This window comes from Collimonas sp. OK412 (assembly GCF_900112135.1).
Classification (GTDB): domain Bacteria; phylum Pseudomonadota; class Gammaproteobacteria; order Burkholderiales; family Burkholderiaceae_D; genus Collimonas; species Collimonas rhizosphaerae.
The window spans coordinates 1-218,797 of record NZ_FOLC01000008.1 but is presented as its reverse complement, the minus strand read 5'-3'; the positions used below and the strand labels follow the sequence as shown (position 1 = coordinate 218,797).

The window sequence follows — 218,797 nt, the reverse complement described above, 5'->3', positions numbered from 1 at the left end:
TGATCGGCAGAAGTTGGCAAGTTCCCGCAGCGGCTTCACACGGCACGCTGCCAAACTGCTTGCGCCAGGCAAAGACCTGGTTGGCGTTGACGTTGAACTCGCGGGCGACGCGTGACACCGAGGCTCCAACGGCCTGCGATCTGGCAACGACATCACGCTTGAATTCGGTGGTGTGCCGGCGATAGGGGCCGCGTTTGGGTGACGAAATGACTGGTTGAATTTTTGTGTCCATAATTGAATTTGTGGGCACAATTCATTTCGCACCCAATTCAATCATGCGGACATCGGATCAGGCAGTACAGACGTTACTGGGAAGACGCTTACCTTTCATCACGCGGTAGAACCGTTTATGGTTCACAGGATGCAGTCCGATCATGCCGCGCGCGATTCACCAGTGCGCCGGCACGGCGGTAGCCATAGGTCGGCAGCGCAACGATCTCAGCGCGCACTGCGTCAAGGAGCACGGCATCCGAAGCAGGATCAATGCAGCTCGCAGTGCGGCCTCAACCCAGTCGTCAGGCCGATGGACGAGTTCATGGACATGTGAGCGCGCCCCCCCGAGAATCTGGCAGACCGTCTTCATTGGTCGTCCTTGTCCGACAAGGGTGAGCGCGCAATCCACTTTCGCTCTCGAGCAAGCTCGACTGCCTCCTTGAGAATCTCGTTCTCCATCGTCTTCTTGCCCAGCATCCACTGCAGTTGCGCGATCTGCGCGCGCGCGTTTGCCAATTCACTGGCCGGCACGACCGACTCTCCAGCACCCACTGCCGTCAGCGCGCCTTCGCGATCGAGCTTACGCCAGTTGAACAGTTGGCTAGCCCCTATGCCGTGCTGCCTTGCTACAAGGGAAACACTCATCCCCGGCTCGTAGGTCAGCCGAACCAGGTCGGCCTTTTCTTGCGCCGACCACCGGCGCCGACGTTGCTCCGTCACAGTGATTACTTCGCTTTTTTGGTTATTTCTAGTCATATTCACAGTCGTATTCCTATGCGTAAAGATAACGCATAAACTGTGTCCAGTCATTCAGGGGGCTATCTCACTCCGATAGTTATTTTTCCTTGGGTCTTGATGCAAACACGAATTTTCTAGGTATCTCACTAGGAAATGGTTGTGTTTTCTGGATCGCCGTCAAAACTGCGTCGTCGAAGCCAGGTAACTCGGATGGTTTCAGCTTATCTGCTTTCTTGATAAAACCATTCCCATATAGCTCGACTTCATACTCGACCTGCGGATTCCCGAACAAATTAGCTGGCACTTCGTATTGGATTTTCGCCTTCACGCTTTGGCCAAGAATTTCGCCGGGACTCATCAGGGAATAGGATGGTTGCTGATAACTTCCAATAGGTGGCAGAGTCGGCGACGGTACCGGTGTTGGTGTGCTCATTCCGCCAATGACCCTTAACCCAGCGACAATCACCATGAAAATGATGAATTTCCAACCTCCCCCGCTCGACTGGGACACAGGTACAGGTTTTGATACTTTCGGCTTCGCGGACTGAAAATGTATTTTTTGCTGCCATTGAGGTATTTCTTTACTCATTTGGTGCCACTGTAAAATATTGTCGGCACTGGTAATGATCGATATCCAATTGGGGAAATTATTTGTAAGGTGTCCCAGTATCGGCATTTTCATGATGAGCTCATGATTGCTCGGCAGTTTACTGTCACGTAATCGTGCAATGACTTTCTTTTGCTCATCGAAATACGGTCCGGTCTGGCGATTGAACATGACACGTTCATTGATCGCCGCGTTCAGGCGATTGCCAACATACCCTAGAGAAATCAAGCGTCTACTATCTTCCGCCCAGTTGAATATTTTTACGGCCGCACCAAATAAGGCTTCATGTCCTGGTCTCCATCCATTAACCAACAAGGTAGCCACCTGGCGTTCAAACAATTCGCGCGCCGTTAGATTAATTAGCCTGCTGTCCTCGAGAAAACGATGCAAGGCGCTCCTCCAAGGTAAATCAGTGGCCAGGCGACCACTACTTACCAGCTCGTCACAGCACGCCTGGAATTCCACGAAGATATCGTCTGCCAACTTCTTCGAATCGAATCCCGTCTCTACATTGTCAGCATTGGATTCGGATTGGCTAACCTTCAATACGGAGCCAAATTGCACTGGTACGCGCGGTATTCCAAAATTCATTTGCCCTTGCACATCGCCCTGAGGCCGAGCAACAGAGGGATCTGCTTGTACTGTCTCGTGTGCGTTTGAACGCTGTACCCATTTCAACGCAGCCTCATAGGTTTCACGCAGTGCCTGGAAATCTGCGGCATCTTCTTCCTGATCAATCAGCTTCAACTCACGCGCATAAGCGCGCTTGACCATGCGTTCGTCGGCACTGGCGTCGAGCGCCAGCCTCTTTAGAAAATGAGGTAAGTTCTGCATGGTATACGCTGGATTCTCACTGCACTGGATCGGTAATCGGATTGAGGAAATTCTGGCGCTCGATGCCGTCAAGCATTTCTTCAAATGCTTTCCGATTATGCAGGATCACGCGCATATCCTGTGCATCCAACATTCGCTCAAAAGCGAGAACCTGGACACCCAACATTTCCCGCTCCCTGCCGCGTAACTGCTGGTAGAGACGCTCGCCGCGCGCCAGCAAGGTTCGGAATTCAATTCGGTCGCGCGGATGAATTTTCAAATCAGAGAGCTCGGCGAAACGCTCGACGATGTCCTCCTCCGATAACACGCCAGGATTGCCCTCAATGAGCAGGGAATAGGTCTTTTGTGTTTTCAAGACCGTTACTTCCACTTGCAGCAATCCGTTGACGTCATAAGTAAATCGCACATCGATTCCAGACTCGTTTCTTGACTCCTGCGGCAACAAGATCTTCAGATTTCCAAGAGGAATATTGTCCTTTACCATACGAGCTTCACCCTGGAATACATTCAAGTCGATTTGCGCTTGCTGGTCGCGGACAGGAAAATAGCGTTTCACGCGACTTGTTGGAATTGTGCTATTACGTTCAATCACCGGGTCAAAATGCCCGGGTGATTGGGTGCCATCGTTGAGTTGCATGGAAATCTCGATGCCCAGCGAATAAGGAGACACATCGGTCATGACAATCTCATCCAACGCCGCGTCTTTCATCTTCAATCCAGCCTGCACTGCGGCGCCTAACGCAACCACTTCATCTGGATTGATATCGGCGGCAGGAAAGCGACCGAACATACGCGCCACCATGCGTCGCACAATAGGCATACGCGTTGCGCCACCGGCCAAGACAATATTATCGAGTTGAGAGACCTGCAAGTTCGCGTCGCGCAGCGCCGTCTCGACCGGATCACGCAGGCGCGCAAGCAACGGTGCGCAACAGCGCTCCAAAGCCGACTCGTCGATCTCCATTTCGTAATCTGCGTCATTGTGTGCGACACGTATCGACGCACGCGGAGATTCGCTCAGCATGCGCTTTGCGGCTTCACATTGCGCCGCCATACTCTGCATGAATCTCGCATCCTTTTTTAAGCGTGCCGGCAGCTTGTTGCGCTCAAAAAATTCTTCTATCAAACAGTGCAAAAAATCTTCGCCGCCAAGAAAATTGTCGCCAGCTGACGCTCGAACTTCCATTACGCCTTCAAATAGATCGAGGACAGACACATCAAAGGTTCCGCCACCCAGATCAAATACCAGGAATTTGCTTTCGGCCCCTCGCAGGTGTATGCCGTACGCCAATGCTGCCGCTGTTGGCTCATTAAGCAGACGATCCACTTGTAATCCTGCTAGCTGTCCTGCAGCCCGCGTCGCCTTCCGCTGTGCGTCCGAAAAATACGCGGGTACGGTAATGATTGCTTCTGTAACTGGATGGCCGAGTGCCGCTTCCGCATCCTCTTTCAATGACCGCAGCACCAGAGACGACAGTTCCTCTGCTCGAAAATCGCGATTGCCAAGGCGAATCAACTTTCCGCTTCCCATGTGGCGCTTGAACACAGCGGCTGTCCGATCGGGATGTGTTTGCAAACGTTCGCGTGCCGCTCGGCCGACAATAACGGTACCGTCTTTATCGAGGCTCACACAAGATGGCGTTAACACATCTCCTAGAGCGTTCGGAATCAAGCGCGGACCATTCGCTTCCCATATTGCGACGAGACTGTTCGTCGTCCCCAAGTCGATTCCAACAATCATTATTCCCCTCCCCGAAAGTCCCATATCCTATCTGGGTATTATCAATTTGTCTCGGGTAACAATTGCACGAATCTTTGACAACGCGGGCAAGTTGATGACATATGCGCCAACATTACGCAATATCGAACAGACGCCATTGTGTTAGAGGTCGCCGCCTCATATCGTCCTTCGCATCATGCCCCAATATCCAACAAACCATCACGGTTTATCTCAAACACTCCCTCGCTAGGCAGGCTATTTGCCGTCGTTACTTTACTTGGCGATCGAGATATTTTCGTCGTCAGCGCCATGGGCTTTCTGGGTACTCGTAGCAGTCATCTGACCGACGACCGAATTGCCAATTGTACTGGCAGAGATCTATCCCGGGAAAACAAACTCTTCGAAGTCTTGTAGAAGATGGGCCCCCTGAATTTTGTCTCCATTCTTATAAGCAGCTAAAGACTTGCTTAGTAGCGCACGTGCATAAGCCACCTCAGCCTTGTCGACCGCCGTCAGATCAAAAAAATCTAGTCCATTGTTTAACTCGATAAATGCTTTATCCAAGTTCATCTGATCTTCGGCCGCAAGAAAATCAAATTGTCTAAACTTATCAGGAGCACTAACAATCACTACTGACAGAAAATTCAAGAGATCGTTTAAATTTTTAACGTGTTGCATCTATGTTTTCCTATCACGGAATACTATATGAGCCACCTTCGATGGTCGGCCGCACGATGGTAATTCGATTACCGCCAGAGAATTTGGAAAAATCTATAATTTGTGACGTGGTATTCCATTTGAAGCCAATTGTCCCATCGAAAATTTGACCCGCAGATGGCACCCTAACATCAGGAATACGGTACGCGCCCGTACCTGCCGGGTCTCTCAGGTATTTGTTGATATTAACAAATCCATCAGGAATTTGTTCGGCCTGTATCCACGTATCAAGATAACTTTGAGCGATCCGATCAGTACGTTGACCAATAATTGTGTTTCTCGAGACACCGGGTCGTATTCTCAATGCCCCGCTAGCTTCAGCATCCAAAACTTCCTGGTAGGCTACATCCGTAAATTGCTGATACCGACCGAACACGGAATCAGAAAGTTCCTCAGTAGACAGGAAGCCAGAACGACCAATCGTTGGTCCAACGAAGTTAGTACGGAATGCGGCTTGCGCATCTAAAGTTGCATTTACGACAATTTTTTCTTTTGCCCATGCCCAAACTTCAGGCACACCTTTGGCTGCAACGCCAAGCCCAACACCCAAAAAGGTTGACGTGCTCAATTCCAATGTAGAAAAGCCGCTGCGCCCAACTTCTCCGCCACTCAGCACGTGGACGGCATTATCCAGCAATTGTTGAGTCGTATTAAATACGCCCCCCGCTGCGCCACCCGTGATGGCGCGCCCCAGATATCCAACTCCGACTCGTGTAGCAACATAACCAGCCACAGGCGCTGTCATAACTGCACTGACCCCGGCAGATGCTGTCTTATACGCGAAATCGCTGACGACACCGCCCATCGTGTAGGGTATTGTTCCTTGAGCTGCCGCACGGTTAACTTTCTCCCGATTGGCAGCAAAATTACTCACCGGAAGACGAGCTAACTGTTGATCAGATAGCTGGTTATAGTCAGGAGTCGTCAGGAAATCTTTGATATCTTGAGCGTAGCTTGCTAGTTTCTCCAAACTAGTCAGTCTTTTCTCTGTGATCTCGACTTTCTGCCATCCATCGTCAATGCCGTCATCGGCGTCCGTGCTCATGATACTGGGACCATTTAATAAACGATCTGGAGAGTTCTTTACTGACGTACTATCCGCGAGCAACTGCATTCTGCCGTTCACAATATCGGCTTCATATTGGCGAGTCGCGGCTTCGAAATCGATAGTTCGCGTGCTTGCCCCTGTCATCTGATCGACAACCGCGTTACCAATCGTACTGGCAATGACATCTCCGGCAATCGACCCGATGTTTTTGCCGACGCCACCGCCACGCATCAAGGTACTCACGATACCAGCAGCAGTCCCTCTCGTCGCCTGCTCAAACGCCTTCCCCATATCCCAGTCATGTACCCCGGCGCTAGCCCCATATGCGGAACCGCTGGAAATCGCCGAAATCGCAACGCTGCGCCAATCGAAAGTACTTTGCAAACCAGTCGCAACACCAAGTCCTTGCGTTGCGGTGGAACGGACGGCTCCGCTCACCACAGCATTCGTAAATCCATTGGAACTGAATGTCCCGGCGCCGATTCCGGCGGTAACACCGGCGCCCACCGCCCCCATGGCGACACCGCTCCAATTGAATCCATTTTGCTGGCCGCCGGAAATCATGATCGCTTGGCTAGCAAGCGCACCGACCGCTCCACCGATTGCAGCTGCGCCGATACCCGCCATTCCGGCCCCGGTCAAACCGCCTCCCACTGTTGCTATCCCGGCGCTCCATACACTGGCGCCCGCGACGGTAGTAGCACCGGCGCCAGCCCCTACGGTAGCAGCAGGCGCCAGCATCTGGGCTGCTGCACCAGCGGTATAGATCGTCACTACAATCGCCACTACCAATGCAATCATCTGCACAAAACCACCACACCCGCCATCCGCAGAAGGCGGTGGCGGCGGCAACGGCTCTGTCGGCAAGTACGGCAAAGTATCGCCAATCGCCTGCCCCGGGTTATAGACCCTGAAAGTCGACGCCGTATTATGGAAGTTGCTGACCTTGTTAGGAATCGAGATCACCTGCCCCGCCACAATGTGGTCGCCATTGGTCAGTCCATTGGCATCCGCAATCAGGTACCACAAGGTCGAATCGCCCCATACCGCGCGCGCGATCGAGCTCAGCGTGTCGCCATCCTTGGCTGTATAGCTGGAGGCTGACGCTCCAGGGTAATCGGCGTTGATAGGCTGGTAGTTCTGGTCGAAATCAGCCGAAGCCACAGGTTTTCCGTAACGGAAGAAATTGCCCGACGGGTTGCCGCGCTGCGCCAGTTGCTCGGCGTAGGAGATATTGGTCGGTCCGTTATTGCTGATGTCGCCGATCAGCTGCCCGTTCAGGTAGTAATAGCGCTGCGTGAGGCCCAATGTGGCGCCGATCATCATGTCCCGGCGCAATACCTGCCCATACTGGTCGCTGGTGTATGTCAGCGTCTTGGCGTTCTGCAGGGTGTTCGACATCGTGCCTTCGTTAAACGAATGCACTTGTTTCACATGGCCGTTGACGTCATAGGTAAAGTCCGACAATCCCGGTTTCCAGTACACCGCGTTCGGATTAGCCGGGTCAGTGCCCCGTAAAGTGATCTGGCTTTGCTTGGCTTCATCCCACCACACGAAACTGGTATCGGTATGGACGCCGGTGCCGGCGGCCTTAGATGGATCGTATTGGAAACTGTGCGTCACCACGCCCTGGTCGGCGCCGGTGTAGTTGCCGTTGCCGTCCTTCAGCCGATAATCGTATTTGGTGATCGTCGTCGTGGCTGTGCCGCCTACCGGGGAATTGACCACCGTATCTTGCAGAAGGCGATTGTCAGCGTCGAACTGGCTGGCCTTGTTGTAGATGACGGTGCTGCCGTTATCGGCATATTCAGAATAATTCTGCACCCGGCCCAGCAAATCGTTGCCGCGGCGAGAACGCAATACGCCGTTGATCCGCACATCTTCCAGGTAACCGTCGCTGGTGTAATCGTATGCCTCGCTGTGGCCGTCGGCATAACTGGCGCTGCGCCGCTGACCGGCAACGTCGTAGCCGATCTGCACGCCATTGGCGCCCAGTCCGATGACGCCGTTGCTGAGCTGCCCCATGGTCAGCACGAAGCGGTTCTGGCTATCGTACTTGTACCAGAAGTCTTGCGTTGCCGGAGCGCCGCTGATGGCGTCGTTGTAACTGCTCAATACCCGGCGGCGATTGCCGTTGGCATCGTACTGGTACTGGATGTGCGCCTGCGGATCGACATAGTCGACAACCCGGTTCAGTTCATCGTATTTGATGTCGGCCAGCTGGTAGTAAATCCGGTTTGCCGGCGCGTCGGCTGTGGTGTATGACTCGCGGGTGCGGTTGCCCTCTTCGTCGTACTCGAAATACGACAGCATATTGAGCGCATGGTCGGTGGTGCTCTTCACATAGCCGTTGGCGTAGTAGCTATAGTCGACATTCTGACCGGCCTTCGAGGTCTGGTTTTTGAGGTGTGCTGCGTAGTCGTAGCTGTAGGTCACGACGTGGCCGCCGAAGTCTTGGTGGGTGGTGGTGTGGTGGAAGTAGTCGGTCTTGTCGCTGGCGCTGCGCGAACCGGTGTAGCTGGTGACTTTCACCCAGCCGCCCACCGGCAGGCTGCCGACGCCGAGGATGGTCTGGTCGTAGCTATAGGTGTAGGTGACCTCCTGTCCAGCATAACTGCGCGTGCGGATTACCCGGCCATCGGCGTCGTAGTCGGTGGTTTCGCGCTGCTGCATGGCGTTGGTGTGGCTGATGCGGTTGCCCAGCGTGTCGTAAGTGTAGCTATCCACTGACGATACGGCTGTTGGGCCAGGATTACTCGCAGTGCCAGGCTGACGGGCCGCATGCACAACCTGGATCAACCGTCCTGCCTTGTCATAGGTATTGGACGTGACGCGTCCCAGTTCATCGGTCGCTGTGCGCAGATCGCCAAAAATGTCATAGGCATTTGTCTTGCTCCCGCCGTCGGCGTGAAACTCTTTCGTGATACGGGCATTGTTGCCTGTTGCATCGCCAAATCCGGCAAGCTGCGTCATGCTGTTCAGGTTGCCGTTGGCGTCACGCACGCCAACCAGGTGGCTGGAGGCATCGTAGTAATACTGGGTGGTCGGCGTTGCCCTGACGGTGCTGCCGTCTTCCCGGGTGACGTTGGTTTCCGGGGCTTGCTTGACTGTCAGCTGGCCCATCGTGTCGTAGGTGAGCGTTGTACGGTGGGTCAAGCCATCGATTTCCGCCGTGATATCACCAAAGGCATTGCGCTCCTGGATGCGGTGAATCGCTGCCTGGGTATTAGGAACATCCGGCGCCGTGTTGTTCAAGCCGGTAATGGTCCATTGCAGCTGACTCGTAGTTGACGATTTATCAGACTTGATATTCAGAACACCTTGCGCCCTCGGATTGCCGCTCGGAGGCGCAACCGGCTGGCCGTTGGCGTCGTACAGATCGTAGGCATATTCCAGTGATACTGTCCCGGCACCTGGGCGCAGCGCATCGACATTCCATCGGAATTTACCTGTCACGTCGCGGGTCAAGGTGACCGGTGTATAGTTCCCTGTCGAGCCCGCATTGCGATATTGCAATACCAGTGTTGTGGCATTCGGTGTCGGCGGATTAAAAGTCACCGTGGCAGGCGCAGCCTCCAGGGTATGCTCAAACACCACCGGATCAGCCCCTATTTGCATGCTGCCGTGCGCGGCATTGACAATCGTGCCGTTGGCGTCCAGCGTCTTATACTGGAAAGTCACCCTGTAATTATTGAGACGATCTGCCACCACCGTGCTGGCATCCCAGTTGAATTGGTTGTGCACCGCATCCCACGTGTTGAGCTCAATCGTCGTCGGCGGGCCGCCATCCACCGTATACGTCACCAGCATCTTCGCCGAGTTTGCCGGTTGATTATTAAAGATGACGTTCTCTGGCAGATCGGTCCAGGATTGTAAAGCCGATGTCGCGCCCCCCGGCGTGAAGGTGCCGGAAGCGCGATTGATCATGGTGCCGGTGGCGTTGGCTCCCGTAAAGGTTTCAATAAAGTACTCATAATTGCCACTGAAACCTTCCGTACGCAGGGCAAACCAGCCAGGCGTGGCAGCCGTACCTGCTATGCCGGCAGGGCCTAATGTCTGGATGGACCATGCTTCGGCCGTACCGGCATGACGATAATGCACCCGCACCGACTGGGCCGCCGCGCCCTGGTTAATAATATTGAATGCATTGTCAGGCTTATACCAGACATCCTTGATATTGACGGCCTGTCCGGCGCCGCCTATCGGTTGCGGCGACTGTGTGATATAGGCATTGCTGGCGGAGAGCAGCATGGTGCCTTTCTCGACATTGAGTACATTGCCGCCTGCATCCAGGGCGATGTATTGCAATTCGAAGGGACCACCTTCGCCCGTGCCGCTCCAGTCTTGATAAAACCAGCCATTAATCACGCCGCCACCGGTATCGTTGGTCAAGCGCTTGGCCGTGTCAATAATCCATGGGCCGTCGGTGCCCGACGGACGAATCATCACCACCAGGCGATCCGTCGATGGAGATTGTCCCTTGTACAGGATCAACGGTTTCGTATTGGCCGCGCCTGTGGCCGTGTCATCGTACGAATACGTGCCTGCGGCATGATTAGGCAAGGTAATGGTGGTTCTGGCGATCAGGAACTGGCTTGTTGGTGAACCATCAGGTCCGTCCTGATACACCTCGACCATCAGCGACGTTGTCCCGCTTCCCGTCGCTGTCCAGGAGGCGTGAGATTGCGTAAACGTGAGTGTCCCGGTACTGGCAGAAACAGCGGCAGCATATTCCCCTCCGTTAATCTTGACGTGGAGATTGCCGCCGCCATAACGCAGCGAGGGGGGCACCGTGATGCTGTAAGAGCGGGTAAGTACCGTCGGCTGACCGACAATATCCATGGTTTCTTTGGTACTCCTGAAACTGAAATTCACGGTTTCTATCTTGCTAATCGATACCGAGCCCTGTACAGCCTGTGGCGGCAGCGTCGCCGTATTACCTGCGCTTGCCTTGGTCGGCCCCACCGTCACACCGCCTGCCGTGAAGTTGCTGCCGGCTTCCTGCGTCAGGAACTGCTGGATAGTGCCCATGTTGTGGGCGCTCTGCATGGTCGGCTGGTAGGTATCGGTCAGCTGATTGCGGCGGTCGTAGATGCTCACCGTCATATGGATGCCGCCGGCGGCAATCGCTGCCTGCACCACTGGATCTGGCGACGTTCCTTGCGCCTGGCTGATCGCCAGGATCTGCGCCAGTGTCATGTTGCGCATATCGGCGCCGGCAGACTGCAACAGCACGGTGGCGTTGCCATTGGAATCGTATAAATAGGCCTTGGTTGCGCCGTCGCCGGCGTTGGTTTTCCAGAGCCGGCCTAAGCTGTCGTATTCGGCAAATTCTGCCGTGCTGCCGTTGACGCCCTTGGCGACGACTTCACCATAGGCGTTGTAACGCACTTGATGGGTGTCACTGCCGACAAATTGCTGCTTGCTTGGGTCCCCGCCCACAGCCGTTACTTGCTGCCGAGATAGCTCACGATTAGCCGCATCATAAAGAATCACGGTGGCGTCCCAGCGGTTTCCGCCATCGGAATTTTTACTTAAGACGCGCGCCTCAGTGACATTGCCCACCGCATCGTAGAAGTATTCATAGGAGCCGTCGACGCCCTGCGTCGACTTGCGACCCAAACGACCTGCGACATCGTAAGCGAAGTTGGTAACACGGTCATCCGCGCTGTTCTTGCCACGCACAATCGATTGTTGGACGTTGCCCAGGCCGTCATACACTGTGTCGGTGGTGGGCCGCACCGAGGCGCCCTCAAAATCAATAAAGCTGGCGCCTTGCGCCCGCGTCTGCCTTCCCATCGCATCAAAAATCCAATCGCTGACATCGCCGTTGGCTTCGGTTTTTTCGATGACATTGCCTAGGCCGTCATAGATGTAACGCGTAGTCGCAGCGCCCGTGGCTGTCACTAATCCACCAGTACCGTTGAGGCTGGAAGTGACCAGGTTGAGCCGACTCTGTGTCAGCAAACGATTGACATGATCGTAACTGGAAGTGGTGATGCGGTCATTACTGTTGCTGCCGGCATTCTGCGCCAGCTGACTGACAACGCTGTCAGTAGTAGCCACTATAGATAGCCGATTGGCGTAACGGTATTCCACGGTGACACTGTCATTCTGGTCGCGCGTCCAGACCGTCAGATAGTTTTCAGCGTCGACTTGCGCGATCTTCTTGCCCACCTTGTTATAGTAGAAAAAGGTTTGATTACCCAAGCCGTCTGTCTGTGAAATCACATTGCCTAGGGCATCATACTGTTGGAAAGTCTTAATTTGACCGAAGGTAATATTGACGTCGGTGCCGCCAATAGGCCGCTGCGCAATGGTGGCGCCGTTGACCAGCGTCTGCACTTGCCGATTGTTTCTATCGTAGCTATAGATGGTTTCACGGAAATTGCTACCGTTGGCCACCGTCGGCCGGGCGTTAGCAGCAGGCGTTGGCACCGCGTCTCCATAAACCCGGGTGCTGGTCATATTGCTGGCGGCATCGTAGCTCCACACCGACAGCGTGCCGGCGGCGCTCAGCTCGGCAATCTTGCGGTTGGCGGCGTCGTAGTACCAACTGGTGCGATTGCCATTGGCGTCCGTGTAGGAAGTCTTGTTGCCTGCCGCATCATAGGTCCAGTGCTGGGTCGGACTGCCGACCGACCACCCCTTGGCGTCGCGGATCGTGACCGCATCGCCGCTTTGGGTGATCAGGCGATTATTCTGATCGTAAATGTAGTTGGTGGTACGTTGCTCCGGCAACCCTGCCGCTTCAATCATTTGCGTGCGGTTGCCGCGTGCATCGTAACTGTACTGCTTCACTACCGGCACCAGCACCCCGGCGCTATTACGCGAAGTGACCGGCAGGGTTTCGCTCAACAGCAGGCCGCGGCCATCGTAAGTGCTGGTGGTAACACCGCCCACCTTGTTTTGATAACTGATGCGGTTTCCCGCGCCGTCATAACCGAACAACTCGAAATTGCCCTCCGCATCTGTGCTCTTGAACAGGCGATCGTTCTGGTCGTATTCCAGCTTGGTAGGCGCATCAGCCGCGCTGGCAGTCAGCGCAGGCTGGGTCGATGCCGACAGCGGACCGCTGACCGGCATCGCGTAACGCACTACCAGACTTGGCTTGCCCGACGCGGTATAACTTGTCTGCGTGGCATAACCCAGCGGATCGATTTGCAGTACGACCCGGTTGTCTTGGTCATAGTAAAAATAGCCGGCATTGCCCATCGGATCTGTGACTTTAACCGCGTTGCCAAACGCATCGTACTGGGTTGCCGTCACTGCATATTGCGGTGGGCCTTTGTCGTCTACACCGTTATTCAGAGGCACAGACGTGGAGGTTTTTCTGCCGAGTGCGTCGAATTGCTGGGTGGTGGTGTAACCACGTTCGTTGGTGATGCTGACGGCGTTGCCCAGTGCATCGTAGACGTAGCCCACAGTTCCCGCTGCGGCGGTGCCAGCGGCCTTGGTTTGCTGGGTTACTCGGCCGGCGGCGTCGTACACATAGACCGTAACGCTGTCATCCACTGTAGGAGCGGTTATAACCGGGATAGCGACGGGTTTCGCATATCTGACGGTTTGCGTCACATACCCATTGGCGTCATAAGTCTGCTGCGTGACAGCGCCCATGGCGTCGACGCTATAGATTCGCCGATTGGCCGCGTCGTACACATAATTGCTTGTTTGATCAGCACTGCTGGAAGAGACTGCGGCCAGATTCGTCGTCGCCGTCAGCGGCCCTGTCAGCGGTGTTACATAATCGGTCCGGCGCACCACGTTATTGTTGTTGTCGTAGCCAATCTGGCTGGCTGCCCCCGCCGCATTGGCGGTATAGATCAGGCGATTGGCGCTGTCGTAGACATTCACGACGTGCCCATCGTGGGCAGGATCAGCGATGCTTGCCAGCTGTTGTGCAATATTCGCCAGTGTCGCCGGCTGCCCCACCGGGATCGTCTTGACGTAAGTAATCCGTTCGATGCTATTGCCGTTGCCGTCGTAATGCTGCTCGACTACCGCACCGCTGGCATCCACGATGTAAATCGCGCGCCCCAAGGCATCGTAGGCGATTTGTGTAATCCTGTCGTGCGCCGCATCGGCGGCTGGTGCCGGTAACGCAACGGCATTGGTCTTGAGAACGGCAAGATCGTTTGCGCCAAGGCGCGTGGCATAAGCCAGCCGTTTGACGACATTGCCATTGGCGTCATAACTGTTTTGCGTCACGGCGCCAGCGGCATCGATTATCCATATCAAGCGGCCGTCGCGGTCGTAACGACGCAACTCTGTCGCGTCCGCTGCATTGCTCGCCAGCCTCGACTGGATGTCGGCCGGCACAGGCGCTGCCGACAAGCCGTTCAGGCTGATCGGTGTAGCGTATTTGGTGGTTTGCAGGACACGGCCGTTGGCATCGTACGTTGTCTGCGTCACATCGCCTTGCGCATCGACAGTGAAGGCCAAACGGTCATTTGCATCGTACACATAACGCGTCACATTGCGGTTCGGATCCGTCACCGTGACCGCATTGCCTTTTTTGTCGTAACTGGTGTTCGTGGTCAGGTTCAAACCGCTGGGATCGACATGCTGTTCGATGCGACGTCCCAGGTTATCGTAGACATATTGCGTTACCGTGCCGCCAGGGCTGGTCACGGTCAAGACATTGCCGCTGCCGTCGTAGCTGTATTGCGTCGTCAGCTTCAAGCCGGCTGGATCGAGCGTCTGGCTGAGCGCCTGTCCCTTCAGGTTAAAGCTGATCTGTGTCACTACACCATTGGCGTCCGTCGTCACGACTTGCTGGCCCTTGGCGTCGTACTGGTATCGGGTAGTCAGGTTCAACCCGTTCGGATCCACCTGGCGCGTGAGCACACGATTGGCCGCATCAAAGCTGAAGGCTGTGATCGTGCCCCTGGCATCGATGGTGCTGATCAGGCGATTGGCGTGATCGTAGGTGCTGCTGGTGGTCGTCGTCAGCGGCGCCGCCGTCGACAGCAGATTGCCGTTCTTGTCATAGCTGTATTGGGTCACATTACCCAGGCCGTCAGTGACGCTCTGCGTCTGGCCGTTGCGGGTCCTGACGGTCGTCACCGCCACGCCTTCCGGCGTGGTCAAGGTGGTGCTGCGCGCCGTCGTGTTGTAGCTGTAGCGCGTCACGTTGCCCAGGCCATCGGTCTGCGTCAAGGTGCGATCAAACGCGTCATACGTCGTTGTTCGCTGCGCATTCAGCGGGTCCACCGTTTGCACGATTCGCCCCAGGCGATCATAGCTCTGGCTGCGGCTATTGCCGTTGGCATCCACGCTGCGGATCACCCGCCCGAACGCGTCGTATTGCGTGGTTGTGGTGGCATTGACGCCTGGCGCATCGGCGCCGGTACCGACCATCAAGCCGCGCCGGTCGTAGCTACTGGTTTGCGTCAAGACATGGGTGGCGTCGATATTGGTGGTGCTGGAGACCCGCTCGCCAAAGGCATCGTAGCTATACGTGGTGATGTTCTTGAGTGCATCGGTGCTGGTGGCCAAGGTGCCGTTGGCGTTGTACGTAAAACCGTTGACACTATCCAGGCTACTGTTGCGCACGGCGTTCAGCGCGCTGGTCAATGCTGCGTTCACCAGGCCGCCGGCCAGGCCGCTAGTGCTGATCCGGGTGCCGTACTGTACCGTGGCGACCAGCTGGCCGAGGCCGTTGTATTGTTTCTCCGATACCTCGCCCAGGGCATTGACCGTCTGTGTCAGGTGGTTGTCGACATCGTAGAAGAACAGGGTTTTATTACCGTTCTGGTCGGTCGTGCTGATGCGCCGCCCGGCTGCATCATAGGCATGGGTCAGGCCATAGCTGGTCCAGATGGCGTCGATTTGCGCCTGCGTCTGGTTGCCCGTCAGCTGCGCATTGCCTTCAGCGCTCAACTCTCCCGTCAGACGGCCCTGGATGTCATAACGGGCACTGATGGCGCGCACATCGCTGGTGCCTGCAGCACGGATAGTCTGGCTCAGGTTGCCGGCGTTGTCATACATGTACTGCGTGACAGTGCCTTCCGCATTGGTCTGTTGTTTAATGCGGTTCAAGGCGTCATAGTCTGTCGCCGTCACGTGATCGTCAGCGCTGGCCGCAGGACGTATGTCAGCTACCGTCGTATTGGCCGCTACCGTTGCCGTCACCTTGTTGGCGTAACGCACAGTTTTAACGACATTGCCGTTGGCATCAAAGACCTTCTCGGTCAGATACCCTTCGCCATCGATTTCTCCGGCAATCTGTCCCTTGCCGTTTAACAGCAGTTGCGTGACGATATCGCCGGTACTGGCCGCAGGCTGCAATTGCGCCAGCGTCCCCGCAGCGCGCAGGCCGGCATCGACCTGCGTTGCATAGCCAACCCGGCTGGCCACATGGCCCGCGCTATCGTAACGCTGCTCGGTGAGATAGCCTTCCGCATCCAGCGTGGCCCGTAGCAACCCGTCGTTGTCATAGAAACTGCGGCTGACCCGGTCTGCGTCCGATGCGGTTGGCGCAATACTGTTCGCACTCGGTGCACTACCCAGATTGCTGGTATCGACAAGACTGGCATAACTGATGGTACTGACCAGGCGGGATGCGCCATCGTATCGATACTCGCTCACCAGCCCTGGCTGGCCATCTACCATCTTCGATAAGCGATTTGTACTGTCATAGGCGCGCCAGGTCTTGCGGTCAGCGCTGCCCGCAGCAGGACGGACAGTCGCCAGCGTGGCCGCTGTCAGGTTGCCGGCCGCATCGGCCAGTTGACCGATATCGATGGCGGTTGCATAAGCAATGGTTTGGGTGAGCTGATTGTCCTTGTTATAGAGGTATTCCGTCACGCTGCCGTTGCCGTCGATATCGGCGATCTTGCGGCCGTCATCGTCGTACAGGATGAAACTGCGCACGCCCGTCGGATCCTGCGTCATGCGCAGGCGGTCGTCGGCATCGTAGACGTACTGCGTCGTGCCCAGCACCTGGCCGGCATTGCTTTGCTGGACACTGACCAGGCGGCCGGCCTGGTCGTAGGCGCTGATGGTGGACAGCCCGTTGGCCTGCGTTACCGTGGTCTTGTGATTGGCGTCGTCGTAGCTGCTGATGGTCAGCTGGTTGGCGGCATCCTTGCTGGTCAGGATCCGGCCCAGGCCATCATAGGTAGCTTGCGTGAGTCCGCCGCGCCCATCGGTCGTATTCAACAGTAACCCAGCCTGGTCATAGACGTACTGGATCACCGTCTGGCTGCCATTGGTCACGCCATTACCTTGGGCATCGATCGCACTCCAGCTGGAGGATGTCTGCAATTGCCCACGCGCATCGTAGACCATGTCCGTGCGGGTGATCTGCGTTTGATCCTGGCTACCCGCCCACGTGTTGAGTGCCGCTTCAGTCGGCACTTCAACCATGCCCAGATTCGCTACACCGTAGGTTGCACCGGCATATTGGATGCTGCTGGTACGCTCGCCGTAGCTGTTGTAACGGTATTCGGTGACGCGCCCTTCTGCACTCACCACAAAGCGCAGCCGGTTGTGATTGCTACTGTCATAAATATAGCGCGTCGTCAGCGGTGTGCCTGGCAGGCCCGCGCCGGTGCCATCCGGATCCGGCACCAAATAAGTCGTTTCCGTCACCAGCTGGTTATTGCCGTCATACGTCCGCGTCACCGTATTGCCGGCAGCGTCGCGCTGCAGGACCTGGTTGCCGTTGCTGTCGTATTGCATGTCGATGGCGTGGCCCTCGCCATCGACCACCTGGATCACGTCGCCCGTGGCGTTATAGCTGAAGCTGGTGCTTGCCGCCACGCCGGCCACTGCCGGTGTCGTGATGCGGGTCAGCTGGCCGGCGCTATCGTAGTCGTAGAGCGTCTTCAGACCCAGCGGATCGATCACCGTGGTGCGCCCGCTAACCGTATCGTAGCTATAGCTGGTGATATGGTTCAGGCCGTCCTGCACGGTCGCGATCCGGTAATCGGCGCCGACCTGGACATAGGTAAAACTCTGGCTGCTGCCGTCGCTCTGCGTCACGCTGGCGATCCGCTTGCTGTTGCCGTCGTAGGTATAGGTCGTCCGGTAGACCTGGTTGTCGGAGATGGCGTTGTCGGCTGGCGTCAGGTCCAGCGTCACGGTCGATAGCCGGTTGCTGGCGTCGTAGCCGTAGCGCACCCGGGTCAGGGTGTGGCCGTCGGCAGTAACGGTGCGAATCTGGCTCAGGTTCGTGCCGTTGTAGTCGTAATAAGTGGCTTCGCCCGCGGCATCCGTCACGCTGGCCAGCAAACCGTTGGCGCCGTAACTATAGGTGATGGTATTGCCGTTGCTGTCGGTCGACGACAGCAGCCGGCCCGAACCGCTGCCGTCGTACGTTTCCTTCAGGCCGCTACTACCGTTAGACCAGACCAGCTGGCCGTTCCCGGCATTGACGCTGATCGTGTTGTAAGCGCCGCTGCCGTCGGTGCTGATATACAGCTGGCGAGTAGTGTCATACAGATAAGTCGACTCAGAGCCGTCGCGTCCGGTACGTACGATGCTGCTGCCCGCCGCCGACAAGCTGCCGTTGATCCGCAACTGCTGGCTGTAGACCCCGCTGGACCAGTTATCGCCGTTGTCGTCGGTGAACTTGCCCTGGCTGTTATAAGTGCGCAGCGCCGCAATATCGATGCCGTGGTTCACCAGCATGTCGTCGCGGTCTTGCAGGACCAGGTTGCCGCTGAAGACGTTGACATAGGTCTGCTCGCCATTGCGACCCTGCGTAGCCACTCCTTGCGCGCCACGCTGGCCCAGCGTGTTCATCGAAGTCAAACTCACACCAAGGCTGTTGCCGCTGACGATCGCTACCATAGCTCATCCTGTCTTCTGAAAGTATTGTGCGCGAACCTCAGAAAACCAAAAACCGCTTCCTGACGCCGCTCCTGTCCAATACATCCTTGCTTCACAGAATTTGTTTAGCGTTTTTTAAAATATTTTTAAAAATAATTGCAAATATTTTTGCAGTATGGATTCTGGGCCGATCTTATCCTCTGAAATTACAATTATTGCAACACAATGGCGAACTAATCGTCCGCATTAAACTTTATGAATGACAGTTGAATATATGGATAGATGATGCCGATTCTTACGGATGGATCTCCTACCAAACCGCGCATCACGGCGACGAGACTCTTTCGTTGATTCTCATCAGAACTGCCACGCGAGATAAAAAAGGGACCATAAATCGGCGAATTATTTGTGCACGAACGTGTGCTGTATAGACGTGACTGGGAAGACGCTTACTGAGATTCTAGGGCGCTTAATTTCGCGCTTACAAATCAGTCGTGTGACGGGCCGTCCCAAGTTTTCTTTCTTTTACTGGATTTGGAAGTACGTTTACGGCTCAGACGGAGAAGCCGACATTTCGTGTTTGCCGGCGAAGTCAACATATTTCTGTCGAATATTCGCCCGCCACAAAGCCATTTCAACGACAGCTTATTTGTACACCTGAATTTCTCGCCAGCCTACCCAACTCGGACTAGCCGTAGTTTGGATGCGAATATAGCGCGCCGTAATCCATGTTCCAAGATCGACGCTTAACCATTGATTGTCAACGGTTTGCCCCGACAACACCGCAACCTGTATTGCCGGATTAGGTGTCGTACCAGCATAGACAATATGAGTAGTGCTGCCATTTGGAGATTGACTTGTGAGAAGTCGAATTTGTTTAACACTTTGAATTGCCCCAAGATCCAGCTCAATCCATCCAGGTGCCATGCCGCCCGAAACCCATTGAGAACCCGGATTTCCATCTACCGCATTTGACGCGGGCGCATTTACATATGTTGAACTTGCCGTAGCTTGGATATTCGTAATTGGATTAAATTCGTCGACCACTGCATTGAATACCCGTCCCTCTACATACGTCCCAAGATTACCAGTGACAGTAAGATAGTTGCCTAGGCGTGGATTATTAGTTAGCTTTGCGTTCAGGTAGTTACCTGATTCTGCTGGTATAACTGGGCTATTGTTCACTTGGACATAAGCAGGCGTTCCGTTCACCCAGTATAACCAGCTGCCATCTTCCGCCCCTTTATATTCAAGACGCAAAGATACCGTTGACCCGATAGGAAAGGTAAACGGTAGGTTATTTGCGTCCACGAAAGGCCTGTCATCGCATGGGGAATATCGTCTCACCGTGACAGCATTAGACCCGCTTGAATTGGTCAGATAGATAGACCTATAGTCCGCTTCAGACACGATCAGTGACGGACCCACCGCACAAAACCCTCCCCCATTGCACGAATCTAAGCTGATTGTTTCTTGCGCAGAAATATTCTTCCAAGCGCTAAACGTGGCATTGCTAAGCCACGCAAATCCTTGATCATATGGCGTAGCCTCAGCATGGTAATTCATCGCTTGTGTACTGGAATTATATGCCCAAGACTGTGTGGGGCCTGACCCGATCCAGGTTCGTGGGTAGTATGGAGATACAAGCATTGCCCACCGATTCGTTGTTGTCGGATACGACAACGTCAGATTTTCTGGATCTGAGCCGTTAGGGTTTTGAGAGCATACGAGGCCACCGTTGTGAGTTACCAATCCAGATGCAAGCTGAAAGCTTGAAAAATCATCGCTAAAAGCTACTTCACCGCTGGCAGTCGACGCCGAAAGGCATGCGGCGGACCAAAATATGGCTTTCACATATCGCATTGTTTTTCCTTTTTTTGGTGGTTATAGATACCGCGAAATCGCATGCTGCCAGAAACTATTAAATGGGTTGCTGTTAGGCCGAAGGTCTCAAGCGTGGGCGAAATTTGGACGAAAACGGAGACGTTTCCAGCCAGCCCCAGACCTAGCTGCTTTTGCGCATCTTAATGTTTATGCGGTCTACGGTGGTCTGGAGTGGTTTGTAATGGTGGAGACGGCGGGAATCGAAACCGCGTCCGAGATGTGGCAAACGGTAGCCAGATCGCATAAAAACTTCATATCAAGGGTCGTCGCTCAATTTCAAAATAGTTCAGGTGCGAGAAATTTATCCGTTTCCCCTTGTCGCATGGCTTGTGCCATTTTGTCTCTGATCTCCAACACTTGCTGAAACAACGAGTCGTTCCCAGCATAGATCGTATTTTTGACATAGTCCGCCAAAAAGAAGCATGATTTTCTGAGACATTTAGATATCGTTTCGAAATTACAACAGATGTTGAGCGTCGGCTGCAACTTTAATCACATGTTTTAAACAATTCCCATATTTTACAAAAATATCGCGTAACATATTGATTTTAAACAATTATAATTTCCGGCTCTCGGCACCAACAGACATAAGGCTTCCAGAAATGGAAGCCTTTTTGTTTTGCCTCATCAGAATCGGCGGCCAAGCCCGCCATCACGCTGCCGCGCGGCTTGATAAAGTCAGTCGCGATGGCGCCAGGCAAAAAAATCGGGACACGCAATATACGCATCCCGATATTGTTTCCTGCCGCACGCCGAGGCGAGTCCCCGGCGCTAGATCCGCACCGCGGCGGAATTACTTCTTGCTGGTGGCCTTGGCGTCGCCGAAATTACTGTTATCCAGCATGGTCTGCTGGGCTTCCAGCGTACGGATGCGGGTTTGCAAGCCGCGCAATTCGTTGCGTGCAGCTTGCTGCTTGTTGCTCAGCAGCTGTGCCTGCTGGCGCGCCTGGTCCTGCTGGACGCTGACGTTCTGCTCTTGCTGCTGCTGCACCACCAGATCGTTCTGCAAGGCGTTGAGGCGGGTTTCCTGGGCTGCAATCAGCTGCTCGGTGTAGGACTTCTCCGCTTCCAGCTTGATGCGGCGGATATCTACCTCGGCCAGCTTTTCGGTCTGGCCGACGAAGCTCTTGTAGATTTGTTCGGCTTGCGCGTCGGACGTGGTTTTCACGACGCGCCAGAAATTCTTTTGCTGGAACAAGGCGACATAATAGGTGCGGCTCTCCGGCTTGAACAGCAGGCTGGAGCCGTAGTTGCCGTTATAAGTGGTACGCATTTCGCTCACACCCTGGCTCTGCATCAACTGCTGCAGTTCGCTGATGGTGCTGTTGGCGCTGACGGCTGCGGGCTGAGGGGCAGCGACGGCTGGAGTTGGCGAAGCTGCGGCCGCTGCGGGACTGGCAGATGAGGGTTGCGCCAAGACGTTGACCGACAAGCCGGCAATGAACATTCCCAGTCCTAAACCGCGGACCGCATTGCGTACATTTACATTCATCCCCTGATTCCCTTCGCTAACTTTAATTTAGTCGATATTAGACAGCATGCGGGCAATTTTATCTGCAATCCTGTTGTTGCTGGGCATTGTTTTCACCCAAACCATTATTGTTGCTGTTTTAATACTCGTCCTTGACAAATTATTCAGCCTCGCCGACCGCTTCCGTATCGGCGATCTGGAATTTGCGCATCTTTTCCCACAGCACTTTACGGCTGATGCCCAGCGCATGCGCGGTATCCTGGCGCCGCCAGCCGTTGGCGTCCAGCACCGAAAGAATCCGGCTGCGCTCGGCCAGGTCCCATTTCTTGCGCACCGCGGTCAGGTCATTGCCTTCATTGACCCGCTCCATGGTGCCGAGCTTGTCGAACACCCGGTCGATGCGGACCCGGTCCCAGACGCCCAGCTGGCGATAGATGATGCCGACCCGCTCTGCCACATTGCGCAGCTCGCGCACGTTGCCGGCAAATTTTGCCGCCGCCACCAGCTCCAGCAGCCAGTCCGGCGGCGCCGGGATCTGCTCGTAGGTCTGCGCCAGCAAGGTATTGAAAATCGCAATCTTGTCGATCCTGCCGCGCTCTTCCAGGTTAGGCACGCGCAGCTCGATCACCGCCAGCCGGTAATACAGGTCGGCGCGAAACATGTCTTGCTGCACCTGTTCGCGCAGGTTGCGGTTGGTCGCCGCCACCAGCCGGAAATCCAGCTTGACCTCGGTTTGCGAGCCGAGCCTGGTGACGGTGCTCTGCTCCAGCACACGCAGCAGCTTGACCTGCTGATACAAGGGCAAGTCGCCGATCTCGTCGAGGAACAAGGTGCCGCCGTCGGCCTGTTCAAAATAACCTTTGTGCGCCAGCAGCGCGCCGGTGAACGCGCCTTTGGCATGGCCGAAAAACAGCGACTCGAACAAGCCGTCCGGAATGGCGCCGCAATTGACGGCGACAAACGGGCCATGGCGGTAACGGCCATGGCGCTGGTGCAAAAGCTGTGCGATGCGCTCCTTGCCGACGCCGGTCTCGCCGATGATCAGCACGCTGGATTCGCAATCGGCAAAGGCTTCCGCTTCCGCCACCAGCGCCTGCATGCTTTCGGATTGCGCAATCAGCGGCTGCGGCGCGCGATCGGCGCTAGCGCTGGCGTGCAGCTCCGACGCCAGGCGGAACACCAGCTTGCGCAGCTCGGCGCAGGTAAAGTCAAGCATCAGGATATGCGAGTACTCGACCGGATACACACGCGGATTGGCGGTGCGTCCTACTTCGGCCACCCAGATCACCGGCATGCCATGCGATTTCTGCCAGGCGTCGACGGAAAACTCGGCATGCTCGATCACCGTCACCGAAATCACCGCCAGCGACGGCCGCGACGCCACCTGGTCACGCGTCACCGCCATGCCGTCGGCCCGGATCACCTCGATATCGAAACTCGCCAGGCATTGCGAAATCCGGTCGGCAATATCCGAACTGCCTTCCCATACGTAGATGTCGAGACTTTCTTGCAAAGGTTTGTTTTGCATGGTCAACTCTTTCAGTCACCTTCGCGCAAGGCTGGTTGGATCGTTACTGCCGTTGCGCCGTGACGTGCTAATAAATCGCGGATTTCAACCAGTCGTTCGTAAATATTGAATGCCAGGATCAGGAGTTCGCTGAACAGGCGCCAGATAAGCAGAGAAAACAGCAGGGCCACCAATGTGAGCAGCATCCTTCCTATACCATCGACGGTGTTAACCAAGCTGGTGGCCCCCGCCGTCAGGATCACAATAATGCCGACCCAGTAGATCAGCTTGATTAGAACCGGCGCTATCAACCGTTCAAATCCAAAAAAATAAAACAGCTTCGCCAATCGTTGATGCGTGTTCGTCATATCGAATGTATTTGGTATATCCATCTGATTAATAAACCAGCTTGACGCTGGTGCCGCCGCAATTCAGATCAAGCAAGCTGACGTCGACCAGGCCCAGCTGAACGCCGAGCACGTTGCTCAATAGCGTCGCCACAGCGCCACCCAAGCTGTTCAAAATAGGTTGTAGCAGGTTGACTACAAGACCTAAAAGTGCAACAACCGCATTTGAGACACTAGTTCCTCCGCTGGTTTGGTTTCCTGCCAACTGAGTTGATAATATGCATTGGCTATTCCCAAGACACAGAAGACCACTGACAAGTTGCCCTACGCTAGTAAGAACATTGCCGACTACCCCCCCCAAGCTGTTAAGCAGACCAGAAACAGGATTGGCGACAAGAGTATTCAGGGAATTCAAACCGCTTGTCACTGTGGTCTGCGCCGTGGTCAAATTTTGACCAGCATTCGCTAGTAGATTTGTCGCCAAATTATTGTTATTGATGCCGTTGTTGGCACTTTGACTTCCCAACAAACCGCTAGTTAAAGCGCCAATCAAAGCATTAAATACATTTGTCACTGTGGTGCCGATCTGCAAATTATTGTTGCCAGTGGTAACCGTTTGCCCTTTAATTAAAAGCACCCCAGGAGTAGAATTCGGCAATCCAGCGATAGCAATCGGATTATTGATCAATGGCATGCCAAGAACCTTGACCATATTTGGATAGCCGGTCAAATTCTTGCTGCAGGCCCCACTGGTTGAAAAAGCATTGCTGCCGTCAACAACGCCATTAAATTGCCCGGCGCACACGCTCAATACAGGGGCATCCACCGAAATATAAGCCCTGTCATTACCGCTACTATCTCTATCAGCTATCCTGCACATTCTCACAATCGTTCCTAAACCATTGACTACATCAACGATTATGGGCAAATCAACACTGAGTAAAGGCGGCAGATTGGCTTGAATCCGCGTGTACAACCGAACCTGCGCAGTAAAAGCGGTGGTACCCTCGCCTCCAATACCAATTGACGGCGGCTCCACGACGCCAATCTGTGTGTTTAACAAACCAGGCACAGCGACGTATGTAGATAGTGCGCGATTACTGTTAGCGACCCCTATAGCGGTACTGACAATATCCAGCGCGCTCAAATTTACATTCAGTGCTGACTGGCCATCTGCCGCGCTAATCAAAGTAAACAGGCCGCCCTGGCCACCGGGAATTGATAGAAGTTGCACTGGCAAACTGAGTTGTCCAGCTGTCAGGCCAAGTGCACTGATCAGATTTTGCTGCCCTCCTACAATAGAAACAGCACCTAACAGCGCCTGCAACGTACATATCCCGTTGCTGCAACCCGCGGTATTCGCATTCAGTAACTGCGTAATGGTTCCCACACTCGCATGTAGCGGGATTTCAAAGCCAAGTGCCTGCAATAATCCATTTGGCGTCACCGATACATTTGCCAAACCGTTATAGGTGACCAGGGAAGTACCATTCAGATTGACTCCGACCGCTGACAGCAAACTTGGAACTACTCCGCCCCTGACTTCCAATAGATTCGAACCAATCGAAAATGCAGCATAAGGATCGCTGGTCGATGCAATCGCCTGAGCATTAAGAGTATGCGTGCCCAATCCAAAAAAGGCCGGCACATTTTGCGCCATAACCACCCGTACGGCATTCAAGCGCGTTCCTGCAGCGGGGACGGAAAAATAGTTAGGTTTCAGGGCCGCGTTGGCAGTTGGGTCCCATCGGCCACAGGTGACCGTGAGGGAGTTGGCCATCGAGTTAGGCGCCACAATCGAAAAGCCATTCATTTGCGCATTGCCTATGGCCGCCAGCACGGGTGCGTCCGTCGGCGCACATGCGGTTGGCAGCGGTGTACCCGTCAGCGGCACGCTGACAAGTTGCTGAGCGCCGGCCAGCGCCGCAAGGTCGGCGGACTTCTGCAGATTGCGCTTCATGTAAAACATGTAGCCGATATCAATCGACGATAACAGGATGACGATGATAGACAGGAAAATAGCCGCCATCACTGCAACCGAACCACGCTGGCGGCCTGCTTCATGCCGTCGCTGGCGCGCGATGGCTGAGGAAGGTGCGGCAATGGCACGTGGAAAGGAGTTCATGATCGGTTGGCGTCGGTAGGGTGGCGCTATTCACATTGGAAAATCAGTTTGAACCGCTCTTCGATATTTTATTTTCAAAATATTCCGGCAACGGGTGCTTGAAACTATCCAGATAACGCTGCCAGCTGGCGTCCGCCGTTACACCCAGCATCGGCAAACGCGGGCCTGCGACACGACCGTCCACTTGCGCCTGCAGCAAGACATGAGTGACGTCACCGACCCGTATTCCTGTTTCAGACTCGGTTGACGCCGGCGTTTCCGGCTGCCTGACAGGCGTAGCGGCAGCGGGCTGAGCTGCGGCAACTGCTGGCTGAACCGTGGCTGATGCACCAGCCGCCATAGGCAGTGGCGCCGGCGCCGGCACTGCTTTGGCTGTCGCGGCAGGTTCTTGCAGCTGTTGAGCGGTGAGGCGCGGCATATTCTGCGCGCGCACACTCGAAATTCCGCCAGTTGCCAGCAACGCTGAGCCGACAAACAGAATGCATTGACCGAGAATTTCTTGCGCTTTCATTTGTCGACCTCTTGAACAAAAATTAAACTGCATAACGGTCAGCCGCCATTGCCAAACCGGTCCAGCATCGACTGGAACGGCGTCGCAGGCGGCACTGTCGGATTTGTCTTTTTGGCTGCCGTAGCGGCAGCTCCGCTCGCAATGGATTTCACGCTGCCAGCAGGATCTTGAGCTGCAACCACCGTCGGCCGCTGTTGTCCGATTTCCGCGGCCAATCCATAGACAGCCGCACGGCTGTCTGCAGGCAGGGCCGCTTTGTCCATCACGGCGCGCGCTTTTTCCACATCGCCGGAAACCAGCAGCAACAGCGCCAGATTCCCTATCATCTTGCGATTGTCCGGCGCCAGCTCCGCAGCCTGCGCCAGCGGCACACGGGCGGCAGCGATATCGCCACTGCGCAACATTGCGTAACCCAGGTCGCTCAGCATCACAGGATTAGTCGGCTCCACTTTTACAGCTTCCCGCAACGATGCGGCTGCACCCTTGTAATCGCCGTTTTGTGCCGCCAGCAAGCCCAGGCCGTGCCAGGCAGCGCCAGCTTCAGAAGAATTCAGCAGTTTCCGGTAAGCAGTTTCCGCTGCGGCGCCTTGTCTCGTTTCGCGCAAAGCGTCGGCGCGCAAGCGCTGCACCTCAGGTGCGCTGCCATTTTTCTGTTCGTAAGCATCGATATGCGCCAGCGACGCAAAGTACATGCCCTGCTCCTGCATTTGCCGGATCAGGCCCAGATACATGCCTTTATTGTCCGGTGTCGGCGCTTTCTCCTCTTCTTGCTGACGCAGCAGCGCTGCTTCGTTCTGCTGCGCATATACCTTTGCAGAATTGGTGGAACAAGCGGCCAGCAATGTTGAAGCAAGCACGATCAGGAATGGCAAAACCCTGATTGACAGAACATGATGTTGTCCCTGATCGGCAGTGTTTGCCTGCGTCATGAAAGATTTCATAAACTTGCGCCCATTTTCGATATAGCCCTGATCACCGCCAGGAAACCGATCCCTCCGGTAATCACCAATAATCCCGGCAACAGCGTCATTACCATCACTCCGGTCATCTTCACTGTCAGCTTTCCTACTTTTTCCTTCATGTCCAGCTTGCGTTGCTCGCGGATCCGTTCACTGAATTGCTTGAGCGGCTCTTGCACAGCGCCGCCGTGATGCTCTACCTGCACCAGCAAGCGCGATACCGCGCGCAAGTCTTCATTGTCAAACACCGTGGAGAACCGCCGCATCGATTGCTCCCGACTGCGTCCTGTACTGTATTGGCGGCCGGCGATAGTCAATTCCTCTCCCAGCACCTTCAGCACATTGCTGAATTCGTTTTCAATGACATGCAAACTCTGGTCAACCGACAAACCTACCCCCTGCAGCAAACGCAGCAAATCAATCAGCAATGGCAGTTCCTCGGCCGCCAGACGCTGGCGTTTTACAGCGACCCGGCGCATCACCCATTTCGGCAACATGTATCCCAAAGCGATGCCAAAAAAAATAATCAGCAAAAGCGATGACCATCCTCCCCGGTTAAACAGCAATATGCCCAGCAGCGGAAAACAGATCGCCAGCACCACCCTGGCCAAGAAAAACAGGGACTTCCCGTGCAGATCATTGACGCCGCATTGATCCAGCAGATGACGGTCTTCTTCCGCCACAAGCTGTCGGCCCAATGGCGTATCCAGCCAACTGGCACTGAGTGAAACCAGGCGATCGCGCCAGCCTGGCTTGTTTCCATCTGGCGCGGCCCCAGGTTTATCATGTGCGGCAATTTTGAGTTCGATCGTAGCCAGATTCCGCTTGAGCCGCCATGCTCTCGCCAGCAGCGCGCCGCCCACCAGCAGCAATGCCGCCGCCAGCAACAAGATCGCCAAGATAATGAGGATGTGTTGTGTCGTGTTCACCTTGACTCCGCCTCATGCAACGTTCAATTGCCATCAAACCGTTCGCGCCAGCCGAAACAATCCATAGCCGCCCATCATTTCAAGCAAGACCGCGCCGATCAGCATTTTTTTCCCAATCGGGTCATGCCACATATTGACAAACATGTCGTTATTGAAAATGATCAGGAACATGCCGATAGCCACAGGCAATATGCCCATGATCCAGGCCGACAAGCGAATTTCTGCAGAGAGCGCGGACAATTCATTCTGCGCATGTTCCAGGTCGCGCATGAACGCGGCCATGCGCTCCAGGACCAGATCGGAACGTCCCCCAAAGCGGGCAGAAACGCCAATGACGGCGGCAACCAGATCCAGTTCCTTAAACCGGAAAATCGCGGCCTGCTGACGTAAAGCATGTTCCAATTCCACCCCAGCCTGTACTTGCCGGTTGGCGCGATCCAGGACTACCCGCAGCGGTCCTTCGGTCCCAAGTATTCCGGTTTGAAAGGCAGAACCTATGCTGTTGCCGATGGTGACCAGGCGTACCAGGGTATCCAGGAATCCCGGCAATTGCCGCACCATGGTGCGTTGCAGCTTCGAAGTTCTGAGCCAAAAATAAAAAATCATCAGCAAGATGTACAACAACAACGTACCCAACGCAGACAGCCACCCACCCAGTACCAACGCCAGCAGGATCAGGATGAATCCTGGCGTCAGCAGCTGGAAATACAGTGTTCCGGTGGGATGCTGGATTCCGGCACGCATAAAGAAATGGCGCAAAGCCTCTATCCGCAGCTGCAGTTTCGGCTCCGTTTCGCCCTGGTCGAGAGGCAGCTTCTGAGCTTGCTGCATCCCCTGGATCTGCCGATTCACAAATGCGGCGCTGACATCTTGCTGCGCACGCTGTTGTGCCCGCTGCCACAACCACAACGCGGTGCCGGTCAACAACAAGGCTGCAGCAAGCAGCCATAAGGCGATATGCATGATTAGCGCCTTCCCTGCTGGCTACCTGTCGTGCTATGGCCAAGGCCACCTGTATTCGGACTGCCGGTGCTTTGCTGGCCAAGCTGCCGTTGGCGCTGCAGTTTTGGCGCGTGCGGGAAAATACCAAGCGATATCCAGCGATCCGCTTCTTCACCATCCGGTCCGATATAGCTTTCATGCCGATACAGTTCCTGCAGGGTGATGATGTTGTCGCCCATGCCGGTGACTTCGGTAATAGAGACGATGCGGCGGCGGCCATTGGAGAGCCGGCCGATCTGCACAATGAAATCAAGGGCGCCGGCAATTTGCCGCCTGAGGCTGCTTTCGCTTCCCTGGAAGCCGGCAAACCCTGCCAGCATTTCGATCCGGTACAAGCATTCGCGCGGTGTATTGGCGTGGATCGTTCCCATCGAGCCGTCATGGCCGGTATTCATGGCTTGCAGCATTTCCAATACTTCGGCGCCGCGCACCTCGCCGACAATAATCCGGTCCGGCCGCATCCGCAGGCTGTTGCGGATCAGGTCGCGGATACTGACTGCGCCGCTGCCTTCGAAGCCGCCCAGGCGCGATTCCAGGCGCACCACGTGCGGATGGTTGAGCGACAGCTCTGCTGTGTCTTCCACTGTCACCACACGTTCGTTCTCCGGAATGAAAAATGCCAGCGCGTTCAGCAAAGATGTTTTACCGGAGCTGGTGCCGCCCGAGACCAGGATATTGCAACGGGCTTTGACCGCATTATCCAGCAGCGAATATATTTCCTCGTTCATGGTGCCGAGATTGAGCAGGTCGGTAGGTTTCAGCGGCTCCTTGCGGAATTTCCGGATCGACACCATTGGCCCATCCACCGACAACGGTTCGATCACCACGTTGAGCCGGCCGCCGTCGGGCAAGCGGGCGTCGACCATCGGATTCGATTCGTCCAGCCGGCGTCCCAGCGGCGCCAGGATGCGCCTGACGATGCGCAGCAGATGGGCGTTGTCGGTAAAGCGCAGCGTCTCACGCTGCAATACGCCGTGGCGCGAAACAAACACGTCGTTGTAACCGTTGATCAGGATATCTTCGACCGTCATGTCGGCCAGCAGGTCTTCCAGCGGCCCCAGGCCCGCCAGTTCCTTGGTCAGGGCGTCGGCGATCTGCCGTACTTCGGCTTCATTCAAGGGAATGCGCTGCAGGCGGACAAAACCGTCGACGTCCAGATTGACGAATTGCTGGATCGCGCTGCGCGACCAGCGGCCGAACTCCGCCCCCAGTTCTTCAATCCGCGTCAGCAGATGATCGTAGGCCGCAGTCTTGATATCCTGGAATTCCTGGGTGTTTGTAAACGCTTGATCGTCGTCGGCAAATTCAATCTGGTTACTCACGTTCGTTTCTCCCGTCTTTCATCAGGGGCCGCCTTTTCCTGTCTTTTCCTGGCCAGGTTCTGAGACAGCGGCGTGCATCGTATCTAAATCGGCTTGCTTGCTTACTTGCTTACTTATTTTCGCAATAAAATTTTCGGCAGCCAGCGTTCCACTCCATGTTTGTGCGCTGCCGTCTCATCATGGCTGAGCAAGCCATCGATCAGGCCGTCCACAGCTTTGACGTAAGTATCGTGCGGAGCAACTTCATGCAGCAGCTTGCCGCGGTTGGCGCTGGAGGTCAGCTTCAGCGTACGTTCCGGCAAAGTCGCCAGCAAGGGCAATTTGAAACGCTCGGCAATCTGGTTTGCCGCCATGCCGAAACGATCGTCGTAACGGTTCACCACCAGATGGCGCTTGCCGTCGTCGGGATGGCGGCCGTTCAGTTCCTGCAAGGTGCCCGCCAGCGACACCAGGGCGCCGACGCTCTGGTCGGTCACCAGCCATACCTGGTCGGCGGCGCCGGTCAGGTTGGCGATGAATTCATGATTGGTGAAGCCGCCGAGATCGGCGATCAGTACGTCAAAGTACAGGCGCAGCCGATCCAGCAAGGCCAGTGCATCGTGGTGCGACACCGTGCGCATTTCGCTCAGGCTGTGCGGCAGGGAAATCACGGTAACGCCGCCAGGGCTGCGCGGCAGTGCCGTATGCACCAGGGTCTCGTCAAGACGGCGCAGGTTGCGCACCGCTTCGGCAAAATCGAAATTGCCGTTGGCGCTCAGGTACAGCTTGCCATCCCCGGCCGGCAAGCCCAGGTCAAGCAATGCGACCCGGCTGTCGGTCGCATTCCGCTTGCCGCCGTGACTGGTACTGCGCAGCTGGATCATGTCCGCCAGGTGCGCTGCCAATGTGCTGGTGCCGATACCCGGACGTACGCCGAGCAAGGTCACCAGCTGGCCGCGCTTGACCGGCGCCGGGGCTCGCGCAGCAGCCTTGGCCAGCACCCGCTGCACCACATCGCGCGCTTCATCCTCGGAAGCGCTGACGTCGATGAAATCGCTGACGCCTGCACGCAAGGCCGCAATCGTCCCTTCGGGAAACGCCATGGAGCCGACCGCCACCAAAGGCAAAGTCGGAAGGGTTTTACTCAGGGCGCGCGCCAATTCGGTTGCATGCGCGGTTGTGCCCAGAGAGTCAAGCGACAGGACGCCGGCGTGGTCGCTTACTTGCTCTATACCTGAGAAATCCAGCAGCACCAGCAAAGGATTGAGCTCCACTATGCGCGACAGCAATTCCGCTACATCGGCTTTTTCCTGCAATAGCGTGCCCCATTTGCCAAGGGCCGCACCCAGCCATTCTGCTTGCGTGCTGTTGCGCGAACAGAAGACGAAACGGCTAAGCGCCGTCAGTTCATTCAAAGCCTTGTTACGAGCATTCATCATGTGATCCAAGAAATTGGGCGCTTATTTTGAAAATCCCGGCAATTCGTCGCGGCTCGCTCCTCCTAACAGATAACTTCCCCACGCGGTACTGGCAGTATTCCGTCGCTCCTGACTGTCTCCCGGCAGCGGCAGCGGTACATTCTTGGCGATAGGCTGAACCACGTGTGGTGTAACTATGATCACCAGCTCTTTGTCAGCCTGGGAGTAGCTCATGTTCCGAAAAAAACTACCAATAATCGGTAAATCACCGAGCAGCGGGATCTTGTTGACATTCGATTGAGTGGTGCGCGAAACCAGGCCACCAATGATAAAACTCTCTCCGTCGCCCAATTCGACCGTCGTATCCGCGCGCCGGGTGGTAATCGAAGGAACCGATATGCCGTCGGCGGTAACTGTCTTGCTATAGTCAACATCGCTGGCCTCCGGTGCGACTTTCAGAGCAATCCGGCCCTTCGCCAGTATGGTCGGCGATACGGTCAGGCCTATGCCAAAGGGTTTGTAGACAATAGTTGTGGTGCCGAGGCCGCCGGATTGCGGAATAGGCAGTTCGCCACCAGCCAGGAAACTTGCGCTTTGGCCGGAAAGTGCAGTCAAGGACGGTTCAGCCAGCACCCGCGCCATGCCGTTGCCTTCGATCAGCCGCAGATTATTACTCAAGCTGTAACTGCCTCGGCTAAACTTGGTCAACAAATTGAACGCTGAGGCGGCAGACGACAGTCCATTGGACGCGAGATTGCTCGACAAATTGAAGCTGAAATTGCCACGGTTCACAAGCAATCCGAAATCAAAGCCAATTTCTTTTAATACCGATTTGCTGAATTCGACAATCTTGACATCGATCTGTACTACATTGCCGCTATCGATGGTCGAGATATCCAGCACTTTGCCTTTTCCGGTTGCGTCAGCTGCGGCAGCGCTGCTTTTTGTATGCTCCAATAACGATGGGGCCTGTCCACTGATGACGCTCGATGCGCCGCGAACCTTTACCTCAGCGCCTCCCTGTCCTGCCAGGGCCGCTTGCACATCGCCCTGCACCGTCACTCTCCACGTATTGGCCGGCAGTCCCTTGGCCCATGCGGTTACAGTGGTGGTTCCGGCCTTTTTCCCTACCAAAATCACGCTACCATTCTTGCCGCCGGAGCCGCGCACCATCAGCACATCCGCCACTTCCGGATCGGCTACAGCAATGCGTTCCAGCGTACCTGCAACCGGCAAGCTTTGCTGTTCACGCATCCCAAGCGTAATGTCAGCGGCAGCGGCCAAGGAAAATGCGGGAATTGCGCCAGCACTTAGCAACATTGGCAGAACTAGGTCGTGAATTTTCATGAGTTGCGGTCAATCCTGTTATTGATATAAACCCATCATTGAAAAACATCTTTGCGTCAAAAAGCCACGGACTCTCGCTGCGTACCGCGGATTACTTCGACAGTTCCGGAGGGACTTGCGCCGCGCGCCAACGCTGCCCCTGGTACAGCGTTCGATTTGCGGCTTGCCTGCGACCTGGCATCTCCGGCCAATCCGTTCATTTCCATGCCGGCAAAAGCCTGGTTATCAGGTTGTTTCAATGCCTCTTTCTGATCGCGCGTCAAATCCTTCTTGCCTGAGATCACTGGGGCCGGCGCCGGGAATAGCGCCATATCTGGAATTGCCTCATCGCTGGGATTGCGTAACGCCAGCATCAATTTGCCATTCTGGGTTGCCAACAGCAGCCGGTTAACATCGGCAACCGGCGTTGCCAGCACTGCGGTACGAGCGACCTGCTGGCCTTGCTGCGATGGCGGCGGCTGGACTGATTGCGGCGCCTGTTGAGACGGCACAGCTCCGACACTGCCGCCAGCGGTGGCTGTACCTATTACAGTGGCGCCATATGACAACACGTGCAGGCGCGACATCAGCAAGCGCGATTGCGTTTTTTCGATTTCCTGGCCTTGCTTGAGCGTAAAAAACACATCTACATAATCACCAGCCTGGACTCGGTTTCCGGCGCCAACAATTTCGTCGACAGGGATGGCCACTGCACGCTCGCCGTCCGCCAGTTTCACCGCCAAGCCGCTGGCCAAACCACTTTCGGTAATCGGCGTACCGGTGCCGATTTGGATCAATGGTATTTTTCCAACCACTGAACTTGCCTGGCTATATGCGCCGGCCGGATTGATCGGCAAAGTCACCAGGCTGATGTCGTCGGTAGCGATCGCTTTGCCCGCTTCTAGTACCCGCGCCGCCACTATGACTTCGTATTGTTTGGAAGACTTGGCGATGACCGCCGGCTGTGCGGTAGAAATTGTCGGTGGTGGGCGACTACCCAGCCACCAGGCCACAAACGCCAAACCAAGCGCCGCCACTACCAATATCGCCGCAACAATTTTTGTCAGGTTATTCATAGCGTGTACTCAAGGCCTGTCCGAACGAAGAGATTGTTCAAAGTGGTTTCCATGCCAAATTCGAATTGACGAAAGACGCTAAGTCACACACACGCAGATGCACTGGCGGAAAAACTCTAGTGCACTGCAACGCAAACAAGATTCAGCTTCCTCAAACGTCAACCGACCTTCTTCAATTAATTTGCACCGTGGCTGAGCTCGCCAGTTTGTTAGGTATCGCGACACTCATTAACGATCCCAGCAGCAACGGCACTAGCGGCTTGCTGCTATATGGGTAGACAACTCTGACCGTGATGCATTGCGCACTGGTGCCCACAGGGAGGGCACAGGCAACCGGCCCAACCGGGGTGCAGGTAGCTATTGGGTTACCGCCAGAATCGGTGCCTAGCCATTTGATCAGTTGGGTAGCGGTGCTGCAGCCAATAACACCGCGGTCTGCCGTGGTGTACCGCAGAGCTGCACGTGCGCCTTCTTCAGCTGCCAATGCCAGCGATTGCTGGGCCAGGAAAATCAGGACATAGGTAATGATGCCGTACAACAGCATGAAAAATACCGGGAACACCAAGGCGAATTCTATGGCTGCAATACCGCGTTGAGCGAAATTCTTGCCCTCCGTTCTCATGGCGGAGGGGACCGCATATTTATATTTTTTATACATCCCTGCTCCCGATCTTTACTGCAAATACGATCAGTACATCACCGGCACCTGCTGCGCCTGTCTGCGTGGCGCGAATAAGGATTCAGATAAGACCCGACACTATCCATGCACCATTCATTTGCATCAAGCCGGCTGCCACAGCGAGGTACGCTGCATAGGGAATCCCAACGCGATTACCGCGTTTTTCCAGCACCCATCGGTACGGCCGCCACCGCTGAAACCGGACCGCTGCCATCTGCAAATTCGGAGCAAACCCCAATCGTGATATATAAAACATTAGTGCATGAACGGCTGCAAGCAACGACGCTATCAAGAAGACTGGCAATAGCGCCCCGGGGCCAAGCAAAAAGCCAATCACGGCAAAAAATTTAACGTCGCCAGCAGCCATCGCCCGCAACGCATACAGTGGTAAAAAAAATGCCATCCCGACTGCAAAGCCTGATAAGGCACTCACCCAACCGATGCCATTCAATCCCCCCCCCAACAACATAAAACATGCTAGTTGCACAGTGATCGCAATCAGCAAAAATACGTTGGGAACGCGACGAAACAAATAATCGTAAAAGAATATCGTGCTGCAAAACGCTAGGAACAGCGTTGGCATAGAAGAAAAATTATTCAACATTTCGGTTATGTCCAACTAGACGTTGGGAATAGTTGGACAGTCCGTGACGCCAGGCTGATATGCGCTTCTATCAAGTGCCGACAGAAGTCGCGAGATTGGTCAATTTAGTGCCGATGCCATGAAAGATGCCTTTCAGGCCGGTGGAATCATCCGAGCCGGTCAAGAATCCGACGCCGATTACAAGCGCTACCGCCACCAATCCAGCGATCAGACCATATTCAATAGCGGTGATGCCATCCTCATCCCGAAGAAATTTCATTAATTTGGCGTTCATTGTGATCTCCTGAAAAAGCACATACCTCATTAAATCTGCAGCCTTTTTGCGCAACAATCCGCGGTCGAACGACTCCACATTCAGCCGCAAATCAAACCCTCTGAATTCAGACTACGCGGTATCAGCATAGCCCCGATTAAAAATTACCTCAAGATAAATTTTTCCTTTAAGAAACATATTCTTAGAGCAATCCCTCTAGTCGGTTCTTCATAGGGAAAACAAGGTTTTGGCTTGAAATAGCATTTTACATTATGAAAATAATAGTTACACCAAGGCAACCAATAATTACTTTTGGGCAAGCTAAAATTTCGATTGTCAGCATGCACTTTCTACAATCTTGTTCATGATAAAAATACAGATTGGTCTTACCACTTTTGCACACAACCGCACACCATGGATCGGTGCGCAGAACTACTGTTTTTAGCGACAGATGCGCGATACTTCCTTAACGTTGGAGTCGGTACGAACATGGACAGCAAATCGTCCCAAGCCGACAAAAAACCCGGCGGTAGTACGTGGCCCGAGATTCAATCCAGCCAAGGCGTCGTGAAATTTAATCCAGCTGATACGAATAGCTCGCATTCACACGCGGCGATCTCGAGCTGGAATTGACAGGAACATCCGCCACCGGCTTCGCCAGCGACAGGTCCAGGGTGTAATAACGACCATCCGAAAAGCGTACCCCCAGCGCAACAGAACCCAAAGTATCGTGGATCAAAGGACCCGCATTCGAATAAATTCGGGAGTGATCCACCAGAAAATATGGCTGCACCGACTTCAGATAGGTGTAGCTCACCGGGAACCGGCGATTGATTTCAGCCGATATGCCCCAGCCCTTGTCGCCTGCCAGTTCGCCGGCCGGATATGCGAGGCCGAACAGCTTGCCGCCGAAGCCGATCTGCTCGGAGGTCGGCAAGATATTGCTGCTGTATTGCGTGCCGACCGCCACCGCGACGCCGAAGCCCCCCGGCAGCTGGTTCGATTGCGCTGCCTGCATCGTGACCCTGGTAAAGCCCAGGTCGACATTGCTGTTCTCGCGCTTGGCGCCGAGCGCGTCCACGCCTTTATATACGCCGACATTCAACTGGCGCGTCTGCTGCAGTTTTTCCGGACTGGTCTTGACATCGGTCCAGGCGACCTCGGCGCTCAATACCCGCACCTGCGAACTGAGCTGAATCGACATCGGCGTGACCGGTACTGAACGGGTATACACCTGGGTATTTTCAGCGGCATAAGCGCCGCCGGTGACAGTCAGGTTATGCGTGTTATCAAGTATCACCGGATAACTAAGAGAACCGCCAGCGCGTACGGTTTTGGTTTGATAGCGATTCTGGAATTGGATGTTTTCCAATGCCGAATTTTCCGGTTTGGCGCGATAGTCGGACCAGTTCAGCCTGGCCAGCAAGCCATCGGTGCCAATCGGCTGGACATAATTGATCGCATAATACTTTTCATCTTGCGGCCCGCTCGGCTGCAATGTGCTGACGGTCACCTGCTCGCCCAAGGGCGTCAAGCCGTTGGTGCTGGCGGTGAGCAAGCCACGGATGCCAGGCTGCCGGTAATCGGCCCCAACGCCGACTGTAATCGGGCGCCGCGTCACTGTCAGTACCATATCGGCGGCGCCGTCGGTCGTGGTGGGCGGCGCCACGTTGGCGACAATCTTGACGCCCGGCTGCAAGCTGAGAATGCCGGCCACCCGTTCAAAAGTGGCGCGCCGCAGCGGCCGGTCCTGCTGCAGCTGTTCGGCAACCCGCTTCAGGCGCTCTTCGCTGCCGCCGGGATTGCCTTCTACCTTGACATTCTTGACATAGCCCTCGACCACCGTGACCACCACCACGTTGCCCTCGAAACTCTGGGCCGGGATAAAGGCAAAGGAAAGCGGATACCCCTGGTCTTGGTACATCTGCGTGACCTTGTTGGCGGCAGCCAGCAATTCGGCGACGGTGGTATCACGGTTGGCCAGCGGCGCGAACAGCGCGGCTACCTGTTCAAACGGCAGCGTCTTGACGCCGGCAATCTGGAAACGCGACGGCGTCAGATGGCTGGCCAGCAGATTTTGCAACGCAGGATCGACTGCCTGGGTCTGGACATTGATGGTCACCGGCGCGCTTGGCGGCGCCTCTGCCTTGGGCAAGGTATCGATCGGGTTGCCTTGCACCGGGCTGCGCGCATCGGCGTGTGCCGGCAATGGATACGACGTAGTGAGCAAACATGCGCCGCTGACCATGATTACCGCGGCGCGGCGGTAGCACTTCGATTTGGATAATTGCATGCGGCTACGGCTCTCGTTCGTTATCGACGGCAAAACCTGTCTATTCATCGGGACCTGAAGTCACTGTTAAATTACGGCAATAATTCATCCTGTGCAACTATTTTGTTGTTGCGTACGTTGCCATTTCGCCTCTGTACAGCCTGGCTGTTTTTCCGCATAACCCAAAAAAAAGCCTCGGTAAAAACCAAGGCTTTTTGCAAACCATCGCTACTGCTTATTTTTTGGTTAAACCACCCAGCAAGCCGCTCAGCAGCCCTGAGGTTTGGCCGCTGCCTGTGGTGCTGGCGGCGCCGGAGGACACTGTTGTGGTCAAGCCGGCAACCAGGTTGGTCACTGGTGCCAGCAGGTTGCCGGTGCTGCCGCCGGAGCCGGCCACGCCGCTCACGCTGCCCAGCAGGCCGGTTACCGGAGCCAAGGGATTGCTGCTGCCGCCGGCGCCGCTCACAGCGCCGGTCAAGCTGCCCAACAGGCCGGTGACAGGCGCGAGAGGGCCGCTACCGCCGGCTGCGCCGCCCAGGCTACCGGCCAGGCTGCCAGTCAGGCCGTTGACCACGCCGACCACTGGAGCCAATGGCCCGGCAAGGGCGCCAACCAGCGCATTGTCAGCCGGCTGCAAGACACCGCCGGTCTGGTTGCCCAGCAACGGCTGGCCAGTGGTGGTTATGCCGTTGACAGCAAGGCTGCCCACCAGGTTGCCGGCGTTGTTCACGACCGGGCCGACGTTGCTGACGACAGGCACGCCCGAAGTGGTCAAGCCGCTGCCGACGCTGGCGACAGTGCCGCCAACCACGCCCAGCAGCAGATTGGCCGGCTGGTTCAGCGCAGTCGCGTTACCCGCGGTCTGGAGCAAGGTCGCAGCAGTGTTGGTCAAAGGCACGATCGCGCTGCTCACAGTTTGCGTGACTTGCTGTACCGGGCCGGTGGTCAATGCGGTAGTCAGCGTTGGCGCTACGGTGCCGGAAATGGTGTTGCCTATGGTGCTGACCAGGCCGCCGACCGGTGCTGTCACCGGCGCCAGGGCGCTAAGCGGGCCGCTGCTGCCAAGGCTGGTGACTACCTGGCCGGCGCTGTTGACGGTAGCACCGACCTGTGCCACCACTCCGCCTGCGCTGCCGGCCGTGATGCCGATCGGATTCTGCGCCGTGCCGATTTGGCCCAGGCCATTCGTCAAGCCGCCGCCGAGCACGGTGACGATGCCGCTGGCATTGTCAACCACGCCGTTCAATGCAGTCTTGGTGCCAGGTGTAACCAGCGGCAGCTGGTTGATCAGCGTGCTGCCGACGCCGTCTACCGCTGTACCTACGCTTGATACGGTGGTGCCCAGGTTCGAAACCAGATTGGACGAACTGGCAGTCGGCGTGATTGGCGTAACTGGAGTGGTAGGCGTGCCGCTGCCATCAGGGTTGCCGCCCGCAGGCGTCGCAGTATGGCTAAGCGAACCGTCGCTGGTGCCGCAACCTGTCAACAACGCCGTCAGCAATATGGATGCTGCAAGCAACTCGTTCTTTTTCAATGCTTTCATGATCGATCTCCCTTTTTGATGAATCGGATAAAGCTCTGCCTACTGTCTTTTCGCAAAGAGCGTGCCAGCCGGAAACGCCCTCGAAACAGCAGTCCGTGCAGCTCATCCAATTTCACAAATCGAAAATAAAGATCTTTAAAATCAATGACTAACAGCGATTTCCAACAACATTCCGGGAAAATGCGGCCGGTACTGCAGAGGCCTTTGACACGTAACATGTAACGTAACAGCAGGGAACATGCCGCCTTCGACATTGCAAGAATCATTGTAAAAAACACCACCAGACAAACTCGGCCTTGCTGCCCCGTCGGTGCTTAAGCAAGCGCCTATAATGAGCGCTCCCGCTACATCCTTAAGACCACCGCCTATGCCGCAGTCCTTAGATAATTTGCTGGTGATCGGGATTTCATCCCGCGCGCTATTTGACCTGGAGACCGAAGAGGCCATCTTTCGCCAGCACGGCCTGGAAGAATATCGCCGCCACCAGCTGCTCAACGAAAATGAAATCCTCAAGCCGGGGGCCGGGTTCGCCCTGGTCAAGGCGCTGCTGAAACTGAACCGCCTGACAGGCCAGCGTTTTGTCGAAGTGGTCGTGATGTCGCGCAATTCCAGCGAGACCTCGATGCGCATCTTCAATTCGATCAAGCATTACGGCCTCGACATCACGCGCGCCGTATTGTCCGGCGGCGCTTCGCTGGCGCCCTACCTGCAGGCTTTCAATGTCAGCCTGTTCTTATCCTTGCATGAAGATGACGTGCAGGCAGCCGTCAACTCCGGCGTGGCGGCGGCTTTGCTGTACCAAAAGCCGGAGAACGCGCTGGAAGAGCTGGAACAGATCCGTATCGCTTTCGACGGCGACGCCGTGATTTTTTCGGATGAATCGGAAAGGATTTACCAGACCGAGGGGATTGAAGCCTTTGAAAAACACGAGCGCGAAAACGCTTTGCTGCCGCTGCCGCAAGGTCCGTTTGCACGGCTGCTGCTGGCGCTGTCCTATATCCAGAATAATTTCAAGAATCCGGACGGGCATGCGGCGCCTATCCGCACCGCACTGGTCACGGCGCGCTCTTCGCCGGCCCATGAGCGGGTGATCCGCACCTTGCGCGCCTGGAATGTAGCGATCGACGAAACCTTTTTCATGGGCGGCATCGTCAAATCTGATGTGCTGTCCGCGTTCAAGCCCCACATGTTTTTTGACGACCATCCCGATCATTGCGATCGCGCCGCCAACAAAGTACAGACTGGACGCGTGCCGTGGAAACAGGCGGGAGAATTTGAATAAACCCGCCGGCGCCTGGCGTCAGGCGTCAGGCGTCACGCGGTTGGCAAGACATGCCCTTTGAACTGTTCCCGCAATTTGTTTTTCAGCAGCTTGCCGGTGGCGCCCAGCGGCAAGGCGTCGACAAACACCACATCGTCCGGCGTCCACCATTTGGCGACCTTGCCCTCGAAAAATTTGAGCAGCTGCGCGCTGTCCACTTCCATGCCCGGCTTCCGGACCACCACCAGCAATGGCCGCTCATCCCACTTCGGATGAAAGATGCCGATGCAGGCGGCCATCTGCACCGCCGGATGCGCCATCACGATGTTTTCCAGGTCTATGCTGCTGATCCACTCGCCGCCTGACTTGATGACGTCCTTGCTGCGGTCGGTGATCTGCATGTAGCCGTCGGCGTCGATGGTCGCCACGTCGCCGGTAGCGAACCAGCCATCCTGCAGCACCGCCCCGCCCTCATTCTTGAAATAGGTATCGATGATCCACGGCCCCTTGACCAGCAGATTGCCGTAGGTTTCGCCATCCCACGGCAGTTCCTTGCCGGCGTCGTCGACAATCTTCATGTCGACCCCGTAGATCACATGGCCTTGCTTTTGCAGCAGCAGTTCCTGCTGTTCGACCGGCAGCGACAGATGCCTGGTCTGCAGGCAGCAGGAGGTGCCCAATGGCGACATCTCGGTCATGCCCCAGGCGTGCACCACCTCGACGCCATGGCGATGGCGCAAAGCCTGCATCATCGCCGGCGGACAGGCGGAGCCGCCGATGATGGTGCGCTTGAAGCTGGAAAATTTCAGCTGGTTCTGGTCCAGGTAATTCAGCAGGCCAAGCCAGACGGTCGGCACGCCGGCGGAGATCGTCACCTGCTCCTGCTCGAACAGTTCATACAGCGATTTGCCATCCAGCGCGGCGCCCGGGAACACCATCTTCGCGCCGGTAATCGGCACCGCATAGGGCAGACCCCAAGCATTGACGTGGAACATCGGCACCACCGGCAGCACGGCGTTGCGCCCCGATATGTTCATGGTGTCGGGCATGATCGACGCCAGCGAATGCAATACCGTTGAACGATGCGAGTACAGGGCGCCTTTGGGGTTGCCGGTGGTGCCGGAGGTATAACACAGGCTGGAAGCTGAATTCTCGTCAAACAGGGGCCAGTCGTAGTCGTCCGAACTGGCCTCCAGCAGCGCTTCATAGCACAGCAGGTTCGGCAGCTTGCTCTCTGGCGGCATGTGTTCAGGAGCACACAAGGCAATGTAGCCCTTGATGGTCTTGGCCAGCGGCGCGACCGCCTCGACCAGCGGCAGGAAGCAGATATCAAACAGCAGGTACTGGTCTTCGGCGTGGTTGGCGATATAGCCGATCAGGTCCGGATGCAGGCGCGGATTGATGGTGTGCAGCACCGCTCCCGACCCGGACACCGCATAGTACGCTTCCATGTGCCGGTAGCCGTTCCAGGCCAGCGTAGCGACCCGCTCGCCCATGCCCACACCTAGCGCAGCCAGGGCATTGGCGAGCTTGCGCGCGCGCCGGTGGCAATCGCTATAGGTATAACGGTGGAGATCGCCTTCGACCCGCCGCGACACGATTTCATTGCGGCCGAAATAGCGGTCGGCGTGCTGGATAATGCTGGAGATGAGCAACGGCTGGCTCATCATCTGCCCCATCAGCGGGCTCTTGGGATATTGGGGCATCGCATCTCCTGGCGCGTATTTTTTCACATTGGAATGCCACTGTTTTTATTGCAATTTACACGTTTTATCCGCGCCGGAGATGCATGGCACAAAAAAAAGACCCAGCTTTGCCGCCGGTCACTTGGCGGTAAAGCTGGGTCCTTCTATTCCTGCTGATGTTTTATTGCTGTTTCTGGCTTAGCGCGCGGAAATCGCATCCACCACGCACAGCGCAGTCATGTTGACGATGCGGCGCACGGTGGCCGACGGCGTCAGGATATGGACCGGCTTGGCGCAGCCGAGCAGGATAGGACCAACCGCAACGCCGTTGCCGCAGGTATTCTTGAGCAGGTTGTAGGCGATGTTGGCAGCGTCGATGTTAGGCATCACCAGCAGGTTGGCGTCGCCTTTCAGGGCTGAATCCGGCATCACTTTGCGCAGCAGCTCGGTATCCAGCGCGGTGTCGCCGTGCATTTCGCCGTCCACTTCCAGATCCGGCGCCTGCTCCTTGATGATGGCCAAGGCATTCCGCATTTTTTGCGCCGAAGCGCTGTTGCTGGTGCCGAAATTGGAATGGGACAGCAAGGCAGCGCGCGGCTTGATGCCGAAACGCAGCATTTCTTCCGCGGCCAGGATCGTGATTTCCGCCAGCTGCTCGGCAGTCGGATCTTCGTTGACATGGGTATCGACCAGCACCAGCTGCCGGCTCGGCAGGATCAGCGCATTCATCGCGGCGTAGACATTGACGCCATCGCGGCGGCCCAGCACCTTGTCGATATAGTTCAAATGCAGGCTGGTAGTGCCGTAGGTGCCGCAGATCATGCCGTCGGCATGGCCCTTGTGGATCGCCATCGAACCGATCAGCGTATGGCGGCGGCGCATTTCCAGCTTGGCGTACTGTTCGGTCACGCCCTGGCGCTTGGTCATCGCCAGGAAAGTCTGCCAGTAGTCGCGATAGCGTTCGTCGAAATCAGGATTGATGACTTCAAAATCGACATCCGCTTTCAGGCGCAGGCCAAAGCGCTCGATGCGCTGCTGCAGCACCGCAGGCCGGCCGACCAGGATCGGACGCGCCAGGTTTTCGTCAACCACCACCTGCACTGCGCGCAGTACGCGCTCCTCTTCGCCTTCGGCGTACACGATGCGCTTTTTCTCGGCCGACGTCTTCTTGGCCGCCTGGAACAGCGGCCGCATGAACGTGCCGCTGCGGTAAACGAACTGCTGCAGCTTGTCGATGTAGGCTTCCATGTCCTTGATCGGACGGCTGGCGACGCCGGACGCCTCGGCAGCCTTGGCCACCGCCGGCGCGATCTTGATCATCAGGCGCGGATCGAACGGCTTTGGAATGATGTACTCAGGGCCGAACGACAGGTTGGTGATGCCGTACGTCGTTGCGACGATGTCCGACTGTTCGGCTTGCGCCAGTTCGGCGATCGCATGCACCACCGCGATTTCCATTTCACGGGTGATGGTGGTGGCGCCGCAATCGAGGGCGCCGCGGAAAATGTACGGGAAACACAGGACGTTGTTGACCTGGTTCGGATAGTCCGAACGGCCGGTCGCCATGACGGCGTCGTCGCGCACCGCCTTGACGTCTTCCGGCAGGATTTCAGGCGTCGGGTTGGCCAGCGCCAGCACCAGCGGCCGCGCCGCCATCGCCTTCACCATGTCTTGCTTGAGCACGCCGCCGGCCGACAGGCCGAGGAAAATGTCGGCGCCGGGAATCAGTTCAGCCAGGGTGCGCGCATCGGTCTCGCGGGCGAAACGTTCCTTGTCCGGGTCCATCAGTTCAACCCGGCCTTTATAGACCACGCCGGCCAGGTCGGTGACGAAAATATTCTCGATCGGGAAACCGAGGTCAACGATCAGGTCCAGGCAGGCCAGCGCCGCGGCGCCCGCGCCCGACACCACCAGCTTGCAGCTCTTGATGTCTTTGCCCACGACTTTCAGGCCGTTCAGGATCGCCGCGCCGACGATGATGGCGGTGCCGTGCTGGTCGTCATGGAATACCGGGATCTTCATGCGGTCGCGCAGCTTGCGTTCGATCTCGAAGCATTCCGGCGCCTTGATGTCTTCCAGGTTGATGCCGCCGAAGGTCGGCTCCAGCGAAGCGATGATGTCGCACAGCTTTTCCGGATTGGTTTCGTTGATTTCAATATCGAAGACATCGATGCCGGCGAATTTCTTGAACAGCACGCCCTTGCCTTCCATCACCGGCTTCGACGCCAGCGGCCCGATGTTGCCCAGGCCAAGCACGGCGGTGCCGTTGGTGATCACGGCGACCAGGTTGCCGCGCGCGGTGTAGCGGAAAGCATTGGCCGGATCGGCCACGATTTCTTCGCAAGCCGCAGCCACGCCTGGCGAATATGCCAGCGCCAGGTCGCGCTGGTTGGTCAATAGCTTGGTCGGGGTAACGCTGATTTTCCCCGGGGTCGGAAACTCGTGGTACTCAAGCGCCGCCTGACGCAATTGTTGACGAAGTTCTTCTTTTTTATCGATCATCGAATCCATATGCGTCTGTCCCCAAGCGTAACAAGTGAAAGTCATTGATTTTATCAGACTGGTCGCGGCCGACCATGTGAATTTCGCATGGTGAACAGCTATTTCATAGCATGATTTATAAAAACTATTGAACTTATTAAATTAAATCTTAAAAACTATTATCACCTCCCTTACAGATAATCAACTTACCTTTATATATCATCTGAAATTCCTCCTCCCGGCGATGGCAGAAGGCAACCAGGCCGCCGTCGTCGCCGGGCCTAATCTTGCAATGGCCGAGATCCGGGCGCTTGTTGTAAAATTGGCCGCCGCAAACTTCGCGGCGGCGAACATGCCGCGCATCGCGTTCCTCGCTGCCGCCAACCACCTTTCAGGACATTCATGAAACCCATCATCATCATCGGCGCCGGCATGGCTGCATATTCCCTGGCGCGCGAGGTGCGCAAGCTGGACAAGACGGCCGCGCTGCTGATCATTACTGCCGACGATGGCGGTTTCTATTCCAAGCCGATGCTGTCCAACGCTTTCGCGCAAAAGAAACTGGCGGCGCAGCTGATCTCGCAAAGCGCGGTGCAGATGGCGGAACAGATCGGCGCCAACATCATGACCAAGACCCGCGTCAACGGCATCGACACCGCGGCCAAGGTGGTCGATACCAGCATGGGCGCTTTCGAATACGCGCACCTGGTGATTGCCGTAGGCGCCCAGCCTATCCGACTGAACATCGCCGGCGACGCCGCCGACCGCGTGCTGTCGGTCAACCACATCGAAGACTACGCCACCTTCCGCGCCAAGCTGCTGCCTGACCAGCAGGCAACGGCGCGCGTGGCGATCCTGGGCGCCGGCCTGATCGGCTGCGAATTCGCCGACGACCTCGCAGCACATGGCCACACGGTGACGCTGATCGATCCCAATTCGCTGCCATTGGCTGCGCTGGCGGCGCCGGCTTTATCGGAAGGTTTGCATGCCGCGCTGACTGCCCGCGGCATCGCCCTCCAGCTCGGCACAACCGCCGCCAGCATCGACCATGCCGACGGCGCGATCAAGCTCACCTTGTCGAACGGCGAAGTGGTGATTGCCGATGTGGTCCTGTCCGCAGTCGGCCTGCGTCCTGACCTGGCGCTGGCGCAAGCAGCCAAATTGGCTACCGGCCGCGGCATCATGATTGACAGCCATGGCCGCACCAGCGCCGCCGACGTGTATGCGCTCGGAGATTGCGCCGAGTACCGTGTCGACAGCGAAGGCCGCACCAGTCCCCTGCCATACATCGCGCCGATCCTTACCGCGGCACGCGCGATTGCCAAGACCCTGACGGGCGAAGATACCGCGATCGACCTGAAACATTCGCCGGTGATCGTCAAGACCCCGAGCTATCCGCTGGCGCTGGTGCCGCCGCCGTCGCACACAGTGGCGGCGGGCCGCTGGGAAACCGAACTGGATGGCGCGACCACCATTTGCCGCTTCTTTGATGCACAGGGCGTGATGGTAGGTTTTGGCGTAGCACCGCAAGAAGCGAAAATCCGCCAAGCCTTGATGGCGGCCTTAGGCACTACGATTTAAGGAATTGGGCGGCACTGCTGTCGGGCGCCGCCGGGACGTCAGGCAAATTCGGCAATCAGCTCAACGATTTCCGCACCGTAGGTCTCCAGCTTTTTCTCGCCGACGCCGCTGACGCCGCGCAGGTCATCCAGCGACGACGGCTGCGCCTTGGCGATTTCGCGCATGGTGGCGTCGTGGAAGATGACGTAAGCGGGGACATTGTGCTTGCGCGCAGTCTCGACCCGCCACCAGCGCAGCTTCTCGAAAATCGCCTGCTCCAGCGTCGACAGGTCGGTTTCGACATACCCCTTGGGCTTGCTGCCGCTGCGCTTTTGCTTGACCGGTTTCTGGTACTCGCGCAACTGCACCTGCTGCTCGCCGCGCAGTACCGGCCGCGCCGCATCGGTCAGCTTGAGGGCGCTGTATGCCTCATGGTCGACCGTGATCAGGCCCAGCGCAATCGACTGCCGCAGGATCGCCCGCCATTCGGCTTCGCTGCGGTCGCTGCCGATGCCAAAGGTGGAAAGCTGGTCATGGCGCCACTGCTTGATCTTGTCGGAATCTATGCCGCGCAACACATCCATCACGTGCATCGCGCCGAAACGCTGGTCGACCCGGTAGATCGTCGACAGCAGCTTTTGCACCACCACGGTCGCATCGAACGATACAGGCGGGCTCATGCAGGTATCGCAATTGCCGCAGCGCTCGGAACCCTGGCCGAAATAATCCAGCAAACGCACGCGCCGGCAATGCAAGGTCTCGCACAAGCCGAGCATCGCATCCAGCTTGACGCCCAGCACCCGCTTGAAGATTTCGCCGGCCTCGGATTCGTCGATCATGCGCCGCTGCTGCACCACATCCTGCAAGCCATACGCCATCCAGGCATTGGCAGGGGCGCCGTCGCGGCCGGCGCGGCCGGTTTCCTGGTAGTAGCCCTCTATGCTTTTCGGCAGATCCAGATGGGCGACAAAACGCACATCCGGCTTGTCGATCCCCATGCCGAAGGCGATGGTGGCCACCATCACGATGCCGTCCTCGCGCAGGAAGCGGCCCTGGTTCTTGGTTCGTTTTGCATAGTCCATGCCGGCATGGTAGGGCAAGGCCCGGATCCCCTGCTGCTCCAGGAATTCAGCGGTTTCTTCCACCTTCTTGCGCGACAGGCAATACACGATGCCGGCGTCGCCCGCATGTTCGCTCTGGATGAAATCGAGCAGCTGCTTGCGGCCGTTGGCTTTCTCGACAATCTGGTAGCGGATATTGGGACGGTCAAAAGAGGAAACGAAACGCGCGCCCTGCTCCAGCTGCAGACGCAGCGCGATTTCCTCGCGGGTCTGCTGGTCGGCGGTCGCCGTCAGCGCAATCCGCGGCACTTGCGGGAAGCGCTCATGCAGGATCGACAGCTTGATATATTCGGGACGGAAGTCATGCCCCCATTGCGATACGCAATGCGCCTCGTCGATGGCGAACAAGGCAATCCTGGACGACTCCAGCAGGTCCAGGCAGCGCGGAGTCAGCAAGCGTTCCGGCGCCACATACACCAGGTCGAGATCGCCGCTGCGCACGCGGCGCTCGATCTGCGAAGCTTCTTCGTAGGTTTGCGTCGAATTCAGGAAAGCAGCGCGCACCCCGACTTCGGCCAGCGCATCGACCTGATCCTGCATCAGCGCGATCAGCGGCGACACCACCACGCCGACGCCGTCCCGCAGCAGGGCCGGGATCTGGTAGCACAGCGACTTGCCGCCGCCGGTCGGCATCAATACCAGCGCATCGCCGCCGTTGGCTACATGGCTGACAATCTCAGCCTGCTGGCCACGGAAAGAGGGATAACCGAATACCGTTTGCAGTATATGGAGTGCTTGCGGGTCGGAACCGGCGGATGCATCTGAATGTGGCATTAAATACTTGACGAAGTTTTCTTTTAATTAAGGAAGCCGTTATGTACCGCCACCAGGAGGAAAATCCCCAAAGCGATGCGATACACGATAAACGGCCAGGTCGAGAAGCGCTCCAGGAATTTCATCAAGCCCCAGATCGCGCCGAACGCCGAGACGCTGGCGACCACCAGGCCGAAAATCAGCAGCATCCAGGTTTCCGCCGGCATGTGCAGGTGGAGCAGCACCAGCAATTCTTTCAAGCCGGCCAGGGCGATCGCCGGCAGGCCGAGCAGGAAAGAAAAGCGCGCCGCTTCTTCGCGCTTGAAATTAAGGAACAAGGCGGCGGTCAGGGTGGAGCCGGAACGCGACACGCCCGGAATCAGCGCCCCCACCTGCGCCAAGCCGACAATCAGCGCGTCGCGCAGGCGCATCTCGCCGACCGTACGGCGATGGCGGCAACTCAATTCCGCAATCGCCAGCAATACGCCCATGGCGATACAGGCGTAGCCGATCACGCTCAGGCTGCGCAGCGGCGAGCCGCAGGCGTTCAGCACCGGCGCCAGCGCCAGGCCGGCAATCCCGATCGGGATGGTCGCCAGGACGATCGCCACCCCGAGCCGGAACGACGGGCTGCTGAAATTGCGCTCACGCACCGCCGTGATGCTGCCGACCGTCACCTCGCGCACATCGCGCCAGAAGTAGCTGACGACGGCAGCCAGCGCAGCCAGCTGCATCGCCGCGGAAAACGCCGAGCCGGGATCGTGCCAGCCCAGTATGGCCGGGACGATGCGCATGTGCGCAGTGGAAGAAATCGGCAATAGCTCAGAGATGCCCTGAATTACGCCAAGGATCGCGACCTGCACGTAATCCAGCGATGCAAACCCGATATCGGTACCAGCGGAACATACACCTGCCACAACACTCTCCTGTTCAGGATCAAAATAACGGCCGTTTTAAAATCCGGCCAACTTTTCTGCGGAAGCCCGGTTCAATGCGCCCAATTCACCCAGCCGGTGTAGCCGGTCACGATCACCACCAGGCCAAACACGATCCGGTACCACGCAAACACGGTGAAATCATGGCTGCTGATATAACGCAGCAACCAGCGCACGCACAGGAATGCCGAAACAAACGCGGCAACGGTGCCGATCGAAAATAGCGGGATGTCGGCGGCCGACAGCAGCGCGCGGTCCTTGTACAGCGAATAGATGGTGGCGGCAAACAGCGTTGGAATCGCCAGGAAAAACGAAAACTCGGTGGCGGCCTTGCGCGACAGGCCGAACATCATGCCGCCGATGATCGTGGCGCCGGAACGGCTGGTGCCGGGAATCAGCGCAAACGCCTGGGCAATCCCGATCTTCAATGCATCGAGCGCGCTCATGTCGTCCACCGACTCGACCCGGGCGACACGGTCGCCGCCCTTGTTGCGGCGCTCGACCCACAGGATGATGAAGCCGCCGACGATCAGCGCAATCGCCACCGGCAAAGGCGCAAACAGTTTTTCCTTGATCATCTTGCTGAAAAACAGGCCCAGCAACGCTGCCGGCACGAATGCGATGATCAGGTTGACGACCAGCTTGCGCGCCTTGGGGTCGCTGGTGAGGCCGCGCAGGACCGCGCCGATGCGGGCCCGGTATTCCCAGCACACTGCGAAAATCGCGCCGGCCTGGATAGCAATCTCGAACACTTCGGCTTTTTCCCGCGTGATGTCGGCGGTGAAATCCAGCAAGCTGCCGGCCAGGATCAGGTGGCCGGTTGACGAGATGGGCAGGAATTCGGTGAATCCCTCGACCAGGCCCATGATGAGCACTTTTAACGCAAGAATAATATCCATGTAGTGTGGGAGTTGTAAGAGAAAGGAAATCAAGCGCCGAGGCGAATGATACCGCCCTGGCTGTCATATGGTTGCTGGTGTTTTCTTAAAACCTGCCGGCTATTTTACCGGTTCAAACGTGACCACCAGATTTTCTGCCCGGGTGCCGATCCTGGTCGGCATGAAAGCGACGCCGGCATAACGCAAATCCTCCGGCTTGAAGGTATACAGCGGCAGGTTGGTCAGCAGCTGGCGCGCCAGCAGGTTGCCGATCTGCGTGACTTGGGCAGCGTAGGTATTGTCCAGGCCGTCAAGCACCAGGCTATCCAGCCTTGCCTCCTGCAATGTCACCGCGTTATGCGGGTTATCCAGGAACAGCACGCCCGAGATCGCCATCTTGCCGTTCCACGACTTACCCAGCAGCGGCATGGTCAGGACCACGTCGGTTGTCATGGCCAGGCGGTTCTGTTCGGGCGGCAAGCTGAGCTGGGCCTTGTCGGCGGTTATTTCGAACAGGCCCAGGTAACGCTGGGAAAACGGCAAGCGTTTGTCTACCGATTGCTGCAGTTTGGTCAATGGAAATTCGACATCGCGCGGTCCGATCAGGGCCGCACAGGAAGACAACAGCAGCGTCGCCAGCAAAACCAGCAGCGCCGGCATTTTCGTAACAGGCATGTAATTTTTCATTTGCATTCGGATTTTCCTTATTCTGTCTGCTGACAGACCCTACATGGCGGTCAATCGTTCCAGCGTCGCCAGATAATGCATGGCGTGCGTGCGGGAATTGCCGCACATGTCCAGCGCCGGCTTCAGGCTGGCGCATACCGCGGGACGATCGGGACTGCCGAAAATCCGGCAAAGGTTGGCCTGGTCCAGCTGGATGCAGCGCACGCCAGCCGGCTTGCCGCCGGGCATGCCGGGGATCGGCGACGAAATCGACGGCGCCGTGCAGCAGGCGCCGCAATCGGGACGGCAAGCGATGCTTTGCACGCTCATGCCCTGCCCCCGCCAATCCATGTATTTTTTGCAAACATCCGAAACCTGTAACAACGCCGATTTAACCGAAGGCCAGATTCTACCGGCAATCGCCGCGCATCCTTCAAGTTCCAGTGCGGACGCCAACCTTTCTTGACACTCCAGCGGTTGCCGCTTACATTACTGACTCTTAAGTCAGTAACGAGCAGGCAACTGAGGAAACCAAGGATTCATGAACTGCCCTTTCAGCTCCAAACCCCGTTGGGCAAGACGCAAGGAAGCGCGTCCGCAGGAACTGCTGGCGGCCGCGCTGGACCTGTTCGTCGAACGCGGATTCGCCGCCACCAGGCTGGGCGACGTCGCGGCCCGGGCCGGCGTCTCCAAGGGCACTTTGTACCTGTATTTCGAGAGCAAGGAAGATTTGTTCAAGGCGGTGGTGCGCGAAAACATAGTGCCGGCGCTGGCTGAAGCGGAAGACATCATCGACGGCTACCAGGGGCCCAGCGCCGACCTGTTCCGCGAAATCCTGCTGGGCTGGTGGGAGCACATCGGCGCCACCAAGCTGGCTGGCATCACCAAGCTGCTGATGGCCGAATCGGGCAATTTCCCTGAACTCGCAGCTTTTCACCGCGAAGAAGTCAGCGAACGCGGCGAAGCGATGATCGTGCGCATGCTGCAGCGTGGCATCGAGCGCGGCGAATTCCGTGCGATCGACGTGCGCCAGACCGCCAACGTACTGATTGCGCCGGTGATCATGCTGATGATGTGGCAACAACCGCTCAACCCCTGCCACGTGGAGCCTGTGGATGCCGGCAGTTACCTGGACAGTTTTATCGATCTTTGCCTGCACGGCTTGCTCAGCAAACCGTAGCGCGCCCTGGCTTCAGGATTTACGCCAAACTGTCCCGGCAAGGCGCGACGACGAAGACGGTATGGCGTACGGCTAGGAGGAGTAACGCCGCTGGGGCAGTTTTGCGCAAGTCCTAAGGTTTTGAGGGTGGCCTTTGATAGAATGAGCCCTTTATTTTCACTACCGAGCCTTAACCATGAATATCGAACAAGCCCGCTTCAATATGATCGAACAGCAAATTCGCCCTTGGAACGTGCTGGAACTGGACGTGCTGGAATTGCTGACGGTAGTCCGGCGCGAGGAATTCGTTCCTGCCGCCTACAAGAGCCTGGCGTTTTCCGATACCGAGATCCCGCTGCCGGGTCCGAACGGCGAAAGCATGCTGGCGCCCAAGGTCGAGGCGCGACTGCTGCAGCAAGCTGCCGTGAAGAAACACGAGCAAGTGCTGGAAATCGGCGCCGGTTCGGGTTATATGGCGGCCCTGCTGTGCTACAAGGCAAGGCATGTGACGACGGTTGAAATCGATCCCGAGCTGAAAGCGCTGGCTGAAAAGAACCTGGCTGCCTATGGCATCACCAATGTCGAGGTAATGCTTGGCAACGGCGCCCAGGGCTGGGACCAGGGCGCAAGCAAGACTTACGACGTGATCGTGATTTCCGGCTCGCTGTCGACGCTGCCGGACGCCTTCCTCAAGCAGCTCAATGTCGGCGGCCGGATTGTCACCATCCTGGGCGAAGCGCCGGTGATGTCGGCACAAATCATTACCCGCACTTCGGACAGCAACTACAGCACGGTCCACCTGTTTGAAACCAACGTCAAGCCGCTGCGCGAAGCTGCCGTTCATTCCCACTTCAAATTCTAAGCCCGCCCATGCAACATCTCACCGCTTCAGAACTGGCCGCCTGGATCGCCGACCCGCAACGGCCGGCGCCGCTGCTGCTCGACGTGCGCGAGCCATGGGAATACGAGACCTGCCACATCGCCGCGGCGCAGCTGATGCCGATGCAGACAGTGCCGGCGCGCCTGAACGACCTGGAAGAAGACCAGGCGATCGTCTGCATCTGCCACCATGGCGCGCGCAGCATGCAGGTCGCTGCATTTCTCGAGCGTCACGGATTTTCTGCGGTCAGCAACCTGACCGGCGGCGTCCACGCCTGGGCGCAGCAGGTCGATCCGGCCATGCCGACTTACTAGGGCGCGCTGACCCAGGCCCCGACCCAACCGAACCAGACCACACCTGCCTGCCTGCCGCCACCGTTCCGGAGAGTGTAATGCGCAATACCCTTATGGCCTCGTTGATCGCAAGTGCATTGCTGGCTGCAAATGCACATGCGGTCGATCTGGTACAGACGTATCAGCAAGCGTTGGCCAACGATCCGGTATACACCAGCGCACGTTACGCGCTCAGCGCCAGCAATGAGGCCAGCATCCAGGGCCGCGCCGCCCTGCTGCCGGTGGTCGGCTTCGGCGGCAACTACAGCCGCGCCGGGGAATCCTGGAAAACCGTCACCAACAACTACAGCCTGCAGCTCACCCAGCCGCTGTTCCGTCCTGCGTACTGGCAGCAGTACCAGGAAAGCAAGCTGTCGGTCGCTGCCGGCGAAGTGAAGTTTGCCCAGGCGGTACAGGACCTGATGCTGCGCGTCAGCCAGGCTTACTTTGACACGCTGACGGCGCAAGACGTGCTGGCTACTTTGCAAGCCCAGAAAAGCGCGATTGCCGAGCAGCTGGCCTCCGCCAAGCGCAACTTCGAAGTCGGCACCGCCACCATCACCGACACCAACGAAGCCCAGGCCAGCTACGACCTGGTGATTGCGCAGGAAATCGCCGCCAGCAATAACCTGGAAGTCGCCCGCAACGTGCTGCAGCAGATTATCGGCAAGCCGCCGGCGCCGCTGGCGACCCTGCGTCCCGGCGTCCAGCTGAGCGCGCCGCAGCCGGCGGCGATCGAGAGCTGGGTCAGCAGCGCCGAGGAGCAGAATTTCGGCGTGGTAGGCCAGCAAATTGCGCTTGATAGCGCCAAATACGAAATCAAGAAAAACCGTGCCGGCCATCTGCCGACAGTCGACCTGGTGGCCAGCCGCGCGCACTCCGATGTCAGCGGCAGCCCGATTCCTTTTTATAATATTTCGCAGATGAACAACTCGATCGGCGTGCAGTGGACCATCCCGCTGTATGCCGGCGGCGCCGTCAACAGCAGCGTGCGGCAAGCGGTGGCATTGGAAGACAAGGCGCGCTCGGACCTGGAAAGCGCGCGCCGGAACGCAGCGTTGAACGCACGCCAGGCTTACCTGGGGGTCAACAGCGGCCTGGCCCAGATCAAGGCGTATGAGGCGGCGGAGATTTCCAGCCAGTCGTCGCTGGACTCCAACCGGCTGGGTTACCAGGTTGGCGTACGCATCAATATCGATGTGCTGAACGCGCAGCAGCAACTGTTCTCTACCCGCAGGGATCTGGCCAAGGCGCGTTACGATACGCTGATGAATAGCCTGAAACTCAAGTCAGCGGTCGGCACCTTGAAAGAAGAAGACCTGCAGCAGATCAACGCGTTATTGACGCCGGCTGTATATTGAACGGATTCCTGGCGGACCCGGGAACTGCACATCAGGATCAGGCGTCGTTGTTTTTCAGCATGAACGGCGATGTCTTGAACATGTGGATGCAGTTGTCGACTACTTTTGAAACATTGTCGGCGAGATCAAAGCTGTGCGGGCTGAAGGTCCAGTTGCTCAGGATGCCGAACAGCAATCCTTGCACCATGACCGCGGCCATCACCGGATCCAGTTCGCGCGGCAGCTGACCTTTTGCAATCGCGAACCGCAGCAAGCGTTCTATGTCGGTACGGCCTTGCAAGAAACACTCATGCTGGCGGATATAGATAGGATCTTCCGGATCCACCAGCTCGCACTTGTGCAGGACAATTTCAAAAATCTTGCGCGACTGCGGATTGAGCGTCGCTTCCTGCAGGGTGAACAAACATCTGTTGCGGAACTGGTTCAGGGGATCGTGCGCATTTTCGTCTGCGGTCTTTTCGATCATCGCTTCCATCGGCAGGCGCACCCGCTCACACATGGCATCGAATAAATCGCTCTTGTTCTTGAAGTGCCAATAGATAGCTCCGCGCGTCACGTCAGCGGCGCTGGCGACGTCGGCCAGCGTGGTGCGCGCCACGCCGTGCTGGTGAAACACCTCCGCTGCCGCATCCAGGATGCGGCTCCGCGTTTCCAGTGCTTCTTCTTTTGTACTTCTAGCCATTTTAAGCCGACCTCCAAACTGTTACGATATTTTGTGCGCTCGCAGCAAATAATTTATTAGCAATACAGACATAACACATACATTCGTGCATGTATGTATAATAGCAGGATTCCGGCTGTTCCACCCGCTTTCTGGCAAGGCATCCGGTGCAACAAAGCAATTACTTATATATCCTATGTCAATTCCAGAAACAGAGTCACCTGTCAGATCTGCAGTCTTTCCTCAATTACCGTGCGAGAATTTTATGAATTCAGTTAGCTCTATCAGTCGTCTCACGCGTATCACCCTGGCTATCGCGCTCCTGTCCGCTGTTGCCGCCTGCGGCAAGAAGCCGGAAGCCCAAGCGCAACCGCCAGCCGGTGTTTCATTCGTCACCGTCGCCCCGGAACGCCTTGCCCTCACCACGGAATTGCCAGGCCGGCTGGAAGCTACCCGTATCGCCCAGATCGGCGCGCGGGCAGCCGGTATCGTGCTCAAGCGGAATTTCCGCGAAGGCAGCGATGTAAAGGCTGGCCAGACCCTGTACCAGATCGATCCGGCGCCGTTGCAAGCCGCTTACGACAGTGCCCAGGCAACCTTGGCCAAGGCCGAAGCAAACCTGACTACCGCGACCCTGAAGGCACAGCGCTACAAGCCGCTGGTGGACGTCAATGCCGTCAGCAAGCAGGATTACGACGACACCGTTGCCACCCAGAAGCAAGCTGCCGCTGACGTTGCATCCGCCAAGGCTGCACGCCAGACCGCCAGCCTCAACCTCGGCTACGCCACCGTGACCTCGCCGATTTCCGGCCGCATCGGCAAGGCGCTGGTGACCGAAGGCGCACTGGTCGGCCAGGGTGAAGTGACCCAGCTGGCAGTGGTGCAGCAGATCGATCCGATCTACGTCAACCTGACCCAGTCCAGCACCGACATCCTCAAATTGCAGCAGGCAATGAAGAGCGGCCAGCTGGAAAGCGCCGGCGCCGGCCAAGCCAAGGTCACTCTGGTGACTGAAGACGGCCGCACCTACCCGCAAAGCGGCAAGCTGCTGTTTTCCGACCTGACGGTCGACGCCAACACCGGTTCGGTCACCCTGCGCGCTGAATTCCCTAACCCGGACCGCAGCCTGTTGCCTGGCATGTATGTACGCGCCAGGCTCGAGCAGGCAGTCAACGCCTCCGCCCTGACCGTGCCGCAACAGGCAGTCCAGCGCGACCTCAACGGCGCTTCGGTGTTCGTGATCGGCGCTGACAATAAAGTGGCCGTACGGCCGGTAATCGCCGATGTCGCACAAGGCGACAAATGGATCGTTGCCGAAGGCCTGAAAGCCGGCGACAAGGTGATCGTTGACGGCTTGCAAAAGGTGAAGCCAGGCGCGCCGGTCAATCCGTCGCCATGGAAGCCTAATGCTGCTCCGGCAGCTACAGCCGCACCCGCTGCAGCGGCCGGCGCCAGCGCCAGCGCGGCAGCTGCCTCAGCTGCTACATCTACCGCTAAATAAGGAGCCTATCAATGGGCAAGTTTTTCATCGACCGCCCCGTATTTGCGTGGGTGCTCGCCATCTTCATCCTGCTCGGGGGTGCTTTGGCGATCACGCAATTACCGGTGGCGCAGTATCCTTCGATTGCACCGCCGACGATTGTAGTTAACGCCACCTACCCTGGCGCAACTGCACAAACCCTCGACGATAGCGTTACCAGCCTGATTGAACAGGAAATGAACGGCGCCGACGGTTTGCAATATATCGAGTCGCAAAGCCAGGCTAACGGCACGGTAGCCATCACCGTGACGTTTTCGCCTGAAACCAATGCCGACCTGGCAGCAGTGGACGTGCAAAACCGCTTGAAGCGGGTAGAAGCTCGCCTGCCGGCGGCAGTCACGCAACAGGGTGTGCAAGTGACCAAGTCGCGCAGCAACTTCCTGATGTTTATCGGCCTGTCTTCAAGTGACGGCAAGCTCGACCCGATTGCACTCGGCGATTACCTGTCGCGCAACGTGCTGAACGAAATCAAGCGCGTGCCGGGCGTTGGCCAGGCCCAGCTGTTCGGTACTGAACGCGCCATGCGGATTTGGATTGATCCAGCCAAACTGGTTGGTCTCAATCTGACGCCAGGCGACGTCACGACTGCAATCACTGCACAAAATGCTTTGGTCGCAGGCGGCACCATCGGCGATTTGCCTAGCCCTGGCACTCAGCAGATTTCCGCCACCGTGGTTGTCACCGGCCAGCTGAATACGGTTGAACAGTTCGGCAATATCCAGTTGCGCGCCAATGCGGATGGATCGGTGGTACGTTTGCGCGACGTTGCGCGTATTGAAATCGGTGGCCAGTCTTATGCGACAGCCGGCCGGCTGGACGGCAAGCCGACTTCCTTCGTCGGCGTGCAGTTGTCGCCAACTGCCAATGCGCTGGGCACCGCTACCGCAGTCCATGCCAAGATGGCTGAGCTGTCGAAGTATTTCCCGCCCGGCGTCACATACACCATTCCTTACGACACCTCGAAATTCGTCAAGATTTCGATCGAAGAAGTGGTCAAGACCTTGGTAGAGGCGATCATCCTGGTGTTCCTGGTGATGTACCTGTTCCTGCAAAACATCCGCTACACCCTGATCCCGACCGTGGTTGTGCCGGTGGCCCTGATGGGTACTTTCGCCACGCTGCTGCTGTTCGGCTTCTCGATCAACGTCCTGACCATGTTCGGCATGGTATTGGCGATCGGTATCCTGATCGACGATGCGATCGTGGTAGTGGAAAACGTCGAGCGCATCATGAGCGAAGAAGGTTTGTCGCCGCGCGATGCAACCCGCAAGGCGATGGGCCAGATCACCGGCGCGCTGATCGGTATCACCCTGGTGCTGATCGCGGTGTTCATCCCGATGGCGTTCTTCAGCGGCGCGGTTGGCGCGATTTACCGCCAGTTCTCGCTGTCGATGGTCGCTTCGATGGTGTTCTCGGTGCTGATGGCGTTCACACTGACACCGGCGCTGTGCGCCACCATCCTGAAACCGGTGGAAGCTGGACATCACCACGAGAAGAAGGGTTTCTTCGGCTGGTTCAACCGCAAGTTCAACGCGACCACCAACGGCTATCAAGGCGTTATCGCCAAGATGCTGACCAAGACCGGCCGTTACCTGCTGATATATGGCGCGATCCTGATAGGCGTCGGTTTGCTGTATGCCCGCTTGCCGGCGTCGTTCCTGCCGGCCGAGGACCAGGGCTACATCATCACCAACGTGCAATTGCCTTCCGGCGCCAGCACCAACCGCACCTTGGAAGTCATCAAGACGATTGAAGACTACTATTCGAAATTGCCTGGTGTGGCCCATGTGGTTGCCATTACCGGGTTCAGTTTCTCGGGCAACGGTCAGAATGCCGGCCTGGTGTTCACACCGCTCAAGGACTGGAGCGAACGTGGTCCGGATCAGTCGGCCGACGCAATCGCCGGCAAGGCATTCGGCGTGTTCACGCAAATCAAGGACGCCATCGTCTATCCTTTGAATCCCCCGCCGATTCCAGAACTGGGCAACGCCACAGGCTTTACCTTCCGCCTGCAAGACCGTTCGGGACAAGGGCATGCCGCGCTAACCGCAGCGCGTAACCAAATGCTGGGCATGGCATCGCAAAGCAAGATCCTGGCTGGAGTTCGTCCTGAAGGCCTGGAAGATGCACCGCAGCTGCAGCTCGATATCGACCGCGACAAGGCTAATGCCCTGGGTGTTTCGTTCAACGCCATCAACAGCGCGCTGTCGACCGCGCTTGGCTCTTCCTACGTAAATGACTTCCCTAACCAGGGCCGTCAACAACGGGTAATCGTGCAAGCCGATGCACCGCAACGGCTGCAACCGGAAGACCTGGCCAGGTTGTATGTCAAGAACACCCAAGGAACCATGGTGCCGTTCTCGTCATTCACCAGCTCGCACTGGACTAACGGTCCGGTACAGCTGACGCGCTATAACGGCTATCCGGCGATGAAAATCTCCGGTGGCGCATCACCTGGCCACAGCACAGGTGAAGCGATGGACGAGATGGAAGCGTTGACCGCGAAACTCCCTCCCGGCTTCGGCTTTGAATGGACCGGCCAGTCGCTGGAAGAAAAGACTTCAGGCTCGCAAGCACCGATGCTTTACGCATTGTCGCTGCTGGCGGTGTTCCTGGTGTTGGCAGCATTGTACGAAAGCACTTCCATCCCGCTGGCAGTGATGCTGGTGGTACCGCTGGGGATTCTCGGCGCATTGCTGGGCGTAACCTTGCGCGGCATGCCTAACGACGTCTACTTCAAGGTCGGGATGATTACCGTGGTCGGCTTGTCGGCGAAGAACGCGATTCTGATTATCGAATTCGCTAAAGACCTGCAGGCGCAAGGCAAGGGCCTGATCGAAGCGACGCTGGAAGCTGTGCATCTGCGGTTCCGGCCGATTCTGATGACCTCGTTCGCTTTCATCCTGGGCGTGTTGCCGCTGGCGATCAAGACCGGCGCCGGTTCAGGCAGCCAACGCGCAATCGGTACCGGCGTGATGGGCGGCATGATCACAGCGACGGCCTTGGCGGTATTCCTGGTGCCAGTGTTCTTCGTGGTGGTGCGCAAACTATTCAAAGGCAGCGAACGCCAACGCAAGCTGCATGCGGCCAATCAGAAAATAGATGTGGAGAATCAGCATGTTTAATATGGCAATTACGGCGTACTTACCCAAGCAACTGACCGGCGCCCTGCTCTTGGCAGGGGTCCTCTCGGGTTGCACCATGGCGCCGACCTACGTACGGCCGGAAGCGCCGGTGGCCGGCAGCTATCCGGCTGCCGCCGACGGCCAGGCGCAGCTGGATGCGGCGGCGCTCGGCTGGCGCCAGTTTTTCCCGGACCAGCGGCTGCAGGCGCTGATCGCCTCGGCGCTTGAAAACAACCGTGACCTGCGCACCGCTGCCTTGAACATCGAGCAGGCGCGCGCGCAGTACGACATCACGGCGGCCGACGCCTTGCCCAACTTCGACGGCAATTTCAGCCGCACCCGCGGCCGTACCGCCACGTACCAGCTGGTGCCGGGCCAGAACGCGGTTGGCACCGCTTACCAGGTCGGCTTGAACATGACCTCGTTCGAGCTGGACTTTTTCGGCCGCGTGCGCAGCTTGAAAGATGCCGCCCTGGCCAGCTACCTGGCGACCGAAGAAGCACGCCAGGCGGCGCAGATCAGCCTGATCTCGCAAGTTGCCCAGGCTTACCTGACCGAGCAGTCGTATGCCGAGCAGCAAAGGCTGGCGCAGCAGACCCTGGACAGCCGCCTGGACGACTACAAGCTGGACAAGATGCGTTTTGATGTCGGCGCCTCGTCGGAACTCGACCTGCGCAACTCCGAAACGCTGGTGCAGTCTGCCCGCGTATCGCTGGCGACGCTGGTGCGCCAGCGCGGCCAGGCCACCAACGCCTTGGTTCTGCTGGTCGGCAAGCCGTTAGGCGACCTGCCCGCGCCGCAATCGCTGTCGGATGAGCAAATCGTCACCGAGATCCCGGCCGGCCTGCCTTCCGATCTGTTGAACCGCCGTCCCGATATCCGTGAAGCGGAGCAGCAGCTGCGTTCCGCCAACGCCAATATCGGTGCGGCGCGCGCCGCCTTCTTCCCGACCATCTCGCTGACGGCGGGAATCGGCAATGCGAGCACATCGCTGGGCAGCCTGTTCTCGGCCGGCAGCCGCACCTGGTCGTTCGTGCCGCAGCTGACGCTGCCGATTTTCGAGGGCGGCCGCAACCGCGCCAACCTGTCGCTGAGCGAGATCCGCAAGAACCTGGCGATTGCCAGCTACGAGAAAACCATCCAGAGCGCATTCCGGGAAGTTGCCGATGCACTGGTTGCCCGTGGCACGCTGGAAGAACAGCTGGCAGCCCAGGATGCCTTCCTCAAGGCGCAGGAACAGCGGGTGAAGTTGACCGAACTGCGCTACAAGAACGGCATCGCCAGTTCGACCGACCGCCTGAATGCGCAGCGTGACCTGTTCTCGGCGCAGCAGTCCCTGATCCAGACGCGGCAGCTGCGCCTGAACAATGCGATCGACCTGTACCGGTCGCTGGGTGGCGGTTTGAATGAAAATACCGTGGTGGCGGCGACGAAATAACCGTCCTGGGCTTGAGTCCTGCAAAACGCCGCACTTGTGCGGCGTTTTTTTTACCATTACAGTTTGTCTCTGCCCCCAATATGGATTGAAATAGATTCCCCATGAAGAAAACCATCATCCTGACCGGAGCCACCGGATATATTGGCTCTCATACCTGGTGCGCCTTGCTTGAGGCCGGGTATGACGTGATCGGCCTGGATAATTTCTGCAACAGCAGCATGGAAGTGATTGGACGCATTTCTGCGATTACCCAGTCAACACTGAATTTTATTGAAGGCGACGTACGGGATGCATCCCTGCTCGACTCCATTTTCCAGCAGCATAAAATCGACGCAGCCATTCATTTTGCCGCACTGAAGGCAGTGGGAGAATCGGTAGAAAAGCCATTGACCTACTACGACACCAATTTGAACGGCTTGTTGAATTTATGTTCGGTGATGGCACGGCATAGCGTAAAAACACTGGTATTCAGCTCATCGGCCACGGTCTACGGCGACCCCGATTCAGTACCGATCAAAGAGGACGCGCCTTTACGGACAACCAGTCCATATGGCCAGACAAAATTGATGGGCGAGCAAATCCTGCGCGATCTCGAACATTCGGATCGTGACTGGAAAATAGGATATTTGCGCTATTTCAATCCGGTCGGCGCACACAAGAGCGGGTTGATCGGTGAAAATCCGCGCGGCGTTCCAAATAATTTGATGCCTTATGTCGCGCAGGTTGCAGTGGGCAAACTGGAGAAATTACGCATATATGGCGGTGATTACCCTACCCAGGATGGCACCGGCGTGCGCGACTATATCCATGTAATGGACCTGGCGGAGGGGCATGTATCGGCGGTATCGCATCTGCTTGATGACGGTGCATCCGGCAATGGATCGTTCACCGTGAATCTTGGCGCTGGACATGGGATCAGCGTCCTTGAGGTAATTCACGCTTATGAAAAAGCATGCGGGCGCCCGATTCCCTATGAAATTGTGCCAAGACGCTCGGGTGACGTCGCCGCCTACTACGCAGATCCGTCTTTAGCCTCGGAAATCCTCGACTGGCGGGCCACACGAGGACTGGATGTCATATGCAGCGACTCATGGCGCTGGCAAAACATGAATCCAGACGGCATATGAATCCGGGCAGATTAAGATAGCTGCCCCTGTTCCGCCAGGATTTTTTTACGCTTGATGATATACGTCAGGAAAAACGCAATGCTCAAGGCATAGTAAGGATAGATTTCCCACCATAAAAATATGACATCCACCAGCCCCAGGACGATAAAACCAAGACAGAGCGCTACTCCCATCCCGGCCGTATATCGAACCTCATGGTCATCATTGCGTATATCGCGTAAAAAATAATATGCCGGCACAAAATACAATGCCAATAATGCAAACAGCCCGAATAATCCCAGCCTGGACATCATGAATAATATTTCGTTATGGGAATGCGGAAAACCTGCTGCGACCGGCGTAATGACATTTCTCTCCGACAACTCTTCCAATGCTTTCGGGAATCCTTCTACCCCGACTCCGAAAATCGGGTGTTCTGTAAACAGCACCCAGGATCCTCGCCATAGCTGAAGACGGATGCCGAGAGAAGTGTCGACATTTTCTCCCCCGGAATACTGGGTCATATCGCTTTCGGCAACAGATACTCGCTCTTTGACAATTTGACCGTAGTGGGCGACGGCGCCAATTAATATTATAAAAAAAACTACGACAGATAATTTATAACTGGTGCGGATGTTTTTGGTTACCAGGCAGGCAAGCGCAATAAAAACCGGTATCGTCAGCCAGACCCCGCGTGATTGCGATAAATAGGCGACATACAAACTGGTACAAAGCGCTGCAATTTTGAATAATATGGCCAGCTTATTGCCAGGCTTGTTCCACGCGATCGAAAATACCGAGAATACCCCCAGCAACAGGGCCATTTCGGAAAAAATGATGATGGGAATGAAATCTGTTCCATAACGCGTGGCTCCGCCGTCCGTAAGGATATAGATTTTGACAACTGCCAGAAATGCGCCTATGACCAGGGCCCATTGCACATGTTTCATGTACCTGATCGGCAAGAACGAGAGAATCCAGAAAATCAAGGCAAACACCGCAAGCCGAAGTAGCGGGTCATAAGTCCTGCCCGCGAAGTGACCGGATGCAAGCTGGTTAGCAAATACCGCAACCAAAGGAGCGCACATTGCCAGGCAAAGCGGCCAATAGCCTTTCATCACCTGGCCAAATGATTTATCGTCCGGATATCTTCTGGAGGCAAGCAAAATCAGGCTGCACAATAACAATAAGGCAAAAAGCACACCGGCCGCACGATCTACAACCAATGCCAATGTATAAAAAGCTATGACGATGGAAGCAATCAACAATTTCACGTAACGCAAGTATTTCTCCGATTTGCAAATGTTATAGCGCTTAGAAATAAATACATCGCCATATTATTCCGACAACTGAAATTTAGACCCGGTTTCAAATTAATGCTATTTTAGTTTCCTAAAAACACGCATGAAGGCATAAACAGGATATTTATGGTCAGGTGTATTTTTTTACATTATTCATGAATCTTAGCCATAAATATTTCGCATGCCATCCGATTCCCTCAACGATCCTGTGCTGCTTGATCAGGAATTTCGAAAACAACTTTAATTCCCTGACACTTTTCGGAGGGTCCAGCGGCATGTCGGCCCAGGAAGACATTGACTGGTATTCGACGAATATCGACCTGGCTTCATGCAGGCACCAGGATTGCCAAGGCTTTACCGGGCCTGTGAAATGCATGAACACAAACGGCTTCGTCACATTCAGGCGCGTGCCGCCCTTGCTGAGAAAATCCACCAGGTGATAGCGGTAATTCCATTTGTCATCAATGTATTTTGCACGTCCATTGAGTACGGCATTCAACGCATCCTGGTCGGCGAAACGCAATTCTTGGGTTGAAAGAACCGTGAGCGCCTTGTTTTGCGTATCGTTCGCCACCCAATTATTGACGTCAATGTACATTACGCCAGCATTGAAATATTCATGATGCTGCAGATGTAATGCCGCAACCTGCGTCTTTACCGTAGTTTCAAGCTCATCGTGTACAACTGCGGCAATGCAGTCGTTCATTTCAATCGGCAATAACTCGTCAATTTTCCCCATGCACAGGATGTCTGCATCAAGATACAGGACCTTGCCGGCGATCCCTTGCATTAAATTGGGGATCAATATCCGGATAAATGTGCCAAGCGGGTGTTGCGAAAAACAAGGAAATTGAGAGAATTCAGACAATATATCCGTGTGCAGGATATGAATTATTATGGAAATATTGTGGCTGGCTTCCAATTCCTGCAACCGGCGCCGGCTGTCATCGGTAATCGAAAAAGCAAACACATGGAAAATGAAAACCACATCAGGATTGTTTTTAACAATAGAGGTAATATTGACGCCCATGCCTCGAAAATAATTAGTATCAACACCGAAGGCCACGTGCACAGCATTGGGGTTGAGAACATTATCTGAAGCAGAGTTACAAGATGTGTTGATACTCAATTGCAATCCTTACTGACTTATAATATATGCATCATCAAGCTTCAAGGATAGAAACTCAATCGAGCGGAGTTTGTAAAAAAGCACATGTCGGAACGCAAGCTCTTGAGGCCGCTTTTTTTGCGAAATAGCGAAGGATAGCAAACTTGGGTTCCTCATGTCATTAAAACCCCCTATATAAATCAATAACTTACAAATCGGTACAAACCCTTACAAATCCGATTGCTTTTCCAAAATTTGAGCTGGTTCAAGGTTGCACAGTTCCGATTTGCCCGGAAAAATCCTGCCGTTCCCCTACCAGAGCAACCCCAGCCATTCGTGCAACGCATATCCGCTGTAACGCATGCCTTCGCCAGACGGCAAGAAACTTAGCAGGGTAAACCGGTCCCGGCTGAGGAATACGGTTGGAGCAGCAACCACCTGCAGCCCCGTTTGAGCGAACAACAATTGCGCGCGGGGCATGTGCACGGCATCAGTCACCAGAATGATCTTTTGGACTTTCGCTTGCCGTAAAATCTGAGCGGAGAATTTTGCATTTTGCTTGGTATCGTCAGATGCCTCTTCAAGCCATTTGACCGGCGTCGCAAAATCGTCCCTCAGGCTTTTTGCCATGACGGCCGCCTCCGATATCCTGGAACCGTCAGGCGTGCCGCCCGACAGCAGTATCGGCAGCCCGGTCCGGCGCTGCAATTTGGCGCCGTAGCGCAAGCGCGCCAGGGTCCAATAATTTGGCGTATCGCCGCCGTCGTATTCCGGCGCATTTGCCAGCCTGCCTCCACCCAATATGACGATGGCTTGCGCGCCGTCGGCTGCGCCCGCCGCCAGCGGCAGAGCGCGCTGCTCCAGCGGCGCCACCAGCAACAAAGCCCCGGCCTTGCTGCTGAGCACTACCAGCAGCAGCAATGACCCCAGGCTGAGCGCCATGCCGATGCGCGGGAAAACGCGCCGCAGCAGCATGCCCGCAATACACAGCAAGATCAGGTTGGTTGGCAGGAGCAGCAGCGCGCTGACCACTTTGGTGACGATAAAAGATGCATGCATGGTTGACAGGCAAGGTCAGATAAACGGCGCCAGCAAGGCCATGGTGCGCGCGGTGGCGCCTCGATGCAGCTGCGCGAAATGGATGGCTTGCTCGCCCATCGCCTGGCGTTGCGGGCCGGCCTGCAACAGTTGCAGGGCGGTGTCCAGCATCTGGCCGACGTCGCTCACCCGTTGCGCTGCGCCGGCCGCAATGGCTTGTTCGGTGATGTCTGAAAAATTGAAAGTATGGGGTCCGATCAAGACCGGCTTGCCGACTGCAAATGCCTCGATCAGGTTTTGCCCGCCCATCGGCAGCAGGCTGCCGCCGATGAACGCCACGTCGCAGGCAGCGTAATAGGCGAACATTTCTCCCATCGAATCGCCGACCAGCACCTTCACCTGCGGCGGCACTGGCTGCCCGCCGAGGCGGGTGCGGCGCAGCGGCGGCAAGCCCTTCGCTGTGGCCATGGCGGCCACTTCGTCGAAACGCTGCGGATGGCGCGGGACAATGATGGTCAGCAAATTGGCGTAGGCAGTGTCCTGGCTGCGCTTGAACAAGGCTTCCAGGATCAGTTCCTCTTCACCGTCGCGCGTGCTGGCGCACAGCAGCACCGGGCGGCTGCCGATCTGCTCCCGCATTGCGGCGCCGACCGCCAGCAAGGCCGGAGCCGGCGTGACGTCGAATTTCAGGTTGCCGGTCACCTGTACATTGTCGCCACCGAGTTGCCGCAAGCGTGCAGCATCCGCTTCGGTCTGCGCGCCGACACAAGACATGCCGCTGGCAGCTTCGGTCATCAAGGTGGAAAAACGCTTGCCGCGACGCAGGGAGCGCTCCGACAGGCGCGCGTTGGCCAGCACCACCGGCACCTTGCGGCGCCCGCACTGGACGATCAGGTTCGGCCACACTTCAGTTTCCATCAGCACGCACAATACCGGTGAAAAATGGCGCAGGAAGCGGCCGGCCATCCAGCCGGTATCGTAAGGAAGAAAACATTGCAGCACGCGCGGCGATTTGCCGAACAAGGCTTGTCCCGTGGCGCGGCCGGTCGCGGTCATGTGCGTCAGCAGGACCGCGTGTTCCGGATAGGCATCGAGCAGCGCCGCTATCAAGGGTTCGGCAGCGCGCGTTTCACCTACCGAAACCGCATGCACCCAAAGAAATTTGCGCGACGCCGGCGCCGGCGCGATGGGCGGGTAAAAGCCGATGCGCTCCGCCACATGCTGGCGGTAGCCGGGCTCCTTGCCGCCGCGGCGCCACAAACGCAGCAATACCAGGGGCATCGCCAGCCACCATACTGCGGAATACAACAGACGAATGCGCCAGGCCCGCCCCGCATCAAAACCCGATGCAGCCTTCATTCGGTCAGCGCACGGCCGGTCAGGCGGCGCAGGATCGCCAGCGGGCTGGCGCCGGGATCGTATTGCTTGGCTGCCGGCAGGTGCAAGGTCTGCTCCATCATGTATTGGCCAGCCATCACCGCATGCGGCGTCTGGTCGGAAAAACATACCCATACCGAGCCCGCGGCAAACGGCTGCGTCACCTGCGGGCCGTCTTTCTGATAGGCCGGATCCGACTTCATGGCGTCATGCAGCTGCAGCATCAGGTGATCGTATTCGCTGCGCAGCGACTTGGTGACATGCAAGGCATGCAACGCCTGCGCTTGCCAGCGCGAATAAGCTTTTACCCTGGGCAAAAAGCGTTGCGCCACATCTTCAAAAGGTTCGCCGACACGCCATATGCGCGGCACGCCGTCCGGATTGACGTTGGCGAATACGCGCAAGATGCGCTCACCGTAATTAGGGCGCGACGGAAAAGCGTCGACGTGCAAGCGGCGGTCATCGGCACGCCACGACTGTGCGCGGGTTTCCACCTGCATCGGCCGATAGCTGGTGGGCGCCATGCGCAATTCGCTGCGGCTGTCGGCGTAGGCCGGAAGCAAAGAGTGGATCAGCTGCTGCGCTTGCGCCCGGAAACGTCCGATCATGCTGGCCAACGCCTCTTGATCGGCAGCGTCGCCCAGCGCTCCCTTCAGCTTGCCGTTGGCGTCCAGGCTGATATTGCGGCTCTTGGGATCGCGGATCGCAGGCGTCAGGAAGCGCCGTTCGTCGGCCGTGAAGCTGAAGCTGAGATGCGGGAAATACAGGACTTTTCCGGCCTCAAGCGCGGAAATCCAGGCCGAGTTCGGGGTGCTGACCTGCCAGTCGGCAATGTCGATTTCGAGAATTTGTTGTTCCATGGCCGTATTATGCCGTGTTGCCATGGCGGCGGGAAGCCAGCTAGCAAGCAAACCAATTGAAGCATTCAATTCCATTGATCGAATCGGATGCAGTTCGGACTGGATTTACCAGGACGCATTGCATATCAATACAAATCGGATTTACATAAAAACAAGACTGGCACCTAATTCAATGAATTTTATGATGCTCACTGATGCCGGATCTAACAGCTATCGGGAAATTCTTGTTAACGAATAAGTTAATACAATATGATACAAAATAATATGTAAAATTCCATGCAATTTCGTTCATTTTCACCGAAAATCATATAAACAATGGTTATAAATATTTACATTACAATCTTCTATGCCTTTAATTTCCTTCCACATTAGGCAAGATATGTTTCGAATCAAAGAATTTTTTAATTACTATCCAATATCTATACTTCTTATTTCCTTACTTTTTTTAATAAAAACACTTTATCTCTCATTTTTTATAACACCATTTTCTGGCATTCCAGATGAGATAGGACATTTCGCATATGTTCAGGATATTGCAAATGGAAAAGGCATTCCAGTTTTAAGCATTTCGTCAGACAACAAGTCAGTTATTGGTGCTGACATCATGGGGTATATTGAAAATACTACCAACGCACGACCCGCATATAATTGGATTGCACAACACCCTCCCATATATTACTTCATTGCGGCAATTCCTTTAAAAATAGGAAATTGGTTAACTAATGATATTAATATTCTTTATCGATTGCCTCGTATAGTTTCGTCGTTATCTGGCGCGTTACTTTTACTCGTATTATTTAGTACTTTCAGAACCGCAGGATTAGATTCCTCACGCGCCACAACAATCGCCGCTGCAGTTGGGTTCATCCCAATGATTTCACATTTATCCTCCGGAACCAATCACGATATATCTCTTTTTCTTTTTTGTGCTCTGGCTACTTATTTTTTTACTCGTTATATCATTCATCGCCAAATTCGAGATTGTTATTGGTCGGCGGTATGGCTTGCAGTGGCGGCTGGAACAAAAATAATGACTCCTTGGGCCTTATTGGCTCCAATGATATTTATTTTCACTTTAGAAATTTCAGAACCAAAACGATTTAAGCATATATTAAAACTATCTTTAATATCGACATCCACAATCATGGCCTGGATGGTGCGAAATACTATATATTTTGGAAACCCTCTTTATACATCTGGCACTGATAGGAAACCAGGGTTGGATGTCCCGTTGCAACAAAATTTTTTGGACTTTATTCAAACCCAATCAGTATTTGACCGTACCATTCAATGGTTTTACGGCATGTTTGGACATCTTGGACCAGGTTCAGAAGATTTTTTTCTTGAATATGACAAATTCCCACGTCATATAAAATTCAGCATAATCGCAGCTGATGGTTTCTCATATAGTAGTTTCCTATTATTGTTATCAATCACAGCATGTATATGTACGATCTATATTTCAATACTTCTATGGAACATATATCATGAAAAATCAAAGCAATTTAAAAATAATTCATTGATATCATGGATAAATGCTTGTTTAAATAAAGACTATTATAAATTTCCTTTATTGGCGATTTTTTTTCTGACAGCGATTTTTTTTGCGGCTTTTCTAATGCTTACTGGAGCCACCAGTTTGAATTTCATTTCATTTCTTCCAGTATCAATATCAATTTTTTTGGGAATTTCTGCAATTCCCATGATCTTTTACACAACAGATAATGTCGACAGAATTGCTTTATATGGTTTCATAATTACATTATTTTTTGGTTCTATTTTCTTATATCACATTTACAGTGGTTTCCTTATAGATGGATCTGTTCCAGCACTTCAAGGAAGATATTTTTACCCAATTATTCCATTAGCTACCTTATCCGTATCAATTGCATTATCGCGATTGAAAGTTTCACGAATATTAATCAATAGCGCAGTTGTATTTTTGGCATGCTCAGAGCTTTATGTATTTATCGATCAAGTCATTCCGTTTTATTTAAAATATTATCCATGAAATTTTCAAAATCAATAGTTTGTCTATTTTTATTGCTAATATTTTTCCCAATTTTTATTCTAACTTCGCTTAGTGATTTTTATTCAAATAAATATAGATACTCTATCGTTCCATTTCCTAAAATTACGCAACATATTCAAACTGGGGAATTAATATCTGGATTTCGTTTAGAACAACCTGTTAATTGGAATGCAGAAAAAAATTTATCAAAACTCCCTGAATTTGGAACATTATGCATTAATCTTTTACTTGCAAATTATATGGATAGAGAAAATACTGGAATTATTTCCCTAAGCCTTCGTACGGAATCTTTTTCACGAAAGATATTTTTAAATGTGAAAGCCGTGCGAAACAATTCAAACCAGCAATTTTGCTATTCCAATATTTCGCTAAATGATGTCATATATAAGCCGGCCGCACTCCTTTTAGAAGGAGTAGATAGTCCACCAAACAAGGCAATTACAGCTTGGATGACATCAGATACGGCACAGGGAGAGGCGCGCCGGCAGGGGATTATTTTGGAAAAAAGCCTCATATTTTCTATTGATGCAATAATTAAATCAAATCAAAAACGCATGCACAGCATTATTCTAACAATTTTATGTTTTTTGAGCATTTTGATATTATTTTTGCCGATAAAATCAAATGATCCATAAAAATCAATACATATCACTTATGATTATTGCAATAATGCCAAATACTACTCTCAGAAGCGGCAAATATATAGGCGGCAGAATCAATTGAAACTCATTATTCAAATCCCTTGCTATAACGAAGCAGGAACCTTGGCTATTGCGCTTGCCGCTTTACCCAGAAAGGTCCCCGGCTTTGACAGTGTCGAATGGTTGATCGTTGACGATGGTAGCAACGACGACACTATTAAAGTAGCCCGAAAAAACGGTGTCGATCATGTAGTGCGCCACACTCGCAATCAAGGCCTAGCGCGCGCCTTCATGACCGGACTCGAGGCCAGTCTGCATCTGAAAGCGGACGTTATTGTCAACACCGACGCCGATAATCAGTACAACGCGAACGACATTCCCGCACTTACCGCACCTATTGTTGCCAAGCAAGCCGATATTGTGGTCGGCGCACGTCCGATTGATGCAATTGAACACTTTTCCCCGTGGAAAAAAATGTTGCAAAAATTGGGTAGCTGGGTGGTCCGCGTTGCCAGCAAAACCGACATCCCGGACGCCACCAGCGGCTTCCGCGCCATTAGCCGCACTGCCGCCCAAAACCTGACTGTTTTCAGCAGTTATACCTACACATTGGAAACCATCATCCAGGCCGGACAGAAAAACATGAGCATCATCTCCGTACCGATTCGGGTCAATGAAGACTTGCGACCATCACGTCTGGTCAAAAGCATCTCATCGTATGTAGCGCGAAGCATCGTCACCATCGTACGGATTTTTATCATCTATCGTCCTTTTCGCTTCTTTGGATCGATCGGCGCCATGCTATTCGGCGCCGGCCTGTTGATTGGTTTGCGCTTCATGTGGAAATACTTCGGCGGAGAAGGTGGCGGTCACATACAGTCGCTGATTCTCGCCGCCGTCTTGTTGGTAATGGGATTTCAGACCTTGCTGGTAGCTTTTTTGGCGGATCTGCTGGCGGCTAATCGTAAGCTGACCGAAGACGTGCGCTTTCGGCTACGGGATGACAAAGGTGTAAACGCAGTATTGGATCATTCTATTGATCACGATATACAGTCAACGCCCGGTGTCATGACTTCGTTGTTTAAGCAGAGTCGATGAAAATCGTTTTGTGGGGTACTTACGATACTGGCAAGCCACGGGTAAGGCTGCTACGCGATGGGATACGGGAAAACGGCTTTGAATTGATCGAATGCCATACAGATATCTGGAGTGGGATTGAAGACAAAAGCCAGGTCAGCAGCATTTTCGGCAAGCTTGCTTTGATGCTCCACCTCTTTTTTTCCTATCCCTCCCTGATCTGGCGATATCTGCGCTTACCCGCCCATGATCTTGTTCTGGTCAGCTATCCAGGTTTGCTCGATGTCTTAGTCATCCGCTGCTTCGCCTGGTTAAGGCGCGTGCCTGTCGCATGGGATATATTTATATCAACCTACGATACAGTCGTTGATGACCGGCGTTTACTCGGTGTCCGCCATCCGGTTGCTCGCATGCTATGGTGGCTGGAGTGGCTCGCCGTCAGGGTGGCCAACGGAATCTTCATGGATACCGAAGCACACGCCAGACGCTTGGAAGGACTCTTTCGTTTACGTGACGGCGAATGCGGTATGGTATGGGTGGGCGTGGAAACAGAGAAATTCCCTTCATCACCGACAACATTCCGTAAGCCCGGAAAGCCCTTTCAGGTACTGTTCTATGGTCAGTTTATTCCATTGCATGGGATCGAATATATTGTAGAGGCAGCTAGTTTACTGCGTGATGAAGAAATAGATTGGATATTAATTGGAAAGGGACAAGAAACACTACACATCCGCCAAATGCTCGCAAATTTATCATTACCTCGCCTACACTGGCTTGAATGGGTTGATTACCCGAATTTGATAACTTGGATTCAGCAAGCGGATATCTGTCTTGGCATTTTTGGCTGCTCGGAAAAGGCTGCCAATGTGATTCCGAACAAGGTTTATCAGATTATTGCGGCACAAAAACCATTGATTACCCGAGACTCCCCTGCAATTCGGGAGCTATTACAGCACCGTCCTCCGTGCGTCGCCCTAATCCCGGCAGGCAATGGCGTTGCGCTGGCGCATGCGGTGAAGTCGCATGCGGATATATCAACAAATTACAACCCGCTCCACTGCCACTCCAACTTGGCAAACAGGATAGACGCTGCAGCAATCGGGATTCAGTTCCGTCAATGGCTGCTAACAAAAGAAGATTTCAAAACCAATAATGAAAATTGATCCGATACTTGGACCAGCAGTACCAGAACTGGGTTGGGTTCCCGCACCGCGCTATCTGATGCGGCGCGCGCGAATCCTGCAATTGATGAACAAAATGCCGCCCGGACGGCTACTGGAAGTCGGTCCAGGAGCCGCAGCTTTGCTGGTCGAGTTGTCCCAAAATGGATTCCAGTGTGAAGCGCTGGAGCTTTCTGCCGAAGCTCGTACATTATCGCAATCGGTAATCGATAAATTCGGCCAGGACATTCCGCTTCATGAGATACCCTGTGGGCAATGGCAAAACTGTTTTGACGCATTATGCGCCTTCGACGTGTTGGAGCATATCGAGGATGACCAGCAGGTATTGGCCCAGTGGGTATCGTGGATCAAACCAGGCGGCCAATTATTGTTGTCCGTGCCGGCTCACATGAAGTTATGGCGCGCTGGCGACAATTGGGCCGGACATTTCCGACGATATGAACGCGAATCATTGATAAAGCTGCTGCAGAATGCTGGACTGGAAGTAGAAATATTCGAATGCTATGGATTTCCGCTCACGAACCTGACTGAATGGATAAGCGCGCCCATTTATGCGCGTCGTATATACAATAATGCTCAGAACGAAGCTGTAAACCGCAAACAAAATAATGATCGAAGCGGAACCGACCGCGGACCACACGTAAAGCTCTACCCTTTGTTACGTTCCTTGCCGGGAAAATGGGTTTTACGCATATTTTCCGCGATACAAAAGATTTTTATCAACAAGGATATCGGAAGCGGCTACGTCGTCAAGGCCAAACGTCAATGCTGAAGAAAATTTATCGCTTATTGGCCCTATTGATTGGCCTGGCCGCTATTATTGTCTTCGCTGGATATTCCATCAAGACGTTGAGCATTGAGAATATCTCGCATTACGCTAGATCTCAGGTACTGGAAGGGATCATCGTCGCAGCATTATTTTACGCTACCATCATTCCGGTAAGCGCCTGGGCCTGGAAAAACATGCTTGCCAACATCAACTGTCCTCGTTCATGGTACGAGCTGTCGATGATTATGGGTATTACCCAGATAGCTAAATATCTACCGGGGAACATTGGGCAACATATTGGCCGTGCTGCGATGTCGATGACACGTGGCATCTCTATTCGGCCATTCTTATTGACAGTTTTTTCAGAAACCCTGCTGACCTTGCTAGCCGCCTTAGCGATCGGATCCGTAGGCGTTTTTTTCTCGCAGTCCGGTCTCACCGGCTTTGCATTTGTACACCAGACAATTTTCATACTCACGCTTATCGGGATCTTAGTCCTTGCTTTACTGCTTTATCGCCCTCTGGTGCCGCATTTGCTCAAACGATTTTTCCCTGCCCATACAAATTCGTCGCTTGAAGGATTGCTACCGGGTACGTTTACGTTATTACGGTCTTTTGCTGCTTATAGCTTGAACTACGTAATGATTGGCATAGGTTTTTTTTTGATGGCGACAATATTACTGCCCGACGTAAAACATGATTTTATGTTACTGCTCGCTAGTTTTTCCTTGGCATGGGTTGCTGGTTTTGTCGCCCCTGGCGCTCCCGCCGGTTTAGGTGTCCGCGAAGTAATCATGTTAGGTGTACTCAGTACCAACTATTCGGGATCGAACGGTCTTCTTATTATCGCCTCCTTCAGGTTAGCGACGATACTAGGTGACAGCCTTTGCTTTCTGATAGCTTACCTCATGTTATTTTTTTCTCGGCGTGCGACACCTTCTTCTTAACCCTTCCTGTGAACTTGCTGCTCATGGTCATCATGCTGTGTAGCCATGACAATACAGCCATTCAATTTTCTCAATAGTTATCAACTTCTCAAAAAATAGAATTTCATGCCAGAATGGGCAAGGAGGATTTGCCATACCAACAGGACAAATACACTCCCCCTCTGTTGGCAAACAATAATCCATCCTATAATAAAACTGCATGCTCCGACGCGATTTGGCATTAATGCACAAAGAGAGGTCTACCCATGGTTCACATGTCAAGACGCCAGTTCCTTAAGACGACTGGCGCTACCCTGGCAGGTTCGAGCCTGGCGCTGATGGGTTTTTCGCCGGCGCCGGCATTGGCGGAGGTACGCAGCTACAAGCTGGCTCGCACTACCGAAACCCGTAACACCTGCCCCTACTGCTCAGTCAGCTGCGGCGTCCTGATGTACAGCCTCGGCGACGGCGCAAAGAATGCCAAGGCCAGCATCATCCATATCGAGGGCGATCCAGACCATCCGGTCAACCGCGGCACGCTCTGTCCCAAAGGCGCGGCCCTGCTCGATTTCATCCACAGCCCCAGCCGCCTGCAATATCCCGAATACCGGGCGCCCGGCTCCAAGGAATGGAAACGGATGTCATGGGACGATGCCTTAACCCGCATTGCGACCCTGATGAAACAGGACCGGGACGCCAATTTTGTCGAAAAGACGCCGCAGGGACTGACCGTCAACCGCTGGCTGACCACAGGCATGCTGGCGGCATCGGCCAGCAGCAATGAGGTTGGCTACCTGACGCATAAAACCATGCGCAGCCTCGGGCTGCTGGCGTTCGACAACCAGGCGCGTGTCTGACACGGTCCGACGGTGGCAGGTCTTGCCCCGACGTTTGGCCGTGGAGCGATGACGAATCATTGGGTCGACATCAAGAATGCGGATGTAATACTGATCATGGGCGGCAATGCCGCCGAAGCCCATCCCTGCGGTTTCAAGTGGGTGACGGAAGCCAAGGCGCATAACAAGGCGAAGCTGATCGTGGTCGATCCGCGCTTTACGCGTTCGGCCTCGGTGGCGGATTTCTACGCGCCGATCCGCACCGGCACGGACATCATTTTCCTCGGCGGGGTCATCCGCTACCTGCTGGAAAAAGACCAGATCCAGCACGAGTACGTCAAGAACTACACCGACTTCACGTTTATCGTGCGCGAAGACTATACCTTCGAGGACGGCATTTTCTCAGGCTACAACACGGAAAAGCATAACTACGCCAAGACCACCTGGGACTACGAGCTGGGCGACGACGGTTTCGTCAAGACCGATCCGACCCTGGCCCATCCGCGCTGCGTCTTCAACCTGATGAAAAAGCATTACGAGCGCTATACGCCGGAAATGGTGGAAAGCGTCTGCGGCACGCCCAAGGAAAAATTCCTGAAGGTCTGCGAGATGCTGGCATCCACCGCCTCGCCGACGCGCGCCGGCACCGTCCTGTACGCGCTCGGCTGGACCCAGCATTCGATCGGATCGCAAATCATCCGCACCGGCGCCATGGTGCAGCTGCTGCTCGGCAATATCGGCATTGCCGGCGGCGGCATGAATGCGCTGCGCGGCCACTCGAACATCCAGGGCCTGACCGACCTCGGCTTGATGACGAACCTGCTGCCGGGCTACATGACGCTGCCTTCCGAAGCCGAACAGGATTACGGCAAGTACATCGCCGCCCGCGCCAGCAAGCCGCTGCGCCCGAACCAGCTGAGCTACTGGCAGAACTACGGGAAATTCCACGTCAGCCTGATGAAATCATGGTGGGGCGACGCCGCCAAGGCCGACAACAACTGGGCCTTCGACTACCTGCCCAAGCTGGACAAGCCGTACGACATGCTGCAGGTGTTCGAGCTGATGAAGCAAGGCAAGGTCAACGGCTACATCGCACAGGGCTTCAACCCGCTGGCAGCAGCGCCGGACAAGGGCAAGATCGGCGCCGGACTGGCCAAGCTGAAGTTCCTGGTCATCATGGATCCGCTGGCCACCGAGACTTCCGAGTTCTGGAAAAACCATGGCGAATTCAACGACGTCGACCCGGGCCAGATACAGACCGAGGTATTCCGCCTGCCGACCACCTGCTTTGCCGAAGAAGACGGTTCGCTGGTCAACTCCGGCCGCTGGCTGCAATGGCACTGGAAGGGCGCGCAACCTCCCGGCGAAGCGCGCAGCGACCTGGAAATCATGTCGGAACTGTTCCTGAAGATCCGCAAGATGTATGTCAAGGACGGCGGCAAATATCCAGACCCTATCGTCAACCTGGCCTGGCCCTACGCCAATCCGGAGAGCCCGACCGCGGACGAGCTGGCCAGGGAATACAACGGCCGCGCGCTGAGCGACCTGGCCGACCCCAAGGATCCGGCCAAGATCGTACGCAAGAAAAACGAACAGGTGGCGGGTTTTTCCGAACTGCGCGACGACGGCAGCACCGCCTGCGGCTGCTGGATTTTCGCCGGCTGCTGGACCGAAGCCGGCAACCAGATGGCGCGCCGCGACAACTCGGATCCGACCGGCATCGGCCAGACCCTGAACTGGGCGTGGGCGTGGCCGGCCAACCGGCGCATCCTGTATAACCGCGCGTCATGCGACCTCAACGGCAAGCCGTTCGACGCCAAACGCAAGCTGATCGGCTGGAACGGCCAGAAATGGGGCGGCGTCGACGTCCCTGATTTCAAGGTGGATGAAGCGCCTGCCGGCGGCATGGGACCGTTCATCATGAACCCGGAAGGCGTAGCGCGTTTCTTCGCCCGCGCCGGCATGGCCGAAGGACCGTTCCCGGTGCATTACGAACCGTTCGAGACGCCGGTCGGCTATAACCCGCTGTTTCCCAAGAATCCGGCGGCGACCAGCAACCCGGGCGCACGCGTGTTCCCTGACGACCGCGCCATGTTCGGCAAGGCCGACGCCTTTCCGCATGTCGGCACCACCTACCGGCTCACCGAGCATTTCCACTACTGGACCAAGCACGCGCGCCTCAACGCCATCCTGCAGCCCGAGCAGTTTGTCGAGATCGGCGAAGAACTGGCGAAAGAAGTCGGCGTGGTCGCCGGCGAGCGCGTCAGGGTCAGCTCCAAGCGCGGCTATATCGTCGCCGTGGCGGTGGTGACCAAGCGCATCAAGAAAATGATGATTGAAGGTAAACCTGTGCACCACGTCGGCATCCCGATCCACTGGGGGTTCAAGGGCGTGGCGAAACCGGGCTACCTTGCCAACACGCTGACGCCTGGCGTGGGGGACGGCAATTCGCAAACACCGGAATTCAAGTCGTTCCTGGTCAAGGTCGAGAAAGCATAGGAGAAGCCATGGCACTGCAATCATTAGATATCAAGCGAGTGTCCGCCACCACCACGCCGCCGCCCGGCGTGCGCGAGCCGGTGACGGGCACGGTCGCCAAGCTGATCGACGTCACCAAATGCATAGGCTGCAAGGCTTGCCAGACCGCGTGCATGGAGTGGAACGATTTGCGCGATGAGGTCGGCGTCAATGTCGGCGTGCTGGATAATCCGCCCGACATGACCGAGCATTCATGGACCGTCATGCGTTTCTCGGAATACGAAAACCCGGACGGCAATCTCGAATGGCTGATCCGCAAGGACGGCTGCATGCACTGCGAAGATCCCGGCTGCCTGAAAGCCTGCCCTTCGCCCGGCGCCATCGTCCAGTACAACAACGGCATCGTCGATTTCCATGAAGAGAACTGCATCGGCTGCGGTTATTGCGTAACCGGCTGCCCGTTCGACGTGCCGCGCATTTCAAAGAAGGACAACAAGGCCTATAAATGCACGCTGTGTTCGGACCGCGTGGCCGTGGGCCAGGAGCCGGCCTGCGTCAAGACCTGCCCTACCGGCGCCATCGTGTTCGGCACCAAGGAAGACATGAAGGAGCATGCGGCAGAGCGCATCGTCGACCTCAAGGAACGCGGTTTCGACAAGGCCGGGCTGTACGACCCGCCAGGCGTGGGCGGCACCCATGTCATGTATGTGCTGCACCACGCCGACAAGCCGTCGCTCTATCACGGTTTGCCGGACAATCCGCGCATCAGCCCGCTGGTCGGCTTGTGGAAAGGCGCCGCCAAGCCGCTGGCGCTGGCGGGCATTGCGCTGACTGCGCTGGCAGGGTTTTTCCACTATATCAAGGTCGGACCGAACGAAGTCTCGGCGGAAGACGAGGCGGCGGAACGGGAAGAAACCAATGCCGCTCGGCGCGGCGCGCAACTGCCGGCGCCGCCCGGCAGCAATATCACCTCGCAGGATCTGCCGCCATGAACAATCCCGAACGAGACGTAGAGCAAGACAAGATCCAGCGCTACAACGCCAAGGAACGCATCAACCACTGGATCGTCGCCATCACGTTTGTCATACTGGCGCTGTCCGGGCTGGCGCTGTTCCACCCCGCCATGTTCTGGCTCAGCTTTGTGCTGGGCGGCGGACCATGGACGCGGATCCTGCATCCCTTCATCGGATTGGTGATGTTCCTTTGCTTTGCGATATTGGCCCTGGGATTCTGGCGGCACAACCTGATCGAAAAAAACGACATTGCCTGGCTGAAAGGCATACGCGACGTAGTCAACAACCGCGAAGAAAGCCTGCCGCCGGTAGGCCGCTACAACGGCGGCCAGAAGTTGCTGTTCTGGATGATGATCGGTTGTATGATTGGCTTGCTGCTGTCCGGCATCGTCATCTGGCGCGCCTGGTTTTCCTGGATGTTCCCGATACTCCTCATCCGGGCGGCGGTTGTACTGCATGCGCTATGCGGTTTCCTGCTGATCGTCGGCATCGTCGTGCATATCTATGCCGCGCTGTGGATCAAGGGGACGGTGGGCGCCATGACGCGCGGCACCGTCAGCCGTGCCTGGGCGCGCAAGCATCACCCGGCGTGGTACCGGAAAATGACAGGCGAATGAAGGGATTACCTTGCAACGCATTCTCGAACCGGGCGAAATTGAAGCACTTGATCACAACGCCATTCCACGCATCCGGCTGCCGGAGCGTGCCAGCGTATTCAGCAACCGCGCGCAACGCCTGAAACAGCTTGCGCCAGGAAACGCCATCGGCGAATACCTGAGCCTGATGGCGGTGCTGGTGGAAGCACAGCAGCTGGCCCTGGACAAACTGGCCGGCGAACCGGACGACCACGCTCGGGACCAGGCCCGCATCAACCTCGCACACACGCATTTGATGCCGCTGATCCTGGCGGCGGACCAGGTGCGCAGCCCGCATTGGCAAGCAATCCTGGACCAGCTGCTGGAACGCGTCGCAACAGCCGGCGACATCCCGGCGGCCGCGGCGCAGTTGATAGTCCGTATCCGGCAAACCAGTGCAAACGAACGCGACAGCCAAGCCGAAGCCATCCTGCGCGGCAACGATGAAATCGTCGATCCGGCCACTGCGCCGTTCTACACCGCAGCCCTGCAGGTAGTGTGCTGCGACCTGGTAACCCGCTTCAGCGAACGCGACGTGCCGCTGCTAGATACGCCCGGCCTGTGCCCATGCTGCGGTTCGCTGCCGGTCGCCAGCGTGGTGCGGATGGATGGGCAGTCGCAGGGCCATCGTTATTTGCAATGCAGCATGTGCGCCGCCGAATGGCATATGGTGCGCATCAAGTGCAGCCATTGCGACTCCACGAAAGGCATTGCTTACCAGGCCATAGAAGACGGTCCGGCCGCCATCAAGGCAGAAACCTGCGACGCATGCCATAGCTGGCTTAAAATCTTCTACCAGGAGAAGGATCCCTATATCGAACCGCTGGCCGATGACCTTGCCAGCGTAACCCTGGACCTGCTGATGGGTGAAACTGCTTACGCACGCCGGCGCGGCAATCCCTTGCTCTGGCAATCCATGGAGAATTGAATGGCTGCAGCAACCACGCCGGCCGCGACAGGCGCAGCCCCACCGGCTTCCGCCAGCGACATTCCCTCGGTGGACCGCATCCTGAACCTGGCAGATATCAAACCGCTGCTTGCGCTGTACGGGCGGACCCAGCTGACCGCAGCGCTGCGCAAACACCTGGACAAGCTGAGAGCCGATGCCCTGGCCGGCAAACTGATACCTGCAGACGTCGATGATTCACAGCTCATCGACATTCTTGAGAAACAATTGGCAGCTGCCAGCCGGCTGCACCTGCGCGCACTGTTCAACCTTACCGGCACCGTGCTGCACACCAACCTCGGCCGCGCCCTGCTGCCGGACGAAGCGGTGCAAGCGGTGGTCAGCGCGCTGACCTCTCCCGGCAATCTTGAATTCGACCTGGAAACCGGCGGCCGCGGCGACCGCGACAGCCTGGTCGAAGATGTCCTGTGCGAACTGACCGGCGCCGAAGCCGCCACCGTCGTCAACAATAACGCTGCCGCGGTGCTGCTGATGCTCAACGCACTGGCGCAGAAAAAGGAAGTGATTGTCTCGCGCGGCGAGCTGGTCGAGATCGGCGGCGCCTTCCGCATCCCCGACATCATGCAGCGCGCGGGCGCGAAACTGGTAGAAATCGGCAGCACCAACCGCACCCACCCTGCCGATTACGCCAATGCCATCACGGCGCGCACGGCGATGCTGATGAAAGTCCATTGCAGCAATTACGCCATCAGCGGCTTCACCCGCAGCGTGGAAGTGAGCACGCTGGCGGAACTGGCGCAGCCGCATGGCTTGCCGGTGACAGTCGACCTTGGCAGCGGCACCTTGGTCGACCTGACGCAGTGGGGCCTGCCCGGAGAAACCACGGTGCGGGAAACCATCCGCCAGGGGGCCGACCTGGTCACCTTCAGCGGCGACAAGCTGCTGGGCGGCCCGCAAGCCGGGCTGATCGTCGGCCGCGCCGACCTGATACGCCGCATCAAGAAAAATCCGCTGAAGCGCGCGCTGCGCGTAGGCAAACTCACCCTGGCCGCGCTGGAGCCGGTGCTGCGGCTGTATCTTGCCCCGGAATTCCTGGCGGAGCGCCTGACCACGCTGCGCCTGCTTACCCGCAGCCAGATGGCGATAAAAGGACAGTCCGAACGCCTGCTGCCGGCGCTGCAGAATGCACTGGGAACACACTACACCGTCGCCGCCGAGGCGATGTCCAGCCAGATCGGCAGCGGCGCCCTGCCGGTAGACCAGTTGCCTAGCCATGGCCTGGTGATTCGCGCGGGCAATGCGGCCAACGGCGGCAAACGCCATGGCCGTGCGCTCGACAAGCTGGAGAAAGCCTTGCGCCAGCTGCCGCGTCCTGTCATAGGACGGATCGCCGACGACGCGCTGTGGCTGGATTGCCGCTGCCTGGAACAGCATGACGAAGCCCTGTTCAGCGCACAGTTGCAGGGCTTGTCGATATGATCGTCGGCACCGCCGGGCATATCGATCACGGCAAGACTACACTCATCAAGGCGCTGACCGGCGTCAACACCGACCGTCTCAAGGAAGAACAGGCGCGCGGCATTTCGATCGAACTGGGCTACGCCTACACGCCGCTGGCGAACGGCGAAGTGCTCGGGTTCATCGATGTGCCCGGCCATGAACGCCTGGTGCACACAATGGTGGCCGGCGCTTCCGGCATCGACTTCGCATTGCTGGTCATCGCCGCCGATGACGGCGTCATGCCGCAAACGCGCGAGCACCTGGAAATCCTTCAGTGGCTAGGCATCGGAACCGGAGCGGTCGCTTTAACCAAGACCGACCGGGTCGATGCAGCGCGCATTGCAGAAGTCACCCGCGAAATCCGTCAATTGCTGGCATCCACCGGATTGGCGGACGCGCCGATCTTTGCCGTCGCCGCGCATCATGCGCAAGATGCCGGAACCGCGACTCTGCGACAGCACTTGCACGAAGCCGCGCAACGCATGCCGCCGCGCCGCGATGACGGCCTGTTCAGGCTGGCCATCGATCGCGTATTCACCCTTGCAGGACACGGTACCGTGGTGACCGGAACCGTTTTCTCCGGCCAGGTCCAGGTTGGCGACCACCTGGCATTGATGCCGGCCGGCGATACCGTGCGCGTGCGCAGCCTGCATGTGCAAAACCGTCCCGCCGCCAGCGGCCACGCCGGCCAGCGTTGCGCGCTCAACCTGAGCGGTATCGACAAGGATGCGGTCAAGCGCGGCGACTGGGTGGCCGCTCCGTCCGCAATGACTGCGTCGACACGGATCGATGTCGAACTTCAGCTGTCGGCCCAGGCCGGCGTCACGCTGCGCAACCGTTCGCCGCTGCATGTTCACCTGGGCACCTTGCATCAGGTCGCCCAGGTCGCGCTGCTGGAGGAGAATGCGCTGGCTGCCGGCGGCCGCGGCAGGGTGCAGCTGATATTCGAATTTCCCGTCTGCGCCATTCCTGGCGATCGGTTCATCGTCCGCAATGCGCAGGCAAACATGACGATAGGCGGCGGCCACGTATTGGATCCGCTCGCCCCGGCGCGCAAGCGGCGCGCGCCAGAACGCCAGGCCTGGCTCGACGCCTTGCAACAGATGCTGGACGGCGCCGGCATCAGTGCGTTGCTGCAAGCCGCATCGCCTGGAGGCATGCGCCTGTCCATGCTGATGCAGCTGAGCGGACTGCCATCCGCCGCATTGCAATTGCCCGAAGGCGCGCAATCCATTGCGACCAATTCGCAGGAACAAGATAATTTTGTGATGCTGGCTGCACAGTGGCAGTCGCTAAGGACGCTCGCGGTCACTGCCCTCGCGGATTTCCATGCGCGCTTTCCCGATGAACAGGGCGTGGACGCCGCGCGCCTGCGGCGGATGGCGCTGCCGGCCCTGGACAACGCGCTGTGGCAGGCTGTCATCGGCTCCCTCATTGGCGATGCGACGATCCAGCGCAGCGGACCCTGGCTGCACCTGCCGCAACACGCAGTATCGCTCTCGGACGGCGAACAGGCGCTGGCGCAGCAGCTGCTGCCGGCGCTGGCTGCTGCCGGATTTGACCCGCCCTGGTTGCGGGCCCTAGCGCAGGCGCACAAGATCCCGGAAGAACAACTGCGGCAACTGCTGCGTAAATTGCTGCGGCAAGGACTGGTCTATCAGATTGAGCGCGACCTGTTTTACCACCGTGACCGTGTGCGCGAATTGGCCGTACTGGTGGCAAGCCTGGCAGCGGAACAGAATCCAGGCCAAGACGCAGCGGCGGGAGTAAGCGCCGCCCGCTGGCGCGACGCCACCGGCCTGGGACGCAAGCGCGCCATCCAGATCCTGGAATTTTTTGATCGCGTGGGTTATACCCGCCGTGTGCGCGACACGCATCTGTTGCGCGACAGCGAAGTCGACTGGTTCGGATGGCAAGAAAACCCAGATTCGGGATAAGATAGGGCGCCACGACAATGGAAGGCACACGTATCCGGTGATGCGGCCGGGCTTCAAACCCGGTGGGGGGCGCCAGCCGCTCCCGGGTAGGTTCGACTCCTGCTGCCTTCCGCCAATTGCCTTATTTCGTCAATCGGTCAATCGCCAGCGCAACCTGTTCCACGGTCGGCGGCGCTCCAAGCTCTCCCAGGTTGATGATTTGCGGCGACCAGTTGCCTTCGGTTTTCCAGCGGGGCGAATCGCAATACAGCTCGATGGTTGGACGATTGAAGGCCGCGGCAATGTGGGTCAGGCCGGTATCGACGCCGATCACCAGCGCCGCCCGCTGCGCCAGCAATACTGCTTCCATCAGCGGTAACCTGGGAAGCACCTTCGCATTGCGCATCTGGCTCGCCAGCTGCTCCGCATTGCTCTTTTCCGCATCGCTGCCCCAGGGCAGCAGCACCGGCAGCCCGCGTCCGGCAAGCGCCGCCGCAATGCTTATCCAGCTGCTGTTCGGCCACTGCTTGGCGGCACGCGCCGTGCCATGGAAAAAAACCGCATATGGCATGTCCGGCAGCCATGCAGGCTGCTCTGCAAGCGCCATGGCAGGCGGATGCATGTTGAATTCGGCGACGCCCTCGACAGCGTAGCCAAGCGCCTTTGCCGCTACTTCCCGGGCGCGCAATACAGCATGCGTATGCAGGCCGACGCCGACGCTCCTGGTATGAAACAGGCGCGACAGCGGCTCGTAACCGGATCCTTCCGTCGCATTCGCCAATCCGACCCGGTGGCCGTCCGGCGCAAGCCGCGCCATCCGCATGACCACGCTGGTTTTCAACAAGCCTTGCGTGTCGAACACAACATCATAGGCATCGCGCTTGAGTTCCTGCCTGAAATGCGAGATTTCCGCCCGTGTGGCGGCAGACAGCAAGCTCTTGCGCCAGCGCCGCAGGGCAATCGGAATGATGCGGCGCACGTCGGGATTCATGCGCACCAGGCCGACATAGCCTTCTTCGACCACCCAGTCGATATTCGCGCCGGGATAATGGCGCCGGATATCCGACACCATCGGCATGTTGTGGACCACGTCTCCCAGCGAGGAGACGCGGACGATCAGGATATTCAAACCGGAACCATTTCGTGGAGCCGGTTAAAAGGGCAGCGATGCATCCGGCTTGGCTGCCAGGATCACGCGCTTGAATTCTGCCTGTATCCGCGCCAGCGCCTGTTCCGACTCCGCCTCGAAACGCATCACGACCACCGGCGTGGTATTGGATGAACGCGCCAGGCCAAAACCGTCGGGATATTCAACGCGCAAGCCATCGATCTTGATGATGTCGTCGGCTCCCGGAAATTTCGCCTCATGCTGCAATTTCTCGATCAAGGTGAAATTCTCGCCCTCCTCCAACTGCAATTGCAGCTCAGGCGTACTGGACGATTGCGGCAACGCATTCAGCACTGCCGACGGATCGCTTTCGCGGCTCAGCAGTTCCAGCAGGCGCACGCCGGCATACAGGCCGTCGTCGAAACCGTACCAGCGATCCTTGAAGAAAACATGGCCGCTCATCTCGCCGCCCAGCGGCGCGCCGGTTTCGCGCATCTTGGCCTTGACCAGCGAATGGCCGGTCTTCCACATCAGGGGCTGGCCGCCGCGTGCGGTAATCCACGGCGCCAGGTGGCGCGTGCATTTGACGTCGTACAGGATCTCGCGGCCGGGATGGCGCGTCAGCACATCGGCGGCAAACAGCATCAGCTGGCGGTCCGGATAGATGATCTGGCCATCCTTGGTGACAACGCCGAGGCGGTCGCCGTCGCCGTCGAAAGCCAGGCCGATTTCGGCGTCGGAATTCTGCAGGGCGCGGATCACGTCCTGCAGGTTTTCCGGATGCGCCGGATCGGGATGGTGATTGGGGAAAGTGCCGTCGACTTCGCAGAACAGTTCCTGCACCTCGCAGCCGAGCGCGCGATACAGCTCGCCGGCAAACGCGCCGGCGACGCCGTTGCCGCAATCGACCACGATCTTCATCGGCCGCGCCAGCCTGGTGTCGCTGACGATGCGCTGCAGATAGGCATCCTTGATATCGTGCTGGCGGTAACTGCCGGTCGGCGCCGAAACGGTGGCCTTGGTGTCGCCGTTTGCAATGGCCTGATACAGCTGCTGGATCGTGTCGCCGTATATCGCCTCGCCCGCCAGCACCATCTTGAAGCCGTTGTAGTCGGGAGGATTGTGGCTGCCGGTGACCATGATGCCGGACTGCGCGCCCAGCACATGGGTCGCAAAATACACCATAGGCGTCGCGACCAGGCCCAGATCGATCACGTCCACGCCGGCATCTTGCAGGCCGATCGCCAGGGCGGCAGCGAGTTCCGGACCGGACAAGCGGCCGTCGCGGCCGATAATGACGGTTTTTTCACCCTTGGCCATGGCGGCGGCGCCGAAAGCCTGGCCGATCTGGCGCGCGATGCCGGCGTCCAGCGTTTTACCCACGATGCCGCGGATGTCGTAGGCCTTGAATATCGATTTTGAGATTGGGAGCATGGTTTCTAAGTAAGATGTGAATGCCAGCATGAATATCTAAGCGGATTTCCTGGCTAATCAAATTTGATCATCGGTAACCATCGCCTCAATTGCCGGTAATCATATACCGGCAATCCCTCACGCTTGACGAACGAAAACCTATCCGGGAATGAATAACTCCCGGAATATTTTTCTATGGCGTTTTATGACAGCTTTAGAGGTTTATACCCGCAGGTCATCCAGGGTTTTTCCGGCGGCTACCCATTCCTGGACCCATTTTGGCTGACGGCCCCGGCCGGTCCATTGCAGCGAACTGTTTGCCGGATGGCGATAGCGTACCGCCACTTTTGTTTTCGGGGCGCGATTTTTTGCATTCGATTGTGAATCCAATAAATCTTTCAAGGAAATACCTGCATTTTGAGCAATTGCCAGGATTTCTTCGCGTGCCTTTACCAATTCTGCCTGGGCCTTAGCCTTAATTTCCTGCGTTATCTGTTCCTGCAACGCACGCAGCTCGGCTACCGACATACTGGATAAATTCATGAAAATTCCTTTATTAATTTACATTTCTGAAAATTGTACGACATACGTGGAAAGATATACAGTCCGAAACCGATTGCAATGCCGCACTTTACATTGCAATCAGATGAGATCGATCAACGTATATAAAGTTTGCGATTAACCGAAAATTTTTGTAATTGACCAGCTTAATTTAACCAATACCTTACGATCGCTTTTGGGAAGAAATACAAACCACGAAATACCGAAGGCGAGCATTATCCATGTTGTTCCCAGCACCGCGTGCTGCGTTATCGACAGGTTCGTTCCATCCAGGAAACCAATAAACAGCAGGAATCCCGTTCCCAAACAGACAAAAGGAAAAATCTTGCGCCGCGCTGCCGATGGTCCCATCCACAAAAGAGCAATGCAATCCAGCGATACGCGTATCGTCCACATCCATGCAGCGCCGAGGATTCCCCAATTGATGGCGGCAAAATACAGGCCAGCCATATACAGCGGCAGTTCTGCCAGATGAAGGCGTGCAGTCAAATGTGAACGTCCTGTTCCCTGCACCCAGGCAAACGGGAAATGCGCCACCGAATTGACGAATATCCCAACGGCAATAATCTCTATTATCCGATAGCTGTTTAATGCAAATGATTCGCCCATCCACAATTTCATGCCTTCATACGACAGGATCACTGCGATGGCGCATACGGGCAGCATGATGGAAGCGATGATACGAATGCCGCGCTCGTATAAATATGCCTCGGCGCCGCTTTCCGAGGCGCCATGCACTTTCGAGAATTTCGGGAACAGCACGCTTGCGAGCGCTCCGGGTATCACGCTGGTGCGCATCATCAGCTCAAGCGAAACCACGTACCAGGCAATCGCCCGCGCCGGCACCATGGAGGCCAGCAGGAATCGGTCGAAGTACACCATCAAGGGGCTGATAACGTTCGACACGGTCATCCACCCTCCCTCACGGAAAAAAAGCCTGAGCGAACCGGTTTTCCGAGGGGTGGGGCCAAAGACAATCTGGCGTTCGACAACAACACAGGCGAGTATATGCGCGGCCAACGCTAATATCCGTCCCAGCACAATGCTGATGACCATTGCTTGCAGATTGGGATACCAGAGCACGATGATTGCCGGCGCCGCATAGTTCCAGCTGCCGAAGACAACCCGCAGCACATTCAAGCGGCCAAATTGCTGCATGCCTTCAAGCATGCCCCGAAACCAGTTGGTCGCCAGGGTAATCGGCACGCACCAGGCAATCCAGCTCCATACGCTGTCGATTTCCATGGCGATCTGGCCTTCAGACCAGATATGGCCGATGGTTGAGCCGGCAATCAGCAATATCAGGGCGATCACCAGCATCACCGGGATCGCCCACCACAGGAAGAAGCTGCGCAACTCGGACAACTCGTCGAACAGGCGCCCGTTCTCAATCGCATGGGCGATGCGACGCGTAACCACGCGGCTCAAGCCGAAATCGAGAAAACTGAAGTAGCCGACCAAAGCCCATACGACGCCCAAGGCTCCCAGGCGGTCGACGCCGGCGTGATGAGAGATCACGGGGACGCAGATCAATGCGATCGGCATCGGGATGATATTTCCCAACAGGTTGAAGATGAAAAATCGCAACATGGCAATCTCTTTAAAAACCATATTCAAGAGCCAGAACCTGCAGCTGCGTCGTGGCCGTTACCGGCGCCACTTTGAAAATATGGCGGTTCCTATACATCCTCTACCGTCAATCCCGAAACAAACAAAACCCGATGTTTGCGAGAACAGGCGATGAAGGGCATTCACCTTCTACTTCTTGTGGCGCCGCTTGATCGCCATCCAGCCTGGCACCTTGAAACGCACAATGCGAAGGTATAACCAGACATACGACAGTACGAATATCAGGAAGAAACTCAGCAACATCCAGGGATGGCGCCAGAACAACGTTGCCGGCACCACCGCCATCAAGGAGAGGGCCCATAAATAGGGCGACGTCAGTGAGTTGCTGCGGGTAATCATGCGAGCGTCGCGATAGCCGACCGCCCAACGCACGACGCGACGGAAAATCAGGCTGTGCAGGTGTATCCCATCGGGCATGCCAGGCGAGGTCCGCCGGACCAGGAGCCGCCGATAGATGGAAAATACCGTCTCAAATGCAGGATAGACCAATAACAAAGCCGGATACCATGCGGATATCTGCGGGTTGCGCGCCACCAGCAATATCGCCAGTTCGGCCAACATGAAACCGATGAAATAAGCGCCGCCGTCGCCGAGAAAGATGAGGCCGAAAGGATAGTTCCATAACAGGAAACCGGCGATGGCCCCCCCGATCACAAGTGCGGCAGTCATCACAAAGACATCATTGACCTGCCACGCAACGTAGCCAAGCGAAAACAGCATGAACATGGTGACGACGCTCGCCAGTCCGTTAAAGCCGTCGATCAGGTTGACCGCATTGGCTATCCCTGCGACCAGGACGATGGTCAGCGGAATAGTCACCCAGCGATATTTCATGAGCGTGTCCAGCCATGAGACATCGACGCGCACGACAACCGCGTTCAACAGGTAAATCCCGACAGCAGCGGAAACCATGGTCAGCAGCAGACGATGCATCGCCCGCACCTTGCCTGTCAGGTCTTCTACCAGGCCGGCAAGAAACGCCACGGCAGACGAAGCCATCAAAAGCAATATCAGGATTCCTATGGGCGCATCGCGATAATACGTAATGGCCCCGGCCGATATCGAGGCAATGAACAGCGGCAAACCGCCGATGCGCGGCACGATCCGGGCATGGAATTTCTGGACGCCGGTGAGATCATGGTCTAGCGGGACATGGCCATGGTGCGCCAACCGCAATACGACCATCGTTGCCAGAAATGAGATAACGAAACTGATGAGAAAAGAGGTCATTCCAGAGAGCGCCGATATGTCAAACGAGGGCCATTATGGCACTCCACAAACTACATGATTCAGAAATTTTTCACAGTTCCGGCGACACTTGCGCGCTGTTTTCGCATTAAGCGCAAGCATGCCAGCCAGATAATGTGAACCCGTATGAAACGCCCGCACGTCATGGCCGGCATCAGATTTATTTCCTGGACATATTGGCCAGCAAGCGATTCGCGCTGATCTTCAGATAAGCGCTGGAGGTAAAGAACTTCATCGCACTTTGGACATGCCAGGACAGGTACTGCAATTTGCGGTGGCTATCGCGTTGCGCCTCATGGATCACGCTCACGCGCTGGTTCACCAGCACCTGGTAGCCGGCCAGGCGCGCCCTCGCACACAGATCGACATCCTCGAAATACATATGGTACCGCTCGCTCAGGCCATGCAGATGCTTATAAATCTCGCGCGGAATCACCATGAACATGCCGGCCACCCAATCGGGCATGATGACGTCCCCTTTTACAGCCAGCACTTCCATCGGCAAGGAAAAATGAAAGACTCGGCTCAACAGCCTTTTCCCCAATAAAACCGGACTGGGAAAATTACGGGCGCTGTCTTCGATTTTGTTATTTTTATTTACAATCAGCGGCGCGCAAATACAGTTGGGATTCTCTTTGATTACCGACAGCATGACATCAAACGGATCTGTACCCAATTTGATATCGGGATTCAAGATAACAAAATTCTCGCCCTTGCTGATGGAAAAAGCATCGTTGTGATTCGAGGCAAATCCCTTGATCCGGTCATTTTTTATGACCCTCAAATCAAATGGCATCGCAGAGGAATCGAAAGCAAAAGACTCCGGCAAATTCAATGTGAGGATTACCTCGACGTCTGGCCGGTTCAAACGCACCAGATCTCCAATCAATCTCTCGATATATTTTCCATGACCATGGCTAACGATCGAAATTGAAAATCTGGGAGTCATCATTAATTATTTAATATAGTTATATAAGCGAAAAGAGGGAATATCACCCTTAGTCTTGGAATTATAACTTTCCTGCCATTGTAATTATCATAAATACATCCTAGCGATTAACAATATCCCGCGCTACGCTGCGAATGCCATTTGAAAACACATGATAACGGCCGCTCTTCCATTCCGAGAAAATGCTTGCAATTCGTTTCAAATTACCCGAGGGGAGATTCGAGCGGAATTCCACATGTTTTTTCATTTCAGGCAAAAATGAAGGCGCTTTGGCGGCATTCATCGCGGACAATTTTGTCAGCTGCCGCATCAACTCTCCTTGCCGTGCCGCATAGCGTTTATGAAACTGGCCCGGCGGCGCACTCAGCAAAGCCCATATCCGCCATTTCGACAACGGCATCCCAAGCGCGTTATTCGCATGCTGGCGGTAAAGAATCGTAGGCGCATCGAGCAAGCTCATACGCCCATGCGTCGCCGCGACGATGGCCAGCCAGTCATCGTGCACCAGGGAAGCCGGGAACGGCAAGGCAATATCCAGCAAACGGCGACGAAAGGCTGCCGTGGCGCCGGTAACCAGGTTGCGCCGGCATAATATTTCAAGCGCGTTTCCCGCCAGCACGGCCTGGCGCTCACTTTCCGACAATCGCAGCGCCTCGAACAAGGAAACGCCCAAATCCTGGGCCGCGGCGTTGACCAGCTTGGCGTTGGTGTGCAACAAAAACAGGTCCGGATGCTTTTCAAATTCATTTGCCATCAAGGCAATTTTATTCGGCAGCCAGATATCATCCTGATCACACAGGAAAATCAGGTCGGTATCAAGCAGCTGTACTGCGGCTTCAAAATTCTTGATATAACCTACGCGTTCCGGATGCCGGTGCACCGTAACCGGCAACGGCGCTTCCTGCGCCCATTCCTGCACAAACTCCCAACTGCCGTCTGCCGAGCCGTCATCATAGATCACAACCTGATCCGGCCGGCGTTCCTGTGCCAGAAGACTAGCCAACTGCTCAGCCAGATAAGCGCGCCCGTTATAGGTACATAACGCCACTCCGCATGTCAGCTTATCTTCATCGCCCTGCTTCATACTGCATCACCATCGGTTGTTGTTCGATCAATCAATACGGCCAAGGGACCGGTACGCCCGTTCAATCCGTGCCAGACACCCTTCGCCATCAAGCCGATCCGCTTCCAGCGCGGCGCAACGGCGATAGAGGAAAAGACGACATACTGCAGCAAGCGAAACACATGGGTTCGCCGCCATACCCAAGGCATGGGCGCGAACCGCATCATCAGCACGGTATTGCGAAACATATAATAATTACGCACTGGCGAATTCAGAGGCACTTCACGCCAATACCCTACCCAGACACGCACTACGCTGTCGCCAAGGCGGTGGCTGAGCCTTGCGGCGCATACGCCGACAATCGCCAGTCCCTTGTCGCGCGCCCGCAAACACCACTCCGTATCCACGTGGTCGATGAAATAGCCTTCATTCATCAAGCCAACCACGTCCAATGCGGCAACAGGTATCAAGCTTCCGGAGGCGATCAAGAAATCTGCCTCGACCAATCCATCCACGGCAGCGGCACAGGTCACCCACCCGATTTTTGCGCCCTGCTGCCTGACAAATCCGGACAACGATCCGGTACGGCGATCGATGCGCACCGGGCCAAGCGCCGCAACATTGACACCTTTTGACAAAAACCGCGATTCGGCAGCCAGTAAAGCATCAACCATGCCTGGTTCCGGGATGCTGTCGTGATCCATCAACAGCACATGGCTGGCGCCGGCCTCCTGCGCAAAGCGGATGCCGGCATTCTGGGCTGCGGCTATGCCGACGTTGCCGGCAAGCCGCAAAACGCGGGCGCCGGTGTCGGCCGCAATGCGCGAATGCCAGTCGGACACATTATCGCTGCCGTTATCCACCACCACGATCATATTCACTTGAGATGCAAGCGCGCGCAACTGCTGCTCCAGCAAATCCGGATCCGGCTGATACGCTACGGTGATAGAAACAACGTTTGCCATAATCGGTCAATAATCAACTAGCCAGTTCCAGGCAATCCAGTTTTCCAAAAAAGATGATTACTTGTCGGGGCCGCCATTTGACAAGCATTTAGCAGCACGAGAGAAGCATTGGCACAACAGCGCCATCGTCATTGATCAATCGAGGGTTGTGGTCGGCTCAGGGCCAAGCGGCCGGCATTATGCCACCTCTGATGAGACATCGGACAGAATCGCCGCTCGCGGCCAAAGGCTTGGTACTTTGAATCTAAATAATTCGCGATGTCTCGCAACACGCTGCGGAAGCCATTGGAAAAAATGCCATAACGACCGCTTTTCCACTCTGACAAAACGCTTGCCACCCGTTTCACGTTTTCAACAGGCAAATTTGCTCGAAATTCGATATGCGTCTTCATTTCCTGCAGTATTGGAGGTGGCTCAACGGCGCCGGCCGGCGTCAATTCTGACAGCAGACTCACCAACTCCGCGACCCGCACTGCAAATTTTGCATGAAAGTCCCCCCTCGGGGTCAAACCTCCGGGCTTTGATTTTTCCAACGGCATGCCTAGCGCATTATTTGCATGCTGCCGATAAAGAATCGTCGACGCATCAAGCAAGGTGATCCTGCCATAAGCGGCCGCAACAAGTCCGAGCCATTCATCGTGTACCAAAGCTGCCGGGAACGGCAGGGCAATATCCAGCAAGCGACGACGAAAAGCAGCCGTGGCTCCGGTGACCAGATTGCGTCGACATAATACTTGCAGTGCGTTTCCTGTCAATACAGCGGCATGTTCGAACTCCGACAATTCGAGTGCGTCAAATAAGGAAATCCCGAGGTCTTCGGCATTGGCATCAACCAACTTGGCATTGGTATGCAACAAGAGCAGGTCCGGCGGATCCTCAAATGCCTGCGCCATCAAGGCAATCTTGTGCGGCAGCCAGACATCGTCCTGGTCGCACAAGAAAATCAGATCCGTATCCAATGCTTGTACGGCCGCTTCAAAATTGCGCACATACCCTACGCGCTCGGACTGCTGGTGGACTGAAACAGATAAAGGCGCTCGTTGCGCCCATTCTTTGATAACTTCCCATGTGCCGTCATTTGAACCGTCGTCATAGATCACAACCCGGTCGGGCTGCCGATCCTGCGCCAAAAGACTAGTCAACTGCTCGTCCAGATAAGACAAGCCATTAAAAGTACAGAGCACTATTCCGCATGTAAGTGCATCCTTACGCGCCATCATCGTATTCCACCATCAGTTGGTTGACCAATCAAAGTCTTCAATGGGCCAATGCCTCCATTCAATCCGTTCCATGTTTCCATCAAGCGGCTCTGCTTTCTTCGCGAGGCGTTGACCAATTCAGTTTTCCAGGCCCCGTTCGGTTCTTAACGATCTCGACGGACAAAAGTCAGATTGATAGATTTGCAGATTTACAACATCACAACAACAACTAATTGGATGGAGTCACTATCTGTCTCGGCTGAAAAATATCAAGAATATGCTGGCGCCGGGCAAAAGCCCGGCCCATCAAAAATACGGCTGACGATTGATGTAAAAGAACTATTTCCTGCCGTATACGTCGTCAAATCGAACGATATCGTCCTCGCCCAGATAATCGCCGCTTTGCACCTCGATCATGACCAGATCGACAACCCCTGGATTTTCAAGGCGATGCTTGTTACCTGCAGGGATATAGGTAGATTCATTCGAATTGACAAACAATTCGTTGTCGCCGTTGACAACCCTTGCCATGCCGCTCACCACAATCCAGTGCTCGCTGCGGTGATGATGCATCTGCAAACTCAGGCGGCCCGCCGGCTTGACCACGATACGCTTGATCTTGAAACGCGGCCCTTCTTCCAGGACCGTATACGTCCCCCACGGACGATGCACCGTACGATGGACTTTATGCGTGTCATGGCCTTGCGATTTCAACTGCGCATAGAGATGCTTTACATCCTGCGCACGGCTGCGATCGACCACCAGCAACGCATCAGGCGTATCAACGATAATCAGATTGTCCACGCCGACAACGCCGGTCATGCGTTCATGGCTTTGGATATGCGTGTTGCTCACATCGTGGATCATGACATTGCCTTCGATGCGGTTACCCTCGTCATCCGGGCTGATCAGGTCGCCAAGGGCGCGCCACGATCCGATATCGCTCCATCCGATACTGCATTGGACAACCGCAACGTTTTTCGACTTCTCCATGACAGCATAGTCGATGGAATCATCCGGGACCTGAGAGAAATCGTCCGCGGACAATTCAATCTTGGCGGCGCCCTTGCTCTCGGCCCTGCTAGCCTGCTGCAGGCAAACGCGCGTAGTTTCCACGATCTCCGGGCAATGCAGCGCCATCTCTTTCAGCAAAGTCCCGGCGGAAAAGCAGAACATGCCGGAATTCCACAGATAAGAGCCGGACGCGACGTACTCTTGCGCTTTTTCGAAGGTCGGTTTTTCAACGAAGCGCAGCACGGTATTGCCGCTGGCCTCTATGTAGCCGAATCCCGTTTCAGGCGCTTCCGGGGTAATGCCGAAAGTGACCAGCTTGCCTTGCCGCGCCAGCTGCATCGCGGTCGACACTGCCTGGGCAAAAGCTGCCTGGTCTGCGATCAGATGATCCGCGGCCAGTACCAGCATCAATGCATCCTCGCCGTGGGCCGCGGCTATCTGCATCGCCGCCGCGGCTACCGCCGGTGCGGTATTGCGGCCGAAGGGCTCCAGGATAAAGCTGTTGACGAGATCCTTGTGCGCCTTGCCGGCGACTTCGCGATATTCGCTTTCAACCTTGAAATAAAGCTCGTGGTTGGTCACGGTGAGAATATCGGTCACATCCGCAAAACTCGCTCCGCGCAACCAGGCGTTCTGCAGCAGGCTTTGGCCATTTTCCAGGCGGATAAATGGCTTGGGATGCATTTCCCGGGATACTGGCCAGAGCCGGGAACCGGCGCCGCCGCATAAGATGACAGGTATAAGCATGACTTTTACTTTAAGTTTGATTTTTCAGCATCCACTGCAACGTCTCTTCCAGCGATGGATGAACCGATGCGCCGACACATTTTTCCAGCTTGGCCGGCACGCCGCATAAACGATGGACTTCGTTGGCACGTACAAAAGCCGGGTTTACCCTGACTTCCAGCTCATGCCCGGAAATTTTGCGTAACAGCTCGATTACCGATTTAAGCGTCACCGGGTTGCCTGAACAGACATTGTAGACCTCGCCCGGGACGGCCTTGTCCAACAGCTTCAAGTAGGCGTCGCAGACGAACCGCACGTCGTTGAACTCACGTTCGACATCCAGGTTGCCCAGCTCGACGAACACCGCGGCCCGTGCAAAGTGCGCCACCAGCTTGGGTATCAGGAACGACTCCGCCTGTCCTACTCCAGTGTAGTTAAACGGCCGCACGAAAAACAGCGGCAATCTGTCCAGGTAGTTCCGCGCCATGTATTCCATGGCCAGCTTACTCATCGCATAGTGATTTACCGGGGCAGGCGCCTGCTGCTCAGAAATGGGCGATTGCTCGCAATTCCCGTAAACATTGGCGCTGCTGGCCAATAAAATCTTTTGAGGAGTCTGCGGCAACGCCGCCAAGGCATCCAGCAGGTTCAGGGTGCCGATGACATTGACGTCATAGAAAGCGCTGGCGTCCGCATGCCCGACAAAGCTGATGGCAGCCAGGTGTATCACCGCCTCCGGCGCAGCCTTCAGGACTTCCTGCTTCAAGCCGTCACGGTCTTTTAAATCAGAGCTGATCGCAGTCACCTGGTGCCCGGCAGCGCTAGCGCTATCGGCAAAATGGCGCCCGGTAAATCCATCAGCTCCGGTAAGCAATAATCTCAAAACGAAAACCCTTCTCGATTACGGCGCAAGTCGGCTTCTACCATCATCGCGCAAAGTTCTTCCAGCGTAGTCTTCGGCTGCCAGCCAAGCTTGGCCTTGGCCTTGGCCGGGTCGCCTATCAGCAACTCCACTTCGGCCGGCCGGTAAAACTTGGGATTGATCTTCATTATCGTTTTTCCCGTGGCAACATCGACCGCGGTTTCGTTTTCGGCAGTACCCTTGAAATCGACAACGATGCCGGCTCCCTTAAAGGCCATGCTCACAAAGTCACGCACGGTTTCAGTGCGATTGGTGGCCAGCACGAACGTATCCGGCTGGTCCGCCTGCAGCATGCGCCACATGCCTTCCACGTATTCTTTGGCAAAGCCCCAGTCGCGTTTCGCATCCAGGTTGCCCAGCTCCACGCAATCCAGCTGGCCCAGCTTGATCTTGGCGACCGAATCGGTGATCTTGCGCGTGACGAACTCGCGTCCGCGCAACGGGCTTTCATGATTGAACAGGATGCCGCTGGAACCGAAGATGTCGTAGCTCTCGCGATAATTGACCGTCATCCAGTGCGCGTAGAGCTTGGCGACGCCATATGGACTGCGCGGATAAAAAGGCGTGTCTTCGACTTGCGGGATAGCCTGGACCTTGCCGAACATTTCGGAGGTCGAAGCCTGGTAGAACTTGATCTTCCGGTTGACCAGGCGAATTGCTTCCAGCAAGTTCAGCGCCCCGATTCCGGTAATTTGCGCGGTGGTGGTCGGCTGGTCGAAACTGACACCGACGAAACTCTGGGCCGCAAGATTATAGATTTCGTTGGGTTGGACTTTCTGGACTAGAGTCAGCGTGGAACCCAGATCCGTAAGATCATATTCCACCAGATGCAGGTTAGGATGGGTTGTGACACCCAATCCATCCATGCGCCAGAAATTGACTGAACTGGTGCGGCGGTATGTGCCGTAAACAGTGTAGTTTTTCTCGAGCAGAAGTTGCGCTAAGTACGCACCGTCTTGGCCGGTAATGCCGGTAATGATTGCGGTTTTTTTCATGGTTCCTGATGCAAAAATGGGCAGAAATTATTATCCAATCAGCGTCCCAATTGATTGATGGCCTTTCGACTAATTCAGTGAAGAAAATTACTTGCCATATGAACGATTGGCATCAGATAAAAAGTAGGAATTAATTAATAAATGTAAAAAACTCGAACTGTCATCGCTGTCATTACAGCATTCACTGTTGCGATGGCCTGCTTGCAAACTCAACCGACTCGCCAGCTTGACCAAAATACCCTTAACCTTGAACCGGAGCCTCTCCAGGATTCCATGTATCCGGGCAGACAGGGTGCGTCCGATGGACTTTATGCGCGCCATGGTCTTACAATTTCAACTGCGCATAGAGATGCCTTAGATCCTGCGATCGACTACCAGTAATGCATCAGGCGTATCGATAACAACATAACAACGCTGCACATTAAATCTGACGCCGAATTTTCATTCAGAAATTACCGCAACGTATCCGGTCTTTCATGGGTAAGTGATAAAAACCACTCTGGGAAATGGTACATCGCCAGAATGATCAAGCACTATTTTCATAGCGTATAAATACTAAGAAGTCTTGCACAACTCAAAGGCGGCGCTGTAAATCGCACCTCTGCAAAAATTCCAATTGACACTAATGTTTTAGGGACATCAATTCAAGAACTTGACTACCCAAGTCTGAGTACCCAGCGTCCTTACTAATATATTCGGCCCAAAAATTACTGGTTGTGATTGCGACGCTATTTTTGGCTATGTCATTGCCAGTAAGACGAATTAGCGCGTCACTTATAGAGAGAGGTGACATATTAATCAAGCTGGTGATCCCGGAGTGTACTTGAGACAAATTCTTTGCCTTATAGCCGTTCGTAATTACATTCAACCCGAATGCCGCCATCTCAAGTGGTGGATAACTGGGGTGAGGAGATATCATTAGTGATAATCCAATCGAGCTACGTAAAAGTTCTTGCGCATAGCTTTCAAGAGATAATTTACCAAAAGACTGCATCTGCAAGCCTTTCCCCAAGTCCACATTAGAATGCGGCTCTCCTACCGAAACGATAGTCCAATCCTTTGCCTTCGGATCTTTTTCAACCCATTCGCGCAACCCCATTACAAGTAACTCAAAGGCATTCCTAGCCACGCCAGGGCGCCCATAAACCAAAATACGCTTCTCCTTGATATCAGGCGTAACTTGATTGAGAAAGCCCGCAAGTTTGATATTGATATGCGGCTCAAATGCATACTCATGTTCAAATTTGTATCCTTCGTCAATAAAGAAATTCCTAAGAATACTGGTATTGAAAAGGGCTATCATTCCCTCCGTCTCAAGATAAGTAGATTGCGCAAGAGCATAACGAGAAGACCAAGGATAAAATCCTGGCTCATAATCCTGTATCAAATAAACATAACGGTTGCTGCTTAACGTAGGGAAAACATTACGCTGCCATGTACGGATATGACGAACAGTTACAGCCGTCCACCATGCAGACGCTACAAATCGATCACCGGCAGAAACACACAAAGTCTTATTGTATCGATCACCGGCTGGAATAATCCAGCGACCGGATTTATCGTCATCATCCAATTTTCCGATTTGCCAATCGGAAAAAGCCGGATTATCTGAGAATTGGAAACTACTCTCATCAGTAAGAATAATACGCACATTCGCTATGCCAGAAGTCATTGCTTGAAAAATATCTAGCGCCGTTGCAATGCCCCCGAATACGTGCTTGATCGATAGAGCAGGAACCAACAGGTTAATCCGAGGCCCCTCTATACTCGATGAGCGACAAGAAATAAGCGTAGCTTCAGGCACGCTCGTTTCAGGCAATTGAATAGCTGCAATATCGCCCTTGATCTTTCCATAAATGCGACGATAACATCCTCGAACATACGAATTACTAATAAGCAATTTAGTCAGATTTTTTATCATTTGCTTGCTTGAATTTTGGACTCGTACTATGTAGATCGAGATTCGGATTAAAGAAAGGATCGGTTACATGCAATCGATACGGCGCATATTTTTTATCCGACTGGATGAAATCATTTTCAGGTACGTGAGGAGTTCGAGTCTTCGATTCATAGTGATACAAGCGAACTTCAGCACATAACACATTAAACAGTTTTCGATTGTGCGCGCGCAAACCTATCTCAACGTCACTACCGCAGATAATGAACTCTTCATCAAAACCACCCAGTTCATTAAACTTGTCTCGCGCAATTGCTACGCAGGCACCTGTAACTGCCAAGACATTTCTGGTGAGCACCGGCGATACGAAGGGGCTATTACGATGCAGTGGTAAACCACCTCTGAATACGTGCTCTGCCCATTCATTCATACCGACAACGACTCCGCTGTGCTGAATAGTACCGTCATCAAATAGAAGAAGGCCGCCGACAGTACCAACATCTGGCAATAGCGCATATCCTGCGAGCTGTTCCAGCCAATCTTCAGAAATCACATCCGTGTCGTTGTTTAAAAACACAAACACGTCCCCATTCGCTTCTTGAGCGCCAATATTATTTAGACGCGACCAATTAAAAGGAATTGGGCAGTTAACAACACGAACGCGAGCATCTTCCTTCTGGATCTGATTGAAGTAACTGAAAGTTTCCGGTTCCGTCGAGTTGTTATCCAATACGATTACCTCGATATTCTTCCATGTAGAGCGCGAGAGTATTCCATGGATACATGGCCCGAGCAGCTCTACCTTGTCCTTCGTTGGAATGATGATCGAAACCAGTAAGTTCTCCGGTAAGCAAAAGCGTGCGCGATAGGTAAACATGTGCTCGCCGCTGATTGCATCAATAGCTGCATCGGGATATCTTGTTTTTAAATATTCTCTGACAGCCAAAAGGCCTGCTTCATGCGCGTAAGGCTTAGCAGAACCGGACGAGGCAGTACTGCCCGCATGCATACGCCAGTGATACAACACTTTTGGAAGATGTTTTATAAATTGGGTTTGATTCGCTGCACGCAACCAAAGATCATGATCTTGCGCACCCTCTACCCCAAGCCGAAGACCCCCAAGCCTCTTTATAAGAGAGGACTTGTAGCAAACCAAATGGCCAAGATAAGCCTGCGAAATAGCCAAATGAGGAGACCAGTCTGGTTTAAAGAAAGGGTCTGACCGAACACCCTCAATAGAAACTTTATCTTCGTCGGTATAGATTACTTCCACATCTGGACTAGCACCAATCATCGCAGCAACATGAAAAAGTGCCTCTGGATGCAATAGATCGTCATGATCGAGGAATGCGACAAAGTCACCGCTTGCCAACTCCAGAGCTGAATTGGTCGACTCGCTGATATGACCATTTTTCTCACGAAACTTAACTCGAATGCGACTATCCTCGGCAATATGCCGATCAATGACCCGTCGTACATCTGGATCACTCGATGCATCATCGGCGATGCACAGCTCCCAATTTGGATATATCTGGGTCCGTACTGAGTGGATAGCCTTGTCAAGCAGTTCCACCGGTGGGTTATATACAGGCATGACCACAGAAATCAGAGGTCTGACAGGAAAAATTTCCACCTCAGCCAACATGATCTGGCGATTAGCTTCGGACTGAGTATCACAATCACGAATCCACTCTGCATACTGATAGGTATCTATTGAGGAGTGTTGTTTCAACAGATACTCTTTCACGCCTACAAGGCCGCCATGCCGCAACAACTTAAACAATCCAGAAAAACGACGGCCCAGCGTCTTAGGGTTGCGCAAACTCTCAACACCTTTATTCAATAGCAAATTCATTGCTTCCCATTTTGAATCAGCTTTAATCATCTCGAATAACTCAAAACTGAATTCACCCGGCTCGGATAGTGGATCAAGCCGTAGCGCCTTAATGTTCGCCGGAAGATCCAACCTGAGGTCCACTGTATTTCCATTACAAACGCCTAGCGAGAACGATAGCTCCTCTCGGAACCCTGCGCCGTCATCCACATAAAGCTGGGGGGATAGCGTGCTGGCCGCAGAACCCCGATAACGCACCAAACACCTACCACCAGGTATTACACGAAAAATGCCGGGAGTCAGTAAAAAATAGGGGTCGTTCCCTGTGCTCATGAACGCACCGGCACGCTCCCCTATATTAATCTCATGAGCCGGCTGCAACCGAAGAGTCACTCTGGGTGGCATCAATCGTCGGCGCAATGCGCTTAGTTTACGCAATGGCTTGGTAATATTCCATGACAATGAACCATGAACTTTAGTCAATTCGCGGCTAAAATTTAGAGTCTCAATTGATTTATTGTCACGATCTCTGCGCACTTCGTCTAATTCAGCCTTACAAATATTGCCTGCATCTCGCATCCGGCTTATTTCACTTTGTAAAGTATTATTCTTGGCTAAAGCTGCAGTAAGGTCGCGGTGGAGATTTTGTGACTCAACCGATTTGTCATCAATTTCTTTGCACGCCTGATCTAGCTCGACCTTAATCATATCGCTCCGCTTCACTTCGGACGCTTTTTCTAACGCGACAACTGGAATGCTTTCCATTAACGTACTGAGTATATGCCCAATATCTATATTCACTGGTTGTGTTGGCGTGTCGCTCCAGATACGCAATGACTCCAGCACCTTCGGCTGGCGACAGACAAAAACGAATTGCCGATAAGTAGAAGAATCGGAGAAATCATTATCAAAAAGCACTTGCTGATAGTGTCGATCCAGTTCGGCAACTACCGGACGTAATGCGTCAACATATTCTTTTGCAAAATGTGCAGTTATTAATTCAGTCCATAATTTCAAATCGCCATGGCCAATAACAAGATAATTGAGTTGCAAGTCATCAAGTTTGGATTTTGTCCAGTCGAGCATTGGAAGTCCCTCTTCTTCATGCTCAGCTAACCATCGGTACGGATAACCAAAAAGGCTTTTCCAGAAATCATTAGCCTTTTTCTCCGCTTCTTGTACCCCCGGTTCATCGAAAGGTGCGCCAATGACGGTCAGCAATCGGGCAATTCTAGTAGTATGCTGAAGAAAAGCCTCACGCTTGTCGGCCGGAATATGTTCGAAAACATCAAGTGTGACAACAACATCGAAACTACCGTCGGGAAGGGCTAATTCGGTAGCATCACCAAGAATGATGTCTTGTTGATCGCGCATTTCCTCAGGCACTTCACGATCGAGGTAAATAATACGATCATGCGGTAATAGCCGCCCGAGCAGCTTGTGTGTGTTGGCACCAACTTCGAGGATTGTCAGCGGCTGTCCATCGATGCGCACGCGTTCGATGGCGCGTGCCGCCATGCCATAACGTTGATACTGATCGAATGGTATAGAGGATTGTTTATCCATGGCTAATGGTCTTCCACTCATGTTCAATGTATACCAAGCCTTCGCTAAAGTATTCGGCCACCACGCAAAATTCGCTTGATGAACCAATATAGTCCAGGCATACAAGTCCGCCATCGGTAAACAAACCAACATCAAAAAGGTATGTACCTGTCAGCAGAGGTAGTCGCGGTATTACGTATTCGACTACATGCGTACCGGGTGCATGAGGAATCGCGACTCCTTCCAAATGCGTGTTTGGGCCAAAAATGTAGGTGCCTTTAGGGTCCTTAATCGCAACACCGAGCAGCAATTTTGGTAGCGCGCGCTCGCCAACGACATAAGTGACTCGAACGCTCACCGGATCGAATGGTGCAAGAGTACTAGCACTGGCTTTCACTGACTTAATGACAGCTGGCGCACCTTCTTCGTTCAAAACGGTATGCTGCGGAGAATGCTTGCCTTCGTTGGTCTTTGCCGCCGCAAGCAAGCTGGCGTCACGGTATTGGTCGCAGACATAGTTGGAATCGCCTGCCAACCGTACCCTACCTTTTTCGAGCCAAACTGCTGACGTGCAGAAGCGTTTGACCTGCTCGAGTGAATGCGAAACGAACAGAATAGTGGTGCCGCGCGCGCGAACTTCCTCCATTCGATCAATACACTTCATCTGAAACTGAATGTCCCCAACCGACAACGCTTCATCCACGATCAAAATTTCCGGATCTACGTGGATCGCGACAGCGAAAGCCAAACGCACGAACATACCGCTTGAATACGTTTTAACGGGCTGTTCGATAAAGTCGCCAATATCGGCAAAAGCAGCGATATCATCAAAGCGCAGATCGATCTGCTCCTTTGTTAATCCAAGTAATTGGCCGTTGAGGTAAACATTTTCGCGACCTGTGTATTCCGGATTGAAACCAGATCCAAGTTCCAACAGTGCGGCAACTCTACCCTTGAAGTCGGCCTCCCCATGCGTCGGAGAAAGTGTGCCGCATATGATTTGCAGCAGTGTGCTTTTGCCAGATCCGTTGCGACCGATAATGCCTACCGTTTCGCCTTTTTTGACTTCAAAGCTTATGTCGTTGAGCGCCCAGAAATTGCGAGCACAGGCTTGAGCTCTCAACTGATAGCGTTGGCGTTGGGCCGCATGTGGCATTAAGCGAGCAACTAGGCTGTAAACACTTTGTTTGAGGCGATCTTGTGGCCGATCATAGGTACTAAAACATTTATCTAGTCCGCTGACGCGAATAGCAAATTCAGAGGACATCGGCAAATCCTTTACGTGTTTTTTGAAACCAGGCAAAACCCGCCCACGCGATCACACTGGCGACACCGGTATAGAGCGCCCATTGGGTCCAATCAATGGCAGTACCCCATACCATAACCTGACGAGCCTGTTCAATTGGCAAAGCTAAGGGATTTAGTTGGGCCAGAATCTTCCAATTTTCGGGCAACGCAGACGACGGAAAAAATATAGGAGAGACGAACATCAATCCCGTCATGAGTATGCCAACGGTCTGACCTATGTCACGCAGAAAAACACCTGTAGCAGCCAGCCACCAGCTTGCTCCCAATATAAGTAGGAAGAGCGGCATCAATACGATAGGAATCATCCAGATTGAAACGGGAACAGCACCCTTAATCAGAAACTCAAATACAAGCAGGACTGCAATGCTGATGCTGGCATGAAACAAGGCAGAGAGCAGGTTGACGCAAGGTAGAATTTCAAGCGGGAAAACAACTTTTTTAACGAAATTTACGTTTCCAAGGATAATTCCTGGCGCGCGGCTGATACATTCAGAGAACAAATTGAAAACGATAAGTCCAGCGAACAGAATGATGGCGAACTCGGTCTTTGAATCGCTGCCGGTAGCGCCCCAACGAGCCTTAAATATATGACTAAAGACGAAGGTATAGATGGCGAGCATGAAGAGCGGCGTAATCAACGACCAGATAATACCCAGGAAAGATCCCTTGTAGCGACCGATGGCGTCACGACGCGCCAGATCTCGAATCAGGTTGCGATGTTGCCAAAGCGAACTTGCCAGGGCAACAGGTGAGACACTATGATTTTTCATTCGTATCCTGTATTAATTCTTTCAGGCAAATATCCAGATCAGCGCACCAATCCGGCAAGGCGAGTTTAAAAGTACTTTGCAGTTTCTCTGTCGACAAACGAGAATTGCGCGGTCGTGGGGCAGGCACAGGATAGGCTTCAGTAGGAATCGGTTCGATGGATTCTGGTACTAGTTTAAGGGGCATCCCAAGCTGCCTCGCCTGAGTGACCACGTGCCTCGCATAGCCGTGCCATGTCGTATCACCGCCAGCGCATAAATTGTAAACTCCGGCGGTCGCAAGGATATGATCAACCGAGCCCAATTGAAGAGCTGCTGCCGTGGTTTTCGCGATTGTGCGCGCCCATGTAGGAGCCCCGGTCTGGTCTGCCACAATCCGCAGGCTGTCTCGTTCCTGGGCCAATCTTAAAATCGTCTTTAAGAAATTGCCACCATGTACACCAAACACCCAGCTGGTACGAAAAATCCAATGTGCCTTGCAAAGCTGCGCCACCGCCTTTTCACCTTCCAGCTTGCTGCGTCCATAAACGCTTTGCGGATTGGTTTCATCGTTTTCGGTATAAGAACCAGACTTCGTGCCATCGAATACGTAGTCAGTTGAATAATGAATCATCGCGGCACCTAGCTTCTGCGCCTCCTCGGCCATGACGGCGGGAGCCTCGGCATTGATGCGCATGGCAAGATCAATTTCGCTCTCGGCTTTGTCAACTGCTGTATATGCTGCCGGATTGATAATGATATCGGGTTTTGACAGGCGAATAACCTGGCGTACCTGCGACAAGTCGGCAAGATCCATTTGAGTACGGTCAAGGCAAATGATTTCCCCCAAACCCTGCAGGCAGCGCGCCAACTCATTACCCACCTGCCCGTTCTTTCCAGTGAGCAGAATTTTCATTCGAATACCTCGGCATCGCTCAGCAGTTTACCGACCTGATCCTTGCCAGAGAGCTGCGGCATGCCGTCGATCGGCCACTGAATCCCGATCGCGGGGTCGTTCCACAGAATACTTCGTTCAAATTCGGGCGCCCAATAGTCGGTTGTCTTATACAAAAATTCGGCGGATTCGCTGGTCACGACAAAACCATGGGCGAAGCCTGGTGGCACCCATAACTGCCTTTTGTTGTCTGCCGACAAGATAACGCCTACCCAGTTGCCAAACGTAGGGGAGTTTTTACGAATATCGACAGCGACGTCAAACACCTCGCCAGCCACTACGCGAACCAGCTTGCCCTGCGGCTGACGAATCTGATAGTGCAATCCGCGCAGAACATTTTTTGCAGATTTGGAATGATTATCTTGAACAAAATTGGTGCTGATGCCGGTCAGTTCCTTGAAGCGGCGCTCATTGAAACTCTCATAAAAGAAACCCCGTTCGTCACCAAAAACTTTAGGCTCGAAAATCAAGACTTCCGGAATATTAGTAATGTGTATTTGCATGTTTAAAATACCTTGTCTTTCAATAGACCCAATAAATATTTGCCATATCCATTCTTTTTCAACGCCTGCGCCAATTGCTCCAACTCTGCAGTGCTGATATAGCCTTTACGATAAGCAATCTCTTCCGGGCAAGCGACTTTAAGTCCCTGACGATTTTCAATGGTGGCAATGAATTGCCCCGCCTCCAGCAACGATTCGTGGGTGCCAGTATCAAGCCATGCCATTCCTCGTCCCATCAATTCAACATTCAAAAGATGGCGCTCCAGGTAGACGCGATTGACGTCAGTAATCTCCAGCTCTCCGCGCGGTGATGGCTTTATACCAGCCGCGATATCACACACAGTATTGTCGTAAAAATACAGCCCGGTGACCGCATAGTGCGATTTGGGTTGTAATGGCTTTTCTTCGATACTGACAGCGCGGCGTTGATCATCGAATTCGACAACCCCGTACCGCTCAGGATCATGCACGTGATAGGCAAATACGGTAGAACCGTCGATACGGGCCGAGGCATCGAGTAACTGCGTTTCGAAATCGTGGCCGTAATAGATGTTGTCTCCCAGGATTAAGGCAGATGGGGAGTCACCCACAAAATCCCGCCCAATGATGAATGCTTGCGCCAAACCATCAGGCGATGGCTGTACCGCATAACTCAGTTCTATACCCCATTGCTGCCCGTCGCCCAACAGTTCCTTGAAGCGAGGTGTGTCTTGCGGCGTCGAAATAATAAGGATTTCTCGTATACCCGCCAACATCAGCGTAGTCAGTGGATAGTAGATCATCGGTTTGTCATACACCGGTAGCAGTTGTTTTGAGACCGCCATGGTGACAGGATACAAACGCGTTCCCGAACCGCCTGCGAGGATAATTCCTTTGCGGCTTTGAGATGTCGGTGCCATCATTATTTAACCTCCGCAGAGCTCTGGCGCTGCTGGTAATTTTTTTCAACCCATTTCAGATAGTCCCCGGACTGGACATCCTTTACCCAATCTTGGTTGGCCAGATACCACCGGACCGTCTTGCGGATGCCGGTATCAAAGGTTTCCACCGGTTTCCAGCCCAGTTCACGCTCGATCTTGCGCGCGTCGATGGCATAGCGGCGGTCATGGCCGGGGCGGTCGGTAACGTAGGTGATCTGGTCGCGGTAACTGCCGGCCGCCTTCGGATCGAGTTCGTCCAGGATATCGCACAGGGTATGGACCACGTCCAGGTTGGCTTTCTCATTCCAGCCGCCGATGTTGTATACCTCCCCCGGTTTACCCGCTTCCAGCACGCGGCGTATTGCTGCGCAGTGATCGCTTACATAAAGCCAGTCGCGCACTTGCTGGCCGTCGCCGTATATCGGCAGTGGCTTGCCGGCGCGGGCATTGGTGATAATCAACGGAATCAGTTTTTCCGGGAAATGGTATGAACCATAGTTGTTGGAGCAATTGGTGGTCAGCGTCGGCAATCCGTAGGTGTGGTGATAAGACCGGACCAGATGATCGGAAGCCGCTTTCGATGCCGAGTACGGACTGTTGGGCGCGTACTGCGTGTTTTCGGTAAACGGCGCATCGTCGGGCCCCAGCGTACCGTAGACTTCGTCGGTCGACACGTGCAGAAAGCGGAATGCCGTCTTTTCGGCGTCTGGCAATGCGCTCCAATAGGAGCGAGCAGCTTCCAGCAAGCCAAAAGTACCATTGACATTGGTCTCCACAAAAGCTGCAGGACCGTGAATGGAACGGTCAACATGACTCTCCGCGGCAAAGTGGACAATGGCGCGCGGTTTATATTGCGCAAGGAGGGCTGCAACTTGGGCGGTATCGCCGATATCACCGTGTACAAAGATGTGGCGCGGATCTTGGCGAACGCTCGCCAGATTGTTCATATTTCCAGCATAAGTCAGCTTATCGAAGTTAATCACAGGCTCATCATTTTGCGCCAGCCAGTCGAGTACGAAATTGGAACCGATAAAGCCCGCTCCGCCAGTAATAAATATCATGTATATATCCTAAAAATAGAGTTCTGAAGCCTTGCGCCGCAATCAGCGGATACCGCGCATTTCTTCGAAATCACCAAATTCGTGCGTAACCTTGAATTATCCACTATTCGCAAGCAATATAAGTTACCTAAATATCATTTCCCCGCATTTGACCAAGTACAGAGCGGTAAGCAATGTAACAAATTGTTGCGAAATAACAACTCAACAACACTGGACATTAAATAGTAAGCTTCAGACCACAACAAACCTTGGAAGTGCCACATTGCCCATCCTGTATTGTGTATTGCTCTTGCGGCCAAACCACAATAGGTATCTGAAAAACCGGCTAGCGATCTACAATGGCGGACTCCATTGCTTCCATCGCTGCAAAATATGACATCTATCAGTCCCACCCTATATGCCGTCGGCGATTTGCAAGGCTGCCACCAAAGCCTGCTGAACCTGTTGGAGCGCATCGACGCAGCCACCCCGGATGCACGCCTGATTTTCGTCGGCGACCTGGTCAACCGCGGCCCGCAATCGCTGGCGACGCTCAGGCTGATCCGCTCCCTCGGCGATCGCGCCCAGGCCCTGCTCGGCAACCACGACCTGCACCTGCTGGCGGCCGCGCACGGCATCCGCAAACTGCACAAGGCCGACACGCTGCAAGAGATCCTGGACGCGCCCGATCGCGACGAACTGCTTGACTGGCTCAGGCAGCGGCCGCTGGCGCTACAGGAACAGGACCATCTGTTCTTGCACGCCGGCGTGCTGCCGCAATGGTCCGCCGCCAAGACGGTCGCGCTGGCGCAGGAAGTCGAGGCTGTGCTGCGCGGCCCGCATTGGGTCGGCTTTTTGCGCGAAATGTATGGCAACCAGCCCTTGCGCTGGGACGATGCGCTGCAAGGCAACGAACGCTTGCGCTGCATCGTCAACGCGTTGACGCGATTGCGGTTTTGCACTGAGGACGGAACCATGGAGCTGGCGGCCAAGGAAAGCACCGGCATCTCCATGCCCGGCTACCTGCCCTGGTTCGATGTGCCGCAACGGCAGACCCAGGACGTGACGGTGGTGTACGGCCATTGGTCGACCCTGGGGCTGGTGCTCAGGCCGAACCTGATAGGACTGGATACCGGCTGCGTGTGGGGCGGCAAGCTTACCGCGGTACGGCTGGCCGACCGGCAGCTGTTTCAGGTCAGCTGCCCGCAAGCGCAGCGGCCGGGATAAAACTCAGGTTTCTACCGCGTCTAGGCGGCCCCGTCTGGGCGACCCCGTCTAGGCGACCCCTTCCTTTTCCGTGATCTCCAGCGCCTCGGCAATCGAAGTACGCGCGAGGACGGCCAGGTCGCGGCGATGCGATCCGGTCGTATCGATAGGCGCCAGCTGGATCAGCTCGGCTCTCATCGACGGCGCTTTCAGGATCGCCAGCATGCTTTCGGCAAACGTCATGTCGCCGATAAAATCCGCCGCCGGATGCAGCGCTCCCTGTTCATCCAGGTAGCGCAAGGCATACGGCTGCACCGGCACCTTGGCGTCGAGCGCGGCTTCGAACAGGTTGGCGTGGAAAGGCAAGAGCGAACCCTGCGCCGCCGTGGTCCCCTCAGGGAAGAAGGCAACCCGCGCGCCTGCTTCGATACTGGTCACCAGCCCCTGGAATATGCGCCGTACATCGCGCTGCTTGCCGCGTGCGATAAAAATCGTGCCGCCCTTTTCACACAGCCAGCCGATCAAGGGCCAGTCGCGGATATCCGACTTGGCCACGAACTGGCAGGTCTGGATCGAATTGATGACGAAGATATCCAGCCACGAAACATGGTTGGCGACGATCAGGGCGCGCGCCGCGGCCACACTGTCCTGCGGATTACGCAGCGTGACCCGGACCCGGCAGATCGCCAGCAGCTGGATCGACCACAGCCGTATGCGCCGCTGCCGCCCTGCGCTGTCGGTCAAGGGAAACACCGTGGCGCAAGTCCACAGGCCGACGAGCAGGTGCAGCAGCACCCGTGCCAGGCGCAAGGCGAACCGCAGCTGCTTCATGCGCGCTCAAATGCTATATGGCCAGCCACAATCGTGGTTTTCACGCGTCCGCACAGCTCATACCCGAGGAATGGCGTGTGTTTGCCCTGGCTGGCCAGTTCCTTGGCTTCCACGGTCCAGCGCACGGCGGGATCGAACAGGCAGATATCGGCGACGCTGCCGATCGTCAGCCGGCCGGCAGCCAGGCCGGCCACGCCGGCGGCGTCGGTGGTGATTTTCGCCAGCGCGCGGCTGACCCTTTGCTGCTCCGGGACCACACATTCTTCGGCCCACTTCAGGGCCAGCGACAGCAGCAGTTCGAGGCCGGTGGCGCCGGGCGTTGCTTCGCCGAACGGCAGCAGTTTTTCATCGTCGTCGACCGGCGTGTGGTCCGAGCAGATGGCGTCGACGGTGCCATCCAGCAGCGCCTGGCGGATGGCATCGCGGTCGCGCTGCGAGCGGAACGGCGGCGTCATCCTGGCGTTGGAATCGAAGAAACCGATATCGACGTCGGTCATGTGGATGTGATGGGCACCGACGTCGCAAGTGATCGGCAAGCCTTCTTTCTTGGCGGCGCGGATCAGTTCCAGTCCCGGCGCCGATGAAATGCGGCACAAATGCACGCGGGCGCCGGTCGCACGCACCAGTTCGAAAATGGTCTGCAGGCGAATCGTTTCCGCCATGGTCGGCACGCCCGACAGGCCAAGCCGCGAAGCGACTGCGCCGCTATGCGCGATGCCGCCATGCCCCAGGTAAGGATCTTGCGGCCGCAGCCAGACTGTATAGCTGAAGGTGCGTGCGTACTGCATGGCGCGCAGCAGGACGGTGGTGTCCAGGATCGGCTCTTCCGCCTGGGCGAAGCCGATGCAGCCGGCGTCGGTCAGCTCGGCCATCTCGGTCAGTTCCTTGCCCTTGAGGCCGACTGTCAACGCGCCCAGAGGATAGACATGCGCCTGGTTCAGGCTCTTGGCGCGATGCTTCAGCATTTCCACCAGGCCCGGCTCATCGAGCACCGGATCGGTATCGGGCGGACACACCAGGCTGGTGACGCCGCCCTGCATGGCTGCCTGCATTTCCGATTCCAGGGTTGCCTTGTATTCGTAACCGGGCTCGCGCAGGCGCACGCTCAGGTCGACCAGGCCCGGCGCCACCACCAGGCCGCTGGCGTCTATCGTCTTGTTGGCGGTGAAATCGGCCGGCGCGCTGCCGACGCCGACGATCTTGCCGGCGGCAATGAACAGGTCCTGCTGGGCATCGATATTGTTTGCCGGGTCAATCAGGCGGCCGTTTTTGATGTGAAGTTTCATCTGTAAAATTATTCTATATTGCGGGACAGAGTTTAAGAGTCGCCGTAGCGCGACGAATTACCCTGTCCCCAACTGGCTAAACTGGAAGTTTGGAGCTACGTAATACTGTGCAAAACAGAAACAACTACGATAACGCTAATTACCCGCCAAAATACTCATGACCGCCATCCGCACCGCAATGCCGAATGTCACCTGCGGCAGGATCACCGCCTGCGCGCCGTCGGCAACCGCCGAGTCGATTTCCACGCCGCGGTTCATCGGCCCCGGGTGCATCACGATCGCATCCGGCTTGGCCAGCGCCAGGCGTTCCGGCGTCAGGCCGTAGCTCTTGAAGAATTCCTGCGCCGACGGCAGCAAGGCGCCGCTCATGCGTTCATTCTGCAGGCGCAGCATGATGATCACGTCGACGCCTTTCAAGCCTTCGTTCATGTCGGTGAAGACGCGCACGCCCATCTGCTCCAGGCCGCTGGGCAGCAAAGTGCGAGGGCCGATGGCGCGCACTTCCGGCACGCCCAAGGTGGTCAATCCATGGATGTCTGAACGCGCCACGCGGCTATGCAAGATGTCGCCGACGATCGCCACTGTCAGGTTGCTGAAGTCTTTCTTGTAGTGGCGGATCGTGTACATGTCCAGCAAACCCTGGGTCGGGTGGGCATGGCGGCCGTCGCCGGCGTTCACCACATGGACGTGATGCTGCCGGGTATCGGTCAGGTGCTTGGCGATCAGGTACGGAGCGCCTGACTGCGCGTGGCGCACCACGAACATGTCGGCGTGCATGGCCGACAGGTTGTCGATGGTGTCCAGCAGCGATTCGCCCTTGCTGGCGCTGGAGGCCGAGATATTCAGATTGATGACATCGGCCGACAGGCGCTTGGAGGCGATTTCGAAAGTGGTGCGGGTGCGCGTGGAGTTTTCAAAGAACAGGTTGAACACGCTTTTGCCGCGCATCAGCGGCACTTTCTTGACATCGCGGTCGCTGACGCCGACAAAGGAAGAAGCTGTGTCCAGGATATGCGTGACGACGGAAGTCGGCAGTCCCTCGATCGTCAACAGATGTTGCAGTTCGCCGTTTTTATTGAGTTGGGGATTAAGCATTGGATTGGATGATTAAAGTGAAGCTGCCGTCGTCGGCGCGTTGAAGTTGTAAGGACTGGCCCGGTTGCAGCGTCACCGCATCGGCGATGAAATCGGCGGCTACCGGCAAGTCGCGCTCGCCACGGTCGATCAGCGCCGCCAGCATGATTTTCCTGGGGCGGCCGTAGTCGAACAATTCGTTGATCGCCGCACGCGTGGTGCGGCCGGTGTACAGCACGTCGTCCACCAGCAGGATGGTGGCGTCGTCGACGTCGAACGGAATCTGGGTCGGCTTGATGTCGGCGCGCAATCCCTTTTCGGAAAAGTCGTCGCGGTAGAACGAGACATCGATAAAGCCAAGACGCTCAGCCGGATTCAGGCGCAGGGCCGCCACCAGGCGTTCGGCGATCCAGGCGCCGCCAGAGTAGATGCCGATGACAGCGACATTGTCGGCCTGCGCCAGGGCTGCCGTTACTTTTGCCTCAAGCACCTGGTACAGCGCTTCGGCATCGAATTGGGGAGTGGTTGTAGTCATTGCATCTTCACCGCTAAGTCAAGGTCATACAGATAAATCGTCAGGCAAACCGTCAAAATACTGCTGCAGGATGATCGCGGCAGCCTGGTCGTCGATCACATCTCCCCGCTGCTGCTTGATCACCGCCGACGAATAGCGTTCATCGACCAGCACCGTGGCGACATCGTAGCGGCCGTGCAGCTGGTTGGCAAAACGCTGGCAGCGGACGCTCATCTCGTGCGTTGCGCCGTCCGGATGCAAGGGCAGACCCACTACGCACAACACCGGCTGCCATTCTTTGACCAGGGCCGAGATTTCGGCAAACTTGCCGTCGTTGGTGGCTGCGCTGATGACCTGCAACGGCTGCGCCTGCTTCAGCACGGTGTTGCCGACCGCCACGCCGATGCGTTTCAGGCCGAAATCAAATCCCAGCACGGTGCCTGCAATGTCCGTCACGCCAGCCATGCCAGGTTCCCGCACAGATCTTTCGGCAACTCACGCACGCCCGGATTCCGAGGTCAGCATGTACGGCGAAATCCCCAGCAGATTCACCGCGGCGGCAAACCGCTCGGCAATCGGCAATTCAAAAATGATGGCGGGGTCGGCGGCGACAGTCAGCCAGCCGTTGTGGACAATCTCGCTTTCCAGCTGGCCGGCGCTCCAGCCGGAACAGCCGAGGCTGACCAGGATGCGCTGCGGGCCGCTGCCATGCGCCACTTCTTCCAGCACGTCCTTGGAGGTGGTCATGGCGATCTGGTCCGTCACTTTCAAGGTTGAGGAATAATTCTTGATCGGCGCATGCAGCACAAAACCGCGCTCAACCTGGACCGGGCCGCCAAACATGACGGGCCGGTCGGCGATCGGGTCGTCGAAACCCAATCCAGGGCTGATTTCAAGCTTGAGATCGATGCGGTCGAACAATACCTGCATGGTCATGTCGGTCGGCTTGTTGATCACCACGCCCAGCGCACCGTTGGCATTATGTTCACACAAATACACCACGGTCCCGCCGAAAACGGGGTCCAACATGGAAGGCATTGCAATAAGGAAATGATTTGTCAGATTCAAAGGAGGGGAATCAGCGCCAGCCTTCGCACCGCCCTTGCGCGCGGGAGAATCGTCCGGAGTTGTATCTAGCTTGGCCATGGACCGCATTTTATCAGTTTTGAATACGCTAAAGCCGCTTTGAATAGTGTCGCATGTCGGGTAAAGTCCCCGCAAGCCGACTCGGCGTTGCCCCGCAATCATTCATTTTTCATACCTAACGCACCCTCATGCTGAAATTTGAGAAATCCCTGGTCTGGTTTCGCCGCGATTTGCGCATGTACGATCACGCTGCCCTGTACCACGCCTTGAAAACCAGCGCAGCGGTGTTCTGCGTGTTCGTGTTCGATACCGATATCCTGCAGCCATTGCTGAATGCCGGCCTGAGCGCCGACCGCCGGGTTGAATTCATCCACGGCAGCGTGATCGAACTCGACCTAGAATTGCGCAAATTAGGCAGCGGACTGCTGGTGCGCCACGGCGCCGCCGGAGAGGTCATTCCTGCGCTGGCAAGGCAACTCGGCGTCAACGCCGTGTTCAGCAACCACGACTATGAACCGCAGGCGCGGCAGCGCGATGCCGATGTCGCCGCATTGCTGGCCGCCGATGGCCGAGTCTGGCGCAGCTACAAGGACCAGGTGATTTTTGAGCGCGACGAAATACTGACCATGGCAGGCCAGCCGTTCTCGATATTCACGCCCTACAAGAACGCCTGGATGAAAAGGCTGGCGGCAGCCGATGGCTCTTCTTTCTTGAAACCCTACCAGGTAGAAAAATATGCGGCACGCCTGACCTCGCCGTCCTCCTCTCCTCCTGAAACAATCCCCAGCCTGGCCGCGCTGGGATTCAAGAAAACCAATCTGCGAGAACTCGAGATCGCGCCAGGCATGTCTGGCGCCGCCGCCCTGCTGGAAGATTTCATGGAGCGTATCGGGCGGTATGGCCAGAGCCGTGATTTTCCCGCCGTCAAGGGACCATCGTATCTTTCAATACACCTGCGCTTTGGCACCATCTCGATTCGCACGCTGGCCCGCGCCGCGTATCAGACCTTGCACCAGGGCGCTGCTGCAGGAGGTGCTGCGGTATGGCTGTCGGAATTGATCTGGCGCGATTTTTATTTCATGATCCTGCATCATCATCCGCATGTGGCACTAGCCGCCTTCAAGCCAGGCTATGACGCCATCCAATGGGAAAGCGGTGAACGCGCACGCAGTTTGTTCCAAGCCTGGTGCGACGGCCACACCGGTTATCCGCTGGTGGATGCCGCCATGCTGCAACTCAATCAGAGCGGCTATATGCACAATCGCCTGCGCATGGTGGCTGCCTCCTTCCTGATCAAGGATCTCGGCATAGACTGGCGTTGGGGGGAACGTTATTTTGCCGAGCGCCTGAACGATTTCGATCTCGCCGCCAATAACGGCGGCTGGCAATGGGCCGCGTCGTCGGGTTGCGATGCGCAACCCTATTTCCGCATTTTCAATCCGCTTACCCAATCCGGGAAATTCGATGCCGATGGCAAGTTCATCCGCCGCTACCTGCCGCAACTGTCAGCGCTCGACAGCAAACACATCCATGCGCCATGGCTAGCGCCCGCACGGGAACTGGAACGGGCCGGAATCAAGCTCGGACAGGACTACCCGCTGCCGCTGGTGCAGCATGACGAAGCACGTAAAGCAACCTTGCTGCGCTACGGGGTCGTAAAAAAAATGAATGCGGAGTAAGAGAAATCCATGCGCGTGTGCGGAAAATGCATCTTCCGCACGCGCGCATGAAAGGTTACTGCAGAGTGTTGACTTCTTTGTTGATGAACGACTTGATGGTGCTGATCAGCTCATCTTCCTGGTACGGCTTGCCCAGGTACTCGTTGACGCCCAGCTCCATTGCATAGCTGCGGTGCTTGGCCGCCGTACGCGAGGTGATCATGATGATGGGAATATGGCGTGTGCGGTCGTCATTGCGGATGTTGCGGCTCAGGTCGAAACCATCCATGCGCGGCATTTCAATATCCACCAGCATCACGTCCGGCGTAATCGCCTGCAGCTGCTCCAGCGCATCGACGCCGTCTTTCGCCAACACCACCTGGTAACCTTCGCGCGACAGCAGGCGCTGGGTAACCCGGCGCACGGTCAGCGAATCGTCGACCACCATCACCACGCTCTGGCTGCGCAAGCCCTGTACTGCCTGGGCCGCGTGCGGTGTGCCGGATTCGGCGCCGACGCTCATCTCCGCTACCGCGCCCAGCGTCTCGTGGGTAGCCAGGTGCGATTGCTTCGGCGCCCGCAATTCGTGGGACGTATTGAATAACTGCCGCATTGCCAGCGGCACCGGATTCAAGATCAGCACGATATCGCCAGAACCCAGCACGGTTGCACCGGCAATCCCGATCATCCGCGACAGCTGCGGGCCGATGTTCTTGACCACGACTTCTCGGTTGCCGACGATTTCATCGACGTGTATCGCTACCCGGTCGTTGCCGCTGCGCAGGATGATGATAGGCGAATATTGCTGCGCCACCGGCACCATGTCGGTATCGCCCAGCAAGGTCGACAGATATTGCAGCGGCACTTTATGGCCTTGCCAGATCAGCGAACCATCGTTGTAGGCCGCGGCCAGCGCCTTCGCCTTCAATTGCTGCACCTGCTCGACCAGCGCCGACGGCACCGCATACGTGCTGCCGCCCGTGGTCAACAGCACCACCTGGGTGACGGCCAGCGTCAACGGCAGGTGGATCGTGAAATGCGTGCCCTGGCCAGGATCGCTGCTGACCGAGACACGGCCGCCCAGCGATGCTGCTTCCGAGCGCACCACGTCCATGCCGACGCCGCGGCCGGCCAGTTCGGTGACGTCTGCAGCGGTGGAAAAGCCGGGACGGAAAATCAGGTCGGTGGTTTCCAGGTCGGATATCTGCTCGTCGCTTTCCAGCAAGCCGATCGTGCGCGCCTTGTCGCGGATGCGCTGCAGGTTCAAGCCCTGGCCGTCATCCGACAGCTGGATCAGGATTTCATTGCCGTCCTGGCGGATTTCAATCTTCAATTCGCCGGTTTCGTTCTTGCCGGCAGCGCGCCGCGCTTCACGCGATTCGATGCCGTGCACGATCGCGTTACGCAGCAAATGCTCGAACGGGGCGATCATTTTTTCCAGCACGCTGCGGTCGATTTCCACGTTGCTGCCGCGGATATCGAGGTTGACCCGCTTGTCCAGTTCCTTGGCGACCTGGCGCGTGAGCCGGTACAAACGCTCGGCGATGCTGGCAAACTGCACCATGCGCACATGCATCAGGTCCTGCTGCAGGTCACGCGTCAGGCGGCGCTGGGTCAGCAAGTCGGCGTTGGCGCCGTCTACCGTATTGGTCAGGTTCTTTTGCAGCGAGGCGACGTCATTGACGCTTTCGGCCATCATCCGGGTCAGTTCCTGCAACCGGGTAAAGCGGTCGAATTCAAGCGGGTCGAATTCGCGTTCGCCGGCCAGCGTCATGCGCGAGCTGATCTGCGCTTCCGCCTGGATTTCGATTTCCCGCAACTGGCCGCGCAGGCGGTCGACGTTTTCGGTCAGTTCCGACAAGGAAATCTGCAAGGTGCCGATGCCTGATTCCAGCCGCGAACGTGTGATCGATACTTCACCGGCCTGGTTAACCAGCCGGTCCAGCACTTCGGCGTTGACGCGCACCTGCGACACCAGGCCGGTGGCGCTGGTAACCGCGGGCACCGGCGCCACGCCAGCGGCCAGCGACGGCATCACGCTCGGCAGGTTGACAGGGTCGTGCGCTTCCGGCGCAGGCGCGGCGGCTACGACCGGCTGCTGCGCCTGTGGATTACGCAGGTTCTCGAACATCTGCACGCCGCGGTCATAATGCGCCAGCAATTCGTCGATGGTGTGCCGCGAAGAGCTGCCCGTTTGCAGGATCACTTCGATATGGCTTTCCATCTCGTGCATGTGCTGGCCCAGCACCATCGCGCCGGCCATGCGGGCGCTGCCCTTGATGGTATGCAAATGGCGCAGGATCGCTTGCGACGGCTTGACGTCGGCAGGGTTTTGCTGCCAGCTGCGCAGGGCGCTGCCGATTTGCGGCAGCATGTCGCTGCCCTCTTCCAGGAATATCGGCAGCAAGTCAGGATCCAGTTCATCCCGCACCACCAGCGACGGATCGATCTCTTCCTTCGCCGGCTCAAACAACTGCTGCACGGCTGCGGCCGGGGCCTCAGCCAGAGGCTGCATATCGCTTGCCTCAGCCGGAACGCTTGCGCTTGTTTCTTCAATGATCGCAGGGACCACATGGAGATGGCTCTCGACCACCGGCTCCGTAATCTCGGCAACCGCTTGCGGCGGCGCGACGTCGACAGCGGCTATCGTCTCGTCGACGGTTTCCGGCAACGTTTCCACGCCGCGCGATTCCTGGCCCTGCCACAAACTATCCAGGCTGCTGACCAAGGCCGGCTCGTAATACGGCATGTCGCCTTGCGAGAACTGCTGCAGCATCCATTTGATCCGCTCGACGCCAAACTGGAGCGTGTCGTAGTCGGTTCCGTGCAGGCTGCTCGGCTGCAGCGCCATCCGCTGCAATGCCATCTCCAGCGCATGCGCCACTTCCTGCAAAGGCTTGAAACCAACCGTGGCGGAACTGCCTGCCAGCGAGTGGGCGGCATGGACCGACTGCGTCATGACCGGCCGTTCCGGCTCATGCCGCCATTCGGCGAAATCGTGCGACAGGTGACGGACCAGCTGGTCCGTCTCGGCCAGGTAGATATTGTAGAGCGGCAGGCTGATGGTCAGGTCGCCGATCTGCTTGGTGCTGTCGTCATGGCGGATTTCCTGCATGCCAGGAAAGGCGATCACTTCTGCGCTGGCGGTCGCTGCCACCGGCGCTGCTTCGATGGCCGCGGATTCCGCAACGGCTTCCGCCTGCGCCTCAAACTGGATTTCCGGCAACCGGGTTTCTTCCACAGCCGCAGGCTGCGAAGCAGCGGTAAACAAGGCCAGGGCGTCGTCGCTCAGCTGGATTTCTTCGGCCTGCGCCGGCAACTCAAGCAGATCGCTGAATTCCAGCAGCTCCTCCGGCTCAGCCACCGCAACGGCTGCAGGATCGGCAAATGGTCCGCCGTCACGCACCCGCGCGGCGATCTCGGCCAGTGCGTCAGGCGTCTGTTGCGAATGCCCATGCTGCTGGATTTCCTTTACCCAGCCGTCCAGCTGGGTCACGGCATGGTCCAGCAAGGCGTTCAGGTCGGCGCTCACCGCACGCGATTCAGACAGCCACAGGTTCAATACCTGTTCAATGCTCCAGGCTGCTTCGCCGAAAGCGTTCAAGCCGATCATGCGGCCGCTGCCCTTGAGGGTATGGAATGCGCGGCGCAGTACTGTCAGGGGTTCTTGCTTATGCGGGGCGTCGTGCAGCTGCAGTTGCGGCAGGGTCTGCCTGGCGTTCGTCAGGACCTCGTCCGCTTCGGACAAAAAAATCTCACGCAGTTCGGCGTCAGCCTCCTCGTCGCTTACTGCTGCCGGCGCTACCGGCGCTGCGGCTTCCGCCGTGTGCAGCGGCACGATGGTGGTGACGATTTCCGCCAGCGACTGCTGGGATGCGGAAAAATCCGGATGATCGAGGATATCGATGGCTGCCTGGGCGCGGTCGGTAGCTTCGGGATTGTCGCTCAAGGCGGCATCGACCCGCATCTGCACCAGCGACTCTTTCAGCCGTTCCTGCAATTCCGGATCATGCGGCTGCGCGGTCAGGGACAGCGCCAGTTCCGCCGATTCCTGCTGGTGCTGCAGCAACTCGTCTTCCACCGTCGCCAGCTCAGGCAAGGATGGCAAACTGTCGCCTGCGGCGGCCTGGGTTTGATTGTCGGATTCAGACGACGGCACTACCGGATCAGGCTGCGGAGCCGCGACCACGGCGCGCCGTTCCAGCAGGTTGATGCGGAACACGCCCGCTTCTTCGTCAAAAGTGAAATGGTTGTTCTGGGTATCCGACTGATGCTGCAGCGTTTCGATAAAGAAGCTGAGCGCGCCGATGTTTTGCGCAATCCGCTCGAATTCTTTCTGCTCCGGCACTTGCGGCACCGGCGCGCTGCCCTCGGCGGCAAAGCGCTGCAGGGTGCTGCGCGTATGTTCGACCACGCGCATGGCGTCGCTCTGTTCCTGGATCGCCAGCGCGCCCTGGATCTGGTGCAATACCTGTTCGATCTGGGCCAGCACTTCGCGCCGCTCCGGATCGTTGAAGAATTCGTCCAGCATCTTTTCGACCTGGCGCAGGCTGGACAGCATTTCAGAAGCCAGCATCTTGACCGTCTGGCGCTGCTGCGCCTCGCGATAGATATCGTCGATCCATTGCGCCGGCTTGCCCAGCGTCTCGCCGGATACGACCGACAGCAGGCGCGCCGTCATCGCATCCGCGCGCTCGGAAAAATTCTCCGGCAGGCGGCTGATGTGGTTCAGCGTGTTTTCGATAAACAGCAGGCTGGTGGCGATCTCCATGCAGATCGCATCGCCCGGCCGCGAATGTGCAGCATGGCGGGCAATGCCGTTGAGTTCGCGCAGCAGCTTCGACAGCGACGGCGCGTTCAGCCGGCTGCCGGCTTCGCTCAAGCCATGCATTTCCTGTTCGAAGGCAGACGCCGGGCTGGCGTCGCCGCTGGCCAGGCGGTCCCACATGTTCTTGGCCTGCGCCAGGCGGTCCTTGGCAGTGCTCAAGGCATCCAGGCTGATCTGGCCGTAGTGGCGCGTGCTGTAGTCGGCCGGCACCAGGCCGTTGAGGCGATAGGCGACACGGATCTGGGTCGCCAGCTTGGAAGTCTGCTCGATGCCGGCGATAAAGAACAAGGCGTCGCGCAACAGCCGCTCCGAAATGCTCGACGAACCCTGGCTCAGGCGGCGCAGCTGCAGGTTGATGCGGGCAAACAGCTGCTTGACGTAGAGCTCGTTCGACACCTGGTCAGTGGCGACCGCTTCGGCGAAGCCATGCATCACCCACCAGAACGCGCGCGATTGCTGGTTGCGCTGCATCTGTTCGACTTCGGTCACCACCGTTTGCATCGCGGTGGCGTTTTCCAGTTCAATCGCCTTGTCGGCGCTTTTCAGGAACGGCAGCAGCGCGCGCTCGAAGCGCTTGCGCAACGGCAGGTAAACCTCCGCCTGGACCGCCGCGGCCTGCTCTGCCGCAGGGAAATGGGGGCGAATCGTCAGGTCGGGGAAAAACAGGTCGGCCGGATGGATGCGTTCAGCGCCGCGGATCTCCAGCAGCGCCTGGTAATACGGAAACAGGCGGACCGGCTGGTGGCTGCCGCCGGCCAGCACTTCGTCCAGGTATTCGATCAGCGCCTGGTAGGCATTGCCGATAACCTGCGCATGCTGCGCGCTCAGTTCGGCATGGCCGGATTCGGCGCGTTCAAGTATGTCTTCAACCGTTTCGGTGATGATGGTGACGCCGTCGATATCGACCATCTGCAAAGCGCCGTGCGCCTGGTGCAGGTAGGTCTTGGCGTGGCGGACGGCTGTCAGGTAATCGTCGCTGGCAACGTCGCCGGCTTGGGCCAGGGCGGCGCCGGACTGGTTCAGCGCCTCGCGAATTTCGCTCATCACCCATGACAACGGTCCGGTATCAAGGTGCGTCCGCGCAGAGTCAGCGGTGCTGGAAAAATCGGTGGTCATGACTGCCTCATGGATTCAGGGAGTGGCCAGGGAATCGACCACGATGCATATCCATTGCCCGGGCATGCGACAACAGCGCAAGCCCCGGGCAAGGATGCCGTGCCTGCTGGTCCCGGTTCAATGACAACAAACGGGGCAGCAAACACGGTGCCACACATTAATTGGTCACGCGGAAACGCGATACCGAGCTCTTCAAATCTTCTGCCAGCTTGGACAGTTCACGAATCGACAAGGCCGTCTGTCGTGTACCTTCCCGTGTTTTTTCAGTCACCGAAAGAATGTTTTGAATGTTGGTAGCCACGCCGTTTGCCGAGTTGGCCTGCTGCTCGGTTGTGGAAGAAATGCTTTGAATCAGTTCCGCCAGGCGGTTCGAAACGCGCCGGATATCCGACAAGGCCGCACCGGCCGCATCTGACAGCTTGGCTCCTTCGACCACCCCTTGCGTCGAACGCTCCATCGCCACCACCGCATCGTGGGTGTCGGTCTGAATGGTGCGCACTAGCGCACCGATCTGCTTGGTCGCCGCGCCGGAACGTTCCGCCAGGCGCTGAACTTCTTCCGCCACCACCGAGAAGCCGCGGCCCGCTTCGCCTGCCGAAGCCGCCTGGATCGCCGCATTCAGCGCCAGCACGTTGGTCTGTTCGGTAATGTCGGAAATCAGTTCGGTGATTTCACCAATTTCCTGTGACGATTCACCCAGCCGCTTGATGCGCTTGGAAGTTTCCTGGATGTGCTCGCGAATTTCATTCATGCCTGAGATCGCGTTTTCCACCGCCTTGGAGCCTTCTTCAGCCGCACTAACCGATTGCCGCGCCACTTCAGCCGACTCGCTGGCCGATTTGGAAACGTCGGTAATCTGGGTCGCCATGTCCAGGACCGCTTGCGTGGTTTCCTGAATATCGCGCGACTGCCGCTGCGACGCCGCCAGCAGTTCGATCGAAATGCTTTGCGCCTGGTCCGACGCGATCGTCACCTGCTGGGCGGTGGCGGTAACCCGTCCTACCAGCCCGCGCAACTCTTCCACCGTATAGTTCACCGAGTCGGCGATCGCGCCGGTAATGTCTTCCGACACCGTCGCCTGCACCGTCAAGTCACCGTCCGCCACTTCCTGCAATTCATTCATCAGGCGCAAAATCGCGGCCTGGTTCTGGTCGTTGGCGTTACTGGCATCTTCTTCCTGCTTGATCGCTTGCAGACGCTGTTCTTCCGCTTCCATCCGGCGCACATCGGCTTCATGGGTACGGTGACGTCCGTCCTGCACCTGGACCCAGGCAATCCCGGCCGCTGCCAGCAGGGTAACCAAGGCAGCCAGCAGCATCAGCCAGAACCAGATGCTTTGCGAGTCCTGCGCGTCGCGATAGGTATCTTGCAATGCGCCCAGGCGTTGCTTGAGGCTTTCGTTCTCGGTAAAGATCAGCTGTTCCGATTGTTTCGCCGAAACGAAGTTCTGCATGTTGCCCAGGATCGATGCCACCGATTCCTGGTACTCGGCAAAGCTCTTTTCCAGTTCAGTCAGCTTGCTGCGCTCTTCTTCGCTCTTGCTGGCCGGCAGGCGCAATACATCGCTGCCGTTCAGGAAGCCGCTGACGATGTCGCGGAAAGTATTGGTGTCCTTGCCCAGCAAGAACGCGGTTTCCGGGTTCACGCCTTCGGAGGTCAGGAATTCATTGGCGCTGCGGCCGAGACGCTGGGTCAGCATGACCAGCTGCGAGGAAGCCGCGATTTCGCGCGGAGTGGCGCCGGTCTGGGTTTTCAGTGTCGCGATCTGTTCTGACAAATCGAGCAGGTTAGGCGAGATGCCGTTCAGTTTTTGCAGCGTCACACCGAAGCTGGTCAATTCCTTTTGCAGCTTGAGGATGGTCTCCGCAGCCTTGTCGGTATTCGACCAGACCTTGTCGACTTCGGCCAGCTTGGAACCCATGGTGGCGCTAGGGGTGCCGATATCGTGCCCCTTGTAGTCGCCGCCCTTGCGCAGGATGCCCAGGTCTTGGTTGAATTCCTTGCGGCTGTCGGCCAGCTGCTTGAACGCTTCAGGGTTACCCTGAATCGCATTCGGCGTCGCCTTACCGATACGCTGCGAGTGCATCAGCGCATCGCCGGCGATCTGGGTCTGGGTCGAGCTCATCGCTGAACTCTTGGCGCTCAGCCACAGGAACAGGATAGTCAGCAGCAACGCGCCGACCAGCACGGTCACCAGCAGGCGGATCTGCTTTTGCTGCGGCAGTTTGCCGATCAGCGGCAATGGCGAGGAGTCAGGACTGGCGAGGCTGGCGGCGGCACTGGTGAAAGACGGTGCAGCGGCGGGTTCCTTGGCAGCTTCCTGAGGAGCGGCGGCAAACGCCGGGGCAGCGGCCGCTTGCGGCGCGGCGGCCGGCTTCGGCAACGGCGCCAGCAGCGCCACAGGCGGCGGTTCAGGCATGAAACGCTCTTCCATGACGGTCTGCTCCGGATCATGCATCAATGCTTCCTGCACGAAACGATCGCCCGCTTCGCCCTGCTCTTCCTTGGCCGCCTTGGATAAAGACGGTAGTTTGAATGCCATTACAGAATCTCCTAATTGCAAATTCGCTGCCACCGGATACCGCTGCAGTTGCAACGGCACCTGGGACTCATAAACCTACTTGTAAAAAACGAGGGTCGTGCAAGATCTGGGCCATGCTCAGCTCGGTCCAGAGCTGCGAGTCACTGTCGAGATAGCGCTTGGCGCCTGCCTGGTCCAGCGGCTCCGGGGCTTGCAGGGTCATCTGGGCGACGTTGCGCAAGCCCAGGACGCGAGAAACCAGCAAGCCGCTGTTGAACGAAAACGATGGTGCAAAAGCGACAATCCGGCATTCTTTGTCAATTTGCGTCACCCCATGGCCCTGGAAACGCGCAAAATCGATCACGCTGATCAGCGTGCCGCGCACATTGCTCAGTCCCAGGTACCAGTCGTGGGTCAACGGCACCCGCGAGATCTGGTCGACCGCGACGATCTCGCCCGCCTCTTGCAAATTCAGCAGCCAGCGGGTCTGCCCGATCAGCAAGCCGAGCTGGCTTTCCTGTGCTTCGGTGCCGCTGCGCGCAGCCTGCATCCGTTCCAGCAAGTGCGACTGGAATTCACGCAGCCGGCTGCGGCGCGAGTCGGCGTCAAGGGCGACCTTGTTGACGGGTAGCGACGAGGGCGATGTTTCCGCCGTCAGATGCGAGCTAGATTGGGTCATATTGATTGGGCGCTCATTTCGCGTAAACTTGGCTAGATTCGTCGGCTTAAATTCAGCAACCTTGAAACCGGCGTCCGATTAACCAAGCGCAGCGATTTTCGCCAGCAGTTCTTTCGGATCGATAGGTTTCACCAGGTAGTCGCGCGCACCTTGGCGCAGGCCCCAGATACGGTCGGTTTCCAGGCCCTTGCTGCTGCAGATGATGATGGGGATGTCCTTGGTGTCGTCGTCGCGCGTGATCGAGCGCGTCACCTGGAAGCCGTTCTGGCCCGGCATCACCACATCCATCAGGATCAGCTGCGGCTTGTCGGCCTTGATCTTGTCGAGGATGCCTTCGCCGTTTTCGGAAGTCGACACCGAGTAGCCGGCCTTCGCCAGGATATCGGTCAGGAAATAACGCTCGGTTGGCGAGTCGTCGACGATGAGAATCTTCTGTATGGCCATGTTCAACCTTTATTTGCTTCGTACTTCAAATTATGTAAATCAGTCAGCCTGCTTCATGCAATGACCGGGATAGCACCGTCCGCTGTCTGCGTGTGCTGGCGCACCGCCTTCAGCAGACTGTCTTTGGTAAACGGTTTGGTGAGATATTCGTCGGAACCGACCATGGCGCCGCGTGCGCGGTCAAACAAGCCGTCCTTCGACGACAGCATGACCACCGGCGTAGCATGGAATTTAGCGCTCTTCTTGATCAGCGCGCAGGTCTGGTAACCATCCAGGCGCGGCATCAGGATGTCGCAGAAAATCAGCGCAGGCTTGTGATCGTTCACTTTCGCCAAGGCATCGAAGCCATCTTCGGCAAGTACGACCTGATAACCAGCCTGGCTCAGGAAAATTTCCGCGGACCGCCGGATAGTGCTGCTATCGTCAATGACCATTACCTTCAGGTTGACGCCGCCAAGTGATGTTGTCATGAAATCGTCTCATTCAATCCAAATAAATCTACGGCGTCACTGTAACAAAGAAAGACATTCCTTAGAACAATGTTTATGAAGGGCAGCCGATAAAGTTCAATTTATTTTGTAACTTGAGACAATAACTTGATATTCCTGCAATGAAAATGTGGTATTTGGCTTAAATGGCAACCATTTCAAAGTCTTCCTTGCGCGCGCCGCATTCCGGGCAAGTCCAGTTCATCGGCACATCGTCCCACAGTGTGCCGGGAGCAATGCCTTCTTCCGGCAAACCGGCCTCTTCGTCATAGACCCAGCCGCAAATCAGGCACATCCAGGTTTTGAACTCTGTGGATTTGGTAGTTTTGGTAGTTTCGTCATTGCTCACAGCGGTGATCCTTCAATCAAGTAAAATGCAAAGTCGGATATCTTAATCTACCCGCCGTGCAAAACCAAACTTCTCCACTTATATTGACCTTCGGCGTTGCCGACCCCGTCGGCGCCGCCGGCATCCAGGCTGACCTGGCCACGTTTTCGGCCATGGGCTGCCACGGCCTGTCCGTCATCACGTCGATCCTGATCGGCGACACCGCCCGCATCGAAGACACCCAGCAGATCGACGCTGACTGGGTGGCGGACCAGGCGCGCGTGCTGCTGGAAGACATGCCGGTGTCCGCCTTCAAGGTAGGCGCCGTCGGCAGCATCGAAAGCGTTTCGGTGATCGCCGAGATCGTCTCGGATTATCCTGAAATCCCGCTGATTCTAGACCCTTTTTTATCGGCCATGCCAGATCAGGGTCAAGACAGCGAAGACCTGCTGACCGCCATCCGCGAGCTGCTGGTTCCGCAGACCACGGTGATGCTGGTATCGGCGGTGGAACTGTCGCGCCTGGCAGAGACCTGGCGCGAACCCTCGTCCGAAGACATGATGAGCCTCGATGCCATGCGCATCATCGAACTCGGCTGCGAATACCTGTTCGTGACCGGCACGCCTACGCCGGCGGCCGAAATCGGCAACACGCTGTTCAATGAGTCGGGCGTGGTGCGGCAAGACAGCTGGCCGCGCGTTTCGGGCTCTTTCAGCGGCGCCGGCACCACCCTGTCGGCAGCGATCGCAGCGATGCTGGCCAACGGCCTTGACGTGCCGGAAGCGGTGTCCGAGGCGCAGGAATTCACCCTGGCGGCCGTCACCGCCGCGCAACGGCTGGGCATGGGCAAGCTGATCCCCGATCGTTATTTCTGGGCCCGCGAAGAGGGGCTGGAGCGGCATGACGAGGATGGCGGCGAGATCCCCTGACAACCAATTACCCTCTCTCCAGAACCTCAAGTATTTTTTTGAATTCCGCATCCTATTTTTTTCTTTGCAATTTAACCGTTTTTCCTAATCAGTTGAGGACAGAGCCGCCCGGGTAGGGTAATTCGCCACGCTGCGGTGGCTCTTAAACCCTACCCGGGCGGCTCTTTCCCGCAATTATTAAATTATGACTTCCAATAACGACACTTTGTTTGCCCGCGCCCAGCTGACCACTCCCGGCGGCGTCAATTCGCCGGTGCGCGCCTTCCGTTCGGTAGGCGGCACGCCGCGCTTCATCACGCGCGCCGAAGGCCCGTATTTCTGGGACGCGGACGACCGCCGCTATATCGACTACATCGGCTCCTGGGGTCCGGCGATCGTCGGCCACGCCCATCCGGCCGTGATCAAGGCGGTGCAGGAGGCCGCCGCGCGCGGCCTGAGTTTCGGCGCGCCGACCCAGGGTGAAATCGAGATCGCCGAAGAGATCTGCAAGCTAGTGCCGTCGATCGAACAGGTACGCCTGGTCTCGAGCGGCACTGAAGCCACCATGAGCGCGCTGCGCCTGGCGCGCGGCGCCACCGGCCGCGACAAGATCGTCAAGTTCGAAGGCTGTTACCACGGCCACGCCGATTCGCTGCTGGTCAAGGCCGGCAGCGGCTTGCTGACCTTCGGCAATCCGACTTCGGCCGGGGTGCCGGAAGATTTCGTCAAGCATACCCTGGTGCTCGACTACAACAACGCCCAACAGTTGGAAGACGCCTTCAAGGACATGGGCGACCAGATCGCCTGCGTGATCGTCGAGCCGGTGGCCGGCAACATGAACCTGGTGCGCGCGACGCCGGAATTCCTGCAGACCATGCGCCGCCTGTGCACGCAGTACGGCACCGTGCTGATTTTCGACGAAGTCATGTGCGGCTTCCGGGTAGCGCTGGGCGGCGCCCAGGCGCTGTACGACATCAAGCCCGACATCACCGCGCTGGGCAAGGTGATAGGCGGCGGCCTGCCGGTGGCGGCCTTCGGCGGCCGCGCCGACCTGATGGGCCACATGGCGCCGCTGGGTCCGGTGTACCAGGCCGGCACGCTGTCCGGCAATCCGGTAGCGGTGGCGGCCGGCATGAGCACCCTCAAGCTGATCCAGGAGCCTGGTTTCTACACCAGGCTGGGGACGCAGACCAGCAAGCTGGTCAACGGCTTGAGCGCGGCGGCGAAAGAAGCCGGCGTCACCTTCAGCGGCGACGCGATCGGCGGCATGTTCGGCTTGTATTTCGCGGCGGCGGTGCCGGATAGTTATGCGACAGTGATGGCGTCCAACAAGGACCTGTTCAACAAATTCTTCCATGCCATGCTGGACGCCGGCGTATACCTGGCGCCGTCGGCGTTCGAGGCGGGTTTCGTATCGGCGCAGCACGACGACGCGGTGATCGAGGCCACCATCGCCGCGGCGCGCGGCGCATTCGCGCAGCTGGTTTAAGCTGCACGCGGGGCGGTTTCCCGCCCTGCTTTTCAATCTATCTTCAGTTCAGCCAGCCGCGCCGGCGGAAATACCAGAACGGCGTGATCGCCGAGCACACCATCAGCACCAGCGCAAACGGATAACCGAGCGCCCAGTCGAACTCCGGCATGAAATGAAAATTCATGCCGTAGATGCTGGCGATCAGGGTCGGCGGCAAGAACGCCACCGAGGCGACCGAGAAAATCTTGATGATCTTGTTCTGGTTGATGTTGATGAAACCGACCGTCGCATCCATCAGGAAGTTGATCTTGTCGAACAGGAAAGCGGTGTGGCCGTCCAGCGATTCGATATCGCGCAGGATCTGCCGCGCATCTTCAAACTGGTCCACGCTCAGCAAGCGGCCGCGCATCAGGAAACTCACCGCGCGGCGCGTATCCATCATGTTGCGCCGGATGCGGCCGTTCAAGTCTTCCTCATGCGCCATGGCGCTCAAGGCTTCGGCCGCGGCCTGGTCCGTCAGTTTCTTTTGCAGCACGCGCTGGCTGACCTCATCCAGCTGCTTGTATACGCCCTCCAGGGCGTCGGCGGAGTACTCGGCATCGGTCTGGTACAGGTCCAGCAATACGTCCTTGTAATCGCCGATAGACCCCGGCCGCGAGCGTGCGCGCATGCGCACCAGGCGGAACACCGGCAAATCCTCGCCGTGCAGCGAAAACAATATGTTGCGCGCCAGGATAAAGGCGACCGTGACGGTGGACGACGGGCCGTCGTCCTCTTCAAACAAAAAATCGGTACGCAGGTGCAGGTCGCCGTTTTCGGCTTCGTAATAACGGGCTGACGCCTCGATATCCTTGACCTCGTCTTCCCCCGGCAAGGTCACGCCGTAGATACTCTTGACCCAGGCCCGTTCCTGGTCGTTCGGTTCGGTCAGGTCGACCCATACCGGCTGTACTTTCTCAAGGTCGCTGTGACTCTCGATGTTGACCTGGTTGAGGCGGCCGTTCTGCAAAACAAATACATTGATCATGCTTACCTCGACTGGTATTCAGGGAAGTGGCTTTTCCATTTCCTGCGCCCGGGAATGGCGGTTCGCTGCAAATCAAACAATTTCTGGCAGCGCGTATATTAAGTTAAGGCAATTCAGCCGAGCCCATGCGCCGCAAAATCAGGCCGGTGCGTTGCGACAGATATGCCGAGCCGCGATTCTTGTCGTAAAAGCGCGGCTTCGGCAGCATCACCGCGAGCCGCGCGGCCTGGCTGGCGCCGAGGTTGCTGGCAGAAGTCTTGAAATAATGCTGGGCCGCGGCTTCGGCGCCGAACACGCCGTTGCCCCACTCCACCACGTTCAGGTAGATTTCGAAAATGCGTTCCTTGTCCATCCAGAACTCAAGCATGTAGGTGATGACCAGTTCCTGCCCTTTGCGCAGGTAACTGCGCTCGCCGGACAAGAACAGGTTTTTCGCCAGCTGCTGGGTGATGGTGGAGCCGCCGCGCACAACCTTGCCCTTCTTGGTATTTTTTTCGTAAGCCTGCTGCAGGGCATCCCAGTCGACGCCGTCGTGCTCCGAGAAATTGGCATCTTCCGAGGCGATGATGGCGCGCTTCAGGTTATTCGAAATGCGCGAGTACGGCACCCACTTGAATTGCAGCTGGGCGTCCGGCACGGTTTCATGCAACTCCGACAAGCGATGCCGCATGAAGCTGGTAGAACTGGGATTGTGATCGACCCACCACCCGATCTGCAGGAAAAAATACAGCTGCAGCAGCAGGACAGCCGCGATCAGCAGCATACATAAGCGCAACACAAGCTTGCCGACTGACTTCATCCCGGTTCCCTGCAAATAATTAACTGAACAATGCTTAAAGCTGCGCGCGCAAGGCGGCAAATAATTCATCGGTATGCGGCCGCACCCCGCGCCAGACAAAAAACGATTCGGCCGCCTGCTCCACCAGCATGCCCAGGCCGTCGCGCACCCGGGCGCCGTGGCTGGCAGCGAACTGCATGAAAATGGTCGGCTGGGCGCCGTACATCATGTCGTAGGCCAGCGTGGCCGGGCCGAATACGCTGGCGGCCAGCGGCGGCAGCTCTGCCTGCAGGCTGGCGGAGGTGGCGTTGATCACGAGATCGTACTGCTGCGTTGCTTCGGCAAACCCGCAGGCGTTCAACAGGCAACCGCCGCGCTGTTGCTGGAACTGCTGCACCAGCTGCCGCGCCTTGGCCGCGGTGCGGTTGGCAATCGTCAGCTGCGCCGGCTGGCGCTCCAGCAGCGGCAGCAAGACGCCGCGCGCCGCGCCGCCGGCTCCCAGCAGCAGGATTTTTTTATGCGCCAGTTCAAAGCCGGCATTGCGCACGATATCGGTGACCAGGCCAACGCCGTCGGTGTTATCGCCGAGTATTGCGCCGTCGTCGAATTTCAAGGTATTCACGGCGCCGGCAGCCTGTGCCCGAGGGGTCAGGGCCGTGGCCAGCGCATACGCTTCCAGCTTGAACGGCACGGTGACGTTGGCGCCGCGGCCGCCTTGCGCGATGAACTCCTGCACCGCTGCCGCAAATCCATCGAGCGGCGCCAGCAAGCGTCCGTAACGCATGTCCTGGGCGGTGTCGGCGGCAAAGCGTGCGTGGATGTCGGGCGACTTGCTGTGCGCGACCGGATTGCCGATCACCACGTAAGCAGCGGTCATTGGTTAGCCCCTCCCATCAATTGCGCTTCGAGCAAGCCTTCGCGGGTGAATTCGAAGGTGGAGATCACTTCCCACACATCGTCCTTGCCGCTGCTGCGCATGTTCTCCGGGAAGCGTCCGAACGGAGCCGAGCGTTCAATGATTTTCAGGGTGGCGCGGTCGAGCTCGGGATTGCCGGAGCTGCGCTCGATCCTGGGACCGCCCTCCCTGGTATAGAGCGAGCCGTCCTGGTAAATCGGGATGTACACCACCAGCCGTCCGTACAGGTTCCTGCCGTTCTTTTTCGGGAAATTCAGCGTGCCCAGTTTTTCGACCTTGTCCTGGAACGACTTGTAGTAGGCGGCGTAGCCGACGGCGCGCGTGCTTGGCGTGATCTGCGTCTTTTTCGGCCGCTTGTTGTAATCGTCGATATTCTTGGCGATTTCCGCTTCCTTGCGGGCGATCGCCTTGGCGCTTTCGACCAGGTCGTTGCCGTTAGGCTGCGGCGTGCTGTCGCTGGCCTTGTCGTTGACGTCCATGGCCGGCATCCGCAGCGGCGTTTCCTTGCGCATCTGGGCCAGCATCTGTTGCTGCTGCTGTTCCAGCTGCTCGATGCGGTGCTTGGTGGCTTGCACGTTGTCGCCGTCTTCCGACTTGCGCATATCGGGCAGCGGCGATTTGGCGCGGCCGGCATCGGCGTTGCCGCCGCCGTCCAGGTTGGCTTGCGCCAGCGCCTCCGCCTTGACCGGCTTGGTATTGTGCTTGGCATTGACCAGGATCACTTCCAGCAACGGGTCGGTAGGTTTCAACCTGAACGCTTCCGGCGCGGCAAAGCGCACCGCCAGCAAGCCCGCATGCGCCAACACCGACGCCGCAATGGCGCCGACCAGGATTCGATTTTGGAAAAAGGATTTCACGCGTGAGCTAAAAGTCGCTATAAAAGAGAGGGATTCTACGACAAAGAGAGATGCCCACGGGAAATTTACGGTGGCTTTCTTCGCTTGCCATTATGTGCGAAACACTACACTTGGGTTCATTCCGCGAGTGGCTTGATCTCCTCGATGGCGCTTCCGGGTTCGGCGGCCGTATCACCGGCCGGATCCTCCGGCGGCACGTCAACTATCTCATGCGGCATGTCCATGGCCGCATCCAGTTCTTCGGAAATTTCCTCTTCGTCCTCCGGCTCCAGCTGCTGGGCCTCGGCGCTTGGCGCCGCACAGACTTCCAGCAAGCGCGCCTCGACCGTCAGCTCGACCTCGTCCCAGCGCATGATGTCGAGCTTGACCTGGGTGCCGCGCGCCAGCTGTTGCATGCCAGGCAATTTGATGATCAGCGGGATTTCCGCCAAGCGCAGGATTTCGTCTTTCAGCACCGCCGCGTCGACCTGGCGCGTTCCATGCTGCGCCTGTTCTTGGGCCAGCCAGCGCAAGCACCAGTATCGCTCCATGTTCGACTGGAAGTCGCCATAACCGGAATAAGCAGCGTCGAAACCGGACACGATGGCGAACAGGTCGGCGTCACGCGGCTTGAATGGCGCTACCAGCGGCGCGGCAACCCCGCCTTCGACGCAAGCCAGGATCTGCCACTGGTTGACCAGGTCGGTATACCGGCGCAGCGGCGAGGTGCTCCAGGCGTACTGGTCGACTCCCAGCCCTTGGTGCGGCGCTGCGTGGGTGACCATGCGCACCTGCATCTTGGCGGCCCAGCCGCCGCTGCCGCCGCCCTGCGCGCGGTAGATGCCGGGCACGCCGTGGTCGGACATCAGCTTGCCCCAGCTGCTGTTGGCGAAGATCATCAGTTCCGCCACGATCTTGTCGAGCGGCGCACCGCGCTTGCGGCGCGCAATGGTGACCACATCGTCTTCCACATAGAAATTGAAATCGACACGGTTGTTCTGCTCAGGCCGCAAACCGAAACTTTCGCGCTTGGCCATGCGGCCCTGTTCCAGGACCTGTATCCATTTCCACAACAAGGCGATATCGGCCTTGTGCGGATACTCGCCGGCGTCGTTGGCGAGATTTTCCTCGGTCACCAGCTCGTCCAGCGTGTTGTGGCGCAGGTTAGCTGAAATCGGCACCAGTTCGGCCTTGGTCTCGGTGCTGACCACGCTCCAGTCGGCGGGATCAAGCGTGGCGTACAGGGACAGCGCAGGGCAGTTCTTGCCTTCGGCCAGGGTGAAGGCTTCCACCAGTTCGTCCGGCAGCATGGTGATCTTGTCGCCGGGCATATACACGGTCGACATGCGCTGGCGCGCGATCGCATCCAGCGCATCGCCGCGCTTGATGCCCAGGCCCGGGGCGGCGATATGGATGCCGACACGCACCTTGCCGTCCGCCAGCGTCTGCACCGACAAGGCGTCGTCGATTTCGGTAGTGGTTACATCGTCAATGGAAAAAGCCTGCACCGGCGCCAGCGGCAGCTCCGCCACCGCAGGAATGGCGATCTTGGGAAAGCCGGAACCTTTCGGGAAAAATTCCAGCAGGAACCTGGACAGATGCAGCTGCTTCGGCGAAGCGATGCCGCCCACCGTCAGCATCAAGCGCTGCGGCGATGTCTGCAATTCGTTGCAGGCGGCTTCCAGCGCCTTGTATTCGATACTGTTCTTGTCTGGCTTGAACAGCAGCTGCAGCGCCAGCGGCTTCATCACCTCGGGCAGTTGCCCAGCCTTCAGCTGGGCAACGTATTCGGCCTGGATCAAGGCTTGCTGCCGTTTCTTTTCGATGCCGGCCTGGGCCGCTTTCAGCGACGCTTCCGGCGCCGCCTTGTAGCGGCCCTTGCCCTTTTTATAAAAATAAATCGGCGCCGTGTGCAGGCCCAGCAGCAAACCCGCAGCTTCGGCCGGCAATGGCGCATGGCCGAAATATTCCGCGCCCAGTTCGGCAAAACCGAATTCTTCCTGGCCCGCGACTTCCCACAGGAAATCGAGCTCTATCCCCTGCGCCAGCTGCTGCGCTTCTTCCAGCAGCTGTTGCGGCGTCGGCGCGGTGAATTGCAGCAGCACATCCTTGGACTTGACCTTGCTGCGTTTGCCCGACGGCAGTTCGACCTGGTAGGCCTCGCCTTGCTGCGACAGTACGACACCTGCTTTAAAGTCGCCGGACTCTTCAAAAAATAGATTCATTGCATGCTTTACGTGTGGATTTCTGATGATACCGCTGCCAGCTCTGTTGCAGCGTCAAATGAAGTTTGTTGAAAGGTTGGAACAATCTGCGAGGAAAGACCGGGAGCAGCCGGAGACGGCATCGCCTTCGGATCCGGCCGCACCCTCCGCAATTGTTCGATCTCGGGGAAAAATACTTCTGTCACCAGCATCACGCCGGTCTTACGGCGGAAGGTGGAACGCCTGGCCCACAGCGGATAGGTAAAACCGTCGACGCCGGTAGCGGCGCACATGCGCCGCACCAGCGGATGATCGTGATAGAGCCGGGCGAACTGCAGCTGTCCGCGCGCCACCAGCGGGTCGCCGAACAGCGTGGTCCCTAGCGAGCGCTCGCCCAGCGTACTGAAGAACGGCCATTCGGTAGTGGTTGCATCGAGCGCCACCACGGTATGCCCCAGCACCATCGGGCGGTCGTCGCAACGCAGCAGGACATCCCGCTCCTGCACCTGCAGGCGGCGCGGCAACGCGATCCTTTGCCACTCGTCGGCCAGGCAAAGCGCTCGCTGCTGGCGCAGGCGCTGGACCCGGAACTGCTGGCAATGGGCCATCAGCTTGTAGGTCAGCGAGACGCGGTCAGTCAGCCAGTCGCGCAAATTATCGGAGGGATGGACGCCATTGGCATGGTCATGCCATTGGGCGCAGGTGCGGGAACGCGGCATCAGGTCCTCGCTGCCGGCGCAGGTCCAGCAGCGGCGTCGATTCCGCAAAATGCCAGCACCGCACCGGCATATTCGGTGAATTCGCTGATGCCGTGGTCGCTGCCTTGAATCACCTGCTGCCTGGCCTGCGGATAATGGCCGACCATTTCGCGCCAGTCCAGGACTTCGTCGCCGGTGGCGGCGATCAGGAAATAACGCTCCGGCCTGGTGATGCGGTTTATCTGCAAAGCCTGCAACTCAGCGATGTACTCGCGCTTGAATTCAAATGGCTGGTCGGAATGGTATTGGGTGCTGACGCCGACATATTTTTCCAGGTCGCGCGGCGGCTTGACCGCCGGATTCAGCAGCACCGCGCGGCAGCCGGCCCGCTCGGCCAGCCAGGTGGCGTAATAACCGCCGAGCGAGGAGCCGACCAGGGTCAGTGCGGCAGGATCGCAATCCTTGATGCAGTCTTGCGCCATGGCGATTGCGGCGGCCGGCGAGGCCGGCAGCTGCGGGCACTGGTATTCGGCCGCCCGTCCCAGCTGCTGCATGCGTTCAGCCAGCAGGCGCGCCTTGAACGATTGCGGCGAAGAACGGAAGCCGTGCAGGTACAGGATCATTGCGGACCAGGCGAGAGTGAAGACAAAGCGGCAAGAATCTTTTGATGCACGCCGCCGAAACCGCCGTTGCTCATCACCAGCACCTGGTCGCCCGGCCTGGCGGCCTTGGCGATCGCCGCCACCAGCTGGTCAAGCTCATGGTAAGTACTCGCTTTGTCGCCCAGCGGCTGCAGTGCGGCGGCCAGGTCCCAGTCCAGCGCATCCTTGCCGGCACCCTTGGCGCCGTAGCCGAACACCAGGTCGGCCTCGGCCAGGCTACCCGGCAGCGCTTCTTTCATGGCGCCCAGCTTCATCGTGTTCGAGCGCGGCTCCAGCACCGCCAGGATGCGCGCCGCTCCCGCTTTCTTACGCAAGCCGGCGACGGTGGTGGCGATTGCGGTCGGATGATGGGCAAAATCGTCATATACCGCAATCTGGCGCACGGTGCCGCGCAGTTCCATGCGGCGTTTCACATTTTCAAAGCGCGACAACGCGCTGATGGCCTGGATCGGCGGCACGCCGACATGGCGGGCGGCGGCAATCGCGGCCAAGGCGTTCATGCGGTTATGTTCGCCGCTCAATTCCCACTGCACCGTGCCCTGCGGCTGGCCATCGAGGGCCACTTCAAAGTGGCCGTTGTCCTGCGTGCGCAGCGTCCAGCCTTGGCGGTCGCCGCCGAAAAATTCCTTTTCGCTCCAGCAGCCGCGGTCCAGCACCCGCTGCAATGCCGGTTCGCGGGCATTGACGACCAGCCGGCCGATGCCCGGGATGGTGCGCACCAGGTGATGGAACTGGGTTTCGATCGCAGCCAGGTCGGGGAAAATGTCGGCGTGGTCGTATTCCAGGTTGTTCAGGATCGCCGTCCTGGCGTGGTAATGGACGAATTTGCTGCGCTTGTCGAAAAATGCCGTGTCGTACTCATCGGCTTCGATCACGAAAAACGACGATGGCGCGCCGCCCTTGCCCGACAAACGCGCCGAAATGCCGAAATTCATCGGCACGCCGCCGATCAGGAAACCCGGATCGTAGCCGGCGTCTTCCAGGATCCAGGCCAGCATGGCGGAGGTGGTGGTCTTGCCGTGGGTACCGGCCACCGCCAGCACCCATTTGTCGCGCAGGATGTGCTCGCCTATCCATTGCGGCCCCGAGACGTAAGGCAGGCTGCGGTTCAGGATTTCTTCCATCAAGGGGTTGCCGCGCACCACAACGTTGCCGATCACGTACAGATCCGGCTGCAAGGCGGTCTGTTCCACGCCGAAACCCTGGATCAGGCTGATGCCCTGCGCCTCCAGCTGGGTGCTCATCGGCGGGTACACATTGGCGTCGCAGCCGGTGACTTTATGCCCGGCCTGTTTGGCCAACACCGCCAAACCGCCCATAAAGGTGCCGCAGATGCCAAGGATATGAATATGCATTCTTGAATTTCACTATGCTGAAAAGAGGAATACCGTGATTTTACCTGAGCGGCTGCCGCACCCGTTAGCAGGGCTTGGAAAAAGTGAAATACGGAAAAATCGGCGCAGTTTCGGATTTGCCTTAAGCCAGGTATTCGGGGAGCAAGGGGACGCGCGCAGGCAAATCGATTTATCATGCCGCTCATGGCATCCAATCTCTCACCTGAACTAGAACAGCTGCGCGCGGAAATTGCCGCCGCGGCAGCCCGCATGATTGCCGAAGACGGCGCCGACTATGGCACCGCGAAGCGCAAAGCGGTGGAACTGTGTGTCGGCAGCAAGCGCGGCGGCGGCAAGATCCGTGGCGATTTCCTGCCCGATAACGCCCAGATCGAAGAAGAAGTACGCATATATAACGAACTGTTCTTTGCCGACACGCAACCGGCACGGCTCTTGCATTTACGCCAGATCGCCGCGGAAATCATGGCTGAACTGGTGCAATTCAAGCCTTATCTTACCGGCGCGGTCCTCAACGGCACCGCCGGGGAGCACTCGGATATCCATCTGCATTTGTTTGTCGACAGTCCCAAAGACGTGGAAATTTTCCTTTTTAACAAGAATGTGCAATTCGAGGTCTCGACCGGTACGCCGCTTAAAACCGGCGGTAATAACGACCCAGTGGAAACTGTGAGTTTTATGTATAAAAAAGAGGGGCTGCACCTGACCCTATATGAAACTGACGATTTGCGAGGTAGTATCAGGGCCGCATCCGGGAAACGCGCTGAACGGGCTGACCTGAATACCGTACTGGCCCTGATCGACAAAGAAGAAAATTAATGAAAAGAAATATATTGATATTTGTGCCGATCGCGATCTTATTTTGCGCGATCGGCGTTTATTTTGGCATGCAGCGCCATACGCCGGCTTCACCGGAAAGCGCCGCGGTAGCCAGCCTGCTGGCCCAGGAGATGCCTGACGCCAACGGCAAGGCCAGTAGCTTGTCGCAGTGGAAAGGCAAACCCCTGGTCGTCAATTTCTGGGCGACCTGGTGCGCGCCCTGCGTGGAAGAGATGCCGGAACTGAATGCCCTGCAAATTGAAATAGCCGCAAAAAATATACAGGTTGTCGGCATCGGCATCGATTCTGCGGACAATATCGCGAAATTTGCTGATAAATACAAAATCTCCTACCCCTTGTACGTAGCGGGCACCGGCGCCACCGCATTGCTGCGGCAGTTTGGCAACCAGAGCGGCGGCCTGCCTTTCACGGTATTGATCGGCAGCGACGGCCAGGTGAAGAAAATGTACCTGGGCAGCATCAAATTCGATGAACTGCGAAAAGACTTGGCATTGCTATAAGCTGAAAACTTACTGCAGAAACATTTAACAATGCCGGACCGAAATTTCACAGAAACAAATTTCCCCTTGCCAGTCAACGTCATTTGACGGCAAAATGCGGCCATCGTCGTCAAACGGAGCACCATCTCCATGGCAAAAAATATACTTCTACTCAACGGACCCAACCTGAATCTGCTGGGTACAAGAGAGCCGGAAGTCTACGGTTCGACCTCGCTGAGCGATGTCGAACAGGCAGCTCGGGCCCAGGCAACCGCCGCTGGGGTCCGGCTTGAGCATTTCCAAAGCAATCACGAAGGCGCACTGATAGACCGCATCCATGCGGCCAAGGCAGAAGGCGTCGATGCCATCGTGATCAACCCGGGCGGGCTCACGCATACCAGCGTCGCCCTGCGCGACGCACTGGCTGGCGTGGCGATCCGTTTTATCGAGGTCCACATCTCGAATATCCACCAGCGAGAAGCATTTCGACATCATTCCTATTTATCGGATGTCGCTGTGGGAGTCATTTGCGGTTTAGGCGTGGATGGCTATCGCGCAGCTGTTGATTTTGCCATTAAGAAACTCTAGTTGATATCTAGTTGATAATTTGCAGTAACTCCGGCGTTTTTGCAGATTCCTTGCAACGACGCTGAATGCCTGTCAAAAAAACGAAAAATAGCATTTCATTATTTATATATTCTGAAGGATTGCATATGGATTTGAGAAAACTCAAAACGCTGATCGACTTGGTCGCTGAATCAGACATCGAAGAGCTGGAAGTGACGGAAGGCGAAAGCAAGGTCCGTATCGTCAAGTCGTCTGCATCCCAGCAAAACCAGGTTGTCATGATGCAACCGCAACACCAGCACCCGGCCCAGTACCAGGTTGCCGCGCCGGCGCCGGTGGCTGCCGCCGCAGCGCCGGTGGAAGTGGCTGCCGTGCCGGAAGGCCATGTCGTCAAGTCGCCTATGGTCGGCACCTTCTACCGCTCCTCGGCTCCCGGTTCGCCGGCATTTGTCGAAGTCGGCTCGGAAATCAAGGAAGGCGGCACCTTGTGCATCATCGAAGCGATGAAACTGCTCAATGAAATCGAAGCCGACGCTTCTGGCGTAGTGAAGAAGATCCTGGTGGAAAACGGCCAGCCGGTCGAATTCGGCCAACCGCTGTTCATCATTGGTTAATAGACCTGTACCGAGAGAACTACCGAGTTGCCTGCACGGCGGCATCCGCTTATCCGGGTCCCGCCGTTCCGGTTTCCAGTGCAGCGCCACCCGCCTTTGAGCGACGGCCGTATTGGCAACCCAATGCTTGATAACGCTTAACTCTTAGCGACGCATATACCAATTACTATGTTTGAAAAAATCCTTATCGCCAACCGCGGCGAAATCGCCTTGCGCATCCAACGCGCCTGCCGTGAAATGGGCATCAAAACCGTGATGGTCCATTCAGAGGCAGACCGTGACGCCAAGTATGTGAAACTGGCGGATGAATCGGTCTGTATCGGCCCGGCGCCGTCCAGCCTGAGTTATCTCAACATGCCGGCCATCATCAGCGCTGCTGAAGTGACCGACGCCGAAGCTATCCATCCAGGCTACGGCTTCTTGTCCGAAAACGCCGATTTCGCTGAACGGGTTGAACAGTCTGGCTTTGTTTTCATCGGCCCGCGGCCGGCGAACATCCGCCTGATGGGCGATAAAGTATCGGCCAAACAAGCCATGATCCGCGCCGGCGTGCCTTGCGTTCCAGGTTCGGAAGGCGCGTTGCCCGACGATCCGAAGGAAATCGTCAAGATTGCCCGCAAGATCGGCTATCCGGTCATCATCAAAGCGGCCGGCGGCGGCGGCGGACGCGGCATGCGCGTAGTGCATACCGAAGCAGCGCTGGCCAATGCCGTCACCATGACCAAGACCGAAGCCGGCGCCGCGTTCGGCAATCCGGAAGTGTATATGGAGAAGTACCTGGAGAATCCGCGCCACGTGGAAATCCAGATCCTGGCCGACCAGTTCAAGAACGCGGTCTGGCTGGGCGAGCGCGATTGCTCCATGCAGCGCCGCCACCAGAAAGTGATCGAAGAAGCGCCGGCGCCTGGCATCCCGCGCAAGATCATCGAAAAAATCGGCGACCGTTGCGCCGAAGCTTGCCGCAAGATGGATTACCGCGGCGCCGGCACGTTTGAATTCCTGTATGAAAACGGCGAGTTCTACTTCATCGAAATGAACACCCGGGTCCAGGTTGAACATCCGATCACCGAAATGATCACCGGCATCGACATCGTGCAGGAACAGATCCGCATTGCAGCCGGTGAAAAACTGCGCTTCCGCCAACGCGATATCCAGCTCTCCGGCCACGCGATCGAATGCCGCATCAACGCCGAAGACCCGTTCAAGTTCACGCCGTCGCCAGGCAAGATCCTGTCATGGCATGCGCCTGGCGGCCCTGGCATCCGGGTCGATTCGCATGCATACGCAGGCTATTTCGTGCCGCCGCATTATGATTCGATGGTGGGCAAGGTGATCTCATATGGCTCGACCCGCGAACAGGCGATCCGGCGCATGCAGATTGCGCTGTCGGAAATGGTGGTCGAAGGGATCCAGACCAACATCCAGCTGCATCGCGAGCTGATGATCGACGCCCGTTTCATCGAAGGCGGCACCAACATCCACTACCTGGAACACAAACTGGCCGAACGGCCGGTAGTGGCCAAGGAAACGGATAAAGCGGCAAAGAAATAAAGATTTCCTCCGGGGAGTCTCCATTACACAGTAAGGCATCTGATGAGCTGGACCGAAATTGTTATTGAAGTTGCACTGAGCGACGCCGAAACGCTGTCTGATGCGTTGATGGACGCTGGCGCCTTGTCGGTCTCGGTGGAAGATGCCGACCTGGGAACGGCCGCCGAGCAGCCCTTGTTCGGCGAACCCGGCATGGAACCCAAGGAAGCCGCCTGGCAGCGTAGCCGGGTGGTGGTCCTGGCTGAAGTCGACGCCGACCACGCAGCGATCGTCAGCAACGCCGCCAAGGCATGCGGCGTCGCGGTCCCGCCCTACTCGCTGCGGCCGGTGGCGGCGCAGGACTGGGTGCGGCTGACGCAATCGCAGTTTGAACCGATCCACATCGGCAAGAATATCTGGGTGGTGCCTAGCTGGCACAAAGGGCACGATGGGCCCGACGCCAACGGCCTGATCCTGGAACTCGATCCCGGCCTGGCCTTCGGCACCGGCAGCCATCCGACTACCCGCCTCTGCATGGAATGGCTGGAAATCCATGTACCGCAGCAGAAACCGCAATCGCTGCTCGATTACGGCTGTGGCTCCGGCATCCTGGCCATGGTGGCCAAGAAGCTCGGCAGCGGCTGCACCGTGGTCGGCGTCGATATCGACCCGCACGCCATCGATGCAGCGCGCTACAACAGCGAACGCAACCATTGCGACGTGGCCTATTACCTGCCGGAAGATTTCAGCGCCCGCAGTGCGGTGCAGGTATTCGATATCGTCGTCGCCAACATCCTGTCAGGCCCGCTCAAGCTGATGGCGCCCATGCTGTGCAGCCGCATCGCTGCCGGCGGCAGCCTGACATTGTCCGGCGTGCTGGCGGAGCAGGCGGAAGACGTCATCGCCGCCTATGCGCAGTGGATACCCTTGAGTGTCTGGGCAGAGCAGGACGGCTGGGTCGCGCTGTCCGGAACCCTGAAGTAAGCGGCACGCCATGGCGCTCGCGACCCAATGTCCGCATTGTCAGACCACCTTCCGGGTCGCCAACGACCAGCTGAAGCTGCGCGGCGGCCTGGTTCGCTGCGGCAGCTGCCGCGAAGTCTTCAACGGCATCGAACACCTGGTGCGGCCCGAAGTGGCAGCACCGGTAGCGGCGCCGGAACCAGACGCCATTGCGCCCCTGGTCCACACCTTTGCCGCCGACAAAACACCCGTTGCAGAACCGCAGCATAGCGCGCCGCCGGCTTACATCGCACCGGAACCGGAACCGACGCCGGAACCCGAACCGGCGGTTGCCGTTGCCACAGACCACCCGCTGCCTGTCATCGCGCCTGTCGTCACGCCTGAACCCGGAAGATCCACGGCATCAGGCCGGGTAGAAGCGGCGATTGACGGGCTTGAAGAAGATTTGCGCATCGCCGAAGAAACCAGCCAGTCGGCGCCGGCCGACGTGCACCACACGCCGTTCGGCCTGATCAAGCCATCCGCCCCCATCGTTCCCGGCCAGGCAGCCAGCGATCCGCCAACACCCAATGTCTGGCATCGTCACGTCGACGATGAGGAAGACAAGCAGATGGCGCGCATGACCCTGATGCACGTCGCCGGCCAGGACGACGACACGCTGGCGGCAAGAGCCGGATCGGGCCCTGCTGCCGATGATATCGATGAACTGGACCGCATCATCGATGAATTGCAGCGCAAGCCGTGGCGCGCTGAAAAGGCCCCTGCCGTCGCAAATTCCCAGAACGCGGCTGACAGCGGCGACAGCAGCAAAAAAAAGAACCGCGAAAAAACCGCCGAGCCCGAACCGGCCGCTGCCGACGAACCCGATTTTGTCCTGAGCGCAAGGCGCAAGCAACGTATCGGCGGCACGCTGCGCTGGGCCATGTGGGGCGCCGGTGCGCTGATGCTGGTCGGGCTGGCCGGACAATCGACGTATTTTTTCCGCGACCAGCTGGCGGCGCGCCTGCCGCAGCTTAAGCCGGCGCTGGTCGGCGCCTGCGCGAAAATCGGCTGCAGCGTTGGCCTGCCCATGAGAATCGACAGCATTTCGATCGAGGCCAATGAACTGCAGGCGGTCGATCCTGCCCGCAATCTGTTTTCGCTGAACCTGCTGCTGCGCAACCGCAGCGACACGGTGCAAGCCTGGCCCAATATCGAACTGACCTTGAACGACGGCAGCGAGAAGGCGATCGCGCGCCGGGTATTTACGCCGCGCGACTATTTGAGCCCATCGGCCGATCCGGCCCAGGGTTTCGCCAGCGATCAGGAACAGCCGGTGAAACTGGGCTTTGAGTTATTGCAGCTGAAGGCGTCCGGTTACCGGGTGTATCTGTATTATCCGTAGTGTTAAACTCAGTACAATTATTTTCCTTTGCAATTTAACCGTTTTATCTAATCACTTGAGGACAGAGTAATTCGCCACGCTACGGTGGCTCTTAAACTCTGTCCCGCAAATATAAAATGTCCTCTCTTATCTGCGGTTCACTGGCTTTCGACGTCATCATGCAATATCCGGGGCGCTTCTCGGATTCGCTGCTGGCCGACCAGCTGCACAAGATCAGCGTTTCCTTCCTGGTGCCGACCTTGCGCCGCGACTTCGGCGGCTGCGCCGGCAATATCGCCTATAACTTGAAACTGCTGGGCGGCGATCCGCAAATCATGGCGACCATCGGCCACGACGGCGGCGACTACCTGGCGCGCCTCGACCGCCAAGGCATTTCGCGCAAGACCGTGCGCACCATCGAGTCGATCTATACCGCGCAATGCTTCGTGACCACCGACGCCGACAATAACCAGATCAACGCCTTCCATCCCGGCGCGATGACTTTCTCGCACGAGAACAAGGTAGCCGATGCCGGTCCGGTCAAGCTGGCGATTGTCGCTCCCGACGGCCGTGACGGTATGCTGCAGCATGCTGCCGACTGCGCGGCGCAAGGCATTCCGCTGATCTTCGATCCGGGCCAGGGCATGCCGATGTTCAACGGCGACGAACTGAAGCAGTTCATCGAACTCGCGACCTATATCGCCATGAACGACTACGAAGCCGAAATGCTGGCTTCGCGCACCGGCTTGTCGCTGGCGCAGATCGCCGAACGGGTATCGGCGCTGATCGTCACCCGCGGCGAACTCGGCGCGGAGATATTCACCGCCGGCGGCAAGATCGACATTCCTTGCGTCGAAGCCGAACAGGTGCTGGATCCGACCGGCTGCGGCGACGCCTTCCGCGCCGGTATGCTGTATGGCTTGAGCAACGGCATGGACTGGGCCACCACCGGCCGCCTTTCCAGTTTGCTGGGCAGCATCAAGATTGCGCATCTGGGGCCGCAGAACCACGCGCCGAGCCGCGCAGAAATCGATGAGCGCTTTCATCGTGAATTTGGTTACCGATTGTAAAAGTAGCACATCAAATCCTGTGCTCCGGACTGGTACTGGCCGGAGTATAGGAATAAAAATCCCTCATCTCCCCAGTATCTTCCTCGATTAACAAGACATACTCCCGCAATTGCCGATTCCGGCGTGATACACATCGCCCTGTCCAGCCTGAACTAATCTGCTAGGCTTATATCCAATTTCCATCAGTACCAGGGACGGAGGGTCTCATGAAAAAGCGACTATTAATCGGAGCAACACTGCTGGGCGCAACCATGCTGCTGGGCGGCTGCGTTGCCTATCCGTATGCGGGTGATCCGTACTATGGCGGCTACGGCGGTTATTACGGCGGCGGCTACTATGCGCCGGCGCCGGTATATGTGGGGCCTAGCGTGGACATCGGCTTTGGCTATTCGCGCGGCTGGGGTGGACGAGGCTGGGGCGGCCGCGGTTGGGGCGGCGGCTGGCACGGCGGCCATTAAACGCCGTGTCCGGACACCCCGTCGCAGCCTTGGCCATCACAAGTGATTGGACAAGGCTGCGATCTCGACGCATGATGCTGCTTATCATTCATCCAGGAGTCCTCATGAAACGACTGATTGCCGCTTTATTGGTTTGCAGCGCTGTTGCCGCACCGGCTGTTGCCGCCCTCAAGGCCGGCGAGCAAGCGCCGACGTTTACTACCCAGGCTTCTCTCGGCGGCAAGGTGTTCAGCTACTCGCTGGCCGATGAACTGAAAAAAGGGCCGGTGGTGCTGTATTTTTATCCGGCCGCCTTCACCAAGGGCTGCACCATCGAGGCACATCTGTTTGCCGATGCAGTCGACAAGTACAAGGCGCTCGGCGCATCCGTGATCGGCGTATCCGCCGACAACATTGATACCCTCAACAAATTCTCGGTCAGCGAATGCCGCAGCAAATTCGCGGTTGCCTCCGACCAGGACCAGAAAATCATGAAGTCCTATGATTCGGTGCTGCTCTCCAAGACCAGCTATGCAGACCGCGTATCGTATGTGATCGCTCCCAACGGCAGCATCATCTATGAATACAGCAGCATGGATCCGGACAAGCATGTCGGCAACACGCTGCAGGCATTGGAACAATGGGTCGCCAAGCAAAAAAGATAACGATTTGCGGGACAGAGTTTAAGAGTCGCCGAAGCGCGACGAATTACTCTGTCCTCAACTAATCAGACAGCAGCTTTGCGCCGGTGCCCTTCAAGATTCGGCAGGAACGCTGCCAGCAGGCCGATCAGCGGCAGGAAAGAACAGACCTGGTAGACGAAGCTGATGCTGGTCATGTCGGCCAGCTTGCCCAAGGCAGCAGCGCCGATGCCGCCCATGCCAAAGGCGAAACCGAAAAACAGGCCGGATACGGTGCCGACCTTGCCCGGCACCAGCTCCTGGGCGAATACCAGGATGGCTGAGAACGCGGAGGCCAGGATCACGCCGATCACCACCGTCAGCACACCGGTCCAGAACAGGTTAGCGTACGGCAGCATCAGGGTGAACGGCGCCACGCCGAGGATAGAGACCCAGATCACCAGCTTGCGGCCGACCTTGTCGCCGATCGGACCGCCCAGCACGGTGCCGGCCGCCACCGCAAACAGGAATATGAACAAATGCAGCTGCGCCGACTGCACCGACAGCTGGAATTTGTCGATCAGGTAAAACGTGAAGTAGCTGCTCAGGCTGGCCATGTAAAAGTATTTCGAGAAAACCAGCATCAGCAAGATGCCTACCGAAAACAGCACTTTCTTGCGCGGCAACGCCACGTAATGCTGCTTTGCCTTGGCCGGCCTGTTCTGCGCTTCCTGGCGCTTGCGCTTGTACCAGTTGCCGATCTGCCACAGCACCACGATCGCCAGCAGCGCCGCCGCCGAAAACCAGGCGATGCTGGTCTGTCCATGCGGGATCACGATCCAGGCCGCCAGCAGCGGTCCCATGGAGCTGCCGGCATTGCCGCCCACCTGGAAAATCGACTGCGCCAGGCCATGGCGGCCGCCGGAAGCCATGCGCGCCACCCGCGACGACTCCGGATGGAAAATCGACGAGCCGGTGCCGACCAGGGCCGCCGCGAACAGCAAGATGCCGTAGCTGGGCGCGACCGACAGGATCAGCAGGCCCACCAGCGTGAAGCCCATGCCCAGCGCCAGCGAATACGGCTTCGGATGCTTGTCGGTGTAGAGCCCCACCAGCGGCTGCAGGATGGAGGCGGTGATCTGGTAAGTCAGGGTAATCAGGCCGATCTGCGCGAAGCTGAGATTGAAGTTTCCCTTCAGCAGCGGATAGATAGACAAGATCAGCGACTGGATCATGTCATTCAGGAAGTGGGCAAAACTGATGGCGCCCAGTACGCGAAAACCGGTTTTCTCGGCATCGTGCGATCCCATGGCGGGAGAAATCTGCTTGGCTGCGGTTTGCATGGCGGTGAAATGAATAGTGGCGAATTAGGTACGATGAAAGGCGCAAATGAAACAAGAAACGGCCTGCTTAGGCATCGAAAAAGATTTCTTCATTCGCAAGCCCTCAGTGTAAGCAAAAAAACCGAGACTGTTTTAAGATAGAAAGACATAATTTGTCGTATTTCTGCCATTTCCTCCCTATGCCTGCCCAAATACTCACCCACACCACGATCGGCCTGCTTGACGTCGTGCCGGACGCACTGCATCCGGTACGCCTGCGGGCGCGCGACCTTGACGCCGCCAAGCTGCTGAGCGCACATTCCCATCCCTGGGGCCAGGTCACCTATGCAGCGGAAGGCGTGCTGCGCGTGAGCGTCGGCAACAGCACCTGGATCGTGCCGCCGCTAAGGGCGATCTGGATTCCTCCGCTGGTGGAGCATGAAATCGCCACCATGGAAAAATCCCAGCTGCGCGCCTTGTACATCCATGCCGATGCGACGCCTTTCGACGGCCAGGAATGCATCGTGCTAGAGGTCTCGACCTTGCTGCGCGAATTGATCGCGGCCCTGTCGCAAACCGACGACGGCAGCCGCAGGGAAACCCTGCTCAGCCAATTGATACTGGAGGAACTGACGGCGGCGCAAACCCAGGGCATACGCATTTCCCTGCCAACCGAAAAGCGCTTGCACGCCATCTGCCAGGTCCTGATGGAAACGCCCGATTCCAGCATGACGCTGGCGGGCTGGGCAGACCAGGTCGGGGCCTCGGAAAGAACTTTGGCGCGCCTGTTCGAGCGCGACCTGGGCATGACCTTCGGCCAGTGGCGGCAGCAGATCAGGCTGGCGCACGCGGCGCCGATGATCGCGCGCGGCATGCCGCTGTCGCTGGTGGCTGCCGAACTGGGGTACGCCAGCCAGTCGGCATTTTCCGCCATGTTCAGGAAAACTTTCGGGCAATCGCCGTCGACCTTCTTCGCACCAAAGAAAACCGGCCAGGCAGGCAATTAGCGCGCGGCGGGGCCGAGGTCATGCATGAGAAGAGGTTTGCGGGGGAACAGATGCAGCCGAGAGCCGCTGTTGCGTCGTCCGTGTAACGCAACACGGACGGAACAGCCTGCTTCGGTAGTACGGCTTATTGCGGGGCGGTGTCCTTGAACGACTGGCGTTCGGACAGTTTCTCGTACAGCTTGGCCAGCGTCGGATAGTCTTCGCGCCAGGTAATTCCCGGGAAGCGGAAACTGAGCCAGCCCAAGGCGCAACCGACGGCCACGTCGGCCAGCGAATAGTGGATGCCGGAGCAGAACGGCTTTTCCGCCAGGCCGGACGCCATCGCTTTCAGGCCGCCGTCGATCTTGCGCTGCTGGCGGTCGATCCAGGCCTGGCTGCGTTCGCCTTCCGCGCGCTGCGTGCCTTCCAGGCGAATCAGCACGCCGGCTTCCACCACGCCGTCGGCCAGCGCTTCCCAGCATTTCACTTCGGAGCGTTCGCGGCTGTTAATCGGGATTAATTTACCAACCGGCGTCAAGGTATCGAGATATTCGACGATCACGTGCGAATCGAACATGGCGCCGCCGTCTTCCATCACCAGGCAAGGCACCTTGCCCAAGGGATTCGAAGCATGAATCTTGGTGTCGGCGGCCCAGACATCTTCCAGCACGAATTCGTAGTCCAGTTTCTTTTCCGCCATGACAACACGTACCTTGCGGACGAAAGGACTAGCGAGGGAACCGATCAGCTTCATATGTCACTTATGGTAAAAAATGTTGGCTGATTATAGCATTCGCCCCCAGCGACTTTGTCCATCACTGGCCCGGCCCGGACGCAAAGCGGCATATTTACCACGTTGCAAATGGTAAAATTCGGTTTGGCCCGTTATTGCCTTGCGTTGTTGACAAACGTTGTTGCCAAAATCGGCGTCGTTTTTAAGCGCACTGTGCACTTGCAAAATTGAAACAACCGGCGTACCGGCCCTATCTTCATTCACCTCTATAGTCGCCATTATCATGTCTCTTTCCACGCTTTCCGCCCTGTCCCCGCTGGATGGCCGCTACGCCGCCAAAACCGGCAAGCTGCGCCCGATCCTGTCCGAAGCCGGTTTCATGCACCATCGGGTCAAGGTTGAAATTGCCTGGCTGCAAGCCCTGTCGACTGCGGGCTTCGCCGAGATCAAACCCTTCTCCGCCAGCGCCACCGCGCTGCTCGACAAGCTGGCCAGCGACTTCAGCGAAGCCGACGCGGAACGCATCAAGGCCATCGAAGCCGTCACCAACCACGACGTCAAGGCGGTCGAATACTGGCTCAAGGAACAGGTCAAGGACGTGCCGGAGCTGATCGCCGCCTCGGAATTCATCCACTTCGCCTGCACCTCGGAAGACATCAACAACACTTCGCACGGCATGATGCTGAAAGCCGCGCGCGATACCGTGCTGCTGCCGGCCCTGCAGGAAGTGATCGCCAAGCTGACCGAGCTGGCGCACGCCAATGCCGATTTGCCGATGATGTCGCGCACCCATGGCCAGCCGGCCAGCCCGACCACGCTCGGCAAGGAAATGGCCAACGTCGTGGCGCGCCTGCAGCGCGCAGTGAAACGCATCGCCGCCGTGGAAATCCTGGGCAAGATGAACGGCGCGGTCGGCAACTACAATGCGCACCTGTCGGCCTATCCTGACTTCGACTGGGAAAACTTCTCGAAGAACGTGATCGAACAACGGCTGGGCCTGGTGTTCAATCCCTACACTATCCAGATCGAACCGCATGACTACATGGCGGAACTGTTCGATGCGATCAGCCGCAGCAACACTATCCTGCTCGACCTGAACCGCGATATCTGGGGCTACATCTCGCTGGGCTTTTTCAAGCAGCGCACCAAGGCCGGCGAAATCGGCTCGTCGACCATGCCGCACAAGGTCAACCCTATCGATTTCGAGAATTCGGAAGGCAACCTGGGCATGGCCAACGCAGTGCTCAAGCACATGTCGGAAAAACTGCCGCTGTCGCGCTGGCAGCGCGACCTGACCGATTCCACCGTGCTGCGCAACATCGGCGTCGGCCTCGGTTACGCGATCCTGGCTTACGACAGCTGCCTGCGCGGCCTGAACAAGCTGGAAGTCAATCCCGGCCGCCTGGCGGAAGACCTGGACGCCACCTGGGAAGTGCTGGCCGAGCCGGTGCAAACCGTGATGCGCCGCTACGGCATTGAAAATCCCTACGAGCAGCTGAAAGAGCTGACACGCGGCAAAGGCATCTCCAAGGATGCATTGCGCGAGTTCATCCTCAAGCTGGAAATCCCGCAGGAAGCCAAGGACCATCTGCTGGCCATGACGCCGTCCAACTACATTGGACATGCGGCATCGCTGGCCAGGAAAATCTAAAACGCCGCTTTCCGTCGGACCAAAAAAAAACCAGCCCGAATTGAAGGCTGGTTTTTTTTATTGCCGCGACGCTTTATACCACCGCGCCGTCAGTCTCGTCTTTTTCCTTGATCGGCTTGATCATGTCTTCGCGCTTGACGCCCAGCCACATCGCCACTGCCGCCGCCACGAACACCGATGAATAGATACCGAACAGGATACCGATGGTCAGCGCCAGCGCAAAGTAGTGCAACGCCGGGCCGCCGAACACGAACATCGACAACACCATGATTTCGGTACTGCCGTGGGTGATGATGGTGCGGGAAATCGTGCTGGTGATCGCGTGGTTCATGACATCGGCCACCGCCAGCTTGCCGAAGCGGCGGTCGCGGAAGGTTTCGCGCACGCGGTCGAACACCACCACCGATTCATTCACCGAATAGCCCAGCACCGCCAGGATCGCCGCCAGCACGGTCAGCGAGAATTCCCACTGGAAGAAAGCGAAGAAGCCGAGGATGATCACCACGTCATGCAAGTTGGCGATGATCGCCGCCACCGCGTATTTCCACTCGAAGCGGATCGCCAGGTAGATCACGATGCCGATCACCACGAACAGCAGCGCCATCAGGCCGTCATGCGCCAGCTCGTCGCCCACCTGCGGGCCGACAAACTCGGTGCGCTTGAGCTGCACGTCAGCATCCTGCTGCTGCAACGCCTTCAGCACGGTAGCGCTTTGGGCATTGGAATTCTCACCTTTTTTCGCGGGCAGGCGAATCATCACATCCTGGGCGGTACCGAAATTGGTGACCTGGTTATCGGTATAACCGAGCCCCTCGACCGTCTTGCGTATGCTCTCGATGTTAGCCGGCTTGCTGTAGGCGACTTCGATCACCGTACCGCCGGTAAACTCGATCGACAGATGCAAGCCTTTCGAGAACAGGAAGAATACGGCCAATACAAACGTCAGCGCCGAGATCGCATTGAATATCAATGCATGGCGCATGAACGGAATATCTTTTTTGATACGGAAAAGTTCCATCACATTCCTTTTGGTTCACACCACTGGTTCTTGCCTGTGCAGCCGCACAATGGCGGCCGCAACGTTATTCAATATGCGCTTGCGCTTGGCCGCGGCTCAAGCGTTCGGCTTCCAGATCTGGCCGATCGACAGGCTGGTCAGCTTCTTCTTGCGGCCGTACCACAGGTTGGCAAAACCGCGCGAGACGAACACCGCCGAGAAAATCGAAGTCAGGATGCCCAGGCAATGCACCACCGCAAAACCGCGGATCGCGCCGGAACCGAAAATCAGCAATGCCAGGCCGGCGATCAGCGTCGTCACGTTGGAGTCCAGGATCGTGGCCCAGGCGCGGTCGAAACCGATCGAGATCGCTGCTTGCGGCGAATTGCCGTTGCGCAGCTCTTCACGAATACGCTCGTTCACCAGCACGTTGGCGTCGATCGCAATACCCAGCGTCAAGGCGATCGCGGCAATGCCCGGCAGGGTCAGCGTCGCCTGCAGCGTCGACAGCACGGCGATCAGCAGCAGCAGGTTGACCGACAGCGCCAGCACGCTGAAGAAACCGAACAGCATGTAGTAGATGATCATGAATACGGCGATCACGGCAAAACCGTACATGGTCGAATCGAAGCCCTTCTTGATATTCTCGGCGCCCAGCTGCGGGCCGATGGTGCGTTCTTCGATGATGGTCATGGGCGCCGCCAGGGAGCCTGCGCGCAGCAGCAGCGCCAGGTCGGCGGCCGCTTCAGGAGAGCCCATGCCGGTGATCTGGAAGCGCGAGCCCAGTTCGCTCTGGATGGTAGCCACGGTCAGGACTTCGCCCTTGCCTTTTTCAAACAGGACGATCGCCATCGCCTTGCCGACCTTGCCGCGGGTAGCGTCGCGCATCTTGCGGCCGCCATCGCCGTTGAGGTCGATGCTGACTGCCGGCTGCTGGTTCTGGTCAAAGCTCACGGCTGCGCTGGAAATATAGTCGCCGGTCAGGACCGGCTCCTTGTACAGCACGACCGGGGCATTCTTGCCGACCTTGAACAGTTCGGACCCGAAAGGCACGGCTGCGGTGGTTTCCGTGCCGCGCGTCACCGACTCGTCCACCATCCGCACTTCCAGCGTAGCGGTGCGGCCGATGATGTCCTTGGCGCGCGAGACGTCTTGCACGCCAGGCAGCTGCACCACGATACGGTCAGCGCCCTGGCGCTGGATGATAGGTTCGGCCACGCCCAGCTCATTGACCCGCTTCGACAAGGTCGTGATGTTTTGCGTGACGCCGTTGTCGACGATCTGCTTCAATGCTTCCGGCTTGAGCGACGCAGTCAGCGTCGGGTCGCCGCCGGCGACAGGAGGCGCAACCTGGATCAGCATTTCCGTCAATTGCGGCGCCAGCAGGTCGCGCGCCTTGTTGAGCGTGTCCTGGTCGCGGAAACTGATGTCGATGCTGTCGCCGTTGCGGTTGATGCCGCTGTAACGGATGTCCTTGTCGCGCAAAGCGCTGCGGGCGCTGGCTTGCAAGCCTTGCAGACGCTTGTTGATGACCGCCTTGGTATCGACCTGCATCAGGAAATGCACGCCGCCGCGCAAGTCGAGGCCCAGGTACATCGGGAAGGCATGCAGCGCCTGCAGCCAGTGCGGCGTATTCGGCACCAGGTTGAAAGCCACCACATAGGTTGGATCGGTAGGATCTGTATTCAGGTTCTGTTCCAGCAGGGCCTTGGCCTTGAACTGGGTGTCGGTATCGTGGAAACGCGCGCGCACGGTGCCTTGCGCGCCGGTGTTTTCAAACGCCACGCCGTCAGTCTGCAGATTGCCTTGCTGCAGCACTTGCGACACCCGGTCGGCCAGCGCGCTGTCGACCTTCAATGTCGACTTGCCGCTGCTTACCTGTACCGCAGGCGATTCGCCAAAGAAATTCGGTATGGTGTACAGCACGCCGAACAGCAGCGCGATGACGATCAGAATATATTTCCAGAGAGGATAGCGATTCATATTGATTCAGCGTTCTGTGTGAGTCTCAGAGGGAGTCTCTTGCTTGCATGGTTGGTGCAGCCGATGCCCTGCGTGCAATGTCTTGCCGTGCTGCGCTTGTAGCACTGCGCCGCCAGGCTCTTTTTTATTCCGGACTTTACATTTGAAGAGAGCACCCGCCTGGATGCTCTCGCTCCATCAGTCTGGCGCCTGGTTACAGGGCTGTCTTGATCGTGCCCTTTGGCAGCAATGTGGTGACCGAACCCTTTTGCACCACGACTTCAGTGCCGCTGGCGATTTCCAGGGTGATGTAAGCGTCGGCAACCTTGGTGATCTTGCCCAGCATGCCGCCGGCCGTCACTACTTCATCGCCCTTGGCGAGCGCTTCCATCATGGATTTCTGTTCTTTCTGACGCTTCATTTGCGGACGGATCATCAGGAAGTACAACACGACGAACATCAGGATGATCGGCAAAAAGCTGGTCAGGTTGCCGCTCAGGCCCAGTGGACCGGTAGCAGCAGTAGCCGCAGGTGCAGTTTGCGCGTAAGCGCTGGAAATAATTGACACGAGTTGCTCCAGGTAATAGTTTGAAAATAGCCCAGCATTCTAGCATTGGGTAACGGCATACAACCGTCCAGCCGCCCCCCGGCGCTATTTATTGCCGGGAAAATCGGCCCGATGCGCCGCCCTTATAGCGGGAGTCGGCTGACCAGGCCGGTGTTCATAGACCGGTTTGCCCGGAAATAGTTGCAAAATGCATACTTTTTCCAGGGTAAATCCTATACGCCGCGCGCCCGGTCCAGGTGGAACCGGGTCACGAATACGCTGAACTGCCCGACATCCAGCGCTGCCCGGATATTCTTCATCAGGTCCAGGTAGTAATGCAGATTGTGAATCGTATTGAGCCGCGCGCCAAGGATTTCACCGGTACGATGCAAATGATGCAAGTATGCGCGCGAGAAATTGCGGCAAGCGTAGCAGCCGCAAGTCTCGTCCAATGGCTTTTCGTCATCCTTGTAACGGGCATTCTTGATCTTCAGGTCGCCGAAACGGGTAAACAGCCAGCCATTGCGGGCGTTGCGGGTCGGCATCACGCAATCGAACATGTCGACCCCGTTTTCGACCCCTGCCACCAGGTCTTCCGGCGTGCCGACGCCCATCAGGTAATGCGGCTTGCCGGCCGGCAGGCGCGGGCCGATGTGCTCCAGCACGCGCATCATTTCTTCCTTCGGTTCTCCCACCGACAGGCCGCCGATGGCGATGCCGTGGAAACCGACGTCTTCAAGGCCGGCCAGCGATTCGTCGCGCAGGTTTTCAAACATGCCGCCCTGGACGATGCCGAACAGCGCGTTCGGATTTTCCAGCTGGTCGAATTCGTTCTTGGAGCGCTTGGCCCAGCGCAGCGACATCCGCATCGATTGCGCCGCTTCCTCGCTGGTGGCGGGACGGCCGTCGATTTCATACGGCGTGCATTCGTCGAACTGCATCACGATGTCGGAATTGAGCGATTTCTGGATCTGCATCGAGACCTCGGGCGAAAGGAACAATTTGTCGCCGTTGATCGGCGACGAAAATTTCACGCCCTCTTCGGTAATCTTGCGCATCGCGCCCAGTGAAAACACCTGGAAGCCGCCGGAATCGGTCAGGATCGGCTTGTCCCAGGCCATGAACTTGTGCAGGCCGCCGAATTTATCGAGCACCTCGGTGCCAGGCCGCAGCCAAAGATGGAAGGTGTTGCCGAGGATGATCTGGGCTTCGATCTCCACCAGCTCCAGCGGCGACATCGCCTTCACCGAACCATAGGTGCCGACCGGCATGAAGATCGGCGTTTCGACCGTACCGTGGTTTAGCTTCAGGCGGCCGCGGCGGGCCTTTCCTTCGGTTTTCAGCAGCGTGAATTCAAGCATGGATTTTCAGTCAGTAATCAGGATCAAACGTTATAGGTAAGCAGCATCGCATCGCCATAGCTGAAGAAGCGATAACGCTGCGCGATGGCATGGGCGTAAGCGGCGCGGATGCAGTCGTAGCCGGCAAAAGCCGAAACCAGCATCAGCAAGGTCGATTTCGGCAGATGGAAATTGGTGATCAGGCGATCCACGGTCTTGAAGACGTAACCGGGAGTGATGAACAAGGCGGTGTCGGCGCTGCCCGCCTGTAAAACGCCGGACTGCGAGGCTGATTCCAGCGCCCGCAAGCTGGTGGTGCCGACCGCCACCACCTTGCCGCCGGCGGCCTTGGCAGCACGCACGGCATCGACGGTGGCTTCGGCGATGGTGTACCACTCGCTGTGCATCTTGTGTTCCGCCAGGTTCTCGCTGCGCACCGGCTGGAACGTGCCGGCCCCCACGTGCAACGTGACATAGGCGAAGCCGATGCCCTTTTGCTGCAAGCTTTGCAGCAAGGCCTGGTCGAAATGCAGGCCGGCAGTAGGCGCCGCCACCGCGCCCGCATGCTTGGCGTAGACGGTTTGATAACGGGTTTCATCGAAAGCATCGGCATCGTGCTCGATATACGGCGGCAAAGGCAGGCGGCCGTGGGCCTCGATCAGTTCGAATACATCGGCCGGGAACACCAGCGTATAAAACTCGCCGACGCGCTCGCCCACCACAACGTCGAACGCTTCGGCCAGGCAGATCCGGGTGCCGGCAGGCGGCGATTTCGAGGCGCGCACCTGGGCGTGCACGGTGCGGTTGTCAACCACACGTTCGACCAGCACCTCGACCTTGCCGCCGGTTTCCTTGACGCCGAAGAAGCGCGCCTTGAGTACGCGGGTATCGTTGAACACCAGCAGGTCGCCGGGATTCAAGAGGTCGACAATGTCGGCGAAACGGCGGTCCACCAGCTGTTCGCCGTCGATATGCAGCAGGCGCGAGGCGCTGCGCTGCGGCAACGGAGTTTGCGCGATCAGCTCGGGAGGCAGTTCGAAATCGTAATCGGATAGAGAATGCATGCTCGGATAAAAATAATGAAATTAGGCTCAACTTGCCAATACAGCTATAGGCTTTACAATGGCAAACGCTGAAATCTGTACACAACAGGGATGCAGCAACTCGATGCTTTTTTATGAGCAAACCCGCTATTTTACGCCCTGTGGCCTACAAACCGCCTGATATGCCTGCTCCGAAGCGAAAACCTGCCGCTGCTGCCCCCCCTGCCCCGGCTGCGAACACCCGCGCCAGCAAACTGGAAAAGCTGGGCCTGCGCACGGACATGGACCTGGTTTTGCACCTGCCGCTGCGTTACGAAGATGAAACCGAGATTGTCGCCATCCGGCAAGCCGGCATGATGGGCACCAGCGTAGCGCAAGTCGAAGGCGTCGTCACTGCCTGCGATATCCAGTACCGGCCGCGGCGCCAGCTGATCGTCACCATCGCCGACGATAGCGGCCAGCTGGTGATGCGCTTCCTGAATTTCTACGGCAGCCAGACCAAGCAGCTGGCGGTCGGCACCCGGGTGCGCGCACGCGGCGAAATCCGCCATGGCTTTTTCGGCGCCGAGGTGGTCCACCCCAGTTACAAGGTGGTGCTGGAAGGCGCGCCCTTGCCCGATGTCCTGACGCCGGTTTACCCGGCCGGCGAAGGCCTGTCGCAGATTTTCCTGCGCAAGGCGATTGCCGACGCCATGCACAGCATCGCCTGGCACGACACCTTGTCGCCAGCGCAACTGGCGGCGCAGCAGCTGATGCCGTTCGAAAGCGCGGTGCGCCTGCTGCACAACCCGCCACCCGACGTCGACGAGCATGCGCTGGAAGACCGCTCCCATCCGGCCTGGGTGCGCATGAAGTTCGATGAGCTGCTGGCCCAGCAATTGTCGTTGAAGCGGGCCCAGGTCGCACGGCGCGCCAAGAATGCCCGTGCGCTGCCGGTGGTCGGGCAGTTGTCCGCAGCCTTCCTCGCCACGCTGCCGTTCACCCTGACCAAGGCGCAGCAACGGGTGGTGGCCGAAATCAGCGCCGACCTGCAGGCCTCGTTTCCCATGCAGCGCCTGCTGCAAGGCGATGTCGGCAGCGGCAAGACCGTGGTTGCCGCCCTGGCCGCGGCACAGGCCATCGACAGCGGCTACCAGGCAGTGCTGATGGCGCCCACCGAAATCCTGGCGGACCAGCATTTCCGCAAGATCGCAGCCTGGATGGAGCCGCTTGGCGTGCGCGTCGCCTGGCTCACCGGCAGCCTGAAAAAGAAAGAAAAGCTGGCGGCCCAGGCCATGATCGAATCGGGCGAGGCGCAGCTGGTGATCGGCACCCATGCCCTGATCCAGGACAGCGTGCAGTTCGCCAAGCTGGGCCTGGTGATCGTCGACGAACAGCATCGTTTCGGCGTCGGCCAGCGGCTGGCGCTGCGCAACAAGACCGTGTCTGAAAACGGCGGCGGCGATGCCGTCCAAAACACGGCGCCGGTGGTGCCGCACCAACTGATGATGAGCGCCACGCCGATTCCGCGCACCCTGGCGATGACTTATTACGCCGACCTGGAAATCTCGGTGATCGACGAACTGCCTCCCGGCCGCACCCCCATCGTCACCCGCGCAGTCGACCAGGCACGGCGCGACGAGGTGATCGCACGGGTGCATGCGGCAGTACAGGACGGGCGCCAGGCGTACTGGGTCTGCCCGCTGATCGAGGAATCGGAAGCCCTGCAGCTGCAAACTGCCACCGAAACCTACGCAATGCTGGCGGAAGCGTTGCCGGACCTGCGGATCGGCCTGGTGCACGGCCGTCTCAAGCAAGCCGAAAAACAGGAAGTCATGGACGCCTTCAGCGCCGGCGCCTGCCACGTGCTGGTCGCCACTACCGTGATTGAAGTCGGGGTCGATGTCCCCAACGCCTCGCTGATGGTGATCGAACATGCGGAACGCTTCGGGCTGTCGCAGCTGCACCAGTTGCGCGGGCGGGTTGGACGCGGTTCTGCCGCCAGCGTATGCTTGTTGTTATACCAAAGCCCGCTCGGCTATGTCGCCAAGCAACGCCTGATGACCATGCGCGAAACCACCGACGGCTTCGAAATCGCACGGCGCGACCTGGAAATCCGCGGCCCCGGCGAATTCCTCGGTGCGCGCCAGTCAGGCCAGGCCATGCTGCGCTTTGCCGACCTGGCTACCGACCAATGGCTGGTCGACCGCGCCCGCGACCTGGCGCAAACGCTGCTGCAGGATCCGGCGCCAGCCAGCCAGGCCACCGTCAGCGCCCATCTGACGCGCTGGCTGGGCGGCCGCGAAGATTTCCTGAAGGTTTGAGCGGCATGGGCAAGAATGATGCTTATTTTGCAAAAGCGGCGCTGAAACATGGAGAGACACAAGCTCCATCGAAAAATATGCGAAGATAACAACATGACTCTGACCGAACTCAAATATATCGTCGCGGTAGCGCGCGTAAAGCATTTTGGCCATGCCGCTGAAGCTTGTTTCGTGGCGCAGCCGACGCTCTCCGTGGCGATCAAGAAGCTGGAAGACGAACTGGGCGTGGTGATCTTCGAACGCGGCGGCACCGAAATTTCCGTGACGCCGCTGGGTGCGCAGATCGTGGCCCAGGCTGAACGGGTGCTGGAGCAGACCGCCACCATCCGCGAGATCGCCAACCAGAACAAGGATCCGCTGGCCGGCCCGCTGCGCCTGGGCATCATCTATACGGTCGGCCCCTACCTGTTGCCGCCGCTGGTGAAAACCATGATCGAGCAAGTGCCGCAGATGCCGCTGGTGCTGCAGGAAAATTTCACCGTGCGCCTGCTGGAGCTGCTGCGCCAAGGCGAACTGGACGCCGCCATCATCGCCCTGCCGTTCCCCGAGCACGGCCTGATGGTGCAGCCGCTGTACGACGAGCCGTTCGTGGTGGCGCTGCCCAAGCACCATGCCTGGGCCAACCGCACCAGCATCAGCGCCCAGGATCTCAAATCGGAAACCATGCTGTTGCTCGGCAACGGCCATTGTTTCCGTGACCAGGTGTTGGAAGTGTGCCCCGAAATGTCGCGCTTTTCGACTGCCGGCGACGGCATTGCCCGCACTTTCGAAGGTTCGTCGCTGGAAACCATACGCCACATGGTGGCTTCCGGCATCGGCATCACAGTGCTGCCGCTGGCCTCGGTGCCCGATATCGACGCCAAGGACGGCATGCTGCGTTATGTGCCGTTCACCGATCCGGAGCCGTCGCGCCGGGTGGTGATTGTCTGGCGCAAGAGCTTCACGCGCCATGCCGCCATCGAAGCCGTGCAAAAAGCGGTGCTGGATTGCGGCCTGAAAGGCGTTACCTTGCTGCATGACGCGCTTGCCGTCGAAGGCTAAGCCAAAAGCCGATTCATGCTGGCCGGGACAGGACCTGGTTTACGTCCGCCGGCATGTTTCCATCCCTTGTTCTTTTCCCGCTGCCGCCTGGCGGCTACGCTAACATCCAAACCGCAATGAATCGTCTCAAACTCTACTTCCGGCTGATCCGCATGGACAAACCCATCGGCATCCTGCTGCTGCTGTGGCCAACCCTGGCCGCCCTGTGGCTGGCGGCCGAGGGCAAGCCGGCCTGGGCCCTGGTCGCGATTTTCTGCCTCGGCACCGCCCTGATGCGCTCGGCCGGCTGCGCGATCAACGATTTCGCCGACCGCGATTTCGACAAGCACGTCAAACGCACCGCCGAGCGGCCGCTGACCAGCGGCAAGATCGCCGCCTGGGAAGCGGTGATGGTGGCCGTCGTGCTGACGCTGCTGTCGCTGCTGCTGATCCTGCCGCTGAACACGCTGACCAAGGAGCTGTCGGTCGTCGCCGTGATCGTGGCCGGCAGCTATCCCTACTTCAAGCGCTTCTTCGCGATTCCGCAAGCCTACCTCGGCATCGCCTTCGGCTTCGGCATTCCCATGGGTTTCGCCGCGGTCCAGGGAACGGTGCCGGCCGCCGCCTGGCTGCTGTTGCTGGCGAATGTATTCTGGGCCGTCGCCTACGACACCGAATACGCCATGGTCGACCGTGACGACGACCTGAAAATCGGCATCCGGACTTCGGCGATTACCTTCGGCCGCTACGACGTAACAGCAATCATGCTTTGTTACGCGCTCAGTTTAGGATTAGTATTTACAGTAGGCTGGCAATTCGGCCTGCGCGCCTGGTTCAGCGCCGGCATGCTGGTGGCGGCCGGATGTGCGGTCTACCACTACCGCTTGATCCGCAGCCGCGAACGCGCCGGCTGCTTCGCCGCTTTTCGCCACAACAACTGGCTGGGAGCGGCGGTATTCGGCGGGATCGCCCTGGACTATGCGCTCCGGTAGATGTCCGGCGGCAACCCGGCATGATTATCGTGATATATTAGGCAACATCTTTCCCCGCAATCCACATTGAAGAGGCAAACATGGCTACTACCGACAACGTAAAAGAGATGCGCGACAATCTGGCTGGCGAACTCAAATCCGTGATCAAGGAAGCGGAAACCCTGCTCGACGATACCCATGACCATGCGGAAAAAAAATACAACTCGGCCCGTGAGAAGCTGAAAGCAGCGCTGGAAACAGCCAAGACGGAACTGCCGAAAGCCACCAAGAAAGCCGTGGCGCACACCAAGCACGCGGCCCATGTCACCGATGAATATGTCGGCGACAATCCATGGAAAGCTGTCAGCGTGGCGGCCGTCATCGGTTTGCTGGCTGGGCTGGCGATTGGCCGCAACAAATAAAGTGCGGCCGGAGCCTCGACACTACTGCGGCTCAACAATAAAAAAAACAGCGGCAATCGCCATGCGATGCCGCTGTTTTTTTATATGCAATACCGTCCCGGCGCTAGTCGCGTCCGAATTCGTCGCCCAGCTCCTGGCCGCGCAGCGCGGCTGATTTGACGGCAGCGATGATCGCGCCCTTCACATCCGCAGCCTCCATGCTGCTCAACGCAGCATACGTGGTGCCGCCCTTGGAGGTCACGCGCTCGCGCAGCAGGGACACCGGCTCCGACGATTGTGCCGCCAGCTGCGCTGCGCCGGTGAAGGTGGCCTTGGCCAGTTCGATGCCCTGTTGCGCGGTCAGGCCGAGTTCCTGTGCCGCCTGCTGCATTGCTTCGATAAAATAAAACACATACGCCGGGCCGCTGCCGGACACCGCCGTCACCGCATCGATCTTTGCTTCGTCATCCAGCCATACCGTGCTGCCCACCGCGCGCAAGATCAGGTCGGCAGTCTCGCGCTGGGCCGGCGACACGCCGGCGGTGGCGACCATTCCGGTAATGCCCTGGCCGATCAGCGCCGGCGTATTCGGCATGCAGCGCACGATGGCGTCGTGGCCGCCCAGCCAGCGCGCCAGGTCTACCGCGCGAATCCCGGCGGCAATCGACAGCACCAGCTGGGTCCGGACATGCGGCCGCAATTTGGCCACGACTTCCTTCATCTGCTGCGGCTTGACCGCCAGCACGATCACTTCACAGGCCTCGATCGCGGCATCGATTCCGGTCGCCGTGCTGACGCCGAAGCGCTGCGCCAGATTCTGCAGCGCCTCCGGATTCAGGTCGACCACATGGATGTTGGCGCCGTCGGTCACCTTGCCGGCCAGGCCGCCGATCAGGGCCGCCGCCATATTGCCGCCGCCGATGAAGCCGATATTCAATTTATTTTTCATGATTCCGTTCCCGTTGCCCAAAAATTGCACTGCCCACGCGCACGATGGTAGCGCCCTCTTCAATCGCCGCCACCATGTCTGCCGACATGCCCATCGACAAAGTGTCTAGTTGCTGCCCAGCTTGCTGTCCAGCTAGCTGCGCGCCCAGGTCCTGCTGCAGCTGCTCCAGCAATTCCCTGGTCTGGCGAAATGCCGCATGCTGTTTTTGCCGGTCGTCGGTCGGCTCCGGTATCGCCATCAGGCCGCGCAGCCTCAGCCCCGGCAATCCCGCAACGGCACGCGCCACAGCCGGCAATTCCGACGGCGCCAGGCCGCTCTTGCTTGCTTCGCCGCTGATATTCACCTGCAGGCAGATGTTCAGCGGCGCCAGTTGCGGCGGCCGCTGCTGCGACAGGCGCTGGGCGATTTTTTCGCGGTCGACCGTGTGCACCCAATCGAAATGCTCAGCGATGGCGCGCGTCTTGTTGCTCTGGATCGGACCGATAAAATGCCATTCCAGCAAGACATCGTCGCGCTGTCCAGACTTCAGCGCCAGCTCGACCTCAGCCATTTTGGCCAGCGCCTCCTGCAGATAATTTTCGCCGAAGGCGCGCTGGCCGGCGGCGATCGCTTCCAGCACCGCGTCGGCGCCGAAGGTTTTGGACACCGCCAGCAGCGCCACACTGTCAGGTCGGCGCGACACCGCAACGGCCGTGGCATGAATACTGCTATGGACGGCTTGCAACTTGTGCGACATTAAGGACATAATCGGAGAGTTTGAAAATTGCCGTAAAGAACTACCAACTTGCATGGCCAGGCGGTTTTGACAAGCAGCGCCTGGGCAGGAAAATGCATTTCAACAAACAAAATACAGCACAGGGATTATAAATGGACATTTCCGAACTTCTGGCTTTTTCGGTGAAGAATAAGGCATCCGATTTGCATTTATCAGCAGGCTTGCCGCCGATGATCCGGGTTCATGGCGATGTGCGCCGCATCAACCTGCCGCCGCTGGAGCACAAGGACGTGCATTCCATGATCTATGACATCATGAACGACGGCCAGCGCAAGGCGTACGAAGAACATCTGGAATGCGATTTTTCCTTTGAAATCCCGGGCCTGGCGCGCTTCCGCGTCAATGCATTCAACCAGGACCGCGGCGCCGCGGCCGTGCTGCGGACGATTCCGTCGACCGTCCTGACGCTGGAACAGCTCAACGCGCCGCGCATCTTTGCCGAGCTGTCGCTCAAGCCGCGCGGCCTGGTGCTGGTCACCGGCCCTACCGGTTCCGGCAAGTCGACCACGCTGGCCGCCATGGTCAACCATGTCAACGAGAACGAATACGCGCACATCCTGACCATCGAAGATCCGATCGAATTCGTCCACCAGTCGAACAAATGCCTGATCAACCAGCGTGAAGTCGGCCCGCACACCCATTCCTTCAGCAATGCGCTGCGTTCGGCCTTGCGTGAAGACCCGGACGTGATCCTGGTGGGTGAATTGCGCGACCTTGAAACCATCCGCCTGGCGCTGACCGCCGCCGAAACCGGCCACCTGGTGTTCGGCACCCTGCACACCTCTTCCGCCGCCAAGACCATCGACCGTATCGTCGACGTGTTCCCAGGCGAAGAAAAGGAAATGGTGCGCGCCATGCTGTCGGAATCGCTGCAGGCGGTGATTTCGCAAAGCCTGCTGAAGACCAAGGACGGCTCCGGCCGCGTTGCGGCCCATGAAATCATGCTGGGCACGCCGGCGATCCGCAACCTGATCCGCGAAAGCAAGATTGCGCAGATGTACTCGGCGATCCAGACCGGCAGCAACATGGGCATGCAAACCCTGGACAGCAACCTGACCGAACTGGTCAAGCGCAATGTGATCTCGCTGGCCAGCGCGCGCGCAGCGGCCAAGACACCGGACAATTTCCCAGGCTAAAACCCGGGCTGCAAATACATTAGGATAAGAATCATGGAAAGAGATCAAGCCACCAAATTCATGCACGACTTGCTGCGCCTGATGGTCAGCAAGCGCGGCTCCGATTTGTTCATTACCGCAGACTTCCCGCCTGCGTTCAAGATCGACGGCAAGATCACCCCGGTGTCGAACCAGGCGCTGACTTCGGTGCATACCCTGGAACTGGCGCGCGCCATCATGAGCGACAAGCAGGCTGCCGATTTCGAAGAAACCAAGGAATGCAATTTCGCCATCAGCCCGGCCGGTCTGGGACGGTTCCGGGCTTCGGCCTTCATCCAGCAAGGCCGGGTCGGCATGGTGCTGCGCACGATCACCACCGACATCCCGAAATTCGAAGACCTGGGCCTGCCGCCCACGCTGAAAGAGGTCGCCATGACCAAGCGCGGCCTGGTGATCATGGTCGGCGCCACCGGCTCCGGCAAATCGACCACGCTGGCGGCGATGGTCGGCTATCGCAACGAAAACAGCTACGGCCACATCATCACCATCGAAGATCCGGTCGAGTACATCCACCCGCACAAGAATTGCATCGTGACCCAGCGTGAAGTCGGCGTCGATACCGACAACTGGGGCGTGGCGCTGAAGAACACGTTGCGCCAGGCGCCGGACGTGATCCTGATCGGCGAAATCCGTGACCGTGAAACCATGGACTACGCTATCGCCTTCGCCGAAACCGGCCACTTGTGCCTGGCCACCTTGCACGCCAACAGTTCCAACCAGGCGCTTGACCGCATCATCAACTTTTTCCCCGAAGAGCGCCGGCCGCAGCTGCTGATGGACTTGTCGCTCAACCTGAAAGGCATCATCTCGCAACGCCTGGTGCCGCTGAAAACCGTGAAGGGACGTGCGGTAGCGGTTGAGATCATGCTGAATTCGCCGCTGATTTCCGACCTGATCTTCAAGGGCGACGTGCACGAGATCAAGGAAATCATGAAGAAGTCGCGCGAACTCGGCATGCAGACTTTTGACCAAGCCCTGTTCGATTTGTACGAAGAGGATAAAATCAGCTATGAAGACGCCTTGCGCAACGCCGATTCGGTCAACGATCTGCGTCTCGCCATCAAGCTGCGCGGCAAGGATGCAAAGGACCGCGACCTTGCAGCCGGCACTGAACACCTGGGGATAGTATGACTACCGACACTAGCATTTATGATTTCACCGTCAAGCAGCTGGACGGCACGCCTGAGTCGCTGGCGGCCTTCCGCGGCAAGGTGCTGCTGATCGTCAACACTGCCAGCAACTGCGGCTTCACGCCGCAGTACAAGGGACTGGAAGAGATTTACCAGAAGTACCGCGCGCAAGGCTTCGAAGTACTGGGCTTTCCGTGCAACCAGTTCGGCGCCCAGGAACCGGGAACCGCCGACGAAATCGGCGCTTTCTGCGAAAAGAACTATGGCGTCACTTTTCCCCTGTTCGAGAAGATCGACGTCAACGGCGACCATGCGGCGCCGCTCTACCAGTACCTGAAAAATGCGGCGCCGGGTTTGCTGGGCAGCGAGGGCATCAAATGGAATTTCACCAAATTCCTGGTGAACAAGGATGGCGGCGTGGTTGACCGTTTTGCACCGCAGACCAAGCCGGAAGCGCTGACGGCGGATATCGAGAAATTGCTGGGGAAATAAGGCAGGAACATTCCGGACCGGTTCCCGGCTTTGCCGCCGGCCGATCCGGATACATCGTCAATCGCAGCTCAATGCGCCATTTGCAGGCCGTACACCAGCGCCGCCAGCACGCCGCCGCAGATCGAACCCACCACAGGCACCAAGGCATAACCCCAGTCGCTGTCGCGTTTGCCGGGAATCGGCAGCAATGCGTGCATCAGGCGCGGGCCCAGGTCACGTGCCGGGTTGATCGCATAACCGGTGGTGCCGCCCAGGGAAACGCCGATGCTCATCACCAGCAAAGCCACCGGCAGCGCGTCCAGCGCGCCCAGGCCCATCTTCGGCGAAGCGATATTCAGTACGCAATAGACCAGCACGAAAGTGCCGACCACTTCAGACACTACGTTGCCGAAGGTGTTGCGGATCGCCGGCGCCGTGCAAAACGCAGCCAGCTTCAAATTGCCGTCCGTAGTTTCGGCGAAGTGATTGCGGTACACCAGCCATACCAGGAAAGCACCCATCATCCCGCCCAGCATCTGCGACAGGATATAACCCGGCACGCTGCCCCAGGCGAACTTGCCGGCCACCGCCAGCGCCAGGGTCACGGCCGGATTCAGGTGGGCGCCGCTGGACGATGCCGCCACAAAAACACCAACGAATACGGCCATCGCCCAGCCGACCGTGATCACGATCAGGCCGCTGCCATGGCCATGGGTTTTACTTAAAAGTACATTGGCAACCACGCCGTTGCCAAGCAAGACAATCAGGGCGGTGCCCACGAATTCAGCTAAAAAGGGAGTCATGAGGAACTCTTTCGGAAATGGGAAGTGAGAGGAACGCAGATTCTGGCCTGCGTTCCGGTCTGTTTTTATCCAACAGTGCTTGCTACCGGCTGGTGGTCAGGAATCTGCCCACACCGTGGCCGCTGCAATCGCCCGCTGCCAGCCTTTGATGCTGGTCTGCACTTCTTCCGCCGGCAGCGCCGGCTTGAAGCGCTGGTCGAGCTGCCATTGGCCGCGCACATCGTCGGTGCTGCTCCAGTAGCCGACTGCCAGGCCAGCCAGGTAGGCAGCTCCCAGCGCCGTGGTTTCCGTGACTTTCGGGCGCACCACATCCACGCCCAGGATGTCGGACTGGAATTGCATCAGCAGGTTGTTGGCAGTGGCGCCGCCGTCGACACGCAATTCCGGGATGACGATGCCGGCGTCCGCTTCCATGGCTTTCAATACGTCCATGGTTTGGTAAGCGATGCTGTCCAGCGCGGCGCGCGCGTAGTGGGCCGAGGTGGTGCCGCGGGTAATGCCGAAAATGGTGCCGCGTGCGTGCGGGTTCCAGTGCGGCGCGCCGAGGCCGGCAAACGCCGGCACCAGGTAGACGCCGTCGCTGCTCTTGACGCTGCGCGCCAGTGCTTCGATTTCGGTGGAAGTCTTGATGATGCCGAGGCCGTCGCGCAGCCACTGCACCACGGCGCCGCCGATGAAGATGCTGCCTTCCAGCGCGTAGTTGACTTCGTTGCCGATTTTCCAGGCGACCGTGGTCAGCAGGTTGTTTTTCGAAATGATCGGCTTGGTGCCGGTGTTCATCACCATGAAACAGCCGGTGCCGTAAGTATTCTTGACCATGCCGGGTTCGGTGCACATCTGGCCGAACAAGGCTGCCTGCTGGTCGCCGGCAATCCCCGCCAGCGGGATTTCGGAACCGAAGCCGGAGATCTCGGTGTGGCCGTAGACTTCGCTGGAGGAACGCACTTCCGGCAGCATGCTGCGCGGCACGCCCATGATCTTGAGCAGCTCGTCATCCCATTCCATGGTGTGGATGTTGAACAGCATGGTGCGCGAAGCGTTCGAGACATCGGTCAGGTGCAGCTTGCCGCGGGTCATGTTCCAGACCAGCCACGTGTCGATCGTGCCGAACGCCAGGCGGCCCTGGTCTGCCAGCTGCTGCGCGCCTTCGACGTTGTTCAGTATCCAGCGGATCTTGGTGCCGGAAAAATACGAGTCGACCAGCAGGCCGGTCTTTGCGCGGATGGTTTCGGCCAGGCCGTCGGCTTTCAGCTGGTCGCAGAATGCGGCTGTGCGGCGGTCTTGCCAGACGATGGCGTTGTACACTGCCTTGCCGGTTTCGCGATCCCAGACCACGGTGGTTTCACGCTGGTTGGTGATGCCGATGGCGGCGATCGACGTGCCGTTCAGGCCGATGTTGGTCGAAGCCTCGGCGGCGACGCCGACCTGGGTCGACCAGATTTCCTGCGGATCATGTTCGACCCAGCCCGGCTGCGGATAGATCTGGCGGAATTCTTTCTGCGCCGAAGAAACGATATTGCCTTGACGGTCGAACAGGATGGCGCGCGAACTGGTCGTTCCCTGATCCAGGGCTAAAATGTATTTATCTTTCAACTTGTCTACTCCAAGGTTGGTGAATCCGCCTGGGCGGACCGGGCGACTTTGATCCGGGGCTGATTACGGACCTGTCTTTTTTATCTTCCGGCGCTGCTGCCTGCCGGGCAAAACTTCAGGTAAACCATTTCACGCCAGCATGGCGGCCGGTGCGGGTACTTGCTGCGCTTCCAGCCAGGCATGCAGGCGTTCGACTCCGGTTGCATCAAAACGCAATCCCAGCTTGGAACGGCGCCACAGGATGTCGTCGGCAGTCAGCGCCCATTCGTTGCGCATCAGGTAGCGCACTTCCGCTTCATACAGGTCGGCGCCGAACAGTTCGCCCAGCCCGGCCATCTCGTGGATGCCGTCCAGCAGGCGCGCCGCGCGGGTGCCGTAGGTGCGTGCATAACGCGCCGCCAGGGCGGCCGGCAGCCAGGCATGGCGCTGCTGGAAAATCCGCTGAAAGTCTGCGAAATCGGCGTTGGCGATGTCGCCGCCCGGCAGCGCTTCATGCGCGGTCCAGTCCGATTTCATGTAGCCGAACAGCGGCTGCAGCTGCTCCATGGCTTCTTCCGCCAGGCGCCGGTAAGTGGTGATCTTGCCGCCGAATACCGACAGCACCGGCGCCAGCCCTTGTTCGGCCCGCAGCTCAAGACGGTAGTCGCGGGTTACCGCGGATGGATTGGCGACCTCTTCTTCCAGCAGCGGCCGCACGCCGGCATACGACCAGACCACCTGTTGCGGCGTCACGGCGGCTTCGAAATAGCGGCTCACCGATTCGCACAGGTAAGCGGTTTCTTCCTCCGAAATCTCTACCTTGCCCGGATTGCCGCTGTACTCGACATCGGTGGTGCCGATCAGCGTGAAGTCGGTTTCATACGGAATCGCAAAGACGATGCGCTTGTCGGGATTCTGGAAAATGTAAGCATGGTCGTGGTCGAACAGGCGCTTGGTGACGATGTGGCTGCCTTTGACCAGGCGGATGTGGTGCTGGGCCGGCGTATTCAAGGCGCTGTTCAGCAAGCTGGCGACCCAGGGACCGGCAGCGTTGACCACGCAGCGCGCCTTGACCTTGGTAGTCGCGCCGCTCACGGCCGACAGCAAAGTGGCGTCCCAGTATTGCGTACCTTGCCTGGCTTCGATCAGGCGGGTTCTGGTGAGGATGGCGGCGCCGCGTTCCTTGGCGTCCATCGCATTGAGCACCACCAGGCGCGCATCTTGCACCGAGGCGTCGGAATACACGAAACCTTTGCTCAGGGTTTTCTTCAGCGGCGCACCGGCCGGATGCTTGCGGAAATCGATGGAGCGCGAGCCGGGCAGCAATTCGCGCTTGCTCAGGTTGTCGTATAAAAACAGGCCGGCGCGTATCATCCAGGCCGGCCGCAGGCTCGACACATGCGGCATCACGAAGCGCAGCGGCGCGATGATGTGCGGCGCCATGCGCAGCAGCAGTTCGCGCTCTTGCAGGGCTTTGCGGACCAGGCTGAATTCGTAGTGTTCGAGATAACGCAAGCCGCCATGTATCAGCTTGGTGCTGGCCGATGAAGTGTGCGAAGCCAGGTCGTCCTGCTCGCAAAGCAACACGCTCAATCCGCGGCCCGCGGCGTCGCGCGCAATCCCGGCGCCGTTAACGCCGCCGCCCACTACCAGCAAATCAACAATTTCATCTGATGCCACAGCCATCTCCTTGTGTCGGCAACTTGCTCATCGGACATATCCAGTTGTTGCCAAATAGCAAAACGGTATGCATGCAATGTCACCGCACATCATAAAATATTTATATTCGAAAGTATATTGTTCGAATTCGAACATTGATAATCATTTATATTTATTGAAAGCAATTATTCGATAGAGATAAACTTAATTGCTTATAGATGAACACTATCCTCTCCCCGGCCCGGAGGCTTGCAAGTGGCTGTCACGCATAAGGGGTAGCCTGAGCCGTCGCCCGGATGGAGGAAAAAAGGGGATGAATGTCGCCGTGCGGCGTGCGAATGGCTTCGCGGGATTATTGTTTTTGCTGCCGATCCGCGTTGTCGGTAACGAACACGTCGATTTTCGCTTCTTCGAAAATGCCGGTCATGGCTTCCGGCACCGGCTTGTCGGTGAACAGGGCATTGATTTTCGAGATATCGCCGAGCCGCACCAGCGCCGGCCGCCAGAATTTCGAATGGTCGGCCACCAGGAACACGGTGCGCGAATGTTCGATGATCGCTTCCGAAACCCGCACCTCGCGATAGTCGAAATCGCGCAGGGTGCCGTCAGCCTCTATGCTGGAAATGCCGATGATGCCGAAATCGACCTTGAAGCGGCGGATGAAATCGATGGTTTCTTCGCCGGTGATCCCGAGGTCGCGGGCGCGCACCACGCCGCCGGTGATGATCACTTCGCAGCCCGGATAGCCGCTCATGATGGCGGCCACGTTCAGGTTATTGGTGATGACCCGCAAGTTGCGGCGCCGGCTCAAGGCCTTGGCGACTTCTTCGTTGGTGGTGCCGAGGTTGATGAAGAGCGTCGCCTGGTCCGGGATATGTTCCACCACCAGGGCGGCGATGCGGCGCTTTTCTTCCGAATACAGACCCTGCCTGGCGCCATAGGCGATATTCTCGGCGCTGGACGGCAGGCCGACGCCGCCGTGATAGCGCTGCAGCAGGTTCATTTCCGCCAGCAGGTTGATGTCGCGCCGGATGGTCTGCTGGGTGATCTTGAAGCGCGTCGCCAGATGTTCTACCGTCACAAAACCGTCGCGTTGCACATAACTCAACAGCTCCTGCTGGCGAGCGTTAAGCTTTTGCGTTGATATCTCTGGCATGAACCCTGTCCTGTGCGGATTTTTCAAAGGCTTTTATTATGATGGGATTTCTGCCATAAGGGGAGAATGCACAACGCATTTTGTCGCACCGCCCCGGGCACAATGGTAACGGTATCATTTTATAATGTTAGAATTTCGCCATGGAAAAAGAAAACTTGATGAATGCCGTCGTCGCCGACGTCACCGCGCGCCGTAAAGGCGGCCGTAAAACCGGCGGCTTCACCTTGCGCGACGTCGCCAAACTGGCGGGCGTCGCGCCCATCACGGCGTCGCGCGCACTGAATACGCCGGACGCCGTCTCCGCCAAGGTTCTGCAAAAAGTGCAAGCCGCGGTAGCGCAGACCGGCTATGTGCCGAACCTGCTGGCCGGCGCGCTGGCGTCGCAGAAAAGCCGCCTGGTGGCGGCCGTGGTGCCGACCTTGTCCGGTCCGATGTTCCTGGAAACCGTGGAAGCGCTGACCGACACCCTGGCCGGCGCCGGCTACCAGGTGATGCTGGGCCAGAGCGGTTATGAAAATTCGCGCGAAGACGCCTTGCTCGACGCCATCATCGGCCGCCGCCCGGACGGCATCGTGCTGACCGGCATCACCCGTTCGCCGCAGGCGCGCCGGCGCTTGCTGGCAAGCGGCATCCCGGTGGTCGAAACCTGGGACCTGACGCCAACCCCGGTCGACATGCTGGTCGGTTTTTCCCATGAAAAGATCGGCGCCGCGGTGGCCCAGTACCTGCACGCCAAAGGCAAGAAACGGGTGGCCGCCATCAGCGGCGACGACGAACGCAGCCGGCGCCGCGCCACGGCGTTTTCCGAGGCGGCGGTCCGGCTGGGCATGGCGCTGCCACAGGAAACTGACATCCCGGCTTGCCTGGTGACGGCGCCCACCACGCTTGGCAACGGCCGCAGCGGGCTACGGGAATTGCTGCAGCGCGCACCCGACATCGACGCCGTGTTTTGCAGCTCCGACCTGCTGGCCCTGGGCCTGATGATTGAAGCGCAAGCCAGCGGCATCGCCATTCCCCGCCAGCTGGCCGTCATCGGCCTGGGCGACCTCAGCTTTTCGCGCGACCTGCAGCCGCCGCTGACCACGGTCCGCATCGACGGCACAGCCATCGGCAGCACCGCCGCGCGTTTCATCATCGCCCGCTCCGAGGGCAAAAGCGTGGCCGAACCGATCTGCGATCTCGGCTTCACCATCATAGAGCGCGCCAGCGTTTAACCTCTTTTTCGCAAAAAAAATCATTGACAGCCAAAAATGGGACCGCTACCATTTGCTCGAATTCGATTTGGTAGCGGTCCCATTTTTAGCAATAAAAACAACAAAATATTTCAGCGCACACAGCCATAGGCAGCCCCATGACAGATTCGAATACCAGCCAGTCCGCCCCAGGCACTCCGCATATCGTCGACATGCGCGTGGTGCCGGTAGCCGGGCGCGACAGCATGCTGCTCAACCTGAGCGGCGCGCATGGCCCCTATTTCACGCGCAACATCGTGATCCTCAGCGACAATGCCGGCAACACCGGCGTGGGCGAAGTGCCGGGAGGCGAACGCATCCGGCAAACGCTGGAAGATGCGCGCCCGCTGCTGCTGGGAAAATCGATAGGCAACTACCAGGCGATCCTCAACAGCGCGCGCGCGGCGTTCAACGACCGGGACGCCGGCGGCCGCGGCCTGCAAACCTTCGACCTGCGCATCGCGATCCATGCGGTGACGGCGCTGGAAGCCGCCATGCTCGACCTGCTCGGCAAATTTCTCGGCGTGCCGGTGGCGGCGTTGCTGGGCGAAGGCCAGCAGCGCACTGCGGTGAAGATGCTGGGCTACCTGTTCTACGTCGGCGACCGCAACGCCACCGACCTGCCCTACGCCAGCGCGCCGGACGCCGCCGACGACTGGCTGCGGCTGCGCCACGAGCCAGCCTTGGACACGCAGGCAGTGGTCGCCTTGGCCGAAGCCGCTTACCAACGCTACGGCTTCAACGATTTCAAGCTGAAGGGCGGCGTGCTGCGCGGCGAGGATGAAATCGAAGCGGTGACGGCGCTGGCCGAGCGTTTCCCGGCGGCCCGCATCACGCTTGATCCGAACGGCGGCTGGCTGCTCAAGGATGCCATCCGCCTGTGCCGCGACCAGCACGCGGTGCTGGCTTATGCCGAAGATCCCTGCGGTGCGGAGAACGGCTTTTCCGGGCGCGAAGTAATGGCTGAATTCCGCCGCGCCACCGGCTTGCAGACCGCCACCAACATGATCGCCACCGACTGGCGCGAGATGGGCCATGCCATCCAGCTGCAATCGGTGGACATCCCGCTGGCCGATCCGCACTTCTGGACCATGCAGGGTTCGGTGCGGGTGGCGCAGATGTGCCGCGAATGGGGCCTGACCTGGGGCTCCCATTCCAACAACCATTTCGATATCTCGCTGGCGATGTTCACCCACGTCGCCGCCGCGGCGCCGGGCGACATCACTGCCATCGACACGCACTGGATCTGGCAAGACGGCCAGCGCCTGACCAGGCAGCCGCTGCAGATTGCCGGCGGCATGGTCGAAGTGCCAGACAAACCCGGGCTCGGCGTCGAACTTGATCCGGTGGAACTGGAAGCCGCGCACCAGCTCTACCGCAGCATGGGACTGGGTGCGCGCGACGATGCCGCGGCCATGCAATACCTGATCCCCGGCTGGAAATTCGACAACAAGAAGCCTTGCCTGTTGCGCTAAGGCGCACGATGAACGTCAAATGAAAACACTCCTGCTCCCGCCGGAAATCAGCCTTGGCAACGACGGCTGGCATTTGACCTTGTCGCCTGCAGCCGGCGGCCGCGTCACGTCTCTCAGGTCGTCGCACGGCGAGCGTGAAATCGACTGGATCGTCCCCATGCCGGAACAGTGCAGGCGGCACGGCTTCCCGGCAAGCGCCTGGCCCAAGGCCGGCATTTATCCGCTGCTGCCGTTTTCCAACCGCATCCGCGGCGGCAGGTTTTCCTGGGCGGGCCTGGTTCTGAACTTGCCGCTGCACCCGGGCGAACGGCATGCCATGCACGGTTTTGGCCACTGCGCCGAATGGCAATTGCTGGATTGCGATGGCAGCAGCGCCGCAATGCTGTACGTCCATGAACAAGACGACAGCGGCTGGCCCTGGCGTTTCGAAGCGAAGCAGACCATCAGCCTGGCAGCCGGCGCACTCGCCATGAAAATGGAGATCACCAGCACCGGCAATACGGCATTGCCGCCGATGCCGCTCGGCGCCGGTTTCCATCCGTATTTTCCGCGGCGCTTCGCCCGCCAGGTTTCCTTTGCCGCGCAACAGCTGTGGCAAGCCGATGCCGAACATGTCGCCGTCGATGTCGGCAACGTCCCTCCGCAGCATGACTACCGCACCCTGCGCAGCATTACGCCAGAGGAAGAGCTGACGCTGTATTACGGCGGCTGGAACGGACAAGCCATGCTCAGCGACGGCCGCCAGCACAGCATCGCGATTTCCGCTTCTGCGCCGCTGTCGCACCTGGTCCTGCATGTTCCCAAGGCAGGCGAATACTTCTGCATCGAACCAGTGACCCACGTCGCCGACGCAGTCAACCTGGCGCAATCCGGCTTTCCCGATACCGGATTAAAAACCCTGGCCGCCGGCCGTACCTTCAGCTGCGGTTTCCGGATGGCGTTTTCCAGCCTGGCCATCCCGGAACCGCCATGACGCCCAGCCGGCGCTCAATCACATAAATAAAAACCAACCGAGACAACAACAATGAAACATATCAAAGGCCTGCGCTGGTGGATCATCGCCCTCGTCTGTTTTGGCACCATACTCAACTACATATCGCGCAACTCGCTGGGCGTGCTGGCAGATACGCTGAAACACGACCTGGCGTTCAGCACCAAGGAATATTCGTACGTGGTGGCGGCCTTCCAGGTCGCCTACACCATCATGCAGCCGGTATGCGGCTACATCATCGATTTCCTCGGCTTGAAAGTGGGCTTCGCCTTGTTTGCCGCCGCCTGGTCGATAGTCGGCATGCTGCACGGCTTCGCCACCGGCTGGTTATCGCTGGCGTTCTTCCGCGGCTTGCTGGGCCTGACCGAAGCCGTCGCGATTCCGGCAGGCGTCAAAGCGGTATCGGAATGGTTTCCAAAACAGGAGCGCTCGGTGGCAGTCGGCTATTTCAACGCCGGCACATCGATGGGTGCGGTGATCGCACCGGTGCTGGTGGCATGGCTGCTCTACAAACATGGCTGGCAGGCAGCGTTTATCGCCACCGGCGCGCTGGGCTTCATTTTCGCGGGTTTGTGGTTCTTCTTTTATCGGGCCCCTAAGGATCATCCCAACCTGTCCGATAAAGAACGGGCATATATCCTCTCCGGCCAGGAAAGCATTGCCGAAAGCCAGGCCCACGCCAAGCCATCGGTGCGGGCGATCGTCGGGACGCGCCGTTTCTGGGGCATCGCAATCACCCGCTTCCTGGCGGAACCGGCCTGGCAAACCTTCAATTTCTGGATTCCGCTGTATTTCATTTCGGTGCGCGGCATGAACCTGAAAGAGTTCGCCGTCTTCGGCTGGATGCCGTTCTTTGCCGCCGACATGGGCGGCATCCTGGGCGGCTACCTGTCGCCGTTCCTGATGAAGCATTTCAAGTTCAAGCTGATCAGCTCGCGCATCGCCGGCATCGCCACCGGCGCACTGCTGATGACCAGCGTCGGTTTTGTCGGTTATGTAGAAAGCCCCTACGTGGCCATCGCCCTGTTCTGCATAGGCGGCTTTTCCCACCAGATGATTTCCGGCCTGGTCAACACCATGACCGCCGACGTCTTCAACACCCGCGAAGTCGGCACTGCCAACGGCCTGACCGGCATGATCAGCTGGATCGGCGGACTCTCGTTTTCATTGCTCATCGGGCAGCTGGCCGAATCGATAGGCTATACCCCGCTGTTCGCTGCGCTCGGCATGTTCGACGTGGTCGGCGTAACGATTCTTTTCCTGCTGTACCGCGGCTATAAAGACAGCAATGTCGCCAGCAACTGAACAAGAAATTGGAGACTTCCATGTCAGTCAAACGCATACCTGAATTTCACCTTGCCGCGCAAAAAGGCGCGCTGCTGACGCTCAAGGGTTCCGGCGGCCAGGTCGCCCATATCTTCGTACTGGAGCAAGACATCATCCGCGTCATGGTGTTGCCTGATGCGAAGCTGCGCTTCCCCCGCACTTGGGCGATTGCGCCGGGCGCCAGCCAACTGCCGCTGGAGGGACGCGACCGTTTCTCGCTGGCGGGTTTTACGCAACCACCCTACAGCACCGAGGAAAGCGGCGGCGCCCTGGTCATACAAACCGCAAAAATCCGGCTGACGGTGCAACTCAAAGGGCTCTCCTGCAGCTGGGAAACCTGCGAGGACGGGACCTGCGGGACCTGGCGAAGCGCCGCCCAGGACCGCGCCACGCAACATGTCAATTTCGGCTACTGGGACGACAAGGTCTACCACTACCTCAAGCGCGACGCCAAGGATGACATGTATTTCGGCCTCGGCGAGCGCAGCGGCGACACCAACCGCCACGGCCGCAGCTATTCCCTGAAAACCATCGATGCGATGGGCTACAACGCCGGCAGCACCGACGCCTTGTACAAGCACATCCCGTTCTACCTCACCTGGAACCGGCGGCAAAAAAACACCTTCGGCCTGTTCTACGACACGCTGTCCGAAGGCAAGCTGGACATGGGGTGCGAGCTGGACAATTATCACGGCCACTACCGTTATTTCGTTGCCGACCATGGCGACCTTGATTATTACTTCATCGCCGGCGACGACATGGAGCACGTGGTGCGGCGCTATACCTGGCTGACCGGCAAACCGGCGTTCACGCCGAAATGGGGCCTCGGCTATTCCGGCTCGACCATGACGTATACCGATGCCCCGAACGCACAGGAAAAGATGAACGAATTCCTGGAAAACTGCGAGCAGCACGACATGCTGTGCGAATCGTTCCACCTGTCGTCCGGCTACACGTCGATCGGCGACAAGCGCTATGTATTCAACTGGAACCGCGAGAAATTCCCCGACCCCAAGGCCTTTGCCCAGCATTACCTGGAACATGGCGTGCGCCTGTGCGCCAACATCAAGCCTTGCTTGCTGCAGGACCATCCGTGTTTTGCCGAAGCGCGGGACCTGAACCTGTTCATCAACGACCAGGACGGCGAACCGGAAATGGTGCAGTTCTGGGATGAAATCGGCGCTTACCTGGATTTCACCAACCCGGATACCGTCAGCTGGTGGAAGCAGGCCGTGACCAGCTCCCTGCTGGAATATGGCATCACCAGCACCTGGAACGACAACAACGAATTCCAGGTGCTCAATCCGCAGGCGAGCGTCCACGGTTTCGGCCAGCCGTTCAAAGCGGTCGAAGCCAAGGGTTTGCAAACCATGCTGATGATGGCCGCCTCGCAGGAAGCGCAAACCGCGTTTGCGCCGCACCAGCGGCCCTACCTGGTCTCGCGTTCCGGCGCCGCCGGCATGCAGCGTTACGTGCAGACCTGGTCCGGCGACAACTACACCTCGTGGCAAACCCTGAAGTACAACATCAAGATGGGCATTGGACTGGCCTTGTCCGGCATTTCCAATACCGGCCATGACGTGGGCGGCTTCAGCGGCCCGGCGCCGGGTCCGGAACTGCTGCTGCGCTGGGTCCAGTTCGGCATTTTCATGCCGCGTTTTTCGATCCATTCCTGGAACGACGACAAGACTGTCAACGAAGCCTGGATGTACCCTGAAATCACCGGCGCCATCCGCAACCTGCTCAAGCTGCGCGCCCGCCTGACGCCGTATTTCTACGACCTGCTATGGCGCTACCACCAGCACTATGAACCGATGATCAAGCCTACCTTCCTGGCTTTCCCCGGCGATCCGCGCTGTTTCGAGGAAAACGACGACATGCTGGTCGGCCCCAGCCTGCTGCTGGCTGCCGTGGTGGAGCCGGGCCAGCACAGCCGCAGCGTGTACCTGCCGGCAGGCGCGGACTGGTACGAATTCTGGAGCGGCGCGCATCACCGCGGCGGGCAAGAAATCGTATTGCCTGCCGTCGGCGAGCAACCGCCGCTGCTGGCCAGGGCCGGCAGCGCCATCGCCGTCAACCTCGCTGAACAGCATTTCAACCGGGCCGCGCATCAGCAAGGTTTCATGGTCTTCCCGCACCAGGCCGACGGCAGTTTCACGGCCGAGTTTTTCGACGACGACGGCTGCAGCCACGCCTACCAAAACGGACAGCACAGCTTGTGGAAGATCCGTGTCCAGAGCTGCGCATCGACTTTGGAAATCGCGGTCGGATGCGCGGGCGTGCAGCCGGCGTCCGATATCGTGACCGTGCTCTTGCCGCGCCACGAAAATCGCCGGCTGCCGGCTGGTGCTGCCGGCATCGTCAACGACGCCATCGTCGAGGGCTACCGCGAAATCAAGTTAAGAATCACCAAACCGGCATTCTGAAGCAGTCCAATAACCATAAAGGGAGACACATGAAACACAAAACACTGGCGCTGGTGACAGCAGCCGTTTCATTCGCAGGCCATGCCCAGGCGCAAAACGGCGTCACCATCTACGGCACCGCCGACGCCGCGATCATCTACTCCAGCAGCCAGCGCGGCCATGCCAACACGTATATGAACAGCGGCAACCTGAATGCCAGCAAGCTGGGATTTAGCGGCAGCGAAGACCTGGGCGGCGGCAGCAAAGCCATCTTCACGCTGGAACAGGGATTCAACATCGACAACGGCACCCAGAGCGATCCCAGCAAGGCGTTCAACCGCCAATCCTTTGTCGGATTGAGCGACGCCCGTTACGGCACATTGACGCTAGGCCGCCAGTACACGCCGTACTGGCGCTATGTCGGCGGACTGGGATCGACCGGCGTGCTGACCGGCGCCACCGGCGCCCATCCGGGCGACCTGGACGGCCTCGACACCACCATACGCATCAATAACTCCCTGGTCTATGCGACGCCGCTGATTGCCGGTTTCCAGGCCAGCGCCCTGTATGGTTTCGGTGAAAACGCCGGCACCATGGGTTCCGGAAATACCCTTAGCGCGGCGCTGCGCTACGACATTAATGCGCTCAGCCTCGCGTTGGGATATCTCAAGCTGAACAACAACAACCTCAAGGGTTTTGCGCCATGGGATCCGAACGTCACGTCGGGCAGCTACGCCCAGTCTCCGGTCAATGCCGGTTATGCCTCGGCCAAATCGATACAGATGATCGCAGCAGCGGCAAGGTACCAGGCTTCGAGCAGCCTAATGCTGGGATTGAATTTTTCCAATGTCCAGATGGCGCCGGGAGCAGCGTCCTTGTTCACGCACCAGGCCAGTTTCAATACGGCAGGCGTGATTTCCAGCTACAAGCTGACGCCTGCCGTCACGGTAGCGGCAGGCTATAGCTACACGCGGGAATCAGCCGCCAACGGCATCAGCAATCCGGCCCGCTACCAGCAGCTGTCCCTGGAGCAGACCTACGATTTCTCTAAACGCACCGCGCTTTACTTCCTGGAGGCCTATCAAAAAGCGCGTGGCCAGACCTTGGGGAAAGATGGCGTGACAGCGGTCGACGCAGTGGCCGTGGTCGGCGACTCGCAAAACGGCACGCCGTCTTCCAACGGCAAGCAGTTTGTCGCGGCAGTCGGCATCCGCCATCAGTTTTAAGGGCGCCGGCGCCCTTAAAACTGTCAGTCCAGCGCCTGGTCCAGCAGTTCGATCCAATGCCTGACCGGCGTCTGCGTGCCCGACTGCAGATGGGTCAGGCAGCCGATGTTGGCCGAGACGATCATGTCCGGCTTGGTCGCCTGCAGATTGTCCAGTTTGTTGTCGCGCAAGCGGTACGACAACTCCGGCTGCAATACGGAATAGGTGCCGGCCGAACCGCAGCACAGGTGATTGTCGGCGCACAGCTGCACATCGACGCCGACGCTGCGCAGCAGGCCTTCCACCTTGCCGCGGATCTGCTGGCCGTGCTGCAGGGTGCATGGCGGATGGTAGGCCACGCGCTGGGTAAATTTCCCCTGCAGTTTTTGCTGCAGCTCCGCCTCGAACGCCGGCAGGATTTCACACAGGTCCTTGGTCAGTGCGGAAATCGCTTTTGCTTTCACGGCATAGGCCGGATCGGCGGCCAGCAGATGTCCGTATTCCTTGACCGTGACGCCGCAACCCGACGCGGTCATGACGATGGCTTCGACGCCTTGCCCATTGCTGCCTATCACGTACGGCCACCAGGCGTCGATATTGCGCCGCATGTCGTCCAGCCCTCCGGCGTGGTCGTTCAGGTGGTAACGGATCGCGCCGCAGCAGCCGGCCTTGGGCGCTACCAGCAGCTGCACCCCGAGCGCGTCGAAAACCCGTGCGGCGGCGTGGTTGATGTTGGGCGACATCGCCGGTTGCACGCAGCCGTCCAGCAACAGCATCTTGCGCGCGTGTTCACGGCGCGGGAAAATTCCCGCCTCCTGTTTTTCCGGCACCTTGTTTTTCAGCTTGCGCGGCAACAGCGGCCGCAGCAGCTGGCCGGCTGCCATGGCCGGCTTGAACAGCCAGGGGCGCGGCAAAAATTCTTTCAGCAGCTTGCGCGTCAGCTGCTGCGCGACAGGGCGCGGCACCTGGTCGTCGACCACCTTGCGCCCGATATCGAGCAAGCGGCCGTATTCGACGCCCGACGGGCAAGTCGATTCGCAATTGCGGCAAGTCAGGCAACGGTCCAGGTGAGACTGGGTCTTGACGGTGGCCTTGGTCCCTTCCAATACCTGCTTGATCAGGTAGATGCGGCCGCGCGGGCCGTCCAGTTCATCGCCCAGCAACTGATAAGTCGGGCAGGTAGCCGTGCAGAAGCCGCAATGCACGCAGGCGCGCAGAATCGCGTCGGCCTCCTTGCCTGCGCGGGTATTCTTGATGAAGTCGGCGAGATTGGTTTGCATGGCTTGCTGCGCTATAGGTTGTTTGTGAGGTTCGGATCAAAAGCCGGGATACATGCGGCCGATATTGAAAATCGCCGCAGGATCGAAGCTGGCTTTCAAACGCCGGTGAATCTGTTCCACCGCGGGCGCCAGCGGATGGAACACGCCGGCATCCTTGTCGCCGCCGCGGTACAGCGTGGCATGGCCGCCGGCGGCGGACGCTGCGCTCCGCACCGCCTGCGCGTCGGCGCCGGTGAACAGCCAGCGCTGCGCCCCGCCCCATTCGATCAGCGTAGCGCCGGGCAATGCCAGCGGTGCGGCGGTCGACGGCAGCGCCAGCCGCCACAACGGCTTCTGCGCGGCTGCCGGCGCAAAAAAAGCGTGCGTCTGCTCACGCAGCGCGTGCCAGAAATCGTCCGCATCGGCGACCGCTTCACCGCCGAGGTTCCTTTCCGCGGCGCTTACCGCTGCCTGCGCGCCGGACAGGCGCAGCGTCAGCATGCCATCCTGCCAGCAGCTGGCGGAAACCGGCAAAGGCAAGCCGCCCCACTGGTTAAGGCTGCGAATCGCCTCGGCTTCACCCATGGCAAACCGGCGACTGCTGCTGGCGAACGGGCGCGGCAACACTTTCAGCGACACTTCCAGGATCACACCCAAGGTGCCAAGCGAACCGGCCAGCAAACGTGACACATCGTATCCCGCCACGTTCTTCATGACCTGTCCGCCGAAATGCAGGATGTCGCCCTTGCCATCCATCAGCACCGCGCCCAGCACAAAGTCGCGCAACGCGCCAACCGCCTGCCGCGACGGGCCGGACAAGCCGCTGGCGACCATGCCGCCCAAGGTCGCGGCGCTGCCGAAATGCGGCGGTTCAAACGGCAACATCTGGTTGTGCTGCGCCAGCAGCGCCTCGATCTCGGCCAGCGGGGTGCCGCAACGAGCGGTGATCACCAGTTCGGTCGGTTCATAATCGATGACGCCGCTATAGCCGCGCGTGTCGAGCAGCTCGCCCTGCACCTGCTGGCCATACCAGCGCTTGCTGCCGCCGCCGCGGATTTCCAGCGGCCGGTGTTCCGCGGCGGCGGCGAGGATCTGCGCCTTGGCCTGCTGCCTGAATGATTCTGCGTCCATATTGTCGGGTCTGGTTTAGAAGCGCGGGAGTTCCGCAAATTTCAGCTGGCCGCGCTGCACATGCATCTTGCCGTACTCGGCGCAGCGTTGCAAAGTGGGGATCGCCTTGTCCGGATTGAGCAGGAATGCGGTATCAAAAGCGCGTTTGACATTGAAGAAAGCTTCACGCTCCAGCGGCGAAAACTGCACACACATCGAATTGATCTTTTCGATGCCGACGCCATGCTCGCCGGTAATGGTGCCGCCGACAGCCACGCACAATTCAAGGATCTCGGCGCCGAACTCTTCCGCGCGATGAAATTCGCCAGGCACGTTGGCATCGAACAGGATCAGGGGATGCAGGTTGCCGTCGCCGGCATGGAACACATTGGCGCAGCGCAGGCCGTATTTGCCTTCCATCTGCTCGATGCCGAGCAGCACTTGCGCCAGGTTCTTGCGCGGGATGGTGCCGTCCATGCAGTAGTAATCGGGGGAAATGCGGCCGGCAGCCGGAAAGGCGTTCTTGCGGCCTGACCAGAAGCGCAGGCGCTCCGCTTCCGAAGTCGAGACTTCGATGCGGGTCGCTCCGCTGGCGTTGAGCACCGCGCTCATGCGGCCGATTTCCTCTTCCACCTCTTCTGCGGTGCCATCCGATTCGCATAACAGGATGGCGGCGGCGTCGATATCGTAGCCGGCCTTGACGAAGGGTTCCACCATGCGCGAGCTGGTGCGGTCCATCATCTCCAGGCCGGCCGGGATGATGCCGGCGGCAATCACGTTGGCGACCGCATTGCCGCTCTTCACCACGTCGTCAAAGGAAGCCATGATGACCCTGGCCGCCTGCGGCTTGGGGATCAGCTTGACCGTGACTTCGGTGACCACGCCCAGCATGCCTTCCGAGCCGATGAAGAGCGCCAGCAAATCGAGGCCGGGCGCATCCAGCGCGCCGTTGCCGAGTTCAACCACGTCGCCGTCGATCGTCACCATCCTGACCCGCAGCACGTTGTGCACGGTAAGGCCGTATTTCAGGCAATGCACGCCGCCCGAATTCTCCGCCACGTTGCCGCCGATGGTGCAAGCGATCTGGGACGACGGATCCGGCGCGTAATACAGATCGTGCGCGGCTGCCGCCTCGGAAATGGCGAGGTTGCGCACGCCGGGCTGCACCACGGCAGTCCGTGCATACGGATCGAGCTTGACGATGCGGGTGAATTTGGCGGTGGACAAGACCACGCCGTCGGCGATCGGCATGGCGCCGCCCGACAGGCCGGTGCCGGCGCCGCGCGGCACGATGGGCACCTTGAGATCGCGGCAAGCCTTGAGGATGGCGACTACCTGTCCTTCGTTCTCCGGCAACGCCACCACCATCGGTGTCTGCCGGTAGGCGGCCAGGCCGTCGCATTCGTAGGGCCGGGTATCTTCGATGTTCGACAGCAGCGCCTGTTCCGGCAGCAGCGCCCGCAGCGCGCTGACGACTTGCTGCTGGCGGACCGGGCTAAAGGCGGATTCAGCAGGAGCTGTAGCGAGCGATGCTGTTTTCCCGTTCATGCTGTTGTCCCATTGGCAGGCTGGCTATCGGAGAGTGTGTTTTCTATCGTCGAGTATAACGATATTGTGTTTTCAACAGAATGTTTTCCTCTGATATCCAGCTTGGATCCGCCTGAAAAGCTTGCATCGCGCGGATGAAATATTTTCAGGCGGCCGTCCGCCTGCCGCCAATCCGCTTCAGATGCGGCTGAAAGTATCCTTCATCCATTCAATGAAGGTGGTCACTTCCGGCCGTTCCTGCGGCTTTTGCTGGTACACCAGGTAATACGCATGGGGCGGCGAAGTCAGGCTGATGTCGAACAATTGCACCACTTCTCCCTGCGCAATCATCTGCTGGGCAAAATGCTTGCGGGTCAGGCCGACCCCATGGCCATGGCGCACCAGTTCCAGCAGCAGCCCCAGGTCGTCGGCACGCAAGCCGGAGGAAGGCTCGGGCCAGTCCAGCCCGGCCGCCTGGAACCATGGCTGCCAGGGTTCCAGCGCCGAGCGCAGCAGGCTTGCCTTGCGCAAGTCGGCCGGCTGCTTCAGCGGGCCGACTTGCTTCAGGTATCCCGGGCTGGCGACGGCAAAGGTGGGTTCCTCAAACAGTTTCTCGGTGGTGGTGTTGGGATACTTGCCTGCACCAAAACGCACTTCAAGATCGCTCTCCGTCAAGCTCAGGTCGTACAGCGGCACCGACAGGAATATTTCGACCACGATCTCAGGGTGCCGGCTGGCAAATTCATGCAGGTGCGGGATCAGCAGCTGGCGGGCAAACGTCGGCGGCGCGGTGATCTTGACGCGCGGCTGCACCTGGGCGTTACGCTGCGGCAGCGGAAATTCGGTCAAGGTGCGCAAGGCGCTGCGCACCACCTCCAGGTAACGGTGGCCGAATTCGGACAAGGCGACAGTCCTGCCCTCGCGCGAGAACAGGCGTTCGCCGACGAAATCTTCCAGCAGGCGGATCCGGTGCGACAGCGCCGACGGCGTGATGCACAACTCGTCCGCCGCCAATGCGAACGAGTGGTGGCGCGCGGCAGCTTCAAACGCGGACAAGGCGTGCACCGGCGGCAGGCGGTTGACCAGTGGGGTTTTGTTCAAAATGATTACCTAGACACGTGGACTTACCACCGGATGATCTTTCCGGGATTCATGATGTTTTTCGGATCGAAAGCATGCTTCAGCGCGCGCATGGTGGCGATTGCTTCCACGCCATGCTCTTCAACCAGGAAATCGATCTTGTGCAGGCCGACGCCATGCTCGCCGGTGCAAGTGCCGTCCATGCCGATGGCGCGGCTCACCATGCGTGCATTGACGCCCTCGGCGCGCGCGATGTCGGCGGCGTCGCCGGGATCGACCAGCATCTGCACATGGAAATTGCCGTCGCCGACGTGGCCGATGATCGAATACACCATGCCGTTCGCCTCGCAATCGGCCTTGGTCTCCAGGATGCACTCCGCCAGGCGCGAGATCGGCACGCAGCAATCGGTGGAAATGGCGCGGCTGCCGGGACGCAATTGCAGCAGGGCGAAATAGGCATTGTGGCGCGCGGTCCATAAACGCGAACGGTCTTCCGGCCGCGTCGCCCATTCAAAGCCGACGGCATGGTGCTCAGCCACCACCGCCTGCACCAGTTCAGCCTGCTCCTTGACGCCGTTCTCGCTGCCGTGGAATTCAAACAGCAGCAGCGGCTGTTCCGGCAGCGCCAGCCTGGAATGCACATTGATGGCGCGCACGCCGTTCTCATCCAGCAGCTCTACCCTTGCCACCGGCACGCCCAGCTGTATGGTCTGGATCACCGCATTGACCGCGTCGGCGATGTTCCGGAACGAACAGACCGCGGCCGAAATGGCTTCCGGCTGTGGATAAAGCTTGACGGTCACTTCAGTGATCACGCCCAGCGTGCCTTCGCTGCCGACAAAAATGCGCGTCAGGTCATAACCGGCGGCGGATTTCTTGGCGCGCGTGCCGGTCTTGATGATGCGGCCGTCCGCGGTCACCACTGTCAGCGCCAGCGTGTTCTCGCGCATGCTGCCGTAGCGCACGGCGTTGGTGCCGGAAGCGCGGGTGGCGGCCATGCCGCCGATCGAAGCGTCGGCGCCTGGATCGATCGGAAAGAACAGGCCGCTGTCCTTGATCTCGTGGTTCAGCTGCTTGCGGGTGACGCCGGCCTGCACCGTCGCCGTCAAGTCTTCGGCATGGATCGCCAGCAAGCGGTTCATGCGCGACAAGTCGATGGAAATCCCGCCCTGCAGCGCCAGCACATGGCCTTCCAGCGACGTGCCGCTGCCGAAAGGAATCACCGGGACCTGGTATTCGCTGCACAGCTTGACCAGCGCGGCGACCTCTTCGGTCGATTCGACGAACACGACGGCATCCGGCGGCATCGGATCATACGAAGAAGCATCGCGGCCGTGATGCTTGCGCATCGCCATGGTGGTCGAGAGGCGCTCGCCAAACAAGGGGGCGAGAGCTGCAAGCAAGCCATCCGGCAACGGTTTTTTCAGGGCGGCGAGATCGGCGATGTGATTCATTGGAAGGTCTCCTTTTCCTCTGAATTTTACTCTGCGGGGCTGCTGCGCGCTGGTGTAAAGTACAAGCCTTGGCATTCCATCCCGGATCAGCAGGAAAAAACGGAAACAGGGGGCTTCAAAACCATGGGCAATCGACTCTCCAAGATCGCGACGCGCACCGGCGACAAGGGCACTACCGGCCTCGGCGACGGCAGCCGCACCGATAAGGACAGCCTGCGCATCCAGGCAATCGGCGATGTCGACGAGCTCAATTCGCAGCTTGGCCTGCTGCTGTGCGAAGGGCTGGACGCAACATTGCGCGAAGCATTGCTATCGATACAACACGACCTGTTCGACCTCGGCGGCGAGCTGTGCATTCCCGGCTATGCGCTGGTCAGCGAGGCGCAGGTAGCCCGGCTCGACGACCTGCTGGAAAAATACAATGCCGGCCTGCCGCCGCTAAAGGATTTCATCCTGCCCGGCGGCAACCGCCCGGCGGCGCTGGCGCATGTCTGCCGTACGGTCTGCCGGCGCGCGGAACGCAGCATTGTCAGCCTGGGCAAGAGCGAAACGGTGAATGAGGCGGTGCGGCAGTACGTGAACCGCTTGTCAGACCTGCTGTTCGTGCTGTCGCGGGTGCTGAACCGCGCGGATGGCGGCAGCGATGTGCTGTGGCAGAAAGACCGCTTGCGGGACACATAAAAAACGGGATGACGCCGCAGCCGGCTTCATCCCGCTCCGCTGCTGGATCAACCGCGTTACTTGCTGCGCTTGTCGTGCTCGATCAACGCATATGCCGAATGGTTATGGATGGACTCGAAGTTTTCCGCTTCCAGCACATAGGCCAGCACGCGCGGCTCGTTGTTCAGGGCCACCGCCACGTCGCGCACCAGGTCCTCGACGAATTTCGGATTTTCGTAAGCGCGCTCGGTCACGTATTTTTCATCCGGACGCTTCAGCAGGCCGAACAGTTCGCAGGATGCCTGCGCCTCGATCTTCGCGATCAGCTCGTCGACCTGGATCTCGCCGTCCAGCACCGCATTGACGGTGATGTGCGAGCGCTGGTTGTGCGCGCCGTAGGCTGAAATCTGCTTCGAGCAAGGGCACAGGCTGGTTACCGGCACCAGCACTTTGAGCGTGATTTCCAGTTGCCCCTGGCTGATCTCGCCGGTCAAGCCCACTTCGTAATCCATCAAGCTCTGCACGCCGGAAACCGGCGCGGTCTTGTTGATGAAGTACGGGAAAGTCAGCTCGATGCGGCCGCGCTCGGCGTCCAGCAGGGTCACCATCTTGCGCATCAGCGCACCGAACGAAGCGACGTCGAGCGGTCCATCCAGGCCTTCCAGCAAGGCGATGAAACGCGACATGTGGGTGCCCTTCTGCTGTTCCGGCAGATGTACGTACATGTTCCAGCTGCCGATGGTTGGCTGTGCTGTTGCGGCGGTACGCACCGTCACCGGATAACGCACGCCTTTGACGCCAACGCGCTGGATCGCCAGGTGGCGGGTGTCGACGCTGCTTTGCACGTCTGGAATCGTCAGATTGCGGTCACGAGTATTCATGCTTAACCTTTGAATGAAAGGCTGCCGGAAGCAGCCTGATCCCGCTTCGCCTGCAGGCTCGGCAGGAGATCCGGGATGGTTGGATATAAGTCTGGCTTGAACGCTGCCGCTCGACCGGCGGCAGCATCCTGGCTGGAATTGCTTGGGGACGGCAGGCGGCCAGCCCTGCTTAATTCTGGTTGACGACCAGGCGCGGCTGGTCCTTGCCGAAGCGCTGTCGTATCGATGCAGCGATACCTTCTGCATTCAGGCCGCATTGCGCCAGCAGCTGGCTGACGTCGCCATGGTCTATGAATCGGTCCGGCAAGCCCAGATTCAAGAGCGGCTTGACGCATCCCGCCGCCGCCAGGGCTTCCGCCACTGCGGCGCCGGCGCCGCCCATGATGGAGCCTTCCTCTACCGTGACCAGCGCATCGTGGGTCCGCGCCAGTTCCAGCACCAGGTCGACATCCAGCGGCTTGATGAAACGCATGTTGACGACCGTGGCGTCCAGCATCTCGCCTGCTGCCAGGCTCGGCGCCAGCATGGAACCGAAGGCCAGGATCGCCACGCTCTGTCCCTGGCGCCTGATTTCACCTTTGCCCAGGGGCAAGGTGCTCAATTCGGGAGCGATGGCGGCGCCTATGCCGGCGCCGCGCGGATAACGCACCGCCGCCGGGCCGTTGTAGCGATACGCCGTGGACAACATCTGGCGGCATTCGTTTTCATCGGACGCCGCCATCACCACCATGTTGGGAATGCAGCGCAGATACGCCATGTCGTAATTGCCGGCATGGGTTGCGCCATCGGCGCCGACCAGGCCGGAACGGTCCAGCGCAAAGGTCACGTCCAGGTTTTGCAGGGCGACGTCATGGATCAGCTGGTCGTAGGCGCGCTGCAGGAAAGTCGAATAGATCGCCACTACCGGCTTCAAGCCTTCGCAGGCCAGGCCGGCGGCGAACGTGACCGCATGCTGCTCGGCGATGCCGACATCGTAGAAACGCTGCGGAAAACGCTGGGCGAACGTATCCAGGCCGGAGCCGCCCGACATCGCCGGGGTGATGCCGATCAGCTTGTCGTCCTGCGCCGCCATGTCGCACAGCCAGTCGCCGAACACCTGGGTGTAGGTCATCTTGCTGACCGCGGCCGGCTTGATGCCCTCGGCCGGATTGAACTTGCCCGGGCCGTGGTACAGCACCGGATCGGCTTCCGCCAGCTTGTAGCCCTGGCCCTTCTTGGTCACCACGTGCAGGAACTGCGGGCCTTTCAGGTGCTTCAGGTTCTGCAAGGTCGGGATCAGCGATTCCAGGTCATGGCCGTCGATCGGGCCGATATAGTTGAACCCGAATTCTTCAAACATGGTGGCGGGCACCACCATGCCTTTGGCGTGTTCCTCGAAACGCTTGGCCAGCTGCCGCATCGGTCCCGGCAGTATCGATTTGCCGACGTTCTTGGCTTGCGCATAGAACTGGCCCGACATCAGGCGCGCCAGGTAGCGGTTCAAGGCGCCCACCGGCGGCGAAATCGACATGTCGTTGTCGTTCAGGATCACCAGCATGTTGATGTCGTCATACACGCCGGCGTTGTTCATCGCTTCGAATACCATGCCGGCGGTCATCGCGCCGTCGCCGATCACGGCGATCGCATGGCGCTCGGTTTCACCCTTGGTCTTGGCGGCCAGCGCCATGCCCAGCACGGCTGAAATCGAGGTCGACGAATGGGCGGTGCCGAAGGTATCGTATTCGCTTTCGCTACGGCGCGGGAAGCCGGAGATGCCGTCGAGCTGGCGCAGCGTATGCATGCGGTCGCGGCGGCCGGTGAGGATCTTGTGCGGATAGGTCTGGTGGCCGACATCCCACACCACGCGGTCTTCCGGCGTGTTGAAAACGTAATGCAGCGCAATCGTCAATTCCACCGTGCCCAGGTTGGACGACAGGTGGCCGCCGGTCTGCGCCACCGATTCGATGACGAATTCGCGCAGCTCGTCAGCCAGCGGCTTGAGTTGCGCCCGCGTCAGTTTGCGCAGGTCTGCCGGGCTGTCGATTGTGTTGAGTAATTCCATATCTAAGCCTTCCGTTGCACGATCAAGTCCGCCAGCTCACGCAGGCGGCGTGCCTTGTTCCCAAAGATCGCAAGCGCCTGGTGGGCGTCGTTGCGCAATTTTTCCGCCAGCGCCTGCGATTCGGGCAAACCCAGAATCGAGACATAGGTCGGCTTGTTGTCCGCGGCGTCCTTGCCTGCGGTTTTCCCCAGCGTCGCGGAATCCGCGGTCGCATCGAGGATGTCGTCCACCACCTGGAACGCCAGGCCGATGGCGGTGCCATAGGCTTCCAGCGCCTCGATTTCAGCTGGCGCCAAGGCTTTGCCGCCCCACGCGCCCAGCAATACCGAAGCGCGCAGCAAGGCGCCGGTTTTCAGCTTGTGCATCTGCTCCAGTTCCGGCAGCGACAAATTCAGGCCGACGCTAGCCAGGTCGATCGCCTGGCCGCCGCACATGCCGAGCGAACCCGAGGCTTGCGCCAGCAGGCGCAGCATGACGATCTGGCGCGCCGCATCGACGCCCTCGCCGGCTTCGGCCAGCACGATGAATGCCTGCGACTGCAAGGCGTCGCCCACCAGCAGGGCGGTCGCCTGGTCGTACTGCACATGCACGGTCGGCTTGCCGCGACGCAAGGCATCATCGTCCATGCATGGCATGTCGTCGTGCACCAGCGAATAGGCATGGATCATTTCGACTGCGGCGGCGGCGCGTTGCGCGACGGCGGCCGGCGTTGCAAACAATTCTCCTGCGGCAAATACCAGCAAGGGCCGGACCCGCTTGCCGCCATCCAGCACGGCATAGCGCATGGCCTGATGCAGCCTGGCCGGAATGCTGGCCTCAGCCGGCAAGAACCGGTCCAGGGCGGCTTCCATCCCGGTTTGCGCCTGGCGCATCCAGGCGTCGAAAGCCAATGCCGGCTCCTGCGCATGGTTCGATAATGGAACGGCAACAGTCATTCGTCGGCTCCGCTGTGATCCTTGAGCGCTTCACCGGCAAACGGCTTGAGCATGTCACCTTCCAGCACCTTGACCTGGCTGTCGACTTTTTCCAGCTGCAAGGCGCAAAACTTGACCAGTTCCGATCCTCGTTTATAAGCGGCGACGGATGCTTCCAGCGGCAACTCGCCAGCTTCCATTTGGGCAACCAGTTGCTCCAGTTCGGCCATTGCTTGTTCAAACGAGGCGGGACTGCTGGCGGAAATCGGATTTTTTGGCATAGTGGCTATAAATAGTGTAGTTCGCTATTTTAGAGCAAACATCTATAAGCCGTTGAAATTCGAAGGCTGCGGATAAAAAGCGCTGGATAAAAAGCGTAAAACAGCGCCAAAACCGGCATTTTTATGGGATAATCCTCGGTTCTGTCCAAAATTTCCGTTTCATATTATTTGAACACAGGTTTTTGCGGATTCTTTCTCTCTTAGGTTGATAACACATTTGGGGGTGGAGGGATGTCCGATCTGGCTTCTATTACCAAGCTCGCGCGCTCCGATGCGCAACTTCCAGTCAACGTCTACTTTGACGAAGCGCTGTTAAAGCGCGAAATCCAGCAATTGTTTCAGACTGGCCCGCGTTACGTCGGCCATGAACTGATGGTGCCCAACGTCGGCGATTACGCCACGCTCGCTTCTGAAAACGAAGGCCGCATGCTGGTGCGCAATCCCCAGGGGATTGAGCTGGTATCCAACGTCTGCCGCCATCGGCAGGCAAAAATGTTCGACGGCCGCGGCAATGCCCGCAACATCGTCTGCCCGCTGCATCGCTGGACTTACGACCTCAAGGGCGAACTGATCGGCGCGCCGCATTTCGGCGAGACGCCGTGCATGAACCTGTCCCGCACGCCCTTGCAGAACTGGAACGGCTTGCTGTTTGAACAGAACGCCTTCCACGTCGGCGAAAAGCTGGCGCAGCTGGGCGTGGCCAAGGATCTCGATTTCAGCGGCTATCTGTTCGATCATGTCGAAGTCCACGAGTGCGACTACAACTGGAAAACCTTTATCGAGGTTTACCTGGAGGACTATCACGTCGAACCGTTCCATCCCGGCCTCGGCAGCTTTGTCAGCTGCGACGACCTGGAATGGCAGTTCGGCAAGGATTACAGCGTGCAGACCGTGGGCGTCAACCACGGGCTGGCGAAATCCGGCTCGCCGGCGTACAAGAAGTGGCAAGAGCAGGTGCTCAAGTTCAGCAACGGCGAACCGCCGAAGTTCGGCGCGATCTGGCTGACCTTGTACCCCAACATCATGGTCGAGTGGTATCCCCACGTCCTGGTGGTGTCGACGCTATGGCCGCGCGGCCCGCAAAAGACCACCAATGTGGTCGAGTTCTACTATCCCGAAGAAATTGCGCTGTTTGAACGCGAAATGGTCGAGGCGGAACGTGCGGCCTACATGGAAACCTGCGTCGAAGATGATGAAATTGCCCTGCGCATGGACGCCGGACGGCGCATCCTGATGGAGCGCGGCGTCAATGAAGCCGGCCCTTACCAGTCGCCGATGGAAGACGGCATGCAGCATTTCCACGAATGGTACCGGAGCCAGGACGGCCTGGTCCAAGCCTAAGCATTCAAGGACCGTAGCGGGGGCCGGAGTTTGTGCGCAAGCTGGAGCGCGCAGGCTCCGGCCCTTTGTCATTATTTAGCGCTGCAGGCATGCACGGCGACCAGAATCAGTCAGAATAGCAGCAACGCTCCCCTACTTCACTCCCGCCCCATGCAATCACTCTGGATGCTGTTCGCTAGCCTCATGTTTTCCATCATGGGGGTCTGCGTCAAGCTCGCCGCCGACCATTATTCCATCGCTGAAATCGTCCTGAGCCGCGGCCTGATCGGCATGCTGTTCATCATCGTCCTGATCCTGGTGAAAGGCGGCACCCTCAAGACCCCTATGCCGCGCGAGCACATCTGGCGCGGCGTGATCGGCGTCATCGCCTTGTCGATGTGGTTCTATTCCTTCAGCCTGCTGCCGGTGGCGACCGCCACCACCCTCAACTACACTTCCTCGATATGGCTGGCGGCAATCCTGTTCGGCGCTGCCTGGTGGCGCGGCAGCGGCCGCTTTGAATGGGGCATGGCTTTCACCATCCTGCTCAGCTTCATCGGCGTGATGCTGTTGCTGCGGCCATCGTTCAATGCCGAACAGACCACGGGCGGCATGATCGCGCTGGCGTCCGGCCTGCTCTCGGCCGTAGCGTACCTGCAGGTGCGGCGCCTGGGCACCCTGGGCGAACCGGAATACCGGGTGGTATTCTATTTTTCCAGCACCAGCGCCCTTGCCGGCCTGGCGGGCAGCACCTTGCTGCCTGGCGGCGGCATGCCGTTCTGGCATCCGCACACCGTGCAAGGCGTGAGCCTGCTGGTCACGCTGAGCCTGTCGGCCACGCTGGCGCAGATGGCCATGACGCGCGCCTACCGCCTTGGCAATCCGCTATTGACTGCAAACCTGCAATACACCGGCATTGTCTTTTCCAGCATCTGGGGCATCCTTATCTGGCGCGACCAGATGGACTGGCGCGGCTGGCTTGGCACTGCCGTAATCCTTGTCAGCGGTTTGCTGGCAACGTTTTATAATCAAAAGAAGGCGCGTCCACTCAGCTCTTTGCATGAGGAAAAACCGGTGGCTGGCTAGGCCACCCTTTGTGCGTATATGAACGTTGCCCTGCATCACCTGACACACACTTGATAAAAGGAATGCCATGTCTCAAGCCCATCCCTACCAGACGCTGATTTCTGCCGCGAACCTGCTGCAGAATGCGCAAAACCCCAACTGGGTCATCCTCGACTGCCGCCATGACCTGGCGGATGCCGCCGCCGGCAGGACTGCGTACGATGCCGGCCACATTCCTGAAGCCCGCTTTGCCAACCTCGACCGCGATCTTTCCGGCGCCAAGCAGGCGGCCGACGGCAGTTTCAAGGGCCGCCATCCATTGCCGGAAAAAGATGCCTTGCTGGCGACGCTGCGGCGATGGGGCATCAACGACGATACCCAGGTCGTCGCCTACGACGCCCAGGGCGGCATGTATGCGGCCCGCCTGTGGTGGCTGCTGCGCTCCATCGGCCACAGCTCGGTCGCGGTGCTGGACGGCGGCGTGGCGGCCTGGCAGGCGGCGGGCGGCGGCTTGTCGACCGCGGAACCAACACCTGCGGCCGGCAGCATCGGCGCCAAGCCGCCGCTGACTGCGAGCGTGAATGCGCATGACATCCTGGTCAACCTGACCAACCCGCGGCGCACCATCGTCGACGCCCGCGCGCCGGATCGTTTTCGCGGAGAAAATGAAACCATAGACCCGGTCGGCGGCCACATTCCCGGCGCCAAGAACCGTTTCTTCAAAGACAACCTGCAAGCGGACGGCCGGTTCAAGCCGGGCCATCAATTGCACGAGGAATTCGGCGCCCTGATCAGCGAACCGCAGGCGGCGGTCATGCAATGCGGTTCGGGCGTCACCGCCTGCCACAACCTGCTGGCGCTGGAAATCGCCGGCTTGCATGGCGCTGCCTTGTATCCGGGATCGTGGAGCGAATGGTGTTCGGATGCGACGCGGCCAATGGCCAAGGGTGCATAAAACCGCCAGGGGCAGGTTTTTGCCTGCCCCTAGGGTTTAATGGTTGTGAGCGTGGCGCGTCAGGAACAGCACGATGGCGACGCCGGCACCGATCAGCAGGATCTGCGGAATGGTTTCGCGCAAGGTAGCGCGGCGCTGCATCTGCGGCATCAGGTCGCTGACGGCGATATAGATGAATCCCGATGAGGCGAACACCAGCACGTAAGGAATCCATTCCATGCCGCGCTCAAGGGTGAAATAGCCGAGCAAGCCGCCGACCACCGCCATCAGGCTGCAGATCAGGTTGTACACGTAAGCGCGGGTGCGCGAAAAGCCGGCGTTGAGCAGCACGATGAAATCGCCGATTTCCTGCGGGATCTCATGGACGATGATGGCCAGGCCGGTGATCAGGCCCAGGTGCGGATCGGCCAGGAAAGCGGCGGCAATCAGGATGCCGTCGGTAAAGTTGTGCAAGCCGTCCCCTACCAGGATCATCCAGCCGGCTTTGCCCGCCTCTTTCTTGTCGTGGCCGTGGTGATGGCCGTGGCCGTCGTCTTCGTGATGGTGCGAATGGCGCAGGATGGCGAATTTTTCCAGCACGAAAAACGCCAGCAGGCCGCCCAGCAGCACGGCGAACAGCGTGTGGCTGTCGGCATTCGACTCGAACGCTTCCGGCAAGGCGTGCAGCAGGGAAGTCGCCAGCATGATGCCGACCGACAGGCTGACCATGCGCTCGACCATCTTGGATAGCAGCGCGAACGAAAAAACGGCAGCGGCGGTAATGCTGAAGAGACCGGCGATCATGGTCGCCAGGAGGATTGAAACGAGTGTGGAATTAATTTTTTTGCTCCGGCAGACAGCGTTATATGCAACAAGGTTGCAAATTAAAGCACAGCTGCTGCATTTCGGCAAATTTAACTGCTTTTTAACTGTTTATTCCGACCTGAAGGCCGCCAGCAAAGATTTCTGTTTCTGGACGCCAGGCGCCCAGAAACAAGCATCGGCATCAGCTCACGCCATGCTCTTTGAACCAGGCCAAGGTACGCTTCCAGCCGTCTTTTGCATCTGCTTCAACATAGCTGGGGCGGTAATCGGCGTTGAACGCATGGCCGGAATTCGGATACACCACGATCTCCGACTTGCTGCTGCCCTTGGCCAGCGCCGCTTTCATCTGCGCCACATGGTCCTGCGTGATGCCCTGGTCCTTGGCGCCGTACAAACCCAGCACCGGCACTTTCAGGGTCGGCGCGATGTCGACCGGCTGCTTCGGCGTCAACGCCTTGATTTCAGCCTCGGTCTTGCCTTCGGGGTCCTTGCCCTTGACCAGGCTGCCGTACCAGGCTGCGGCAGCCTTGACCTTGGGGTTGTGGCTGGCGTACAGCCAGGTGATGCGGCCGCCCCAGCAAAAACCGGTGATCGCCAGCTTGCTGACATTGCCGCCATTTTTCTTGGCCCAGGCCACGCAGGCATCGAGATCGCCCAGCACCTGGTCGTCCGGCACCTTGGAAATCACGTTGACATACAACTCCGGGATGGATGCGAAAGCCGCCGGATCGCCCTGGCGCTTGAACAGGTTCGGCGCAATCGCAAGGTAGCCCAGCTTGGCGAAACGCCTCGCGATATCGGCGATATGCTCGTGCACCCCGAAAATCTCCGAGACCACCAGCACCACCGGCAAATTGGTTTTCCCCTCCGGCTGCGCGCGGTAGATCGGTACGCTCAGGCCGTTTTCCTCAATGTCCAGCGCGCCGGCCGTGAGGCCCTCGGCATCGGTCTTGATCACGGTCTGCGCCGTTACCGGCAGCACGGCGGCGGCAAAGCCTGTGCCCAAGGCGGTTTTCATGAAAGTGCGGCGGTCCACGCCGTCGGACAAACTGGTTTTCGCCACCAGGCTATCGAAATCTTCTTTCAAATTCGGCATCAAGCTCTCCTTTAAAGTTGACCTTCAGCTATCGCAGAAACCGTGTGCGCGTTGTCCTCAGTGCGCCTCGTCCCAGTTCTTGCCTACTCCGACTTCGGCAATCAGCGGCACTTTTAGTTCAGCCACGCCAGCCATCAGCTGCGGCAGCTTTTCGCGCACCAGCGCCAGTTCGTCCTCTGGCACTTCGAGCACCAGCTCATCGTGCACCTGCATGACCATCTTGGATTTTAACCGCTCCGTTTCGATCCAGCCTTGCACCGCGATCATCGACAACTTGATCAGGTCGGCAGCCGTACCCTGCATCGGCGCATTGATCGCGGCTCGTTCGGCGCCCTGGCGGCGCTGGCCGTTGGGTGAATTGATTTCCGGCAGCCACAGGCGGCGGCCGAACACCGTCTCGACGTAACCTTGCGATTTGGCCTCTACCCGCGTCATGTCCATGAACTGCTTGACGCCGGCGAAACGCATGAAATATTTTTCGATATACATCTGCGCCGCGGCGCGCTCTATGCCGAGGTTGCCGGCCAGGCCGAACGCGCTCATGCCGTAGATCAGGCCGAAGTTGATCACCTTGGCGTAACGGCGCTGCTCGCTGCTGACTTCCGCTGCCGGCGTGCCGAAAATTTCGGCGGCGGTGGCGCGGTGGATATCCACCCCTTCGGCAAAGGCGCGCAGCATGTTTTCATCGCCCGAGATGTGCGCCATGATGCGCAGTTCGATTTGCGAATAGTCGGCTGAGACAATCACGCTGCCCGCCGGCGCCACGAATGCTTCGCGGATGCGCCGGCCTTCGGCGGTGCGGATCGGGATGTTCTGCAGGTTGGGATCGTTGGACGCCAGCCGTCCGGTCACCGCCACCGCCTGCGCATAGTTGGTGTGCACACGGCCGGTGTTCGGATTGACCATCTTCGGCAATTTGTCGGTATAGGTCGACTTCAGCTTGGACAGGCTGCGATAGTCGAGCAGCACCTTCGGCAAAGGATAATCTTCCGCCAGTTTCTGCAGCACTTCCTCATCGGTGGAAGGCGATCCAGACGGCGTCTTCTTGACCACCGGCAGCTTGAGCTTGTCGAACAGGATTTCACCCAGCTGCTTGGGCGAGCTCAGGTTGAAAGGCTGGCCGGCCAGTTCATAAGCCAGCTGCTCGATCTCCAGCATGCGCTTGCCCAGCTCATTCGATTGCGTCGCCAGCAGGCTGGCGTCGATCAGCACGCCGTTGCGCTCGACCTTTTGCAGCACGACCGAAGTCGGCACTTCGATTTTTTCGTAGATGAACCTGAGCTTGGCGTCGTCGGCGATGTGCGGCCACATGGCCAGGTGCAGCTGCAGCGTGATGTCGGCATCTTCTGCCGCGTATTCGGTGGCGCGGCCGATCTCGACTTCGTCGAAACCGATCTGCGAGGCGCCCTTGCCGCACACTTCCTGGAAGGTGATGGTCTGGTGGTTCAGGTGGCGCAAAGCCAGGCTGTCCATATCGTGGCTGCGGTGCGATTCGAACACATACGATTCGAGCAGTGTATCGTGCACGATGCCGCGCAGGCTGACGCCCTGGTTGGCGAAAATATGGCTGTCGTATTTCAGGTTCTGGCCGACCTTGGGCTTGCTCTCATCTTCCAGCCAAGCGCGCATTTTTTCCAGCACGAATTCGCGCGGCAACTGCGCCGGCGCATCCTGGTAGCGGTGCGCGACCGGAATATAGGCGGCGATGCCGACCTCGCAGCACAGCGAGATGCCGACCAGCTGGGCAGTCATCGGCTCGAGCGAAGTGGTTTCGGTATCCACCGCGGTCAAGCCGGCCTTGTCGATGCGCTGCAGCCACTGGTCCAGCTGGGCTTCGGTCAGCACGGTTTCGTACTGCCGCTCGACCGCTGCAAACAGGCTGCTCTGGGCCGGTTCGGCCGCGCCCGGTTTGCCGTCGGCAGCGGCCGCGGCGGTTTTTCCTGCGCTGTCGGCGGCGTCGGCGGCATTGCCCGGTGCGCTCAGTTCGCGCAGCCAGGTCTTGAAGTTATAGCGCGTGAACAATTCGATCAGCATCTCTTTGTCCTGCTCCGGCGCCTTCAGCGATTCCGGGATCGACACCATGTGCGCGCTCAGGTCGCAATCGGTTTTTACCGTCACCAGTTCCTTCGCCTTCGGCAGCCAGTCCAGCACTTGCCGCAGGTTCTCGCCGACGGCGCCGCCGATATCGGCCGCATGCGCGATCACCTGGTCGACCGTGTCGTATTGCGCCAGCCATTTGACGGCAGTCTTCGGCCCGACCTTGGCGACGCCGGGAATATTGTCGACGGTATCGCCGATCAGGGTCAGGTAATCGACGATGCGTTCAGGCGGCACGCCGAACTTGGCGATCACGCCGGCGCGGTCCAGCGTTTCGTTGTTCATGGTGTTGATCAGCGTCACATCGTCGTTGACCAGCTGCGCCAGGTCCTTGTCGCCGGTCGAGACGATGGCCTGCATGCCGTGGCTCACCGCCTGCACGGTCAGGGTGCCGATCACATCGTCGGCTTCCACGCCTTCGACCATCAGGATCGGCCAGCCCATGGCGCGCACGGCGGCGTGAATCGGCGTAATCTGTTTAACCAGGTCTTCCGGCATCGATGCCCGGGTTGCCTTGTAGTCGGCGTACATGTCGTCGCGGAAAGTTTTACCTTTTGCATCGAACACGCAGGCAAGGTAAGCTGAGGGGTAATCGAGGCGCAGGCGGCGCAACATATTGATGATCCCGTACATCGCGCCGGTCGGTTCATTGGCAGCATTGCGCATATCGGGCAAGGCATGGAAAGCTCGATAGAGATAACTGGAACCATCAACTAACAGCAGGGTTTTTTGCATATGGAATTGAACGGAAAAAATGTGCCGCGTTTGCGGCAAGTGACGGACATCGAACGCGCAACTTCCAAGAAGGCGCGCGAATCGTGGCATATGTTCACGATTATGGCAGAATTTATCGAGTCGACCGAACGCCTTTCCGAGTTGCATCCCGCGGTATCGATCTTCGGCTCGGCCCGGATCAAGGAAAATAATCCTTATTACCCCTTGTGCAAGGATATCGCGCGGCGTTTTTCCGATGAAGGTTTTGCCGTGATTTCCGGCGGCGGCCCGGGTCTGATGGAAGCGGCCAACAAAGGCGCATTTGAAGGGAAATCGCCATCGGTCGGCCTGAACATCGAACTGCCGCATGAGCAAAGCGGAAACAAGTGGCAAGACATCTCGCTCAGCTTCCGTCATTTCTTCGCCCGCAAAGTCGCGTTCGTGCGTTACGCCGATGCCTACATCGTGCTGCCGGGCGGCTTCGGCACCATGGATGAGCTGACCGAAGTATTGACGCTGATCCAGACCGGCAAATGCCGCCACATCCCGATCATCCTGGTCGGCAGCAGCTTCTGGAGCGGTTTGCTGGACTGGTTCCGCACCCAGCTGGTGGGCGACGGCATGATCGCGGCCAAGGACATGGACTTGATCCAGGTGCTGGACGATCCGGCCGAAATCCTTGCTGCCGTGGTGAAATTCTACGAAGCGGGCGAAACCGTCATGGCGGAATCCGACCGCCACGCCAGCGTGTTGCTGTAAACCCGCAGCAAGCGCTGGCCGACAGATTCCCGGCCCCCTTATCGCCTATAGGGGCCGGTGGTTTGTTACAATGAAGACTTCCATCTTGTTTTAATTCAAGGTAGCCAAATTCTCATGAATAAATCCAAAGCCTGGCAGTTGCTGGCAGTATGTATTGCCGCGTTGGCAACGCCGTTGTTGGTCAATGCACAACAGGCGGCCAAGACCGCCGCGCCGCCGCCGCCCGAGCTGCAAAAGCTGGAAGAAGGCGAAGCGCCGGCCGTCTCCATCCGCAAGCCGGGCGAAGGCCCTGCCGACATGACCCAAAAACGCGAACAAGGCAAGGTTACCGAAGTCAAGGTCACCAGCGGCGGCAGCACTTACTATGTGAAGCCGCAGTCGCAGGCCGGCACCTTGCAGCCGGGCGATGGCCCGGTACGCGGCGCCCAATGGCAGATCAAGGAATTCGACCTGGGCAAAAAAGCCCGCAAGGAAGGCGAAGCCGTGCAGGCTGACGGCGATGCAGGATTGCCGCCGCCGACAGTGGCGCCGTCCAAGAACTAGCCTGCAATTCCTGAGCAGCCATGCGGCCGATGCGCGGAAAACCGCTGCGCATTTGCCGCATATTCATTCCAACCCGGCCTGAACCTTGTCCGAATCTTGTCCTTTTCCGATTTTCCCCATGGCAGTATTTACCCCCGTCACGCTAGACGATCTCACGCAGTGGATCCCTCCCTTTTCCTTAGGCAAGGCACTGGCAATCAGGGGCATTTCGTCCGGCATCGAAAACAGCAATTTTTTCATCGATACCGAGCGCGGCGAGTATGTGCTGACGGTATTTGAAAACCTCAGTTTCGAGCAGCTGCCGTTTTACCTGGAATTGATGCGCCACCTGGCGCAGCGCGGTGTGCTGGTGCCCGAGCCTATCGCCAACCAGCAAGGCCGGATCATCAATCCGCTGCACGGCAAGCCTGCGGCCATCGTCACCAAGCTGGAGGGTGATTGCCAGCTGGCGCCGGCGGCGGTACATTGCGCTGAAGTAGGCGCGATGCTGGCAAAAATGCACCTGGCGGCACAAGACTTTACGATCCGCCAGCCGAATTTGCGCGGCTTGTCCTGGTGGCGCGAAACCACGCCTGTGGTGCTGCCTTACCTGCCGGAAGACGGCCAGCAGCTGCTGCGCAGCGAGATGGCGTTCCAGGAAAGCTTCGCCGCCTCGCAAGCTTATGGCGAGCTGCCCAGCGGACCGGTGCATGCCGACCTGTTCCGCAACAACGTGATGTTCGACGGCGAACGGCTGACAGGATTTTTCGATTTCTATTTCGCCGGCTGCGATACCTGGCTGTTCGACCTGGCGGTCACGGTCAATGACTGGTGCATAGACCTGGCCAGCGGCGAGCTGGATGCGGCCCGGACCAGGGCCATGCTGGACGCCTACCATGCCGTACGGCCGTTCAGCGCCGCCGAACAAGGCGCCTGGCAAGCCATGCTGCGTGCCGGCGCCCTGCGCTTCTGGCTGTCGCGGCTCTACGATTTTTATTTGCCGCGTGCGGCGGAAATGCTGACGCCGCACGATCCGGCCCATTTCGAGCGGATTCTGCGGCAACGTGTGGCGCACCCTGCCCCGGCCCTGTATTCAAGCCTTAAAGCCTTGTATTAAACCAAGTCATTAAGCAAAATTCTTGATTGAAACAATGGAAAAACTGCCTGCAAAAACCGGATGGATATGGATCAAGGAAGGGTTTGCGCTGTTCCGCAAACAGCCGGCCGAAATATCCACTCTATTCCTGGCTTACATGTTCCTGATGCTGCTGCTCAGCTTCGTGCCGCTGCTGGGACAATTGCTGCCGCTGATGCTGGTCCCGGTATTCGCCATGTCCTTCATGCAAGCCTGCCTGCTGATTGAACAGGGCAAGCGCGTCTATCCCAACCTGCTGATGGTCGGCTTTCGCTCGCCGGCGCTGAAAAACCTGCTGATCCTGGGCGCCCTGTACCTGGTGGCGGCGTTCGTCGCCCTGGCCGCCTCGACCCTGATCGACGGCGGCGTGTTCTGGAAAACGATCACCGGCCAGGCCGCGCTCGATCCCAAAGAGATACAGGACTCCAGCATGTCGCTGGCGATGCTGTTTTCCGCCGCGGTCTATGCGCCGGCAGCAATGGCGTTCTGGTATGCAGCGCCGCTCATCATGTGGAAAAACATGGGTGTATCGAAAGCCATTTTCTACAGCTTCTTTGCGGTATCGCGTGAAATCAAGGCCTTCACCGTATACGGGCTGGCCTGGGCCGGCATCGGCGTTGTGCTGCCGGCGATCGTCAGCGTGCTGATTGCGGTACTGGTCGGCAACCAGGCGGTCACGATCATGATCCTGCTGCCGCTGTCGATCGCGCTGACGGTGGTGATGTACTGCTCTTTCTACCCGACCTACACCCACATCTTCGGCAAACCCGAGGCAGATTTGCCGCCGACGGTAGAAGCCCCTACGCAGGAATAAGCGCCGGCGGGCGGGATAACCCGCCCCCTCCTCAGGCAACCTTCTCCAGTTTCGCCACGCTCAGGTCCAGCAGCTTCATGCCATGCTTGCCGAAATTGATGTGGGCGCGGGCGTTGCCGCCGCTGCCTTCGATATTCACGATCACGCCTTCGCCAAACTTCAGGTGCGCCACGTTCTCGCCAATGCGCCAGCCGATATCGCGCCGGCCGAAGTTCTTGGAGATATTGTTGGCAGCTTTCTCGGGCGCCTCGTCCCAGGCCGATTTTGCATTGGCGAACCAGCTATGCTGCTGCACCTTGGGCGACAGCCACTTCAGCGCATCTTCCGGCAACTCGTCAAAGAAGCGCGAGCGCATGTTGTAGCGGGTCTGGCCGTGCAACATCCGGGTTTGCGAAAAACTCATGTACAGCCGCTTTTTCGCGCGCGTGATGGCGACGTACATCAGGCGCCGCTCTTCTTCCACGCCAGCGTCCTCTTTCTGTGAATTCTCGTGCGGGAACAGCCCCTCTTCCAGCCCGGTAATGAACACCGCATCGAACTCCAGCCCCTTGGCCGAGTGCACCGTCATCAGCTGCAAGGCTTCCTCGCCGGCCTGGGCCTGGTTGTTGCCAGCTTCCAGCGACGCATGCGAAAGAAAGGCCGACAATGGCGACATCACCGCAGACAGCGGCGCATCGGCATCGAAGATCTCGACGCCGTCGGCGGTGGTGATGGCCGCTCCTGACACCGCCTGCGCCTTGGGCCCAAGCAAGGCCGGCGCATCGATGCCATAACCTTCTTCCGAAACAAACAGGGTCGCAGCATTCACCAGCTGCTCCAGATTCTCGATGCGGTCGGCGCCTTCTTTTTCATTTTGGTAATGCTGCATCAGGCCGCTCAGGTCGAGCACCACCTGCACCATTTCCGGCAGCGGCAGATGCTGGGTTTCAAAGCGCCCGCCTTCGACCAGCTTGAGGAAGGAACCGAGCGTGGCGCCAGCCTTGCCGGCCACATGCGGCACCGCTGCATACAAAGAGATGCCGTATTGTTTGGCCGCATCCTGCAGCTGCTCCAGCGAGCGAGCGCCGATGCCGCGCGCCGGGAAATTGACCACGCGCAGAAAGGCCGAATCGTTGTGCGGATTGTCCATCAGCTGCAGGTAGGCGATCGCGTGCTTGACCTCGGCACGTTCAAAATAGCGCTGGCCGCCGTACACCCGGTAAGGGATGCCAGACGCCACCAAGGCATGTTCGATCACGCGCGACTGCGCATTCGAGCGGTACAGCACGGCGATTTCGCTGCGGCTGGCGCCTTCGTTGATCAGGCTCTTGGTTTCTTCGATGATCCACTGCGCTTCCTGCAGGTCGCTGGTAGCTTCGTAGATCCTCACCGGCTCGCCGTGGCCGGCGTCGGTGCGCAGGTTCTTGCCGAGGCGCTTGCTGTTGTTGGCGATCAGGGTATTGGCGCTGTCCAGGATATGGCCGTGCGAACGGTAATTCTGCTCCAGCTTGATCAGGTTCTCAACCCGGAACTCATGCTCGAAAGCGCTCATGTTGCCGACATTGGCGCCGCGGAAAGCATAGATGCTCTGGTCGTCGTCGCCCACCGCAAACACTGAGCCGCGCTGGCCCGCCATCAGCTTGAGCCATTTGTACTGCAGGTCGTTGGTGTCCTGGAATTCGTCCACCAGGATATGCTGGAAGCGCGACTGGTAATGCTCGCGCAGCGGCTGGTTGCGGCTCAGCAGTTCATAGGTGCGCAGCAGCAGCTCGGCAAAATCGACTACGCCTTCGCGCTGGCATTGCTGGTCGTACAAATCGTACAGCTCGACGAACTTGCGGTTGTAATCGTCGTTCGCCTCGACTTCGTTGGCGCGCAAGCCCTGGTCCTTGGCGCCGTTGATGAAATACATCAGGTTGCGCGGCGGGTATTTTTCATCGTCGACATTGAGCGATTTCAGCAAACGCTTAATCGCCGACAACTGGTCCTGCGAATCCAGGATCTGGAAGGTCTGCGGCAAAGCGGCGTCGCGATAGTGGGCGCGCAGCAGGCGGTTGCACAAGCCATGGAAAGTCCCGATCCACATGCCGCGCGTATTGATCGGCAACATCGCCGACAGGCGCATCATCATTTCCTTTGACGCTTTGTTGGTGAACGTCACCGCCAGCACGCCGGACGGCGATACCTGGCCAGTCTGGATCAGCCAGGCGATGCGAGTGGTCAGCACGCGCGTCTTGCCGGAACCGGCGCCGGCCAGGATGAGTGCGGATTGCGCCGGCAAGGTGACTGCCGCGAGCTGCTCTGGATTGAGGTTATGAAGAAGATTTTGCATCCCTGCATTATAAGCTGTGCGGAGGCTCGCCTGATGCCGCGATCACGGCAGCCGTCGCCGGGCCGCGTCCGCCCTGGTGGCGGGCCGCCTGCAGCATCCGGGCCGGAAGAGTAAAATACCGCATTGCATCATTGCATCCCTCCGTCACCATCAACCAAGTCGTCCTCCACCATGCCCGAAGAAGTTCGTCTCGACCGCGCCAGCCAGCCGTTGTCCGGGACCGCAGTAACGTTTCACATCGTTTCCACCGCATTTTTTACATTCATTTGCTATCTGGCAATCGGCATACCGCTGGCTGTGCTGCCCGGCTACGTCCATACCGACCTCGGCTACAGCTCAGTGCTGGCGGGCCTGGCGATCAGCATGCAATACCTGGCGACCTTGCTCAGCCGGCCGTTCGCGGGCCGCATGGCGGATTCGGTCGGTCCCAAGACCGCCGTCCTGCGCGGCCTGGCCGGTTGCAGCGTCAGCGGCGTGTTCTTGCTGGCTGCGGGGTTCTTTCCGCAGATACCGGCGCTGAGCCTGGCCATCCTGCTGATCGGCCGGCTGGTGCTTGGCTGCGGCGAAAGCATGGTCGGCACCGGGGCGATTACCTGGGGCATAGGCCGGGTCGGCGCCCAGCACACGGCGCGCATGATTTCCTGGAATGGCATCGCCACTTATGGCGCGCTGGCCATCGGCGCGCCGCTGGGCGTGGTGATCAACCATGCCTGGGGCCTGGCTGCAGTCGGAGCTACCGTGACCGTGCTGTCGCTGGGCGGTTTCCTGCTGGCTCGCCTGAAAGCGGCAACGGCCGTGGTGCGCGGCGAACACTTGCCGTTCCAGCACGTATTGCGCAAGGTATTTCCGCACGGCATGGGCTTGGCCCTGGGCTCGATCGGCTTCGGCTCCATCGCCACTTTCATCACCTTGTTTTACGCCAGCCACCAATGGCCGAACGCGGCATTTTCCCTGACCTTGTTCGGTACCTTCTTTGTCGGCGCGCGCCTGCTGTTCGCCAGCACCATTTCGCGCTTCGGCGGCTTCCGGGTGGCGATCATCTGTTTTTCGGTCGAGGCGCTTGGCTTGCTGCTGCTGTGGCAGGCCGGTTCGCCTGCGCTGGCGCTGGTCGGCGCTTCGCTCACCGGCTTCGGTTTTGCCCTGATCTTCCCTGCGCTCGGGGTGGAAGCGGTCAACCTGGTGCCGGCCAATAACCGCGGCAGCGCCCTCGGCGCCTATTCGGTGTTCCTCGACCTGGCGCTGGGCGTCACCGGCCCGCTGGCGGGATTGATCGTGAGCCAGTTCGGCTACCCCGAGGTATTCCTGTTCGCTGCCGTGGCGTCGCTGGCCGCAGTAGCTTTGACTGTCAGCATGTATCGCCGCGCGCAGCCGGCTTCCGGCACCGCCGTCCCGGGCTAGGTCCGGAAAAACGCGGGCATTGCTTTGCCTGCGGCGAATTGACTTAAAATCGAGCTGCAAGTCTTCATACATCACTGTTAGAAGGAGCAGCACAATGGTAAAGAAAAACGTCGCAGTCATCGATATCGGCATCAGCGACAAGGATCGCAGGAAAATCGCCGACGGGCTCAGCAAGCTGCTGGCCGACACCTACACCCTGTACCTGAAAACCCATAATTTCCACTGGAACGTCACCGGGCCGATGTTCAATACATTGCACCTGATGTTCGAAACCCAGTACAACGAACTGTGGCTGGCGGTGGACCTGATCGCAGAACGGATACGCGCGCTCGGCTACCCTGCCCCGGCTACCTACAAGGCGTTCTCCAAGCTGACCTCGATCACCGAAGAAGAAGGCGTGCCGAACGCGACCGCCATGATCCAGCAGCTGGTGCAGGGACAGGAAGCCGTCACCCGCACCGCGCGTTCGATTTTCCCGGTAGTTGACGCCGCGTCGGATGAACCGACCGCGGACTTGCTGACGCAGCGCATGCAGCTGCATGAAAAAAATGCGTGGATGCTGCGCAGCCTGCTGGAAACCTGAACGGTTCCCTATCAAACGGATGATCGCGGTTACGGCCGCGGCTATCGTTGCTTAACGGTTTTCAAACAAGGCGGCGAAGCTGCGCGCCGCGGCAACCGGATCGTCGGCCAGGTAGACGCTGCTGATGGCCGCCACCATGTCGGCGCCGGCGGCAATCAGGGGCACTGCATTCTCTTGCGTCATGCCGCCGATCACCACGTTCGGCACCGCGATCTGCGCCTTGGCGCGGGTCACGATGTCGGGCGGCGTGGTGACGGGATACTTCTTCACGCGCGAAGGATAAAAACCGCCGAACGCTATGTAGCTGGCGCCGGCGCGGTATGCGGCACGCGCCAGTTCCAGGTCGCCGTAGCAGGAAGCGCCGACAATCTTGTCCGCTCCCACCATCGCCCGCACCTCAGCCACGCTGGCGTCGGTGCCGCCGACGTGGATGCCGTCCGCTCCCAGCTCGATGCATAGTTCGACATAGTCGTTGACGATAAAGGGCCGTTCATAACGCCGGCACAGCTTGAGCAAGGCTTCAGCCTGCTGCCGCCGTTGCGCGGCATCCGCGGTCTTGTGCCGGTACTGCAGCAGCGCTGCTCCGCCCTGCAAAGCCTGCTCGCTGACACGCAGCAGTTTGTCGGTGTCATCCCAGTCGGGCGTGACAATGTATAGACCCTTCATCGCTTTATCCTCGTAATTTTAAGAACGGCAGAATGCGATTGGGAATGCGCTGTCCGGCCGCTATCGCATACGATTCCGCCAACGCCTGCTGGCAATATGCCTGGGCTGCATCGATTGCCTGTTCCATATCCCGGCCCTGCGCCAGCAGCGCAGACAGCGCCGCCGCCAGCGTGCAGCCGCTGCCGTGGAACTCGCCCGGCAAGCGCGGCCAGCGCCAGTTGCGCTGCTGCGCCTTGCTGATCCAGCGGTTCAAGACTTCGTCGGGTTCCGGGCCATGGCCGCCCTTCAGCAGCACATGCCCGCAACCACGCTCAAGCAACAGCGCGGCCTGCTGCTCCGGGCTGGCCTGGGCGCCGCATAAACGGTCGGCCTCGATCCGGTTCGGCGTAATCACCGTGGCAAGCTCGAACAAAGGCGACAGCGCTGCGATTGGATCTTCACTGGCCAGGCTGTCGCCATGGCCGGTCGCCAGCACCGGATCGAACACCACCGGCAAGTCCGGCTGCCGCGAGCGCAGGTCACGGATGACGGCGGCAATCGCTTCAGCATTGGCGCGATTGCCGACGATGCCCAGCTTGACCGCGGCAATGGCAATCCGGTCGACCAGAACCTGCGCCTGCTGCCGCACCAGGTCGGCCGCCACCGGGTGGACGCCGAACACCCGTTCGTTATCCTGCACCGTCAGCACCGTCACTACCGACAAGGGGTGCGCGCCCAACGCGGCAATCGCGCCAATGTCGGCCTGCAAACCGGCGCCGCCGCTTGGATCCGAGCCGGAAAACACCAGCACGCAGGCCGGTGATGCAGCGCCGGCGCTCACTTGAGTCGTCCGGCCATCGGTGAAGACGGCGACGCCGCAAAGCGCTTCGGAATCCGGCCGGCGAGAAACGCCTCGCGCCCGGCTTCGATCGCCAGCCGCATCGCCCGCGCCATGCGGATCGGATCCTGGGCGCCGGCAATCGCGGTATTCATCAGCACGCCGTCGCAACCCAGCTCCATCGCAATCGCCGCGTCAGACGCAGTGCCGACGCCGGCGTCGACCAGCACCGGCACCTTGGCCTGCTCGATGATCAGCGACAGGTTCCACGGATTCAGGATGCCCATGCCGGAGCCGATCAGCGACGCCAGCGGCATCACCGCGACGCAGCCGATTTCTTCCAGCAGGCGGGCCTGGATCGGATCGTCGCTGCAATACACCATGACGTCGAAACCGTCCTTGACCAGGGCTTCCGCCGCTTTCAAGGTTTCCGGCATGTTGGGGAACAGCGTGCGCTCGTCGCCCAGCACTTCCAGCTTGGCCAGCTTGTGCCCGTTCAGCAGTTCGCGCCCGAGCTGCAGGGTATAGATCGCATCGGCCGCGGTGTAGCAACCCGCGGTATTGGGCAGGATGGTGTAGCGCGACGGCGGCACCACATCCAGCAGGTTGGGCGCTTTCGGATCCTGGCCGATGTTGACGCGCCGAATCGCTACCGTGATGATTTCGGCGCCGCTGGCTTCGGTGGCGGCGCGCGTCTGCTCCAGGTCGCGGTACTTGCCGCTGCCGACCAGCAGCCGCGAACTGTAGGTTTTGCCGGCGATGGTCAGGCCGGTGTCTGGTTGTCCCGTCGCAGGGCTCGAGTTCAGGTCCATTTCAATTCCTTTCTGTCATTGAGTCGCGTGCAGTCCGACAGGAACGGCTTCAGCCGCCTCCTATCGCACGCACTACATCAACCTTGTCTTCCGGCTGCAAGATGCGCTGCGGCCACAGGCTGGCCGGCACCACTTGCCGGTTGACGGCGACCGCCACCGCCTTCCCGGCCAGCTCCAGCGCCGTGATCAGCTGTTGCAGGTTCTCGCCGTCGGCCAGCGGATGCGGCGCACCGTTGAGTACGATTTCCATCATCGGTCTCACTGTTTGCTGTAGATTTCCGCGCCGTTCTTGACGAATTCGATGGCTTTTACTTCCATCCCTTGCTTCAACGCAGCGATGTCGGAAATGCCTTGCGCGGCGGCGTATTCGCGCACTTCCTGGGTGATCTTCATCGAACAGAAATGCGGTCCGCACATGGAGCAGAAATGCGCCACCTTGGCGGAATCCTTGGGCAGGGTTTCGTCATGGAATTCGCGCGCCTTGTCCGGATCGAGGCCGATGTTGAACTGGTCTTCCCAGCGGAATTCGAAGCGTGCTTTCGACAGGGCGTTGTCGCGGATCTGCGCGCCGGGATGGCCCTTGGCCAGGTCGGCCGCATGCGCCGCGATCTTGTAGGTGATGATGCCGTCCTTGACGTCGACCTTGTTCGGCAAGCCCAGGTGTTCCTTCGGCGTGACGTAGCACAGCATGGCCGTGCCGTACCAGCCGATGGTGGCGGCGCCGATGCCGGAAGTGATGTGGTCGTAGCCTGGCGCGATGTCGGTGGTCAGCGGTCCGAGCGTGTAGAACGGCGCTTCGTGGCACTGCTCCAGCTGCAGGTCCATGTTTTCCTTGATCAGGTGCATCGGCACGTGGCCCGGGCCTTCGATCATCACCTGCACGTTGTGCTTCCAGGCGATCTGGGTCAGTTCGCCCAGGGTCTTCAGCTCGCCCAGCTGCGCTTCATCGTTGGCGTCGTAGATCGAGCCAGGACGCAAGCCGTCGCCGAGGCTGAAGCTGACGTCATAGGCTTTCATGATTTCGCAGATGTCTTCGAAATGGTCGTACAGGAACGATTCGCGGTGATGCGCCAGGCACCACTTGGCCATGATCGAGCCGCCGCGGCTGACGATGCCGGTCAGGCGCTTGGCCGTCATCGGCACGTATTGCAGGCGCACGCCGGCGTGGATGGTGAAGTAGTCGACGCCTTGCTCGGCTTGCTCGATCAAGGTATCGCGGAAAATTTCCCAGGTCAGGTCTTCAGCCTTGCCGTTGACTTTTTCCAGCGCCTGGTAGATCGGCACCGTGCCGATCGGCACCGGCGAATTACGGATGATCCATTCGCGCGTTTCGTGGATGTGCTTGCCGGTCGACAGGTCCATCACGTTATCGCCGCCCCAGCGGATGGCCCAGGTCATCTTTTCGACTTCCTCGCCGATCGACGAGGTCACTGCGGAGTTGCCGATGTTGGCGTTGATCTTGACCAGGAAATTGCGGCCGATGATCATCGGTTCGATTTCCGGGTGGTTGATATTGGCGGGAATGATGGCGCGGCCGCGGGCGATTTCGTCGCGCACGAATTCCGGCGTGATTTCGGCAGGCAGCGAGGCGCCGAACGACTGGCCAGGATGCTGGCGGCCCATCAGGTCGGCCAGCTTGTTGCCCATCGGGCCGGAAGCTTTCAGCTCTTCCAGGTATTCCTTGCGGCGCATGTTTTCGCGGATCGCCACGAACTCCATTTCCGGCGTGACGATGCCTTGGCGCGCATAGTGCATCTGCGAGACGTTCTTGCCAGCCTTGGCGCGGCGCGGCTTGCGGTGCAGGTTGAAGCGCAGTTCGGCCAGCTTGGGATCGTTGAGGCGTTCGATGCCGTATTCCGAGCTCGGGCCCGGCAGTTCTTCGGTATCGTCGCGCTCCATGATCCACGGCAGGCGCGGCGTCGCCAGGCCGGAGCGGATATCGATCTTTACATCAGGATCGCTGTACGGTCCCGAGGTGTCGTAGACATAGATCGGCGGATTCTTTTCGGCGCCGAACGAAGCCGGCGTATCAGACTGGCTGATCTGCCGCATCGGCACGCGGATATCGGGGCGCGAGCCGGTGATGTATATCTTGCGGGAATTCGGCAGGGGATGGATTGCGGCTTCATCCACCGTTGCTGTGGCGGACAAGAATTTTGGATTGGCGTTCATATTGGCTCCTTTGCTTGTAATTCATGGCTTGGAGCCAGCAAAGGAGTTTTCGAGTCTGGTGGCGCGGGATCACAGTACAGGCTGTAAATCGTCTTGTGAACCGGCCGGTTACATCTCGACAGCTTCCCTTCGCTGGCATTACCCAGATCAGGTTCGAGGGTATTTCTCACCCGATTGCATTGGCATTTCAGCAATCAGGACCCCTAGCGTTGCATTGCCGCGGTGTTTGAATCCCGAGGCAGCGGAAAGGATTTTACACCCGCAACCGGCTTGCGGTATATCGAAAATCCGGGTTTCCTTATCCCAGATCAAGTATAGAAGCCGGCTTCCGTGGCAAATCCGTCCATACGATTGTCTTTACGTCAAAAAACCCTGTCTGCCCGGCCCCAATACTAGGAGCGAGTCGGCTGCGTACTTTATAATCACCGTTTTAGATCGCTTTAGCAAAGAACCCCAATAAATCATGGAATTAGCCAAGTCTTTCGACCCTGCCGAGATTGAACAATTCTGGCGCAGCGAGTGGGAAAAGCGCGGGTACTACACCGCCACCACCGACGCCGACAAACCGTCTTTCAGCATCCAGTTGCCGCCGCCCAACGTCACCGGCACGCTGCATATGGGCCATGCTTTCAACCAGACCATCATGGATGGCCTGACCCGCTACCACCGCATGCGCGGTTTCAACACCGCATGGATCCCGGGCACCGACCACGCCGGCATCGCCACGCAAATCGTGGTCGAACGGCAACTCGACGCGCAGAATATTTCGCGCCATGACCTCGGCCGTGAAAAATTCGTCGAAAAAGTCTGGGAATGGAAAGAGCAGTCCGGCTCGACCATTACCGGCCAGATGCGCCGCATGGGCGCCTCGACCGACTGGAGCCGTGAATATTTCACAATGGACGAAAAACTGTCCGGCACCGTGGTGGAAGTGTTTGTACGGCTGTTTGAACAGGGCCTGATCTATCGCGGCAAACGGCTGGTGAACTGGGACCCGGTGCTGGGCACCGCGATCTCGGAACTGGAAGTGGCGTCGGAAGAAGAAGACGGTTCGATGTGGCATATCCGTTATCCGTTTGCCGATGGCAGCGGCCACCTGACGGTCGCCACCACGCGTCCTGAAACCCTGCTGGGCGACGTTGCGGTCGCGGTCGATCCGACTGACGAACGTTATATCCACCTGGTCGGCAAGATGCTGAAGCTGCCGTTGACCGACCGCGAAATCCCGGTCATCGCCGACAGCTACGTCGACAAGGAATTCGGCAGCGGCTGCGTGAAGATCACGCCGGCCCATGATTTCAACGATTACGCAGTCGGCCAGCGCCACCAGCTGCCGCAGATCACCATCCTGACGCTGGACGCCAAGATCAACGAAAACGGCCCGGTCCAGTATCAGGGCATGGATCGTTTCGTGGCCCGCAAGCAGATGGTCGCCGACCTCGATGCTCAAGGTTTGCTGGAATCGGTCAAGCCGCACAAGCTGGTGGTGCCGCGCGGCGACCGTACCGGCGTGGTGATCGAACCGATGCTGACCGACCAGTGGTTTGTCGCCATGAGCAAGCCGGCTCCGGAAGGCACGCACTTCCCTGGCAAATCGATTACCGAAGTCGCACTGGAGAAAGTCGCCAACGGCGAAATCCAGATGATTCCGGAAAACTGGAACAACACCTACAACCAGTGGCTCAACAATATCCAGGACTGGTGCATTTCGCGCCAGCTGTGGTGGGGCCATCAGATCCCGGCCTGGTATGCTGACGACGGCAAGATCTATGTCGCCCGCAATGAAGCGGAAGCGCAAGCCAAGGCTGCCGCCGCCGGCTATACCGGCGCGTTGCGGCGCGACGACGACGTGCTCGACACTTGGTTCTCATCGGCGCTGGTGCCGTTCTCGACCTTGGGCTGGCCGGAAGAAACGCCGGACTACAAGATGTTCCTGCCGTCCTCGGTGCTGGTCACCGGTTTCGACATCATCTTTTTCTGGGTGGCGCGGATGGTGATCATGACCACCCACTTCACCGGCAAGGTACCGTTCAAGACCGTGTATGTGCACGGCCTGGTACGCGACGGCAACGGCCAGAAAATGTCGAAGTCGAAAGGCAATACGCTTGACCCTATCGACCTGATCGACGGCATCACGCTGGAAGAACTGGTCGCCAAGCGCACCGTCGGCCTGATGAAGCCGAAGGACGCGGAACGCATCGCCAAGGCAACCCGCAAGGAATTCGCCGACGGCATCCCGGCCTTCGGCACCGATGCGCTGCGCTTTACCTTCGCTTCGCTGGCGACGCTCGGCCGCAACATCAATTTCGACCTCGGCCGCTGCGACGGCTACCGCAATTTCTGCAACAAGCTGTGGAACGCCACCCGCTTCGTGCTGATGAACACTGAAGGCAAGGACTGCGGTTTCGACGGCCACACGCCTGGCGTGTGCGACAAGGAAAAGCTGCAGTTCTCGCAAGCCGACCGCTGGATCGTTTCGCTCCTGCAGCGCACCGAAGCCGAAGTCGCCAAGGGTTTTGCCGACTACCGTTTCGACAATATCGCTTCCGCCATCTACAAGTTCGTCTGGGACGAATATTGCGACTGGTACCTGGAAGTCGCCAAGGTGCAGATCCAGCAAGGCAGCGAAGCGCAACAGCGCGCTACCCGCCGCACTTTGCTGCGCGTGCTGGAAGTCGTGCTGCGCCTGGCGCACCCGGTCATTCCGTTTGTCACCGAAGCCTTGTGGCAGAGCGTGGCGCCGCTGACCGGCAAGACGCTCGATCCGGCCGGCGACTCCATCATGCGCCAGCCTTATCCTGAAGCTGACCTGGAAAAGATCGACGAAAACGCTGAAGCCTGGATGACCCAGTTGAAAGCGCTGACCGATGCCTGCCGCAACCTGCGCGGCGAAATGCAGCTGTCGCCGGCGACGCGGGTGCCGCTGGTCATTGCGGGTTCGGCAACGCAACAGGCTACGCTGCTGTCGTTCGCGCCATATCTGCAGGCACTTGCGAAGTTGGCAGAGGTGCAAGTAGTAGAGACTCTACCCGAATCGCCCGCCCCGGTCTCGATAGTCGGCGATGCTAAGCTGCTGCTCAAGGTAGAAATTGATGTTGCAGCTGAACGGGAACGCCTGGGCAAAGAAATCGCTCGTATAGAAGGAGAGATTGCGAAAGCGCAGGTCCAACTGAGCAATGAAAGCTTTGTGGCAAGAGCACCGGCACAGGTGGTTGCGCAGATGCAAGAACGCCTGGTCAATTTTTCGGGTACCCTTGAAAAGTTGCGAGAACAGTTTGCAAAATTAAAAGTATCTTGATTTCTTAATAATATGAATGCACCGGCCTGCAGCAATGCAGGCCGATGCGATAGAGACAGGAGACAAAACATGAAGAAACTTTTGATGACGGCAATCGCCGGCAGCGCCTTGCTGGCTTTCGGCGCGTTCGCCCAGAACACCAGTTCGGCGGTCGGCCTGTGGAAGAATATCGACGACCATACCGGCAAGCCGAAAGCGCTGATCCGCATTACCGAAAGCAATGGCGAACTGCGCGGCAAGATCGAGAAACTGCTGCGCGATCCCAGCCAGGACCAGAATCCGAAATGCGTCAAATGCCAGGGCGAACTGAAAGACCAGCCTATCCTCGGCATGACCATCATCAACGGCATGAAGAAAGATGGCAACGAATACAACGGCGGCACCATCCTTGACCCGGACAACGGCAAGGTCTACAGAAGCAAGATGGCGCTCATCGAGGACGGCAAAAAACTGAATGTACGCGGCTATATCGGCGTGCCTATGCTTGGCCGCACCCAGACCTGGCTACGCGAAGAATAATTGGCCGGCCGCTGGGCCGCTCGAAAAAATGCCGTTCAAGCGATTCGCTGAACGGCATTTTTCTTTGCCTGGCGCTGCTTCAGCCGGCTTACACGAAGGATACAGTCAAGCCCGGCAGCGCGATTCCTGAAAATGCCGTGACCCAGGTCTGCCCGGCCTGCACCGGGTAGGCGTCGGTCCAGGTGCCGGTGGTGATGATTTCACCGGCCTGCAAAGGCGTGAACTGCGATTGCGCATTCAGCACCTGGTGCAAATGCCATAAGGCGTGCACCGGGCTATCCAGCACGTCGCTGCCGAAACCGGCGCCGCACAGGGTCACCGAGTCTTCGGTGCAGCACGACAGCGAAACGCTGGCGTTGGCCAGCATGCTGGCCAGGTTGCGGCGGGTGGCCGTCGACAGCATGTGCGGCTCGCCGACAATCAGCGTGCCGTGCAGGCCGAACGCAGCGATCGCGTCGACCGCCTCGAATTTCCAGTCGGGGAAAGGACACACCACGATTTCGAAGGCATGCGCCATCCATTCGATACAGTCGGCGATTTCTTCCAGGTCGGCATCCGGCGCCGGCGTCCGGCCCAGGCTGAACACCACCTCCGGTTCGATACGCGGCTGCAAGGCGCCTTCCAGGCTCTGGATTCCGCGGTTATCTTCGGCGTAACGCACCGTACTGTCGAACACGTGCGCCCAGATCGGAGCATTGATGGTTTCGGTGATGCCGTATTTCGGCCAGATGGTGCGATTGCTGAAGCCGACCTTGCGGCCGACCGGGGAATCGCCCTGGCTGATGCTGGCATCCAGGATGCGCTTGCCGATGTCATACCCATCCATCGGCGACAGGGCATCGGCAGCCGACAACAGCGGCATCAATTTGGCACGCGCCCGCGCATCCAGAAGCTGGTTGGCGTAACGGTTAGCTTTGGTAGACATAAGCATGGTTGACTTGCACACTATTAGTGAAGGCTATCGTATTGTCTGTGACGTTCAATTTTTACACAAGCGCAGAAACATTGACATTTCGACACCTGGATTGCGGGACGACACCGGGCCCGCGGTCCTGCCTTGATCAGAAACATTCATCGATTCCGCGACTTCTGCAGAAACCGGTCAAGCTGAGCTGCGAACAGATGACGGTCGCTCTGGCTGAATGCCGCCGGACCGCCGGTTTCCACACCGCTGCCGCGCAGCTCATCCATGAAATTACGCATCGTCAGGTGCTGCTGGATGTTGTCCCTGGTATAAAACTCGCCACGCGGATTCAAGGCGTTGCCGCCCTTTTCAAGCACATCTGCCGCCAGCGGGATATCGGCGGTAATCACCAGGTCGCCCGCTTGCAGCAATCGAACAATTTCGCGATCGGCGACGTCGAAACCGGACGCCACCTGGACCGCCTTGATGAACCGCGAAGGCGGCACCCTTAACAACCTGTTGGCGACCAGGGTCACTACAATGTGCAACCGATCGGCCACCCGGAACAGGATTTCCTTGATGACGCCGGGACATGCATCGGCGTCAACCCAGATCTGCATTGCTGCCGGCTGCCCGGGCACAGCTTTGGCGTCGGCTTCCGTGGGCGAATTAATTTTGCCCCCATAACTCGCCGTTGGGCCCGGTGCGCGGCGCCGCCACGCCAAAATGGCTGTATGCCAGCGGGGTCGCAATACGGCCGCGCGGCGTACGCTGCAGGTATCCCTGCTGGATCAGGTACGGCTCAAGCACATCTTCGATGGTGTCGCGTTCTTCACCGATGGCGGCGGCAAGGTTGTCCAGACCGACCGGACCGCCGCCGAACTTGAACAGCACCGCTTCCAGCAATTTCCTGTCCATGATGTCGAAACCGACCGGATCGACATCCAGCATGACCAGCGCCGCATCCGCCATCGGCTTGGTGATTTCACCATTGCCTTTGACTTCGGCGTAGTCGCGCACCCGGCGCAGCAGGCGGTTGGCGATACGCGGCGTACCGCGGCTGCGCTTGGCTATTTCGAAAGCGCCTTCGTCCATGATCGGCGCGCCCAGCAAGGAAGCGCTGCGCGTGACGATTTTGCTCAGTTGCTGCGGCGTATAAAATTCAAGGCGGGCGACGATGCCGAAACGGTCGCGCAGCGGATTGGTCAGCATCCCCGCGCGCGTGGTCGCGCCTACCAGGGTGAACGGCTGCAGGTCCAGGCGCACCGAACGCGCTGCCGGGCCTTCGCCGATCATGATATCGATCTGATAATCTTCCAGCGCCGGATACAGGATTTCTTCGACAACCGGCGACAATCGATGGATTTCATCGATGAACAGCACATCGTTGGCTTCGAGATTGGTCAGCAGCGCAGCCAGGTCGCCGGCGCGTTCCAGCACCGGTCCCGAAGTCTGGCGCAGGTTGACGCCCATTTCGCGCGCGATGATATGCGCCAGCGTAGTCTTGCCAAGGCCTGGAGGACCGAACAGCAAGGTATGGTCCAGCGCTTCACGCCGCTGCCTGGCCGCCGTGATGAATATCTGCAGCTGGTCGCGTATCTTTTCCTGGCCGACGTATTCGTCCAGCTGCTTCGGCCGCAAGGCACGTTCGATCGCCTCTTCATTGGGCGAAGCCGGCGTGGCAGCGATAATACGTTGTTCGGCGAAATCGTCGGTTTGGATACTCATGGTCGGATTGTAGCCAGACTGTAGCGATTAGATATAAAAAAAGACATCCACACCATCAATAAAGCAATAATGATCAGCTTTTGCCTGTCCGCTTATAGCTTGGACAAGGCTTTCAGTGCCAATTTGATACCATCGGATACGCTGACATCGGCCGGCAGCTGTTTCAGCGCCAGCATCGCTTCCTTGTCCGAGTAACCCAGTGCGATCAGGGCGTTCAGGATATCGCCGCTGACATCGCTGGCATGATGGCTGCCGACCGGTCCCAGGTCCGCGCCCAGCTTGCCCTTCAGTTCGAGCAACAGCCGCTCGGCGGTTTTCTTGCCGATGCCTGGCACCTTGGTGAGGCGGCCGGCTTCCTGCATGGTGATCGCCTGCGCCAGATCCTGCACCGACATGCCGGACAGGATGGACAAGGCGGTCCGGGCGCCGACGCCGCTGATCTTGATCAGCTGCTTGAAAACATTCCGTTCTTCAGCCGTGCCAAAGCCATACAAGACATGCGCATCTTCGCGTATCGCCAGATGGGTCAGCAAGGCGACCTTCTCGCCCAGCTCCGGCAGATTGTAGAAAGTGCTCATTGGCACGCCGACCTCATAGCCGACGCCATTGCAGTCGATCAATAATTGAGGAGGATTTTTTTCGAGCAGAATCCCGGAAAGACGACCTATCATCGCAGTTGGCCTTTATGTGAATCAATGAATCATACAGGACAACTGGTTAAAAACACAGTAGTTTTGTTGCGTCAAAGCTGAAATTTCGGGAAATCGTGCTGCGGTGGAAACTGAAAACCCAAAGCAAAAACCCTCTGCATGTTGAATGCAGAGGGTTTTTTAATAAAAGCCTGACGATGACCTACTTTCACACTGGTTGCAGCACTATCATCGGCGCAAAGTCGTTTCACGGTCCTGTTCGGGATGGGAAGGGGTGGTACCAACTCGCTATGGTCATCAGGCATAACTTGTATCGTTCCCTGTTCCACGGTAGTGGCAACAAAGAGCGCAATTTAGAAGAAGTAGTTTTTTATACCGGCCACACCGGGGTGGGTGTGGTCGGTTGGGTATGATTGTCCAAACGGTGTTGCTATCTTTATGGATAGTCACCTTGGCAAACAAATAAGCTCATCATATAACCTGCTAAGGTTATAGGGACAAGCCTCACGGGCAATTAGT

176 protein-coding genes, 1 tRNA gene, 1 rRNA gene, 1 pseudogene and 1 riboswitch are annotated in these 218,797 nt (G+C 57.9%); of the genes and pseudogenes, 64 read left to right on the top strand and 115 right to left on the bottom strand.

All coding sequences use genetic code 11. The features are described from left to right. The 25 genes and pseudogenes from BM062_RS11370 to BM062_RS11255 all read right to left on the bottom strand — a co-directional run. Positions 1 to 232: transposase (locus BM062_RS11370; protein ID WP_139220030.1), on the bottom strand; the 232-nt coding region annotated here is incomplete at its 3' end. A 96-nt stretch (positions 233 to 328) separates the two neighbouring features. Beyond that, a pseudogene (locus tag BM062_RS26235) lies at positions 329 to 969 on the bottom strand (transposase); the annotation flags it as partial. 79 nt (positions 970 to 1,048) lie between these two features. Further along, complete coding sequence (locus BM062_RS11360; RefSeq protein WP_092396852.1) at positions 1,049 to 2,392, bottom strand: TonB C-terminal domain-containing protein; 1,344 nt, start codon at positions 2,390 to 2,392, stop codon at positions 1,049 to 1,051. A 16-nt stretch (positions 2,393 to 2,408) separates the two neighbouring features. Continuing rightward, a complete protein-coding gene (locus BM062_RS11355) occupies positions 2,409 to 4,133 on the bottom strand; it encodes an Hsp70 family protein (RefSeq protein WP_092396850.1) in 1,725 nt (574 codons plus the stop codon). Between the two features lie 357 nt (positions 4,134 to 4,490). Further along, positions 4,491 to 4,790: a hypothetical protein gene (locus tag BM062_RS11350; protein WP_092396848.1), complete on the bottom strand. Its 300-nt coding sequence runs from the start codon at positions 4,788 to 4,790 to the stop codon at positions 4,491 to 4,493. Between the two features lie 13 nt (positions 4,791 to 4,803). Next, entirely contained in the window at positions 4,804 to 18,675 is a 13,872-nt protein-coding gene (locus BM062_RS11345; RefSeq protein WP_092396846.1) for a LysM peptidoglycan-binding domain-containing protein, read from the bottom strand. Between the two features lie 624 nt (positions 18,676 to 19,299). Beyond that, the gene (locus tag BM062_RS25540) at positions 19,300 to 19,965 is read right to left on the bottom strand and encodes a discoidin domain-containing protein (protein ID WP_175500965.1); all 666 of its coding nucleotides are present in this window, start codon (positions 19,963 to 19,965) and stop codon (positions 19,300 to 19,302) included. Positions 19,966 to 21,086: 1,121 nt separating this feature from the next. Then, the gene (locus tag BM062_RS11335) at positions 21,087 to 21,266 is read right to left on the bottom strand and encodes a hypothetical protein (protein ID WP_092396842.1); all 180 of its coding nucleotides are present in this window, start codon (positions 21,264 to 21,266) and stop codon (positions 21,087 to 21,089) included. A 65-nt stretch (positions 21,267 to 21,331) separates the two neighbouring features. Further along, positions 21,332 to 22,030 carry a DUF2968 domain-containing protein gene (locus BM062_RS11330; RefSeq protein ID WP_092396840.1) on the bottom strand — a complete coding sequence of 233 codons (699 nt, stop codon included), beginning with the start codon at positions 22,028 to 22,030 and terminating at the stop codon, positions 21,332 to 21,334. 139 nt (positions 22,031 to 22,169) lie between these two features. Further along, positions 22,170 to 23,537, bottom strand: a complete 1,368-nt coding sequence (locus tag BM062_RS11325; protein ID WP_092396882.1) for a sigma 54-interacting transcriptional regulator — start codon at positions 23,535 to 23,537, stop codon at positions 22,170 to 22,172. A gap of 11 nt (positions 23,538 to 23,548) precedes the next feature. Further along, positions 23,549 to 23,884 (bottom strand): DUF4282 domain-containing protein, encoded by a 336-nt coding sequence (locus BM062_RS11320; RefSeq protein ID WP_175500964.1) that lies wholly within the window; start codon positions 23,882 to 23,884, stop codon positions 23,549 to 23,551. Positions 23,885 to 23,912: 28 nt separating this feature from the next. Next, positions 23,913 to 25,988: a pilus assembly protein TadG-related protein gene (locus BM062_RS11315; protein WP_092396836.1), complete on the bottom strand. Its 2,076-nt coding sequence runs from the start codon at positions 25,986 to 25,988 to the stop codon at positions 23,913 to 23,915. Positions 25,989 to 26,031: 43 nt separating this feature from the next. After that, the gene (locus BM062_RS25015; protein ID WP_254785043.1) at positions 26,032 to 26,499 is read right to left on the bottom strand and encodes a DUF3613 domain-containing protein; all 468 of its coding nucleotides are present in this window, start codon (positions 26,497 to 26,499) and stop codon (positions 26,032 to 26,034) included. Between the two features lie 38 nt (positions 26,500 to 26,537). Next, positions 26,538 to 27,428, bottom strand: a complete 891-nt coding sequence (locus BM062_RS11310) for a tetratricopeptide repeat protein (protein WP_092396834.1) — start codon at positions 27,426 to 27,428, stop codon at positions 26,538 to 26,540. An 8-nt stretch (positions 27,429 to 27,436) separates the two neighbouring features. After that, entirely contained in the window at positions 27,437 to 28,387 is a 951-nt protein-coding gene (locus BM062_RS11305; protein WP_092396832.1) for a type II secretion system F family protein, read from the bottom strand. Positions 28,388 to 28,420: 33 nt separating this feature from the next. After that, positions 28,421 to 29,350 carry a type II secretion system F family protein gene (locus BM062_RS11300; RefSeq protein WP_092396830.1) on the bottom strand — a complete coding sequence of 310 codons (930 nt, stop codon included), beginning with the start codon at positions 29,348 to 29,350 and terminating at the stop codon, positions 28,421 to 28,423. Positions 29,351 to 29,352: 2 nt separating this feature from the next. Continuing rightward, positions 29,353 to 30,711 carry a CpaF family protein gene (locus tag BM062_RS11295; protein ID WP_092396828.1) on the bottom strand — a complete coding sequence of 453 codons (1,359 nt, stop codon included), beginning with the start codon at positions 30,709 to 30,711 and terminating at the stop codon, positions 29,353 to 29,355. A gap of 113 nt (positions 30,712 to 30,824) precedes the next feature. Next, complete coding sequence (locus tag BM062_RS11290) at positions 30,825 to 32,129, bottom strand: AAA family ATPase (RefSeq protein ID WP_092396826.1); 1,305 nt, start codon at positions 32,127 to 32,129, stop codon at positions 30,825 to 30,827. 21 nt (positions 32,130 to 32,150) lie between these two features. Beyond that, positions 32,151 to 33,455 (bottom strand): type II and III secretion system protein family protein, encoded by a 1,305-nt coding sequence (locus BM062_RS11285; protein ID WP_092396824.1) that lies wholly within the window; start codon positions 33,453 to 33,455, stop codon positions 32,151 to 32,153. A gap of 56 nt (positions 33,456 to 33,511) precedes the next feature. Then, positions 33,512 to 34,510 carry a Flp pilus assembly protein CpaB gene (cpaB, locus tag BM062_RS11280; protein ID WP_092396822.1) on the bottom strand — a complete coding sequence of 333 codons (999 nt, stop codon included), beginning with the start codon at positions 34,508 to 34,510 and terminating at the stop codon, positions 33,512 to 33,514. Between the two features lie 172 nt (positions 34,511 to 34,682). Beyond that, positions 34,683 to 35,168, bottom strand: coding sequence for a TadE/TadG family type IV pilus assembly protein (locus BM062_RS11275; protein WP_254785042.1), 486 nt, complete (start codon positions 35,166 to 35,168; stop codon positions 34,683 to 34,685). 82 nt (positions 35,169 to 35,250) lie between these two features. After that, positions 35,251 to 35,793, bottom strand: a complete 543-nt coding sequence (locus BM062_RS11270) for an A24 family peptidase (RefSeq protein WP_139220029.1) — start codon at positions 35,791 to 35,793, stop codon at positions 35,251 to 35,253. 70 nt (positions 35,794 to 35,863) lie between these two features. Further along, entirely contained in the window at positions 35,864 to 36,067 is a 204-nt protein-coding gene (locus tag BM062_RS11265) for a Flp family type IVb pilin (protein ID WP_092396878.1), read from the bottom strand. A 553-nt stretch (positions 36,068 to 36,620) separates the two neighbouring features. Continuing rightward, on the bottom strand, positions 36,621 to 38,339 hold the full coding sequence (locus BM062_RS11260) for a ShlB/FhaC/HecB family hemolysin secretion/activation protein (RefSeq protein WP_254785041.1): 1,719 nt from the start codon (positions 38,337 to 38,339) through the stop codon (positions 36,621 to 36,623). Between the two features lie 214 nt (positions 38,340 to 38,553). Then, on the bottom strand, positions 38,554 to 39,861 hold the full coding sequence (locus BM062_RS11255; protein ID WP_092396816.1) for a collagen-like triple helix repeat-containing protein: 1,308 nt from the start codon (positions 39,859 to 39,861) through the stop codon (positions 38,554 to 38,556). Positions 39,862 to 40,228: 367 nt separating this feature from the next. On the opposite strand from BM062_RS11255, the gene BM062_RS11250 reads away from it, so the two are divergent. Beyond that, entirely contained in the window at positions 40,229 to 41,143 is a 915-nt protein-coding gene (locus BM062_RS11250) for a 5'-nucleotidase (protein WP_092396814.1), read from the top strand. Between the two features lie 32 nt (positions 41,144 to 41,175). On the opposite strand, the gene BM062_RS11245 is transcribed toward BM062_RS11250, so the two are convergent. Both BM062_RS11245 and BM062_RS11240 read right to left on the bottom strand, forming a co-directional pair. Then, the gene (locus BM062_RS11245; RefSeq protein ID WP_092396812.1) at positions 41,176 to 42,828 is read right to left on the bottom strand and encodes a 3-(methylthio)propionyl-CoA ligase; all 1,653 of its coding nucleotides are present in this window, start codon (positions 42,826 to 42,828) and stop codon (positions 41,176 to 41,178) included. A gap of 177 nt (positions 42,829 to 43,005) precedes the next feature. Further along, entirely contained in the window at positions 43,006 to 45,318 is a 2,313-nt protein-coding gene (locus tag BM062_RS11240) for an NADP-dependent malic enzyme (protein ID WP_092396810.1), read from the bottom strand. A 372-nt stretch (positions 45,319 to 45,690) separates the two neighbouring features. Between BM062_RS11240 and BM062_RS11235 the strand changes: the two genes are divergently transcribed. Further along, a complete protein-coding gene (locus tag BM062_RS11235) occupies positions 45,691 to 46,869 on the top strand; it encodes an FAD-dependent oxidoreductase (protein WP_175500963.1) in 1,179 nt (392 codons plus the stop codon). A 38-nt stretch (positions 46,870 to 46,907) separates the two neighbouring features. Here the strand turns inward: BM062_RS11235 and recQ are convergent, their stop codons facing one another. The 5 genes from recQ to BM062_RS11210 all read right to left on the bottom strand — a co-directional run bounded on the left by recQ (position 46,908) and on the right by BM062_RS11210 (position 51,552). Next, complete coding sequence (gene recQ, locus BM062_RS11230) at positions 46,908 to 48,743, bottom strand: DNA helicase RecQ (protein WP_092396806.1); 1,836 nt, start codon at positions 48,741 to 48,743, stop codon at positions 46,908 to 46,910. 23 nt (positions 48,744 to 48,766) lie between these two features. Then, complete coding sequence (locus BM062_RS11225) at positions 48,767 to 49,639, bottom strand: undecaprenyl-diphosphate phosphatase (protein WP_092396804.1); 873 nt, start codon at positions 49,637 to 49,639, stop codon at positions 48,767 to 48,769. Between the two features lie 71 nt (positions 49,640 to 49,710). Next, positions 49,711 to 50,556 carry an undecaprenyl-diphosphate phosphatase gene (locus tag BM062_RS11220; RefSeq protein ID WP_092396802.1) on the bottom strand — a complete coding sequence of 282 codons (846 nt, stop codon included), beginning with the start codon at positions 50,554 to 50,556 and terminating at the stop codon, positions 49,711 to 49,713. A gap of 99 nt (positions 50,557 to 50,655) precedes the next feature. Then, positions 50,656 to 51,210 (bottom strand): DUF1439 domain-containing protein, encoded by a 555-nt coding sequence (locus BM062_RS11215; RefSeq protein WP_175500962.1) that lies wholly within the window; start codon positions 51,208 to 51,210, stop codon positions 50,656 to 50,658. Between the two features lie 51 nt (positions 51,211 to 51,261). After that, positions 51,262 to 51,552: a YkgJ family cysteine cluster protein gene (locus BM062_RS11210; RefSeq protein ID WP_254785040.1), complete on the bottom strand. Its 291-nt coding sequence runs from the start codon at positions 51,550 to 51,552 to the stop codon at positions 51,262 to 51,264. Positions 51,553 to 51,742: 190 nt separating this feature from the next. Between BM062_RS11210 and BM062_RS11205 the strand changes: the two genes are divergently transcribed. The 4 genes from BM062_RS11205 (at position 51,743) to BM062_RS11190 (ending at position 54,933) form a co-directional block, all read left to right on the top strand. Next, complete coding sequence (locus BM062_RS11205) at positions 51,743 to 52,381, top strand: TetR/AcrR family transcriptional regulator (protein ID WP_092396798.1); 639 nt, start codon at positions 51,743 to 51,745, stop codon at positions 52,379 to 52,381. Between the two features lie 175 nt (positions 52,382 to 52,556). Then, positions 52,557 to 53,222 (top strand): protein-L-isoaspartate O-methyltransferase family protein, encoded by a 666-nt coding sequence (locus BM062_RS11200; RefSeq protein WP_092396796.1) that lies wholly within the window; start codon positions 52,557 to 52,559, stop codon positions 53,220 to 53,222. 8 nt (positions 53,223 to 53,230) lie between these two features. Next, the gene (locus tag BM062_RS11195; protein ID WP_092396794.1) at positions 53,231 to 53,554 is read left to right on the top strand and encodes a rhodanese-like domain-containing protein; all 324 of its coding nucleotides are present in this window, start codon (positions 53,231 to 53,233) and stop codon (positions 53,552 to 53,554) included. Positions 53,555 to 53,631: 77 nt separating this feature from the next. After that, entirely contained in the window at positions 53,632 to 54,933 is a 1,302-nt protein-coding gene (locus BM062_RS11190) for a TolC family outer membrane protein (protein WP_092396792.1), read from the top strand. A gap of 37 nt (positions 54,934 to 54,970) precedes the next feature. On the opposite strand, the gene BM062_RS11185 is transcribed toward BM062_RS11190, so the two are convergent. Next, entirely contained in the window at positions 54,971 to 55,615 is a 645-nt protein-coding gene (locus BM062_RS11185; RefSeq protein WP_092396790.1) for a TetR family transcriptional regulator, read from the bottom strand. Positions 55,616 to 55,859: 244 nt separating this feature from the next. On the opposite strand from BM062_RS11185, the gene BM062_RS11180 reads away from it, so the two are divergent. The 4 genes from BM062_RS11180 to galE all read left to right on the top strand — a co-directional run bounded on the left by BM062_RS11180 (position 55,860) and on the right by galE (position 62,824). Next, entirely contained in the window at positions 55,860 to 57,095 is a 1,236-nt protein-coding gene (locus BM062_RS11180; protein WP_092396788.1) for an efflux RND transporter periplasmic adaptor subunit, read from the top strand. 11 nt (positions 57,096 to 57,106) lie between these two features. Beyond that, positions 57,107 to 60,259: an efflux RND transporter permease subunit gene (locus BM062_RS11175; protein ID WP_092396786.1), complete on the top strand. Its 3,153-nt coding sequence runs from the start codon at positions 57,107 to 57,109 to the stop codon at positions 60,257 to 60,259. Then, complete coding sequence (locus tag BM062_RS11170) at positions 60,252 to 61,697, top strand: efflux transporter outer membrane subunit (protein ID WP_092396784.1); 1,446 nt, start codon at positions 60,252 to 60,254, stop codon at positions 61,695 to 61,697. Before BM062_RS11175 ends, BM062_RS11170 begins: the two co-directional genes overlap by 8 nt. Before the next feature lie 101 nt (positions 61,698 to 61,798). Further along, entirely contained in the window at positions 61,799 to 62,824 is a 1,026-nt protein-coding gene (galE, locus tag BM062_RS11165) for a UDP-glucose 4-epimerase GalE (RefSeq protein ID WP_092396782.1), read from the top strand. 11 nt (positions 62,825 to 62,835) lie between these two features. Here galE and BM062_RS11160 read toward each other — a convergent pair whose 3' ends face one another. The 5 genes from BM062_RS11160 to BM062_RS11140 all read right to left on the bottom strand — a co-directional run bounded on the left by BM062_RS11160 (position 62,836) and on the right by BM062_RS11140 (position 68,487). Then, positions 62,836 to 64,077 carry an O-antigen ligase family protein gene (locus BM062_RS11160; protein WP_254785044.1) on the bottom strand — a complete coding sequence of 414 codons (1,242 nt, stop codon included), beginning with the start codon at positions 64,075 to 64,077 and terminating at the stop codon, positions 62,836 to 62,838. A 157-nt stretch (positions 64,078 to 64,234) separates the two neighbouring features. Beyond that, on the bottom strand, positions 64,235 to 65,233 hold the full coding sequence (locus BM062_RS11155; protein WP_254785039.1) for a glycosyltransferase family 8 protein: 999 nt from the start codon (positions 65,231 to 65,233) through the stop codon (positions 64,235 to 64,237). 291 nt (positions 65,234 to 65,524) lie between these two features. Beyond that, positions 65,525 to 66,271 carry a YdcF family protein gene (locus BM062_RS11150; protein ID WP_092396776.1) on the bottom strand — a complete coding sequence of 249 codons (747 nt, stop codon included), beginning with the start codon at positions 66,269 to 66,271 and terminating at the stop codon, positions 65,525 to 65,527. 15 nt (positions 66,272 to 66,286) lie between these two features. Then, the gene (waaA, locus tag BM062_RS11145) at positions 66,287 to 67,609 is read right to left on the bottom strand and encodes a lipid IV(A) 3-deoxy-D-manno-octulosonic acid transferase (protein WP_254785038.1); all 1,323 of its coding nucleotides are present in this window, start codon (positions 67,607 to 67,609) and stop codon (positions 66,287 to 66,289) included. Then, positions 67,606 to 68,487 carry a Kdo hydroxylase family protein gene (locus BM062_RS11140; protein WP_092396774.1) on the bottom strand — a complete coding sequence of 294 codons (882 nt, stop codon included), beginning with the start codon at positions 68,485 to 68,487 and terminating at the stop codon, positions 67,606 to 67,608. Before BM062_RS11140 ends, waaA begins: the two co-directional genes overlap by 4 nt. Positions 68,488 to 68,866: 379 nt before the next feature. Between BM062_RS11140 and BM062_RS11135 the strand changes: the two genes are divergently transcribed. The 13 genes from BM062_RS11135 (at position 68,867) to BM062_RS11075 (ending at position 84,534) form a co-directional block, all read left to right on the top strand. Next, positions 68,867 to 70,498 (top strand): glycosyltransferase family 39 protein, encoded by a 1,632-nt coding sequence (locus BM062_RS11135; protein WP_175500961.1) that lies wholly within the window; start codon positions 68,867 to 68,869, stop codon positions 70,496 to 70,498. Beyond that, complete coding sequence (locus tag BM062_RS25010; RefSeq protein ID WP_139220028.1) at positions 70,495 to 71,154, top strand: hypothetical protein; 660 nt, start codon at positions 70,495 to 70,497, stop codon at positions 71,152 to 71,154. The genes BM062_RS11135 and BM062_RS25010 overlap by 4 nt, the downstream gene beginning before the upstream one ends. An 84-nt stretch (positions 71,155 to 71,238) precedes the next feature. Beyond that, positions 71,239 to 72,258: a glycosyltransferase family 2 protein gene (locus tag BM062_RS11130; protein ID WP_092396770.1), complete on the top strand. Its 1,020-nt coding sequence runs from the start codon at positions 71,239 to 71,241 to the stop codon at positions 72,256 to 72,258. Then, a complete protein-coding gene (locus tag BM062_RS11125; RefSeq protein WP_092396768.1) occupies positions 72,255 to 73,400 on the top strand; it encodes a glycosyltransferase in 1,146 nt (381 codons plus the stop codon). The genes BM062_RS11130 and BM062_RS11125 overlap by 4 nt, the downstream gene beginning before the upstream one ends. Further along, positions 73,390 to 74,190, top strand: coding sequence for a class I SAM-dependent methyltransferase (locus tag BM062_RS11120; RefSeq protein WP_092396766.1), 801 nt, complete (start codon positions 73,390 to 73,392; stop codon positions 74,188 to 74,190). Before BM062_RS11125 ends, BM062_RS11120 begins: the two co-directional genes overlap by 11 nt. Continuing rightward, positions 74,184 to 75,134, top strand: coding sequence for a lysylphosphatidylglycerol synthase domain-containing protein (locus BM062_RS11115; RefSeq protein ID WP_175500960.1), 951 nt, complete (start codon positions 74,184 to 74,186; stop codon positions 75,132 to 75,134). Before BM062_RS11120 ends, BM062_RS11115 begins: the two co-directional genes overlap by 7 nt. A 245-nt stretch (positions 75,135 to 75,379) precedes the next feature. Continuing rightward, on the top strand, positions 75,380 to 78,448 hold the full coding sequence (gene fdnG / locus BM062_RS11105) for a formate dehydrogenase-N subunit alpha (protein WP_139220027.1): 3,069 nt from the start codon (positions 75,380 to 75,382) through the stop codon (positions 78,446 to 78,448). Positions 78,449 to 78,456: 8 nt separating this feature from the next. Next, positions 78,457 to 79,419: a formate dehydrogenase subunit beta gene (gene fdxH / locus BM062_RS11100; RefSeq protein WP_092396758.1), complete on the top strand. Its 963-nt coding sequence runs from the start codon at positions 78,457 to 78,459 to the stop codon at positions 79,417 to 79,419. Beyond that, complete coding sequence (locus BM062_RS11095; RefSeq protein ID WP_092396756.1) at positions 79,416 to 80,057, top strand: formate dehydrogenase subunit gamma; 642 nt, start codon at positions 79,416 to 79,418, stop codon at positions 80,055 to 80,057. Before fdxH ends, BM062_RS11095 begins: the two co-directional genes overlap by 4 nt. Before the next feature lie 10 nt (positions 80,058 to 80,067). Continuing rightward, positions 80,068 to 81,003, top strand: a complete 936-nt coding sequence (fdhE, locus tag BM062_RS11090; protein WP_092396754.1) for a formate dehydrogenase accessory protein FdhE — start codon at positions 80,068 to 80,070, stop codon at positions 81,001 to 81,003. Next, positions 81,004 to 82,461 carry an L-seryl-tRNA(Sec) selenium transferase gene (selA, locus tag BM062_RS11085; protein ID WP_092396752.1) on the top strand — a complete coding sequence of 486 codons (1,458 nt, stop codon included), beginning with the start codon at positions 81,004 to 81,006 and terminating at the stop codon, positions 82,459 to 82,461. It begins immediately after the preceding gene. Further along, entirely contained in the window at positions 82,458 to 84,419 is a 1,962-nt protein-coding gene (gene selB, locus BM062_RS11080; protein WP_092396750.1) for a selenocysteine-specific translation elongation factor, read from the top strand. Before selA ends, selB begins: the two co-directional genes overlap by 4 nt. A 19-nt stretch (positions 84,420 to 84,438) precedes the next feature. Beyond that, positions 84,439 to 84,534 (top strand) — tRNA-Sec (locus tag BM062_RS11075). Between the two features lie 6 nt (positions 84,535 to 84,540). On the opposite strand, the gene waaC is transcribed toward BM062_RS11075, so the two are convergent. The 20 genes from waaC to rfbB form a co-directional block, all read right to left on the bottom strand. After that, positions 84,541 to 85,527 (bottom strand): lipopolysaccharide heptosyltransferase I, encoded by a 987-nt coding sequence (gene waaC, locus BM062_RS11070; protein ID WP_092396748.1) that lies wholly within the window; start codon positions 85,525 to 85,527, stop codon positions 84,541 to 84,543. Between the two features lie 24 nt (positions 85,528 to 85,551). Further along, on the bottom strand, positions 85,552 to 86,940 hold the full coding sequence (locus tag BM062_RS11065) for a phosphomannomutase/phosphoglucomutase (protein ID WP_092396872.1): 1,389 nt from the start codon (positions 86,938 to 86,940) through the stop codon (positions 85,552 to 85,554). Positions 86,941 to 87,141: 201 nt separating this feature from the next. After that, positions 87,142 to 87,462 (bottom strand): H-NS histone family protein, encoded by a 321-nt coding sequence (locus BM062_RS11060; protein WP_092396746.1) that lies wholly within the window; start codon positions 87,460 to 87,462, stop codon positions 87,142 to 87,144. 135 nt (positions 87,463 to 87,597) lie between these two features. Beyond that, on the bottom strand, positions 87,598 to 89,070 hold the full coding sequence (locus BM062_RS11055) for a flippase (protein WP_175500959.1): 1,473 nt from the start codon (positions 89,068 to 89,070) through the stop codon (positions 87,598 to 87,600). 168 nt (positions 89,071 to 89,238) lie between these two features. After that, positions 89,239 to 90,339: an MraY family glycosyltransferase gene (locus BM062_RS11050; protein WP_092396742.1), complete on the bottom strand. Its 1,101-nt coding sequence runs from the start codon at positions 90,337 to 90,339 to the stop codon at positions 89,239 to 89,241. A 178-nt stretch (positions 90,340 to 90,517) separates the two neighbouring features. Next, positions 90,518 to 91,309: a glycosyltransferase gene (locus BM062_RS11045; RefSeq protein ID WP_092396740.1), complete on the bottom strand. Its 792-nt coding sequence runs from the start codon at positions 91,307 to 91,309 to the stop codon at positions 90,518 to 90,520. Positions 91,310 to 91,406: 97 nt separating this feature from the next. After that, on the bottom strand, positions 91,407 to 92,390 hold the full coding sequence (locus BM062_RS11040; protein WP_092396738.1) for a glycosyltransferase family 2 protein: 984 nt from the start codon (positions 92,388 to 92,390) through the stop codon (positions 91,407 to 91,409). After that, positions 92,387 to 93,334, bottom strand: a complete 948-nt coding sequence (locus tag BM062_RS11035; RefSeq protein WP_092396736.1) for a glycosyltransferase family 2 protein — start codon at positions 93,332 to 93,334, stop codon at positions 92,387 to 92,389. Before BM062_RS11035 ends, BM062_RS11040 begins: the two co-directional genes overlap by 4 nt. 128 nt (positions 93,335 to 93,462) lie before the next feature. After that, complete coding sequence (locus BM062_RS11030; RefSeq protein WP_092396734.1) at positions 93,463 to 94,554, bottom strand: glycosyltransferase family 2 protein; 1,092 nt, start codon at positions 94,552 to 94,554, stop codon at positions 93,463 to 93,465. Between the two features lie 318 nt (positions 94,555 to 94,872). Continuing rightward, on the bottom strand, positions 94,873 to 96,294 hold the full coding sequence (locus BM062_RS11025; protein ID WP_092396732.1) for a mannose-1-phosphate guanylyltransferase/mannose-6-phosphate isomerase: 1,422 nt from the start codon (positions 96,292 to 96,294) through the stop codon (positions 94,873 to 94,875). Positions 96,295 to 96,304: 10 nt separating this feature from the next. Further along, a complete protein-coding gene (locus BM062_RS11020) occupies positions 96,305 to 97,156 on the bottom strand; it encodes a GDP-mannose 4,6-dehydratase (RefSeq protein WP_092396730.1) in 852 nt (283 codons plus the stop codon). Next, positions 97,153 to 98,190 carry a GDP-mannose 4,6-dehydratase gene (gene gmd, locus BM062_RS11015; RefSeq protein WP_092396728.1) on the bottom strand — a complete coding sequence of 346 codons (1,038 nt, stop codon included), beginning with the start codon at positions 98,188 to 98,190 and terminating at the stop codon, positions 97,153 to 97,155. The genes BM062_RS11020 and gmd overlap by 4 nt, the downstream gene beginning before the upstream one ends. Positions 98,191 to 98,812: 622 nt before the next feature. Continuing rightward, entirely contained in the window at positions 98,813 to 100,111 is a 1,299-nt protein-coding gene (locus BM062_RS25005) for a rhamnosyltransferase WsaF family glycosyltransferase (RefSeq protein WP_139220025.1), read from the bottom strand. Continuing rightward, positions 100,092 to 103,487, bottom strand: coding sequence for a glycosyltransferase (locus tag BM062_RS11005; protein ID WP_175500958.1), 3,396 nt, complete (start codon positions 103,485 to 103,487; stop codon positions 100,092 to 100,094). The genes BM062_RS25005 and BM062_RS11005 overlap by 20 nt, the downstream gene beginning before the upstream one ends. Beyond that, on the bottom strand, positions 103,480 to 104,733 hold the full coding sequence (locus BM062_RS11000; protein WP_092396722.1) for an ABC transporter ATP-binding protein: 1,254 nt from the start codon (positions 104,731 to 104,733) through the stop codon (positions 103,480 to 103,482). The genes BM062_RS11005 and BM062_RS11000 overlap by 8 nt, the downstream gene beginning before the upstream one ends. After that, entirely contained in the window at positions 104,723 to 105,544 is an 822-nt protein-coding gene (locus tag BM062_RS10995) for an ABC transporter permease (protein ID WP_092396720.1), read from the bottom strand. Before BM062_RS10995 ends, BM062_RS11000 begins: the two co-directional genes overlap by 11 nt. Continuing rightward, complete coding sequence (gene rfbD / locus BM062_RS10990) at positions 105,531 to 106,436, bottom strand: dTDP-4-dehydrorhamnose reductase (protein ID WP_092396718.1); 906 nt, start codon at positions 106,434 to 106,436, stop codon at positions 105,531 to 105,533. The genes BM062_RS10995 and rfbD overlap by 14 nt, the downstream gene beginning before the upstream one ends. Next, positions 106,433 to 106,978, bottom strand: coding sequence for a dTDP-4-dehydrorhamnose 3,5-epimerase (gene rfbC, locus BM062_RS10985; RefSeq protein WP_092396716.1), 546 nt, complete (start codon positions 106,976 to 106,978; stop codon positions 106,433 to 106,435). Before rfbC ends, rfbD begins: the two co-directional genes overlap by 4 nt. Positions 106,979 to 106,980: 2 nt before the next feature. After that, positions 106,981 to 107,880, bottom strand: a complete 900-nt coding sequence (gene rfbA, locus BM062_RS10980; protein ID WP_371326577.1) for a glucose-1-phosphate thymidylyltransferase RfbA — start codon at positions 107,878 to 107,880, stop codon at positions 106,981 to 106,983. After that, positions 107,880 to 108,959, bottom strand: coding sequence for a dTDP-glucose 4,6-dehydratase (gene rfbB / locus BM062_RS10975; RefSeq protein WP_092396714.1), 1,080 nt, complete (start codon positions 108,957 to 108,959; stop codon positions 107,880 to 107,882). Before rfbB ends, rfbA begins: the two co-directional genes overlap by 1 nt. A 372-nt stretch (positions 108,960 to 109,331) precedes the next feature. Between rfbB and BM062_RS10970 the strand changes: the two genes are divergently transcribed. Beyond that, complete coding sequence (locus BM062_RS10970; protein WP_092396712.1) at positions 109,332 to 110,165, top strand: symmetrical bis(5'-nucleosyl)-tetraphosphatase; 834 nt, start codon at positions 109,332 to 109,334, stop codon at positions 110,163 to 110,165. Positions 110,166 to 110,213: 48 nt separating this feature from the next. Here the strand turns inward: BM062_RS10970 and BM062_RS10965 are convergent, their stop codons facing one another. The 6 genes from BM062_RS10965 to BM062_RS10940 form a co-directional block, all read right to left on the bottom strand. Further along, positions 110,214 to 110,975, bottom strand: a complete 762-nt coding sequence (locus BM062_RS10965; protein WP_092396710.1) for a lysophospholipid acyltransferase family protein — start codon at positions 110,973 to 110,975, stop codon at positions 110,214 to 110,216. Next, on the bottom strand, positions 110,972 to 112,261 hold the full coding sequence (locus tag BM062_RS10960; protein ID WP_092396708.1) for a dihydroorotase: 1,290 nt from the start codon (positions 112,259 to 112,261) through the stop codon (positions 110,972 to 110,974). The genes BM062_RS10965 and BM062_RS10960 overlap by 4 nt, the downstream gene beginning before the upstream one ends. A 135-nt stretch (positions 112,262 to 112,396) precedes the next feature. Beyond that, positions 112,397 to 113,356 carry an aspartate carbamoyltransferase catalytic subunit gene (locus BM062_RS10955; protein ID WP_014004791.1) on the bottom strand — a complete coding sequence of 320 codons (960 nt, stop codon included), beginning with the start codon at positions 113,354 to 113,356 and terminating at the stop codon, positions 112,397 to 112,399. Further along, a complete protein-coding gene (gene pyrR, locus BM062_RS10950) occupies positions 113,349 to 113,870 on the bottom strand; it encodes a bifunctional pyr operon transcriptional regulator/uracil phosphoribosyltransferase PyrR (protein ID WP_092396706.1) in 522 nt (173 codons plus the stop codon). Before pyrR ends, BM062_RS10955 begins: the two co-directional genes overlap by 8 nt. Positions 113,871 to 113,894: 24 nt before the next feature. Next, a complete protein-coding gene (gene ruvX, locus BM062_RS10945; RefSeq protein WP_092396704.1) occupies positions 113,895 to 114,314 on the bottom strand; it encodes a Holliday junction resolvase RuvX in 420 nt (139 codons plus the stop codon). Between the two features lie 30 nt (positions 114,315 to 114,344). After that, on the bottom strand, positions 114,345 to 115,004 hold the full coding sequence (locus BM062_RS10940; protein ID WP_371326576.1) for a YqgE/AlgH family protein: 660 nt from the start codon (positions 115,002 to 115,004) through the stop codon (positions 114,345 to 114,347). A gap of 119 nt (positions 115,005 to 115,123) precedes the next feature. Here BM062_RS10940 and BM062_RS10935 point away from each other — a divergent pair, with 119 nt between their 5' ends. After that, positions 115,124 to 116,614 carry a cryptochrome/photolyase family protein gene (locus BM062_RS10935; protein ID WP_092396702.1) on the top strand — a complete coding sequence of 497 codons (1,491 nt, stop codon included), beginning with the start codon at positions 115,124 to 115,126 and terminating at the stop codon, positions 116,612 to 116,614. A gap of 55 nt (positions 116,615 to 116,669) precedes the next feature. On the opposite strand, the gene BM062_RS10930 is transcribed toward BM062_RS10935, so the two are convergent. The 6 genes from BM062_RS10930 to BM062_RS10905 form a co-directional block, all read right to left on the bottom strand. Beyond that, positions 116,670 to 122,537, bottom strand: coding sequence for a hybrid sensor histidine kinase/response regulator (locus BM062_RS10930; protein WP_092396700.1), 5,868 nt, complete (start codon positions 122,535 to 122,537; stop codon positions 116,670 to 116,672). A 157-nt stretch (positions 122,538 to 122,694) separates the two neighbouring features. Further along, on the bottom strand, positions 122,695 to 125,079 hold the full coding sequence (locus BM062_RS10925) for a methyl-accepting chemotaxis protein (RefSeq protein ID WP_254785036.1): 2,385 nt from the start codon (positions 125,077 to 125,079) through the stop codon (positions 122,695 to 122,697). Between the two features lie 67 nt (positions 125,080 to 125,146). After that, positions 125,147 to 125,737, bottom strand: a complete 591-nt coding sequence (locus BM062_RS10920; RefSeq protein ID WP_092396698.1) for a chemotaxis protein CheW — start codon at positions 125,735 to 125,737, stop codon at positions 125,147 to 125,149. Between the two features lie 78 nt (positions 125,738 to 125,815). Further along, positions 125,816 to 126,181, bottom strand: a complete 366-nt coding sequence (locus BM062_RS10915; RefSeq protein WP_038485766.1) for a response regulator — start codon at positions 126,179 to 126,181, stop codon at positions 125,816 to 125,818. A 53-nt stretch (positions 126,182 to 126,234) separates the two neighbouring features. Then, the gene (locus tag BM062_RS10910; RefSeq protein WP_092396696.1) at positions 126,235 to 126,651 is read right to left on the bottom strand and encodes a response regulator; all 417 of its coding nucleotides are present in this window, start codon (positions 126,649 to 126,651) and stop codon (positions 126,235 to 126,237) included. A 160-nt stretch (positions 126,652 to 126,811) separates the two neighbouring features. Next, positions 126,812 to 126,964, bottom strand: coding sequence for a rubredoxin (locus tag BM062_RS10905; RefSeq protein WP_038495022.1), 153 nt, complete (start codon positions 126,962 to 126,964; stop codon positions 126,812 to 126,814). Between the two features lie 110 nt (positions 126,965 to 127,074). Here BM062_RS10905 and BM062_RS10900 point away from each other — a divergent pair, with 110 nt between their 5' ends. Both BM062_RS10900 and hemL read left to right on the top strand, forming a co-directional pair. Continuing rightward, a complete protein-coding gene (locus BM062_RS10900) occupies positions 127,075 to 127,926 on the top strand; it encodes a bifunctional hydroxymethylpyrimidine kinase/phosphomethylpyrimidine kinase (RefSeq protein WP_092396694.1) in 852 nt (283 codons plus the stop codon). Between the two features lie 184 nt (positions 127,927 to 128,110). Next, positions 128,111 to 129,394: a glutamate-1-semialdehyde 2,1-aminomutase gene (gene hemL / locus BM062_RS10895; protein ID WP_092396692.1), complete on the top strand. Its 1,284-nt coding sequence runs from the start codon at positions 128,111 to 128,113 to the stop codon at positions 129,392 to 129,394. Between the two features lie 43 nt (positions 129,395 to 129,437). On the opposite strand, the gene corA is transcribed toward hemL, so the two are convergent. The 8 genes from corA to mpl form a co-directional block, all read right to left on the bottom strand. Continuing rightward, the gene (corA, locus tag BM062_RS10890; protein ID WP_092396690.1) at positions 129,438 to 130,403 is read right to left on the bottom strand and encodes a magnesium/cobalt transporter CorA; all 966 of its coding nucleotides are present in this window, start codon (positions 130,401 to 130,403) and stop codon (positions 129,438 to 129,440) included. A gap of 103 nt (positions 130,404 to 130,506) precedes the next feature. After that, the gene (gene mtgA, locus BM062_RS10885; protein ID WP_092396688.1) at positions 130,507 to 131,202 is read right to left on the bottom strand and encodes a monofunctional biosynthetic peptidoglycan transglycosylase; all 696 of its coding nucleotides are present in this window, start codon (positions 131,200 to 131,202) and stop codon (positions 130,507 to 130,509) included. A 34-nt stretch (positions 131,203 to 131,236) separates the two neighbouring features. Continuing rightward, on the bottom strand, positions 131,237 to 132,058 hold the full coding sequence (gene aroE / locus BM062_RS10880; RefSeq protein ID WP_092396686.1) for a shikimate dehydrogenase: 822 nt from the start codon (positions 132,056 to 132,058) through the stop codon (positions 131,237 to 131,239). Further along, complete coding sequence (locus BM062_RS10875; protein WP_092396684.1) at positions 132,055 to 132,954, bottom strand: TonB C-terminal domain-containing protein; 900 nt, start codon at positions 132,952 to 132,954, stop codon at positions 132,055 to 132,057. The genes aroE and BM062_RS10875 overlap by 4 nt, the downstream gene beginning before the upstream one ends. A gap of 116 nt (positions 132,955 to 133,070) precedes the next feature. Then, complete coding sequence (locus tag BM062_RS10870) at positions 133,071 to 135,158, bottom strand: ribonuclease catalytic domain-containing protein (protein ID WP_092396682.1); 2,088 nt, start codon at positions 135,156 to 135,158, stop codon at positions 133,071 to 133,073. An 8-nt stretch (positions 135,159 to 135,166) separates the two neighbouring features. Then, entirely contained in the window at positions 135,167 to 135,856 is a 690-nt protein-coding gene (locus BM062_RS10865; RefSeq protein WP_092396680.1) for a chorismate--pyruvate lyase family protein, read from the bottom strand. Next, a complete protein-coding gene (locus tag BM062_RS10860) occupies positions 135,856 to 136,458 on the bottom strand; it encodes a YqiA/YcfP family alpha/beta fold hydrolase (RefSeq protein ID WP_092396678.1) in 603 nt (200 codons plus the stop codon). Before BM062_RS10860 ends, BM062_RS10865 begins: the two co-directional genes overlap by 1 nt. Continuing rightward, positions 136,455 to 137,852 (bottom strand): UDP-N-acetylmuramate:L-alanyl-gamma-D-glutamyl-meso-diaminopimelate ligase, encoded by a 1,398-nt coding sequence (gene mpl / locus BM062_RS10855; RefSeq protein WP_092396676.1) that lies wholly within the window; start codon positions 137,850 to 137,852, stop codon positions 136,455 to 136,457. Before mpl ends, BM062_RS10860 begins: the two co-directional genes overlap by 4 nt. 174 nt (positions 137,853 to 138,026) lie before the next feature. Between mpl and BM062_RS10850 the strand changes: the two genes are divergently transcribed. The 10 genes from BM062_RS10850 (at position 138,027) to BM062_RS10805 (ending at position 146,377) form a co-directional block, all read left to right on the top strand. After that, complete coding sequence (locus BM062_RS10850) at positions 138,027 to 138,668, top strand: hypothetical protein (protein WP_092396674.1); 642 nt, start codon at positions 138,027 to 138,029, stop codon at positions 138,666 to 138,668. Further along, positions 138,668 to 139,189 (top strand): TlpA family protein disulfide reductase, encoded by a 522-nt coding sequence (locus tag BM062_RS10845; RefSeq protein ID WP_092396672.1) that lies wholly within the window; start codon positions 138,668 to 138,670, stop codon positions 139,187 to 139,189. Before BM062_RS10850 ends, BM062_RS10845 begins: the two co-directional genes overlap by 1 nt. A gap of 129 nt (positions 139,190 to 139,318) precedes the next feature. Further along, the gene (gene aroQ / locus BM062_RS10840) at positions 139,319 to 139,756 is read left to right on the top strand and encodes a type II 3-dehydroquinate dehydratase (protein WP_092396670.1); all 438 of its coding nucleotides are present in this window, start codon (positions 139,319 to 139,321) and stop codon (positions 139,754 to 139,756) included. 125 nt (positions 139,757 to 139,881) lie between these two features. Then, complete coding sequence (accB, locus tag BM062_RS10835; RefSeq protein WP_092396864.1) at positions 139,882 to 140,349, top strand: acetyl-CoA carboxylase biotin carboxyl carrier protein; 468 nt, start codon at positions 139,882 to 139,884, stop codon at positions 140,347 to 140,349. 168 nt (positions 140,350 to 140,517) lie between these two features. Further along, positions 140,518 to 141,900, top strand: coding sequence for an acetyl-CoA carboxylase biotin carboxylase subunit (gene accC / locus BM062_RS10830; RefSeq protein ID WP_092396668.1), 1,383 nt, complete (start codon positions 140,518 to 140,520; stop codon positions 141,898 to 141,900). Between the two features lie 42 nt (positions 141,901 to 141,942). Then, a complete protein-coding gene (gene prmA / locus BM062_RS10825) occupies positions 141,943 to 142,863 on the top strand; it encodes a 50S ribosomal protein L11 methyltransferase (RefSeq protein WP_092396666.1) in 921 nt (306 codons plus the stop codon). A 10-nt stretch (positions 142,864 to 142,873) separates the two neighbouring features. Then, a complete protein-coding gene (locus BM062_RS10820; RefSeq protein WP_092396664.1) occupies positions 142,874 to 144,226 on the top strand; it encodes a DUF3426 domain-containing protein in 1,353 nt (450 codons plus the stop codon). A 116-nt stretch (positions 144,227 to 144,342) separates the two neighbouring features. Further along, positions 144,343 to 145,275 carry a carbohydrate kinase family protein gene (locus tag BM062_RS10815; protein WP_092396662.1) on the top strand — a complete coding sequence of 311 codons (933 nt, stop codon included), beginning with the start codon at positions 144,343 to 144,345 and terminating at the stop codon, positions 145,273 to 145,275. 206 nt (positions 145,276 to 145,481) lie between these two features. Further along, positions 145,482 to 145,733 carry a hypothetical protein gene (locus tag BM062_RS10810; RefSeq protein ID WP_092396660.1) on the top strand — a complete coding sequence of 84 codons (252 nt, stop codon included), beginning with the start codon at positions 145,482 to 145,484 and terminating at the stop codon, positions 145,731 to 145,733. A gap of 104 nt (positions 145,734 to 145,837) precedes the next feature. Then, on the top strand, positions 145,838 to 146,377 hold the full coding sequence (locus tag BM062_RS10805) for a peroxiredoxin (protein ID WP_092396658.1): 540 nt from the start codon (positions 145,838 to 145,840) through the stop codon (positions 146,375 to 146,377). Positions 146,378 to 146,439: 62 nt separating this feature from the next. On the opposite strand, the gene BM062_RS10800 is transcribed toward BM062_RS10805, so the two are convergent. Next, positions 146,440 to 147,642 (bottom strand): MFS transporter, encoded by a 1,203-nt coding sequence (locus BM062_RS10800; RefSeq protein ID WP_371326579.1) that lies wholly within the window; start codon positions 147,640 to 147,642, stop codon positions 146,440 to 146,442. A gap of 212 nt (positions 147,643 to 147,854) precedes the next feature. On the opposite strand from BM062_RS10800, the gene BM062_RS10795 reads away from it, so the two are divergent. Beyond that, positions 147,855 to 148,661 (top strand): AraC family transcriptional regulator, encoded by an 807-nt coding sequence (locus tag BM062_RS10795; protein WP_254785035.1) that lies wholly within the window; start codon positions 147,855 to 147,857, stop codon positions 148,659 to 148,661. 124 nt (positions 148,662 to 148,785) lie between these two features. Here BM062_RS10795 and BM062_RS10790 read toward each other — a convergent pair whose 3' ends face one another. Continuing rightward, a complete protein-coding gene (locus BM062_RS10790) occupies positions 148,786 to 149,394 on the bottom strand; it encodes a glutathione S-transferase N-terminal domain-containing protein (RefSeq protein ID WP_092396652.1) in 609 nt (202 codons plus the stop codon). Positions 149,395 to 149,424: 30 nt separating this feature from the next. Then, positions 149,425 to 149,658, bottom strand: a complete 234-nt coding sequence (locus BM062_RS10785) for a hypothetical protein (protein WP_092396650.1) — start codon at positions 149,656 to 149,658, stop codon at positions 149,425 to 149,427. Here BM062_RS10785 and purB point away from each other — a divergent pair. Then, on the top strand, positions 149,657 to 151,024 hold the full coding sequence (gene purB / locus BM062_RS10780) for an adenylosuccinate lyase (protein ID WP_092396648.1): 1,368 nt from the start codon (positions 149,657 to 149,659) through the stop codon (positions 151,022 to 151,024). The two genes, BM062_RS10785 and purB, sit on opposite strands and share 2 nt — an antisense overlap. A 73-nt stretch (positions 151,025 to 151,097) precedes the next feature. Here the strand turns inward: purB and secF are convergent, their stop codons facing one another. The 5 genes from secF to queA all read right to left on the bottom strand — a co-directional run bounded on the left by secF (position 151,098) and on the right by queA (position 156,934). Further along, on the bottom strand, positions 151,098 to 152,042 hold the full coding sequence (gene secF, locus BM062_RS10775; RefSeq protein ID WP_092396646.1) for a protein translocase subunit SecF: 945 nt from the start codon (positions 152,040 to 152,042) through the stop codon (positions 151,098 to 151,100). Between the two features lie 96 nt (positions 152,043 to 152,138). Further along, a complete protein-coding gene (secD, locus tag BM062_RS10770; protein WP_092396644.1) occupies positions 152,139 to 154,004 on the bottom strand; it encodes a protein translocase subunit SecD in 1,866 nt (621 codons plus the stop codon). 193 nt (positions 154,005 to 154,197) lie between these two features. Continuing rightward, entirely contained in the window at positions 154,198 to 154,551 is a 354-nt protein-coding gene (gene yajC, locus BM062_RS10765; RefSeq protein WP_092396642.1) for a preprotein translocase subunit YajC, read from the bottom strand. A gap of 212 nt (positions 154,552 to 154,763) precedes the next feature. Continuing rightward, on the bottom strand, positions 154,764 to 155,891 hold the full coding sequence (tgt, locus tag BM062_RS10760; protein ID WP_092396640.1) for a tRNA guanosine(34) transglycosylase Tgt: 1,128 nt from the start codon (positions 155,889 to 155,891) through the stop codon (positions 154,764 to 154,766). A gap of 23 nt (positions 155,892 to 155,914) precedes the next feature. After that, the gene (gene queA / locus BM062_RS10755) at positions 155,915 to 156,934 is read right to left on the bottom strand and encodes a tRNA preQ1(34) S-adenosylmethionine ribosyltransferase-isomerase QueA (RefSeq protein WP_092396638.1); all 1,020 of its coding nucleotides are present in this window, start codon (positions 156,932 to 156,934) and stop codon (positions 155,915 to 155,917) included. Between the two features lie 161 nt (positions 156,935 to 157,095). On the opposite strand from queA, the gene recG reads away from it, so the two are divergent. The 4 genes from recG (at position 157,096) to BM062_RS10735 (ending at position 161,629) form a co-directional block, all read left to right on the top strand. Continuing rightward, positions 157,096 to 159,216 carry an ATP-dependent DNA helicase RecG gene (gene recG / locus BM062_RS10750; protein ID WP_092396862.1) on the top strand — a complete coding sequence of 707 codons (2,121 nt, stop codon included), beginning with the start codon at positions 157,096 to 157,098 and terminating at the stop codon, positions 159,214 to 159,216. A 93-nt stretch (positions 159,217 to 159,309) separates the two neighbouring features. Continuing rightward, positions 159,310 to 160,257, top strand: coding sequence for a LysR substrate-binding domain-containing protein (locus tag BM062_RS10745; protein ID WP_092396636.1), 948 nt, complete (start codon positions 159,310 to 159,312; stop codon positions 160,255 to 160,257). A gap of 116 nt (positions 160,258 to 160,373) precedes the next feature. Further along, positions 160,374 to 161,228, top strand: a complete 855-nt coding sequence (gene ubiA / locus BM062_RS10740) for a 4-hydroxybenzoate octaprenyltransferase (RefSeq protein WP_092396634.1) — start codon at positions 160,374 to 160,376, stop codon at positions 161,226 to 161,228. Positions 161,229 to 161,308: 80 nt separating this feature from the next. Further along, positions 161,309 to 161,629, top strand: coding sequence for an ElaB/YgaM/YqjD family protein (locus tag BM062_RS10735; protein WP_092396632.1), 321 nt, complete (start codon positions 161,309 to 161,311; stop codon positions 161,627 to 161,629). A 103-nt stretch (positions 161,630 to 161,732) separates the two neighbouring features. On the opposite strand, the gene proC is transcribed toward BM062_RS10735, so the two are convergent. Next, positions 161,733 to 162,557 carry a pyrroline-5-carboxylate reductase gene (gene proC, locus BM062_RS10730; RefSeq protein ID WP_092396630.1) on the bottom strand — a complete coding sequence of 275 codons (825 nt, stop codon included), beginning with the start codon at positions 162,555 to 162,557 and terminating at the stop codon, positions 161,733 to 161,735. After that, positions 162,547 to 163,302, bottom strand: coding sequence for a YggS family pyridoxal phosphate-dependent enzyme (locus tag BM062_RS10725; protein WP_092396628.1), 756 nt, complete (start codon positions 163,300 to 163,302; stop codon positions 162,547 to 162,549). The genes proC and BM062_RS10725 overlap by 11 nt, the downstream gene beginning before the upstream one ends. A gap of 122 nt (positions 163,303 to 163,424) precedes the next feature. Between BM062_RS10725 and BM062_RS10720 the strand changes: the two genes are divergently transcribed. Genes BM062_RS10720 through BM062_RS10710 form a run of 3 tightly spaced genes read left to right on the top strand, consistent with a single transcriptional unit; the run spans position 163,425 to position 166,129 of the window. Then, positions 163,425 to 164,468, top strand: a complete 1,044-nt coding sequence (locus BM062_RS10720) for a type IV pilus twitching motility protein PilT (RefSeq protein ID WP_092396626.1) — start codon at positions 163,425 to 163,427, stop codon at positions 164,466 to 164,468. A gap of 33 nt (positions 164,469 to 164,501) precedes the next feature. Beyond that, entirely contained in the window at positions 164,502 to 165,638 is a 1,137-nt protein-coding gene (locus BM062_RS10715; protein ID WP_092396624.1) for a PilT/PilU family type 4a pilus ATPase, read from the top strand. Then, positions 165,635 to 166,129 (top strand): glutathione peroxidase, encoded by a 495-nt coding sequence (locus tag BM062_RS10710; protein ID WP_092396622.1) that lies wholly within the window; start codon positions 165,635 to 165,637, stop codon positions 166,127 to 166,129. Before BM062_RS10715 ends, BM062_RS10710 begins: the two co-directional genes overlap by 4 nt. A gap of 68 nt (positions 166,130 to 166,197) precedes the next feature. Here BM062_RS10710 and BM062_RS10705 read toward each other — a convergent pair whose 3' ends face one another. The 4 genes from BM062_RS10705 to BM062_RS10690 form a co-directional block, all read right to left on the bottom strand. Then, positions 166,198 to 166,911, bottom strand: coding sequence for an MIP/aquaporin family protein (locus BM062_RS10705; protein WP_041742976.1), 714 nt, complete (start codon positions 166,909 to 166,911; stop codon positions 166,198 to 166,200). A gap of 96 nt (positions 166,912 to 167,007) precedes the next feature. After that, positions 167,008 to 168,504: a glycerol kinase GlpK gene (gene glpK, locus BM062_RS10700; RefSeq protein ID WP_092396620.1), complete on the bottom strand. Its 1,497-nt coding sequence runs from the start codon at positions 168,502 to 168,504 to the stop codon at positions 167,008 to 167,010. Between the two features lie 129 nt (positions 168,505 to 168,633). Further along, positions 168,634 to 170,163: a glycerol-3-phosphate dehydrogenase gene (glpD, locus tag BM062_RS10695; protein WP_371326575.1), complete on the bottom strand. Its 1,530-nt coding sequence runs from the start codon at positions 170,161 to 170,163 to the stop codon at positions 168,634 to 168,636. Positions 170,164 to 170,494: 331 nt separating this feature from the next. Further along, positions 170,495 to 171,298 carry a DeoR/GlpR family DNA-binding transcription regulator gene (locus tag BM062_RS10690; RefSeq protein ID WP_092396616.1) on the bottom strand — a complete coding sequence of 268 codons (804 nt, stop codon included), beginning with the start codon at positions 171,296 to 171,298 and terminating at the stop codon, positions 170,495 to 170,497. 140 nt (positions 171,299 to 171,438) lie between these two features. Between BM062_RS10690 and BM062_RS10685 the strand changes: the two genes are divergently transcribed. From BM062_RS10685 to BM062_RS10660, 6 genes are all read left to right on the top strand, one after another. Further along, positions 171,439 to 172,512, top strand: a complete 1,074-nt coding sequence (locus BM062_RS10685; RefSeq protein ID WP_092396614.1) for a LacI family DNA-binding transcriptional regulator — start codon at positions 171,439 to 171,441, stop codon at positions 172,510 to 172,512. A gap of 137 nt (positions 172,513 to 172,649) precedes the next feature. Then, entirely contained in the window at positions 172,650 to 174,005 is a 1,356-nt protein-coding gene (gene gudD / locus BM062_RS10680; RefSeq protein ID WP_092396612.1) for a glucarate dehydratase, read from the top strand. Between the two features lie 19 nt (positions 174,006 to 174,024). Continuing rightward, positions 174,025 to 174,978 (top strand): aldose 1-epimerase, encoded by a 954-nt coding sequence (locus BM062_RS10675; RefSeq protein WP_092396610.1) that lies wholly within the window; start codon positions 174,025 to 174,027, stop codon positions 174,976 to 174,978. A gap of 51 nt (positions 174,979 to 175,029) precedes the next feature. Continuing rightward, the gene (locus BM062_RS10670) at positions 175,030 to 176,301 is read left to right on the top strand and encodes an MFS transporter (RefSeq protein ID WP_092396608.1); all 1,272 of its coding nucleotides are present in this window, start codon (positions 175,030 to 175,032) and stop codon (positions 176,299 to 176,301) included. Positions 176,302 to 176,321: 20 nt separating this feature from the next. Then, positions 176,322 to 178,748: a glycoside hydrolase family 31 protein gene (locus BM062_RS10665; RefSeq protein ID WP_092396606.1), complete on the top strand. Its 2,427-nt coding sequence runs from the start codon at positions 176,322 to 176,324 to the stop codon at positions 178,746 to 178,748. 29 nt (positions 178,749 to 178,777) lie between these two features. Beyond that, a complete protein-coding gene (locus BM062_RS10660; RefSeq protein WP_092396604.1) occupies positions 178,778 to 179,953 on the top strand; it encodes a porin in 1,176 nt (391 codons plus the stop codon). Between the two features lie 23 nt (positions 179,954 to 179,976). On the opposite strand, the gene glcF is transcribed toward BM062_RS10660, so the two are convergent. From glcF to BM062_RS10635, 5 genes are all read right to left on the bottom strand, one after another. Next, a complete protein-coding gene (gene glcF / locus BM062_RS10655) occupies positions 179,977 to 181,212 on the bottom strand; it encodes a glycolate oxidase subunit GlcF (protein WP_092396602.1) in 1,236 nt (411 codons plus the stop codon). Between the two features lie 36 nt (positions 181,213 to 181,248). Then, positions 181,249 to 182,322: a glycolate oxidase subunit GlcE gene (gene glcE, locus BM062_RS10650; protein WP_092396600.1), complete on the bottom strand. Its 1,074-nt coding sequence runs from the start codon at positions 182,320 to 182,322 to the stop codon at positions 181,249 to 181,251. A 15-nt stretch (positions 182,323 to 182,337) separates the two neighbouring features. Further along, on the bottom strand, positions 182,338 to 183,849 hold the full coding sequence (locus tag BM062_RS10645; protein ID WP_092396598.1) for an FAD-linked oxidase C-terminal domain-containing protein: 1,512 nt from the start codon (positions 183,847 to 183,849) through the stop codon (positions 182,338 to 182,340). 177 nt (positions 183,850 to 184,026) lie between these two features. After that, positions 184,027 to 184,914 (bottom strand): LysR substrate-binding domain-containing protein, encoded by an 888-nt coding sequence (locus tag BM062_RS10640; RefSeq protein WP_092396860.1) that lies wholly within the window; start codon positions 184,912 to 184,914, stop codon positions 184,027 to 184,029. 38 nt (positions 184,915 to 184,952) lie between these two features. Further along, positions 184,953 to 186,362 (bottom strand): FAD-binding oxidoreductase, encoded by a 1,410-nt coding sequence (locus tag BM062_RS10635; RefSeq protein WP_092396596.1) that lies wholly within the window; start codon positions 186,360 to 186,362, stop codon positions 184,953 to 184,955. A 123-nt stretch (positions 186,363 to 186,485) separates the two neighbouring features. Here BM062_RS10635 and BM062_RS10630 point away from each other — a divergent pair, with 123 nt between their 5' ends. Beyond that, positions 186,486 to 187,043 (top strand): cob(I)yrinic acid a,c-diamide adenosyltransferase, encoded by a 558-nt coding sequence (locus tag BM062_RS10630; RefSeq protein ID WP_092396594.1) that lies wholly within the window; start codon positions 186,486 to 186,488, stop codon positions 187,041 to 187,043. Between the two features lie 56 nt (positions 187,044 to 187,099). Here the strand turns inward: BM062_RS10630 and folE2 are convergent, their stop codons facing one another. From folE2 to BM062_RS10610, 4 genes are all read right to left on the bottom strand, one after another. After that, positions 187,100 to 187,903 (bottom strand): GTP cyclohydrolase FolE2, encoded by an 804-nt coding sequence (gene folE2 / locus BM062_RS10625; protein ID WP_092396592.1) that lies wholly within the window; start codon positions 187,901 to 187,903, stop codon positions 187,100 to 187,102. A gap of 169 nt (positions 187,904 to 188,072) precedes the next feature. Beyond that, positions 188,073 to 189,944 (bottom strand): 1-deoxy-D-xylulose-5-phosphate synthase, encoded by a 1,872-nt coding sequence (dxs, locus tag BM062_RS10620; RefSeq protein WP_092396590.1) that lies wholly within the window; start codon positions 189,942 to 189,944, stop codon positions 188,073 to 188,075. A 2-nt stretch (positions 189,945 to 189,946) separates the two neighbouring features. Continuing rightward, positions 189,947 to 190,879 (bottom strand): polyprenyl synthetase family protein, encoded by a 933-nt coding sequence (locus tag BM062_RS10615; protein ID WP_092396588.1) that lies wholly within the window; start codon positions 190,877 to 190,879, stop codon positions 189,947 to 189,949. Next, positions 190,876 to 191,139: an exodeoxyribonuclease VII small subunit gene (locus tag BM062_RS10610; RefSeq protein ID WP_092396586.1), complete on the bottom strand. Its 264-nt coding sequence runs from the start codon at positions 191,137 to 191,139 to the stop codon at positions 190,876 to 190,878. Before BM062_RS10610 ends, BM062_RS10615 begins: the two co-directional genes overlap by 4 nt. A gap of 231 nt (positions 191,140 to 191,370) precedes the next feature. Here BM062_RS10610 and BM062_RS10605 point away from each other — a divergent pair, with 231 nt between their 5' ends. The 3 genes from BM062_RS10605 to BM062_RS10595 all read left to right on the top strand — a co-directional run bounded on the left by BM062_RS10605 (position 191,371) and on the right by BM062_RS10595 (position 194,479). Next, positions 191,371 to 192,480 carry an aromatic ring-hydroxylating oxygenase subunit alpha gene (locus tag BM062_RS10605; protein ID WP_092396584.1) on the top strand — a complete coding sequence of 370 codons (1,110 nt, stop codon included), beginning with the start codon at positions 191,371 to 191,373 and terminating at the stop codon, positions 192,478 to 192,480. A 150-nt stretch (positions 192,481 to 192,630) separates the two neighbouring features. Next, positions 192,631 to 193,545 carry a DMT family transporter gene (locus tag BM062_RS10600; RefSeq protein ID WP_092396582.1) on the top strand — a complete coding sequence of 305 codons (915 nt, stop codon included), beginning with the start codon at positions 192,631 to 192,633 and terminating at the stop codon, positions 193,543 to 193,545. Positions 193,546 to 193,612: 67 nt separating this feature from the next. After that, positions 193,613 to 194,479 carry a sulfurtransferase gene (locus tag BM062_RS10595; RefSeq protein ID WP_092396580.1) on the top strand — a complete coding sequence of 289 codons (867 nt, stop codon included), beginning with the start codon at positions 193,613 to 193,615 and terminating at the stop codon, positions 194,477 to 194,479. Positions 194,480 to 194,515: 36 nt separating this feature from the next. Here the strand turns inward: BM062_RS10595 and BM062_RS10590 are convergent, their stop codons facing one another. From BM062_RS10590 to polA, 3 genes are all read right to left on the bottom strand, one after another. Continuing rightward, entirely contained in the window at positions 194,516 to 195,262 is a 747-nt protein-coding gene (locus BM062_RS10590; protein WP_254785034.1) for a ZIP family metal transporter, read from the bottom strand. 202 nt (positions 195,263 to 195,464) lie between these two features. After that, on the bottom strand, positions 195,465 to 196,379 hold the full coding sequence (locus BM062_RS10585; protein ID WP_092396578.1) for a dienelactone hydrolase family protein: 915 nt from the start codon (positions 196,377 to 196,379) through the stop codon (positions 195,465 to 195,467). Positions 196,380 to 196,436: 57 nt separating this feature from the next. Continuing rightward, positions 196,437 to 199,211 carry a DNA polymerase I gene (gene polA / locus BM062_RS10580; protein WP_092396576.1) on the bottom strand — a complete coding sequence of 925 codons (2,775 nt, stop codon included), beginning with the start codon at positions 199,209 to 199,211 and terminating at the stop codon, positions 196,437 to 196,439. Here polA and BM062_RS10575 point away from each other — a divergent pair, their 5' ends adjacent. The 4 genes from BM062_RS10575 (at position 199,212) to BM062_RS10560 (ending at position 202,420) form a co-directional block, all read left to right on the top strand. Next, complete coding sequence (locus BM062_RS10575) at positions 199,212 to 199,949, top strand: LOG family protein (protein ID WP_092396574.1); 738 nt, start codon at positions 199,212 to 199,214, stop codon at positions 199,947 to 199,949. It abuts the gene before it with no gap. A gap of 114 nt (positions 199,950 to 200,063) precedes the next feature. Then, on the top strand, positions 200,064 to 200,492 hold the full coding sequence (locus tag BM062_RS10570; protein ID WP_139220023.1) for a DUF2782 domain-containing protein: 429 nt from the start codon (positions 200,064 to 200,066) through the stop codon (positions 200,490 to 200,492). Between the two features lie 118 nt (positions 200,493 to 200,610). Continuing rightward, complete coding sequence (locus BM062_RS10565; RefSeq protein WP_092396572.1) at positions 200,611 to 201,588, top strand: homoserine kinase; 978 nt, start codon at positions 200,611 to 200,613, stop codon at positions 201,586 to 201,588. Positions 201,589 to 201,622: 34 nt separating this feature from the next. Then, positions 201,623 to 202,420 carry a BPSS1780 family membrane protein gene (locus tag BM062_RS10560; protein ID WP_092396570.1) on the top strand — a complete coding sequence of 266 codons (798 nt, stop codon included), beginning with the start codon at positions 201,623 to 201,625 and terminating at the stop codon, positions 202,418 to 202,420. Between the two features lie 31 nt (positions 202,421 to 202,451). On the opposite strand, the gene BM062_RS10555 is transcribed toward BM062_RS10560, so the two are convergent. Next, positions 202,452 to 204,731 carry a UvrD-helicase domain-containing protein gene (locus BM062_RS10555; protein WP_092396568.1) on the bottom strand — a complete coding sequence of 760 codons (2,280 nt, stop codon included), beginning with the start codon at positions 204,729 to 204,731 and terminating at the stop codon, positions 202,452 to 202,454. A gap of 171 nt (positions 204,732 to 204,902) precedes the next feature. Here BM062_RS10555 and BM062_RS10550 point away from each other — a divergent pair, with 171 nt between their 5' ends. Beyond that, the gene (locus BM062_RS10550) at positions 204,903 to 206,129 is read left to right on the top strand and encodes an MFS transporter (protein ID WP_092396566.1); all 1,227 of its coding nucleotides are present in this window, start codon (positions 204,903 to 204,905) and stop codon (positions 206,127 to 206,129) included. A gap of 94 nt (positions 206,130 to 206,223) precedes the next feature. Next, complete coding sequence (locus BM062_RS10545; protein ID WP_092396564.1) at positions 206,224 to 206,712, top strand: Dps family protein; 489 nt, start codon at positions 206,224 to 206,226, stop codon at positions 206,710 to 206,712. Positions 206,713 to 206,763: 51 nt separating this feature from the next. On the opposite strand, the gene thiE is transcribed toward BM062_RS10545, so the two are convergent. Genes thiE through thiC form a run of 5 tightly spaced genes read right to left on the bottom strand, consistent with a single transcriptional unit; the run spans position 206,764 to position 211,179 of the window. Next, the gene (gene thiE, locus BM062_RS10540; protein ID WP_092396562.1) at positions 206,764 to 207,378 is read right to left on the bottom strand and encodes a thiamine phosphate synthase; all 615 of its coding nucleotides are present in this window, start codon (positions 207,376 to 207,378) and stop codon (positions 206,764 to 206,766) included. A 4-nt stretch (positions 207,379 to 207,382) separates the two neighbouring features. Further along, positions 207,383 to 208,198 carry a bifunctional hydroxymethylpyrimidine kinase/phosphomethylpyrimidine kinase gene (locus tag BM062_RS10535; RefSeq protein WP_092396560.1) on the bottom strand — a complete coding sequence of 272 codons (816 nt, stop codon included), beginning with the start codon at positions 208,196 to 208,198 and terminating at the stop codon, positions 207,383 to 207,385. Beyond that, positions 208,195 to 209,007 carry a thiazole synthase gene (locus BM062_RS10530; RefSeq protein ID WP_092396558.1) on the bottom strand — a complete coding sequence of 271 codons (813 nt, stop codon included), beginning with the start codon at positions 209,005 to 209,007 and terminating at the stop codon, positions 208,195 to 208,197. Before BM062_RS10530 ends, BM062_RS10535 begins: the two co-directional genes overlap by 4 nt. Before the next feature lie 49 nt (positions 209,008 to 209,056). Further along, a complete protein-coding gene (gene thiS / locus BM062_RS10525) occupies positions 209,057 to 209,257 on the bottom strand; it encodes a sulfur carrier protein ThiS (RefSeq protein WP_092396856.1) in 201 nt (66 codons plus the stop codon). 8 nt (positions 209,258 to 209,265) lie between these two features. Next, complete coding sequence (gene thiC / locus BM062_RS10520; protein ID WP_092396557.1) at positions 209,266 to 211,179, bottom strand: phosphomethylpyrimidine synthase ThiC; 1,914 nt, start codon at positions 211,177 to 211,179, stop codon at positions 209,266 to 209,268. A 107-nt stretch (positions 211,180 to 211,286) separates the two neighbouring features. Further along, positions 211,287 to 211,394: riboswitch (TPP riboswitch) on the bottom strand. A 248-nt stretch (positions 211,395 to 211,642) separates the two neighbouring features. On the opposite strand from thiC, the gene BM062_RS10515 reads away from it, so the two are divergent. Beyond that, positions 211,643 to 214,477, top strand: coding sequence for a valine--tRNA ligase (locus BM062_RS10515; RefSeq protein WP_092396555.1), 2,835 nt, complete (start codon positions 211,643 to 211,645; stop codon positions 214,475 to 214,477). 84 nt (positions 214,478 to 214,561) lie between these two features. Then, entirely contained in the window at positions 214,562 to 214,996 is a 435-nt protein-coding gene (locus tag BM062_RS10510; RefSeq protein WP_371326578.1) for a DUF2147 domain-containing protein, read from the top strand. An 88-nt stretch (positions 214,997 to 215,084) separates the two neighbouring features. On the opposite strand, the gene BM062_RS10505 is transcribed toward BM062_RS10510, so the two are convergent. The 5 genes from BM062_RS10505 to rrf all read right to left on the bottom strand — a co-directional run bounded on the left by BM062_RS10505 (position 215,085) and on the right by rrf (position 218,580). Continuing rightward, positions 215,085 to 215,927 (bottom strand): 2-keto-4-pentenoate hydratase, encoded by an 843-nt coding sequence (locus BM062_RS10505; protein ID WP_092396551.1) that lies wholly within the window; start codon positions 215,925 to 215,927, stop codon positions 215,085 to 215,087. A 140-nt stretch (positions 215,928 to 216,067) separates the two neighbouring features. Then, positions 216,068 to 216,520 (bottom strand): YaiI/YqxD family protein, encoded by a 453-nt coding sequence (locus BM062_RS10500; RefSeq protein ID WP_092396549.1) that lies wholly within the window; start codon positions 216,518 to 216,520, stop codon positions 216,068 to 216,070. Between the two features lie 49 nt (positions 216,521 to 216,569). After that, complete coding sequence (ruvB, locus tag BM062_RS10495) at positions 216,570 to 217,628, bottom strand: Holliday junction branch migration DNA helicase RuvB (protein ID WP_092396547.1); 1,059 nt, start codon at positions 217,626 to 217,628, stop codon at positions 216,570 to 216,572. Positions 217,629 to 217,720: 92 nt separating this feature from the next. After that, positions 217,721 to 218,299 carry a Holliday junction branch migration protein RuvA gene (gene ruvA / locus BM062_RS10490; protein ID WP_092396545.1) on the bottom strand — a complete coding sequence of 193 codons (579 nt, stop codon included), beginning with the start codon at positions 218,297 to 218,299 and terminating at the stop codon, positions 217,721 to 217,723. A 168-nt stretch (positions 218,300 to 218,467) separates the two neighbouring features. Further along, a 5S ribosomal RNA gene (gene rrf, locus BM062_RS10485) occupies positions 218,468 to 218,580 on the bottom strand. Positions 218,581 to 218,797 lie beyond the last annotated feature (217 nt).

Coding starts and splice junctions, on each gene's coding strand:
- BM062_RS11360 (WP_092396852.1), bottom strand. CDS start 2,392: ATGCAGAACTTACCTCATTTTCTAAAGAGGCTGGCGCTCGACGCCAGT.
- BM062_RS11355 (WP_092396850.1), bottom strand. CDS start 4,133: ATGATTGTTGGAATCGACTTGGGGACGACGAACAGTCTCGTCGCAATA.
- BM062_RS11350 (WP_092396848.1), bottom strand. CDS start 4,790: ATGCAACACGTTAAAAATTTAAACGATCTCTTGAATTTTCTGTCAGTA.
- BM062_RS11345 (WP_092396846.1), bottom strand. CDS start 18,675: ATGGTAGCGATCGTCAGCGGCAACAGCCTTGGTGTGAGTTTGACTTCG.
- BM062_RS11335 (WP_092396842.1), bottom strand. CDS start 21,266: ATGCGTATATTGCGTGTCCCGATTTTTTTGCCTGGCGCCATCGCGACT.
- BM062_RS11330 (WP_092396840.1), bottom strand. CDS start 22,030: ATGAATGTAAATGTACGCAATGCGGTCCGCGGTTTAGGACTGGGAATG.
- BM062_RS11325 (WP_092396882.1), bottom strand. CDS start 23,537: ATGCAAAACAAACCTTTGCAAGAAAGTCTCGACATCTACGTATGGGAA.
- BM062_RS11320 (WP_175500964.1), bottom strand. CDS start 23,884: ATGACGAACACGCATCAACGATTGGCGAAGCTGTTTTATTTTTTTGGA.
- BM062_RS11315 (WP_092396836.1), bottom strand. CDS start 25,988: ATGAACTCCTTTCCACGTGCCATTGCCGCACCTTCCTCAGCCATCGCG.
- BM062_RS25015 (WP_254785043.1), bottom strand. CDS start 26,499: ATGAAAGCGCAAGAAATTCTCGGTCAATGCATTCTGTTTGTCGGCTCA.
- BM062_RS11310 (WP_092396834.1), bottom strand. CDS start 27,428: ATGACGCAGGCAAACACTGCCGATCAGGGACAACATCATGTTCTGTCA.
- BM062_RS11300 (WP_092396830.1), bottom strand. CDS start 29,350: ATGCATATCGCCTTATGGCTGCTTGCTGCAGCCTTGTTGTTGACCGGC.
- BM062_RS11290 (WP_092396826.1), bottom strand. CDS start 32,129: ATGATGAATGCTCGTAACAAGGCTTTGAATGAACTGACGGCGCTTAGC.
- BM062_RS11285 (WP_092396824.1), bottom strand. CDS start 33,455: ATGAAAATTCACGACCTAGTTCTGCCAATGTTGCTAAGTGCTGGCGCA.
- cpaB (WP_092396822.1), bottom strand. CDS start 34,510: ATGAATAACCTGACAAAAATTGTTGCGGCGATATTGGTAGTGGCGGCG.
- BM062_RS11275 (WP_254785042.1), bottom strand. CDS start 35,168: ATGTATAAAAAATATAAATATGCGGTCCCCTCCGCCATGAGAACGGAG.
- BM062_RS11270 (WP_139220029.1), bottom strand. CDS start 35,793: ATGTTGAATAATTTTTCTTCTATGCCAACGCTGTTCCTAGCGTTTTGC.
- BM062_RS11265 (WP_092396878.1), bottom strand. CDS start 36,067: ATGAACGCCAAATTAATGAAATTTCTTCGGGATGAGGATGGCATCACC.
- BM062_RS11260 (WP_254785041.1), bottom strand. CDS start 38,339: ATGCAATTATCCAAATCGAAGTGCTACCGCCGCGCCGCGGTAATCATG.
- BM062_RS11255 (WP_092396816.1), bottom strand. CDS start 39,861: ATGAAAGCATTGAAAAAGAACGAGTTGCTTGCAGCATCCATATTGCTG.
- BM062_RS11250 (WP_092396814.1), top strand. CDS start 40,229: ATGCCGCAGTCCTTAGATAATTTGCTGGTGATCGGGATTTCATCCCGC.
- BM062_RS11245 (WP_092396812.1), bottom strand. CDS start 42,828: ATGCCCCAATATCCCAAGAGCCCGCTGATGGGGCAGATGATGAGCCAG.
- BM062_RS11240 (WP_092396810.1), bottom strand. CDS start 45,318: ATGGATTCGATGATCGATAAAAAAGAAGAACTTCGTCAACAATTGCGT.
- BM062_RS11235 (WP_175500963.1), top strand. CDS start 45,691: ATGAAACCCATCATCATCATCGGCGCCGGCATGGCTGCATATTCCCTG.
- recQ (WP_092396806.1), bottom strand. CDS start 48,743: ATGCCACATTCAGATGCATCCGCCGGTTCCGACCCGCAAGCACTCCAT.
- BM062_RS11220 (WP_092396802.1), bottom strand. CDS start 50,556: ATGGATATTATTCTTGCGTTAAAAGTGCTCATCATGGGCCTGGTCGAG.
- BM062_RS11215 (WP_175500962.1), bottom strand. CDS start 51,210: ATGCCTGTTACGAAAATGCCGGCGCTGCTGGTTTTGCTGGCGACGCTG.
- BM062_RS11210 (WP_254785040.1), bottom strand. CDS start 51,552: ATGGATTGGCGGGGGCAGGGCATGAGCGTGCAAAGCATCGCTTGCCGT.
- BM062_RS11205 (WP_092396798.1), top strand. CDS start 51,743: ATGAACTGCCCTTTCAGCTCCAAACCCCGTTGGGCAAGACGCAAGGAA.
- BM062_RS11200 (WP_092396796.1), top strand. CDS start 52,557: ATGAATATCGAACAAGCCCGCTTCAATATGATCGAACAGCAAATTCGC.
- BM062_RS11195 (WP_092396794.1), top strand. CDS start 53,231: ATGCAACATCTCACCGCTTCAGAACTGGCCGCCTGGATCGCCGACCCG.
- BM062_RS11190 (WP_092396792.1), top strand. CDS start 53,632: ATGCGCAATACCCTTATGGCCTCGTTGATCGCAAGTGCATTGCTGGCT.
- BM062_RS11185 (WP_092396790.1), bottom strand. CDS start 55,615: ATGGCTAGAAGTACAAAAGAAGAAGCACTGGAAACGCGGAGCCGCATC.
- BM062_RS11180 (WP_092396788.1), top strand. CDS start 55,860: ATGAATTCAGTTAGCTCTATCAGTCGTCTCACGCGTATCACCCTGGCT.
- BM062_RS11175 (WP_092396786.1), top strand. CDS start 57,107: ATGGGCAAGTTTTTCATCGACCGCCCCGTATTTGCGTGGGTGCTCGCC.
- BM062_RS11170 (WP_092396784.1), top strand. CDS start 60,252: ATGTTTAATATGGCAATTACGGCGTACTTACCCAAGCAACTGACCGGC.
- galE (WP_092396782.1), top strand. CDS start 61,799: ATGAAGAAAACCATCATCCTGACCGGAGCCACCGGATATATTGGCTCT.
- BM062_RS11150 (WP_092396776.1), bottom strand. CDS start 66,271: ATGCATGCATCTTTTATCGTCACCAAAGTGGTCAGCGCGCTGCTGCTC.
- waaA (WP_254785038.1), bottom strand. CDS start 67,609: ATGAAGGCTGCATCGGGTTTTGATGCGGGGCGGGCCTGGCGCATTCGT.
- BM062_RS11140 (WP_092396774.1), bottom strand. CDS start 68,487: ATGGAACAACAAATTCTCGAAATCGACATTGCCGACTGGCAGGTCAGC.
- BM062_RS11135 (WP_175500961.1), top strand. CDS start 68,867: ATGTTTCGAATCAAAGAATTTTTTAATTACTATCCAATATCTATACTT.
- BM062_RS25010 (WP_139220028.1), top strand. CDS start 70,495: ATGAAATTTTCAAAATCAATAGTTTGTCTATTTTTATTGCTAATATTT.
- BM062_RS11125 (WP_092396768.1), top strand. CDS start 72,255: ATGAAAATCGTTTTGTGGGGTACTTACGATACTGGCAAGCCACGGGTA.
- BM062_RS11120 (WP_092396766.1), top strand. CDS start 73,390: ATGAAAATTGATCCGATACTTGGACCAGCAGTACCAGAACTGGGTTGG.
- BM062_RS11115 (WP_175500960.1), top strand. CDS start 74,184: ATGCTGAAGAAAATTTATCGCTTATTGGCCCTATTGATTGGCCTGGCC.
- fdxH (WP_092396758.1), top strand. CDS start 78,457: ATGGCACTGCAATCATTAGATATCAAGCGAGTGTCCGCCACCACCACG.
- BM062_RS11095 (WP_092396756.1), top strand. CDS start 79,416: ATGAACAATCCCGAACGAGACGTAGAGCAAGACAAGATCCAGCGCTAC.
- selA (WP_092396752.1), top strand. CDS start 81,004: ATGGCTGCAGCAACCACGCCGGCCGCGACAGGCGCAGCCCCACCGGCT.
- selB (WP_092396750.1), top strand. CDS start 82,458: ATGATCGTCGGCACCGCCGGGCATATCGATCACGGCAAGACTACACTC.
- BM062_RS11065 (WP_092396872.1), bottom strand. CDS start 86,940: ATGCTCCCAATCTCAAAATCGATATTCAAGGCCTACGACATCCGCGGC.
- BM062_RS11060 (WP_092396746.1), bottom strand. CDS start 87,462: ATGAATTTATCCAGTATGTCGGTAGCCGAGCTGCGTGCGTTGCAGGAA.
- BM062_RS11055 (WP_175500959.1), bottom strand. CDS start 89,070: ATGTTGCGATTTTTCATCTTCAACCTGTTGGGAAATATCATCCCGATG.
- BM062_RS11050 (WP_092396742.1), bottom strand. CDS start 90,339: ATGACCTCTTTTCTCATCAGTTTCGTTATCTCATTTCTGGCAACGATG.
- BM062_RS11045 (WP_092396740.1), bottom strand. CDS start 91,309: ATGATGACTCCCAGATTTTCAATTTCGATCGTTAGCCATGGTCATGGA.
- BM062_RS11040 (WP_092396738.1), bottom strand. CDS start 92,390: ATGAAGCAGGGCGATGAAGATAAGCTGACATGCGGAGTGGCGTTATGT.
- BM062_RS11035 (WP_092396736.1), bottom strand. CDS start 93,334: ATGGCAAACGTTGTTTCTATCACCGTAGCGTATCAGCCGGATCCGGAT.
- BM062_RS11030 (WP_092396734.1), bottom strand. CDS start 94,554: ATGATGGCGCGTAAGGATGCACTTACATGCGGAATAGTGCTCTGTACT.
- BM062_RS11025 (WP_092396732.1), bottom strand. CDS start 96,294: ATGCTTATACCTGTCATCTTATGCGGCGGCGCCGGTTCCCGGCTCTGG.
- gmd (WP_092396728.1), bottom strand. CDS start 98,190: ATGAAAAAAACCGCAATCATTACCGGCATTACCGGCCAAGACGGTGCG.
- BM062_RS25005 (WP_139220025.1), bottom strand. CDS start 100,111: ATGATAAAAAATCTGACTAAATTGCTTATTAGTAATTCGTATGTTCGA.
- BM062_RS11005 (WP_175500958.1), bottom strand. CDS start 103,487: ATGGATAAACAATCCTCTATACCATTCGATCAGTATCAACGTTATGGC.
- BM062_RS11000 (WP_092396722.1), bottom strand. CDS start 104,733: ATGTCCTCTGAATTTGCTATTCGCGTCAGCGGACTAGATAAATGTTTT.
- BM062_RS10995 (WP_092396720.1), bottom strand. CDS start 105,544: ATGAAAAATCATAGTGTCTCACCTGTTGCCCTGGCAAGTTCGCTTTGG.
- rfbD (WP_092396718.1), bottom strand. CDS start 106,436: ATGAAAATTCTGCTCACTGGAAAGAACGGGCAGGTGGGTAATGAGTTG.
- rfbC (WP_092396716.1), bottom strand. CDS start 106,978: ATGCAAATACACATTACTAATATTCCGGAAGTCTTGATTTTCGAGCCT.
- rfbA (WP_371326577.1), bottom strand. CDS start 107,880: ATGATGGCACCGACATCTCAAAGCCGCAAAGGAATTATCCTCGCAGGC.
- rfbB (WP_092396714.1), bottom strand. CDS start 108,959: ATGATATTTATTACTGGCGGAGCGGGCTTTATCGGTTCCAATTTCGTA.
- BM062_RS10970 (WP_092396712.1), top strand. CDS start 109,332: ATGACATCTATCAGTCCCACCCTATATGCCGTCGGCGATTTGCAAGGC.
- BM062_RS10965 (WP_092396710.1), bottom strand. CDS start 110,975: ATGAAGCAGCTGCGGTTCGCCTTGCGCCTGGCACGGGTGCTGCTGCAC.
- BM062_RS10960 (WP_092396708.1), bottom strand. CDS start 112,261: ATGAAACTTCACATCAAAAACGGCCGCCTGATTGACCCGGCAAACAAT.
- BM062_RS10955 (WP_014004791.1), bottom strand. CDS start 113,356: ATGCTTAATCCCCAACTCAATAAAAACGGCGAACTGCAACATCTGTTG.
- pyrR (WP_092396706.1), bottom strand. CDS start 113,870: ATGACTACAACCACTCCCCAATTCGATGCCGAAGCGCTGTACCAGGTG.
- ruvX (WP_092396704.1), bottom strand. CDS start 114,314: ATGGCTGGCGTGACGGACATTGCAGGCACCGTGCTGGGATTTGATTTC.
- BM062_RS10940 (WP_371326576.1), bottom strand. CDS start 115,004: ATGCGGTCCATGGCCAAGCTAGATACAACTCCGGACGATTCTCCCGCG.
- BM062_RS10935 (WP_092396702.1), top strand. CDS start 115,124: ATGCTGAAATTTGAGAAATCCCTGGTCTGGTTTCGCCGCGATTTGCGC.
- BM062_RS10930 (WP_092396700.1), bottom strand. CDS start 122,537: ATGACCACCGATTTTTCCAGCACCGCTGACTCTGCGCGGACGCACCTT.
- BM062_RS10925 (WP_254785036.1), bottom strand. CDS start 125,079: ATGGCATTCAAACTACCGTCTTTATCCAAGGCGGCCAAGGAAGAGCAG.
- BM062_RS10920 (WP_092396698.1), bottom strand. CDS start 125,737: ATGACCCAATCTAGCTCGCATCTGACGGCGGAAACATCGCCCTCGTCG.
- BM062_RS10915 (WP_038485766.1), bottom strand. CDS start 126,181: ATGGCCATACAGAAGATTCTCATCGTCGACGACTCGCCAACCGAGCGT.
- BM062_RS10910 (WP_092396696.1), bottom strand. CDS start 126,651: ATGACAACATCACTTGGCGGCGTCAACCTGAAGGTAATGGTCATTGAC.
- BM062_RS10905 (WP_038495022.1), bottom strand. CDS start 126,964: ATGTGCCTGATTTGCGGCTGGGTCTATGACGAAGAGGCCGGTTTGCCG.
- hemL (WP_092396692.1), top strand. CDS start 128,111: ATGACTTCCAATAACGACACTTTGTTTGCCCGCGCCCAGCTGACCACT.
- corA (WP_092396690.1), bottom strand. CDS start 130,403: ATGATCAATGTATTTGTTTTGCAGAACGGCCGCCTCAACCAGGTCAAC.
- mtgA (WP_092396688.1), bottom strand. CDS start 131,202: ATGAAGTCAGTCGGCAAGCTTGTGTTGCGCTTATGTATGCTGCTGATC.
- aroE (WP_092396686.1), bottom strand. CDS start 132,058: ATGACCGCTGCTTACGTGGTGATCGGCAATCCGGTCGCGCACAGCAAG.
- BM062_RS10870 (WP_092396682.1), bottom strand. CDS start 135,158: ATGAATCTATTTTTTGAAGAGTCCGGCGACTTTAAAGCAGGTGTCGTA.
- BM062_RS10865 (WP_092396680.1), bottom strand. CDS start 135,856: ATGCCGCGTTCCCGCACCTGCGCCCAATGGCATGACCATGCCAATGGC.
- BM062_RS10860 (WP_092396678.1), bottom strand. CDS start 136,458: ATGATCCTGTACCTGCACGGCTTCCGTTCTTCGCCGCAATCGTTCAAG.
- mpl (WP_092396676.1), bottom strand. CDS start 137,852: ATGCATATTCATATCCTTGGCATCTGCGGCACCTTTATGGGCGGTTTG.
- BM062_RS10850 (WP_092396674.1), top strand. CDS start 138,027: ATGCCGCTCATGGCATCCAATCTCTCACCTGAACTAGAACAGCTGCGC.
- BM062_RS10845 (WP_092396672.1), top strand. CDS start 138,668: ATGAAAAGAAATATATTGATATTTGTGCCGATCGCGATCTTATTTTGC.
- aroQ (WP_092396670.1), top strand. CDS start 139,319: ATGGCAAAAAATATACTTCTACTCAACGGACCCAACCTGAATCTGCTG.
- accB (WP_092396864.1), top strand. CDS start 139,882: ATGGATTTGAGAAAACTCAAAACGCTGATCGACTTGGTCGCTGAATCA.
- accC (WP_092396668.1), top strand. CDS start 140,518: ATGTTTGAAAAAATCCTTATCGCCAACCGCGGCGAAATCGCCTTGCGC.
- prmA (WP_092396666.1), top strand. CDS start 141,943: ATGAGCTGGACCGAAATTGTTATTGAAGTTGCACTGAGCGACGCCGAA.
- BM062_RS10820 (WP_092396664.1), top strand. CDS start 142,874: ATGGCGCTCGCGACCCAATGTCCGCATTGTCAGACCACCTTCCGGGTC.
- BM062_RS10815 (WP_092396662.1), top strand. CDS start 144,343: ATGTCCTCTCTTATCTGCGGTTCACTGGCTTTCGACGTCATCATGCAA.
- BM062_RS10810 (WP_092396660.1), top strand. CDS start 145,482: ATGAAAAAGCGACTATTAATCGGAGCAACACTGCTGGGCGCAACCATG.
- BM062_RS10805 (WP_092396658.1), top strand. CDS start 145,838: ATGAAACGACTGATTGCCGCTTTATTGGTTTGCAGCGCTGTTGCCGCA.
- BM062_RS10800 (WP_371326579.1), bottom strand. CDS start 147,642: ATGGGATCGCACGATGCCGAGAAAACCGGTTTTCGCGTACTGGGCGCC.
- BM062_RS10795 (WP_254785035.1), top strand. CDS start 147,855: ATGCCTGCCCAAATACTCACCCACACCACGATCGGCCTGCTTGACGTC.
- BM062_RS10790 (WP_092396652.1), bottom strand. CDS start 149,394: ATGAAGCTGATCGGTTCCCTCGCTAGTCCTTTCGTCCGCAAGGTACGT.
- purB (WP_092396648.1), top strand. CDS start 149,657: ATGTCTCTTTCCACGCTTTCCGCCCTGTCCCCGCTGGATGGCCGCTAC.
- BM062_RS10785 (WP_092396650.1), bottom strand. CDS start 149,658: ATGATAATGGCGACTATAGAGGTGAATGAAGATAGGGCCGGTACGCCG.
- secF (WP_092396646.1), bottom strand. CDS start 152,042: ATGGAACTTTTCCGTATCAAAAAAGATATTCCGTTCATGCGCCATGCA.
- secD (WP_092396644.1), bottom strand. CDS start 154,004: ATGAATCGCTATCCTCTCTGGAAATATATTCTGATCGTCATCGCGCTG.
- tgt (WP_092396640.1), bottom strand. CDS start 155,891: ATGCTTGAATTCACGCTGCTGAAAACCGAAGGAAAGGCCCGCCGCGGC.
- queA (WP_092396638.1), bottom strand. CDS start 156,934: ATGCATTCTCTATCCGATTACGATTTCGAACTGCCTCCCGAGCTGATC.
- recG (WP_092396862.1), top strand. CDS start 157,096: ATGCCTGCTCCGAAGCGAAAACCTGCCGCTGCTGCCCCCCCTGCCCCG.
- BM062_RS10745 (WP_092396636.1), top strand. CDS start 159,310: ATGACTCTGACCGAACTCAAATATATCGTCGCGGTAGCGCGCGTAAAG.
- ubiA (WP_092396634.1), top strand. CDS start 160,374: ATGAATCGTCTCAAACTCTACTTCCGGCTGATCCGCATGGACAAACCC.
- BM062_RS10735 (WP_092396632.1), top strand. CDS start 161,309: ATGGCTACTACCGACAACGTAAAAGAGATGCGCGACAATCTGGCTGGC.
- proC (WP_092396630.1), bottom strand. CDS start 162,557: ATGAAAAATAAATTGAATATCGGCTTCATCGGCGGCGGCAATATGGCG.
- BM062_RS10725 (WP_092396628.1), bottom strand. CDS start 163,302: ATGTCCTTAATGTCGCACAAGTTGCAAGCCGTCCATAGCAGTATTCAT.
- BM062_RS10720 (WP_092396626.1), top strand. CDS start 163,425: ATGGACATTTCCGAACTTCTGGCTTTTTCGGTGAAGAATAAGGCATCC.
- BM062_RS10715 (WP_092396624.1), top strand. CDS start 164,502: ATGGAAAGAGATCAAGCCACCAAATTCATGCACGACTTGCTGCGCCTG.
- BM062_RS10710 (WP_092396622.1), top strand. CDS start 165,635: ATGACTACCGACACTAGCATTTATGATTTCACCGTCAAGCAGCTGGAC.
- BM062_RS10705 (WP_041742976.1), bottom strand. CDS start 166,911: ATGACTCCCTTTTTAGCTGAATTCGTGGGCACCGCCCTGATTGTCTTG.
- BM062_RS10690 (WP_092396616.1), bottom strand. CDS start 171,298: ATGCCAGAGATATCAACGCAAAAGCTTAACGCTCGCCAGCAGGAGCTG.
- BM062_RS10685 (WP_092396614.1), top strand. CDS start 171,439: ATGGAAAAAGAAAACTTGATGAATGCCGTCGTCGCCGACGTCACCGCG.
- gudD (WP_092396612.1), top strand. CDS start 172,650: ATGACAGATTCGAATACCAGCCAGTCCGCCCCAGGCACTCCGCATATC.
- BM062_RS10675 (WP_092396610.1), top strand. CDS start 174,025: ATGAAAACACTCCTGCTCCCGCCGGAAATCAGCCTTGGCAACGACGGC.
- BM062_RS10670 (WP_092396608.1), top strand. CDS start 175,030: ATGAAACATATCAAAGGCCTGCGCTGGTGGATCATCGCCCTCGTCTGT.
- BM062_RS10665 (WP_092396606.1), top strand. CDS start 176,322: ATGTCAGTCAAACGCATACCTGAATTTCACCTTGCCGCGCAAAAAGGC.
- BM062_RS10660 (WP_092396604.1), top strand. CDS start 178,778: ATGAAACACAAAACACTGGCGCTGGTGACAGCAGCCGTTTCATTCGCA.
- glcF (WP_092396602.1), bottom strand. CDS start 181,212: ATGCAAACCAATCTCGCCGACTTCATCAAGAATACCCGCGCAGGCAAG.
- glcE (WP_092396600.1), bottom strand. CDS start 182,322: ATGGACGCAGAATCATTCAGGCAGCAGGCCAAGGCGCAGATCCTCGCC.
- BM062_RS10645 (WP_092396598.1), bottom strand. CDS start 183,849: ATGAACGGGAAAACAGCATCGCTCGCTACAGCTCCTGCTGAATCCGCC.
- BM062_RS10635 (WP_092396596.1), bottom strand. CDS start 186,362: ATGAATCACATCGCCGATCTCGCCGCCCTGAAAAAACCGTTGCCGGAT.
- BM062_RS10630 (WP_092396594.1), top strand. CDS start 186,486: ATGGGCAATCGACTCTCCAAGATCGCGACGCGCACCGGCGACAAGGGC.
- folE2 (WP_092396592.1), bottom strand. CDS start 187,903: ATGAATACTCGTGACCGCAATCTGACGATTCCAGACGTGCAAAGCAGC.
- dxs (WP_092396590.1), bottom strand. CDS start 189,944: ATGGAATTACTCAACACAATCGACAGCCCGGCAGACCTGCGCAAACTG.
- BM062_RS10615 (WP_092396588.1), bottom strand. CDS start 190,879: ATGACTGTTGCCGTTCCATTATCGAACCATGCGCAGGAGCCGGCATTG.
- BM062_RS10610 (WP_092396586.1), bottom strand. CDS start 191,139: ATGCCAAAAAATCCGATTTCCGCCAGCAGTCCCGCCTCGTTTGAACAA.
- BM062_RS10605 (WP_092396584.1), top strand. CDS start 191,371: ATGTCCGATCTGGCTTCTATTACCAAGCTCGCGCGCTCCGATGCGCAA.
- BM062_RS10600 (WP_092396582.1), top strand. CDS start 192,631: ATGCAATCACTCTGGATGCTGTTCGCTAGCCTCATGTTTTCCATCATG.
- BM062_RS10595 (WP_092396580.1), top strand. CDS start 193,613: ATGTCTCAAGCCCATCCCTACCAGACGCTGATTTCTGCCGCGAACCTG.
- BM062_RS10590 (WP_254785034.1), bottom strand. CDS start 195,262: ATGATCGCCGGTCTCTTCAGCATTACCGCCGCTGCCGTTTTTTCGTTC.
- BM062_RS10585 (WP_092396578.1), bottom strand. CDS start 196,379: ATGCCGAATTTGAAAGAAGATTTCGATAGCCTGGTGGCGAAAACCAGT.
- polA (WP_092396576.1), bottom strand. CDS start 199,211: ATGCAAAAAACCCTGCTGTTAGTTGATGGTTCCAGTTATCTCTATCGA.
- BM062_RS10575 (WP_092396574.1), top strand. CDS start 199,212: ATGGAATTGAACGGAAAAAATGTGCCGCGTTTGCGGCAAGTGACGGAC.
- BM062_RS10570 (WP_139220023.1), top strand. CDS start 200,064: ATGAATAAATCCAAAGCCTGGCAGTTGCTGGCAGTATGTATTGCCGCG.
- BM062_RS10565 (WP_092396572.1), top strand. CDS start 200,611: ATGGCAGTATTTACCCCCGTCACGCTAGACGATCTCACGCAGTGGATC.
- BM062_RS10560 (WP_092396570.1), top strand. CDS start 201,623: ATGGAAAAACTGCCTGCAAAAACCGGATGGATATGGATCAAGGAAGGG.
- BM062_RS10555 (WP_092396568.1), bottom strand. CDS start 204,731: ATGCAAAATCTTCTTCATAACCTCAATCCAGAGCAGCTCGCGGCAGTC.
- BM062_RS10550 (WP_092396566.1), top strand. CDS start 204,903: ATGCCCGAAGAAGTTCGTCTCGACCGCGCCAGCCAGCCGTTGTCCGGG.
- BM062_RS10545 (WP_092396564.1), top strand. CDS start 206,224: ATGGTAAAGAAAAACGTCGCAGTCATCGATATCGGCATCAGCGACAAG.
- thiE (WP_092396562.1), bottom strand. CDS start 207,378: ATGAAGGGTCTATACATTGTCACGCCCGACTGGGATGACACCGACAAA.
- BM062_RS10530 (WP_092396558.1), bottom strand. CDS start 209,007: ATGGACCTGAACTCGAGCCCTGCGACGGGACAACCAGACACCGGCCTG.
- thiS (WP_092396856.1), bottom strand. CDS start 209,257: ATGGAAATCGTACTCAACGGTGCGCCGCATCCGCTGGCCGACGGCGAG.
- thiC (WP_092396557.1), bottom strand. CDS start 211,179: ATGAACGCCAATCCAAAATTCTTGTCCGCCACAGCAACGGTGGATGAA.
- BM062_RS10515 (WP_092396555.1), top strand. CDS start 211,643: ATGGAATTAGCCAAGTCTTTCGACCCTGCCGAGATTGAACAATTCTGG.
- BM062_RS10510 (WP_371326578.1), top strand. CDS start 214,562: ATGACGGCAATCGCCGGCAGCGCCTTGCTGGCTTTCGGCGCGTTCGCC.
- BM062_RS10505 (WP_092396551.1), bottom strand. CDS start 215,927: ATGCTTATGTCTACCAAAGCTAACCGTTACGCCAACCAGCTTCTGGAT.
- BM062_RS10500 (WP_092396549.1), bottom strand. CDS start 216,520: ATGCAGATCTGGGTTGACGCCGATGCATGTCCCGGCGTCATCAAGGAA.
- ruvB (WP_092396547.1), bottom strand. CDS start 217,628: ATGAGTATCCAAACCGACGATTTCGCCGAACAACGTATTATCGCTGCC.
- ruvA (WP_092396545.1), bottom strand. CDS start 218,299: ATGATAGGTCGTCTTTCCGGGATTCTGCTCGAAAAAAATCCTCCTCAA.